This is a genomic window from Arenibacterium sp. CAU 1754 (genome assembly GCF_054482635.1).
The window spans coordinates 57,672-283,430 of the sequence record NZ_JBTLRG010000003.1; the positions used below are offsets into that span (position 1 = coordinate 57,672).

The 225,759-nt window shown below is 60.6% G+C and carries 223 protein-coding genes and 1 tRNA gene (2 of these 224 running past the window's edge); 126 read left to right on the plus strand and 98 right to left on the minus strand.

The window, feature by feature from the left end; translation table 11 throughout:
- The 3 genes from yaaA to ACXYMO_RS12970 form a co-directional block, all read right to left on the minus strand.
- Positions 1-255 carry the start of a peroxide stress protein YaaA gene (gene yaaA / locus ACXYMO_RS12960; RefSeq protein ID WP_458879138.1) on the minus strand. It extends 516 nt beyond the left edge of the window, so 255 of the gene's 771 nt are visible here — the first part of the coding sequence; its start codon is at positions 253-255; the stop codon falls past the left edge of the window.
- A 31-nt stretch (positions 256-286) separates the two neighbouring features.
- The gene (gene recQ, locus ACXYMO_RS12965; RefSeq protein WP_458879139.1) at positions 287-2,329 is read right to left on the minus strand and encodes a DNA helicase RecQ; all 2,043 of its coding nucleotides are present in this window, start codon (positions 2,327-2,329) and stop codon (positions 287-289) included.
- Positions 2,330-2,425: 96 nt separating this feature from the next.
- Positions 2,426-2,713 carry a YggT family protein gene (locus tag ACXYMO_RS12970; RefSeq protein ID WP_458879140.1) on the minus strand — a complete coding sequence of 96 codons (288 nt, stop codon included), beginning with the start codon at positions 2,711-2,713 and terminating at the stop codon, positions 2,426-2,428.
- Between the two features lie 133 nt (positions 2,714-2,846).
- Here ACXYMO_RS12970 and ACXYMO_RS12975 point away from each other — a divergent pair, with 133 nt between their 5' ends.
- The 9 genes from ACXYMO_RS12975 to ACXYMO_RS13015 all read left to right on the plus strand — a co-directional run bounded on the left by ACXYMO_RS12975 (position 2,847) and on the right by ACXYMO_RS13015 (position 10,831).
- Entirely contained in the window at positions 2,847-4,211 is a 1,365-nt protein-coding gene (locus ACXYMO_RS12975) for an MFS transporter (protein WP_458879141.1), read from the plus strand.
- Entirely contained in the window at positions 4,208-5,074 is an 867-nt protein-coding gene (gene mepA / locus ACXYMO_RS12980; protein WP_458879142.1) for a penicillin-insensitive murein endopeptidase, read from the plus strand. The genes ACXYMO_RS12975 and mepA overlap by 4 nt, the downstream gene beginning before the upstream one ends.
- Before the next feature lie 121 nt (positions 5,075-5,195).
- Entirely contained in the window at positions 5,196-5,825 is a 630-nt protein-coding gene (locus ACXYMO_RS12985; RefSeq protein WP_458879143.1) for a queuosine precursor transporter, read from the plus strand.
- Between the two features lie 272 nt (positions 5,826-6,097).
- Positions 6,098-6,517: an alternative ribosome rescue aminoacyl-tRNA hydrolase ArfB gene (gene arfB, locus ACXYMO_RS12990; protein WP_458879144.1), complete on the plus strand. Its 420-nt coding sequence runs from the start codon at positions 6,098-6,100 to the stop codon at positions 6,515-6,517.
- Positions 6,518-6,541: 24 nt separating this feature from the next.
- On the plus strand, positions 6,542-7,288 hold the full coding sequence (locus ACXYMO_RS12995) for an SDR family oxidoreductase (protein ID WP_458879145.1): 747 nt from the start codon (positions 6,542-6,544) through the stop codon (positions 7,286-7,288).
- Positions 7,289-7,322: 34 nt separating this feature from the next.
- Positions 7,323-8,336 carry a P1 family peptidase gene (locus ACXYMO_RS13000; RefSeq protein WP_458879146.1) on the plus strand — a complete coding sequence of 338 codons (1,014 nt, stop codon included), beginning with the start codon at positions 7,323-7,325 and terminating at the stop codon, positions 8,334-8,336.
- Between the two features lie 97 nt (positions 8,337-8,433).
- Positions 8,434-8,856 (plus strand): c-type cytochrome, encoded by a 423-nt coding sequence (locus tag ACXYMO_RS13005; protein ID WP_458879147.1) that lies wholly within the window; start codon positions 8,434-8,436, stop codon positions 8,854-8,856.
- Between the two features lie 110 nt (positions 8,857-8,966).
- A complete protein-coding gene (idi, locus tag ACXYMO_RS13010; protein WP_458879148.1) occupies positions 8,967-9,509 on the plus strand; it encodes an isopentenyl-diphosphate Delta-isomerase in 543 nt (180 codons plus the stop codon).
- Positions 9,510-9,571: 62 nt separating this feature from the next.
- Complete coding sequence (locus tag ACXYMO_RS13015) at positions 9,572-10,831, plus strand: flavin-dependent oxidoreductase (RefSeq protein WP_458879149.1); 1,260 nt, start codon at positions 9,572-9,574, stop codon at positions 10,829-10,831.
- On the opposite strand, the gene glpK is transcribed toward ACXYMO_RS13015, so the two are convergent.
- The 3 genes from glpK to panB form a co-directional block, all read right to left on the minus strand.
- A complete protein-coding gene (glpK, locus tag ACXYMO_RS13020) occupies positions 10,828-12,312 on the minus strand; it encodes a glycerol kinase GlpK (RefSeq protein WP_458879150.1) in 1,485 nt (494 codons plus the stop codon). The two genes, ACXYMO_RS13015 and glpK, sit on opposite strands and share 4 nt — an antisense overlap.
- 80 nt (positions 12,313-12,392) lie before the next feature.
- Positions 12,393-13,244, minus strand: a complete 852-nt coding sequence (gene panC, locus ACXYMO_RS13025; RefSeq protein ID WP_458879151.1) for a pantoate--beta-alanine ligase — start codon at positions 13,242-13,244, stop codon at positions 12,393-12,395.
- Entirely contained in the window at positions 13,241-14,080 is an 840-nt protein-coding gene (panB, locus tag ACXYMO_RS13030; RefSeq protein WP_458879152.1) for a 3-methyl-2-oxobutanoate hydroxymethyltransferase, read from the minus strand. Before panB ends, panC begins: the two co-directional genes overlap by 4 nt.
- A gap of 166 nt (positions 14,081-14,246) precedes the next feature.
- On the opposite strand from panB, the gene ACXYMO_RS13035 reads away from it, so the two are divergent.
- The 6 genes from ACXYMO_RS13035 to ACXYMO_RS13060 all read left to right on the plus strand — a co-directional run bounded on the left by ACXYMO_RS13035 (position 14,247) and on the right by ACXYMO_RS13060 (position 21,604).
- Positions 14,247-15,737, plus strand: coding sequence for an ABC transporter substrate-binding protein (locus ACXYMO_RS13035; RefSeq protein ID WP_458879153.1), 1,491 nt, complete (start codon positions 14,247-14,249; stop codon positions 15,735-15,737).
- A gap of 138 nt (positions 15,738-15,875) precedes the next feature.
- On the plus strand, positions 15,876-16,823 hold the full coding sequence (locus ACXYMO_RS13040) for an ABC transporter permease (RefSeq protein ID WP_458879154.1): 948 nt from the start codon (positions 15,876-15,878) through the stop codon (positions 16,821-16,823).
- Positions 16,820-17,635 carry an ABC transporter permease gene (locus ACXYMO_RS13045; protein ID WP_458879155.1) on the plus strand — a complete coding sequence of 272 codons (816 nt, stop codon included), beginning with the start codon at positions 16,820-16,822 and terminating at the stop codon, positions 17,633-17,635. The genes ACXYMO_RS13040 and ACXYMO_RS13045 overlap by 4 nt, the downstream gene beginning before the upstream one ends.
- Complete coding sequence (locus ACXYMO_RS13050) at positions 17,632-19,245, plus strand: ABC transporter ATP-binding protein (RefSeq protein ID WP_458879156.1); 1,614 nt, start codon at positions 17,632-17,634, stop codon at positions 19,243-19,245. Before ACXYMO_RS13045 ends, ACXYMO_RS13050 begins: the two co-directional genes overlap by 4 nt.
- Complete coding sequence (locus ACXYMO_RS13055; protein ID WP_458879157.1) at positions 19,238-20,701, plus strand: aldehyde dehydrogenase family protein; 1,464 nt, start codon at positions 19,238-19,240, stop codon at positions 20,699-20,701. The genes ACXYMO_RS13050 and ACXYMO_RS13055 overlap by 8 nt, the downstream gene beginning before the upstream one ends.
- A gap of 6 nt (positions 20,702-20,707) precedes the next feature.
- Positions 20,708-21,604, plus strand: a complete 897-nt coding sequence (locus ACXYMO_RS13060; RefSeq protein WP_458879158.1) for a DMT family transporter — start codon at positions 20,708-20,710, stop codon at positions 21,602-21,604.
- Between the two features lie 2 nt (positions 21,605-21,606).
- Here the strand turns inward: ACXYMO_RS13060 and pncB are convergent, their stop codons facing one another.
- The 3 genes from pncB to pncA all read right to left on the minus strand — a co-directional run bounded on the left by pncB (position 21,607) and on the right by pncA (position 25,897).
- On the minus strand, positions 21,607-22,899 hold the full coding sequence (gene pncB, locus ACXYMO_RS13065; RefSeq protein WP_458879159.1) for a nicotinate phosphoribosyltransferase: 1,293 nt from the start codon (positions 22,897-22,899) through the stop codon (positions 21,607-21,609).
- An 87-nt stretch (positions 22,900-22,986) separates the two neighbouring features.
- Positions 22,987-25,230 (minus strand): PAS domain-containing hybrid sensor histidine kinase/response regulator, encoded by a 2,244-nt coding sequence (locus tag ACXYMO_RS13070; RefSeq protein ID WP_458879160.1) that lies wholly within the window; start codon positions 25,228-25,230, stop codon positions 22,987-22,989.
- Between the two features lie 73 nt (positions 25,231-25,303).
- Positions 25,304-25,897, minus strand: a complete 594-nt coding sequence (gene pncA, locus ACXYMO_RS13075; protein WP_458879161.1) for a bifunctional nicotinamidase/pyrazinamidase — start codon at positions 25,895-25,897, stop codon at positions 25,304-25,306.
- Between the two features lie 97 nt (positions 25,898-25,994).
- Between pncA and trhO the strand changes: the two genes are divergently transcribed.
- Entirely contained in the window at positions 25,995-26,897 is a 903-nt protein-coding gene (gene trhO / locus ACXYMO_RS13080) for an oxygen-dependent tRNA uridine(34) hydroxylase TrhO (RefSeq protein ID WP_458879162.1), read from the plus strand.
- An 8-nt stretch (positions 26,898-26,905) separates the two neighbouring features.
- On the opposite strand, the gene ACXYMO_RS13085 is transcribed toward trhO, so the two are convergent.
- Both ACXYMO_RS13085 and ACXYMO_RS13090 read right to left on the minus strand, forming a co-directional pair.
- Positions 26,906-28,126 (minus strand): MFS transporter, encoded by a 1,221-nt coding sequence (locus ACXYMO_RS13085; RefSeq protein ID WP_458879163.1) that lies wholly within the window; start codon positions 28,124-28,126, stop codon positions 26,906-26,908.
- Positions 28,127-28,208: 82 nt separating this feature from the next.
- Positions 28,209-29,030 (minus strand): SDR family oxidoreductase, encoded by an 822-nt coding sequence (locus tag ACXYMO_RS13090; RefSeq protein WP_458879164.1) that lies wholly within the window; start codon positions 29,028-29,030, stop codon positions 28,209-28,211.
- A gap of 242 nt (positions 29,031-29,272) precedes the next feature.
- On the opposite strand from ACXYMO_RS13090, the gene ACXYMO_RS13095 reads away from it, so the two are divergent.
- Positions 29,273-30,901, plus strand: coding sequence for a long-chain-fatty-acid--CoA ligase (locus ACXYMO_RS13095; RefSeq protein ID WP_458879165.1), 1,629 nt, complete (start codon positions 29,273-29,275; stop codon positions 30,899-30,901).
- Positions 30,902-30,922: 21 nt separating this feature from the next.
- Here ACXYMO_RS13095 and ACXYMO_RS13100 read toward each other — a convergent pair whose 3' ends face one another.
- From ACXYMO_RS13100 to gmd, 5 genes are all read right to left on the minus strand, one after another.
- Complete coding sequence (locus tag ACXYMO_RS13100; protein WP_458879166.1) at positions 30,923-31,639, minus strand: LrgB family protein; 717 nt, start codon at positions 31,637-31,639, stop codon at positions 30,923-30,925.
- A complete protein-coding gene (locus tag ACXYMO_RS13105; RefSeq protein ID WP_458879167.1) occupies positions 31,632-31,979 on the minus strand; it encodes a CidA/LrgA family protein in 348 nt (115 codons plus the stop codon). The genes ACXYMO_RS13100 and ACXYMO_RS13105 overlap by 8 nt, the downstream gene beginning before the upstream one ends.
- Before the next feature lie 206 nt (positions 31,980-32,185).
- The gene (locus ACXYMO_RS13110; protein WP_458879168.1) at positions 32,186-32,743 is read right to left on the minus strand and encodes a hypothetical protein; all 558 of its coding nucleotides are present in this window, start codon (positions 32,741-32,743) and stop codon (positions 32,186-32,188) included.
- Between the two features lie 203 nt (positions 32,744-32,946).
- Positions 32,947-33,915: a GDP-L-fucose synthase gene (fcl, locus tag ACXYMO_RS13115; RefSeq protein WP_458879169.1), complete on the minus strand. Its 969-nt coding sequence runs from the start codon at positions 33,913-33,915 to the stop codon at positions 32,947-32,949.
- Positions 33,905-34,978 (minus strand): GDP-mannose 4,6-dehydratase, encoded by a 1,074-nt coding sequence (gene gmd, locus ACXYMO_RS13120; RefSeq protein WP_458879170.1) that lies wholly within the window; start codon positions 34,976-34,978, stop codon positions 33,905-33,907. Before gmd ends, fcl begins: the two co-directional genes overlap by 11 nt.
- 196 nt (positions 34,979-35,174) lie before the next feature.
- On the opposite strand from gmd, the gene ACXYMO_RS13125 reads away from it, so the two are divergent.
- From ACXYMO_RS13125 to ACXYMO_RS13145, 5 genes are all read left to right on the plus strand, one after another.
- Positions 35,175-36,023 (plus strand): flagellar motor protein MotB, encoded by an 849-nt coding sequence (locus tag ACXYMO_RS13125; protein WP_458879171.1) that lies wholly within the window; start codon positions 35,175-35,177, stop codon positions 36,021-36,023.
- Positions 36,024-36,110: 87 nt separating this feature from the next.
- Positions 36,111-37,412, plus strand: coding sequence for a flagellar hook protein FlgE (locus ACXYMO_RS13130; protein ID WP_458879172.1), 1,302 nt, complete (start codon positions 36,111-36,113; stop codon positions 37,410-37,412).
- Positions 37,413-37,446: 34 nt separating this feature from the next.
- Complete coding sequence (flgK, locus tag ACXYMO_RS13135) at positions 37,447-38,904, plus strand: flagellar hook-associated protein FlgK (protein ID WP_458879173.1); 1,458 nt, start codon at positions 37,447-37,449, stop codon at positions 38,902-38,904.
- Between the two features lie 3 nt (positions 38,905-38,907).
- Positions 38,908-39,915, plus strand: coding sequence for a flagellin (locus tag ACXYMO_RS13140; RefSeq protein ID WP_458879174.1), 1,008 nt, complete (start codon positions 38,908-38,910; stop codon positions 39,913-39,915).
- The gene (locus ACXYMO_RS13145; protein WP_458879175.1) at positions 39,912-41,018 is read left to right on the plus strand and encodes a flagellar basal body P-ring protein FlgI; all 1,107 of its coding nucleotides are present in this window, start codon (positions 39,912-39,914) and stop codon (positions 41,016-41,018) included. Before ACXYMO_RS13140 ends, ACXYMO_RS13145 begins: the two co-directional genes overlap by 4 nt.
- 317 nt (positions 41,019-41,335) lie before the next feature.
- Here the strand turns inward: ACXYMO_RS13145 and fliP are convergent, their stop codons facing one another.
- The 4 genes from fliP to fliF are packed head-to-tail and all read right to left on the minus strand — an operon-like array spanning position 41,336 to position 44,568.
- Positions 41,336-42,025, minus strand: a complete 690-nt coding sequence (gene fliP / locus ACXYMO_RS13150; RefSeq protein ID WP_458879470.1) for a flagellar type III secretion system pore protein FliP — start codon at positions 42,023-42,025, stop codon at positions 41,336-41,338.
- 53 nt (positions 42,026-42,078) lie between these two features.
- Entirely contained in the window at positions 42,079-42,375 is a 297-nt protein-coding gene (locus tag ACXYMO_RS13155; RefSeq protein WP_458879176.1) for a FliM/FliN family flagellar motor switch protein, read from the minus strand.
- Positions 42,368-42,967: a FliH/SctL family protein gene (locus ACXYMO_RS13160; protein ID WP_458879177.1), complete on the minus strand. Its 600-nt coding sequence runs from the start codon at positions 42,965-42,967 to the stop codon at positions 42,368-42,370. Before ACXYMO_RS13160 ends, ACXYMO_RS13155 begins: the two co-directional genes overlap by 8 nt.
- On the minus strand, positions 42,967-44,568 hold the full coding sequence (fliF, locus tag ACXYMO_RS13165) for a flagellar basal-body MS-ring/collar protein FliF (protein WP_458879178.1): 1,602 nt from the start codon (positions 44,566-44,568) through the stop codon (positions 42,967-42,969). The genes ACXYMO_RS13160 and fliF overlap by 1 nt, the downstream gene beginning before the upstream one ends.
- Before the next feature lie 120 nt (positions 44,569-44,688).
- On the opposite strand from fliF, the gene ACXYMO_RS13170 reads away from it, so the two are divergent.
- The 10 genes from ACXYMO_RS13170 (at position 44,689) to ACXYMO_RS13215 (ending at position 54,630) form a co-directional block, all read left to right on the plus strand.
- The gene (locus tag ACXYMO_RS13170; protein WP_458879179.1) at positions 44,689-45,183 is read left to right on the plus strand and encodes a flagellar basal body-associated FliL family protein; all 495 of its coding nucleotides are present in this window, start codon (positions 44,689-44,691) and stop codon (positions 45,181-45,183) included.
- A gap of 9 nt (positions 45,184-45,192) precedes the next feature.
- Entirely contained in the window at positions 45,193-45,576 is a 384-nt protein-coding gene (locus ACXYMO_RS13175; protein ID WP_458879180.1) for a hypothetical protein, read from the plus strand.
- Positions 45,573-46,190, plus strand: a complete 618-nt coding sequence (locus ACXYMO_RS13180) for a MotE family protein (RefSeq protein ID WP_458879181.1) — start codon at positions 45,573-45,575, stop codon at positions 46,188-46,190. Before ACXYMO_RS13175 ends, ACXYMO_RS13180 begins: the two co-directional genes overlap by 4 nt.
- Before the next feature lie 74 nt (positions 46,191-46,264).
- Positions 46,265-47,134 carry a flagellar motor stator protein MotA gene (gene motA, locus ACXYMO_RS13185; RefSeq protein WP_458879182.1) on the plus strand — a complete coding sequence of 290 codons (870 nt, stop codon included), beginning with the start codon at positions 46,265-46,267 and terminating at the stop codon, positions 47,132-47,134.
- Between the two features lie 518 nt (positions 47,135-47,652).
- Positions 47,653-49,401, plus strand: coding sequence for a hypothetical protein (locus ACXYMO_RS13190; RefSeq protein ID WP_458879183.1), 1,749 nt, complete (start codon positions 47,653-47,655; stop codon positions 49,399-49,401).
- A gap of 194 nt (positions 49,402-49,595) precedes the next feature.
- Complete coding sequence (locus ACXYMO_RS13195; RefSeq protein WP_458879471.1) at positions 49,596-50,276, plus strand: transglycosylase SLT domain-containing protein; 681 nt, start codon at positions 49,596-49,598, stop codon at positions 50,274-50,276.
- Positions 50,277-50,346: 70 nt separating this feature from the next.
- Entirely contained in the window at positions 50,347-52,374 is a 2,028-nt protein-coding gene (gene flhA / locus ACXYMO_RS13200) for a flagellar biosynthesis protein FlhA (RefSeq protein ID WP_458879472.1), read from the plus strand.
- Entirely contained in the window at positions 52,371-53,144 is a 774-nt protein-coding gene (locus ACXYMO_RS13205) for a flagellar biosynthetic protein FliR (RefSeq protein ID WP_458879184.1), read from the plus strand. The genes flhA and ACXYMO_RS13205 overlap by 4 nt, the downstream gene beginning before the upstream one ends.
- Positions 53,141-54,229 (plus strand): EscU/YscU/HrcU family type III secretion system export apparatus switch protein, encoded by a 1,089-nt coding sequence (locus tag ACXYMO_RS13210; RefSeq protein ID WP_458879185.1) that lies wholly within the window; start codon positions 53,141-53,143, stop codon positions 54,227-54,229. Before ACXYMO_RS13205 ends, ACXYMO_RS13210 begins: the two co-directional genes overlap by 4 nt.
- The gene (locus ACXYMO_RS13215; protein ID WP_458879186.1) at positions 54,229-54,630 is read left to right on the plus strand and encodes a hypothetical protein; all 402 of its coding nucleotides are present in this window, start codon (positions 54,229-54,231) and stop codon (positions 54,628-54,630) included. Before ACXYMO_RS13210 ends, ACXYMO_RS13215 begins: the two co-directional genes overlap by 1 nt.
- A 6-nt stretch (positions 54,631-54,636) precedes the next feature.
- On the opposite strand, the gene ACXYMO_RS13220 is transcribed toward ACXYMO_RS13215, so the two are convergent.
- From ACXYMO_RS13220 to ACXYMO_RS13260, 9 genes are read right to left on the minus strand one after another with little or no spacing between them, the layout of a single operon-like run.
- Positions 54,637-55,119, minus strand: coding sequence for a flagellar basal body-associated FliL family protein (locus ACXYMO_RS13220; RefSeq protein ID WP_458879187.1), 483 nt, complete (start codon positions 55,117-55,119; stop codon positions 54,637-54,639).
- Positions 55,120-55,129: 10 nt separating this feature from the next.
- Positions 55,130-55,861, minus strand: coding sequence for a flagellar basal body L-ring protein FlgH (gene flgH / locus ACXYMO_RS13225; protein ID WP_458879188.1), 732 nt, complete (start codon positions 55,859-55,861; stop codon positions 55,130-55,132).
- The gene (gene flgA, locus ACXYMO_RS13230) at positions 55,861-56,274 is read right to left on the minus strand and encodes a flagellar basal body P-ring formation chaperone FlgA (RefSeq protein ID WP_458879189.1); all 414 of its coding nucleotides are present in this window, start codon (positions 56,272-56,274) and stop codon (positions 55,861-55,863) included. Before flgA ends, flgH begins: the two co-directional genes overlap by 1 nt.
- The gene (gene flgG, locus ACXYMO_RS13235) at positions 56,274-57,059 is read right to left on the minus strand and encodes a flagellar basal-body rod protein FlgG (protein ID WP_458879190.1); all 786 of its coding nucleotides are present in this window, start codon (positions 57,057-57,059) and stop codon (positions 56,274-56,276) included. Before flgG ends, flgA begins: the two co-directional genes overlap by 1 nt.
- Positions 57,060-57,080: 21 nt before the next feature.
- Positions 57,081-57,791, minus strand: a complete 711-nt coding sequence (locus tag ACXYMO_RS13240; RefSeq protein WP_458879191.1) for a flagellar hook-basal body complex protein — start codon at positions 57,789-57,791, stop codon at positions 57,081-57,083.
- Positions 57,791-58,063: a flagellar biosynthetic protein FliQ gene (locus ACXYMO_RS13245; protein WP_458879192.1), complete on the minus strand. Its 273-nt coding sequence runs from the start codon at positions 58,061-58,063 to the stop codon at positions 57,791-57,793. The genes ACXYMO_RS13240 and ACXYMO_RS13245 overlap by 1 nt, the downstream gene beginning before the upstream one ends.
- A gap of 1 nt (position 58,064) precedes the next feature.
- A complete protein-coding gene (gene fliE / locus ACXYMO_RS13250) occupies positions 58,065-58,346 on the minus strand; it encodes a flagellar hook-basal body complex protein FliE (protein WP_458879193.1) in 282 nt (93 codons plus the stop codon).
- A 17-nt stretch (positions 58,347-58,363) separates the two neighbouring features.
- Entirely contained in the window at positions 58,364-58,756 is a 393-nt protein-coding gene (gene flgC / locus ACXYMO_RS13255) for a flagellar basal body rod protein FlgC (protein ID WP_458879194.1), read from the minus strand.
- Between the two features lie 11 nt (positions 58,757-58,767).
- On the minus strand, positions 58,768-59,154 hold the full coding sequence (locus ACXYMO_RS13260; RefSeq protein ID WP_458879473.1) for a FlgB family protein: 387 nt from the start codon (positions 59,152-59,154) through the stop codon (positions 58,768-58,770).
- A gap of 88 nt (positions 59,155-59,242) precedes the next feature.
- On the opposite strand from ACXYMO_RS13260, the gene ACXYMO_RS13265 reads away from it, so the two are divergent.
- Entirely contained in the window at positions 59,243-60,586 is a 1,344-nt protein-coding gene (locus ACXYMO_RS13265) for a FliI/YscN family ATPase (RefSeq protein WP_458879195.1), read from the plus strand.
- 48 nt (positions 60,587-60,634) lie between these two features.
- On the opposite strand, the gene ACXYMO_RS13270 is transcribed toward ACXYMO_RS13265, so the two are convergent.
- From ACXYMO_RS13270 to ACXYMO_RS13295, 6 genes are all read right to left on the minus strand, one after another.
- A complete protein-coding gene (locus ACXYMO_RS13270; RefSeq protein WP_458879196.1) occupies positions 60,635-61,432 on the minus strand; it encodes a DUF1217 domain-containing protein in 798 nt (265 codons plus the stop codon).
- Positions 61,429-61,833, minus strand: a complete 405-nt coding sequence (gene flbT / locus ACXYMO_RS13275) for a flagellar biosynthesis repressor FlbT (RefSeq protein WP_458879197.1) — start codon at positions 61,831-61,833, stop codon at positions 61,429-61,431. Before flbT ends, ACXYMO_RS13270 begins: the two co-directional genes overlap by 4 nt.
- 1 nt (position 61,834) lies before the next feature.
- Positions 61,835-62,209 carry a flagellar biosynthesis regulator FlaF gene (flaF, locus tag ACXYMO_RS13280; protein ID WP_458879198.1) on the minus strand — a complete coding sequence of 125 codons (375 nt, stop codon included), beginning with the start codon at positions 62,207-62,209 and terminating at the stop codon, positions 61,835-61,837.
- Between the two features lie 67 nt (positions 62,210-62,276).
- On the minus strand, positions 62,277-63,122 hold the full coding sequence (locus ACXYMO_RS13285) for a flagellin N-terminal helical domain-containing protein (protein ID WP_458879199.1): 846 nt from the start codon (positions 63,120-63,122) through the stop codon (positions 62,277-62,279).
- 208 nt (positions 63,123-63,330) lie between these two features.
- A complete protein-coding gene (gene flgN, locus ACXYMO_RS13290) occupies positions 63,331-63,693 on the minus strand; it encodes a flagellar export chaperone FlgN (RefSeq protein WP_458879200.1) in 363 nt (120 codons plus the stop codon).
- The gene (locus tag ACXYMO_RS13295; protein WP_458879201.1) at positions 63,683-63,970 is read right to left on the minus strand and encodes a rod-binding protein; all 288 of its coding nucleotides are present in this window, start codon (positions 63,968-63,970) and stop codon (positions 63,683-63,685) included. The genes flgN and ACXYMO_RS13295 overlap by 11 nt, the downstream gene beginning before the upstream one ends.
- 110 nt (positions 63,971-64,080) lie before the next feature.
- On the opposite strand from ACXYMO_RS13295, the gene ACXYMO_RS13300 reads away from it, so the two are divergent.
- Positions 64,081-65,592: a flagellar hook-length control protein FliK gene (locus tag ACXYMO_RS13300; RefSeq protein WP_458879202.1), complete on the plus strand. Its 1,512-nt coding sequence runs from the start codon at positions 64,081-64,083 to the stop codon at positions 65,590-65,592.
- A gap of 5 nt (positions 65,593-65,597) precedes the next feature.
- Positions 65,598-66,269: a flagellar hook capping FlgD N-terminal domain-containing protein gene (locus ACXYMO_RS13305; protein ID WP_458879203.1), complete on the plus strand. Its 672-nt coding sequence runs from the start codon at positions 65,598-65,600 to the stop codon at positions 66,267-66,269.
- 75 nt (positions 66,270-66,344) lie between these two features.
- Here the strand turns inward: ACXYMO_RS13305 and ACXYMO_RS13310 are convergent, their stop codons facing one another.
- The 6 genes from ACXYMO_RS13310 to ACXYMO_RS13335 all read right to left on the minus strand — a co-directional run bounded on the left by ACXYMO_RS13310 (position 66,345) and on the right by ACXYMO_RS13335 (position 73,064).
- Positions 66,345-67,700: a UDP-glucose dehydrogenase family protein gene (locus ACXYMO_RS13310; protein WP_458879204.1), complete on the minus strand. Its 1,356-nt coding sequence runs from the start codon at positions 67,698-67,700 to the stop codon at positions 66,345-66,347.
- 72 nt (positions 67,701-67,772) lie between these two features.
- The gene (locus tag ACXYMO_RS13315; protein WP_458879205.1) at positions 67,773-69,092 is read right to left on the minus strand and encodes an NAD(P)/FAD-dependent oxidoreductase; all 1,320 of its coding nucleotides are present in this window, start codon (positions 69,090-69,092) and stop codon (positions 67,773-67,775) included.
- On the minus strand, positions 69,089-69,907 hold the full coding sequence (locus ACXYMO_RS13320) for an ABC transporter permease (RefSeq protein WP_458879206.1): 819 nt from the start codon (positions 69,905-69,907) through the stop codon (positions 69,089-69,091). The genes ACXYMO_RS13315 and ACXYMO_RS13320 overlap by 4 nt, the downstream gene beginning before the upstream one ends.
- Positions 69,904-70,785, minus strand: a complete 882-nt coding sequence (locus ACXYMO_RS13325; RefSeq protein ID WP_458879207.1) for an ABC transporter permease subunit — start codon at positions 70,783-70,785, stop codon at positions 69,904-69,906. The genes ACXYMO_RS13320 and ACXYMO_RS13325 overlap by 4 nt, the downstream gene beginning before the upstream one ends.
- Positions 70,785-71,912, minus strand: a complete 1,128-nt coding sequence (locus ACXYMO_RS13330; protein WP_458879208.1) for an ABC transporter ATP-binding protein — start codon at positions 71,910-71,912, stop codon at positions 70,785-70,787. The genes ACXYMO_RS13325 and ACXYMO_RS13330 overlap by 1 nt, the downstream gene beginning before the upstream one ends.
- Positions 71,913-71,978: 66 nt before the next feature.
- Entirely contained in the window at positions 71,979-73,064 is a 1,086-nt protein-coding gene (locus ACXYMO_RS13335) for a polyamine ABC transporter substrate-binding protein (RefSeq protein ID WP_458879209.1), read from the minus strand.
- A 138-nt stretch (positions 73,065-73,202) separates the two neighbouring features.
- Between ACXYMO_RS13335 and ACXYMO_RS13340 the strand changes: the two genes are divergently transcribed.
- Both ACXYMO_RS13340 and ACXYMO_RS13345 read left to right on the plus strand, forming a co-directional pair.
- Positions 73,203-73,889, plus strand: coding sequence for a GntR family transcriptional regulator (locus ACXYMO_RS13340; protein ID WP_458879210.1), 687 nt, complete (start codon positions 73,203-73,205; stop codon positions 73,887-73,889).
- A 62-nt stretch (positions 73,890-73,951) separates the two neighbouring features.
- Complete coding sequence (locus ACXYMO_RS13345; protein WP_458879211.1) at positions 73,952-75,346, plus strand: aspartate aminotransferase family protein; 1,395 nt, start codon at positions 73,952-73,954, stop codon at positions 75,344-75,346.
- 75 nt (positions 75,347-75,421) lie between these two features.
- Here ACXYMO_RS13345 and argE read toward each other — a convergent pair whose 3' ends face one another.
- Together argE and ACXYMO_RS13355 are read right to left on the minus strand one after the other, a co-directional pair.
- Positions 75,422-76,597 carry an acetylornithine deacetylase gene (gene argE, locus ACXYMO_RS13350; protein ID WP_458879212.1) on the minus strand — a complete coding sequence of 392 codons (1,176 nt, stop codon included), beginning with the start codon at positions 76,595-76,597 and terminating at the stop codon, positions 75,422-75,424.
- On the minus strand, positions 76,594-77,778 hold the full coding sequence (locus tag ACXYMO_RS13355; protein WP_458879213.1) for a M24 family metallopeptidase: 1,185 nt from the start codon (positions 77,776-77,778) through the stop codon (positions 76,594-76,596). The genes argE and ACXYMO_RS13355 overlap by 4 nt, the downstream gene beginning before the upstream one ends.
- Before the next feature lie 244 nt (positions 77,779-78,022).
- On the opposite strand from ACXYMO_RS13355, the gene ACXYMO_RS13360 reads away from it, so the two are divergent.
- The 4 genes from ACXYMO_RS13360 (at position 78,023) to ACXYMO_RS13375 (ending at position 82,902) form a co-directional block, all read left to right on the plus strand.
- Positions 78,023-79,114 (plus strand): ABC transporter ATP-binding protein, encoded by a 1,092-nt coding sequence (locus tag ACXYMO_RS13360; RefSeq protein ID WP_458879474.1) that lies wholly within the window; start codon positions 78,023-78,025, stop codon positions 79,112-79,114.
- A gap of 116 nt (positions 79,115-79,230) precedes the next feature.
- Positions 79,231-80,337: an extracellular solute-binding protein gene (locus ACXYMO_RS13365; protein ID WP_458879214.1), complete on the plus strand. Its 1,107-nt coding sequence runs from the start codon at positions 79,231-79,233 to the stop codon at positions 80,335-80,337.
- Between the two features lie 107 nt (positions 80,338-80,444).
- The gene (locus ACXYMO_RS13370; protein ID WP_458879215.1) at positions 80,445-81,719 is read left to right on the plus strand and encodes an ABC transporter permease; all 1,275 of its coding nucleotides are present in this window, start codon (positions 80,445-80,447) and stop codon (positions 81,717-81,719) included.
- A gap of 4 nt (positions 81,720-81,723) precedes the next feature.
- Positions 81,724-82,902, plus strand: coding sequence for an ABC transporter permease (locus ACXYMO_RS13375; protein ID WP_458879216.1), 1,179 nt, complete (start codon positions 81,724-81,726; stop codon positions 82,900-82,902).
- A gap of 34 nt (positions 82,903-82,936) precedes the next feature.
- Here the strand turns inward: ACXYMO_RS13375 and ACXYMO_RS13380 are convergent, their stop codons facing one another.
- Both ACXYMO_RS13380 and ACXYMO_RS13385 read right to left on the minus strand, forming a co-directional pair.
- The gene (locus ACXYMO_RS13380) at positions 82,937-84,265 is read right to left on the minus strand and encodes a lytic murein transglycosylase (RefSeq protein ID WP_458879217.1); all 1,329 of its coding nucleotides are present in this window, start codon (positions 84,263-84,265) and stop codon (positions 82,937-82,939) included.
- Positions 84,249-84,527 (minus strand): WYL domain-containing protein, encoded by a 279-nt coding sequence (locus ACXYMO_RS13385; protein WP_458879218.1) that lies wholly within the window; start codon positions 84,525-84,527, stop codon positions 84,249-84,251. Before ACXYMO_RS13385 ends, ACXYMO_RS13380 begins: the two co-directional genes overlap by 17 nt.
- Positions 84,528-84,627: 100 nt before the next feature.
- Between ACXYMO_RS13385 and ACXYMO_RS13390 the strand changes: the two genes are divergently transcribed.
- Positions 84,628-85,062, plus strand: a complete 435-nt coding sequence (locus ACXYMO_RS13390) for a DUF1801 domain-containing protein (protein WP_458879219.1) — start codon at positions 84,628-84,630, stop codon at positions 85,060-85,062.
- On the opposite strand, the gene rnr is transcribed toward ACXYMO_RS13390, so the two are convergent.
- The 3 genes from rnr to dapE are packed head-to-tail and all read right to left on the minus strand — an operon-like array spanning position 85,031 to position 89,062.
- A complete protein-coding gene (rnr, locus tag ACXYMO_RS13395) occupies positions 85,031-87,283 on the minus strand; it encodes a ribonuclease R (RefSeq protein WP_458879220.1) in 2,253 nt (750 codons plus the stop codon). The genes ACXYMO_RS13390 and rnr overlap by 32 nt on opposite strands.
- A gap of 52 nt (positions 87,284-87,335) precedes the next feature.
- Complete coding sequence (locus ACXYMO_RS13400; RefSeq protein WP_458879221.1) at positions 87,336-87,908, minus strand: TIGR04282 family arsenosugar biosynthesis glycosyltransferase; 573 nt, start codon at positions 87,906-87,908, stop codon at positions 87,336-87,338.
- Between the two features lie 8 nt (positions 87,909-87,916).
- Positions 87,917-89,062: a succinyl-diaminopimelate desuccinylase gene (gene dapE, locus ACXYMO_RS13405; RefSeq protein ID WP_458879222.1), complete on the minus strand. Its 1,146-nt coding sequence runs from the start codon at positions 89,060-89,062 to the stop codon at positions 87,917-87,919.
- A gap of 357 nt (positions 89,063-89,419) precedes the next feature.
- Here dapE and ACXYMO_RS13410 point away from each other — a divergent pair, with 357 nt between their 5' ends.
- Entirely contained in the window at positions 89,420-90,505 is a 1,086-nt protein-coding gene (locus ACXYMO_RS13410) for a Hint domain-containing protein (protein ID WP_458879223.1), read from the plus strand.
- A gap of 4 nt (positions 90,506-90,509) precedes the next feature.
- Here the strand turns inward: ACXYMO_RS13410 and ACXYMO_RS13415 are convergent, their stop codons facing one another.
- Entirely contained in the window at positions 90,510-90,854 is a 345-nt protein-coding gene (locus ACXYMO_RS13415) for a hypothetical protein (protein WP_458879224.1), read from the minus strand.
- A 115-nt stretch (positions 90,855-90,969) separates the two neighbouring features.
- Between ACXYMO_RS13415 and ACXYMO_RS13420 the strand changes: the two genes are divergently transcribed.
- Entirely contained in the window at positions 90,970-92,037 is a 1,068-nt protein-coding gene (locus ACXYMO_RS13420; RefSeq protein ID WP_458879225.1) for a transporter substrate-binding domain-containing protein, read from the plus strand.
- Positions 92,038-92,107: 70 nt separating this feature from the next.
- On the opposite strand, the gene dapD is transcribed toward ACXYMO_RS13420, so the two are convergent.
- Both dapD and ACXYMO_RS13430 read right to left on the minus strand, forming a co-directional pair.
- The gene (gene dapD / locus ACXYMO_RS13425) at positions 92,108-92,935 is read right to left on the minus strand and encodes a 2,3,4,5-tetrahydropyridine-2,6-dicarboxylate N-succinyltransferase (RefSeq protein ID WP_458879226.1); all 828 of its coding nucleotides are present in this window, start codon (positions 92,933-92,935) and stop codon (positions 92,108-92,110) included.
- An 84-nt stretch (positions 92,936-93,019) separates the two neighbouring features.
- Positions 93,020-93,943, minus strand: a complete 924-nt coding sequence (locus ACXYMO_RS13430) for a threonine/serine dehydratase (protein WP_458879227.1) — start codon at positions 93,941-93,943, stop codon at positions 93,020-93,022.
- 75 nt (positions 93,944-94,018) lie between these two features.
- On the opposite strand from ACXYMO_RS13430, the gene ACXYMO_RS13435 reads away from it, so the two are divergent.
- The gene (locus tag ACXYMO_RS13435) at positions 94,019-94,861 is read left to right on the plus strand and encodes an LOG family protein (RefSeq protein ID WP_458879228.1); all 843 of its coding nucleotides are present in this window, start codon (positions 94,019-94,021) and stop codon (positions 94,859-94,861) included.
- A 189-nt stretch (positions 94,862-95,050) separates the two neighbouring features.
- Here ACXYMO_RS13435 and ACXYMO_RS13440 read toward each other — a convergent pair whose 3' ends face one another.
- The 4 genes from ACXYMO_RS13440 to ACXYMO_RS13455 all read right to left on the minus strand — a co-directional run bounded on the left by ACXYMO_RS13440 (position 95,051) and on the right by ACXYMO_RS13455 (position 98,018).
- On the minus strand, positions 95,051-95,263 hold the full coding sequence (locus ACXYMO_RS13440) for a hypothetical protein (protein ID WP_458879229.1): 213 nt from the start codon (positions 95,261-95,263) through the stop codon (positions 95,051-95,053).
- Between the two features lie 124 nt (positions 95,264-95,387).
- Positions 95,388-96,149, minus strand: coding sequence for a DsbA family protein (locus ACXYMO_RS13445; RefSeq protein WP_458879230.1), 762 nt, complete (start codon positions 96,147-96,149; stop codon positions 95,388-95,390).
- A 4-nt stretch (positions 96,150-96,153) separates the two neighbouring features.
- A complete protein-coding gene (gene rlmN / locus ACXYMO_RS13450) occupies positions 96,154-97,329 on the minus strand; it encodes a 23S rRNA (adenine(2503)-C(2))-methyltransferase RlmN (protein WP_458879231.1) in 1,176 nt (391 codons plus the stop codon).
- A 158-nt stretch (positions 97,330-97,487) separates the two neighbouring features.
- Positions 97,488-98,018 (minus strand): invasion associated locus B family protein, encoded by a 531-nt coding sequence (locus ACXYMO_RS13455; protein ID WP_458879232.1) that lies wholly within the window; start codon positions 98,016-98,018, stop codon positions 97,488-97,490.
- Positions 98,019-98,205: 187 nt separating this feature from the next.
- On the opposite strand from ACXYMO_RS13455, the gene ACXYMO_RS13460 reads away from it, so the two are divergent.
- Positions 98,206-99,192, plus strand: a complete 987-nt coding sequence (locus ACXYMO_RS13460; protein ID WP_458879475.1) for an asparaginase — start codon at positions 98,206-98,208, stop codon at positions 99,190-99,192.
- Here the strand turns inward: ACXYMO_RS13460 and serB are convergent.
- Positions 99,175-100,086: a phosphoserine phosphatase SerB gene (serB, locus tag ACXYMO_RS13465; RefSeq protein ID WP_458879233.1), complete on the minus strand. Its 912-nt coding sequence runs from the start codon at positions 100,084-100,086 to the stop codon at positions 99,175-99,177. The genes ACXYMO_RS13460 and serB overlap by 18 nt on opposite strands.
- Positions 100,087-100,335: 249 nt before the next feature.
- Here serB and ACXYMO_RS13470 point away from each other — a divergent pair, with 249 nt between their 5' ends.
- Together ACXYMO_RS13470 and serA are read left to right on the plus strand one after the other, a co-directional pair.
- Positions 100,336-101,490, plus strand: a complete 1,155-nt coding sequence (locus tag ACXYMO_RS13470; RefSeq protein WP_458879234.1) for a phosphoserine transaminase — start codon at positions 100,336-100,338, stop codon at positions 101,488-101,490.
- Positions 101,491-101,561: 71 nt separating this feature from the next.
- Positions 101,562-103,157, plus strand: coding sequence for a phosphoglycerate dehydrogenase (gene serA / locus ACXYMO_RS13475; protein ID WP_458879235.1), 1,596 nt, complete (start codon positions 101,562-101,564; stop codon positions 103,155-103,157).
- Positions 103,158-103,229: 72 nt separating this feature from the next.
- On the opposite strand, the gene ACXYMO_RS13480 is transcribed toward serA, so the two are convergent.
- Positions 103,230-103,610 (minus strand): hypothetical protein, encoded by a 381-nt coding sequence (locus ACXYMO_RS13480; RefSeq protein ID WP_458879236.1) that lies wholly within the window; start codon positions 103,608-103,610, stop codon positions 103,230-103,232.
- A 21-nt stretch (positions 103,611-103,631) separates the two neighbouring features.
- Entirely contained in the window at positions 103,632-104,081 is a 450-nt protein-coding gene (locus tag ACXYMO_RS13485; RefSeq protein WP_458879237.1) for a cupin domain-containing protein, read from the minus strand.
- A 162-nt stretch (positions 104,082-104,243) separates the two neighbouring features.
- Between ACXYMO_RS13485 and ACXYMO_RS13490 the strand changes: the two genes are divergently transcribed.
- Positions 104,244-105,179, plus strand: coding sequence for a LysR family transcriptional regulator (locus ACXYMO_RS13490; RefSeq protein WP_458879238.1), 936 nt, complete (start codon positions 104,244-104,246; stop codon positions 105,177-105,179).
- Positions 105,180-105,257: 78 nt separating this feature from the next.
- A complete protein-coding gene (locus ACXYMO_RS13495; RefSeq protein WP_458879239.1) occupies positions 105,258-105,986 on the plus strand; it encodes a metallophosphoesterase family protein in 729 nt (242 codons plus the stop codon).
- Between the two features lie 74 nt (positions 105,987-106,060).
- On the opposite strand, the gene ACXYMO_RS13500 is transcribed toward ACXYMO_RS13495, so the two are convergent.
- From ACXYMO_RS13500 to ACXYMO_RS13520, 5 genes are all read right to left on the minus strand, one after another.
- Complete coding sequence (locus ACXYMO_RS13500; RefSeq protein WP_458879240.1) at positions 106,061-107,029, minus strand: PLP-dependent cysteine synthase family protein; 969 nt, start codon at positions 107,027-107,029, stop codon at positions 106,061-106,063.
- A gap of 5 nt (positions 107,030-107,034) precedes the next feature.
- Positions 107,035-108,072, minus strand: coding sequence for an L-threonine 3-dehydrogenase (gene tdh, locus ACXYMO_RS13505; protein WP_458879241.1), 1,038 nt, complete (start codon positions 108,070-108,072; stop codon positions 107,035-107,037).
- Positions 108,069-108,686 carry a class I SAM-dependent methyltransferase gene (locus ACXYMO_RS13510; RefSeq protein ID WP_458879242.1) on the minus strand — a complete coding sequence of 206 codons (618 nt, stop codon included), beginning with the start codon at positions 108,684-108,686 and terminating at the stop codon, positions 108,069-108,071. The genes tdh and ACXYMO_RS13510 overlap by 4 nt, the downstream gene beginning before the upstream one ends.
- Complete coding sequence (locus ACXYMO_RS13515; protein WP_458879243.1) at positions 108,686-109,870, minus strand: glycine C-acetyltransferase; 1,185 nt, start codon at positions 109,868-109,870, stop codon at positions 108,686-108,688. Before ACXYMO_RS13515 ends, ACXYMO_RS13510 begins: the two co-directional genes overlap by 1 nt.
- Positions 109,871-109,965: 95 nt before the next feature.
- Positions 109,966-110,532 (minus strand): helix-turn-helix domain-containing protein, encoded by a 567-nt coding sequence (locus tag ACXYMO_RS13520; protein ID WP_458879244.1) that lies wholly within the window; start codon positions 110,530-110,532, stop codon positions 109,966-109,968.
- Between the two features lie 127 nt (positions 110,533-110,659).
- On the opposite strand from ACXYMO_RS13520, the gene ACXYMO_RS13525 reads away from it, so the two are divergent.
- Positions 110,660-111,835, plus strand: coding sequence for an acetyl-CoA C-acyltransferase family protein (locus ACXYMO_RS13525; RefSeq protein ID WP_458879245.1), 1,176 nt, complete (start codon positions 110,660-110,662; stop codon positions 111,833-111,835).
- Between the two features lie 376 nt (positions 111,836-112,211).
- Here ACXYMO_RS13525 and ubiB read toward each other — a convergent pair whose 3' ends face one another.
- Complete coding sequence (gene ubiB, locus ACXYMO_RS13530; RefSeq protein ID WP_458879246.1) at positions 112,212-113,744, minus strand: 2-polyprenylphenol 6-hydroxylase; 1,533 nt, start codon at positions 113,742-113,744, stop codon at positions 112,212-112,214.
- A 1-nt stretch (position 113,745) separates the two neighbouring features.
- Complete coding sequence (gene ubiE, locus ACXYMO_RS13535; protein WP_458879247.1) at positions 113,746-114,498, minus strand: bifunctional demethylmenaquinone methyltransferase/2-methoxy-6-polyprenyl-1,4-benzoquinol methylase UbiE; 753 nt, start codon at positions 114,496-114,498, stop codon at positions 113,746-113,748.
- Positions 114,499-114,583: 85 nt separating this feature from the next.
- On the opposite strand from ubiE, the gene mutM reads away from it, so the two are divergent.
- From mutM to ACXYMO_RS13630, 19 genes are all read left to right on the plus strand, one after another.
- The gene (gene mutM / locus ACXYMO_RS13540) at positions 114,584-115,435 is read left to right on the plus strand and encodes a bifunctional DNA-formamidopyrimidine glycosylase/DNA-(apurinic or apyrimidinic site) lyase (RefSeq protein WP_458879248.1); all 852 of its coding nucleotides are present in this window, start codon (positions 114,584-114,586) and stop codon (positions 115,433-115,435) included.
- A gap of 65 nt (positions 115,436-115,500) precedes the next feature.
- Positions 115,501-116,277, plus strand: a complete 777-nt coding sequence (locus tag ACXYMO_RS13545) for an enoyl-CoA hydratase (protein WP_458879249.1) — start codon at positions 115,501-115,503, stop codon at positions 116,275-116,277.
- 225 nt (positions 116,278-116,502) lie between these two features.
- Positions 116,503-116,766: a 30S ribosomal protein S20 gene (rpsT, locus tag ACXYMO_RS13550; protein WP_458879250.1), complete on the plus strand. Its 264-nt coding sequence runs from the start codon at positions 116,503-116,505 to the stop codon at positions 116,764-116,766.
- A 549-nt stretch (positions 116,767-117,315) separates the two neighbouring features.
- Entirely contained in the window at positions 117,316-118,701 is a 1,386-nt protein-coding gene (gene dnaA, locus ACXYMO_RS13555) for a chromosomal replication initiator protein DnaA (protein ID WP_458879251.1), read from the plus strand.
- Positions 118,702-118,922: 221 nt separating this feature from the next.
- Complete coding sequence (dnaN, locus tag ACXYMO_RS13560) at positions 118,923-120,041, plus strand: DNA polymerase III subunit beta (protein ID WP_458879252.1); 1,119 nt, start codon at positions 118,923-118,925, stop codon at positions 120,039-120,041.
- A gap of 63 nt (positions 120,042-120,104) precedes the next feature.
- Positions 120,105-121,211, plus strand: coding sequence for a DNA replication/repair protein RecF (recF, locus tag ACXYMO_RS13565; protein WP_458879253.1), 1,107 nt, complete (start codon positions 120,105-120,107; stop codon positions 121,209-121,211).
- Positions 121,208-121,642 carry a VOC family protein gene (locus ACXYMO_RS13570; protein WP_458879254.1) on the plus strand — a complete coding sequence of 145 codons (435 nt, stop codon included), beginning with the start codon at positions 121,208-121,210 and terminating at the stop codon, positions 121,640-121,642. Before recF ends, ACXYMO_RS13570 begins: the two co-directional genes overlap by 4 nt.
- Entirely contained in the window at positions 121,639-122,259 is a 621-nt protein-coding gene (locus ACXYMO_RS13575) for a LysE family translocator (RefSeq protein ID WP_458879255.1), read from the plus strand. The genes ACXYMO_RS13570 and ACXYMO_RS13575 overlap by 4 nt, the downstream gene beginning before the upstream one ends.
- Before the next feature lie 77 nt (positions 122,260-122,336).
- Positions 122,337-124,754: a DNA topoisomerase (ATP-hydrolyzing) subunit B gene (gyrB, locus tag ACXYMO_RS13580; protein WP_458879256.1), complete on the plus strand. Its 2,418-nt coding sequence runs from the start codon at positions 122,337-122,339 to the stop codon at positions 124,752-124,754.
- 378 nt (positions 124,755-125,132) lie between these two features.
- Positions 125,133-126,185, plus strand: coding sequence for a quinolinate synthase NadA (gene nadA, locus ACXYMO_RS13585; protein WP_458879257.1), 1,053 nt, complete (start codon positions 125,133-125,135; stop codon positions 126,183-126,185).
- A 2-nt stretch (positions 126,186-126,187) separates the two neighbouring features.
- Entirely contained in the window at positions 126,188-127,747 is a 1,560-nt protein-coding gene (locus tag ACXYMO_RS13590; RefSeq protein ID WP_458879258.1) for an L-aspartate oxidase, read from the plus strand.
- On the plus strand, positions 127,744-128,595 hold the full coding sequence (nadC, locus tag ACXYMO_RS13595; protein WP_458879259.1) for a carboxylating nicotinate-nucleotide diphosphorylase: 852 nt from the start codon (positions 127,744-127,746) through the stop codon (positions 128,593-128,595). The genes ACXYMO_RS13590 and nadC overlap by 4 nt, the downstream gene beginning before the upstream one ends.
- A gap of 101 nt (positions 128,596-128,696) precedes the next feature.
- On the plus strand, positions 128,697-130,205 hold the full coding sequence (locus ACXYMO_RS13600) for a DUF4153 domain-containing protein (RefSeq protein WP_458879260.1): 1,509 nt from the start codon (positions 128,697-128,699) through the stop codon (positions 130,203-130,205).
- Positions 130,183-130,863 (plus strand): response regulator, encoded by a 681-nt coding sequence (locus ACXYMO_RS13605; RefSeq protein ID WP_458879261.1) that lies wholly within the window; start codon positions 130,183-130,185, stop codon positions 130,861-130,863. Before ACXYMO_RS13600 ends, ACXYMO_RS13605 begins: the two co-directional genes overlap by 23 nt.
- Positions 130,851-131,834 carry a sensor histidine kinase gene (locus ACXYMO_RS13610; RefSeq protein ID WP_458879262.1) on the plus strand — a complete coding sequence of 328 codons (984 nt, stop codon included), beginning with the start codon at positions 130,851-130,853 and terminating at the stop codon, positions 131,832-131,834. Before ACXYMO_RS13605 ends, ACXYMO_RS13610 begins: the two co-directional genes overlap by 13 nt.
- 246 nt (positions 131,835-132,080) lie before the next feature.
- Positions 132,081-132,851, plus strand: coding sequence for a crotonase/enoyl-CoA hydratase family protein (locus ACXYMO_RS13615; RefSeq protein ID WP_458879263.1), 771 nt, complete (start codon positions 132,081-132,083; stop codon positions 132,849-132,851).
- A gap of 3 nt (positions 132,852-132,854) precedes the next feature.
- Entirely contained in the window at positions 132,855-133,349 is a 495-nt protein-coding gene (locus tag ACXYMO_RS13620) for a MarR family winged helix-turn-helix transcriptional regulator (RefSeq protein ID WP_458879264.1), read from the plus strand.
- On the plus strand, positions 133,346-135,160 hold the full coding sequence (locus ACXYMO_RS13625; protein ID WP_458879265.1) for a feruloyl-CoA synthase: 1,815 nt from the start codon (positions 133,346-133,348) through the stop codon (positions 135,158-135,160). The genes ACXYMO_RS13620 and ACXYMO_RS13625 overlap by 4 nt, the downstream gene beginning before the upstream one ends.
- A gap of 10 nt (positions 135,161-135,170) precedes the next feature.
- Positions 135,171-136,043 (plus strand): amidohydrolase family protein, encoded by an 873-nt coding sequence (locus ACXYMO_RS13630; protein ID WP_458879266.1) that lies wholly within the window; start codon positions 135,171-135,173, stop codon positions 136,041-136,043.
- Positions 136,044-136,104: 61 nt separating this feature from the next.
- Here the strand turns inward: ACXYMO_RS13630 and ACXYMO_RS13635 are convergent.
- The 4 genes from ACXYMO_RS13635 to ACXYMO_RS13650 all read right to left on the minus strand — a co-directional run bounded on the left by ACXYMO_RS13635 (position 136,105) and on the right by ACXYMO_RS13650 (position 139,815).
- Positions 136,105-136,180 (minus strand) — tRNA-Thr (locus ACXYMO_RS13635).
- A 67-nt stretch (positions 136,181-136,247) separates the two neighbouring features.
- On the minus strand, positions 136,248-137,771 hold the full coding sequence (locus tag ACXYMO_RS13640; RefSeq protein WP_458879267.1) for a heme biosynthesis HemY N-terminal domain-containing protein: 1,524 nt from the start codon (positions 137,769-137,771) through the stop codon (positions 136,248-136,250).
- Positions 137,772-137,781: 10 nt separating this feature from the next.
- The gene (locus ACXYMO_RS13645; protein WP_458879268.1) at positions 137,782-139,047 is read right to left on the minus strand and encodes a COG4223 family protein; all 1,266 of its coding nucleotides are present in this window, start codon (positions 139,045-139,047) and stop codon (positions 137,782-137,784) included.
- 54 nt (positions 139,048-139,101) lie between these two features.
- On the minus strand, positions 139,102-139,815 hold the full coding sequence (locus tag ACXYMO_RS13650) for a uroporphyrinogen-III synthase (RefSeq protein WP_458879269.1): 714 nt from the start codon (positions 139,813-139,815) through the stop codon (positions 139,102-139,104).
- A 101-nt stretch (positions 139,816-139,916) separates the two neighbouring features.
- Here ACXYMO_RS13650 and tsaD point away from each other — a divergent pair, with 101 nt between their 5' ends.
- The 5 genes from tsaD to ACXYMO_RS13675 are packed head-to-tail and all read left to right on the plus strand — an operon-like array spanning position 139,917 to position 143,119.
- Positions 139,917-141,014, plus strand: a complete 1,098-nt coding sequence (gene tsaD / locus ACXYMO_RS13655; RefSeq protein WP_458879270.1) for a tRNA (adenosine(37)-N6)-threonylcarbamoyltransferase complex transferase subunit TsaD — start codon at positions 139,917-139,919, stop codon at positions 141,012-141,014.
- The gene (locus ACXYMO_RS13660; RefSeq protein WP_458879271.1) at positions 141,011-141,973 is read left to right on the plus strand and encodes an NAD(P)H-dependent glycerol-3-phosphate dehydrogenase; all 963 of its coding nucleotides are present in this window, start codon (positions 141,011-141,013) and stop codon (positions 141,971-141,973) included. Before tsaD ends, ACXYMO_RS13660 begins: the two co-directional genes overlap by 4 nt.
- 1 nt (position 141,974) lies before the next feature.
- Entirely contained in the window at positions 141,975-142,247 is a 273-nt protein-coding gene (locus tag ACXYMO_RS13665; RefSeq protein WP_458879272.1) for a YciI family protein, read from the plus strand.
- A complete protein-coding gene (locus ACXYMO_RS13670; protein ID WP_458879476.1) occupies positions 142,247-142,666 on the plus strand; it encodes an EVE domain-containing protein in 420 nt (139 codons plus the stop codon). Before ACXYMO_RS13665 ends, ACXYMO_RS13670 begins: the two co-directional genes overlap by 1 nt.
- Positions 142,667-142,720: 54 nt before the next feature.
- The gene (locus ACXYMO_RS13675; RefSeq protein ID WP_458879273.1) at positions 142,721-143,119 is read left to right on the plus strand and encodes a DUF1761 domain-containing protein; all 399 of its coding nucleotides are present in this window, start codon (positions 142,721-142,723) and stop codon (positions 143,117-143,119) included.
- Between the two features lie 222 nt (positions 143,120-143,341).
- Here the strand turns inward: ACXYMO_RS13675 and ACXYMO_RS13680 are convergent, their stop codons facing one another.
- From ACXYMO_RS13680 to ahcY, 3 genes are all read right to left on the minus strand, one after another.
- A complete protein-coding gene (locus tag ACXYMO_RS13680) occupies positions 143,342-143,683 on the minus strand; it encodes a DUF2853 family protein (protein WP_458879274.1) in 342 nt (113 codons plus the stop codon).
- A gap of 136 nt (positions 143,684-143,819) precedes the next feature.
- Complete coding sequence (locus ACXYMO_RS13685; protein ID WP_458879275.1) at positions 143,820-144,554, minus strand: extensin-like domain-containing protein; 735 nt, start codon at positions 144,552-144,554, stop codon at positions 143,820-143,822.
- 9 nt (positions 144,555-144,563) lie between these two features.
- Positions 144,564-145,955 carry an adenosylhomocysteinase gene (ahcY, locus tag ACXYMO_RS13690; RefSeq protein WP_458879276.1) on the minus strand — a complete coding sequence of 464 codons (1,392 nt, stop codon included), beginning with the start codon at positions 145,953-145,955 and terminating at the stop codon, positions 144,564-144,566.
- 118 nt (positions 145,956-146,073) lie between these two features.
- Between ahcY and ACXYMO_RS13695 the strand changes: the two genes are divergently transcribed.
- Positions 146,074-146,760: an FkbM family methyltransferase gene (locus ACXYMO_RS13695; protein ID WP_458879277.1), complete on the plus strand. Its 687-nt coding sequence runs from the start codon at positions 146,074-146,076 to the stop codon at positions 146,758-146,760.
- 26 nt (positions 146,761-146,786) lie between these two features.
- A complete protein-coding gene (locus ACXYMO_RS13700) occupies positions 146,787-147,383 on the plus strand; it encodes an HD domain-containing protein (protein WP_458879278.1) in 597 nt (198 codons plus the stop codon).
- Positions 147,384-147,559: 176 nt separating this feature from the next.
- On the opposite strand, the gene ACXYMO_RS13705 is transcribed toward ACXYMO_RS13700, so the two are convergent.
- The 4 genes from ACXYMO_RS13705 to ACXYMO_RS13720 all read right to left on the minus strand — a co-directional run bounded on the left by ACXYMO_RS13705 (position 147,560) and on the right by ACXYMO_RS13720 (position 150,847).
- On the minus strand, positions 147,560-148,189 hold the full coding sequence (locus tag ACXYMO_RS13705) for a LysE family translocator (RefSeq protein ID WP_458879279.1): 630 nt from the start codon (positions 148,187-148,189) through the stop codon (positions 147,560-147,562).
- A 204-nt stretch (positions 148,190-148,393) separates the two neighbouring features.
- On the minus strand, positions 148,394-149,578 hold the full coding sequence (locus tag ACXYMO_RS13710; RefSeq protein ID WP_458879280.1) for a glycosyltransferase 61 family protein: 1,185 nt from the start codon (positions 149,576-149,578) through the stop codon (positions 148,394-148,396).
- Between the two features lie 14 nt (positions 149,579-149,592).
- Entirely contained in the window at positions 149,593-150,147 is a 555-nt protein-coding gene (locus ACXYMO_RS13715) for an ActR/PrrA/RegA family redox response regulator transcription factor (RefSeq protein ID WP_458879281.1), read from the minus strand.
- 79 nt (positions 150,148-150,226) lie between these two features.
- Positions 150,227-150,847, minus strand: coding sequence for an SCO family protein (locus ACXYMO_RS13720; protein ID WP_458879282.1), 621 nt, complete (start codon positions 150,845-150,847; stop codon positions 150,227-150,229).
- A 91-nt stretch (positions 150,848-150,938) separates the two neighbouring features.
- Between ACXYMO_RS13720 and regB the strand changes: the two genes are divergently transcribed.
- The 12 genes from regB (at position 150,939) to ACXYMO_RS13780 (ending at position 167,286) form a co-directional block, all read left to right on the plus strand.
- A complete protein-coding gene (regB, locus tag ACXYMO_RS13725; protein WP_458879283.1) occupies positions 150,939-152,333 on the plus strand; it encodes a sensor histidine kinase RegB in 1,395 nt (464 codons plus the stop codon).
- A 99-nt stretch (positions 152,334-152,432) separates the two neighbouring features.
- The gene (locus ACXYMO_RS13730) at positions 152,433-153,971 is read left to right on the plus strand and encodes a PAS-domain containing protein (protein WP_458879284.1); all 1,539 of its coding nucleotides are present in this window, start codon (positions 152,433-152,435) and stop codon (positions 153,969-153,971) included.
- Between the two features lie 41 nt (positions 153,972-154,012).
- Positions 154,013-154,492 carry a tRNA (adenosine(37)-N6)-threonylcarbamoyltransferase complex ATPase subunit type 1 TsaE gene (gene tsaE / locus ACXYMO_RS13735; RefSeq protein WP_458879285.1) on the plus strand — a complete coding sequence of 160 codons (480 nt, stop codon included), beginning with the start codon at positions 154,013-154,015 and terminating at the stop codon, positions 154,490-154,492.
- Positions 154,485-155,489 (plus strand): aminoglycoside phosphotransferase family protein, encoded by a 1,005-nt coding sequence (locus ACXYMO_RS13740; RefSeq protein ID WP_458879286.1) that lies wholly within the window; start codon positions 154,485-154,487, stop codon positions 155,487-155,489. The genes tsaE and ACXYMO_RS13740 overlap by 8 nt, the downstream gene beginning before the upstream one ends.
- Positions 155,486-156,178 carry a nucleotidyltransferase family protein gene (locus tag ACXYMO_RS13745; protein ID WP_458879287.1) on the plus strand — a complete coding sequence of 231 codons (693 nt, stop codon included), beginning with the start codon at positions 155,486-155,488 and terminating at the stop codon, positions 156,176-156,178. Before ACXYMO_RS13740 ends, ACXYMO_RS13745 begins: the two co-directional genes overlap by 4 nt.
- Positions 156,171-159,107 (plus strand): double-strand break repair protein AddB, encoded by a 2,937-nt coding sequence (gene addB, locus ACXYMO_RS13750; RefSeq protein ID WP_458879288.1) that lies wholly within the window; start codon positions 156,171-156,173, stop codon positions 159,105-159,107. The genes ACXYMO_RS13745 and addB overlap by 8 nt, the downstream gene beginning before the upstream one ends.
- A complete protein-coding gene (addA, locus tag ACXYMO_RS13755) occupies positions 159,104-162,493 on the plus strand; it encodes a double-strand break repair helicase AddA (protein ID WP_458879289.1) in 3,390 nt (1,129 codons plus the stop codon). The genes addB and addA overlap by 4 nt, the downstream gene beginning before the upstream one ends.
- Before the next feature lie 37 nt (positions 162,494-162,530).
- Positions 162,531-162,851 (plus strand): thioredoxin, encoded by a 321-nt coding sequence (gene trxA, locus ACXYMO_RS13760; RefSeq protein WP_170444806.1) that lies wholly within the window; start codon positions 162,531-162,533, stop codon positions 162,849-162,851.
- A 129-nt stretch (positions 162,852-162,980) separates the two neighbouring features.
- The gene (gene hslV / locus ACXYMO_RS13765) at positions 162,981-163,538 is read left to right on the plus strand and encodes an ATP-dependent protease subunit HslV (RefSeq protein WP_458879290.1); all 558 of its coding nucleotides are present in this window, start codon (positions 162,981-162,983) and stop codon (positions 163,536-163,538) included.
- 26 nt (positions 163,539-163,564) lie between these two features.
- Positions 163,565-164,872, plus strand: a complete 1,308-nt coding sequence (gene hslU, locus ACXYMO_RS13770; protein WP_458879291.1) for an ATP-dependent protease ATPase subunit HslU — start codon at positions 163,565-163,567, stop codon at positions 164,870-164,872.
- A 32-nt stretch (positions 164,873-164,904) separates the two neighbouring features.
- A complete protein-coding gene (locus tag ACXYMO_RS13775; protein ID WP_458879292.1) occupies positions 164,905-166,023 on the plus strand; it encodes an alpha/beta hydrolase in 1,119 nt (372 codons plus the stop codon).
- 39 nt (positions 166,024-166,062) lie between these two features.
- Positions 166,063-167,286, plus strand: coding sequence for an MFS transporter (locus ACXYMO_RS13780; RefSeq protein WP_458879293.1), 1,224 nt, complete (start codon positions 166,063-166,065; stop codon positions 167,284-167,286).
- On the opposite strand, the gene ACXYMO_RS13785 is transcribed toward ACXYMO_RS13780, so the two are convergent.
- From ACXYMO_RS13785 to ACXYMO_RS13795, 3 genes are read right to left on the minus strand one after another with little or no spacing between them, the layout of a single operon-like run.
- Positions 167,283-167,834 (minus strand): Smr/MutS family protein, encoded by a 552-nt coding sequence (locus ACXYMO_RS13785; protein ID WP_458879295.1) that lies wholly within the window; start codon positions 167,832-167,834, stop codon positions 167,283-167,285. The two genes, ACXYMO_RS13780 and ACXYMO_RS13785, sit on opposite strands and share 4 nt — an antisense overlap.
- Positions 167,834-168,874: a murein transglycosylase A gene (gene mltA / locus ACXYMO_RS13790; protein WP_458879296.1), complete on the minus strand. Its 1,041-nt coding sequence runs from the start codon at positions 168,872-168,874 to the stop codon at positions 167,834-167,836. Before mltA ends, ACXYMO_RS13785 begins: the two co-directional genes overlap by 1 nt.
- Positions 168,871-169,527 carry a Tim44/TimA family putative adaptor protein gene (locus tag ACXYMO_RS13795; protein ID WP_458879297.1) on the minus strand — a complete coding sequence of 219 codons (657 nt, stop codon included), beginning with the start codon at positions 169,525-169,527 and terminating at the stop codon, positions 168,871-168,873. The genes mltA and ACXYMO_RS13795 overlap by 4 nt, the downstream gene beginning before the upstream one ends.
- A 107-nt stretch (positions 169,528-169,634) precedes the next feature.
- On the opposite strand from ACXYMO_RS13795, the gene ACXYMO_RS13800 reads away from it, so the two are divergent.
- Together ACXYMO_RS13800 and secB are read left to right on the plus strand one after the other, a co-directional pair.
- Positions 169,635-170,132 carry an FxsA family protein gene (locus ACXYMO_RS13800; protein WP_458879298.1) on the plus strand — a complete coding sequence of 166 codons (498 nt, stop codon included), beginning with the start codon at positions 169,635-169,637 and terminating at the stop codon, positions 170,130-170,132.
- A gap of 60 nt (positions 170,133-170,192) precedes the next feature.
- Positions 170,193-170,687, plus strand: a complete 495-nt coding sequence (gene secB / locus ACXYMO_RS13805) for a protein-export chaperone SecB (protein WP_458879299.1) — start codon at positions 170,193-170,195, stop codon at positions 170,685-170,687.
- Positions 170,688-170,711: 24 nt separating this feature from the next.
- On the opposite strand, the gene dnaQ is transcribed toward secB, so the two are convergent.
- From dnaQ to ACXYMO_RS13825, 4 genes are read right to left on the minus strand one after another with little or no spacing between them, the layout of a single operon-like run.
- Complete coding sequence (gene dnaQ, locus ACXYMO_RS13810) at positions 170,712-171,398, minus strand: DNA polymerase III subunit epsilon (protein WP_458879300.1); 687 nt, start codon at positions 171,396-171,398, stop codon at positions 170,712-170,714.
- Positions 171,391-171,984, minus strand: a complete 594-nt coding sequence (gene coaE / locus ACXYMO_RS13815) for a dephospho-CoA kinase (protein WP_458879301.1) — start codon at positions 171,982-171,984, stop codon at positions 171,391-171,393. Before coaE ends, dnaQ begins: the two co-directional genes overlap by 8 nt.
- Complete coding sequence (locus ACXYMO_RS13820) at positions 171,981-172,814, minus strand: shikimate dehydrogenase (RefSeq protein WP_458879302.1); 834 nt, start codon at positions 172,812-172,814, stop codon at positions 171,981-171,983. Before ACXYMO_RS13820 ends, coaE begins: the two co-directional genes overlap by 4 nt.
- The gene (locus ACXYMO_RS13825) at positions 172,811-173,410 is read right to left on the minus strand and encodes a Maf family protein (protein ID WP_458879303.1); all 600 of its coding nucleotides are present in this window, start codon (positions 173,408-173,410) and stop codon (positions 172,811-172,813) included. Before ACXYMO_RS13825 ends, ACXYMO_RS13820 begins: the two co-directional genes overlap by 4 nt.
- A gap of 408 nt (positions 173,411-173,818) precedes the next feature.
- Between ACXYMO_RS13825 and hemJ the strand changes: the two genes are divergently transcribed.
- From hemJ to ACXYMO_RS13860, 7 genes are all read left to right on the plus strand, one after another.
- The gene (hemJ, locus tag ACXYMO_RS13830) at positions 173,819-174,265 is read left to right on the plus strand and encodes a protoporphyrinogen oxidase HemJ (RefSeq protein WP_458879304.1); all 447 of its coding nucleotides are present in this window, start codon (positions 173,819-173,821) and stop codon (positions 174,263-174,265) included.
- Between the two features lie 122 nt (positions 174,266-174,387).
- Positions 174,388-175,659 carry a transcription termination factor Rho gene (gene rho / locus ACXYMO_RS13835; RefSeq protein WP_458879305.1) on the plus strand — a complete coding sequence of 424 codons (1,272 nt, stop codon included), beginning with the start codon at positions 174,388-174,390 and terminating at the stop codon, positions 175,657-175,659.
- A 28-nt stretch (positions 175,660-175,687) separates the two neighbouring features.
- Positions 175,688-176,974 carry a tRNA uridine-5-carboxymethylaminomethyl(34) synthesis GTPase MnmE gene (gene mnmE, locus ACXYMO_RS13840; protein WP_458879306.1) on the plus strand — a complete coding sequence of 429 codons (1,287 nt, stop codon included), beginning with the start codon at positions 175,688-175,690 and terminating at the stop codon, positions 176,972-176,974.
- 11 nt (positions 176,975-176,985) lie between these two features.
- Positions 176,986-178,854 carry a tRNA uridine-5-carboxymethylaminomethyl(34) synthesis enzyme MnmG gene (gene mnmG, locus ACXYMO_RS13845; protein ID WP_458879307.1) on the plus strand — a complete coding sequence of 623 codons (1,869 nt, stop codon included), beginning with the start codon at positions 176,986-176,988 and terminating at the stop codon, positions 178,852-178,854.
- Positions 178,851-179,465: a 16S rRNA (guanine(527)-N(7))-methyltransferase RsmG gene (gene rsmG, locus ACXYMO_RS13850; protein ID WP_458879308.1), complete on the plus strand. Its 615-nt coding sequence runs from the start codon at positions 178,851-178,853 to the stop codon at positions 179,463-179,465. The genes mnmG and rsmG overlap by 4 nt, the downstream gene beginning before the upstream one ends.
- Positions 179,458-180,267 (plus strand): ParA family protein, encoded by an 810-nt coding sequence (locus ACXYMO_RS13855; protein WP_458879309.1) that lies wholly within the window; start codon positions 179,458-179,460, stop codon positions 180,265-180,267. Before rsmG ends, ACXYMO_RS13855 begins: the two co-directional genes overlap by 8 nt.
- A 20-nt stretch (positions 180,268-180,287) precedes the next feature.
- Positions 180,288-181,184 carry a ParB/RepB/Spo0J family partition protein gene (locus ACXYMO_RS13860; protein WP_458879310.1) on the plus strand — a complete coding sequence of 299 codons (897 nt, stop codon included), beginning with the start codon at positions 180,288-180,290 and terminating at the stop codon, positions 181,182-181,184.
- Here the strand turns inward: ACXYMO_RS13860 and hemW are convergent.
- From hemW to rph, 3 genes are read right to left on the minus strand one after another with little or no spacing between them, the layout of a single operon-like run.
- Positions 181,181-182,338 carry a radical SAM family heme chaperone HemW gene (gene hemW, locus ACXYMO_RS13865; protein ID WP_458879311.1) on the minus strand — a complete coding sequence of 386 codons (1,158 nt, stop codon included), beginning with the start codon at positions 182,336-182,338 and terminating at the stop codon, positions 181,181-181,183. The genes ACXYMO_RS13860 and hemW overlap by 4 nt on opposite strands.
- The gene (gene rdgB, locus ACXYMO_RS13870) at positions 182,331-182,942 is read right to left on the minus strand and encodes an RdgB/HAM1 family non-canonical purine NTP pyrophosphatase (protein WP_458879312.1); all 612 of its coding nucleotides are present in this window, start codon (positions 182,940-182,942) and stop codon (positions 182,331-182,333) included. The genes hemW and rdgB overlap by 8 nt, the downstream gene beginning before the upstream one ends.
- A complete protein-coding gene (rph, locus tag ACXYMO_RS13875) occupies positions 182,939-183,652 on the minus strand; it encodes a ribonuclease PH (protein ID WP_458879313.1) in 714 nt (237 codons plus the stop codon). The genes rdgB and rph overlap by 4 nt, the downstream gene beginning before the upstream one ends.
- A 112-nt stretch (positions 183,653-183,764) precedes the next feature.
- Between rph and hrcA the strand changes: the two genes are divergently transcribed.
- Positions 183,765-184,829 carry a heat-inducible transcriptional repressor HrcA gene (gene hrcA / locus ACXYMO_RS13880; RefSeq protein WP_458879314.1) on the plus strand — a complete coding sequence of 355 codons (1,065 nt, stop codon included), beginning with the start codon at positions 183,765-183,767 and terminating at the stop codon, positions 184,827-184,829.
- A 9-nt stretch (positions 184,830-184,838) separates the two neighbouring features.
- Entirely contained in the window at positions 184,839-185,402 is a 564-nt protein-coding gene (locus tag ACXYMO_RS13885) for a nucleotide exchange factor GrpE (RefSeq protein WP_458879315.1), read from the plus strand.
- Between the two features lie 38 nt (positions 185,403-185,440).
- Here the strand turns inward: ACXYMO_RS13885 and mutS are convergent, their stop codons facing one another.
- Entirely contained in the window at positions 185,441-188,065 is a 2,625-nt protein-coding gene (mutS, locus tag ACXYMO_RS13890; protein ID WP_458879316.1) for a DNA mismatch repair protein MutS, read from the minus strand.
- A 157-nt stretch (positions 188,066-188,222) separates the two neighbouring features.
- Between mutS and ACXYMO_RS13895 the strand changes: the two genes are divergently transcribed.
- On the plus strand, positions 188,223-190,478 hold the full coding sequence (locus tag ACXYMO_RS13895) for an NADP-dependent malic enzyme (protein ID WP_458879317.1): 2,256 nt from the start codon (positions 188,223-188,225) through the stop codon (positions 190,476-190,478).
- Positions 190,479-190,481: 3 nt separating this feature from the next.
- Here the strand turns inward: ACXYMO_RS13895 and msrA are convergent, their stop codons facing one another.
- Positions 190,482-191,144 (minus strand): peptide-methionine (S)-S-oxide reductase MsrA, encoded by a 663-nt coding sequence (gene msrA, locus ACXYMO_RS13900; protein WP_458879318.1) that lies wholly within the window; start codon positions 191,142-191,144, stop codon positions 190,482-190,484.
- A 144-nt stretch (positions 191,145-191,288) separates the two neighbouring features.
- On the opposite strand from msrA, the gene ACXYMO_RS13905 reads away from it, so the two are divergent.
- Both ACXYMO_RS13905 and ACXYMO_RS13910 read left to right on the plus strand, forming a co-directional pair.
- Complete coding sequence (locus ACXYMO_RS13905; RefSeq protein ID WP_458879319.1) at positions 191,289-192,197, plus strand: D-amino acid aminotransferase; 909 nt, start codon at positions 191,289-191,291, stop codon at positions 192,195-192,197.
- Positions 192,197-192,913 carry a sulfotransferase-like domain-containing protein gene (locus ACXYMO_RS13910; protein WP_458879320.1) on the plus strand — a complete coding sequence of 239 codons (717 nt, stop codon included), beginning with the start codon at positions 192,197-192,199 and terminating at the stop codon, positions 192,911-192,913. Before ACXYMO_RS13905 ends, ACXYMO_RS13910 begins: the two co-directional genes overlap by 1 nt.
- Positions 192,914-192,975: 62 nt before the next feature.
- Here the strand turns inward: ACXYMO_RS13910 and ACXYMO_RS13915 are convergent, their stop codons facing one another.
- Both ACXYMO_RS13915 and ACXYMO_RS13920 read right to left on the minus strand, forming a co-directional pair.
- The gene (locus tag ACXYMO_RS13915; protein WP_458879321.1) at positions 192,976-194,193 is read right to left on the minus strand and encodes an argininosuccinate synthase; all 1,218 of its coding nucleotides are present in this window, start codon (positions 194,191-194,193) and stop codon (positions 192,976-192,978) included.
- 125 nt (positions 194,194-194,318) lie between these two features.
- Complete coding sequence (locus ACXYMO_RS13920) at positions 194,319-194,651, minus strand: Hpt domain-containing protein (RefSeq protein ID WP_458879322.1); 333 nt, start codon at positions 194,649-194,651, stop codon at positions 194,319-194,321.
- Positions 194,652-194,835: 184 nt separating this feature from the next.
- Between ACXYMO_RS13920 and ACXYMO_RS13925 the strand changes: the two genes are divergently transcribed.
- Entirely contained in the window at positions 194,836-196,089 is a 1,254-nt protein-coding gene (locus ACXYMO_RS13925) for a PP2C family protein-serine/threonine phosphatase (RefSeq protein WP_458879323.1), read from the plus strand.
- 4 nt (positions 196,090-196,093) lie between these two features.
- Here ACXYMO_RS13925 and ACXYMO_RS13930 read toward each other — a convergent pair whose 3' ends face one another.
- The gene (locus ACXYMO_RS13930; RefSeq protein WP_458879324.1) at positions 196,094-196,543 is read right to left on the minus strand and encodes an NUDIX domain-containing protein; all 450 of its coding nucleotides are present in this window, start codon (positions 196,541-196,543) and stop codon (positions 196,094-196,096) included.
- Between the two features lie 77 nt (positions 196,544-196,620).
- On the opposite strand from ACXYMO_RS13930, the gene hslO reads away from it, so the two are divergent.
- From hslO to ACXYMO_RS13965, 7 genes are all read left to right on the plus strand, one after another.
- Positions 196,621-197,607: an Hsp33 family molecular chaperone HslO gene (hslO, locus tag ACXYMO_RS13935; protein ID WP_458879325.1), complete on the plus strand. Its 987-nt coding sequence runs from the start codon at positions 196,621-196,623 to the stop codon at positions 197,605-197,607.
- Positions 197,591-198,202 (plus strand): CoA pyrophosphatase, encoded by a 612-nt coding sequence (locus ACXYMO_RS13940; protein WP_458879326.1) that lies wholly within the window; start codon positions 197,591-197,593, stop codon positions 198,200-198,202. Before hslO ends, ACXYMO_RS13940 begins: the two co-directional genes overlap by 17 nt.
- On the plus strand, positions 198,199-199,350 hold the full coding sequence (locus tag ACXYMO_RS13945; protein ID WP_458879327.1) for a CCA tRNA nucleotidyltransferase: 1,152 nt from the start codon (positions 198,199-198,201) through the stop codon (positions 199,348-199,350). Before ACXYMO_RS13940 ends, ACXYMO_RS13945 begins: the two co-directional genes overlap by 4 nt.
- Before the next feature lie 178 nt (positions 199,351-199,528).
- Positions 199,529-201,367, plus strand: coding sequence for an ABC transporter ATP-binding protein (locus ACXYMO_RS13950; protein ID WP_458879329.1), 1,839 nt, complete (start codon positions 199,529-199,531; stop codon positions 201,365-201,367).
- The gene (locus ACXYMO_RS13955) at positions 201,364-203,196 is read left to right on the plus strand and encodes an ABC transporter ATP-binding protein (protein WP_458879330.1); all 1,833 of its coding nucleotides are present in this window, start codon (positions 201,364-201,366) and stop codon (positions 203,194-203,196) included. Before ACXYMO_RS13950 ends, ACXYMO_RS13955 begins: the two co-directional genes overlap by 4 nt.
- 39 nt (positions 203,197-203,235) lie before the next feature.
- Positions 203,236-204,459 carry a class I SAM-dependent RNA methyltransferase gene (locus ACXYMO_RS13960; RefSeq protein WP_458879331.1) on the plus strand — a complete coding sequence of 408 codons (1,224 nt, stop codon included), beginning with the start codon at positions 203,236-203,238 and terminating at the stop codon, positions 204,457-204,459.
- 105 nt (positions 204,460-204,564) lie between these two features.
- A complete protein-coding gene (locus ACXYMO_RS13965; protein WP_458879332.1) occupies positions 204,565-205,062 on the plus strand; it encodes a L,D-transpeptidase family protein in 498 nt (165 codons plus the stop codon).
- A 43-nt stretch (positions 205,063-205,105) separates the two neighbouring features.
- Here the strand turns inward: ACXYMO_RS13965 and dalA are convergent, their stop codons facing one another.
- Positions 205,106-205,618, minus strand: a complete 513-nt coding sequence (gene dalA, locus ACXYMO_RS13970) for a divisome-associated lipoprotein DalA (RefSeq protein ID WP_458879333.1) — start codon at positions 205,616-205,618, stop codon at positions 205,106-205,108.
- A gap of 173 nt (positions 205,619-205,791) precedes the next feature.
- On the opposite strand from dalA, the gene ACXYMO_RS13975 reads away from it, so the two are divergent.
- From ACXYMO_RS13975 to ACXYMO_RS13985, 3 genes are all read left to right on the plus strand, one after another.
- Positions 205,792-206,394 carry a L,D-transpeptidase gene (locus tag ACXYMO_RS13975; protein WP_458879335.1) on the plus strand — a complete coding sequence of 201 codons (603 nt, stop codon included), beginning with the start codon at positions 205,792-205,794 and terminating at the stop codon, positions 206,392-206,394.
- Between the two features lie 138 nt (positions 206,395-206,532).
- The gene (locus tag ACXYMO_RS13980) at positions 206,533-206,715 is read left to right on the plus strand and encodes a hypothetical protein (protein ID WP_458879336.1); all 183 of its coding nucleotides are present in this window, start codon (positions 206,533-206,535) and stop codon (positions 206,713-206,715) included.
- A 219-nt stretch (positions 206,716-206,934) separates the two neighbouring features.
- Positions 206,935-207,117: a hypothetical protein gene (locus ACXYMO_RS13985; RefSeq protein WP_458879336.1), complete on the plus strand. Its 183-nt coding sequence runs from the start codon at positions 206,935-206,937 to the stop codon at positions 207,115-207,117.
- A gap of 76 nt (positions 207,118-207,193) precedes the next feature.
- Here ACXYMO_RS13985 and hemH read toward each other — a convergent pair whose 3' ends face one another.
- Entirely contained in the window at positions 207,194-208,258 is a 1,065-nt protein-coding gene (gene hemH, locus ACXYMO_RS13990) for a ferrochelatase (protein WP_458879477.1), read from the minus strand.
- A gap of 56 nt (positions 208,259-208,314) precedes the next feature.
- Complete coding sequence (locus tag ACXYMO_RS13995) at positions 208,315-209,133, minus strand: methyltransferase domain-containing protein (protein ID WP_458879337.1); 819 nt, start codon at positions 209,131-209,133, stop codon at positions 208,315-208,317.
- 17 nt (positions 209,134-209,150) lie between these two features.
- Between ACXYMO_RS13995 and ACXYMO_RS14000 the strand changes: the two genes are divergently transcribed.
- The 4 genes from ACXYMO_RS14000 to ACXYMO_RS14015 are packed head-to-tail and all read left to right on the plus strand — an operon-like array spanning position 209,151 to position 211,463.
- Positions 209,151-209,879: a double zinc ribbon domain-containing protein gene (locus ACXYMO_RS14000; RefSeq protein WP_458879338.1), complete on the plus strand. Its 729-nt coding sequence runs from the start codon at positions 209,151-209,153 to the stop codon at positions 209,877-209,879.
- A 40-nt stretch (positions 209,880-209,919) separates the two neighbouring features.
- Positions 209,920-210,177 (plus strand): glutaredoxin 3, encoded by a 258-nt coding sequence (grxC, locus tag ACXYMO_RS14005; RefSeq protein ID WP_458879339.1) that lies wholly within the window; start codon positions 209,920-209,922, stop codon positions 210,175-210,177.
- The gene (locus ACXYMO_RS14010; RefSeq protein ID WP_458879340.1) at positions 210,177-211,007 is read left to right on the plus strand and encodes a carbon-nitrogen hydrolase family protein; all 831 of its coding nucleotides are present in this window, start codon (positions 210,177-210,179) and stop codon (positions 211,005-211,007) included. The genes grxC and ACXYMO_RS14010 overlap by 1 nt, the downstream gene beginning before the upstream one ends.
- Before the next feature lie 12 nt (positions 211,008-211,019).
- Positions 211,020-211,463: a MarR family winged helix-turn-helix transcriptional regulator gene (locus ACXYMO_RS14015; protein WP_458879341.1), complete on the plus strand. Its 444-nt coding sequence runs from the start codon at positions 211,020-211,022 to the stop codon at positions 211,461-211,463.
- On the opposite strand, the gene ubiG is transcribed toward ACXYMO_RS14015, so the two are convergent.
- Entirely contained in the window at positions 211,460-212,206 is a 747-nt protein-coding gene (gene ubiG, locus ACXYMO_RS14020) for a bifunctional 2-polyprenyl-6-hydroxyphenol methylase/3-demethylubiquinol 3-O-methyltransferase UbiG (RefSeq protein WP_458879342.1), read from the minus strand. The genes ACXYMO_RS14015 and ubiG overlap by 4 nt on opposite strands.
- Positions 212,207-212,255: 49 nt before the next feature.
- Here ubiG and pip point away from each other — a divergent pair, with 49 nt between their 5' ends.
- The 6 genes from pip (at position 212,256) to infB (ending at position 219,565) form a co-directional block, all read left to right on the plus strand.
- Positions 212,256-213,233: a prolyl aminopeptidase gene (pip, locus tag ACXYMO_RS14025; protein WP_458879343.1), complete on the plus strand. Its 978-nt coding sequence runs from the start codon at positions 212,256-212,258 to the stop codon at positions 213,231-213,233.
- Complete coding sequence (locus ACXYMO_RS14030) at positions 213,230-214,069, plus strand: ABC transporter substrate-binding protein (RefSeq protein WP_458879344.1); 840 nt, start codon at positions 213,230-213,232, stop codon at positions 214,067-214,069. The genes pip and ACXYMO_RS14030 overlap by 4 nt, the downstream gene beginning before the upstream one ends.
- Positions 214,070-214,199: 130 nt before the next feature.
- Positions 214,200-214,778: a ribosome maturation factor RimP gene (gene rimP / locus ACXYMO_RS14035; protein WP_458879345.1), complete on the plus strand. Its 579-nt coding sequence runs from the start codon at positions 214,200-214,202 to the stop codon at positions 214,776-214,778.
- Complete coding sequence (gene nusA / locus ACXYMO_RS14040) at positions 214,778-216,412, plus strand: transcription termination factor NusA (RefSeq protein ID WP_458879346.1); 1,635 nt, start codon at positions 214,778-214,780, stop codon at positions 216,410-216,412. Before rimP ends, nusA begins: the two co-directional genes overlap by 1 nt.
- A 22-nt stretch (positions 216,413-216,434) precedes the next feature.
- Entirely contained in the window at positions 216,435-217,055 is a 621-nt protein-coding gene (locus ACXYMO_RS14045; protein ID WP_458879347.1) for an RNA-binding protein, read from the plus strand.
- 8 nt (positions 217,056-217,063) lie between these two features.
- Positions 217,064-219,565, plus strand: coding sequence for a translation initiation factor IF-2 (gene infB / locus ACXYMO_RS14050; RefSeq protein WP_458879348.1), 2,502 nt, complete (start codon positions 217,064-217,066; stop codon positions 219,563-219,565).
- 402 nt (positions 219,566-219,967) lie between these two features.
- On the opposite strand, the gene mutT is transcribed toward infB, so the two are convergent.
- The 3 genes from mutT to ACXYMO_RS14065 are packed head-to-tail and all read right to left on the minus strand — an operon-like array spanning position 219,968 to position 222,444.
- Complete coding sequence (gene mutT / locus ACXYMO_RS14055) at positions 219,968-220,366, minus strand: 8-oxo-dGTP diphosphatase MutT (protein ID WP_458879349.1); 399 nt, start codon at positions 220,364-220,366, stop codon at positions 219,968-219,970.
- The gene (argJ, locus tag ACXYMO_RS14060; protein WP_458879350.1) at positions 220,363-221,589 is read right to left on the minus strand and encodes a bifunctional glutamate N-acetyltransferase/amino-acid acetyltransferase ArgJ; all 1,227 of its coding nucleotides are present in this window, start codon (positions 221,587-221,589) and stop codon (positions 220,363-220,365) included. The genes mutT and argJ overlap by 4 nt, the downstream gene beginning before the upstream one ends.
- A gap of 3 nt (positions 221,590-221,592) precedes the next feature.
- Positions 221,593-222,444 carry a peptidylprolyl isomerase gene (locus ACXYMO_RS14065; RefSeq protein ID WP_458879351.1) on the minus strand — a complete coding sequence of 284 codons (852 nt, stop codon included), beginning with the start codon at positions 222,442-222,444 and terminating at the stop codon, positions 221,593-221,595.
- Between the two features lie 173 nt (positions 222,445-222,617).
- Here ACXYMO_RS14065 and secA point away from each other — a divergent pair, with 173 nt between their 5' ends.
- Together secA and ACXYMO_RS14075 are read left to right on the plus strand one after the other, a co-directional pair.
- Positions 222,618-225,335: a preprotein translocase subunit SecA gene (gene secA / locus ACXYMO_RS14070; protein ID WP_458879352.1), complete on the plus strand. Its 2,718-nt coding sequence runs from the start codon at positions 222,618-222,620 to the stop codon at positions 225,333-225,335.
- Positions 225,336-225,633: 298 nt separating this feature from the next.
- Positions 225,634-225,759 carry the 5' end (the start) of a hypothetical protein gene (locus ACXYMO_RS14075; RefSeq protein WP_458879353.1) on the plus strand. The gene runs 666 nt beyond the window's last position, so only the first 126 of its 792 coding nucleotides appear in the window; its start codon is at positions 225,634-225,636; its stop codon lies beyond the right edge, outside the window.

Below are 225,759 nucleotides of genomic sequence, written 5' to 3' on the forward strand. Positions count from 1 at the left end.
AGTGTCCCCGGCAAAGGCCAGAGCCGCGGGGCGGGTGGCGTCGGCATCGGGGTGATCGCTGAAATCGCGGAACCGGTCGCGGTTCAGGCGCGCCAGATCGGGGCTGATGCTCATCAATTTCTGCAGATCGCCCAGCGTCAGGTTGCGCGCGGTCTTGGCAAGGCGGATCGCATCGTCCTGAAACGCCGGTTCCGTTGGCGTCACATCCCGTTCCGCCCAGTCCAGCCGTTTGGCAGGTGAAATCACAACCAGCATCGCATACCCCCGTTTTGCATTCCGACCTGATCTAGCCCGCGCTGCGCAAAACGTCCAGAAATGCAGCGCCAAAACGTTCGGCGCGGCGTTCGCCCAGCAGCCGTTCCAGCATCTGGTCGTCATCGGGGCGCATCTGCGCGACCTTGGCCAACTGCGCCGCCGAACAGCTGAGCGGTTTATCGACGCCGTCCGATCCGCGCGACAGTTCGGCCTGCACCTCCAGCAACTGGTCATAGACCGATCCGGCCGCGCGTCCGGCCAGTTTGCGCCGTGCGGGGTGGACGGTTTCGGAGGCACCGGTGATCACCTCAAGGAACATCGCGCCATAACGTTCCAGTTTCTTGGCCCCCACCCCGCCGATGCGCGCCATCGCGTCCAGCGTATCGGGCCGCGCCTCGGCCATTTCGATCAGGGTGCGGTCGTTGAAGATGACGTAGGCCGGGACCTTTGCCGCCTCGGCCAATGCGCGGCGCTTGGCCTTGAGCGCGGACAAGAGCGGCGCGTCCTCATCCGACACAAGCGCCTTGACCGCCGGGCGGCGGGTGGCGGTTTTGGTCAACGTATCGCGGCGCAGGGTGATGTTTGCCTCGCCCCGCAGGATCGGGCGGGCGGCGTCGGTCATGCGCAGGGCGCCGTGGCGTTCGGGATCGGGGCGTACAAGGTCATGCCCCATCATCTGCCGGAACACGGCCTGCCACTGGCGTTTGTCATATTCGGTGCCGACGCCATAGGTAGGCAGTTCATCATGCCGACGCGCGCGGATCTTGTCGGTCATGGTGCCGGTCAGAATGTCGATCAGGTGGCCCGCGCCGAACCATTCCTCGGTCCGCAGGATGGCCGACAGAGCCTTGCGCACCGCCGTGGTGGCATCAAACACGTCCGGCGGGTTATCGCATAGATCGCAATGGCCGCAGGTGACAGGATCATCGCCGAAATACCCCAGCAGGTTCTTGCGGCGGCATTCCAGCGCCTCGGCCAGACCCAGTAGGGAATTCAGCCGCGCATGATCGGCGGCGCGGCGTTCGGGCGGGGCAAGGCCTTCGTCGATTTGCGAGCGGCGCAGGCGGATGTCTTCGGGGCCGAACAGGGTCAGCGTTTCGGCGGGGGCGCCATCACGCCCCGCGCGGCCGATTTCCTGGTAATACGCCTCGATGCTTTTGGGTAGGTCGGCATGTGCGACCCAGCGGATATCGGGTTTGTCGATGCCCATACCGAACGCGACCGTGGCGACCACGATCAACCCATCCTCGCGCGCGAAACGGGTTTCGACGATGCGACGGTCTTCGGCCTCCATCCCTCCGTGATAATGGCAGGTGGAATGCCCATCGTCGGCCAGCGCCTTGGCCAAAGACTCGGTCTTGGCGCGGGTGCCGCAATAAACGATCCCGGATTGCCCGCGTCGGGCGGCGGCAAAGTTCAGGATTTGCTGCCGGGGGCTGTTCTTGGCTGCAAATGACAGGTGGATGTTGGGGCGGTCAAACCCATGCAGAAAGGTTTCGGGTGCCTGACCGTCGAACAGTTTGTCGATAATCTCCTGCCGGGTTTCGGCGTCTGCCGTGGCGGTAAAGGCCGCCAGTGGAACGTTCAGCGCGCGACGCAGTTCGCCGATGCGCAGGTAATCGGGGCGGAAATCATGGCCCCATTGGCTGACGCAATGGGCCTCGTCCACGGCGATGAGGCCCACGCCGATGCGGCGCAGCATGCCCATGGCCGACCCGGCGGCCAGACGTTCGGGCGCCATGTAAAGCAGTCTAAGCTCCCCCGCCTCAAGCGCGGCCCAGACGGCATCGGTTTCTTCGGGTGTGTTACCCGAGGTCAGCGCGCCGGCGCATACACCTGCCTCTTGCAGGGCGCGGACCTGGTCGCGCATCAGGGCGATGAGGGGCGAGATGACAACCGTCACCCCGTCGCGCAAAAGGGCAGGCAGTTGGAAACACAGGGATTTGCCGCCGCCCGTGGGCATGATGGCCAGAACGTTCCGACCCGCCGTCACCGCATTGACGATGTCTTCCTGACCGGGCCGGAATGCGTCGAATCCAAAGACATCGCGCAACAACGGGTGTGCATCGGTCATGCCGGGGGCCTCTGTGTAAGATTTTTCTATCTGCTCTTACACAGCACTTTCACACACTGGGAATCGGGGAACAAGGCCCGGAACGACCCGACGGGGTCAGTAAAACAACGCGGCGTTGTTCACCAGGATGATCCGCAACGCGATTATCCCCAACAGGACCACAAGCGGGGCCAGATCGATGCCCTGCATGGACGGCAGTATCCGACGCACCGGGCCATAGATCGGCTCAAGCAGGCGTTGGAGCGTGTGCCAGACCTGAGCGACGAAAGGTTGATGCAGGTTCAGAACCTGAAAGCTGATCAGCCAGCTCATGATCACATGGGCGATGATAAAAAACCACACCACATCCAGAATGAGCATCAGAATTTGAAACAAGGACTGCATCTGTGATTTCCCTTTTGCTGCGCTCCCTGACCTAAGCGTCCGAAGGCCAAAGGGCAAGTGGTCCGCCGCGCAGGAGATGCTTGATTGACAGGGCAATCCCCTGTCTTATCCCTGTATAACAAAGGGGCAGGTCATGGCAGAGATTTCACAGCGCAAGCGCATTTGGGGATGGTGGTTTTTCGATTGGGCAAGCCAGCCCTATCACACGCTGCTGGTCACGTTTGTTTTCGGTCCATATTTCGCCAGCGTCGCAGCGGAATACTATCTGGCCAGCGGACTTGCCGAAAGCGAAGCCAAAGCACATGCACAAGTTATCTGGGCCTGGTGCCTGGCCATCACCGGGCTGATCATCGGCTTTGGCGCGCCCTTCATGGGGGCGTTTGCCGACACGACCGGCCGTCGCATTCCTTGGATCTATGCCTTTTCCCTGATGTATTTCGTCGGTTCTTTTGCGCTATGGTGGACCATGCCGGACGGCACGAACATGTGGCTGGGCCTGGTTGGATTCGGAATCGGCTTCATCGGGGCCGAATATGCGCTGATCTTCATAAACTCGCAGCTGCCCGGGCTGGGCAACAAGGATGAAATCGGTGAAATCTCTGGGTCCGGGTTTGCGTTTGGCTACATAGGCGGTCTTCTGACCTTGATCATCGTTCTTCTGTTCCTGGCCGAGCAGGGGAACGGCAAGACCCTGATCGGGATGAATCCTATTTTGGGTCTGGCCAGTGCTGAACGCGAAGGCACCCGAGCGGTGGGTCCGTTTACTGCGATCTGGTTCGCGATTTTCATGATTCCGTATTTCCTGTGGGTCAAAGACCCGCCGTTACGGCGCGAAGGCAATCTTTCGAACGCCTTGTCTGAGCTAGGGAAGCTGTTGGCGAGCCTGCCGAAACGGATAAGCGTCACGGCCTATCTCTTTGCGTCGATGTTTTACCGCGATGCGCTTAACGGGCTTTACAGTTTCGGCGGCGTCTACGCCGTGTTGGTCCTGGGCTGGGAGATCACCCAGATCGGCATTTTCGGAATCGTGGCGTTGCTGTCGTCCATCCTGTTCAGCTTTCTCGGCGGCAAACTGGACAGCAGGGTTGGACCAAAGCCGGTCATCATCGGTGCGATATGGGTCCTGATCGGCGTTTGTGCCGTCATCGTTGGCATGTCGCGCACGCAGTTTTTCGGCATGCCGCTGGCCGACGGGTCGAGCCTGCCGGATACCGTGTTTTTCATCTGTGGCGCACTGATCGGCGGCATGGGCGGCGTTGTACAGGCATCAAGCCGCAGCCTGATGGCCCGGCATGCAAACGAAGAAAAGGCAACCGAGTTGTTCGGCCTGTACGGTCTGTCCGGGCGAGCAACGGCATTTATCGCCCCAACGCTGATCGGCATTTTCACCGCCGTCACCGGCAGCGCCCGTTTGGGCGTTTCGCCGGTAATTGGCCTTTTCGTCCTGGGGTTGATTCTGCTAATCTGGGTGAAAGCCGAAGGAGACCGTACTGGATGACCCTTGCCCGCCTGACTGCTTACCTGTTGTTTGTTTTGTGTTTTATCAGTCCCGTTCAGGCGGAACCGCTGGCCAAACAATTGTTCGGCGCCATTCCCAAGGCATCGCGACAAGCACCCGGAGTATTTGGCAGCTATGCCAAGGGATGCGTTTCCGGGGCCGTGGAATTGCCTGAGACCGGACCCACATGGCAGGCAATGCGGCTGAGCCGCAACCGCAACTGGGGCCATCCGGAAACCATCGATTTCATTCAGGACCTCAGCAAATTCGCCGCCCGCCAGCCGGGGTGGAAGGGTCTGTATATCGGTGACATCAGCCAGCCGCGTGGCGGGCCGATGCTGACGGGACACCGCAGCCATCAGGTGGGGCTGGACATCGACATCTGGATGTTGCCCACCTCGCGCCTGAACCTGTCACGCCAGCAGCGCGAGAGCATTTCCTCAATCTCGACCCGGCGGTCCAACGGCGCCTTTGTCAATAACAACTGGAGCCGGGCACATCACCGCATCATCCGCGAGGCCGCCAAGGACAAGCGCGTGGCGCGGATATTCGTGTTCCCCGGCGCCAAGGTGCAGATGTGCAAGGATGAAAAGGGCGACCGCAGCTGGCTGCGCAAGGTCCGGCCATGGTGGGGGCATCATTACCATTTCCATGTGCGCCTGGCCTGCCCGCGCGGTATGCGTGGCTGCGCCAATCAGGATGCGCCGCCGCGTGGCGATGGCTGTGCAGATGCGCAGCAATGGGTGAACAACATTCTGAACCCGCCGCCGCCCAACCCGAACGCGCCCAAACCCAAGAAACGACGCGAATACGTGCTGGCCGACCTGCCAAGGCAGTGCGCAAAGGTTCTGAAATCCAGGTAACGCCCGCGCAGTCGGGCGTTGCAGAAAAGCTTGCGGTTTCAAAAAAGACCAGCTAGGTGGCGCGCTTGATCCCCGTCGGGGGTCCAAGTCGCCGCAACCTTGTCAAAACGGGCTTACACTTATGACACGCGCACATATTCCTGGCATCATTGCCATGGCCATCATCGTGGTGGCCTCGAACATCCTTGTTCAGTTCCTGTTCGGCCAATGGCTGACCTGGGGCGCCTTTACCTATCCGTTCGCCTTTCTGGTCACCGACGTGATGAACCGCGTTTACGGTGCCCCCGCGGCCCGCAAAGTCGTGTTCTTTGGCTTTGTCGTCGGGGTGATCTGTTCCCTGATCGGAACGCAGATCATGGGCGAATTCGGCCCGCTGGTCACCTTGCGTATCGCGATCGGGTCCGGCCTTGCCTTCCTGACGGCGCAGCTTTTGGACGTTGCGGTGTTTTCGTCTCTGCGGGGCGGGAAATGGTGGCGGGCGCCGCTGGTCTCGACCCTGATCGGTTCGACGGTGGATACGGTCCTGTTTTTCAGCATCGCCTTTTCGGCGCAGATGGTCTGGCTGGAACCGGGCAACGACGTGTCCTGGGCGAACGAGGCCCTGCCGATGCTGGGCGCGGGGCCGGTTGCCCCCCTGTGGATGTCGCTGGCAGTGGCCGACTGGGCCGTGAAGCTGTCGCTGGCGCTGGTCGCGCTTATCCCTTTCCGCCTGATTGTTCAGCGTTTGACCGGGACCCCGGCCAAGGCGTGACGATTTTGTTTGGCGAACCGCATTTTCCGTGCAAACCTGAGGGTGAGTTCAACAACGGAAAAGGAGGTGATCCAGTGTCAAGAAAGGTATTGGAGCGAGGTGTCGGTACAGTTTGGGAGAGCGCCTGCTGAGGCAGCCCTTGGCAGGAGTGCCACCTGAACAGGATCTGGGACAGGTCTGACCGGCCCCACCTCCAAAGAAACTTTCGATAAGGGCCGTCCGGTATTCGGGCGGCCCTTTTTGATTGCGCTGCAACGCGTTAAGATCGCCCCATGCTGCGGATATCGGACACCATCACCATTCAGGACTGGGAACTGAGCGAAAGCTTTGTGCGCGCGTCCGGCCCCGGCGGGCAGAATGTGAACAAGGTGTCCACGGCTGTCGAGTTGCGGTTCGAAGCGGAACGCTCACCATCGTTGCCCGGGCCGGTCAAGACACGGCTGAAACGGCTGGCGGGGCGGCGCTGGACCAAGGATGGCGCGCTGATCATTCAATGCGATGAAACCCGATCGCAGGCCCGCAACCGCGAAATCGCGCGCGAACGGCTGGCCGAGTTGATCACCAAGGCGCTGGTCGCGCCCAAGCGGCGCATTGCCACCAAGCCGACCAAAGGGTCGGTGCGCCGCCGTCTTGAGGCCAAGACCCAGCGCAGCACAGTCAAGGCATTGCGCGGCCGCGTGCGAGACGACTAAACTGCCCGCAAAGGGAGATATTTCATGAGATTGGACGGAAAAACCGCCATCGTGACCGGTGGCGCCTCGGGGTTTGGCGCCGGGATTGTCAGCAAATTCATTGCCGAAGGCGCGCGGGTCATGATTGCCGATATCAACGGCGACGCGGCAAGCGCCATGGCCCGGGACATCGGGGATCGCGCCGTGGCCCAACCGGTGGACGTGGCGAATGGCGCATCGGTTCAGGCCATGGCCGACGCGGCGCTGTCGATGTTCGGTCATCTGGATATTCTGGTGAACAATGCAGGCATCACGCACCTGCCCACCCCGCTGGAAGATGTGGCCGAGGATGAATTCGACCGGGTTCTGGCGGTGAATGCCAAGTCGGTTTACCTGACGGCACGGTCGCTGGTGCCGCATATGAAATCGCGCAAATCCGGGGCGATCCTGAATATCGCCTCGACCGCCGGCGTATCGCCCCGGCCCAAGCTGAACTGGTACAACGCCTCCAAGGGATGGATGATCACCGCGACCAAAGCCATGGCCGTGGAGCTGGCCCCGGACGGGGTGCGGGTGAATGCGCTGAACCCGGTTGCGGGGGAAACGCCACTGCTCAAATCCTTCATGGGTGAGGACACGCCGGAAATGCGGGCCAAATTCCTGTCAACAATCCCGCTGGGCCGGTTTTCTCAGCCCGAGGACCTGGGCAATGCGGCCTGTTTCCTGTGTTCGGACGAGGCCGGCATGATCACCGGTGTCGCCATGGAAGTCGACGGCGGACGGTGTATCTGATGGGTACGATATCCCACCGCGAAAGATGTGCATCGTGAAGCCGGGACAGCGGAACCTGATCACGGATGTCGCAGGGCTTGGGGTCGGCAATGCGCAGGACGAAACGCTGAAATCCGGCGTGACTGTCCTGAGCGGCGATGCGCCGTTCACCGCGTCCGTCCACGTGATGGGGGGCGCGCCTGGGACACGCGAAACCGATCTGCTGGCACCGGACAAATCGGTGGCGCATGTGGATGCGCTGGTGTTGGCTGGCGGGTCGGCCTATGGGCTGGATGCCTGTTCCGGCGTTGTTGACGGGCTGCGCGCGCAGGGGCGCGGGTTTCGGCTGGGCAGTGCGATCATTCCGCTGGTGCCCGGTGCGATCATTTTTGATCTGCTGAACGGCGGGAAAAAGGACTGGGCGGAGAACCCCTATCGCGCCTTGGGGCGGGCCGCATTTGGCGCGGTCGACCAAGCGTTTGACCTGGGCACGGCGGGGGCCGGAACCGGGGCCATGAGCGCGATGTTGAAAGGCGGGCTTGGCTCGGCGTCCTTCGTTCTGGACAACGGGATCACGGTTGGCGCGCTGGTTGCTGCCAACCCGGTGGGCAGCGTCACCACCCCCGGCGAGCGGCATTTCTGGGCCGCACCGTTCGAGGTGGACGGGGAATTCGGCGGGCTGGGGCCGGACCTATCGGCCGGGTTGGGCCGCACGCTGGACAGCAAAAAGGCACGGCTGACCCATGCCGGTGACTCCGATCGCGCCAACACCACGATTGCCATCGTCGCCACCGACGCCCCGCTGAGCAAGGCCCAATGCCAGCGCGTGGCCGTTGCCGCGCATGACGGCATCGCGCGGGCCACGGTGCCCGCCCACACGCCGGGCGATGGCGATCTGGTGTTCGCGGTCAGCACGGGCCGGTCCGACGTTGACGCGGGCGATGTGAACCTTGGCCTGATTGGGCATGCCGCCGGGCTGTGCCTGTCGCGGGCCATCGCGCGGGCGGTGTTTCTTGCCCGGCCGAAAACGGGCGATTTGTTGCCAGCCTGGTGCGACATTTCCCGATAGCGACATTCAGGCGCGCCGAGGCGCGGCATTGTGGCAGTTGACTCTCGGCATGCAGACTTAAGTATTGGGTCAACTCGAACTGACTGAGAGGCATGACATGAAACGAGTAGTAGCAACATTGATCGCCGGCCTTCTGGCAGGCCCGGTTCTGGCCGAAGGCGATGCAGCAAAAGGCGAGAACGGATTCAAGAAATGCAAATCCTGTCACACGATTGCATCCGATTCTGGCGAAACGATCGTGAAGGGTGGTAAAACCGGCCCCAACCTTTATGGCCTGGTCGGACGCACCGCTGGCAGCGTTGAAGGGTTCAAATACAGCGGCGACCTTGTGGCCGCAGGCGAGGCGGGCCTTGTTTGGGACGCAGAAACCTTTGCCGAGTATGTCGAGAACCCGGCAGGTTTCCTGAAGGAGTATCTGGACGACACCAAGGCCAAGTCGAAGATGAGCTTCAAGCTGAAAAAAGGCGCGGACGACATCTATGCCTATCTGGTCAGCGTCTCGCCGGCCGCAACGGAATAATGCAACTGGCGGGCCGGGTGGAAACCTCCGGCCCGCCGATGCCCCGGTTCGGGGCACGACCACAAGGTACACACCGCCATGAAACGTCATCCTGAAACGGGGCCGCGCACATGAGCATCATGATCCCCGCCTGGGTTGACGGAAAACTGACTCCGGTCGAAAAGCTGGAGGCTCATGAAAAGGGCCTGCGCCACAAGGCCGTTTCGGTATTCGTGTTCCGGGGCACAGACATCCTGTTGCAGCGTCGCGCCCTTAGCAAATACCACACGCCCGGCCTGTGGGCGAATACCTGCTGCACCCATCCGGAATGGGACGAAGACTCAAGCACTTGCGCCGTGCGGCGTCTAAACGAGGAACTGGGCGTTACCGGGCTGTACCCTGAATTCAGGCACCAGTTGGAATATCGCGCCGACGTGGGCAACGGTCTTGTCGAGCATGAGGTCGTCGACGTCTTTCTGGCCCATGCGCGCAAGTCGCTGAAAGTCACCTCAAACCCGGACGAGGTGATGGAAACCCGGTGGGTCGAATACCACGACCTGATCGCCGAAGTGGCGCGCCACCCGGAACGGTTTACGCCGTGGCTGAAAATTTATCTTCAGGATCACGCCGACACGATCTTTGGCCCCGATCTGATCATCGCCGGGCAAAGTTGATCGCATACCCTTGCGCCTGCTCCCCGGTGCTGGTTCTTTGACGAAAACTGTGGGGGAACTTCATGACCATTCTGATTGCCGGCGGCGGGATTGCCGGATTGTCGCTGGGCCTGACGCTGCATCAGATCGGCGTGCCGTTTCGCATCTATGAATCCGCGCCGGAAATCCGCCCCATGGGGGTGGGTATCAACCTCCAGCCCAACGCGGTGCGCGAACTGTTCGATCTGGGCCTTGAGGATGAACTGGACCGTATCGGCGTGCGGACCCGGCAGATTGGCTTTCATACCAGGTTCGGTCTGAAAATCTGGGAAGAACCGCGCGGCATGTGGGCCGGATACGCATGGCCGCAATATTCCGTGCATCGTGGTGAGTTGCAGATGATGCTGTATCAGACCTTGCTGGAACGGGCAGGACCAGACAGCGTTGTCACCGGCGCGCGCGCCGTGGGGTTCGATCAAAAGGGTGACCGCGCCTATCTGCTGCTGGCCGATGGCACGCGGGTGGCCGGTGACCTTATCGTGGCGGCCGATGGTATCCATTCCGCCCTGCGCGCGCAGATGTACCCGGACGAGGGTGATCCGGTCTGGAACGGTCAGGTACTGTGGCGCGCAACCACGGTGGCCGACGCCTATTTTGGCGGGGCGGCGATGGTGATGATCGGCCATGACAGCGTACGCATGGTGGCCTATCCGATTTCCGACCCGGACCCGGACACCAACCTCGCCACGATCAACTGGATCGCCGAAAAACGCTATGATCCGTCGATGGGCTGGCAGAAAGAAGATTGGAACCGGCTCGCCGACAAGGCTGATTTCCTGCCCGAATTCACCGATTGGACCTTTGATTGGATTGACGTGCCTGCGCTCATCAACGGGGCGGGCAGGATTTATGAGTACCCTATGGTGGACCGCGATCCGCTGGATCAGTGGACATTCGGGCGGGTCACGCTGATGGGGGACGCGGCGCATGCCACCTTTCCGGTGGGGTCAAACGGGGCCAGTCAGGCGATTGTCGATGCGCGCGTGATTGGTGCGCGTCTGTTGGATCACGGGATCACACCTGCGGCGCTGACCGCCTATGAGGAGGAAATCCGCCCCGTGACAACCGCCGTGGGGCTGGCCAACCGGCGCGGTGGCGGGCCGGACGGTATTCTGCAACGGGTCGAGGACCTTTGTGGCGGCCAATTCGACGACATCAACGACGTGATCCCGTACGAGGATCTGGCCGCGCATTCGGCCAAGTACAAATCGGTTGCGGGCTTTTCGATCGAGGCGCTGAATGCGAAACCTCCGATCATCCCAGCGGGCGCCAGAGTTGGTTAAAAGCTCATCACGGCCTTGACCGCACGGCGCCAGCGGTCATAGCGCGCGGCGCGCAGATCGCTGTCCATTTCCGGCGTGAACCGATGATCCAGCGCCCACGTGGCGGCGAACCCGTCCTGATCGGGATAGATCCCGGCCTGCATGCCGGCAAGCCACCCCGCGCCCAGCGCGGTGGTTTCCTGCATCACCGGCCGGTCCACCGGTGCGCCGAGAATGTTGGACAGGCTTTGCATGGTCCAGTTGCTCGCGCTCATCCCGCCATCGACCCGCAGGATAGTATCGGCATCCGCGTTCCAGTCTGCCCGCATCGCCTCATAGAGATCGCGGGTCTGGAACGCGACGCTTTCCAAGGCGGCCCTGGCAAATTCAGCCGGACCGGTGTTGCGGGTCAGTCCAAACATCGCCCCCCGGCAGTTTGGCTCCCAGTAAGGGGCACCAAGCCCGGTGAAGGCAGGCACGATCACCACGTCCTGCGCCGGATCAGCCGCGAGCGCCAGTTCGCCGGAATGTTCGGCCCGTTCGATGATCCCCAGCCCGTCGCGCAACCATTGCACGACCGCACCGGCGACAAAGATCGACCCTTCGAGCGCATAGGTGCGTTGCCCGTTGAGCTGATAAGCCACCGTGGTCAGCATCCGGTTTTGGGAATGCACCGGCTTATCACCGGTATTGAGCAATGCGAAACAGCCCGTTCCGTAGGTCGATTTCATCATGCCCGGTTTGAAACAGGCCTGCCCGATGGTGGCCGCCTGCTGGTCGCCTGCGGCCCCCAGAATGGAAATGCCCCCGCCCAGCAGGGATGGATCGGTCTGGCCGAAATCGGCGGCACAGTCACGCACATCCGGCAGCATTTTGACCGGCACGTCCAGCAGGGCGCACATATCGGTGCTCCATTTGCCTGTATTGATGTCGAACATCAGGGTGCGCGCCGCATTTGTGGCATCGGTGGCGTGCACCTTGCCGCCGGTCAGACGCCAGATCAGAAAACTGTCGATGGTGCCAAAAAGCAGATCGCCGTTTTCGGCCCGGTCCTTTGCACCGGGCACGGTTTCCAGAAGCCATTTCAACTTGGTCCCGGAAAAATAGGGGTCCAGCAACAGGCCGGTGGTGCGCGCAACCATGTCTGCGTGGCCGCCCGCGCGCAGGGTTTCACAAATTTCGGCGGTGCGCCGGTCCTGCCAGACGATGGCATTATGCACGGCCTCGCCGGTGGTCTTGTCCCAGACCACGGTGGTTTCGCGCTGATTGGTGATGCCAATTCCGGCAATATCGGCGGCCGTGACGCTGACCTTTTCCATCACCTGACGACAGACGGTGAGTGTGGATTGCCAGATCTCCTCGGGGTCGTGTTCGACCCAGCCCGAATTTGGAAAATACTGGGTAAACTCCATCTGCGCGGTGCCCGCCACCTGCATCTGATCGTCAAACAGAATGGCGCGTGTCGACGTTGTGCCCTGGTCGATCGCCAGAATGTAAGGCATTGCACGTCCTCCCCCGAAATGCGTTTCCAAGAGCTTAGCGCAAGCTGTGCGATTTCATCCAGCCCCGAGTGCAGGCGCGCTCAGATCGCGGGAATGGCGATGTTGTCGATCAGGCGTATCCCATCCATCCAGGCGGCTGCGAACAGGCGGGCGGGTTCTGTCGGGCGGCTCAGTTCGGCAAGACCCGCTTCGCTGCGCAGTTCAAAATATTCAACCTCGTCAAACCCGGCTGCGACCAACCGGTCACGGGCGGATTTGGCCAGCGCAGCAAAATCCGCGCCCTTGGCCAGTTCGGCGGCCGTATCCTGCATCACGGCAAAAAGATGCGGTGCCTTTTCCGCACCCTCCGCCGTCAGGCGTAAATTGCGCGAGGACATGGCCAGACCGTTGTCTTCGCGGATGGTAGGACAGCCGACCACGGTAATGGGAATGTCCAGATCACTGGCCATGCGGCGCACGATCTGAAGCTGCTGAAAATCCTTTTCCCCGAAAAAGGCCCGACTGGCGCCTGTTTGCAGGAAAATCTTGGCCACGACGGTTGCCACGCCATCGAAATGTCCGGGGCGGTGCGCACCGCACAGCACGTCGGTCAGTCCCGCGACCGATACGGTGGTGGCATAGCCATCGGGGTAAATCTGATCGCCGTCCGGCACATAGAGAACATCGACGCCATAAGGGGCCAGTTTCACCGCATCTTCATTTTCGGTGCGGGGATAATTGGCCAGATCCTCGGGGTTGTTGAACTGTTTCGGGTTGACGAAAATTGTCACGATCACCCGGTCGCACGCCTTGCGCGCGGCCTGAACCAGCGACAGATGCCCGGCATGCAGCGCGCCCATTGTCGGGACAACGGCAACGGTTTCGCCCGCCTTGACCCACTCTGCGTGCCTGGCCCTCAGATCGGCCAGCTGGCGCAGGATTGTCGGCGTCATGCCTTGGCCCCTTTGGACGGGGCCGCATCGGCAAACACATGCTCCTTGCCCGGAAAGGTCCGCGCGCGCACCTCGGCGGCATATTCGGCAATCGCCGCTTCGGCCTGATCTCCAAGATCAGAGTAGCGTTTGACAAATTTCGGTTTGAAGGCGGTAAAAAAGCCCAGCATGTCATCGACCACGAGGATCTGCCCATCGCAATCGGCCGAGGCCCCGATGCCAATGGTGGGGATCGCCACCTCATCCGTGATCCGGTTGGCCAGCGTTTCCGGTACCTTTTCCAGAACAACCGCAAATGCGCCTGCGTCGGTCACCGCGTGGGCGTCGCCCATCACGGCATCTGCCTGTGCATCGCGCCCCTGAACCTTGTACCCGCCCAAGGTGTTGATCGACTGCGGTGTCAGGCCGATGTGGGCCATCACCGGAATCCCGCGTTTGACAAGAAACCGGATGGTTTCGGCCATTTCAACGCCGCCCTCCAGCTTTACGGCACCGGCGCCCGTTTCCGCCATCAGACGCGCGGCGTTGCGAAACGCCTGCTGCGGGCTTTCCTCATAACTGCCAAAGGGCATGTCGATCACCATCATCGCCTGTGTCAGGCCACGTGCGACCGCCCTGCCGTGCAGGATCATCATGTCCATCGTCACGCCCAGCGTCGAGCTGAGCCCATGCAGCACCATGCCGACGCTATCGCCCACCAGTACAAAATCGCAATGCGCGTCCATGAACTGGGCCATCGGGGTGGTGTAAGCGGTCAGGCTGACAATCGGATCGGCGCCTTTCCGGGCGCGGATATCTTCGGCTGTCGGGGCAGTCTTGCGGGCAGTGGCGCTCATTCTTCGTCCTGTTCGCGGTGTCAATTGCGCGCCAATACCAAGTATCCGGCGCGCCCGCCAGCAATTCGGACATCATCAATCACTTGATTACGTGGGGTTTTGCGGGAACACTCGACCCGATGAGCCAAGCCCCGGGGGGTTTGTAAAACATTCACGGAGAGTCATCATGCATTTCAAAACTATGATCCGTGGCGTCGGGTCCGCCCTTGCGCTGTCGTCCGCCCTGACTGCCGGGCAGGTTATCGCCGAGGGGTCAATCACCGTCGCCATGCAATTGGAGCCGCCCCATCTGGATCCGACCAGCGCCGCGGCGGGGGCTATCGATTCCGTTGTCTATTCCAACATCTTCGAAGGGCTGACCCGGTTCATGGGCGATGGGTCCATCGTGCCCGGCCTCGCCGAAAGCTGGGAAATCTCCGAGGATGGGCTGACCTATACCTTCAAGCTGCAGGATGGCGTGACATTCCACGACGGCAGCACGATGGACGCAGAGGACGTGAAATTCAGCCTCGACCGCGCCCGTGCCGAGGACAGCGTGAATGCGCAAAAGGCCCTGTTTGCTGGGATCAGCGATGTAACCGTGGTCGATCCGCTGACCGTCAAAGTGACCCTGAGCGAACCCAACGGCAATTTCCTGTTCAACATGGCCTGGGGTGATGCGGTGATCGTTGCGCCCGAAAGCATCGAGAATATCAAGACCGCTCCGGTGGGCACCGGCGCGTTCAAATTCGTCAGCTGGACCCAGGGCGACAAGGTCGAGATCGCCAGGAACCCCGATTACTGGGGCACACCCGCGATTCTGGACAGCGCCACGTTCAAGTTCATTTCCGACCCGACCGCCGCCTTTGCCGCGATGATGGCCGAAGATATCGACGCGTTCAGCGGGTTTCCCGCCCCCGAAAACCTGCCCCAGTTCGAGGCCGATCCCCGGTTCCAGGTGCTTGTCGGATCGACCGAAGGTGAAACGATTCTCTCGACCAACAACAAGCAGCCGCCCTTTGACAACGTAAAGGTGCGCGAGGCGCTGGCTCATGCGATCGACCGTCAGGCGATCATCGATGGTGCGATGTTCGGCTATGGCACGCCGATTGGCACCCATTTCGCTCCGCATCATCCGGCCTATGTCGATCTGACCGGAAATTCAGCCTACGACCCGGCAAAGGCCAAGGCATTGCTGGCCGAGGCCGGGTTCCCGGACGGGTTTGAAACCACGCTGCACCTGCCGCCGCCGTCCTATGCGCGCCGCGGGGGCGAGATTATCGCCGCGCAACTGGCCGCCGTGGGCATCAAGGCGGAAATTACCAATGTGGAATGGGCGCAGTGGCTGGAAACCGTGTTCCGGGGCAAGAATTTCGGCCTGACCATCGTCAGCCACACCGAACCGATGGACATTGGGATTTATGCGCGCCCCGAATACTATTTTCAGTATGACAACAAGGCGTTTCAGGACCTGATGGCCAAGCTGAACGGGACAACCGACCCCGACATGCGCACCCAGATGCTGCAAGAGGCGCAGACCATCATCTCCAATGATTACGTCAACGGCTACCTGTTCCAGCTTGCCGCGCTGAGCGTGGCCAAGGCGGGGGTCAAGGGGTTGTGGACCAATGCGCCGACGCAGGCCACCGACCTGACGGCGGTCAGCTGGTCGCAATAAACACGCTTGCGAACACTGGTTGAAAGGCCCCGGCAACGGGGCCTTTTTCATTGCAGCGCACAGAGTCTTCGGGGCGCGGACATTTTTGCACGCGCTTGTCTCTGGACCCGGTCCCGGCGCGCCCCTAACGTGATCGCAATGTTGCGATATTCGTTAAAACGATTGTTGTCCCTTGTCCTCAGCCTGGCGGTCGCCAGCCTGGTGATTTTTACCGTGATCGAGGTCGCCCCCGGCGACCCGGCAAGTTTCATGCTGGGCATCAACGCCCAGCCCGATACGGTTGCCGCCCTGCGCACGGAACTGGGGTTGGATGTGCCCAAATGGCAGCGCTATGCCAACTGGGTGGGCGGCATGTTGGTGGGGGATTTCGGAACCTCCTACACCTATCGCACACCGGTCAGCACCATGATCGGGGACCGGCTGTGGGTGTCGCTGCCACTGGCCCTTTATGCGCTGACCCTGTCGACGCTTATCGCCTTTCCGGCGGGCATATATGCCGCCGCCCGGCGCGGCAAAGCCGGAGACATGGCCGTGATGGGGGCCACGCAACTGGGCGTCGCGGTGCCCAATTTCTGGTTCGCGATGATGATGGTGCTGATCTTTGCCATCAACCTGCGCTGGTTCGGGGCCGGCGGGTTTGCCGGATGGGACAAGGGGTTTCTGACCGGACTGCATTCGCTAACCTTGCCGGCAATATCGCTAGCCCTGCCGCAGGCGGCCATCCTTGCGCGGGTCATGCGGTCGGCCCTGCTGGACATTCTGGGCGAAGATTTCATGCGCACGGCGCGGGCCAAGGGGCTGTCACGCCGACAGGCCCTGTGGCGGCACGGGGTGCGCAATGCCCTGATCCCCGTGCTGACGATCATCGGCTTGCAGTTTGCGTTTCTGCTGGCCGGGTCGATCATCATCGAACAGGTGTTTTACCTGCCCGGTCTGGGACGGCTGGTGTTTCAGGCCATCAGTTCACGGGACCTGATCGTGGTGGAATCGGTCGTGATGCTGTTGGTCTTCGCCGTGATCACGGTGAATTTCCTGGTCGACCTGGCCTATGCCGCCGTCGATCCCCGGTTGAGGGCACGCACATGAACCGTAACCTGATCCTGGGCGCATTGCTGTCGTCGGTGGTGGTAATTGCCGCGCTTTTGTCGTTCGTCTGGACGCCGTTTGACCATGCGGCAATGAACATTCCGGCGAAATTCGCCCGCCCCGGCGGCGATCACTGGTTCGGCACCGATCATTTCGGGCGCGATATCTTCAGCATGATCATGGTCGGCGCGCGTACCTCGATCGCCGTGGCGCTGGTGGCGGTGGGCATCGGCATGTCGCTGGGCGTGCCATTGGGCCTGACGGCGGCGGCGCGCAAGGGTAGCTGGCTGGACGAGTTGATCATGCGCGGCAACGATCTGGTGTTCGCGTTCCCTTCGCTGGTGATCGCGATCCTGATCACGGCCGTGTTCGGCGCGGGGGCGATCAACGCGATCATTGCCATCGGCATTTTCAACATCCCCGTTTTCGCCCGCATCACCCGTGGCGCGGCCCTGTCCCTTTGGGAGCGCGAATTCATTCTGGCGGCGCGGGTGGCGGGGAAATCCAGCGCGCGGATTTCGTTTGAACATATCCTGCCCAACGTCGCGAACCTGCTGATCGTACAAGGCACCATCCAGTTCAGCCTTGGCATTCTGGCCGAGGCAGGGCTGAGCTATATCGGTCTGGGCGCACAACCCCCCACGCCCAGCTGGGGCCGGATGCTGGCGGACGCACAAACCTTGGTCAGCATCGCGCCCCACATCGCGCTGATCCCCGGAGTGGCCATTATCGTCACGGTTCTGGGGCTGAACCTGTTGGGCGACGGGCTGCGCGACCACCTTGACCCCCGGCTCAGGGTGGCCCGGACATGAACCTGCTTGAGATCGAAAACCTGTCGGTCACGATCCACAAGACCGAGATCCTGAAACAGGTCTCGCTGCGGGTCGAGCCGGGCGAGATTGTCGCCATCACCGGCGAAAGCGGATCGGGAAAATCAATGACCGCCCTGTCGGTGATGCGATTGTTGCCCGACGCAATGCGGGCCAGCGGTGCCATAAGGCTGGATGGGATGGAACTGTTGACCACGTCCGAAGCCGGGATGTGTGACTTGCGCGGCAATGCGGTCGGCATGGTGTTTCAGGAGCCGATGACCGCACTGAACCCAGTCAGGACCATCGGCGATCAGGTGGCCGAAACCATCCTTGTGCATGGGGCCATGCCCAGGGCCCAGGCGATGGAGCGCGCGCGCGAGGTACTGGACCGCGTCGGCCTGCCCGGCGATCGGTTCCCCTTGTCACGCTATCCGCACGAACTGTCCGGCGGGCAGCGCCAGCGCGTGGTGATCGCCATGGCCATCGCCCTGCGCCCCAAGTTGCTGATCGCGGATGAGCCGACAACCGCGCTGGACGTGACCACACAGGCACAGATTCTGGACCTGCTGAAAGGGTTGGTTGCCGATTACGGCATGGGGTTGCTGGTGATCACCCATGATCTGGCAGTGGTGTCGGACATGGCCAACCGGATTGTCGTCATGCGTCACGGCGAGGTGGTCGAAACCGGGCCGACGCAGGATTTGCTCGCCCATATGCGCCACCCCTATACCCGCGCCTTGTTCGAGGCATCGGGCCATCAGGTGACCCTGCCGCCCGTCCCGCCGCCTGCGCCCTTGCTTGAGGTGCGCGATGTGATCCGCGACTATCGCCTGCCGCGCAGCCGGCTGTTTGCCGCGCCGGGGCATTTTCGCGCCGTCAAAGGTGTCAATTTCATCCTGAACCGGGGTGAAAGGCTGGGCCTTGTCGGCGAATCCGGGTGCGGAAAATCGACCCTGACACGGGCCATTCTGGGCCTTGAAGAGACGCAAGGGGGCCAGATCCTGCTGGATGGCGCGCCGGTGTTCAGCGGGCATCACACCAACCTGGCCGTACGGCGCAAGATGCAGGTGGTGTTTCAGGATCCGTTTGGATCGTTCAACCCGCGCCACCGGGTCGATCGCCTGATTACCGAGCCGTTTCATTTGCTCGACACCCCGCCAACTGGCGCCGACCGTGACCGTGCCATTGACGAGGCGCTGACGGCGGTTGGCCTGAAACCGGCGGATGCGCGCAAGTACATCCACGAATTTTCCGGCGGACAGCGGCAGCGCATCGCCATTGCCCGCGCCCTGATCATCCGGCCCGAACTGATCTTGTTTGACGAGGCGGTGAGCGCGCTGGACGTATCCGTGCGGGCACAAATCCTGGACCTGCTGGCCGATCTGTGCGGGGCCTATGATCTGACCTATCTGTTCATCTCTCATGATCTGAGCGTCGTGCGCACCGTCACCGACCGTGTCCTGGTGATGCAGGCCGGCGAGATCGTCGAACAGGGCGATACCGAAGCCGTGTTTTCCGCACCCCGGCATCCTTATACCAAAACGCTGATCGACGCGGCCCCGCGCCTGCCCGATCTGGACCATTTGCGAAGGAATTTGACCAATGCCTGAATCTGCAAAGGAATTGATGTGGTTCGACCCCGATAAATGCCTGATCGGCGGGCAATGGGTGGCCCCGCAAGGGGGAAGGACCCTGCCGCTGATCAACCCGTCGGATGGCAGCGCGATCTGTGACATCGCGCGCGGGGATCACGAGGATATCGGCGCCGCCGTGGCCGCCGCCCACGACGCGCGCAACGGCGACTGGGGCCGGATGACCGCCGTTGAGAGGGGCCGGATCCTGGCGCGGATCGGGCAGCTTGTTCTGGACAGGGTCGAGGACCTCGCCGCGTTGGAAGCGATGGACGTGGGCAAGCCGCTGACCCAGGCGCGCGCGGATGCGGTTGCGCTGGCACGCTACATGGAATTCTACGGCGGGGCCGCCGACAAGGTGCATGGCACGACCATTCCCTATCTGGACGGGTACACGGTTTACACGCTGCGCGAACCGCACGGGGTGACGGGCCATATCGTGCCCTGGAATTACCCGATGCAGATCATCGGGCGGTCTGTCGGCGCCGCGCTCGCCATGGGAAACGCCGCCATTCTGAAACCGGCGGAAGAGGCCTGTCTGACCGCGCTGGCCTTTGCCGATCTCGCGCAGCAGGCCGGGTTGCCTGACGGGGCGCTGAACGTTGTGCCGGGCCTTGGGGCCGAGGCGGGCGCGGCCCTGTCGGCCCATCCAGGTATTCACCACATCAGTTTCACCGGATCGGTCCCGACCGGCGGATTGGTTCAGGCGGCGGCGGCGCGCAACGTGGTGCCGGTGACGCTTGAACTGGGTGGAAAGTCACCTCAACTGGTGTTTGACGATGCTGATCTGGAGGCCGCCCTGCCGTTTCTGGTCAACGCGGGCATTCAGAACGCCGGGCAGACCTGCTCGGCCTCCTCGCGCATTCTGGTACAGCGCGGGGTGTACGATCAGGTGCGCGACCGCATGGCCGAGGCGTATCGCGGCTTGACCGTTGGCCCCGCCATGGATGACCTGCGGCTGGGGCCGCTGATTTCGGCGCGACAAAAGGAAATCGTTACCGGGTTCCTGGATAAGGGGGCGGATTTGCCCATCGCCGCGCATGGCGTGATCGTCGACCATGCGCCTGACACCGGGGCCTATGTGCGCCCGACCCTGTTTGCCGATGTGCCGCCCGATCATCCGCTGGCGCGGGATGAAATCTTTGGCCCCGTACAGGTGATCATTCCGTTTGAGGATGAGCAAGACGCCCTGAGCATTGCCAACAGCACCGATTACGGGCTGGTCGCCAGCATCTGGACCCGCGACGGGGCGCGGCAGATGCGGCTGGCGCGGGCGTTGCGGTCGGGTCAGGTGTTCATCAACAACTATGGCGCCGGGGGCGGTGTCGAACTGCCCTTCGGCGGAATCGGAAAATCGGGCCACGGACGCGAAAAGGGGTTCGAGGCGCTGTATGGGTTTTCGCAGCTCAAGACCGTGGCCGCCTATCATGGCTGATCGGGCATGAGCGCCCGGCCCACCGACCGGGTTGGCCCGGCCATTGCCTTGTCGCTGGTCGCATTGGTGTTGTTCGACTTTATGGGGTTGATCATCAAACATCTGTCCCCCGCGTATTCCGCCGCCGAACTGTCCGCCTATCGCAATTTTTTCGGCCTGATCCCGAGTTTCATCGCGCTGTATTCCTCGCGCGTCTGGCGCGACAGCGGGCGGCAATGGCGCATACGGCAATGGCCGATGGCCTCTGCGCGGGGTCTGATCGTCGCGGTGGCGCAGTTGCTGTTTTACTATTCCCTGGGACAGATGGCCTTTGCCAGCGCCGCCACCATCACCTATTCCAACGCGCTGTTCATGACCGCACTGGCCGTTCCGCTGTTGGGCGAACGGGTGGGCGCGCTCAGGTGGGTGGCGGTGCTGATCGGGTTTGCCGGGGTTGTCATGGTCATGGGCCCCGGGCGCGAAACCTTTTCCTGGGCCGCCGTGGCCCCGCTGGGCGCCGCGTTCCTTTACGCACTGGCCGGTGTGATGGCCCGCCGCATGGACGATGATGTGCCCAGCCCACTGGTGAACCTGTATTCGGCGGGCATCGCATTGGTCGGATCGGCGCTGATCGTGCCCTTTGCCGGCGGGTTTTCGGACCTGCGCAGCACCGGCGATATGTTCTGGATCATCGGCATGGGCGCGTTCGGCGGCATGGCTGTTCTGTGCCTGATCATATCCTATCGCATGACCGAGCAGAGCAACCTCGCCCCGTTCAATTATTTCGGAATACCGATGGCCTTTGTGTTTGGCTGGCTGTTCTTTGACGAGGCCCCGTTCCGCGATCTGTTTCCCGGGGCGCTCCTGATCATCGCGGGCGGATTGATGGTGATCTGGCGCGAACGGCGGATGAACCGCCGCTAGGCTCAGACGACCACCTCGATCCGCTCCTGCTCACCGACGCCGAACACCCGTTTATAGCGTTCGATCTCATCCGCCGGGCCCATCGCCTTTTCCGGGTTGTCCGACAGTTTGACGGTTGGGTGGCCATTTGCGCTGACCGCCTTGCAGACCAGCGAGAATGGCGCCAGCGCATCGTTTTCGGCCAGTCCGCGGAAATCGTTGGTCAGCAAGGTGCCCCAACCAAAGGAAATGTTGACCCGGCCCGCAAAGATGGCGTGCAGTTCGACAATCTTGTCCACGTCCAGACCGTCCGAAAAGATGACCCGTTTGGTGCGCGGATCCTCACCGCGGGATTTCCACCAGTCGATGGCGATCTCGGCCCCAACGACCGGATCGCCGCTGTCGATGCGGATGCCGGTCCAGCCCGCCAGCCAGTCGGGTGCGTTTTCAAGAAACCCCTTGGTGCCGTATGTATCGGGCAGGATGATGCGCAGGTTGCCATCATGTTCGTCATGCCAGTCGGACAGAACGTCATAGGGTGCGCGCGCCAGCGCGGCGTCATCCTCGGCCAGCGCGGAATAGACCATGGGCAGTTCATGGGCGTTGGTGCCAATCGCCTCGACCTCACGCCGCATGGCGATCAGGCAGTTGGACGTGCCGGTGAATTTCTTGCCCAGCCCCTCCATCATCGCCTGCACGCACCAGTCCTGCCAGAGAAAGGAATGCCGCCGCCGGGTGCCGAAATCGGCAATGCCCAGCGTGTCGATGGGGCGCAGCTTTTCAATCTTTTCCCACAGCCGGGTCATCGCGCGGGCATACAGAACCTGCAATTCGAACCGGCCCATGTCGTTCAGAACCGCGCGCCCGCGCAGCTCCATCAGCACGGCCAGCGCCGGGATTTCCCACAGCATCACCTCGTGCCACTGGCCCTCGAACGTCAGCTCGTACTGATCGCCCTTGCGTTCCAGGTGATAGGGCGGCAGGCGCAGATTTTCGAACCACTCCATGAAATCCGGGCGGAACATCTGGCGTTTGCCGTAAAAGGTATTCCCGCGCAGCCATGTGCTCTCCCCCCGGCTGAGCGAGAGGGAACGGATGTGATCCAGCTGTTCGCGCAATTCGCCCTCGTCCACCAGTTTGGCGAGCGGAACAGATTTCGTTCGGTTGATTAGGGAAAACGTGACCTTGGTGTCCGGCTTGTTGCGGAACACCGACTGACACATCAGCAGTTTGTAGAAATCCGTGTCGATCAATGACCGGACAATCGGGTCGATCTTCCACTTGTGGTTATAAACGCGGGTGGCAATGTCGACCATATCAGGCTCCGGGCTGTCAGAGCACAGGTTAAAGCAATCCCCCCATGCCTTGTCCAGAGCGGGCAGGGGGCTTTGGGCACAGCGGCCTCAGTTGGCCATCCGGGTCACCGTCTCCCGACAATGACGGACCATCTCGGCCAAAAGTTCGGACCGTCGCACCGGTTTGCTCAGAAACCCGTCCATGCCAGCCGCCAGACAGGCCGCGCGGTCCGACGCAAAGGCATTGGCCGTCAGGGCGAGGATGGTCGGTTGCAGGGTTTGCGATTGCCGGATCGCGCAGGTTGCCTCGATCCCGTTCATCTTGGGCATCGACATGTCCATCAGGATCAGGTCGGGCGCGTGGGAGTGGGCCATTTCAACCGCCTGACGGCCATCATGAGCGAACAGCAACTCCATCGGGATGTCGCGCAGATATTTCCGGACCAGCAGACGATTGACCTTGTTATCCTCGGCGACCAACACCCGTTTTCCGCTGAGCACATGCAGGCAATCGGCGGCTGTTACCGGGGCTCTTGGCGCCAGGCGAACGGTGGCCGGCCTTGCAACGGGCAGGGTCAGTTCAAATTGTGAGCCTTGACCGGGGTCCGACCGGACCCTGATTTCGCCCTCCATGGCCCGGGCCAGCATGCGTGAGATGGCCAGCCCGAGACCGGTGCCGCCAAAACGGCGGGTTGTTGAGGATTCAGCCTGTGAAAACCGTTCGAAAACATGCTCCAGATGGTCCGGGGCAATGCCAATCCCGGTGTCCGCGATCACGATCTGCAGGCGGCAAGGGGGCGCGCCGCGATCGGCGGAAACCTTTACAGTCACACCGCCGGTTTCGGTGAATTTCACGGCATTGCCGATCAGGTTCACAAGGATTTGGCGCAAACGCCCGTCATCGGCCCGCACAAGGCTAGGAACGTCGCGATCAATCTCCAGCTTCAGGAACAGCCCCTTTTCACCCGCGCGGGGCAGAAACATCGTCACAGTGTCCTGAAGACAGGTGACAAGATCGAAATCAGCCGGGTCGAGAACCATTTTGTCGGCGTCCAGCTTGGACAGATCCAGAACATCGTTGATGATGGTCAAAAGCGCGCGGGCCGAGCTGCGGATTGACCGGGCATAGGCGCTTTGCTCTTCGCTCAGGTCGGTTTCCGAAATCAGGTCGGCCATCCCCATGATGCCGTTCATCGGGGTGCGGATTTCGTGGCTCATCGTGGCAAGGAAATCGGCCTTGGCGCGCGCGCCCTCTTCGGCCTTTTCCTTGGCTTTCGCCAGGTCGCGGGCTGACTGTTTGGCCTGCGTGATGTCGCGTTCGATGGCGACGGTCATTTCCACCCGTCCTTCGTCATCCAGCACCGGCACCTGGTTGGTTTCGATCCAGATCGTGCGCCCATCCCGCGTCACGTTCTGAATTTCGCCGCGAAACGGGCGCCCAAGACGGGCGGCGGCGTTCAGCGCCGCGATCGTTTCGCTCTTGGTGCCGGGCCCGTTCAGCAAGGCTCCGGGGTGTTTTCCAAAGATATCTTCGGCCGTGTACCCGGTGATCCTGGTAAAGGCCTCGTTGACCCAGAAAACATGGCCCTGCCCATCACTCAGAACCACGCTGTCATTGGCGTATTTGGCGACCAGTGACAGGCGTTGCGCCTCTTTCTGACGCAACTCCAGCTGCGCATTGGCCTCGGCCAGCATGCGGCTTTGTTTCCACAGGTCTGTGAGGTTGCGTCGGTTGCGGCGCGACCCGGTCACGGCAAATTTCAGGAAGGCGATCACCATATAGGCCAGAATGGCGATCCCCACCGCCTTGATCAGGAACTGGCCGTCATTCAGTTGGCTGACAGCGGACTCCTGCGCAAGAAGACCCAGGATTGTCAGGGCATAGACCGACAATCGCGCATTGGCCGCCAAGGGGTTAAAAGGCAAGGCCAGACCGCCGTTCACCGCGGCCCCCGCCAGAAAGGCACAGGCAAACAGCGGCGCGCTTTGCCCAAAGGGCGCCACCCAGGCCAAGGCGACACAGACGGCGATTGTCAGCGCCTGAAATGCGCCGGTCACGGCGCTGATCACCGACAGGCGCGTTACCGTCCAGCCGCGCGTCAGAAGGTGCGGCACCCGGTGCAGATAGAGACAATCGAGCGCTTCGCCCAACAGGGCAATCACGATCAGACCCAACCCGATTTCCAACCCATCGGAAATGGTCAGCGTCAGCCCGCCGATCACCGTCATGATCTGCCGGTTGGCAAAATGCGAAACCCGTCCGCGCGCATAGGTGAGAAACAGCTGTTCAGGGCTGTAATCAATGTCTATTTCGGTTTTTGGCCGGCCTGTCGCCGCCAGTGCATCCTGCATGACCCGGCCCGGGGTTGTTGAGCGTTGAGGTCAACGAATACCGCCGGGGGTCTTAACAAATGGCAACCGTCGCTCAGATAAGTGCGACGCCCGCGCCCTGCATCGCATCGAGGGCGCCCTGCATCGACCCATCCAGGTCGATACCGCGGCAGGCCTCGAGTGCCACGCTGACATCAAAGCCAAGGGTCGCCGCGTCCACGGCCGAGTAATGCACACAGAAATCGGTGGCCAGCCCGACCATGGTCAGCCGGTCGACTCCACGTGTGCGCAGGTATCCCTCAAGCCCTGTGGGCGTGGATTTGTCATTCTCGAAAAAGGCCGAATAGCTGTCGATCGCGCGCCGGAACCCCTTGCGGATGATCAGGTCGCCATCGGTGCGCAGATCGGCGTGGAACAAGGCGCCATCCGATCCCTGAATGCAGTGATCCGGCCACAGAACCTGTGACCCATAGGGCATGTCGATCATGTCGTAAGGAGCCGAGCCGGGATGCGACGAGGCAAATGACGAATGGCCCGCCGGGTGCCAGTCCTGCGTCAGAATCACCGCGTCGAAATCATCCATCATCGCGTTGATGATCGGCACGACCGCGTCGCCATCGGGCACGGCCAGCGCCCCGCCGGGGCAAAAATCATTCTGCACATCAATCACGATCAGGGCGTTGGACATCGGGACCTCCTGCTTATGCAATATCGGTAGGGGCAAGGGCCATCCGCGTCAATGCGGGCCCTTGCACCGCATTATCGGCAGGATTAGATCACCGCGCATGTATACCATTGCCGCTCTCTACCATTTCACGCGCTTCGATGACCCCGCCGCGATCAAGCCCGGCTTGGTGGAACTCTGCGCGCAAACAGGTGTCAAAGGCACCCTCCTTCTGGCCCGCGAGGGGATCAACGGCACTATCGCCGGTCCGCGTGCAGGCATTGACCGGGTGCTGGCCCATATCCGCGCCCTGCCCGGATGCGCCGGTTTGGAGTGGAAAGAAGCGACCAGCGACGGCCCGCCCTTTGGCAAAATGAAAGTGCGGCTCAAGAAAGAGATCGTGACGATGGGCCAGCCCAACGTCGATCCGCGTGCCCGTGTCGGGAACTACGTGCGCCCCGAGGAATGGAACGACCTGATCCGTCAGCCGGACGTGGCCGTCATCGATACGCGTAATGATTATGAGGTCGCCATCGGCACGTTCGAAGGCGCGGTTGACCCGGAAACCAAATCATTCGGCGAATTTCCCGCGTGGTGGGAGGCGAACAAGCATCGGTTCCACAATAAGCGGATCGCGATGTTCTGCACCGGCGGGATCCGGTGCGAGAAATCGACCAACTTTCTGCTTGAGCAGGGGGTCGAGGATGTCTTTCACCTCAAGGGCGGCATTCTGCAGTATCTCGAGGATGTGCCGGAAGACGACAGCACCTGGCAGGGAGAATGCTTTGTCTTTGACAACCGGGTCAGCGTTGGCCACGGGCTGAGGGAAGGGCCGCATACCCTGTGTCACGGGTGCCGCAGGCCGTTGGTGCCCGAGGATTGTAATCGCCCCGAATACGAGGCGGGCGTGTCCTGTCATCAGTGCATTGATGAAACCTCGGACGAGGATAAGAACCGGTTCCGCGAGCGTCAGAAACAAATCGCGCTGGCCCGCGCGCGGGGCGAGACACACATCGGCAGCTAAAGCAGCTGTCAGGCCAGCGCCGGGCGCGTTGTGCGCGGACGGGACCTGGTCAGCAGCATCAGCATGATCGCGATGTTCAGCCCGTTCCAGACAATGCCATTCAGGAACGCCATCCGGTAACTGCCGGTGACGTCGAAAATCCAGCCCGACATCCAGCCGCCCAGCGCCATGCCGAGGATGGTCATCATCAGAACGAACCCGACGCGTGATCCGGCCTCTTTCGCGGGCATGTATTCGCGCACGACCAGCGCATAGCTGGGCACGATCCCTCCCTGGGCCAGACCGAACATGGCGCTGACCACATAAAGCGACACCATGCCGTCATAGGGCAGGTACAGGAACAGCGCGATGCATTGCAGGACCGACCCGATCAACAGGGTCATCACCCCGCCCAGCCGATCCGCAGCAAGGCCGGAGATGACCCGGCTGACCACGCCGCCCAGCAACATAAGCGACAGCATCTCGGCCCCGACGGCGGGGCCGTATCCCAACCCGACGCAATACGCGACGATGTGGACCTGTGGCATCGACATGGCCACACAGCATCCGATTCCGGCCAGCCCCAGAAGGTATTGCAGAGTGCGCGGCGAGAACCCTGCACTGCGCGCCCGCAGGTCCGAAGCCGCCTGCGCCAACCCATGTGCATAATCCGGAACACGACGGCGCAGCAGCAGCGACAGCGGGATCAGCACCGCGAGGGTGACCATGGCGAGTGTAAGGTAGACCGTGCGCCAGCCGCTGTCCTGCAGCATGTCGGCCAGCAAGGTGGGCCAGATCGCGCCCGACAGGTAATTGCCACTGGCCACCAGCGCCACGGCGATGCCGCGCCGGCGCAGGAACCAGTGCGAAATATCGGCGATCAGCGGGCCGAACCCCACGGCTGTGCCCAGCCCCAGCAACAGGTGGGTCAGGGACAGAACCGTCATCGACGGGGCCAGCGTAGACAGGAAATACCCAATTGCGATGGCAACTGCTGCGCCATTCAGCGCGATGGTCACGCCGAACCGGTCCACAACCCGCCCGATCAGCAGATTGCCCAGCGCAAACCCGATCATCGTCAGCGTATAGGGCATCGAGGCCTCGGCCCGGCCTGCGCCGTATTCGGCCTCGACCGCGGGCATGATGACGATCACCGCCCACATGCCGACATTGGCCACCATGCCGATGGTCAGCGTCACCATCAGGCGCAACCAGGAATAGCCGCTGTCGTGAATGTCAGGTTCGCTCATCTGCATGACGCTAGGGGCCCGCCGGGCAATTGTATAGCGCCAGTTCCTTCCCCGCCGGTGTCGCTCTGGCCGGATTCGGTTCTTACCCTCGCTTTGCGGCGCGCAGCATCTGGCCAAGGGCCTGGCCCAACGCCCCGGACCCGCGCTGATAGAGCGCACCATCCACGGCGATTACCTGGCCGCAGACATAGCTGGCCATGTCCGACCCGAGGAACAGGCAGGCATTGGCGATATCCTGTTTCTGACCCAAACGGCCCTGCGGAATGCTGGCTTTGATCTGGTTCAGCGCCTCGGGCGTCGGGGCCAGCCGGCGCGCGCCTTCGGTTTCATCAATATAGCCCGGCACAACCGAATTGATCCTGATCCCTTCGGGCGACCACTCCAACGCAAGGGTACGGGTGATCTGATCGACACCGGCCTTGGCCGCACAGACATGCGCCTGACCCTCATAGGGCAGATAGGCCTGTGGCGCGGAAATGTTGATGATGCTGGCGCCCGGACGTTTCAGGAAAGGATAGGCCGCCTTCATCACGTGGACGGTGCCCATCAGGTCGATGTCGATCACCGTCTTGAAGGCGTTCACTGACATGTCCGCCGTCAGTGCCGGGAAATTGCCCGCCGCGCCGGAAATCACGACATCGAGATCGCCTAGTTCCGCGTGAAACTGCGCCAGCCCGTCGGCCACCGCCTGTGCGTCGCGCACGTCAAAGGCCAGCCCCAGCGCCTTTTGCGCACCGGCTGCGCGGAGTGCGGCGACCGTGTTATCAACCTTGTCCTGCGACCGGCTTGCCACGGCAACCCTGGCGCCATGGCGTGCAAAGGATTCCGCAACGCCCCGGTTGATGCCGCTGGTCCCGCCAATGACAACAACGGTTTTGCCCGAATGGTCGATTTGAATGCTCAATGTCTTTCCCCCCGATGAAAATTAATACTGTCGCACGACCGCAACCGCGCGTCTGTTCGTGACAGTACACCGATGCGCCAAACGCGGAACGGGGTTTATCGGGCTGGTTCGGGCATGGCACCGCATTTGCCCAAGGTTTAGCCTATCGCGCTGCTGCAATTTCGCTAACATCCCCAATGAGGCGAATTGGAGGCGCGCGCGAACCTGACCCGGTTCAGCCGCCCCTTTGAGGGAGGACGACCATGTTTGGCACTATGATGGAGCAACCGCTCACCATCAGTTCACTGATTGCGCATGGGGCGCGGTATCACGGCAAGACACCCATCGTGTCGGTCGAAACCAGCGGAGAGGTGGCGCGCACCACCTGGGCCGAGGTCGAGGCGAACGCGCGCAAGCTGGCCTCGGCGCTGGAAAAGCTGGGTATTCAGAAGCGCGACCGCTGCGCCACGATCGCATGGAACAACCGGCGGCACCTGGAGATCTATTTCGGCGTGGCCGGGGCGGGGTTCGTGTGCCACACGATCAACCCGCGCCTGTTTCCCGAACAGCTGATCTATATCATCAACCACGCGCAGGATCAGGTCCTGTTTCTGGATCATACGTTCCTGCCCGTCGCGGCCAAGCTGGGCGAACATTTGAAATCGGTCAAACACGTGATCCTGATGGGCCCGCGCGACGACAAGGCCGCCAAGATGGTGGACGGGTTGCTGTTCTATGACGAACTGCTGGCCGCCGAGAGCGACGATTACCAGTGGCCCGACCTGGACGAACGGCTGCCCTCCAGCCTGTGTTACACATCGGGCACCACGGGCAACCCCAAGGGCGTGCAATATACCCACCGCAGCACCGTGCTGCATTCGATCGCCGGCAACCAGCCCGACGGTTTGGCCCTGTCGGCCAAGGACACGATCCTGGCCGTGGTTCCGATGTTTCACGCAAACGCCTGGGGCGTGCCCTATATCGCCGCCGGCGTCGGGTGCAAGGTCGTGTTGCCCGGTCCCAATCTGGACGGCGAAAGCCTGGTCAAACTGATCGACGGGGAAAAGGTTTCGATGGCGCTGGGCGTGCCGACGATCTGGATGGGCCTGCTGGGCGCGCTTGAAAAGACCGGCAGCAAGGCGGAAAGCCTGAAACGCACGGTTGTGGGCGGATCGGCCTTGCCGACCTCGATGATCCCTGCGTTCCGCGACAAATACGGGGTCGAGCTGATCCATGCCTGGGGCATGACCGAAACCAGCCCGCTGGGCACGCTGAACCAGTTGCTGCAAAAACACGAGGATCTGAGCGACGCGGATAAGGCCAAACTGCGCGAAGGTCAGGGGCGGCCGCCTTATGGCGTCGAACTGCGCCTTGTGGATGACGAGGGCAATGTCCTGCCCGAGGACGGCGAAACCCAGGGCAATCTGCAAATTTGCGGGCACTGGATTGTCGAATCCTATTTCGGGATGGAAAACAGTGCCCTGACGGATGATGGGTGGTTTGATACCGGTGACGTCGCCACGATCGACGATGACGGGTACATGATCATCCGTGACCGGGCCAAGGATATCATCAAATCGGGGGGCGAATGGATTTCGACCGTCGAACTTGAGGATATCGCGATTTCCCACCCCAAGGTCGCCAATGCCGCCGCCATCGCCGCGCGCCACAAGAAATGGGATGAACGCCCGGTTCTGGTGGTCGTCAAAGCGCCCGGCGCGGAGCTGAGCAAAGAGGAATTGATCGCCCATTACGACGGCAAGGTCGCAAGCTGGCAGGTGCCAGATGACGTGGTGTTCGTCGATGAACTGCCGATTGGCGGCACCGGCAAGGTTCTGAAAAACAAGCTGCGCGATCAGTTCGGCGACATCCTGTGGGGGGAGGACGCCTGATCGGACAGATTACCGGGCCGCTTAGAACAGCAGGGCCCAGATCAGCGGCAACAGGAGCGCGGTGGCAAGCGCGTTCAACCCCATGGCAAGCCCGGAAAAGGCGCCTGCCGTTTCGTTGACCTGCAGCGCCCGCGCCGTGCCGATCCCATGGCTGGCTGTTCCGATGGCCAGCCCTCGTGCGCCCCAGTCCTTGACCCCGATCAGGTTCAACAGGATCGGGCCGAACATGGCGCCAAAAATGCCCGAAACGATCACCAGCACGGCGGTCAGCGATGGCAGGCCGCCCAGTTGTTCGGCGATGGCCATGGCCACCGGGGCGGTCACGGATTTGGGCGCAATCGATGCGATCAGTGTTTCTGATCCACCCGCCAGCCAGACCGTTCCGGCGGCGGTCAGGATCGCGCAGAGCGACCCGGTCAGAAGGCTTGCCCCGATGGCAAAGGCCGAGTTGCGCACCCGATGCCACTGCCGATAAAGCGGGACGGCAAGCGAAACGGTTGCCGGGCCCAGCAGAAAATGGACGAACTGCGCGCCTTCGAAATAGGTGGCGTAGTCTGTTTTGGTGACCAACAGAACAGCGACCACCAGAATGACCGCGCCCAGAACCGGGTTCAGCAACGGGTTGCGCCCGCCTTTTTCAAACACCCAGCTTGCGGCCTGAAACGCAACCAGCGTCAGGGTCAGGTGAAACAACGGCGAGGCGTTGAGATAGACCCAGGTTTCCTGAAGGCTATGCATCGTCGCGCCCCTTATCGAGCCAGCGCATCATCAGCGCGGTCACGACGATCGCCGTAATCGTACTGATGGCGACCGCAACGGCGAGCGGGACAAGCGCCTCGCCCAGCAATTTGAAATGCATCATGACACCCGTTCCCGCAGGCACAAAAAGCAGCGACATCGCGCGGAGCAGACCGTCTGTTGTTTCCTCCAGTTCCTTGGACACCTCGCCCCGGAGGAACAGGTACACCAGCAGCACAACCATCCCCAGAACCGGCCCAGGAATGGGCAGCGCAAGGGCGCCCACGGCAAGTTCACCGACCAACTGGCAAACCAGGATGAGTGTCAGATATCCTATCATTGCGAACCCCTAGCACGTTCATTGGCATGTCGTCTTGTTCAAGGGACTATCGGACAATCCCGTGGTTCAGAACAGCCCGAACTGTGGATGGAGTTTTGTTTGGAAAGATCGGCTTGTTTATTGGAGCTTCGGGTGCCGCCACGGCAGCGCAAACGAAGTCCTGTGTTAAACACCCGGAAAGGCAGGCAAGTGGGACGATCTTGCCTTCAAGTAACTTTGCACCGATCCCAAAGTTCTTGATCTCTTTGAGAGATCATTTGACCATAAACCATCTCATCCAAGCATTCGACCCTGTAATTTTTCCGCAAATATTCTGCGTTCATAATTACGAATTGCCGACGCGAAACATAGAACGGGATCACGTGAACCCGGAAATGAATTCCCGCACTTTGCATAGATTTATCACTCGCGGCATCCATCTTGGAAATCTCCGCCACATTTAGTCCTAAAGCATTAGCGAATTTCACTTTTTGAATTTCAGCGGGCCCTTTAAGGAGCAATACAAAGATATCAACATCGTCTAGCTTATCGACTTCGCGTGTCGAGAGTTGACCCTCAGGATCTGACATCAACCTCGAGAAAAGCGGAGGGTTTTTCCAAAGTTTTCCGTCTTGCCAGAAAATATAAGTGGAAGGGTTAATTTTTCGCTCAAGAAATGCCAGATTTTCATAAATGATTGATCCTAACGCAAAAGCAAAGCAGCCAAACAGAATCAGCAGATACAAGCAAGCAGCTCTAAAAGCCCAGCGAAAGTGTCTATTCATTTTTTATTAAATCAACTTCAGCTAGATCGATTTTTTCGACTTAGGCCGATAAAGCAAAGAAATCATTATTTCAAGATCAGATCCGTCGATACCAGCTAAACAGGGCAGACCGCTATCCTACTTAATCGAAGCCCCGCGCTAAATGACATGTCGGACGACAGGCGGACTTCCAAACTGCGATGCGGTCGGCTTAAGAAGCCAAATTACCCCCGTATCGCGTCCTGCTCCAGCGCTTGCAGGTAATCGTCATAGGTGCGGCGCAGGCCGTCCTTGAGCGATGTTTGCGCGGTCCAGCCCAGCGCGGTCAGGCGACTGACATCGACCAGTTTGCGCGGCGTGCCGTCGGGTTTGGAGGCGTCGAATTTCAGCTCCACATCAACGCCCACGGTTTCGGCCACAAGGCGGGCCAGATCGGCGATCGAGATATCCTCGCCCACGCCGACGTTCAGCGCCACGTCGCCTGAGTAATTCTTCATCAGGAACACCAGCGCATCCGACAGGTCGTCCACGTGCAGGAATTCACGCTTCGGGGTGCCGGTGCCCCAGATCTCGACCTCGGATTTTCCGCTGATCTTGGCCTCGTGCATCTTGGCGATGAAGGCGGGCAAGACATGGCTGCCGGTGGGGGAATAGTTGTCGCCGGGGCCATAGAGGTTGGTTGGCATGGCGGAAATGTAATCGCGCCCGTGTTGCTTGCGATAGGCCTGGCACATCTTGAGCCCGGCAATCTTGGCAATGGCGTACCATTCGTTCGTCGGCTCAAGCGGGCCGGTCAAAAGGCAGTCTTCGGGCATGGGCTGGGGCGCCATGCGGGGGTAGATGCAGGTCGATCCAAGGAAGAGCAGTTTTTGCACATCGTGCAGGTGTGCGGCGTCGATCACGTTGCTTTGGATCGACAGGTTGTCGGACAGGAAATCGGCCGGATAGGTGTCATTGGCCAGAATGCCGCCCACCTTGGCCGCCGCCAGGAAAATCGCATCGGGGCGCATGTCGCCGATCCACTGGCGTACACCGGCCTGGTCGCGCAGGTCCAGTTCACTGCGCCCGGCCGTCAGGACCTCGGCATCTTCGGACGCCAGTCGCCGCACGATGGCCGAGCCGACCATGCCGCGATGGCCCGCGACCCAGACCCGTTTTCCGGCAAGGTCAAAGGGCTTGATATCACCAGGCATCGCGCTGAACCCGTTCGCGTTCGTCTGCGACGACCTCAAGATCGCTTTTCACCATTTCCTCGACCATTTCAGCGAGGGAAATCTTGGCCGTCCAGCCCAGTTTTTCGCGTGCCTTGGTCGGATCGGCCAGCAGGTGATCGACCTCGGTCGGGCGGAAGTATTTCGGATCGACTGCCACCAGAACCTTGCCCGTGTCCGCATCCAGGCCAACCTCGTCCAGCCCTGTGCCCTGCCACGTGATCTTGCGCCCCACGGCGGCAAAGGAGGAGTCGATGAATTCGCGCACCGATGCGCTGACCCCGGTGCCCAGAACATAGTCGCCCGGTTCATCCTGCTGGACGATGCGCCACATGCCTTCGACGTAGTCGCGCGCATGGCCCCAGTCGCGCCGCGCGTCCAGGTTACCGATGAACAGCTTTTCCTGAAGCCCCAGGTGAATCGCGGCCACCGCGCGGGTGATCTTGCGCGTCACGAAGGTTTCGCCGCGCAGCGGGCTTTCGTGGTTGAACAGGATCCCGTTCGAGGCATGCATGCCATACGCCTCGCGGTAGTTCACCGTGATCCAGTAGGCATAAAGTTTGGCCACCGCATAGGGGCTGCGCGGATAAAACGGCGTGGTTTCCGACTGCGGCGGCGACGTGGCGCCGAACAGTTCCGAGGTCGAGGCCTGATAGAACCGGGTGGTTTTCTCCATCCCCAGAATCCGGATCGCCTCAAGTATCCGCAACGCGCCGACCGCGTCGGCATTGGCGGTGTATTCCGGCGTTTCGAAACTGACCTGCACGTGGCTTTGGGCGGCGAGATTGTAGATCTCGGTCGGCTGCACCTCCTGGATCAGGCGGATCAGGTTGGTGCTGTCCGTCATGTCGCCATAGTGCATGAAGAACTTCAGATTCTCCTTTTGCAGCGGATCCTCGTAAAACCGGTCGATCCGCGCGGTATTGAACGACGAAGAGCGACGTTTGACGCCGTGGACCTCGTATCCTTTCGAGAGCAGCAATTCGGTAATATAGGCTCCGTCCTGTCCGGTGATGCCGGTTACTAGCGCTTTTTTAGGGGTCACTGGACTATGCTCTCTGGTGGTTGTGCGTTCAGTCGCTTTTGCCACCGTCGCCACGGGGGACGCAAGGCATTCTGGTCATCGGCGTTCTGGCAGGCGAATTACGTACCGGCGAAATCACCGACAAATTTATCTGTTAGCACGGCCTTAAGGTCTCGCCCGTTATCCCGGTTGTGGGTGAAAATATAAGGTGGTGGAGATGAGTGCGCAGACAAATGTCGCGCCAGTCATCATCAAACGCAAGAAGGTGTCGGGTGGCGATGGTCATCACGGCGGTGCCTGGAAGGTCGCTTATGCGGACTTTGTAACGGCAATGATGGCCTTCTTCATGTTGATGTGGCTGCTGAACGCGACGACAGAAAAACAACGCAAGGGACTGGCCGATTACTTTTCGCCGTCCATTCCGATTCATCGGGTGTCCAGTGGCAGTGACAATCCGTTTGGCGGCAGCAGCGTTTTTTCCGAAGATACATTGCTGAAAGACGGCATCGGGGCAACGGCCGCGAAATCAGCGGGCGATCAGCACGCGCGCGGCCATACCGGTGTTGATCTGGCACGCCGCCAGAGCGCCGAGAACGATCAGTTCAAGGCAATTGATGAGGCGCTGAACGGGCGCGGCGGCGAAAGCCTGGTCACGGACGAGGCGTTGAAGCACGTCGTCACCCGCGTCACCGACGAGGGCCTGATCATCGAAATCTTTGCGCAGGATGATGCCCCCCTGTTTGAGCGGAACGGCGATGCACCAACCCGGTTGATGCGCGAATTGACGGCGATGATTTCGCGGGTGACCGCACGGGTTGAAAACGGCATCGCGGTTTCCGGACATGTGATGGCCAACCCGGTTGTTCAGGCGGACAACCCGGTTTGGGAATTGTCGGTGGGGCGCGCCGGACACACGCGGGTTCTGCTCGAAGTGGCCGGAACCGACCCGGACCGGATCAAGCGTGTGACAGGTCAGGCCGATCGCCAGCCCGCGGTCGATAACCGAATGAGTGTGCGCAACAACAGGATCGAGATCACCCTACTGCGCAGCGACCGGTCCAAGTAGAAAGGATTTTATTTGTTAGCGCGGTGTTAAGCCCGAGCGCGTAGCTGTTGCCTCAAGAACAGTTTGATGCAGCAGAAAGGCGTGTCCATGACCATTTCTTCTTCGCTTAATGCCGGCATTGCGGGGCTTACCGCAAATGCCAGCCGCCTGGCGTCGATTTCCGACAATATCGCCAACTCTTCGACCTATGGGTACAAAAGGGTTCAGACCGATTTCCATTCGATGGTCATATCGTCCTCGGGGGGCAATTATTCGGCGGGCGGTGTGCGCGCCACATCGCAGCGCCTGATTGACGAACGCGGGCCGCTGGTGTCCACATCCAATGCGACCGACCTTGCCGTGCGCGGGCGGGGCATGTTGCCTGTCGCCTCGGCGGCCGAAGTCGCGGCCGGCAACGGAAACACCCAGATGGCACTGACAACCACCGGGTCGTTTCGCACCGATGCCAACGGATACCTGACTACCGAATCCGGTCTGGTCCTGCTGGGATGGCCCGCCCTGCCGGATGGAACGATCCCCAGTTATCCGCGTGACACATCGGACGGGTTGGAACCCGTGCAGATCAACGTGAACCAGTTCACCGGCGAGCCGACGACCAGCATGACGCTGGGCGTCAATCTGCCCGCAACCGAAACTGAATCCACCTCAGCCGGGGAGGTTCAGGAACTGTCGATCGAATATTTTGATAACCTGGGCACATCGGAAAGCATTCGGGTCACGTTTGAACCGATTGTCCCGGCGTCCGGGTCTTCAAACCAGTGGACCGTGAAAATGCACGACTCAGCTTCAGGCAATGCCGTGATTGGGGAATATACGCTGACCTTCGATGACAGCCGCGCCTCGGGCGGGACGTTGCAGGCGGTCAGCACCGTATCCGGCGGCGCATATGATCCCGCGTCCGGGACAATGGTTGTGAATGTGGCTGGCGGACCGATTGAAATCGACATCGGCAACATTGGTGAAAGCGACGGGATCACACAGCTGTCGGATCGGTTTGCGCCGGTTTCCATTTCAAAGGACGGAACACCGGTGGGCAACATGACCAGCGTCGAGGTTGATGCAAATGGCTTTGTGCACGCCTTCTTTGACACTGGCATCACGCGCACGATTTACAAAATCCCGCTGGTCGATCTGCCTAATCCGAACGGCATGGTCGCCCTGGATCAACAGACCTACCTGCCTTCGCCCGAAAGCGGCACCTATTTCCTGTGGGATGCCGGCGAAGGACCCACCGGTGACATCGTATCCTACGCACGCGAGGAATCTGCCACCGATGTCGCGGGGGAACTGACCGCGATGATCCAGACACAGCGCGCGTATTCATCAAACGCCAAGGTCATTCAGACCGTGGATGAAATGCTGCAGGAAACCACGAACATCAAACGCTGATCCGCAGGACGGCTGACCAGAAGGAGCCACTGACATGACCTTGAGCACCGCATTAAGCAGCGCGCTCAGCGGCCTGCACGCCGCTGGCCGTGCGTCGGGAGTGGTGTCCGAAAACATCTCCAACGCACTGACGCCCGGCTATGCCCGGCGCACCCTGAACCTGCAGTCGCTGGGTGACGTCGCGCCGGGGGTACGCGTCACCGGATTGACTCGTCACGTCGATCCGGCCGTTCTGTCCAATCGCCGCACGACGGATGCCCGGTTCGGCAATGCACAGGTATTGGCCGGGTTTCACACGCAGTTCGCCGGGCTGGTCGGCACTGCGTCAGAACCCGACTCGATCATCATGCGTCTCACCAATTTCGAGAGCAGCCTGATTTCCGCCGCCAGCCGGCCGGATTCGGTTCAGCGGCTGGATGCGGTTGCCATGGGTGCCAATGATCTCGCCGGGGCCCTGAACACGGCCTCGAATGATGTGCAGACGCTGCGCACACGGGCCGACAACTCCATTGCCACACAGGTTGATCGTCTCAACCATACCTTGGAACAGGTACAGGATCTCAACACACGCATTACCGCGATCGGCACCGGCGGGGCGGGCGGGGCAGCGGCCTCTCTCCTGGATCAGCGTCAGATCCTGGTGGATGAGATCAATGAAATGGTTCCCGTCAACGTCGTGAACCGGGACTTTGGACAGATCGCGCTCTATTCGGACGGCGGGGCGATTTTGCTGGACGGCACCGCCGCCAAGATTGGTTTTGAGCAGACCCGCACAATCGTCCCTGAAATGACGATTGAAAGCGGCGCCCTGTCCGGGCTGGAAATCAATGGAATTCCGGTGCGCACCGCCAGCGGCAGAAGCCCGCTGTCCGGCGGCACCCTGTCAGCCCAGTTCCAAATCCGCGACGAACTGGCCATCACCGCGCAGGCCGATCTCGACAGCGTTGCGCGCGATCTGATCGAACGGTTCCAGGATCCGGCGCTGGACGCCACCCGTGCGGCGGGCGATCCGGGACTTTTCACTGACGCTGGAAACGTCTTTGACGCTGCCGACGAAATCGGCCTTGCAGGGCGTCTTGCTGTCAACGCCCTCGCCGATCCCGAGCAGGGCGGAGAAAGCTGGCGCTTGCGCGACGGATTGGGGACCCTGACACCCGGCGAGCCGGGCAATGCTCGTTTGCTACAGGAGCTTGGCGCGGTACTTGGTGCGCAACGCACACCGGGATCGGGTAATTTTGGCGCTGGCCAGCTGACCGCCGCGCAGATCAGCACCAGCCTTTTGTCCCGTGCGGCCCGAAACGCCAGCGCCGCCGATCAAACGCTCAGCTTTGCCACCGCAGGCAAGACAGAGATGGATCAGATCGAACTGGCCAACGGGGTCGATACCGATGCCGAACTAAGCGCGCTGCTCCTGATCGAACAGGCCTATGCCGCCAACGCGCGGATGATCACGGTCGTCGACGAAATGATGCAATCTCTGCTGAGGATATAACGCATGAATCTGACATCGATTGGCGACCTTGCCCAACACCTGATGCAACGGACCCGGAGCACCCAGCTGAAAGATACAATTTCGGTTCTGACGCAGGAACTGAGCAGCGGGCAGGTCAGCGACACCACCACCCGCCTTGGCGGCGATTTCTCTTACCTGACGGATATCGATCGCAACATGGCCCGGCTGGATGCCTATTCCATTGCCGCGCGCGAGGCCGCGTTGTTCACCGAAGCGGCCCAACAAAACCTGACCCACCTGAACGACACGGCCACTTCGCTTGGGGCCGCCATCCTTGCCAGCACGCCCTCGCATCTGGATGCGGTGCGCGACACGAATGCCACGCAAGCCCGCGCCGATCTGGATGCTGTCATCGGCGCCCTGAACGGGACGGCCGCGGGGCGCAGCATCTTTGCCGGAACCCGGACAGACAGTGCCGCGCTCGCCGATTCCGAGACCCTTTTGAACGCTCTGCGCACGGCGGTATCGGGGCTGAGTGATGCAGGTGATATCAGGCAGGCCGCAGACGACTGGTTCAATGATCCGGCCGGCTTTCGTGCAGCGATCTATACCGGATCTGACAATGACCTTGCTCCGATCGAAGTGGGCCCTGGACAGAAGGTCACCATGCCCCTGCGCGCCGATGATGCGGCGTTTCGCGATCTCATAAAGGACGTGGCCCTGGCTGCGTTATCGACCGACGCGGCGTTGGGTTTGTCTGTCAGCACACAGAATGACCTTTTGCTGGCCATCGGAGAATCCCTGTTTTCCGTACAGGATGATCTCACCGGCATGCAGGCCAACGTGGGCTTTGCGCAGTCCCGCGTTGATGAGGCTTCGACCCGCAATGAATCGGCAAGAACCGGTTTGGAGTATGCGCGCAACGCTTTGCTTGAGGCCGATCCGTTTGACACCGCCACCCGCCTTGAACAGGCGCAGTTCCAACTTGAGAGCCTCTATTCCGTTACCGTTCGGACATCGCGTCTGACCCTGCTGAGCTTCCTGCAATGACCCTTATCAAAGCGATTTCTCTGACCCTGCTGTTTCTCGCGCCTGGCGTTGTCCAAGCCGGGGCGATCCGGCTCAAGGATCTGGTCGAATTTGACGGCGTACGAGGCAATGATCTAGTCGGATACGGCTTGGTCGTGGGTCTCAACGGCACCGGCGACGGCCTGCGCAATTCGCCTTTCACCGAAGAAATCATGTCCAACATTCTTGAACGTCTCGGCGTGAATGTCACCGGTGAGCAATTTCGCCCGAAAAACGTGGCCGCCGTCATCGTGACGGCCAGCCTGCCGCCCTTTGCCCGCGTCGGCAGCCAGATCGATGTCAGCGTATCGGCCATCGGTGATTCAGACAGCCTGTTGGGCGGAACTCTGATCATGACTCCCTTGAATGCGGCGGACGGTCAAATCTATGCCGTTGCGCAGGGTGCCATACTTGCCGGCGGTGCCGTCGCCGAAGGTGCGGCCGCCTCTGTTGTTCAGGGCGTGCCGACATCCGGCGTCATCCCGTCCGGGGCGCGCATCGAACGCGAAATCGAATTCGATCTGTCATCATTGTCGACTGTCCGGCTCGCATTACGTGATCCCGATTTCACCACGGCCGGACGGATCGAGCGGGCCATCAACGACGAATTTCGCCGTGCGGTCGCCGTGATGCGCGATTCCGGAACGATCGAGCTCGACATCGCAGCCACGCGTTCGGCATCAACAGCCCATGCCATCGGTCGGATCGAAAACATTCTTGTCGAACCTCAGCGCAAGGCGCGCGTGGTTGTCGATCAGCGGTCAGGGACCATCGTCATGGGCGATGACGTGCGACTGTCTCGGGTGGCCGTGTCGCAGGGCAACCTCACCCTCAGGATCGAAGAAGCCCCTATCGTGGTCCAGCCGAACCCGTTTGCCCAAGGAGAAACCGTTGTGGTCCCTCGTACCGGAGCGTCGATCGAAGAGGAGGACGGTGTTTCACTGGCCGAAGTTCCCGAAGGCACCTCACTGTCCGAGGTCGTGGCTGGCCTGAACGCGCTCGGCGTGTCGCCCCGCGACATGATCGACATCCTCAAAAGCCTGAAGGCCGCTGGCGCATTGCACGCCGATTTTATCGTGCGCTGAGGACCGTGCCTGCCGCAATCGGTCCCGGTTCAGAACCGTGAAGGCACCGACTGACCGCTTTCAGTTTCCTATGCTTTGAATATCTGGATCACGAACAACGCAGCGGCCAAGCTCTGGACGGGCGCCGAACCCACGACAGTCATCAAAGCAGCCAGAGACAATCCTTATCCTGCCAGGAACAGGCGTGGCGACCTACGAAACACACTGGCAGGAAACCTGTATTTTTCCGAGAGCCGGGACGGATCGCCAAAAGCCATTCCCGATTTCCAGTAGAAGCAGCAAAATCCCGAGCATAAGCCCTGAGCATCACGCCCAGGTCAGGGACTGTAACTGCGCACCAGTGCGCTGGCGATCAGGCTCCATCCGTCGGCCACAACAAAGAAGGCGAGTTTGAAGGGGAGCGACACAATTGCCGGCGGTACCATCATCATGCCCATCGACATCAAGATGGCCGCCACGACCAGGTCAATGATCAGAAAGGGCAGGAAAACCAGAAACCCGATCTGAAAGGCGCGTGATATTTCGGACAGCAGAAAACTGGGGATCAGAACCGAAAGCGGTGCGTCCTGCGGTGCAGTTTGTACCGCTACATCCGGGCGCAATTCGGCCATGGCCTGAAACGTGTCGCCATCAATTCGCGCCGCCATGAACATCCGAAACGGCGCCAGACTACGCGACACCGCGGTTTCAACGTCGATCTGTTCCTCCATCAACGGGCTCAGCCCGGTTTCCCAGGCCGTCGTGAAAACTGGCTCCATCACGAAATAGGTCAGGAACAGAGCCAGACTCACGATCAGCATGTTCGGTGGAGACTGCTGCAACCCGATCGCTTGCCGCAAGATTGCCAGGACCGTGACCAGAAACGGGAAACACGTGATCATGATTGCCAGACCCGGCGCGAGGCTAAGCACCGTGATCAGCAGGATCAACTGGATCGAACGCGCCGAAATGGATCCGTCATCTCCTAGCGAGAGCGACAGTTCCTGGGCCATCGCGATTTGCGGCATCGCAACCGCGGCGGCCAGGAGTCCTGCCGCCAACACAAACCGGCGCAAGATATTCACCCCAGCCCGTTCTGCAAATTGGCGATCTCGGTCAGGCGGACCGCCAGTTGTCCGGCGTTTTCGCCATCCAACTCCTCAAGCTGGCCGCGCGCCACAAGCCGGTCCCCGACATACAATTCGACCGGGTCCTCAACCCGTTTGTCCAGGGTCAGAACGGCATTTTCCCCCATTCCGACCAAATCGCGGATCAGCGGCCGCGCCTTGCCGACAGAGACGGTAATCTCGATCGGCACCGAAACGAACGGGTTGGCATGTTCGCCATTCTGGCGAGGCTGATCCGTGAGATCATCCATTTTGGGCATCCTTGTTGTTTTGATGGAAAAATGCGTCGACCGCCTCGCGAATCGACGTCAGCAGATCCGTGCAATCGATGTCACGCTCGGATGTGCCAACGCGTATGCCAGCCTCTCCGTCGTGAAAAGACGGATCTTCGATGACGCTGACGGGCATCGAAAACCCTTGTGCGATGACCGGTTTGAGAGATGCTGCCGCGCCCGGTGGCACGGAAATGACAGCAGGTTGCGTGGTCTGGTCCTGAGCGAGGTCAAAGAGCTGTTCAACAATGTGTTCGCCAAGGCTCTGCGCCATGACGGCCGGCAGAACCGTTTCCGTGAGTCCGTGGAACAACGGTCTGAGCGCCGACATCATCTGCATCTGCACCTCGTGGTAGGTAAAGGACATGTCTTCGAGATTTCGGGCAAGCTGCCCGGAAATCCGGCTGTGATCACGTGTCTGGGCGGAAATGGCATCGTCCCACCCGGCAGTATAGCCCTGCTCGAACGCGGACAGTCGAAACTCTTCCAAGGCATCCTCGGTCATCAGCCGGGCGGGCATGTCCGGATCACGGATGATACTGAAATCTTCCAGAAGGTGGGAAATGGACATCAGGCGCTCTCCTCGCTTTCCTCAAGCCAGCCGCGCAGGATTTCGACCGTTTCTTCCTGGCGTTCGCCGATCATCGCGCGCAACCGTTCGACCGCGTCGCCGTCGCCGCCGCGCGCGGACACCAGGCCCGCACTGGAGGCCTGCGCAGTGTCGCTTACAGCAGAAAATTCGCCGTCGTCGATCTCACCCGTCAGAACAGGGGCATCGCCGTCCTGATCCGCAACGCCGGTCAGCGCGGTCACGGGCGGGGCGGGCAAAGCTGGCGGTCTTGTCAGGATGGGTCGCACAACAAAAAGGCCCAGGACGATCGCCACGAGAGACAAAATGCCCATCTGGATCATCGACATGACATCAAGACCGAGGGTCTGGAAAATAGAACCGCCTGCCGCCGTTCCCAGCGGCGCGGCCGCGGGAAGTTCCATGGAGCGCAAGGTGATCACGTCACCCCGTTCTTCCTGAAAACCGACGGCCGAGGCCACGAGGTCACGCAGTGCCTCCAATTCCTCCGGTGACCGGTCCTGGAAAACGGGTTCTCCGGTTTCGTTTGGCGCTGTCAGGCCATTGACCAAAACCGCGACTGTCAAACGCTTGACCGCGCCCGGAGCACGCAGGATTTCATGCTCGGTTTCAGAGACCTCGTAATTGATGCGTTCGCGTGTTTCGCTGGCCTGAGCGCTTGCGCCTTCGCCTGCCGCACCGTCCCCATCGGGCAAGTTGGAGGCCACGGTCACCTCTCCGTTTGCCTGGTTTGACGACGAATCGGTCCGTTCTTCCGTTTCTGTGCTGATCGCGACGCGGCTTTCGGGGTCAAACCTGCGTTCCCGGATCGATTCGGTTTCGGTGACGGTATCCACGCTCACCTCCACCACCGCGTTGCCCGGGCCGACCCGCGCCTCGACAAGGCGCAGAACCCGATCCCGCAGCATTTGCGCGCGATCGTCGCCGGTACTTGGGGCGGCGGCGGTATCAGCGGGGCCAATCAATGCCCCGTTTGCGTCGATGATGGCAACATTTTCCACCGAAAGCCCCGCGACCGCTGAGGCCACGAGATACCGCAGTGCATTCGCCTGCGCCGCGGTGATGGGAACACCAGACGGCGCCACCGATACCGAGGCCGTCGGTGCGGCGCTGCGCTGGAAGGGGTTTGAGCCGTTATTGGCAATATGCACTCGGGCGCTGGTGACAAAGGGGCTGGCCACGATTGTGCGGGCAAGCTCCCCTTCCTTGGCGCGCCAATAGGCAGCATCGAACATTTGCGATGTGGTGCCGAACCCGCTGAGCGAATCGAGCAGTTCATAGCCCTGCCCCCCGGTCATCGGCAGGCCTTCGCTGGCCAGGGTGAGTCGCAACTCGTCCCTCTGGTTCGAGGCGACATAAATGGATCCGCCGCGCACTTCGTAGAGCGCCCCGCGCTGGTCCAACGCCCGTACCACGTCTCCGGCGGCACTGCTTTCCAGCCCGGCGTATAAAAGGGTCATGGTTGGCGATGTAGCCATCCGCGACATTGCAAGAATTGTGAAAAACATCGCAACGCTGGCCACCCCGGTGATGACCCTTTTGCGTGTGTCCAATCCTGCCCAGACATTCTTGATCTGCTGCACGTGATCCTCCGTCGCACCGACATTCTGCTCGGCGTGGGATCATCATTCGCCGATTGGCCTTAACAATCGGTTAGTTCCTGAACGGTTATGAAGACTGCGAACGACCAAATAGGACAGGACATGACGGACGCAGTTTCCCAAGCCCCCGAAGAACCGGCCAAATCTGGAAAAGCCTCGATGATTCTTGGGCTTGTTCTTGCACTGGCGGGGGCCGGTGGCGGCTATTATGCCGTGCACGCGGGATATTTTCCGCCCGGCGCACATGGACCGGAACATCCGCCGACCGAGCATGCGCCGCCACCTGATTCTCTACCTGATATCGCCTTTGTCGCCGTGGATCCCATCGTCATCACATTGGGCTACCCGCAGGCCGTGCAACATCTGCGGTTTCGCGCCCAGCTTGAAGTCGAGGCCGCACATGAAAGCGATGTGGCTCTGCTGATGCCGCGCGTCGTCGATGTTCTGAACGGCTACCTGAGGGCGCTGGAAATTAGTGAGCTCAGGGATCCGCTGGCGCTGACCCGGTTGCGCGCGCAGATGCTGCGCCGCGTTCAGATCGTGACCGGCAAGGGCCGCGTTCGCGATCTTTTGATTATGGATTTCGTACTAAATTAGGAGGCTGCTTTGGAACTTGTTGCAGATATTTTGCTGGTTGCAGGCGCGCTGGGTGCCGGATTTTACTGTTTCGTTCTGGCCCGGCGCCTAAACCGGTTCAACGACCTTGAAAAGGGCGTTGGCGGTGCGGTGGCGGTCCTTTCGGCGCAGGTTGACGATTTGACCAAAACGCTGGTGGCCGCTCAACAGGCGTCAGAAGGTTCAAATTCCGTTCTGGATGATCTGACGGAACGGGCCGAATCAGTGGCCAGCCGACTTGAGTTGATGATGGCCTCGCTGCACGATCTGCCTGAGCAAGAGAGGCCCAAGCCCCCCGTTGCCGAGACGCCCCAAACCCCTGCCGGTCCGATGTTCAGGCGCCATGATCGTGCCCAGGGCGGAGCCGCCCAATGACCCGTAAATCCACAGGAAACCGGCGCACGGGGTTCAAGGGGGGCGCCCTTTTCTGGGTTGCCATACTGTTGTGCAGTTCAGCCATCCTGCGCTTTGGGCTCGCAGCGGGGCCCGCCATCGCCCGTGAGGCAGCGCGCAAGCCCGAGCCACAGACAGAGGCAGGGCAAACCTCTCACCCCTCCTCGATCGTACCCGCAGGCACCAGCAGTGACCTGGAGCCACTTTTGAGAGCATTGCAATCGCGTGAACAAGCGCTGGTGCTGCGTGAGAAACAGGTCGAAGACAGGACAAAGGCGTTGGAAATCGCGGGCGCGGCGATTGATCGGAAAATGGCCGCACTCATCAAGGCCGAAGAATCCCTCAGCGCCACGCTGGTACTGGCCGACGGCGCATCAGAAAACGATCTGAGCCAGCTCACGGCGGTTTATGAAAAAATGAAACCAAAGGAGTCAGCGGCCCTGTTCGAAGCGATGGATCCGGGATTTGCGGCCGGGTTTCTAGCCCGAATGCGTTCGGATGCAGCCGCCGGAATCATGGCCAAACTCAGCCCCGAGGCCGCCTATTCGATCAGTGTCATCCTGGCGGGGCGAAATGCGACTGTTCCCACCAAATAACCTGAGCGTGCTCAGCATTTATTAAGGCAAAGCGGCCAATCTTGGCCCCAATTCTGGCAATCGGAGACAGGTAAATGATCGGCATTATCGGCATCGTTATGATATTTGTAATGGTGTTCGGCGGCTATCTCGCCGCGGGAGGCAAGATGGCGATCATCCTGAAATCATTGCCTTTCGAGTTGACGATGATCGGTGGCGCCGCTGTTGGCGCCTTCCTGATCAGCAATGACTTTGCTGCCGTGAAACACACCGTCAAGGACATTGGCAAAGTATTTAAAGGCCCGCGGTGGAAGCAGGACGATTACCGGGACCTATTGTGTCTCTTGTTCGCCCTGATCCGAATCGCGCGGCAGAACCCGATCGAAATCGAACAGCATATCGAAGATCCGCAGGGGTCGGCCGTGTTTTCGAAATACCCCAAAATCCAAAGCGACCAAGAAGCGGTAGATCTGATCTGTGACACGATCCGCTCCGCTTCGATGAACTATGACGATCCTCATCAGGTCGAGGAAGTTCTGGAAAAGCGGATGGAGGCGAACCTGCATCACGCCCTTCATTCCAGCCACGCTCTCCAAACCGTTGCCGACGGACTGCCTGCGCTTGGCATCGTGGCGGCCGTTCTGGGCGTGATCAAGACCATGGGGTCAATCGACCAACCCCCGGAAATTTTGGGCAAACTGATCGGCGGCGCGCTTGTCGGTACGTTTCTGGGCGTCTTTCTTGCGTATGGCCTCGTCGGACCGTTCTCGGCCAAGGTCAAGGCCGTGGTCGAAGAGGACAGCCATTTCTATCAGCTGATCCGCGAGGTTCTTGTCGCCAATCTGCACAACCACGCTGCGGCCATCTGTATCGAAGTTGGCCGCCAGAACACCCCATCGCACATCCGGCCCGCCTATTCCGATCTGGAAGAGGCTCTGAAAGCTGTCAAACAGGATGCCGCATGATCAAACTTGGCCTAATTCTGACTTTTGTCCTGGCCTGCACAACACCGCTTTGTGCCCAGACAATTTCAGTGCGATCAGGCGAACATGCGGATTTCACCCGCTTTGTCCTGCGGGTGCCGCGAAAAACGGGGTTTACGCTGGACAGGTCCCAATCATCGGCCCGCCTCAGCGTCGAAATTCCGAATGTCCGGTTTGAGACAGACAAAGTGTTTTCCCGCATTCCGCGGACCCGGGTCAGGTCACTTACACAGTCCAAACCGGGTGCGGCGCTGCGTTTCGAACTCAATTGCGACTGTGACGTCACGGCGCAAATCCAGGGGGGCACGCTGCTGGTAGTTGATGTCCGGGGCACGGAAAATCCGGGGACCGATACACTGATTGCGGCCAAATTGCCGTTTCAATTCCACCTGCGCCCGGTCGGGGGATACGGTTCGAACACGGCCTTCAGGCTGCCCGTATCACGCCTTTTTCAAACGCAACGGAGAAAACCGACCGTGGCCTCGGACCCCGTTCAATTATTGTCGGATGCTGATCAGATTGCCGGGGTCAACAAGATGGAGCAACGGCTGTTGGACCAAATTCGCCGCGCGTCCGAACAGGGGTTGGTGCGTGGCAGGGCGGGTTCGGCCCCCACGGTTGAGACTGGCACGTCAACTCTCTCGGACGACGTCACCGTCGAACCGGTTGAAGTGCAAAACAAACCGGCCGGCAACGTCACCGCGCCCGCCAGCATCTCGGTAACGACCTCAATCGACCGCGATCTTTCGCAGATTGCCGATGTGCTGGCCCAGGTCGGGCCGGACGCGCATTGCATCTCCTCCGAGACGGTTGCTCTGAACGAATGGGGCGACGATCAACCCTTCGGGGCGCAAATTGCCAAGTGGCGGGCCGGGTTGGTCGGTGAATTCGATCAGCCAAACCCCAATGCAATAGTCGGATTGACCCGGGCCTATCTCCATTTCGGATTTGGAGCCGAAGCTGCAAGAACCGTTTCGTTGTTGCCCAAGGATCATCCTGACCGGGAAATCCTGACAACATTGGCCGCGTTGTTGGATGCCGGCGGTTCGATCGGCGAAAATGCATTCTCCAAGCAAGAAACATGTGACAGCGACACCGCGATGTGGTCCGTGATATCAGAGCCGGAGTCCGCCCGATCGGCAAACAACCAAGCAGTCCTGAGGGCGTTTTCCCGCCTGCCCACACACCTGCGGCCCCATGTCGGGCCACGGCTCAGCCGGATATTTTCGGACGCGGGGAATGCCGACATGGCCGAGTCGATCCTGCGCCCGGTTGAGCGCACGTCCGACGAAGCGGGCCCGGAAATTGCCATGGCACAGGCCGCGACTGCCGAACTCAGAGGCGACCACGAAACGGCGGCGCAACAACGGCAAACCGTTGCTGAAACCGGGTCCGAGCAGGCCCCGCTGGCCCTGATTGAGCTGGTCGAACAAGCCTTTCGCAACGGGACGACGCTGACACCTGATACTCCCGATCTGACGGCCTCGTATGCAAGTGAGTTCAAGCGCAGTTCTCTGGGCCCCGACCTGCGCCGTACCGACGCCCTGGCCTGGGCGATAACCGGTGACTTTCCGCGCGCCTTCGATCGACTTTCGGACATCCGCTCGCTTGACGGCGATGACGCCTTTGACGCGGCGCGCCATCCGGTTCTGGCGCTGATGCCCGAGCGTGCCGATGACATGACCTTTCTGCAATTCGGGCTGCTTCAACTTCAGTCTTTTGATCGCCAGATTCCCGAGGGCATTGGAAACCCGATGGCGCGACGGTTTCTGGAGCTTGGCTTTGCTCAGGCCGCCGTTCAGGTCCTGACTGGAACCGATCTTGAAGCCGCTTCTCCCGAGCGGCGCTTGTTGCGCGCCGAGGCAGCCCTCGCCGAGGGGTTGCCTCATCAGGCGCTGGTCTCACTTCTGGGTCTGGACGGGAAAACTGCGGCAAATCTTCGTGCCGAAGCGTTCTTGCAGACACAAAACTTCCAAGGAGCGGCGCACATGTTGGCGCAAGCCAATCAGCCGGACGCCGCCAACCGCAGCTTGTGGTTGGCGAGTGAATGGCAGTCCGTGCCATCGGATTCGGACGGGCCTTATGGGCAAATTGCCCAGATGTCCCGCTCTCTCGTTGAGCTCGGCACGGCGGCCGCAGATGCCCCCCCCTTGGCGCAAGCCAAAGCGCTGATTGACGAAAGCCAGACAGCCCGCAGTGACATTTCCGTCTTGTTGCAGCAGTTGAGTCTGGCCGATCGACCGGACTGATCGGTTTTATGGAACAGAACATCCAGACAAACCGCATGTGATAACCAAATCTCAACCCTGCGCCCTCTAGTTTCGGAACAGACCGGAAACAGGTTGGGAAGGGCAGAATGCTCAGAAAACATAAGATGGTGATCCGCGGCGTTCCGCGCCAGTTTCAATACGTGATTTGCACCCTGTGCCATGTGGCATGTCTGATGGTTATCACGGCCTCCTCCCTCCACGCCGGGCGGGTCGATATGCAGGTATCGGCAATGTGTGACCAGGCCGCCGTGACCGCCGCCAGGGATCACGGTGTACCAGTGGACGTGATGCGGGCGATCACGCGCACGGAAACCGGCCGCACCGTCCTGTCAGAATTGCAGCCTTGGCCGTGGACGGTGAACATGGAAGGCGCTGGACGCTGGTTTGCGACCAAGGATGAGGCGCGCGCCTTTGTCTTTTCCCAATTCAAGCGCGGCGCGCGCAGTTTTGATGTCGGATGTTTTCAGATCAACTACAAGTGGCATGGAACGGCCTTTCGGTCGATCGATGAAATGTTCGACCCGACATCAAATGCGGATTATGCGGCGCGTTTTTTGGCCCGCCTTCATGGCGAACTGGGCGATTGGTCACTTGCGGCAGGGGCGTTTCATTCGCGCACGCCCGAATATGCCCGCATCTACACGGCAAGATTCAATGAAATCCGCGATCGCATGCAGGATACGGCAGAGCAAAGCCCCTCCAAACCCAAAGCCGGCGCTCAGCAGGCTCTCGGCCTGAAAACCATGCTGGTACGCGGACCCTTCATCGGTCAGGGCCGCAGAGAGCTTGGGTCCTTGGTGCCTACGGCACTGAGTGACGGCCGGAAACCGACCGCTCTCATTGCCTTGAAATAGGAGCGCCTTCGTGCCCAGATTCTCCGCTACAGATTTGTTCAGCCCGACCGTCCTGCTTGCGCTGGCCCTGATGGCCGTGATCGTGATGATGATCCTGCCGATGCCTGCCTGGGTGCTTGATGTCGGCCTGGCGGCCTCCTTTGCGCTGGCGATCCTGATTTTCACGGTCACTCTGTTCATCGAAAGGCCGCTGGATTTCTCTGCCTTTCCGACTGTCCTTCTGGCCTCTCTCATGTTGCGGCTGTCGTTGAACATCTCTTCCACCAAACTGATCATCGGTCAGGGACACACCGGCCCGAACGCGGCGGGCGACGTGATCGAGGGGTTTGCCGAATTCGTTATGGGCGGCAGCGTTTTTCTGGGTCTTGTCGTCTTTGGAGTTCTCTTGATCGTCAACTTCATGGTCATTACCAAAGGGGCCGCCCGAATGGCCGAGGTTGGTGCGCGGTTCGCGCTGGATGCGATGCCTGGAAAACAGCTTGCCATCGATGCCGACATGTCTGCCGGCGCGATCGATCACCACGAGGCCAAGGCGCGGCGCGAGCGCGAACAACAGGAAACCACGTTTTTCGGCTCGCTCGACGGGGCCTCGAAATTTGTCAAAGGGGACGCCGTCGCCGGCCTGTTGATCACGCTTTTAAACCTTGTGATGGGTCTGATCATGGGCGTCGTCGTCCATCAGATGCCCATCGGTGCGGCCTTTGAAACCTACGCCATCCTGACGGTGGGCGATGGTTTGGTCTCCCAGATTCCGGCGGTCGTCATATCGATCGCGTCGGCCTTGCTTTTGGCGCGGGGGGGAACGCATGGCGCAACGGATCTCGCTCTTTTCGATCAACTGGGCAAACACCCGGCTGCGCTGGCCACAGTTGCGGTTCTGATGGCGCTGTTCGCCCTTGTGCCGGGTCTGCCGTTTCCGCCCTTCATTCTGGGGGGCGCGGTTTTGGGCTATACCGCATATGCCATGCACCAGCGCGCCGCAAAACAGAAAGTCGCGCAAGACACCGACACGGAACCCTCTGATACTCCCACACAAAAAGCCCTGGGCGACATTCTGGATCTGGACGACGTGCATGTCGAATTCTCCCCGGATCTGGTTAGCATGGTTCTTGATCCCGGAACCGGGCTGGACGCGCGTATCGCAAACATGCGCACGCATGTCGCCACGGTCTATGGGTTGATCCTGCCCGACATTCGCCTGACCGATCAGCCGGAACTGCGCATGGGCGAATACCTGATCCGCGTTCAGGGCGTCGAGCAGGTGCGCGGCCTGTTGCATCCTGATCTGGTTCTGGCCCTGAAACCGGATGCTCACGACTCATTACCGGCAGGATCGGATGTGACCGAGCCGGTCTATGGTGCCCCAGCGCGGTGGATTTCGCCCAAGGATCAGGAAACTGCCGCATTGGTCGGTGCGACCATCGTGACTCCCCCGGAAATCCTGGCCACCCACCTTCTTGAAGTGATCAAGCAGAATTTCGCGCGGCTCTTGACGTTGAAATCCCTGCGCCGCCTGTTGGCGGAAATGACCCGCCTGTCAGACCCGGTCCGCGCCGACGCCAACCGAAAATTGCTGGATGAGTTGATTCCGGACAAGGTTCCGATCGACACGCTGCACAGTGTTCTCCGTCTCTTGATGGATGAACGCGTCTCGATCCGCAACATGCCGCTGATCCTTGAAACTCTGGCCGAGGCGCGCCTGCACAGCACACAGCCAGAAACCCTGTGCGAGCAGGTGCGCCAGCGCCTCGGGTTCCAACTTGTTGCCGACATGAAACGTGAAGACGGCACGATACCCCTGGTCCAACTGGCCCCGGAATGGGAAGAAACGTTTTCCACCTACCAGATTGAAACGACCGCAGGCGGGTTCGACATTGCCCTGCCGCCCGATCTGTTCAACAAACTGGCCGAAAACGTGGCCGACCGCCTGAACGAGACGGCGGAAAACGGTCTGTTCCCGGCAGTTGTGACATCCACACGGCGCAGACGGTTTCTGCGCACGATCATGCGCACACGCGGGATCACGAACCCCGTTCTGTCGTTCGAAGAAATCGGGCTCGAGGCGCGCCCCGCACTTGTCGGGGTTGTTGCCGCATGATCACTATTCCGCCAGAACTGCCGGCGTTTCTGACGGGATATCTGTGGCACGGGTTTGTCGTGTTTCTGCGGGTCGGCGCACTGGTTTCGGTGATGCCGGCCTTTGGCGAACGCACCGTGCCAATGCGGGTCAAATTGGGGTTGGCGATCGCCTTTACCCTCATCGTGGCACCTGCCGTTGGCATCGTCGCGGAGCTGGATGGACCCGGAACCCTGGCCCGGTTCATCCTTTCAGAGACACTGATTGGCCTGACCTTGGGCCTGGCGATCCGACTGTTCGTTCTGGCATTGCAGACTGCCGGCGCAATGGCCGCACAGTCCACATCGCTGTCCCAGATCCTGGGGGGCGCCGCTGCCGAGCCTGTTCCCGCGATGGGGTATATTCTGGTGGTTGCGGGGCTCGCACTGGCGGTCATGGCCGGACTGCATGTTCAGGCAGCCAGATTGCTGATCTATTCCTACGACTTTTTTCCGGCAGGTCAGTTTCCCGCACCTTGGGCTCTTTCGGCCTGGGGTGTGGCGCGAATTTCACATGCGTTTTCACTCGCCTTCTTGTTGGCAGCGCCGTTTGTGACGGCCTCGGTGATCTATAACCTGACGCTTGGCGTCATCAACAGGGCCATGCCGCAGTTGATGGTCGCCTTTGTCGGCGCCCCGGTGATCACCTTTGGCGGCATGGCCCTGTTACTGATTGCGTCTCCCGTGATGCTGACCGTCTGGATCGATGCGATGGGCGCGTTTTTTGCCGCCCCGATGGAGCTGCCGAAATGAGCGGCAGTGATCAGGACGAGGCAGAAAAATCCCACGAGGCGACGCCGCAAAAACTGCAAAAAGCGCGGGAAAAGGGCGAAGTTGCACGCTCAACCGATTTGTCGGTTGCCGCCGCCTATGCCGGGCTTCTTCTCGCCGCGACGGCCATCGGCGCCCAAAGCATTCGACAATTGGGAACCGGGTTGATGGTTCTGCTTGACCGACCGGACCAGGTTTCGCGCCTTGTTTTCGACGGCGCCCCCAGCGCACCGATCGGGGGCATCATGGGGAATATCTTTGGCGCGCTCACGCCCTGGTTCGCAATTCCCGCCGCGCTGGTTCTTCTGTCGATCCTCGCTCAGCGCGCCCTTGTTTTTGCGCCCAGCAAGATCGAGCCAAAAATGTCCCGCATATCGATCCTGTCCAATGCCAAGAACAAATTTGGCCGGTCGGGTCTGTTCGAATTCGCCAAGAGTTTTGCCAAGCTGTTGCTCTATTCCATCTGCCTGGGGCTGTTTCTCAAGGCGCGCCTTTCCGACATCATCGGTGCGATCGACACCAGCCCGCGGTTTGCGATTGCCCTGATGGCGCGCCTGTGCGTCGAATTCATGTTCATTGCCTTGTTGATTGCGGCCGGATTGGGCGGGATCGATGCCATCTGGCAACACAAGGAACATCTGAGAAAGAACCAGATGTCGCGCAAAGAGATCATGGATGAAACCAAGGATGCCGAAGGCAATCCCCATATCAAACAGCAGCGCCGGTTCCGGGCCCAGGAAATCGCATCGTCGCAGATGATGGCTGATGTTCCCTCCGCCGACGTGGTGATCGTGAACCCGACACATTACGCAGTCGCCCTAAAATGGAGCCGTGCCGCGGGGGCGGCACCGGTTTGCGTGGCAAAAGGCGTCGACGAAATCGCAGCCGTTATTCGCGAAAAGGCGCATACCGCAGGCGTTCCGATCCACAGCGATCCGCCAACCGCACGGGCCCTGCATGCGACCGTGGAAATCGGTCACGAGATTGCGGAAGAACACTATGCGCCCGTCGCAGCGGCCATCCGGTTTGCAGAAGACATGCGCCGCCGCGCCAAGGGGAGCAGGTGATGAAATCAGAGTCCCTGCCCGATCTGCATAAGGTCACACAGGCCCGGTATTTGCGTGAATTCGACAAGATCCGCGCCATTCTGCAAGAGGAATCCCGACTGCGCCAGGACCTGGCTAAACTGCACCAGCAGGAAAAGATGACCCGGCCTTCGCCCGAAACCGCCCATCAAATGCAAATCGTCGGTGCGGACATGTTGTGGCAGGGCTGGGCGGCGCGCACCCGGCGCGAGTTGAATATCCAGCTGGCCCAAGTCATGGCCCGTAAACTCATCGCGATGGATCAGATCAGAAAGGCCTTTGGTCAGCGTCAGGCCCTTGAAACCATGATGGCCGACGCCACGGCGCAGGCGCGCCGACGACAGGCCGCAAAATTCTTGGATAATATGACGTCGCCGCGGTAATGCGATTCAGCTGTCCTGGCGGGCGATATCCATGATCAAGACATCCCGCACCTCTGGACCCAGCTCTTTCTGAGCGGCCTCGCGCAAACCGGTTTTCAGAAGGTCCAGCGTATTGGATTGCGTAAACGCGCCGCGAAATCCGCCCATGTTGGCATGATCGAACATCACCCGCAGGAACAAATCCCGCAATTTGGGTTCGCGCTCAAACACAGTTTCCCGCAGTCCCGGCGACATCTCCAGCCCCAGCGAGAGCACAATCATGGCGGCCACTTTGTCATCCTTGATGATCGGAACGACGAACTGGTTGTTGATTTTCACGAATTCCGACTCATCCCCCTCTGTCTCCTTTGCCTGAGCGGGCCGCGTTTCGTGCGCATCGTGGTCGGCAGGTTCGGACATCTCGGCCGGTCTCGCCGTCATCATGGCCGCGCCGATGCCGGAGCCTGCTCCAACCAGAAGGAGAATGACGGGTAAGAGTTTGGACAGCATGATGGTTCCCTCAGAATGGCAGGACAACGTCCAGCAATTGCTGTCCGTAACGAGGTTGCTGTACATCCGTGATCTGTCCGCGCCCCCCATAGGACACCCGCGCCGACGCGATTTTGTCATAGGTTATTTCGTTTTGACGCGAGATATCTTCCGGGCGAACATAGCCAGACACCAAAAGTTCGCGCATCTCGAAATTGACCCTCAGTTCCTGTGAGCCTGCAATCGACAGCACCCCGTTGGGCAGAACATCGACAATCGTGGCGGCCACTCGCAGGGTCAGTTTTTCAGTGCGCTTGACGGATCCCTGCCCCTTGGATTGGGTGCTGGAATCCAGCGATACCGCATCGCTGAGCGACGCTCCATCGGGCAATTTGTCGTCCAGCCGCTGCGGCAACCCGAGGAGTTGCGGCACTTTCAGGCTTTCCGAACCCGACCGCGACCGGGCCGTGCCGTTCGAGATCTCGGCCTTTTCATCGATCTCGATGACAACGGTCAGGATATCGCCCCTTTTCACGGCCCGCCGGTCCCCGAGGAGGCTTTGACGTTCCCGGCTCCACAAGGATGCCTGGTCGACCCGGCGCTGCGGTTGGATCGTTTCGGGCAGGCCCGGCCACAGCATGGCCTTGTGTTCGCTCGACTCGGTCTCGGGCGTAAAGGTGGGCGCCTTGCCGACATGGTCAAGCCGGGCACAGCCGGCGGCGGCCAGCAAAAGGGTGATCTTAAGAAAACGGGTCAAATACATCAGCGAACCTCAACAGTTCCGTCGGCCCGAATCAGGCCGGTTACAGTGGTGCGCGAGGTCATGTTCATCGCGCGCAGCGCTTCGCCGGGGGCGCCGCGCCCAAGGGCGCGCCCCTCGGTCACGATCCGAAGGCCACCGCGCGAAAAGGTCAGCACCACAATGTCATTGCGATTGATGATCGCGGGCGGCCCCACGTCCCCAAAGCGCACAGGACGTCCGGCATAAAGCGCAACGCGCGCCTCCTGACCGATCAGGTCGCCGGGATCCGTGAACGCGCCGGGGATATCTGCGGTTTTCACCGCGATGTCCTGTGCGGTGATGATCTCTTTTGCGCGGATGGTGCGAATGGGCACCAGCACGTCGGCGGATACCGGGGATGATGCCAGACACAGCAGGAAGATCAGTTTTTTCATCAGCGGACCTGCGTCGTCGCGCCCATCATCTGATCGGCGGCGGAAATGACCTTGGCATTCATCTCGTAACCACGCTGCGCTTCGATCAGTTCGGTGACTTCGCGCACCGCATCGACCGAGCTGCCCTCAAGATATCCTTGCCGCAGAGTGCCCAATCCGTCCTGTCCGGGTGTCGATGCAAGCGGCGGGCCCGAGGCTTCGGTCTGGGTAAACAGGTTGCTGCCCATAGCCTCGAGCCCCTTTGCATTTGTGAATCCGGCCAAGGTGAATTGCCCCAACAACTGCCCTTCGGCGCTGTCGGCAAAATAGGCGTAAACCTCACCCGCACCATTGATCGAAATGCTGCGCGCATCCGTTGGAATGGTGATTTCGGGGGCGACCGCATATCCGTCGGATGTCACGATCAGACCTTCGGCAGAGCGTTTCAAACTACCGTCGCGGGTAAAGGCCGACTGCCCCGAGGGCAACGTGACCTCGAGATATCCGTTGCCGTCAATCGCAAGGTCCAGATCGCTGCCCGTTGCCTCAAGTGCACCTTGTTGCAGATGGACGGTCACCGCCGCGGGACGCACCCCCAGACCCAGTTGCACCCCCGTGGGCAGGACGGTCCCGTCCGAGGCATTGATCGTGCCCGCGCGGGTGGCCTGCTGGTAATGCAGATCGGAAAATTCGGCGCGCCGGGCGTTGTACCCGGTGGTGTTCATGTTGGCGAGGTTGTTGGAAATCGTCTCGACGCGCATTTGCTGCGCGCTCATTCCGGTTGCGGCGATTTTCAGGGCACGCATGGCTGCTCCTTTTCCTGTGGGTTAGCGGATCAGCGACTTGACCGCGTTGCGGATGCGTTGATCTTCGGTTTCAAGAAAGCTCTGCCCCATTTCATAGGCGCGCTGGATTTCGATCATCCGCGACACCTGAAGGATCGGGTTCACGTTCGACCCTTCAAGAAACCCTTGCAACAGGCGGGCCTGACCGGCCGGCTCCACTCCATCATCGGTGCGGAACATCACGCCATCTTCGCGGATCATATCCAGCGGTTCGGTCGGACGAACCAGGCCGATCTGTCCAAGCGGCTGGCCATCGGCACTGACCGTGCCATCGCTGGCCACCGATATGTCGGTTCCGGCGGGCACAAACACCGGCGCGCCGCCAGCATCCAGAACCCTATGGCCGTTCATCGTGACGAGATCGCCATCGGCGTTGGGGGCGAAACTGCCCGCGCGGGTCAGCCGTTCGCCGGCGGGGGTTTCGATCAGAAAAAACCCATCGCCTTCGATCGCGAAATCAAACCGGCCATCCGTCTTGGTCAACGCGCCTGCCTCCATCGACGTGTTGCGCACCTGCGTACGGGTCATCGACACGGAGGGTTGGTTCGGCGCCGATTGCACGTATTCGGAAAACACCAGCCCCTCTTGTCGGTACCCGGTGGTCGCCGCGTTGGCGATGTTGTTCGCCACGATGCGCATTTCGTTCATCAGCCCCGATTGACGGGAGAGGGTCACGTATCCGGCTGTTTCCATTATGAACCTCCAATGATCAGGGGGATGATGTGGCCATCGAAAAACACCACCAGTGTTCGGGTCATGAAGGACATGGACACCCAGAACACGATCACGATGGCGGCCAGTTTCGGCACAAAAGTCAGGGTCATTTCCTGGATCGACGTCAGCGCCTGGAACAGGCCGATCACCAGACCGGTGACCAAAGCCACTGACAGGATCGGGACCGAGATGACGACCGCCACCCAAAGCCCTTGTCGCAGGGTGTCGAAAAAGACGCCTTCGCTAAGCATATCAGACCGGCATCCGCAGGATTTCCTGATAGGCTTCGACCACCTTGTTGCGCACGGTTACTGCCGTTTCGACGGCCAGTTCGGCCTGGGCCAACGCCTGAACCAGCGCATGCGGGTCGGCATTGCTTGACATGGCGGTCATGGCCGCCTGTTCGGACCGCTGCAAAGTGGTGGCGAAATCCTTGAATGCCCCCTGCAGGGCCGGCCCGGAATTCGGGTCCGCCTGTGTGGCCGGTCGGGCCGAGGCATAGTTGTTGACTGCGGAAAGGCTGCGAACATCCATTCTGGATCTCCTTTGGTTTATCTGCGGAGCAGGTCCATCAGGCTCGCCGACATCTGGCGGGACTGATCGAACATCTTGAGGTTGGCTTCGTAACTGCGCTGCGCTTCGCGCGCGTCGGCGATTTCGATCATCAGATCGACATTGGACCCTTCGTAATGGCCGGTTTCATCGGCCAGGGGGTGCGCTGGGTCGAAAATTTTCTCCAGATCGGACCGGTCCAGACGGACCCGCCCCGTTTTGACAACGGGCGCGCCGGTCGCCTGATCTCGGCCCGTTTCAAACGAAACGGTCTTGCGGCGATACCCCGGCGTATCCGCGTTCGAGATGTTTTCCGAAACATGTTTCAACCGGGCGGCCTGTGCCTTGAGCCCGCTGGCCGACATGGAAATGGCTGTGCTGAAATCGCTCATCCCGCCCCTCCTCAGCTTCGGCCAAGGCTGGCGCGCAGCACATTCAGCGAGGATTTGTAAATAGCCAGCGCCTTGTCATGCTGGCGCTTTGCCTCGACCCCTTTGACCATCTCCAATTCGACGGACACCGCGTTTTCATTGGGATCGGTTGGCCCATCCGGGGTAATTTGGCCCCAACTCATCGTGTCGGGCGTGGCATTGAAATGCCCGGCGCGGCTGGCGCGCATGCCAGATGCCGCATCACCGGCGCGATAGGCACTGTCGAAATCGGCGATATCCCGTGCACGGTATCCAGGCGTATCCGCATTCGCGACATTTTGCGCGATGATCGCCTGGCGCTGCCCGGCATGGGTCGCCATCGCATATGACAGTTTAAAAACGTTCAGGTCCGAGAACATCGGGGCTTCTCCCTCGATCAATTTCAATCAAGGCTTAACTGTGATTCCTTTAGAAACCGTTGTCAGACACCTAGGAGGGTCACAGGCCATGCCGGTAGAACTGACAACTTTGAAAAACGAACTTTCACAGGCGCGCCTGGTCCGTCCCGCAGGGCGGGTCAGCGGGATTCACGGCGGGCTTTTGCAGCTTTCCGGCCTGTCGGAAATGGCCCGCATCGGCGATCGACTGGTTTTGCAGCGCAGAACCGGGCCACCCGTGGGCGGCGAAGTCCTTCAAATTGAAAATGATCTGGTCAGCATGCTGCCCGACACCGCCCCCGACGGGGTTGCCCTGAATGACCGGGCAGTTCTGCACCCGGCCAGCGGCTTTGCCCCTGCCGATCATTGGTTGGGGCGTGTCATTGACCCTTATGGCGCGCCGCTGGATGGCCAGCCGATGTTGGGCGGCCCCCAACCCCTGGATATCCTGCAACCGCCCCCGCCCGCCACGTTGCGTCAATCGCTGGGCGCGCGAATCAACACCGGGCTGGCGGTTCTCAATACCCTGCTTCCTGTAGTTCAGGGTCAGCGCGTGGGCCTCTTTGCCGGTTCCGGTGTCGGGAAATCGCGCCTGTTGGCTGAACTTGCCCGGAACATGCAGGCCGATGTTGTCGTCATTGCCCTGATTGGCGAGCGTGGGCGTGAAGTGAATGATTTCGTCACCCGCGTTCTGGGTCCCGAGGGGATGAAACGCGCCGTGGTTGTCGCCGCCACGTCCGACCAGTCGGCCCTGACCCGGCGGCGTTGTGCGTGGTCGGCCATGACCGTGGCCGAATATTTTCGCGATCAGGGCCAGGAGGTGTTGTTTCTCGCCGATTCGGTCACCCGATTTGCTGAGGCGCACCGCGAGGTCGCGGTCGCCTCGGGCGAGGCGGCGGCGCTGCGCGGCTTTCCTCCGTCGGTCAACCCGCTGATTACCGCGCTATGTGAACGGTCCGGTCCGGGTCCTAGGAACAAAGGTAATATCACGGCCGTTTACAGCGTTCTGGTTGCCGGGTCGGACATGGATGAACCGATTGCCGATATCCTGCGGGGCGTGTTGGATGGACACATCGTTCTCAGCCGAGATATCGCCGAACGGGGGCGCTTTCCCGCGATCGATGTCGGCAAATCCGTCTCGCGCAGCTTGCCCGATGCCGCCAGTGACGCCGAAAACCGCCTGATCGCGGATGCGCGAAAACTGTTGGGCGCTTATGAGCAATCCGAGGTGATGATCAAGGCCGGTCTCTACGCCGAAGGGGCCGATCCGACACTGGATCAGGCCGTACGCCTGTGGCCTGAACTTGATGGTTTTTTCGCGCGCGGCGAACCCGGGACGATTCAGGACAGTTTCAATCGGCTCGATCTGATCCTGCGCCGCGTCATGGGGCCACTCGACCGGTCACAGAATTGATGGGCTGACAATTCCCCTGGATGTTTGACAAAGAAAATTAAAGGGCCGCTAAACGGCCCCTTGCAACAGCGCCAAGGCGTTGGCGCTGGAAGAATTGGCCGTGTTCAGGGACTGGATCTGGGAGCGGGCCAGAAAAAGGTTGGTCATCCGCTCCAGCGCCTCGGGATCGGAAAACTGTTTGATCGATGCGTTGCCGGTCACTGATCGCGTCCTCTCACGGAAAACCTCCAATTGCTTGTCGATATCGATCTGACCGAATGCCGAAGGCAGACCCAGCGCCGTTTCAAACATCGTACGCAGGGGTTTCAAGCCCATCACGCTGAACCACATGGCATCTTCGTTCATGTCTTTCTGTGCAAGGTCCGACAGTTCGCGCTGCGCAAACAAGGCAATCCGCATTGTATCGTCCTGCTCACCCACCGCGATTTCAAAGGATTGAATCCGATTCAGCCCGACCAGCTCCTGCATCTTGCTGGTCAGCGAGGTGTTGGGAATTTCCCCCGGTCCAAAGCGAAACGCCTCGCTCAACTTCTTGTACCGGTTATCGGCCAGCTTGTTCGCGAGGGCATCATCGCTGGTTGTTCCGTCTTCCAGGATCTTGCGGATGAAATACCTGTTATTGATGTCATCCTGCAGTCCAAATGCGCCAAGCGCGACGCTTAGAAGGCGGCGATCGCTGACCAGGTCTTCGGCCGTTTTGACCTGTCCGATGTTCTCCAGAAAATAATCACTGTCCCGCTGCAGCAGGGGCGATTTGTTGAACGCCTCAAACTGCGTGTCATAGGTCCGCTGAAGAAAGGTCCACCCCGCCAGCCCGGGGCTTGGGACGACGGGCGCAAAACTCATGACGGGCGCGCCGCCATCAGCCGGTCCTCGCGGGGCAGCAAGCTGCGCAATGCCTTGAGACACCGGTAATGATGATCGGTAATCAGCGCCTCGGTCGCCTCGGCCAGAGACGATCGGCTATCGGGGTCGGTGAACACCTGGCTCAATTCCTCGATCCGGCGCAACAGTGACAGGCGCGCATCCTCGGGGTCACTGTCCCCGGTCAGGATAAGTTGCGCGGCATAACAGACGCGGCGCACAGGCGTTGTCGCCTCTTCCGGGTGGATCGCATCACGAAGGCGGAGAATATTGGCATCCGGTGTCATGATCGACAGGCGGCTGCGGCGGTCACCATTTTCAATCACGGCCCCGTTGACCAGGACACGTTCCTTTGGCGCCAGTTTCAGAACAAGGCCGCCCATCTCAGGCCGCCCCGCCGCTGCGCAGACCGCGCAAAATCGCCGTGTTGATCTCCAGCAAGGGCGCAACGCTCTCCCGGCGGGCCAGAACCTTGCTTGTGTGTTGTTGCGTGAATTCCGCCAGATAGAAAATCCGCGCTTTCAGATCCTTGGGCAGCGGGTTTGCGGCATCAGCCACGTCGATGGCGAAAATTCTCCACAGCTTCTTGTTGGCATGCAGGGCCTCGACCAGGGCGGTAAACCCGGCACTGCCCTTTGCGTCGGCCGATTGCATTTGATGCGTGATACGGGCGACGGCCTCGTATTCCGTGCTGCGGGCGGTCCGCGTCGGGGCCGAGACGGCCGAATATGCGCGTTGAGCCTGAGAAAGGGCGTTCACGTTGAAACCTCACATGCGTTGGGGAATGGGGCGAGGACCGGGGCGCATGACGCCCCGGCCAGTAGTTTTAACGGAACAGCGACAGCAGGGTCTGCGGTGCCTGGTTGGCAATCGACAGAGCCTGAACGCCCAACTGTTGCTGGGTCTGCAATGCCTGAAGCCGCGCCGAGGCCGATTCCATGTCGGCATCCACCATGGCGCCGATACCAGACTTCATCGCGTCAGACAGTTTGCTGACGAAATTGTTCTGATCTTCAATCCGCTTGGACGACGCCCCAAGTGCAGCTGCGCCATCAATGGCCGTCTGCAGGAAGGTTTCAACTTCACCCAGCGCAGTCGCGGCAGTTGCCGTATCCGTAATGGCCGTCAGGTTGGTCGCCAGATCAATGTCAGCCTCGAAATCAACCGTCGCGACGCTAATCGTTGCGGTTGTCGGTGCGGCGGCGCCAACACGATCAAGGGACGATACAATCGACAGGCTGGTGGCGCCGTTGCCATCCACATCGGTGGCCAGCAGGTTTGCACCGTTGAATTGCGCGGCCGAAATGATCGATGCGACCTGGGCCACACGCTCATCAATATCCGCTTGCACCTTGCCGAAATCGACGTTTTCGCTGTTGGCGGAAACAGCCAGCTGCTTGATTTCCTGCAGCACGTTCACAACCTGCTCGGCGCCGGCCGAAGCCACGGCAACGGTGGATTCACCCAACGAAAGAGCGTCCGAAACAGCCTCGAAACCGGACACATCCGATTCCATCACTTTGGAAATTGCCCAGACCGCCGATCCGTCCTTGGCCGAGGCGATCGACTTGCCGGTCGAAATTTCGTCCTGGGTCTTTTCAAGGTTCGAATTGATGGATTTCAGAGTTTGCAGCGCAACCATCGCACTGTTGTTTGTCAGAATGCTCGACATAGCACATATCCTTTGACATTGGGCGAATTCAGCCCGGTTACCTGCCGCACGTCGTGCGGCTCAAAACGTCTTTCTGACCCATGCGATCGACCGGTGTCCGGTATCGCGCCACCTGTTTTTCAGATGCAGCGCCAACATGGACCGCCAAGTGCTAACGGAGTGCTAAGGGACATCTGCGGGATATTTCGCATTTTTCTAAACCGCGGACCTATGCCCGCTTTTCCACACTGCGCCGCAACTGGGTGGGGAACTGGGTCTTGCGGCCGGTCCGATCATAGGTTTCCAACCCCTGCCGCACCCGGCGCAGGTCCGCCATACGGTCCGCAACGGCGCGGATACCTTCCATCGCGCTGTGCAAGAGGGCCTGATTGCGTGTCACCTTGTCCTGCACCTCGGCCAACTGTTCCTTTTGCACCGAATCCTCGGCGTTGATCTGATCGATCAAGGCCTCTTTCAGTTCAAGCAGCCGAGTCAACTGATCGAGGTCGCCCGTAATCAGTGCCTCGCGTTCCTGATCCAGAACCTGATCGAGTTCTTCGATCGCCTTCAGCGTTTCATCATCATCGGTCATTTTCAGTCTCCAAAAGGGCGTTGAACAGGGTTTCGGCTAATCCGATGCCACCTGCGCGGGCCATCTGTGTCGCCTGCGCGCGCACCAGAAAGGACCCGAACTGGTCCTCTCCCGCGCCCCCGCCCAAGGTTGCACGGCTTTGGCCAAGACCAGCCGATTTCAGCATTTCGGCCAAAAAGGCGGCCTCAAGTTCCACAGCAGCCTCACGCAACGCAGCGTGATCTGCGCGCACCGGGCCGCCGGGCGTGGAGGAAAGGGGTGAAAGAGATACGGTCATGAGATGCCTCGAATTGCAGCGATTTTTTCAACATGGCCCGTTTTCGGTTAAAATAACGGTAACCCGTCCCGGTCATGTTCAGCAGGAACGCGATAGAATTCCGGGACACCATGCATAACATTCCTCTTCTGGTCCTTCCTGCCGACGCCGCACCGACGGCGACGCAACATGTCCCCAAGGCTGCGATCCCACAGGACCAGCAACAGGCATTTCTGACGGTCTTTCAGAAAATGGGCGATCCTGATGCCGCCGATTCTGCGGCCTTGGCGCAGGCCGAAACCGGTGCCCCAGACGATTCGCCCGATGAGATTGAAGGTGCCTTGCCGGAACAATCGGAAACACCCGATCCAGACATCGACGACGATACATCGGCGCAAATGGCGGTGGATGACCGCTCTGACGTTCTGTTGGTCCCGCCCGCCGCACAGGTTGCAGCCGGGGTTAAGGCCTTTGCCCTCGCACCGGCCCCGACCACATCGGAAAACCGGGCGCAGGTTTCGGGTCCTTTGCTGACGACGAGAGGCGCAATTGAGCACCACGTCGAGGCTCGGTTGAAGGAGACAGCGAATGGCGGCACTGTCGGGATGGCGCTTGTCGCCACCCATCGGCTCGACGGGCCGAATGCCCAAAAACTGCAGTCGACCCAAGGTTTGGATGTGGCGCGGCTGCACAATAGGTCCTTACCAGCGGATCCGTCCGTCGGGCGATTTGACAAAATCAAGGCCACCGCATCACATGAAAACGGCGATGGTCCACGTGCGCTCACCCGGCCCGATCCCGGAAAGAGCGGCGCTCCGAAATCGGATGTGCCCATGGTCCCCCTTGCCAGAATACCGGCGCAATCTACGGTCGGGCCGACCCTCAGGGCGCAGATCGAAACACTCAACACAGCACCGCCCCCAACGAACAACGTTTCTGCGGCGATCCAAACCGCCACCCAGGAACTGACAGGTGTCGGGACGGTTTCGGAATGGTTCGGCAGACCACTGCCAACAGGCAATTTTGCGCCCCCCGCCGCCCAGCAGGTTGTGGGCCCCATTGGCCGGTCGCTGTCGGCCGCCACGATACATCCGTTTTCCGCGTCCGCATTGCTGACACCGGACAGCGGTCCAGAGGTCCAGCTGGCCCTGGCAGAGGTGATGGTCACCGATCAGGACCCTCAACCGACCAGTGCGCAACGAGTCGACCCGCCGAGCGGTGCTGGTGCCGCGACCGAGGCGATCCCTCTGCGCGCCGAACCGCACCGCATCCCGACCGCGCAAGCCGCACAGATTCTGGTACGATCCCCCAATCAGCCGGTTGAAATCTCGCTCAACCCCGAAGAATTGGGCCGCGTGCGGATGGCGCTGACGACCTCGGACGCTGGCGTTTCGCTGGTTATCACCACTGACCGCACCGACACTTTGGACCTGATGCGCCGTCACATCGATCAGCTGGCGCAGGATTTCAAAAACCTCGGGTATGAGTCGATCGACTTTGCATTTCACCAGGGACACTCCGGTGACCACGGCGCAAATTCACAGGATCAAGGCGCCACGGTAAGTATCGCTGACGCCGAAGAATCATCCGCACCACTCCCCCAAAATCGCCCCGCCACCGCGGGCCTTGATCTGAGGCTGTAACCGACATGATTACCAACGCCACGTCCGCTGCGACAGCCGCCGCGGCCCCTTCCTCCGCTGCGACCGGGAATAGGGCCACGCCCACGCTCAGTTCGGATTTCGAAACCTTTCTGAAGATGCTGACCGCGCAAGCGCGCTATCAGGATCCGCTGGAGCCGATCGATTCCACCGAATACGCCGCACAGCTGGCGCAGTTCTCGATGGTCGAACAACAGGTGCAGACCAATGACACGCTGACCGCCCTCTTCGGTCAATTGGGCGGCCAGACTGCGGCCTCTCTCTCGGCCTGGGTCGGAATGGAGGCTCGTGCCGTCACTCCGATGCGCTTTGATGGCAGCCCGATCACCATTTCGCCGAACCCTGCCGCCATCTCCGACAGCGCCTTTCTGGTCGTAAAGGATGACAGCGGTGTCGAGGTACAGCGCCTTTCCATTCCGGTTTCCGCTGATCCGATGGAATGGGCCGGCGTTGACGACAGCGGCGCGCCGTTTGCCAGCGGCACCTACAGTTTTCACATCGAGAGCTACAAGAACGATGAGATGATCCTGTCGGACCCGGCGGCCGTTTATGCGCGCGTGACCGAGGCCCAGATTGAAGGTGCCAATGTCATTCTGATCCTCGAAGGGGGACAGGCCGTTCTGTCGACATCCGTCACCGCGTTGCGCGAACCGACCTGACCAGGTCGGCCGACTTTTGTGGAGACTTGCAGGCAATCGCATGAACCGCAGGGTCCAGGGCGATTGCCCGGGCGCTCATTCGTCTGAACTGTCGGCTTTTTCAGCGGGCGGCTCGGCCACGTGATCTGCCCGCCCGACAGAGACATAGCGCAGGAACCCGGCCCGTTTTGCATCGCGCACGGAATAGATATTGCGCAGATCGGCCAGCGCCGGAAACGCCATGCGCCGCGCCAAGCGTTTCAGATCAAGCGCCCGGAATTCGTTCCACTCGGTCAGAATGACCAGCGCATCGGCGTTTTGCGCAGCCTTGTAGGCATCATCAAACCAATTCACCCCCGGCAACAGATCGGCCGCCTCGCGGTGGCCCTGGGGATCGACCGCGCGCACCTTTGCCCCCGCCCCGATCAGCGCCGGGATGATGGTCAGCGAGGGTGCCTCGCGCATGTCATCGGTGTTGGGCTTGAACGTCACACCCAGAACAGCGATGGTTTTTCCAGCGACCTTACCGTCCAGCATATCCGTCACCTTGGTGATCATCCGGCGGCGGACCTCATCGTTTACCTTGATGACGGTTTCGGTGATCTGCATCGGCAATCCATGGTCCTGCCCGATCCGGGCCAAGGCCTGAGTGTCCTTGGGAAAACACGACCCGCCATAACCGGGCCCGGCATGCAGGAACTTGTTCCCGATACGCCCGTCCATTCCCATGCCCTGACTGACCAGTTTCACATCGGCCCCGGTGCGTTCACACAGGGCCGCGATTTCGTTGATGAAGGTGATCTTGGTCGCCAGAAACGCGTTGGCCGCGTATTTGATCATCTCGGCACTTTCCAGATCGGTGGTCAGGATCGGAAAATCGCGCAGGTAGAGCGGGCGGTAAATCTCGCTCATCACCTCGGCGGCGCGGTCATTCTGAACGCCGACGACGATGCGGTCCGGGCGCATGAAATCATCAATCGCCGCGCCTTCGCGCAGGAATTCGGGGTTCGACGCGACATCAAACTCTGCCTTCGGGTTGGCCTTGCTGACCGTTTGCTTGACCTGGCGATTGGTGCCGACCGGCACGGTCGATTTGGTCACGATCACCGCATAGCCGGTCATCGCCTGGGCGATTTCTTCGGCGGCCGCCATCACATAGGTCAGATCAGCATGCCCATCGCCACGCCGCGTTGGGGTGCCAACGGCAATGAAGATCGCCTCGGCGCCATCGACCGCGGCCTGAAGATCGGTCGAAAAGGACAACCGCCCCGCTTCGACATTCTTGGCCATCAACTGATCAAGGCCCGGCTCATAGATCGGGACCTCGCCAGCGCGCAGCATCTCGATCTTTTCGGGGTTCTTGTCGACGCAGATGACGTCATGCCCAAAGTCCGAAAAACAAACCCCCGACACCAACCCGACATAGCCGGTCCCGATCATTGCAATCTTCATACGCTCTACCTCAAACCGGTATTTGCCCGAGCCTTGGGCGATGCGCCCCCGGCTGTCAACATGACAGGCCGCCTAGCGGTCACCCAGGGCGCGGGCGATGTAAAAGGGCGGCATCACGATGCGCCGCGCGCGCCCGAACGGAAACCGGCCCGGCGGCTGGCGCATCACGCGCGGCACGGTGTCCTGTCCCTGCACCAGATCCGCCAGCAAGCGGCCCGTAAAGCTGCCCATCGCCACCCCGTTTCCGTGATAGGCCATCCCGGCGAAGACGCCCGGCTGACCCGTCACCGGCCCGGCAAACGGCACGCGATTGCGCGACAGGCACACCATGCCCGACCACATGTGCGGCGCCTCGACATGGCGCCACGCGGGGAACAGCCGGTCAAAATCCCGCCGCGTGGCAGCGCGTGCCCGGGCCTCGGCCGCGGGAGAGGACAGCAGCCCGCCGCGCATCCCGAACAGGAATCGCCGGTCCGGCATCAGCCGGAAATAGTGCAACAATCCGCGCGTGTCATAGGCCATCTGGCCGCTGGTCCACCCTTGCGCCTGCAGTTCTGCGTCGCTGAGCGGGCGGGTGACCATCACGTTGGATTGCGCGGGCATGTATCGCCCAGCCAGCCCGCCAGGCATGTCCTCGCTGGAATAGCCGTTGGTCGCGATGACGACCTGACCGGCCCGCACCCGCCCATGTGGCGTTCCAAGAACGACACGACCAGCCTGATGTGACAGGGAGGTGACCCTCGTTTGCTGAAACAGAAACGCCCCGGCCCGCTGTGCCGCCGCGGCCAGCCCGAACAGATATTTTCGCGGGTTCAGCGCAAATCCGACCGGCACGGTCAGCCCGCCATGGAACGGTCCGCCCATGCCATGGCCGCGCAAATCCGCCGGTTCGATCAATTCGGGCGGCGGGCCTGCGTCGCGCGCCATTGCGTCGGCCTTGCGGCGCAACGCCTCCATATCCCTGGGGCGATGGGCCAGAATGGTTTCGCCCTTTGAATGGACGTCGGTGCTGATCGCGTGCCGCTTCAACAGGTCCGCAACCAGGGTGACCGCGTCGCGTTCGGCTTGCCAATAGGCGGCGGCGTCTTTGGCGCCGAACCTCCGGGTCAGAGCCGCATTTTCGATCATGGCGCCGCCAAGACAACAGAACCCACCATTGCGCCCGGACGCACCCCAGCCGGGCGTATCGCTCTCGAACAGGGCCGCGGACGCACCACTTTCGGCCAGATGCAAGGCGGCCGAAACGCCGGTAAACCCGCCCCCGACAATCGCGACGTCCACTGTCATATCGCCATCCAAAACCGGCCAATCCGGCGCGGAAATGGTTTCATCCCACCAGCATCCCTGCCGTGGTCCCGGCCCATAGGCATGGTCGGAAAAGATGCGCGTCATGCGGTCCGTGCCGCGGCCTGTTCATCCCGTTTCTGGCGCATCAGGCTCTGTTTCGAGATCAGAGAGGTTGCAATCACGCCAACCGTGACGATCGCGATCATGATGGTAGACAGCGCATTGATTTCCGGGCTGACGCCCAGCCGCACGGCCGAGAAAATCTTGATCGGCAGGGTCGTGGCCGACGGGCCCGTTGTAAAGGATGCAATCACCAGATCATCCAGCGACAGGGTGAAGGCGAGCAGCCAGCCCGATATGACCGCCGGTGCGATGATCGGCAGCGTCACAAGGCGAAAGGCCTGAAACGGCGAACATCCCAGATCCAGCGCCGCCTCTTCCAGTGACCGGTCAAAGGTGGCCAGCCGCGACGACACCACGACCGAGACATAGCACATCGAAAACGTCGTATGGGCCAGAACGATGGTCAGAACACCGCGCTCTAACCCGATGCCGATAAACAGCAGCAACAGGGACAGGCCGGTGATCACCTCGGGCATCACCAACGGCGCATAGATCATGCCGGAAAACAGGGTGCGCCCGAAAAACCGCCCGCCCCGAATTAGAACATAGGCCGCCATGGTGCCCAGAATCGTCGCCAGGGTCGAAGAAAACACCGCAACCTTGATCGTGACCCAAGCCGCATTCAGGAACGCCTCGTTCTTGAGCAACTCGCCGTACCACTTGGTGGAAAACCCGGCCCAGACGGTCACCAGTTTGCTTTCGTTAAAGCTGTAAACGACCAAAATGATCATCGGGATGTAAAGAAACGCAAACCCCAGCGTCAGCGACACCACGTTGAACCAGCTGAGGCGCATCATTGTTCGGCCTCCGCCTGTTTCTGCTGGTTGCGCTGGAACAGGACAATGGGGATTACGAGGATCAGGAGCAGAACCACCGCCACCGCGCTGGCCACCGGCCAGTCCCTGTTGGAAAAGAATTCCTCCCACAACACTTTGCCGATCATCAGCGTGCCCGACCCGCCCAACAGAGACGGGATCACGAATTCGCCCAACGCCGGGATGAAAACCAGGAAACACCCCGCGATTATGCCGTTGCGCGACAGCGGAATGGTGATCAGCCAGAACGCAGTCAGCCGCGAACATCCCAGATCTTCGGCGGCCTCGATCAGGGACGCATCCATCCGGTCCAGCGCGGCATAGATCGGCAGAACCATGAATGGCAGATAGGTGTAGACGATACCGATATAGACGGCGGTGTTGGTGTTCAGGATGGTCAGTGGGGTGCTGATGACGCCGGCCCAGAGCAGGAACTGGTTCATCAATCCCTCCTGGCTGAGGATGCCCATCCACGCATAAACGCGGATCAGGAAACTGGTCCAGAACGGCAGTATGATCAGCATCATCAGGGTCGGGCGCCATTCCTCGGGGGCGCGGGCCATGCCATAGGCAATCGGATACCCGATGCAAAGCGTCAGAAAAGTCGATACCAGTGCGATCCACAGGCTGCTCAGATAGGCCTTCCAGTAGAGATCATCGCTGGTCAGAAAGGCGAAATTTTCGAAATCCAGTTCGGCCAGAAAAGCACCGATCCCTTCGGCCCAGTCAAACTGCGGAAAATAGGGCGGACGCGCCAGCGCCACGTCGGACAGCGAAATTTTGAGAACGATGGCAAAGGGCACCAGAAACAGCGCCAAAAGCCACAGATAGGGAATAGCGATCAGGACAGCCCGCCGCATCAGCGTGCCAGCAGGACGCCGGCCGTGGCTGTCCATGACAGCCAGACCTGGTCTTCCCATGTGAAACTGCGCCGGGCGATCCGGCGGGTATTTGCGGTCTGCGCCTTGATGATCGTGCCGTTGGGCAATTCGACATGATAGGTCGACAGGTTGCCGAGATAGGCAATATCCAGAATCTTGCCCTGCAACACATTATCGGCGCTTTGCGGCTGTTCCTGCGAAATCATCACCTTTTCCGGGCGGATCGCCAGATAACAGGTTTGCCCTTTGTCAAAGGTCTGGCCCGAGGTTGCGATCAACGGATGCTGGCCTTCGCCCCAGTGCACTTCGATCTGGCCGTCCTCATGCGGGGCGGCCCGGCCTTCGATGATATTCACGTCCCCGATAAAATCGGCCACGTAGACCGAACTCGGATTTTCATAAATCCGGTCCGGCGTGGAGACCTGAATGATCTGCCCCTCGTCCATGACCGCAACGCGGCTGGCGACGGTCATTGCCTCTTCCTGATCGTGGGTCACGATCACGAACGTGGTGCCGGTCTTTTCCTGGATATCCATCAGTTCAAACTGGGTATCCTGGCGCAGTTTCTTGTCCAGCGCACCCAGCGGTTCGTCCAGCAGCAGCAATTTGGGCGCCTTGGCCAGCGACCGTGCCAGCGCCACGCGTTGCCGTTGCCCACCCGAAATCTGGTGCGGTTTGCGACGGGCGAATTTCTCAAGCCGCGTCAGTTTCAGCATCTGTTCGACGCGGGTCTTGATATCGGCCTTGGGCATGGACGAGCGATGCAAGCCAAAGGCGATATTGTCCCACACGGTCAGATGCGGAAACAACGCGTAGGACTGGAACATCATGTTCACCGCCCGCTTGTTCGGCGGCACCGGAACGATATTGCGCCCGGACAGTTCGATCTGCCCCGACGTCGGGTTTTCGAACCCAGCCAGCAAACGCATCATCGTTGTCTTGCCGCACCCGGACGGGCCCAGCAGGGCAAAGAACTCGCGCTCGTAAATATCCAGTGTCAGATTGTCGATCGCCGTGAACTCACCAAATTTCTTGGTGACGTTCTGAAACCGGATCAACGGCGACTGATCCGGATCGTCCCAGGGTGCAAAAATCTCAGCGTTCAATTGCGGGCCTCGCACAGCACAGGCAGGTCAGGCGGGCCAGATCCGGCCCGCCCGGTTGCAGTCGGATCAGGTGCCCGACTTGATCTTAGTCCACAGACGGGTCACGACCCGCTGCACCTTGGAGTCATAGGGCGTGGTGGTATAGAGATTGTTCATGGTTTCCTCGGACGGGTACACTGCCGGATCGCCGATCACATCCTCGTTCAGAAACTCCTGTGCGGCCTTGTTACCGTTGGCATAGAAGACATAGTTCGACGCCGCGGCCATGTTTTCCGCTTCCAGAATGAAGTTCAGGAATTTGTGCGCCCCTTCGGGGTTCGGCGCATCGACAGGAATGGCCATCTGGTCGAACCACATCTGCGCGCCTTCCTTGGGCGCGTTATAGGCCACTTCGATTCCGTTTTCGGCCTCGGCAGCGCGGTCGCGCGCCTGAAGAACGTCACCGGACCAGCCCATCGCGACGCAAATGTCCCCGTTGGCCAGCGCGTTGATATACTCCGAGCTGTGGAATTTCTTGATATAGGGGCGCACCTGGGCAAAAACCTCTTCGGCCTTGCCGATCACCTCGGGGTCGTGGCTGTTGGGGTCTTCACCGATGTATTTCAGCGCCGCCGGGATCATTTCGGCCGGGGCGTCCAGGAAATAGACACCGCATTCTGCGAGCTTTTCCATATTGGCCGGATCAAAGACCAGGGACAGACTGTCAACCGGGGCGTCCTCGCCCAGAATTTCGGTCACCTTGCCCACGTTCACGCCAATTCCGGTGGTGCCCCACATGTAGTTGATCGAATAGGCGTTTCCGGGATCGTATTGGGCTGTGCGTTCTGCAACCGTGTCCCAGACATTGCCGATATTGGACAGCTTGCTGGTGTCCAGTTTCTGGAACGATCCTGCCGTGATCTGACGCTGCAGAAAGGTGCCTGTCGGCACAACCACATCATAGCCCGACCCACCGGCCAGCATTTTCGTTTCCAGCAATTCGTTGCTGTCGAACACATCATAGATCAGGTCGATGCCTGTCTGTTCCTCGAACTTGGCCAGCAGTTCTTCGTCGATATAGTCCGACCAGTTGTAAACGCGGACTTCCTCGGCCGATGCCGCGGCACCAATTGCTGCCAACGCAGTCGCGAGTGCGAGAGTTTTGATTTTCATGAGTTTCTCCCAAAGGGCTCCGAGTTTCTTTCGGCGACCCGGATTTGATCAAGTTTTGCCATCCCCGGCAATGATCTGTATGTTTCCACGCAGCGCAGCACGACGCAAGTGGCGTTGTTGAGCCGGGGAGAAAAGCCGATGAATATGATCAAAAAATCAGCAGCAGATCCCGCCCAGAGGCAGGCCCGGTCCCCGGCGCATGAGCAGGTTTATCAGGAATTGCGTGCCCGGATCCTGTTTGGTGAAATGGCACCCGGACAGCCGGTCACCATTCAGGGGCTGGCGCAAGTGTTGGACGCCGGCATCACCCCTGTGCGCGAGGCGATCCGCCGGCTGATCTCGGACGGAGCCCTGATGTTTCAGGGCAACCGGCGCGTCAGCGTTCCGGCCCTGACGGTACATGATCTGGAACAACTGGTTTACGTAAGAAAAACAGTGGAATACGAACTGACGCGCCGCGCAGCCAGCCGTGTTTCCCCGATGATTCTGGCCGAGCTTGAGAAAATCGATGCCGATCTGGATAGCGCCATCACGGCCGGCGATGTCGCGCAGTATCTGGCGTTGAACTACCGGTTTCACAAGGCGCTTTACGATCAGGCAAACGCCCCGATCATGGCGGACCTGGCCGACCGGTTGTGGCTGCGGTTCGGGCCCTCTCTGCGCGTGGTCTGTGGCCGCTTTGGCACCCAGAACCTGCCTGACCGGCACAAGGACTTGCTGCGCGCCCTGCGGCAGGGCGATGCCGGAGCCGCAGCCACCGCCATGACGCTGGACATTGATCAGGGCATGGATCAGATCGCCGCCGTTCTGGAGCCTGAGACTTGATTCGATTGACAGCGAAAAATTTGATCATATTCTGCGGATATCCCTGACATCAGAGTGGTCCGATGCCTGCAATCACCAACCATATGCCCACGGCCGAGCTTCAGTCCCTGGACGCCGCCCATCACATGCACCCCTTTACCAATGGCCGTGAACTGGCCGGGCGCGGCGCCCGTGTCATCACGCGGGCCAAGGGCGTGTACCTGACCGACAGCGAGGGGGTCGAGATCCTCGATGCCATGGCCGGGCTGTGGTGCGTGAACATCGGATACGGGCGCGAAGAACTGGCCGAGGTGGCCGCGCGCCAGATGCGCGAACTGCCCTTTTACAACACGTTTTTCCAGACCACCCATGTGCCCGCCATCGCGCTGGCGACAAAACTGGCTGAACTGGCGCCGGGGGATCTGAACCACACCTTCTTTGCCGGGTCCGGGTCCGAGGCGAATGACACCAATATCCGCATGGTGCGCACCTATTGGGCGGCGATGGGCAAACCGACGAAATCCATAATCATCAGCCGCAAGAATGCCTATCACGGGTCATCTGTCGGCAGCGGCAGCCTGGGTGGCATGACCGCGATGCATGCGCAGGGCGGGTTGCCGATTCCGGACGTGCATCACATCAATCAGCCCCACTGGTGGGCCGAAGGCGGCGATCAGACCGCGGAAGACTTCGGCCTTGCCTGCGCGCGCGAGCTGGAACAGGCGATCCACGATCTGGGCGAAGACCGCGTCGCCGCATTTATCGCCGAACCCATCCAGGGCGCGGGGGGTGTGATCATCCCGCCCGACAGCTATTGGCCCGAAATCCAGCGCATTTGCGATGCCCATGACATCCTGCTCATCGCGGATGAGGTGATCTGCGGATTTGGCCGGACCGGCAACTGGTTCGGCAGCCAGACCCTGAACATCCGCCCCGACATCATGACCATCGCCAAGGGCCTGTCGTCAGGGTACCAGCCCATCGGCGGGTCGGTCGTGTCCGATCAGGTGGCCGAAGTGATCGACAGTGTCGAGTTCAACCACGGCTATACTTATTCCGGCCATCCCGTGGCCGCCGCCGTGGCCCTGGAGAACCTGCGCATCCTTGAGGAAGAGGATGTGATCGGGCACGTCCAGCGCACGGCCGCCCCCTATCTGAAACAGAAGTGGGAGTCGCTGGGCGATCATCCTTTGGTCGGGGACGCTCGCATTTGCGGCATGATGGCCTCGCTCGCGCTGACGCCGGACAAATCGAGCCGCGCCAAATTCGCCTCCGAAGCAGGCACCGTCGGGTATATCTGCCGGGAACGCTGCTTTGCCAACGGGTTGATCATGCGCCACGTGGGCGACCGGATGATCATTTCGCCGCCACTGGTGATCCAGCCCGACGAGATCGACCTTTTGATCGGACGGGCCATCACGGCCCTGAATGAATGCCACGCCGAACTGAAAAAACAGGGGCTGATGCAGGCGGCGTGAAAAGGGGCTCTGCCCCCGCCGCCCTGCCGGGCGCCTCCCCCGGAGTTTTCCTGGCAAGATGAAGAAGCGCGCGTCCTAGGAGAGCGGGTTCTGCTGCAGGGACGGTGCAAGACGCGCAAGCATGTCGAGACAACTGTCGAGCTGATCCAACCGGATGAATTCATCCGGTTTGTGGGCCTGATCGATGGAGCCGGGGCCACAGACGACGACGGACATGCCCATTTCCTGAAACAGGCCCGCCTCGGTTCCGAAGGGCACCACGTCGGCACCGTTCGCGCCCAGCAACCCGGCAACCAGATCACGGGCGGCGTTTTCGTCCATCACGTCAAGACCTGCGACCTCGCCAATGACCTCGGTCACGATATCCGAACCGGGATGCACCGCGCGCATGGCCGGAAGCAGATCGCCGGTCACGTAATCGGCAACCGCGGTTTTGACGAACTCCGCATCTCCGACCTGAACCGGGCGCATTTCCCATTCGACCTCGGCCTTGCCGGCGATGACGTTATGGGCCACGCCGCCGTGGATTGCGCCGATGTTGATCGTGGTCCAGGGCGGTTGGAACCGGCCGTTTTGGGGCGCGCGGGCGATCAGGTCGCCGCGCAGTTTCATCAGGCGGGTCACGTAGCGCACTGCGTATTCCGCCGCGTTCACGCCACGGTCGGGCGCCGATCCATGCCCTTCGAGGCCGGTAAAGCGCACGGTATATTCGCAACACCCCTTGTGCCCTTCGATCACGCGCATTTCGGTGGGTTCCCCGATGATCGCCATTGCGGGCCTGATCCCGCGCTTTTGCAATTCGGGCACAAGGGCGCGCGCGCCGAGGCATCCCACCTCTTCGTCATAGGTGAAGGCGAAATGGAGCGGGCGGCGCAGGGCGGCGGCATCGAACCTGTCCGCCATGACCGTCGCGGCCGCTATGAACCCTTTCATGTCGCAGGTGCCGCGCCCGACCAGACGGTCATCGCGTGCGGTCAGCGCAAAGGGATCGCTGGTCCAGTCCTGATCCGCGACCGGCACCACATCCGTATGGCCCGAAAGGACAAGCCCGCCATCGCGATCAGGGCCCAGCGTGGCGAACAGATTGGCCTTTGTCCCGCTGGCGTCGGAAAAGACATCGACCCGCGCGCCGCTGTCCTCAAGCCGCGTGGCCAGCGCCGCGATCATGTCGAGGTTGCTGTCGGCCGACACGGTGGGATAGCCCACCAGCCGCTCCATCAGATCAATGGTTTCGCCCAGCGAATCGGTCATTTCTTTACGAACAGCTTGCGGGGCCGGTCACACAGGGTTTCTGCGGCGCCGTCGGGCCGGATCAGGATGCTTTCGGTGATCTCAAGTCCCCAGTCCTTCATCCAGAGGCCAGGCATGAAGTGGAATGTCATGCCGGGTTCCAACACGGTTTCATCCTCGGCGCGCAGGGAAATGGTGCGCTCACCCCAGTCCGGCGGATAGCTGAGCCCGATGGGGTAGCCACAGCGCGCCCCGCGTTCGATTCCGGCCCGTTCCAGTGGGGCGGCCAGCGCATTTGCAATGTCACAGGCGCGGTTTCCGGCGCGGGCGGCTTCCAGCCCTGCTTCGAGACCTTCGATCAACGCGGCCTCGGCCCGTTTCAGGTAGTCGGGCGGCTCCCCCAGAAAGACGGTCCGGCAGAACGGCGCGTGATAGCGCCGGTAGCATCCCGAGATTTCGAAAAACGTCGCTTCGCCCGTGGCAAAGGGCCGGCCATCCCAGGTGAGATGCGGCGCGGCTGCGTCGCTGCCCGAGGGGAGCAGCGGAACAATCGCCGCGTAGTCGCCCCAGTTTCCGTTCGCGCCGCGCACCCCGTCGCGCAGGATTTCGGCGACGATTTCATTCTTGGGGACGCCGGGCTCGACACGGTCCAGCACGCCATCGACGATCTTTTCGGAAATCGCGGCCGCCTTGCGCATGAACGCGATTTCGGCGTCGGATTTCACCGCACGCTGCCAGTTCACCAGCGCCGTTGCATCCCCCCATGTCACCTGCGGCAGGGAGGTGCGCAGAACCTCCATTGCCTTGGCCGAGAAATAGTAATTATCCATCTCGACGCCGATGCGCCCGGTTTGAACGCCCAAATCCGCCAAATGCGCAGCGAGATCCTGCATCGGGTGGCGTTCTGTCGACTGCACGAAATAGTCGGCATAGCCGCGCACCCGGTCCGACCCCATCCAGACCGTGCGCAGCCCGCCATTGGTGTCCTGATTGCGGCCCCACCAGATCGGATCGGCGTCGGGCAGAACGATCACCCCCTGATGCACATAAAAGGACCACCCGTCATACCCGGTCAGCCACGCCTGGTTGGACGGGTCGGTGACGAACAACGCATCCAGACCATGTTCGGCCATTGCGTCCCGCGTCCGGTTGAGTCGGGAATCATATTCATCCTGGGAAAAGGGCAGATCGGTCGGCGGCATACGGAAAGCTCCTGAAATTTCTGATCAGTTCACGTTCTGAAACTTACAATTTCGCCTCGAAAACCGACACTTTAATGCTAAATCGCCGCGGGAGAGCGCTTTGTTCCCGTTCAGACCCCTATTGTGACGGTTTTGGGATCAAAATTGTCGACTTGGTTGCAACCTAACCCACGGGTGTGTTTACAATCCGCCATGAAAACGCAGAGAATACTGCGGAAACCCAAGGGGAGCCATTTTGTCCGACCTGGAAAACGCTGACGCGTTTGTCGAATTCGAACGCGTCCAGAAAAGTTACGACGGCGAGAACCTCGTCGTGAAAGACTTGAACCTGTCGATGCCGAAGGGCGAGTTTCTGACAATGCTGGGGCCGTCAGGGTCTGGCAAAACCACCTGCCTGATGATGCTGGCCGGGTTTGAAACGGCCACCCATGGCGATATCCGCCTGGACGGGGTGTCGATCAACAATATCCCGCCCCACAAACGTGGCATCGGCATGGTGTTTCAGAACTATGCCTTGTTCCCGCACATGACCGTGGCCGAAAACCTCAGCTTTCCACTTGAGGTGCGAAAGATTGGCAAGTCCGAGCGTGAAGCCAAGGTAAAGCGCGCGCTGGACATGGTTCAGATGGGCGATTTCGGCGGTCGCCGTCCTGCACAGCTCTCTGGCGGACAGCAACAACGGATCGCGCTGGCCCGTGCCCTCGTGTTCGAGGCCGAGTTGGTGTTGATGGACGAACCGCTGGGGGCGCTGGACAAGCAATTGCGCGAACATATGCAGTTCGAAATCAAACGCATTGCCGATAACCTGGGAATCACCGTGGTCTACGTGACCCACGACCAGACCGAGGCGCTGACCATGTCCGACCGCGTTGCGGTGTTCGACGATGGCCGCATTCAACAGCTGGCGCCGCCAGATCTGTTGTACGAAGCCCCGGAAAACAGCTTTGTCGCGCAGTTCATCGGCGAGAACAACACACTCGAAGGTGTGGTAAAAGAGATCAAGGGCGGTACCGCGCTGGTACAGTTGGACGACGGTGGCCTGATCGACTGCAAACCGGTCAATGTCAGCAAGCCGGGCGAACGCACCCGCGTTTCGATCCGCCCTGAACGCGTCGAATACAACAAGGAACGTCTGCAAGAGGGCGTGCATACGCTCAAGGCCGAGGTTCTTGAATTCATCTACATGGGCGACATTTTCCGCACCCGTCTGCGCGTCGCCGGGAACGATGAATTCATCATCAAAACCCGTAACGCCCCCGATGTGGAGCGTCTTACACCCGGCACCCAGATCGAAATCGGCTGGTTGCCCGAGGATTGCCGCGCGCTCGACGCGTAGCGGACCAAGATATCGCACCATCCGCATGGTGCGATTTAATACGGGGCGCGGATGACTGCCCGCTGCGCGGCCCCGCCCTTCAATAAATCCGGGCAAACTCTGGGAGACTGAGTTTTATGAAACTGACCAAAACCCTCATGGCGACAACGGCGCTGACACTGGCAGCAGGTGTTGCCAATGCAGACGGCCACATGGCCAATGAAATGACAATCGTCAGCTGGGGCGGCGCCTATTCGTCGAGCCAGCAGAACGCCTATCATAACCCCTATTCGGAAAAGACCGGCGTCAAGATCATCAACGATGAATCCTCGGCCGAAGCCGTGGCGAAACTGCGCGCGATGAACGAAGCCGGCAACGTCACATGGGACGTTGTTGACGTTGTCGCATCCGACGCCATCCGCCTGTGCGACGAAGGCCTGGCGATGGAAATCGACCCGGATACGCAACTTGCCGACGCGCCCGACGGCACCAAAGCCTCGGAAGACTTTGGCGACCTGCTGGTGAGCGAATGCTTTATCCCGCAAATCGTCTATTCGACCACGTTCGGCTATCGTACCGACATGGTTGGCGACACTCCGCCGACATCGGTCTGCGCCGTATTCGACACCGAAATGTATCCGGGCAAGCGCGCGCTGGAAAAGCGCCCGATCAACAACATGGAATGGGCCCTGCTGTGTGACGGCGTTCCCAAGGACGGAATCTATGACGTTCTGGCCACCGAAGAAGGTCAGGAACAGGCGCTGGCCAAGCTCGACACCATCAAGGACGACGTGATCTGGTGGTCGGCCGGTGCGGACACGCCCCAGTTGCTGGCCGATGGCGAAATCGTCATGGGGTCGACCTATAACGGTCGTCTGTTCAGCGTGATCGAAGAGCAGAAGCAGCCTGTTGCCATGCTGTGGGACGCGCAGATCTTTGACCTTGATGGCTGGATCATCCCGGCGGGTCTGTCGCCCGAACGTCAGGCACGCGCACTGGACTACATCATGTTCGCGACCGACACCCAGCGTCTGGCCGATCAGGCGAAATACATCTCCTACGGTCCGGCACGTGCTTCGTCCGCACCGCTGGTTGGACAGCACGCCGAACTGGGTATCGATATGGCGCCGCACATGCCGACCGATCCGGAAAACGCCAAGAACACGTTCCTCTACAACTACGAGTTCTGGGCTGACTATCGCGACGACATCGACGCGAAATTCCAGGCTTGGCTGGCCAAGTAAGCCACTGATCCGGTGGGTCTGATCCCACCCCTGGGTTCTCCGCTTTGCGGGGAACCCGACCTGAAACGGCGCTGGACGCCGATCAAGAATAAAACCGTGGGGACGCGATGACCGATACAACCACAAACGGCCCGGTTCTGGCCGCAGACGGAACACCGCTGAAAAGAAGTCTCGCCCGCGCGCTGCGCATGCAGAAGATGCGGGCCCTGATGCTGATCGCGCCGCTTCTGATCTTTGTTCTGGTCACCTTTATCGCCCCCATCGCCGACATGCTTTTCCGGTCGGTTGAAAACGAAATTGTCCGCGAAACCCTGCCAAAAACCGTCGTGGCGCTGGCCGACTGGGATGCCACATCAGATGAGGCCCCGGGCGAGGAAGTCTTTGCCGCGCTGGCCGCCGACATGAAGATCGCCGTCGAAGAGAAAACGCACACGCGGCTTGGCTCGCGACTGAATTATGAAATGACCGGCGCGTCGTCGCTGTTCCGCAAATCGGGGCGCAAGGTCAAAAGGATGGATCTTGAAACCGACGCGCCCTTTAAAGAGGCGTTCATCAAGATCGACAAGAATTGGGGCGAACCGGAAATCTGGCGCACGATGCAGACTTATTCGCCCAGTTTCACAAACGGCTATTTCCTGAACGCCGTCGACATGCAAAAGGGCCCCGAAGGCCCCGAGGCCCGCCCCGAAAATCAGCAAATCTACTTCACGCTGTTCAAACGGACGATGTTCATGTCCATGGTCATCACGATCAGCTGTATCTTGCTGGGCTATCCGGTGGCGTGGATCCTCGCCAACCTTCCGGCCCGCACCGCGAACCTGTTGATGATCCTGGTGCTGCTGCCGTTCTGGACCTCGCTTCTGGTGCGAACCTCGGCCTGGAAGGTGATGTTGCAGCAACAGGGGGTGATAAACGATGTCCTTGTCTGGCTGGGCCTTGTGGGCGATGACGCACGGCTGATCATGATCAACAACCAGTTTGGCACAATCGTGGCCATGACCCACATCTTGCTGCCGTTCATGATCCTGCCGATGTATTCGGTGATGCAGACGATCCCACAGACCTATCTGCGCGCAGCCAAATCGCTGGGCGCCACCAACTGGACCGCGTTCTGGCGAGTCTATTTCCCACAATCGGTGCCGGGCATCGGCGCGGGGTCGATCCTCGTCTTCATCCTGTCGATCGGCTACTACATCACGCCCGAAATCGTCGGCGGCACCACCGGTACCTTCATTTCGAACCGGATCGCCTATCACATCTCGTCCTCGCTGAACTGGGGGCTCGCGGCGGCACTGGGCACCATCCTTCTGGTGGTCGTCCTGCTGCTCTATTGGGCCTATGACCGGATCGTGGGCATCGACAACGTGAAACTGGGGGGCTGAGAACATGGCTGCACTTACACCGATCTCACGCACACCCGTTTCATTCTACGTGCCCGTCGTGGCCGCCGCTGGCGCCGTTGCCGGGCTGTTCGTGGGCACCGCTCAGGGCAGTGGCTTTATCGGCGCCGCGGCCGGCGCAATCCTGTTTGCCGCGGTGGCATATGTCATTACCCAACTGGTGAAGAACGAGTCGGCGACACGCTGGGTCGTTCTGATCGGCATGATCATCGCCGGGTATCTGATGGGCGGTCTGCCCGCCGCCGTCATTGGCGGCCTGTTCGGCTGGTTCCTTGGCTGGTTCACCTTCTGGCTCTACGAGGGGCGCTATCGCGCGCGCCTCGCGCCCTACCTCACACCGGGGCAGGTGCTTTGGCACTTTACGTTCCGGGTCATCTGCGGCGCGATTTTCGTATTCCTGATCACCCCGATCCTTGTGGTCATGCCGCTCAGCTTCAATGCTGAGGATTTCTTTACCTTCACGCCGGAAATGCTCCGCTTTGATCCCGAGGGATACTCGCTCAAGCACTATCGCGACTTCCTTACCAATTCCGATTGGCAGAATGCGCTGAAGAATTCGGTGATCATCGCCCCCTTCGCGACGATCCTTTCGGTGGGCTTTGGCACACTGGCGGCCATCGGCCTGTCACAGCCGCACGTGCCGTTCCGCCGGGCCATCATGGCGATCCTGATTTCGCCGATGATCGTACCGCTGATCATCTCGGCGGCGGGGATGTATTTCTTTTATTCGCGCATCGGCCTGCAAGGCACCTATTTCGGCGTGATCCTGGCGCATGCCGCGCTGGGCATTCCGTTCGTGATCATCACCGTGACGGCCACCCTTGTCGGCTTTGACCGCTCGCTGACACGTGCGGCGGCGAACATGGGCGCGGACCCGGTCACCACGTTTTTCCGGGTGCAGATGCCGCTGATCCTGCCGGGTGTCATCTCAGGCGGCCTGTTCGCCTTCATCACGTCGTTTGACGAGGTGGTCGTGGTTCTGTTCGTCGGCTCGGCCGGTCAGAAAACCCTGCCCTGGCAGATGTTCACCGGCCTGCGCGAACAGATCAGCCCGACGATCCTGGCCGTGGCAACCATCCTTGTGGTGATCTCGATCGCGCTGCTGACCGTGGTCGAAATGCTGCGCCGCCGCTCCGAACGGCTGCGCGGGATGAGCCCCGGCTAAGCGAAACCGCCCGCCCCACCGGGGCGGGTGCGCCTCAGCGTAATTTCTGCAAAAGCGTCAGCGACGGGTATCCGTCGGGCAACAATCCCTTGTTGACCTGGAACGCGCGCACAGCGGCAATGGTCAGAGGCCCGATCTTGCCATCGACGCCCTGGGTATCAAACCCGCGTGCCGTCAAAAGGCGCTGCAATTCCTGCCGTTCCTTATAGGTCAGCGCCCGGTCGCCGCGCGGCCAGTCGGCCTTGATCGGGCCGCCACCGGCGATGCGGTCGCTCAGGTGACCAACCCCGATCACATAGGCATCCGCCGTGTTGTACCGTTCGATCACCGCGAAATTGTCAAAGATCATGAACGCCGCGCCCTGACCGCCTGCCGGCAACAGGATCGACGCCTGCCCGTGGTTGGGCACCGCCCGCCCGCCAGGCGCCACCACGCCCATCCGCGCCCAGTCATCCGGCGATTTCTTTGTGCTGCGTTTTGCCAGCGTGTAGTCGAACCCCTTGGGCAGCCGCACTTCGACGCCCCATGGCTGCCCCGTGGTCCAGCCAAAGTTCTTGAGATACGCCGCGGTCGAGGCCAGTGCATCGCTGGGATCCTCCGACCAGATGTCACGCTTGCCATCGCCAGTGAAATCCACGGCATAGGCCTGATACGAGGTCGGCATGAACTGGGTATGGCCCATCGCCCCGGCCCAGCTACCTGTCATGTTCTCAGGACTTACATCGCCGTTTTGCAGAATTTTGAGCGCGGCGATCAACTGACCTTCGAAAAACCCGGTCCGGCGGGCGTCAAAGGACAATGTCGCCAGCGACCGGATCACGTTGTTGTTGCCCCGGAACGCGCCATAGGCGCTTTCCAGCCCCCAGATCGCAAGCACGACCTCTTTTTCGACACCGTATTTGGCCTCGATCGCGTTCAGCTTGGTCTCATGCTTGGCCAGTGCCGCCTTGCCGTTGGCGATGCGGGTGTCCGAGGCCGCGCTGTCCAGGTATTCCCAGATCGTCTTGGTGAACTCCGATTGATTGCGGTCGCGCCGGATCACGTCGGCATCATAGGTCACGCTCCGGAACGCGCGGTCCAGAACATCCGGGCGCAACCCGTGCGACATTGCCGTGGACCTGAAGTTGGCCAACCAACTGTCAAACCGTTTGCTGTCCGCTGTCACCTCAATAACCTCGGGCTTTGCCGTCACCGAACGCGCCGTCGGGCGCAATGACCGGGCCAATGGTGCGGCGACCAGTTGCACCGCCTCGGGCGAGGTTACGGGTTTTATCGATGGACGCGCCGACCGATCCACGGCTTCGGCACATGCACTGCCTGCAAATAAGGTGGCCACTACCGAGGCACTAACCCAAACACGCATTTTTTTGATCCTGTTTTTCTGCTCGCCGACAGATTAGCGCGGATCCCTTGTTTGCAAAAGCGTTCCGTCCTCTCCGTCGGCGGATTTGCGGGCCTTTGCCAATGTGGCCCCGTCCTCCCGGAACCGATGCAACGCTGCACCCAGCACCGGCACCCGGTTGGGGCGAAAACTTTGACCGGTGATGGTCAATGCGGTCCAATCGGAACACCCGGGTAACCTTGCGCAGCTGACACCAAGCCACCAGCACGGTCGAGCGATCCATGTAGAACAGTCACAGTTCCTGGCCCAAGGAATGCGCGGTTCTCGCAAAACAGACAGCTTTGCGGTTATATTGACCGCGTATTGAAAATGGTGCCTTTGCCATGACCCGGCCCTTTGGCAGCCCACAGGTCGAAACGGCCTTTAACCTGCCCGATCCGCTGGCGCGCGTCGGGCTTTTGACGCTGCGCGATCTGATCTTTGAAACAGCCGACCGGTTGCCGGACGTCGGGCCGATCGAAGAAACCCTGCGCTGGGGGCAACCGGCCTATCTGACCCCGAAGACCAAATCTGGCACGACCCTGCGGTTAGGTGTGCCAAAAACGATGCGTTTTGCATTGTTCGTGCACTGCCAGACCAGCGTGATTGCCGAGTTCACCCAGACATTTCCAGTATGGGACAAGATCGACGGCACCCGCGCCGTTCTGTTCGATCACCCGAATGAGATCGATCCCCTGCGCCACGGCTGGCTGATCACCCGTGCGCTGACCTATCACAAGCCGCAGCTTAGCGACGTTTGCGCGCCACCTTGCGCTTGACCTTGTCGCTTTTGCGCTTGGACTTTGACACCTTGCGGCGCGGACTGCGGCCCGCCGGGCTTTGGCCGCGGGACATGGCCTTGCCGTCCAGCGTCAGCAATTCCAGTTCCAGACCGCCGGTGACCGGCGTCGCCTCGGCCAGTCGCACGGTGACGCGCTGACCGATGCTGATCAGCAATCCGCTGTCCGACCCCATCAGCGTTCCGGCCTGATTGTCAAAGTGGAAGTATTCCCGCCCCAAAGTGCGGACCGGCACCAGGCCATCAGCGCCTGTTTCGTCCAGCTTCACAAAGACACCAAACCGCGCGATCCCGCTGATCCGACCGGTGAATTCATTGCCGACCCGTTCGCTCAGATAGGCGGCCAGATACCGGTCGGTGGTGTCCCGTTCCGCCATCATCGACCGGCGTTCGGTGTCCGAAATATGCTGTGCCGTGGTCTCCAGCTTGTCCATTTCCTCGGGGCTCAGCCCGTCCTTGCCCCAGCCATGCGCTGAAATCAGCGCCCGGTGCACGATTAGGTCGGCATACCGCCGGATGGGCGAGGTGAAATGCGCGTAATGCGCCAGCGCCAGACCGAAATGGCCGAAATTTTCAGGACTGTAATAGGCCTGTGTCATCGACCGCAGGGTCGACAGGTTGATCAGTTCCGAAACCTCGGTTCCGGCCGCCTGGTTCAGCAACTGGTTCAGATGCCGGGTTTGCAGAACCTGCCCCTTGGCCAGGTTGAACCCTGCCGATTGCGCGGTTTCCCGCAGGCTCTCCAGCTTTTCGGGCGACGGTTCTTCGTGCACCCGGAACAGGAGAGGCGACCGTTTGGCAATCAGGGTTTCCGCCGCACAGACATTTGCCAGGATCATGAATTCTTCGATCAGACGATGGGCATCCAGTCGGTCGCGGAATTTGACCGAGGTGACGGTGCCATCGTCATCCAGTTCGATCTTGCGTTCGGGCAGGTCCAGTTCCAGCGGCTGACGCACCTCACGCGCACTGTGAAGGGCCTTGTACGCGGCATAAAGCGGGCGCAAAACAGGCTCTAACAAGGGTTCGGTGCGGTCATTCGGGGTGCCGTCGACCGCCTGCTGCACCTCATCATAATGCAGCGACGCGACCGAACGCATCATCCCGCGCACGAATTTGTGGCCGACCTTGTGGCCCTGGGCGTCAATCTGCATGCGCACGGCAAGACAGGCGCGCGGCACGCCTTCGTGCAGGGAACACAGATCACCCGACAGCCGGTCGGGCAGCATCGGCACCACGCGGTCCGGGAAATAGGTGGAATTGCCCCGCTTGCGCGCCTCGCGGTCCAGTGCGGACCCCGGCGTGACATAGGTCGCTACATCCGCAATCGCGACCCAGATCACATGGCCGCCGACATTCTTGGGGTCGTCATCCGCATGCGCGTAACAGGCATCATCATGGTCGCGCGCATCCGCCGGATCGATCGTCAGCAGCGGCATGTCGCGCAAATCTTCGCGCTGGCCCAGACCCACGGGTTTGACGCTGTCGGCCTCGGCGATGGCGGAATCCGAAAAATGATCGGGGATGCCGTGCTGATGGATCGCGATCAGCGAAACGGCGCGCGGCGCGCTTGGATCGCCCAACCGTGACACGACCCGCGCCCGGGGCAGACCCATGCGCGATTTTGGCCCGGCCTGTTCGGCCTCGACCAGTTCACCGTCCTTGGCCCCCATGGTGGCATCGGATGCCACTGTCCATTCATTCATCCCGGCTTTGTCGATGGGCATAATCCGCCCGCCTTCGGCCCCTTGCCGGAACACGCCCAGGATTTTCAGGGGGTTGGTGCCGATGCGCCGGATCAGCCTGGCCTCGTAATTGTGGTCCTCTTCCTTGACCACGGTCAGGCGGGCCAGAATGCGGTCGCCTTCGCCCAGCGCCGGGTCAGAGGCGCGCGGGATGATCAGGATGATCGGCTCCACCCCTTCGCCATGCCATTCGAGAGGCCGGGCAAACAGATCACCATCCGCATCGGGCGCCTTGACCTGCAAAACGCTGACGGGCGGCAACCGGTCGGGGTCGCGGTAACTGCGCTTGCGCTTTTCCAGATGGCCCTCGGCTTCCAGCTCTTTCAGCATCCGCTTGAGGTCGATCCGCGCCGCGCCTTTGATGCCAAAGGCCTTGGCGATGTCGCGCTTGGAATTGAGGGTCGGGTTGGCTGAAATCCAGTCGAGAATTTCGGCCTTCGTGGGAATACGGCTCATGTCCGTGGCGTAACACGGACCGTCTGCGCCGTCATCGGGAAAAACGCGCGTTTCATCGCAGGTCTGCGGCGGTGTCCACATCGTTCAGGCAATCGACCAACGCGACCCGCCTGTCTTTCAGCGCCGCCATGCTATCGGTCAGCGCATGTTCGGTTGACCATCGGACCGGTCCGAACATGCCCGGTCGCGCCCTGCGGGCCGATTTCACCCCGACCAGCCAATAGCCGCCGTCCGGGGCCGGACCAAACACCGCATCATGGTCACCCAGCGCGCGAAAGGCGCGGGCGATATGCGCGCGTGTGATCGCAGGAATATCCGCACCGATCACGCAGACCGGTCCGGTCCCGGCCGCGTTCATGACCCGCCCCATGCGATGCCCCAGATCGCCGCGCCCCTGCGCGATGCGGCGCAGGTCCGAGGGCCAGATTCGGCTGTTTAGACCCTGATAATCGGGCGAAACCGCCAGAACGATGTCCCACCGGGGGTCACGTACCCGGCGCAAAAGGGCGCGGGTTTGATGGCGAAACCACCAGGCGGCAGCCACCAGTCCAATGTCCCGGCCCAGCCGTGTTTTCACCCGTCCCGGGCGCGGTTCTTTCACCATGACAATCAGGGTGGGGCGCATCGGCCCGCTCAGGCAAAGTAATCGGTCAGGATACGCTGATAGATCGCTTTCAGCTGGTGGATATGTGCGACCTCAACATGCTCATCCACCTTGTGCATGCTTTGGCCAACCAGGCCGAATTCAACCACCGGGCAATGGTCCTTGACGAACCGCGCGTCTGACGTGCCACCGCTGGTAGACAGAACAGGTTTCAGGCCGGTTTCGGCCTCGACCGCCGCAGCGACCAGATCAGATAATTCGCCGGGCGGGGTCAGGAAACTTTCGCCCGAGATTTTGACACGCATGTCGATGGCAACACCGAAGTCTTCGGCGACCTTGTCCACCTCGCCCTGCAACCATTCGGTCAGGCTGGCGCCGGAATGGGTGTCGTTGAACCGGATGTTCACTGTCGAGCGGCATTCGGCCGGAATGACGTTGGTTGCCGGATTTCCCGTGTCTATCGTAACCACGGCCAGAGTGGACGCATCAAAATGGTCCGTCCCGTCGTCGAGCGTATGTGACGCCAACCGATCCATCAGTCGCGCCATCGCCGGCAGCGGGTTGTTCGCCCGGTGCGGATAGGCCGAATGTCCCTGTGTTCCGACCACGGTGAAAAACGCGGTCATCGAGCCGCGCCGCCCGATCTTCATCATGTCGCCCATGGTCTGGGGGCAGGTGGGTTCGCCCACCAGACAGACCGACATCGCCTCGCCCGCCTGATCCATGTAGTCAAGCAATGCGGTGGTCCCGTCCAGCGCATCGCCTTCCTCATCCCCGGTGATGGTCAAAATGATCGCCCCGTCGGGGGGCGTATCGCGCACGAAATCAATGGCGGCGGCGGCAAAGGCGGCCACGCCCGATTTCATGTCGGTGGTGCCGCGTCCGTACATCACACCGCCTTTTTCCTCGGCCCCAAAGGGCGGCATGGTCCACGCGGCCTCATCCCCGACGGGCACCACATCAGTGTGACCGTTGAACCCGAAACTGCGCGCGTGCCCTTTGGCGCCCCACCGCGCGAACAGGTTGCTGACCCCGCCGCGGTCGGCGCGGGTGCATTCGAACCCCGCCTCGCTCAGCACGCGTTCCAACAGGGTCAGCGCGCCCCCCTCTTCGGGCGTGACCGATGGGCAGCGAACCAGGTCTGCGGTCAAACGGGCGGCGTCGGTGTCGGGCATGTCTCATGTCTCCTGGCGTGGCGGCGGGCCAGCGGCGGCCCGGTTGCGCCAGACTTGTGACGAAAAGGACGCGATGCCAACCCCCTTGGGTGCAATTGTGCTTAACAGCCGGGGATTCCCCGTGCTAGCAATTGAGCATAATAATGACCCGAGGCAGGGCATCCAGCAGTAAGGCCACACACACAGGCCGTGGCCACCCCCGCGCAAACAGCGCGGTTACAGTTGCATGACGGGGTAAACCCCGCACCGCATGCCATGCCTTGCAAAAAAGACGTGAGGCGCCCGCATGGCAACGGCACAAGCACAGCACGACAACCCATGTCCAGCGCAGGGCGGCGTTTTCGCCGAGACCCCAAGATGAGCTGGTTTGCGGTTTCAGATCACGACGAAAACTGGTTCACGGCGCCGGACGATCCGGCAGACCCCGGGACCAGAGTGACAGACCCAGACGCATTGATGACGCGCGGTACGATTGTCATCGAAATGCGGCTGCCGGTCCTGATCCGCCCCAAAATGCTGTTCTTTTACAATCAGGGTGGCGACTGGCCGCTGCTGGTGTCGGTTCAGGCCCTGCCCAGCGGCGGATTGACCCTGATCCTGGATCAGGGGGGCGACGTGACCCACCGCCTGTTCAGCTGTTCCGAAGGCGGGCGCTCGGACTCACTGCGGCTGACCTATTGCTGGGATGCGCCCAGCCGTCGGGCGCGGCTGACGCTGGAGCGGCCCGGTCATGCCAAGTTCGACATATTGCCGATCGATAATCCCAAACCCTTTCGCCTGCGCGATCTGGTCGCGATGATGCAACCCGGCGAAAACCGGTTCTTTGCGCCCGAAGTGATCTACATGGCGTGTTCTTCCGGGATCGAGCCGGTGGGTCCCGTGCCCTCGCTGGCGCCCGAAACCCCCATCGCAACGCCCTATGGGTACCGTGCCGCCGGCGATCTGCGCCGGGGGGACATTGTCATCACGCCCGAAGGCGAAGGCGTGCCCGTGCTCTGTAATCTGGCGCGTACCGTTCCTGCCCTGGGCAGCTTTGCGCCCGTGTGCCTGCGCGCCCCCTATTTCGGGCTGAAACAGGATATCACCGTCGCGCGCACCCAGCGTCTGGTGCTACGCGGGTCCGAAGTCGAATACCTGTTCGGACGCGAGGCCGTTCTGCTGCAGGCCGCGCATGTCAGCGACGGGGCATCCTATGCGCCCGAACGAAAGACACGGTTCATTCGATATTGCCAGCTTCTGTTGCCCAATCACGAGGCGATGGACACCGCCGGAACCGCAGCGGAAAGTTTCTATATCGGACGTCTGCGCCGCAAACCCGACCGGCTGCGCGCCAGCATCCTGGCCCATCTTGAACGGAGCCGCCTGCCCGAACATGGCCATTCCATGTATCCGATGCTGAAAGCATTCGAAGCGAACGTGCTGGGCGAACATCGCGTCGCCTGAGACGTCAGACGGTTTCGTCCGGCCCCTCACCGAAAAACGGCGTCATTTGCGCAACGATGACGGCGTTTTCTTCCATCGCACGCAGCATGAGGGCACGTTCTTCATCGTCGATCTCATGGCCCTGCGCTTCGCGTTCTTCGAGTGAGCCATAGCCCGTGACGTCCAATGGTGCGGTGTCGGCCTGTTTCAGAACAGCGACCGTTTCACGCACGGCTTCGGCCTCGTCCACGCCGGACGCGAAACACATCAGCGCCGCGCCGGTGGCGCCTTTGGGCAGGCCGTCGCCTTGCTTGCGGCCGATCTGCACCAACAGGGTGTAAACGGCATGCTGTTTCTTGGTTTTTACCATGCCGGCTGGTTCGCAGAACCTTTCCCGGCTGACAAGCCCCTTTTGCTTATCCGCTTGGATTGTCCCACATCCCACGGTAGAAAAGACCCCTAAGACTTTGGGGATAAATTCAACGATGAACCGACTGATCTGCCACGTTCTGGCGGTCCTGCTATTTGCTGTGCCATTTGCAGGTTCCGCCGTGGCACAAAATGAACCGCTGACCTTTGCTACAATCGAACGCCCGCCGTTCGCATTTCGAGAAAAAGGCGAATTGACCGGGTTCACTATCGACGTGATGCGCGCCGTTGCGGACAATCTGGGACGTGAAATCAATTTCACGATGACCGAGAGTTTCCCCGAAATGCTGGGCGCTGTCATGGCCGGAGAGGTCGATGGAGCTGCCGCCAATATCTCGATCACCGCCGACCGCGAGGCCGAGATGGATTTCTCCCTGCCGATCTATGAAAGCGGTCTGCAGATCATGGTGCCGATGGACGAAGGTGGCAGCAGCCTGATGCGCGCCCTGTTCGACCGCGAACTGTTGATCCTGTTCGTGGCGGCCTTTGCCATGCTGTTCGGAGCCGGCATGCTGATGTGGCTGTTCGAACGCCACAAGCAGCCCTATTTCGACCGCCCGGTGGACGATGCGATGTTTCCCGCGTTCTGGTGGGCGCTGAACCTTGTGGTGAATGGCGGATTCGAGGAACGCATGCCCCGCTCAATCCCCGGCCGCCTGCTGAGCGTGACGATGGTCATCTCCAGCCTGTTCCTGCTGTCGGTCTTTGTGGCCCATATCACCGCATCCCTCACGGTCGAGGCGATTTCCGGTTCGATCCAGAACATCAGCGATCTGGACGGGCGCAGGGTTGCGACCACATCCGGGTCGACGGCGAATGCCTATCTGGAAAAACGCGAAATCGGCCACACGACCTATGACCGGCTCGACCAGTTGCTGGCCGCTATTGCCGACGGCGAACTGGATGCGGTGGTGTTTGACGGTCCGATCTTGTCCCACTATGCGGCGACCGAAGGTCTGGGCAAGGTGCGCCTGCTTGAACGGGTGTTCCGCCCCGAAGATTACGGCATCGCACTTGCGGCGGGCAGCCCGCTGCGCGAACAGATCAACCGCAGCCTGCTCAGCCTGCGCGAAAGCGGCGCTTATGCGGATATTACACAGCGGTGGTTCGGTCAGAGGAACTGACGCGGGACTGCTTGGGTCCATCGGGGGCGGGCGCATCGGCGCACCGCCCCTTTTTAGCCTGGCGACAGGATCAGTCGCGCAGCAATTCGTTGATACCGGTTTTGGACCGGGTTCTTTCGTCAACGCGCTTCACGATCACGGCGCAATACAGGCTGACGTTGTTCTTGGACGGCATCGACCCGGCCACGACGACCGAATAGGGCGGCACTTCGCCATACATCACTTCGCCGGTTTCACGATCGACGATCTTGGTCGACTGGCCGATGAACACACCCATGCCCAGAACCGACCCTTCACGCACGATGCAGCCTTCGACCACTTCGGAGCGCGCGCCGATGAAACAGTTGTCTTCGATGATGGTCGGACCTGCCTGCATCGGTTCCAGCACGCCGCCGATTCCAACACCGCCGGACAGGTGCACGTTCTTGCCGATCTGCGCGCAGCTTCCCACGGTGGCCCATGTGTCGACCATCGTGCCCTCGTCGACGTAAGCACCAAGGTTCACGAAAGACGGCATCAGCACCACGCCCGGCGCGATGAAGGCCGATTTGCGCACGACACAGTTGGGAACGGCGCGGAACCCGGCGGCCTTCCACTGGTTGTCGCCCCAGCCTTTGAACTTGCTGTCGACCTTGTCCCACCAGCCGCTGCCCTGCGGGCCGCCTTCCTGCTGTTCCATGTCCTTGATGCGAAAGCCCAGCAAAACGGCCTTTTTCGCCCACTGGTTCACGTGCCAGCTGCCATCGGCCTGTTTCTCGGCCACGCGCAGTTTGCCGCTGTCCAGCGCATTCAGTGTGTCTTTGATGGCCTCGCGGGTTTCACCGGTGGTTTCGGGTGTGATGGTATCGCGGGCTTCCCACGCGGATTCAATTGCGGTTTCTAGCTGGGCGTTGGACATGTCTGCGCTCCCTGAACTGTCAGAATAAGTTGCAAAGCCCTATAGCGGCAGGTCAACGGGCGCACAATGCGCCCTTTCGGCCAGCTACAGGAAAGGATCAGGCGCGATATTGGCGCCGCAGACCAGAACGGCGACTTTTTCGCCCGGCGCAGGGCGATAGGCGCCCGACATCAGCGCCGCCAGCGCCGTGGCACCTGCCGGTTCCACCAATTGCCGCCGTTCGCGCCACAGGGCGTGTTGCGCGGCGGTAATCGCCTGATCGCTGACCAGAACCGATTGCGCCCCGGTCTGAACCGCCAGATCGAAACAGATCGACCCAATGCGCCGCGCGCCCAGCGCATTGGCGGCCACGCCCGAAACCTCGACATCCACGGGTTCGCCCGCTGCCAGAGCCGCATTCAGCGCGCAGGATGTTTCAGGTTCGACCGCGACAACCTTGCGCGCGCCCTGCAGCCAGCCCATGGCCCCGGCGATCAACCCGCCGCCACCAACCGCGATCAGGACCGTATCGGCCTGTAATCCCTGCTGTTCCCATTCGCGCATGCAGGTGCCTTGGCCCGCCACGGTGCCAACCGCGTCATAGGCATGGATCTGCATCGCGCCGGTCCTGGCCTCATGCGCCTGGGCCTGCTCCAATGCGTTGGCATATTCACCGGGCACCACGCTCAGCTCGGCCCCGGTGTCGCGGATCAGCGCGATCTTGGAGGCGCCCGCCATTTCCGGCACAAAGATATGCGCCTTGTATCCCAGGCTGCGCGCGGCAAAAGCCGCCGCCGCGCCATGATTCCCGCCGCTGGCGGCCACGACCCCGGCCGCAGGCACATCGCTGGACAACAGCGTGTTGAAGGCACCGCGCGCCTTGAACGTGCCGGTGTGCTGCATCTGCTCCAGCTTCATCTCGACCGGATGGGACAGGCCGAACCCCTGCACGGAAAACACCGGGGTTTTCACCACGTGGTCGTTGATCCGCGCCGCTGCTGCAACGATCTCTGAATTCCAATCCGTCATAATATTCCTGTCACTGGCCTTGCTGTCGGGAACCCTATAGGGCTGAACAAAACGCGCAACCAAGGAAGTTACGACATGAGAGACGACCGCCTCAGCCCGTTTCGCGACGCCCACACGGACCGGGATACGGCCACGCATGTGCCGGACACGCCGCAAACCCGCGCGCCGGCCTATCGTCTGGCTTTTGCCGATGACGATTTCATGTGCCAGGACGAATTGCGGCCCGTCCGTCTTCAGCTGGAACTGCTGAAACCCGAAATGCTGCTGAATGAACACCAGATCAAAAGCACGGTCGTCCTGTTCGGCGGCGCGCGCATTCCCGATCCGGTGAACAAGGACAAGGCCCGCACCCAAACACTGGCCGACCTGTCGCAGTATTACGACGAGGCACAGGAATTTTCCCGGTTGATGACGCTGAAGTCAAAGGAAACCAACGGGCGCGAACATGTGATCGCCACTGGCGGCGGCCCCGGCGTGATGGAGGCCGGGAACCGCGGTGCCCACGAAGCGGGCGGCCATTCCATCGGGCTGAATGTCGTCCTGCCCCATGAACAGGCGCCCAACGCCTATGTCACGCCGCACCTGTGTTTCAACTTTCACTATTTCGCCATTCGCAAGATGCACTTTCTCATGCGGGCCAGCGCGATCTGCGTGTTCCCCGGCGGGTTCGGCACCATGGATGAAATGTTCGAATCCCTGACCCTGATTCAGACCGGGCGGATGGAACGTGTGCCGTTCCTGCTGTTCGGGAAAAAATTCTGGGACAATGTCATCAACTGGGATGCGCTGGCCGATGCCGGAACAATTTCGGATGAGGATCTGGACCTGTTCCGCTTTGTCGAAACCGCGCAAGAGGCGGTTGACCTGATCGAGAACTGGGAGCCTGCGCCCGCGCGGGAAAAATTGCCGGGGCGCTAGGATCGGGGATGGGATTTCCCGGTTGTCGTTCACTGGTTAACGCATTGAACGGGGAGAACTTGTTAATCCGGAGATGTTTCGCACGCGAAACGCGACTCCGCTGATCACTTTAAAAACAACAACCGGGACACCCTGATCGGCGCCATGAATTGACGGTGCCGGTCTATTCGGGGGTTTGCCCGAATTCAATTATTGAATGTAGCTGGCGGGCAAAATGCCCAGTTCGGTGCCATGCGGCAGCTTTGTCACGATCTGGTCTTCGCCGGCATCTTCGATGCCATAGCCAAAGCCAGCCATGCGGAATTTCCATTCACGGGGCGACAATGCCTTCTTCTTTTCTTCGCGCAGCAGTTCCAGAAGCGGGGCGTCAAGAATACTGTCGCCAAATTTTGCCTGTGCCATAATCATGTCCTTGCGAGTACGTGTTAACCAGTAAGGCAACATTCGCTTGGCAACCGGGCCGAAATTTACCCGTATCAGGGTAATTTCAGGGCGGATTACACCAATTGTGGCAAAGCCGCGAAGGTCAGAAACACATCGGCGACCCAACCGCCGCTTGCCGTTCAAGGGTCACGAGGCGGCGAAACTCTGCCCGCTCGATCCGGCCTATGACCAGGGTCCGCCCGATCAGGGTCGCCGGAGTTCCTATAATCCCGAACACGGCGGCAATGTCGCGGGTGGTCTCGATGCGGGTTGTCGTTTCGGCGCCGGACGCGTCCTCCGCCAGCCGCCCGGCGTCCAGGTCGAGGGCCTCCGCCACTGCCTGCGCCCCCGCCAGACTGGGTGGGACCGCACGCTGCATCAGATGGCGGTGGGCCGGAACGTATTGGCCCTGTTTCCCGGCGGCGATGGCAAGGCGCGCGGCCGCGTCCGAGCGGGGGCCCAAAAGCGGCAGATCGTGCCAGACAGGGTGAATGGGTGTGCCGTTTTCGGCCTCGGACAGGATCAGCGCGCTCAGCGCGGGGCAATAGGGACATCTGTAATCGGTGAAAACGGCCACGGGCAGCGCATCACCGAACTCCGCCGCTGTGCCAAAGGCCGCAGCGCAGGGCGCGGCGGCGATGCTGTTGCGCCGTTCGATCCGTTCGGGCGGCAAGATATCAATGCCGGCCAGAAAAACATCGCCCGCCGCAGACAGCGGCCCGCCCGTCAGGCGCCGAAACCCCGGCAGGCCGGGAATGGGTTCGAAATCAAAAGGGGGTTTAAACAGGCGCGCCGCACGCGGGGCGGCGATGGCAAGGCCGACGGCCCCCGCCGCGATCAGAACATCCCGGCGGCGCATCGGCATGGGGTTAAATCCCTGCCTCGGTCTCGATCTGGCGTTTGGATTTGCGCGCGCGCTCGGTCGCCGATTTCAGCTGCCCACAGGCGGCCATGATATCTTCGCCACGCGGGGTGCGGATAGGGCTGGCATACCCCGCCTTGTAAATGATGTCGGCAAAAGCGCGGATACGGTTGTTGGAGGACCGTTTATAGGGCGCGCCGGGCCATTCGTTGAACGGGATCAGGTTGATCTTGGCCGGGATGCCCTCGATCAGCTTGACCAGGCGGCGTGCGTCTTCGTCCGTATCGTTCACCCCTTGCAGCATCACGTATTCAAAGGTGATCCGCTCGGAATTGGACACCTTGGGATAGCTGCGCAGCGCGTCCAGAAGCGCCGCGATATTCCAGCGCTTGTTGATCGGAACCAGCGTGTCCCGGGTTTCATCCGTCGTGGCGTGAAAGGACACCGCCAGCTGACACCCGATTTCCTGCGCGGTGCGGGCGATTTCTGGCACCACGCCCGATGTGGACAAGGTGATCCGGCGGCGCGACAGCTGAATCCCCTCGGGGTCCATGGCGATTTTCATCGCGTCGCGCACGTTTTCAAAGTTGTATAGTGGCTCGCCCATGCCCATCAGAACGATGTTGGACAAAAGGCGGGTTTCGTCCTTGGGCGCGCCCTGTTCGGGCCATTCATCCAGATCGTCGCGCGCCATCATGACCTGACCGATGATCTCACCGGCCGTCAGGTTGCGCACCAGTTTCTGGGTGCCCGTGTGGCAGAACGAACAGGTCAGCGTGCAGCCAACCTGCGAAGAAATGCACAGCGTTCCGCGCCCGTCCTCGGGGATATAGACAACCTCGACCTCATGCCCGCCGGCGATACGCACCAGGTATTTGCGGGTGCCATCCTCGCTCACCTGTTTGGAAACGACCTCGGGGATTTCGATCACGAATTTCTCGGCCAGATCGGCGCGGTATGCCTTGGCCAGGTTGGTCATCTGGGCAAAGTCGCGCACGCCCCACTGATACACCCACTGCCAGATCTGACCGGTGCGCATCTTGGCTTGCTTTTCCGGTGTCCCGGCGGCGATCAGCGCCTCGCGCAGCGCGTCGCGCGTCAGGCCGATGATATTCACCGGCCCCTCGGGCAGTTTCCGGGGGATGGTGACAACATCCTGCGTGATCGGTGCGGTTGGGCTCATCTGTTCGACTCGTGTTTGCGCTGAAGGACACGATATAGGGCAGGTCGCGCCCGATTTGAACGTTTAAATCCGTTCAGACCGTGATCAGGCCTGTGGCGGCCTGCTCATCAGGTCGTGTCCGGGGCGGCACAAGCCGACCTCTGGTCAAATTTGAACCGTTACTTGGAGCAGCGTTTTTCAGCGTCTTCCAGGGCCGCGGTAAAGCCCAGAAGCGAGAATGTGTCCTTGGTCTGGGTGCCCCGCGACGACCGTGCGGTCAGCACCGCCTGTGCGCCGCGCTTCATCGCGGTGATGATCTTGGCATCATCCGCCGCCGTGGCCGGCCAGGCCCATTCACCTTCGGAAAACAGTTCGAATTCGGTCCCGGAGACGTTCAGGTTCACTGTGGACCCATCCGCAAAGGGATAGCCGCCAGTAAAGGTGACCTGTCCGTTAACCCCGGCGCCTGGACGGAAGAACACCATCAACAGGATGTCGCTGCGCTTGACGGCAACGACGCGCCCGTCGCGCGTGTTCACGGTTTCCTTGGGCGCCGAAACGCTCCAGCATTCGGTCGGGTCGTCTTCGACAAAAACACTCCAGTCGGTTTTTGACGCGACCCGGTTTGTGCTTTGATCCTGCGCGAATGCGGTTGTGGCCAATCCGGCCAAACACAAGCCCGCGATGCCCCGGGCAAGTTTCGATTTCATTGTCCAGCCTCCAGACTGTCCTTTACCTCAATAAAATGGGGCGCTTGCGGTCTTGTTCAAGCCGTCTTTCATGCGGTCCCCGTCGCTTGCCGACACAAGCACACTAACGTAAATTGCACCATGGGCGAAAGAGCGATTGGCATGATTTCGCCAAGATTTGAGGTGTTCCGTGAAACCATCCGTTCCCATGGCCGAAATCTGGCGCGGCCCCCTTTTGGAAAGTCGCCATTCCGGACATGCCGTCATCTGTGATGACAAGGGTCAAATCCTGCACAGCTGGGGCAACCCGCAAGAGGTGATCTATCCCCGGTCCGCGATCAAGATGATCCAGGCCCTGCCGCTTTTGACATCGGGTGCGGCGGACAAGTTCGGCCTGACCAGTGAACAGCTTGCGCTGGCCTGTGCCTCGCACAATGGCGCGGCGATCCATACCGATCGCGCCCGGGCGTGGCTGGGTCAACTGGGGCTGGACGATACGGCCCTGCGGTGTGGTCCGCAGATGCCTGATGACAAAACGGCGCGCTATGGTCTGATCCGTGCCTATGAAGAACCCTGCCAGGTGCATAACAACTGTTCCGGCAAGCATTGCGGATTCCTGACCCTGTCGGCGCATATGGGCGCGGGACCCGAATATGTCGACATCGACCATCCGGTGCAGCAGGCATGCCTGAACGCATTCGAAGAGGTCACCGACCTGACCAGCCCGGCCTATGGCATCGACGGATGTTCAGCCCCGAATTTCGCATCCACCGTGCATGGCGTGGCCCGCGCGATGGCATGGTATGCCTCGGCCGGCGCACGCAGCGACCGGGCCAGCACATCGGCCCGACGCCTCGTCGAGGCGATGATGCAGCATCCCGACCTCGTCGCTGGCGAGGGGCGCGCCTGCACGGCGCTGATGCGCGCGATGAAGGGGCAAGGCGCGGTGAAAACAGGCGCCGAAGGCGTGTTCGTCGCCATTCTGCCCGAGCTTAAGCTGGGCATCGCGCTGAAAATTTCGGACGGGGCAACACGGGCGAGCGAATGCGCCATCACCGCGATGCTGATCGGGTTGGGTGTTCTGGATGCCGAAGATCCGGTGGCGCGCCAGTATTGCAACGCAGTGATGACGAACCGTCGCAATATCGAGGTGGGCTCAATCCGGCCCGCGCCCGAGCTATTGGCCGGGCTGTAGCGCCCGATCCGACGCCGCGACGTTTGCGAATTCGTCCTGCGCGTATCCTTGCAGGTACAGCAGCGCGGTCAGATCACCGTGGTTGATCCGCACATCGCATTCGGCCGCGACCGTCGGTTTTGCGTGCAGCGCGACGCCGGTACCGGCCCGGTGCAGCATGCCCAGATCGTTGGCGCCGTCGCCCACGGCGATCACGTCGGATTCGGAAATGCCAATCCGGGCCGAGATCTGCTCAAGCGCCTCGACCTTGGCCGCGCGGCCCAGGATCGGACGGGCCACGTCGCCGGTCAGCAGACCATTGTCGATCAACAATGTGTTTGCACGGTTTTCGTCAAATCCCAGCCTGTCGGCAACAGACGCGGTGAATGACGTGAACCCCCCGGACACTAGAACCGCGTAACCGCCGTTCGCCTTCATCGTCGCAACAAGGGCCGCACCGCCGGGCATCAGGGTGATGCGTTCGGCCAGCACCTTTTCGATCACGGACGCGGGCAGACCTTTGAGCAACCCGACCCGTTCGGTCAGCGCGCCTTCGAAATCCAACTCGCCGTTCATGGCGCGGGCGGTGATATTCTTGACCCGCTCGCCGACCCCGGCCTCGTCCGCCAGTTCGTCGATGCATTCCTGCTGAATCATGGTGCTGTCCATATCGGCCAACAGCATCTTTTTGCGTCGCTCCTGTGCCGGCTGCACAACCAGATCGACGCCCATGTCCTGCAGGTCCGACCAGACATCCCAGCGATTGTCCGGCATGTCCTGCATCGAAAATTCCGCAGCCTCGTCCGGGGCCAGCCATTGAGCATCGCCCCCACCCCACGCGTTGCGCAGGGAATCAACCAGCGACGGATCAAGCCCGCGCCGGGTGGGTGAGGTCAACAGGGTCGCAAAATACATGCAGCAGTCTCCGAATTTCGCGGGCTGACTAGACCAACGCCGCGCGGTTTACCAGTGCATCCGCATCACCGGCCCAATGCGCGCCCACAAATGGGCAAGTTTCCTATCGGGAACAGGCGTGTCGCTTTTGTCGGACCAAGCGACGGTTTGTCTGTTTTTTCCCACTTGCGCAAAACTGAAACCGCCCGTATCTCCGCCCGTGGGACACCCTTCCCCAACGAAGGGCATTTATCTGGAAGGATACCAGCAATGGCTATTCAAGCTCCGGCCGCACGGCCGGCTAATCCGCGTTTCTCTTCTGGCCCCTGTGCCAAAATCCCCACATTCGATCTGAACAAGCTGGCCGATGCGCCGCTGGGCCGTTCGCACCGTGCCGCCATCGGCAAGGAAAAGCTGAAGGCCGCGATCGAAGAAACCCGTGAAATTCTGGGCATCCCGGCCGATTACAAGATCGGCATCGTGCCCGCGTCGGACACCGGCGCCTTTGAAATGGCCATGTGGAACCTGCTGGGCGCGCGGTCCGTCGAAATGCTCGCCTGGGAAAGCTTTGGTGCCGGCTGGGTCACCGATGTGGTCAAACAGCTGAAACTGGATGCCGAGGTCAAGACCGCCGACTATGGCGAAATCGTCGACCTGACCACTGTCGATTTCAACAAGGACGTTTGTTTCACCTGGAACGGTACCACATCGGGTGTCCGCGTGCCCAACGGTGACGTGATCCCCGCTGATCGCGCCGGCCTGACCCTTTGCGACGCCACATCCGCCACATTCGCGATGGACCTGCCTTGGGACAAACTGGATGTGACCACGTTCAGCTGGCAAAAGGTGCTGGGCGGCGAAGCGGCCCATGGCATGCTGATCCTGAGCCCCCGTGCCGTCGAGCGTTTGGAAAACTACACCCCCGCATGGCCGCTGCCGAAAATCTTCCGCCTGACCAAGGGCGGCAAGCTGATCGAGGGCGTGTTCAAGGGCGAAACCATCAACACCCCGTCGATGCTCGCCGTCGAGGATTACCTCGTGGCGCTGGACTGGGCCCGTTCGATCGGTGGTCTCAAGGGCATGATCGCCCGTGCCGATGCCAACACCGCCGCCGTCACCGCTTTTGTTGAGGCGAACGACTGGATCGATTTCCTGGCCGTCGACCCGGCGACCCGATCCAACACGTCGGTCTGTCTGAAGTTCACCGATGAGCGCATTCAGGACGGCGCGACCTTTGCCAAGGCCGTCGCCAAACGTCTGGAGACCGAGAACATCGCGCTGGACATCGGCGCCTATCGCGACGCGCCTGCGGGCCTGCGCATCTGGTGCGGATCGACCGTGGAAACCTCGGACGTCGAGGCGATGCTGCCCTGGCTCGCCTGGGCCTTTGAGGCCGAGATCGACGCCCAGGCAAAAGCCGCCTGACTCCCAAAAACATCGTAGTGGTGGGGTCTTCCCCCACCGCTCCCCGATATTCTCAATCAAGGACCAAAATCATGGCCCCCAAAGTACTCGTCTCTGACAAACTGTCCCCCACCGCTGTTCAGATTTTCCGCGACCGCGGCATCGAGGTGGATTTCGAACCCGATCTGGGCAAGGACAAGGACAAGCTGGCCGAAGTGATCGGCAAGTATGACGGCCTCGCGATCCGCTCGGCCACGAAAGTCACCGAAACCATCCTGCGCAATGCCGACAACCTCAAGGTGGTTGGCCGCGCGGGCATCGGCACCGACAACGTCGACAAGGACGCCGCGTCGAAAAAAGGTGTGATCGTCATGAACACACCCTTCGGCAACATGATCACCACGGCCGAGCACGCCATCGCGATGATGTTCGCCGTTGCCCGCCAGATCCCCGAAGCGTCGGCCTCGACCCACGCGGGCAAATGGGAAAAGTCCAAGTTCATGGGTGTTGAGCTGACCGGCAAGACGCTGGGTGTGATCGGTGCCGGTAATATCGGCGGCATCGTGTGCGACCGCGCCCGTGGTCTCAAGATGAAGGTCATCGCATATGACCCGTTCCTGGGCGAGGAAAAGGCCGAGAAGATGGGCGTTGAAAAGGTCGATCTGGATGAGTTGCTGGCGCGTGCCGATTTCATCACCCTGCACGTGCCTCTGACCGACCAGACCCGCAACATCCTGTCCAAGGAAAACCTGGAAAAGACCAAGAAAGGCGTGCGCATCATCAACTGTGCCCGCGGCGGTCTGATCGACGAAGAGGCGCTGGCCGATCTGCTGAAATCGGGCCATGTGGCCGGTGCGGCACTTGACGTGTTCGCCGTCGAACCCGCCAAGGAAAACGTGCTGTTCGGCCTGCCCAACGTCGTCTGCACCCCGCACCTGGGCGCGGCAACCACGGAAGCACAGGAAAACGTCGCCCTGCAGGTTGCCGAACAGATGTCGGATTACCTTCTGACCGGTGCCGTGACCAACGCGCTGAACATGCCGTCGGTCACCGCCGAAGAGGCCAAGGTCATGGGCCCGTGGGTCGCCTTGGCCGGTCACCTTGGGTCGTTCATCGGGCAGATGACGGACGAGCCGATCAAGGCGATCAACATCCTTTATGACGGGTCGGTCGCCGAAATGAATCTTGAGGCGCTGAACTGTTCGGTTGTCGCCGGCATCATGAAAAAGGCCAACCCGGATGTGAACATGGTCAGTGCCCCTGTTGTCGCCAAGGAACGTGGCATCAAGATCAGCACCACCAACCAGGACAAGTCGGGCGCGTTCGAAGGTTATATCAAAGTAACCGTCGTCACAGATAAGCGCGAACGCTCCATCGCCGGGACCGTGTTCAGCGACGGCAAGCCGCGGTTCATCCAGATCAAGGGCATCAACATCGATGCCGAGGTCGGGGCGAACATGCTTTACACCACGAACGAGGACGTGCCCGGCATCATCGGTATCCTGGGTAAGACGATGGGCGAAAACGGCGTCAACATCGCCAACTTTACCCTGGGCCGGGCCCAGGCCGGTGGCGAGGCGATTGCGCTGCTCTATGTGGATGCCGAAGTGCCCGCGGATGTCCGCAAAGAGCTGGAAGACACCGGTTTGTTCACACAGGTCAAACCGCTGTCATTCGACGTCGCCTGATCCCTGTCATCATCGAAAAACCGAACCGCGCGCCGAACACGGCGCGCGGTTTTTTCAGACCTGAAAGATCGTTCAGACCGCGTTGCTGGATTGGCCTTGCCGCAACACGATGAGGCCAAACACAAGCATTGAAACGACCGTTATCAATGAACCAATCTGTGCCAGAACAGGTGTCGTTTCGCGGATCGCCAAAACGATCCCAGGCACCAACAGCGCCACACCAGCCACAGCCAGGCCCAGATGCACGCGAGGCAACAGGCCCTGCGCCGCGCCGGGCACCAAATGGTAGTAAAACGCAAAGATCGAAAAACTGACCCAGCCCAACAGGTTCAGATGCGCATGCGCTGGTGAAAACGTGTGATCATGTGTTGCGCTCATCTGGATTCCCCAGACCATCCCGATCACGACAGTCAGAATACCCAATGCGAAAAAGTAAAACGAAAGTCCCTTCATGTTCCCTTGCCCTTGTTGTTTTTAATCATCATCGCTCAATGGCGGGCCAGTGAATTCCAGTTCAAAGGCCCGGCCGATTTCCACGACTTTTTCCATGTCCTGAGGTATCCGGCAGGCCCCATCCGACATCCGGCGAAAGAACCCTTCGAAGCCACCCGGTGTCAGGATGACCAAATGCCGGGAGGGGGTGTTTCCCACCACACGAAACGTGTGATTTGTCCCGCGCGGCACAAATACCGTGTCACCAGGCCCCTTGATCGTGCGCGTTTCTTCCACCCAGAATTCGCATTCACCCGTGAGTATGACAAAGGCTTCGTCGGCGTTGTGATGAATGTGACGCGGTGGCCCGGAATTGGGCGGGCTGACCGAGTCGACAATCGACATGGCCCCGCCTGACTGATCCGGCGAGAGAATATCGCGATACTGCACTCCAAGCCATTCATAGGCCCCGGTGCCGAGAATATGATCCATTTCCAATTTTTTCCTTCCATTTTGAACCGTGCCGAAAACCTGGGCGCACATGCGATAACATGCTGAACAGAAAATTTTTTCGACCCGATCATAAGTGAAAGGACTGTGGCAAAAGATTTGTCATCTGTGTAATTGATTAATTGTATGGTATTTATTTATCCCATGAATTTATTGTCCTTTGACCTGAACCTGCTGCGCGTGCTGGACGCTTTGTTGCAAGAAGGGTCCACCGTGCGCGCCGGGGCGCGCATCGGCCTGAGCCAGCCAGCCGTGTCCGCAGCTTTGGGGCGATTGCGCATGGCACTGGACGACCCGTTGTTCGTGCGTCATGGCCAACGGCTGGAACCAACCGAATACGCCCGCGCGCTCGCCGATCCATTGCGCCGAACTCTGGACGACATTGAGACAATGATTTCCGGACCGGGCAGTTTTGATCCGATGAAGGCTGTCGAAACCTTCAAATTGTCGGGCAGCGATTTCTTTGCGGAAATGCTCATGCCCGCGCTAGGCGATCACCTGTCACGCGTAGCCCCCAATGTCAGGGTGCAACTGGTTGATCTGGTGCCTGACAACTATGTCGACACCCTTGAAAACTATGAGGTCGACATTGCGCTGATCCCCAAAATGGAACATCCCAGCTGGGTGGATTGGCAGCCGTTGTTTCGGTCAGGGTTCGTCATGATTGCGCGCCGCGGTCATCCACGCCTGGCACGTGCCCGATTGCAACCGGGCGATGTTATTCCCATCGACCTGTTCTGTGACCTTGGCCATATCCTGTTTTCTCCCGAAGGAAACCTCAGAACGATGGGTGATGCGGCGCTGGCGGCTGCTGGCAGAGAGCGGCGCGTCGTCATGACGATGCCTGTATTCTATGGCGTGTCCCGCGCTGTGGCCGAAAGCGACCATGTCGCCTTGTTGCCGGAACAATTGGCAGCTCGTCTGTCCGGATCGATGGGCCTTGATATCTATGAACCTCCGATGCCCATTGCCAAGCCGGAAATCGGAATGATCTGGCACAAGCGTGCGTCGAACGCCCCGGCACACCGCTGGATACGCGATCAGATCGCGCAATTGATGGAACCGCTGAACAACGATTGAAACCGGGCGCTGTCGCGGTGGCTATTTCCGCAGTCCTGTGGCACATCGAGGTCGTCAGGCTTTTGGACGGTATGGATAATGCAAAGTTCGATTTACGCAGTTGGCGATATTCACGGACAGATCGACTTTCTGGAACAGGCGCTGGACTGGATCGCAGCCGATGGCGGCCCCGACGCCGAGATCGTGTTTGTCGGCGATCTGGTGGATCGTGGGCCCGACAGCCGGGGGGTGATCGAACTTTTGATGCAGGGACAGGCATCGGGTCGGCCCTGGCAGGTGATCAGGGGCAACCATGATCGAATGTTCGCCCGGTTCCTGAGCGAGGGCATCATCCACGACGCGCGGATCAAATCGGGGATCAACTGGCTCAATCCTCGGCTGGGCGGGATCACCACCTTGCAGTCCTATGGCGTATCGAACCCGGAGGAGGCGCGCCTGGAAAGAACCCTCGCCGAGGCGCGTGAAGCGGTGCCCCAGAAACATCTGGACTATCTTAAGGGGCTGCCCTTTTACGTCGAACGGTCAGACAAGTTATTCGTCCATGCGGGCATTGTGCCCGGTGTCGCCCTGGAGGAGCAAGACGATGAAGACCTGATCTGGATCCGCGATCCATTCCTGAACGACACGCGTGAACATCCCTGGCTGGTGGTGCATGGGCACACGGCCATCGACATGCCGTTTCATCATGGCAACCGGGTCAACATGGATGGCGGCGCGGGGTATGGTCGGCCGATTTACCCGGCGGTGTTCGAAGGATCACAATGCTGGCTGCTGGGAGATGGCGGGCGGATTCCGCTGGTTCCCTGATGGCCCCCGTTGGAGGGGGCTCTGCCCCCGCTGCCCTGCGGGCAGCCCCCCGGAGTTTTCCCCGCAAGATGAAATCAGGGGGCGGGATCATCCCAGAGATCGGTGGACAGGTATTTCAGTCCGCTGTCGCAGATCAAAACGCCGATCGTTCCCCCGCGTTCCGGGCCGTCGAGCAGGCTGAGCGCGGCAGCGACATTGGCCCCTGCCGAGAAACCCGCGAAGACACCTTCGGTCAGGGCGAGCGCGCGGGTGGTGTCGCGCGCGTGGCTGCCTGTTACGCGCAGATATCCATCCACCGGCGCGCCCGCCAGTTGGGTCAGGTCCGCCATGGCATAGCCGCCCCCCTGGATCGGATGGGCCGGGTTGCTGACTGTCTGGCCGCCCAGAATTGCGGCGCCTTCGGGTTCAACCACATATCCGCGCAGATCGGGGTTTTGCGATTTCAGATAGGGAACGATCCCGCCATAGCTGCCACCTGAACCGACGAAATCAACGAAAGCGGTCAGGGTTTCGTCGCTGTCGCGCCAAAGTTCGGGTCCGGTGGTGTCGAAATGGGCGCGTGCGTTGCCGGGATGATTGAACTGATCGGCGCGAAATGCGCCGAGATCCGCCGTCAGGTGACGGGCCGCATCCTCGACCCGGGCAAGGTCATCGCCGGAGACCTGGCCCGGAATGCTGCCGGGGGCCTGATCGACCAGCACCACCCGCGCGCCAAGGGCTGACATCATGCGCGCGCGTTCAGGCGAATTTCCCCGGCTCATCACCGCGACAAAGGGATGGCCGCGCTGCGCACAGACGATGGCAAGACCGGTGCCCATGTTGCCGCTGGTCAGTTCCACCACGGTCTGGCCCGGTTTCAGCGTTCCGTCGGCCCGGGCCGCCGTGATGATGCCCAGCGCGGCGCGGTCTTTTTTCGAAAAACCGGGGTTCAGATAGTCGAGCTTGGCCATGATCCGACCGGTCAGACCATGCGCCTTGATCAGACGGTCCAACCAGATCGACGGGGTGTTGCCGATCACGTCGACGATGGAACTTCCGGCCATTGGGATCAGGTCCAGTCCAGTATTACCTTGCCGCTTTGACCCGATCGCATGACGTCAAAGCCCTGTTCAAAGTCGTCCACCGCGAAACGGTGCGTGATCACCGCGCTGACGTCCAGCCCGTTTTGCAGCATTGCGATCATCTTGTACCAGGTTTCGAAAATCTCACGCCCATAGACGCCCTTGATCGTGATGGCCTTGAAGACGATGCGGCTCCAGTCGACGGGGGATTTTCCCGGCGGGATACCCAGAAGGGCGATGCGCCCGCCCATGACCAGCGATTCGACCATCTGGTCCAACGCCAGCTGATTGCCCGACATTTCCAGCCCGACGTCAAAGCCCTGTTTCAGCTTGAGACGGGTTTTGACGTCGTTCAGGTCCTCATGCGCGACGTTGACCGCAGTGACGTCCGCCACCTTGGCCGCCAGGTCGAGACGGGTTTGATTGACGTCCGTTATCACCACGTTGCGCGCGCCCACATGACGGGCAACGGCCGCGGCCATGATGCCGATGGGACCGGCACCGGTGATCAGCACATCCTCGCCCACCAGATCAAAGCTGAGCGCGGTATGCACCGCGTTGCCCAGGGGATCGAGGATCGCGCCGATGTCATCGGAAATCTCATCCGGCAGGGGAACAACGTTGAACGCGGGCAGGCGCAGGTACTGGGCAAAGGCCCCCGGTTCGTTCACGCCGATGCCGCGTGTCGCCGGATCAAGGTGGAACTTGCCCGCGCGGCTCTGACGCGAGGTCTTGCCGATCAGATGCCCCTCGCCCGAGCAGCGCTGACCGATTTCGAGCCCCTCGACATCGCGACCCATGTCGACGATCTGGCCGGCAAATTCGTGCCCCGTGATCAGCGGCACAGGCACGGTTTTCTGCGCCCAGTCGTCCCAGTTCCAGATATGCACATCCGTGCCGCAGATACCGGTCTTGTTGATCCGGATCAGCACATCGTCGGGGCCTATTTCAGGCACCGGCGCCTGCACCATCCACAACCCTTCGCGGGCATGAGATTTCTCAAGCGCCTTCATCGTGTTGGTCATGCTGCGCCCTCCCTTTCCAGCGCGATCCAGCTCCACGTCACACCGGCCAGGCGGTTGTGCTTCTGTTGCGACCCGGTCTTGATGTGATCGAGCAATCGGAAACCCGCGCGGCGGGCATTTTCGATCTCGGCCACGGGTTCAAGCGTTTCGATGGGGTGATCGGGTGACGCCGAGCCGAGCCGCAGCGAGATCAAAGCGCGCCCGCCGGGGCATGTGATTTCAGCCAGGCGTGTTATGGCGGCGAGACGCGATGTCCCGTCCAAGTGGTGCCAGACCGCATTGACGAGGACGAAGTCGAACGCCCGTCCCTTGAGAGTGATCAGGTCGGGAAGTACGTCGGCAACCCATTCAATGCGCGCGCCATGCCGCGCCTGGCCCGCGGCCCGCAGCCCGGCCGTGGGTTCGACTGCCGTGACGCTATGACCGCGCGCGGCGAACCACGCCGCATCCCGGCCCGTCCCGGCGCCAATGTCGATGATCCGGGACGCAGTTTGGGGAAGATAGGCCGTAAAAGGGGCAAGGATCGCATCAGTCTCCACAGCGTCGTACCGCGGGATCAGATGCTCGGCATTCTCGGCATATATGGTGAGCGTCGATTTAACTCCCGTTGCCATCAGATGACCCCCTCGGCCTGGCCAGCGGCCTTGAACGCGACCAGCGCCCGGTCCAGATCATCCCGCGTCAGCGCCGCGTTCATTTGCGTCCGGATGCGGGCCTGCCCATGCGGGACGACCGGAAAGAAAAACCCCGAAACATAGACGCCCTCATCAAACAGGCGGGCGGCCATTTTCTGGGCCAGCGGGGCGTCGCCCAGCATGACGGGAATGATCGGATGTTCGCCGGGCAACAGGTCAAAGCCCAGACCGGTCAGACCTGCGCGCCAATAGGCGGCGTTTTCAAACAGGCTGGCGCGCAGGTCATCGCCCTGTTCGACAAGGTCGATCGCCTTGATCCCGGCGGCTACGATGGCCGGGGGCAGCGCGTTGGAAAACAGGTAGGGGCGCGCGCGCTGGCGCAAGAGGTCGATCACCGGCTGCGGTCCGGCGACATACCCGCCGATGGCCCCGCCCAGCGCCTTGCCCAGGGTTCCGGTCAGGATATCGGCGCGGGTGCCGAAATGGGCCGGGGTGCCCGCCCCCTTTGGCCCCATGAACCCGGTGGCGTGGCAATCATCGACCATCAGGATCGCGTCATATTGATCGGCCAGCGCGCGGATGTCCGGCAGTTTGGCCAGATAGCCATCCATGCTGAACACGCCGTCGGTGGCGATCATGATGTGGCGGGCCCCGTCGGCGCGGGCGGTTTTCAACTGTGTCTCAAGATCCCCCATATCGGAATTGGCATAGCGATAGCGGCGCGCCTTGCACAACCGGATCCCGTCAATGATCGAGGCATGATTCAAAGCGTCGGAAATCACCGCGTCCTCGGGCCCGAGAAGAGGCTCGAACAGCCCACCGTTGGCATCGAAACAGGCGGCGAACAGGATCGAATCATCCATGTCCAGAAACCCGGCCAGCCGGGTTTCCAGCTCTCGGTGCAGATCCTGCGTGCCGCAGATGAACCGCACGCTGGCCATGCCGAACCCCTTGGGGTTCATGATCTTGCACGCGGTGGCAATCAGATCGGGGTGATTGGCCAGACCCAGATAGTTGTTGGCGCAGAGGTTGATCAACTGCCGCCCGCCCACCGTGATTTCACCGCCCTGGGGCGATGTGATGGGGCGCTCGATCTTGGTCAGACCTTCGGAGTCGATCTCGGCCAGGGTTTGAGTGATGTGGGACAGGAATGCTTGGGACATGGGCAGGCTCCTTTGCGCCCATGTCTATCATAACGGATTAATATCCGAAATAGGGGATATCGCGTTTCACGGAACAATTTCCGTGATGTCGGAAATCAGGGCGTTTTCACCACGAGGAACGCACGCGCCGGGCCATCGGGGGCGGAAATCGCGTGGTCCGTGTCGGCGCCATAGCGCGCGGTGTCCCCGGTTGAGAGCCGTTCCGTCACCGCGCCGGACCGAACAACCAATGCCCCGTCGATCACGGTAAGCTGCTCGCTGGTGCCGCGGCTGTGGGGTTGGCTGTTCAGCGTGCCGCCCTTGGAAAAGGTCAGTTCGTAAATCTCGTGATGCCCAGCCTCTTCGGGCGGCGACAGGATGCGGATGCGGCACCCGTCGCCCATATTATCGATACTCGGGGCCTCGTCCGCGCGCAGCACGTCAATCTGGGCGGCAGCGGTATTTTCCTCAAGCAAGCCGGCGAAATCGACCTGCAGGGCGCGCGTCAGGTTCCAGAGCGTCGATATGGTCGGGCTGCTTTCGCCGCGTTCGATCTGGCTGACCATGGATCGGGACACGCCCGACAGGTTTGCGACCGCCTCCAGCGACAGGCCCTTGGCGCGGCGCGCCTCTTTCAGGCGGGCGGGAAGAAGCGTCAGGATATCATCGGTTTCGTCCGTCATAACGGAGTGATGCGGCGCATGGGGCCGTCTTGTCAATAAAGCGAGGCGAAGTGACGTGGTGTTTGCGCTGGAATCCGGCCTGCCCGCTGCGCATAGTCAGGCATCAATTGATTCCGGGGGAGATACCATGACCGATATTGTCATTCTGGACGGTGCCCGCACCGCCATCGGCACCTTTGGTGGCGCATTGGCCAGCACCGCACCCATTGATCTGGCCACCGTCGCCAGTGAGGCCGCGCTGGAGCGGTCGGGCGTCGAAGGGCGCCAGATCGGCCATGTTGTGTTCGGCCATGTCATCAACACCGAACCGCGTGACATGTACCTCAGCCGTGTGGCCGCGATGCAGGCGGGTGTGCCGGAAAGCACCCCGGCGATGAACGTGAACCGGCTGTGCGGGTCGGGCGCGCAGGCGATCGTTTCGGCGGTTCAGTCGCTGATGCTGGGCGATGCGGATTTCGCGCTGGCAGGCGGGGCCGAAAGCATGTCGCGCAGCCCCTTTATCGTTCCGGCCCAGCGCTGGGGCCAGAAGATGGGCGATGCTGCAACGCTCGACATGATGCTGGGCGCGCTGAACTGCCCCTTTGGCACCGGGCACATGGGGGTCACGGCCGAGAACGTGGCCAGCGAACATCAGGTCACCCGCGAACAGCAGGACGCCTTTGCGATGGTCAGCCAGACCCGCGCCGCGGCCGCCATCGAGGCGGGGTATTTTGACAGCCAGATCGCTCCGGTGCAGGTCAAGGTGCGTCGCGACATGGTCGATTTCAAAACCGACGAACACCCCAAGGCCACCACGGCCGAGGCTTTGGCCGGTCTGCGCCCCGTGTTCAAAAAGGACGGATCGGTCACCGCCGGGAATGCCAGCGGCATCAATGACGGCGCCGCCGCTATCGTTCTGGCCACGGCGGACGCCGCCGAAAAGGCGGGCCTGAAACCCAAGGCGCGTATCCTTGGCTATGCCCATGCCGGTGTGCGCCCCGAGGTGATGGGCATCGGCCCGGTGCCTGCGGTGCAGAACCTTCTGAAAAGGACCGGCCTGTCGGTTGGCGATTTCGACGTGATCGAAAGCAACGAGGCTTTTGCCTCACAGGCGCTGGCCGTGAACAAGGAACTGGGTCTGGATCCGGCCAAGGTAAACCCCAACGGCGGCGCCATCGCACTGGGCCATCCGGTGGGTGCCACGGGTGCGATCATCACCCTGAAGGCGCTGTATGAATTGGAGCGCACCGGCGGCAAAAAGGGCCTGATAACCATGTGCATCGGCGGCGGTCAGGGCATCGCGCTGGCGATTGAACTGCTGTAGCAAGCGTAGCCTGAAAGACAGAAAGCCCGTCGCGTCCTGCGGCGGGCTTTTTCACGTACGACTTTTCAGCAATTTTCGCAGTTCCGCTTTGAGCCCAATTTGACCGATGCCAATTTCCCAAAAATGCGCGGAACAAGGCCGAAGGCCGCCGCGCATCGCCTGGCCGCCCCCCGGCACGGCGATTTGTTGAAGATAGCGCAATGCTCAGACGTTACAGGCAAACACGGACCATAAAGCGCGCCGCTCAGCCGGTGGATCGCCGCCCCGCGGCCCGTCGTTGCGCGGCTCAGCGCGGGATGTTCAAACGGCAGTTTGTCCGCAAAGCAGACCCTCATCGCTTTCCTGTTTCTTGATCAAATTGCTTTTCAGAACTTTTTTACATCAACCGCTCTAACAGCAGAGCAACCGCCGCGCCAAGGACTGTGCCTGCCAACAGCGCAAGCGCGACAAGGCCCCAGCGTGACGTGCTCTGAACGGGTTGCGGGTTGGCCTGTTTGATCAGGGCCGACTGGACAAGACCCGGCAAACGCGGGCCGAACCGCGCCATCACCAGCGCCGTTTTGGCCAGATCAGACGCCACGGCGCGGGGGCCGATGGATTGCTTGATGTAATCCTCGACCACCGGGCGGGCGACCTCCCAGATGTTGATATGGGGGTTCAGCGACCGCGCGACGCCCTCGACCACAACCATAGTGCGCTGCAGCAGAATAAGTTCGGTCCGGGTTTCCATGCCAAAGCGTTCCGTCACCTCGAACAGGTAGGTCAGCAAACGGCCCATCGAAATATGGGTCGCGTCCATGCCAAAGATCGGCTCGCCCACAGCGCGCAGGGCGCGGGCGAATTCATCCACATCCTGATGGGCGGGGACATATCCGGCCTCGAAATGCACCTCGGCCACGCGCTTGTAGTCGCGCCGGATAAAGCCGAACAGGATCTCGGCATAGACCCGCCGCGTGTATTCATCGATATGGCCCATGATCCCGAAATCATAGGCGATGATATCCCCGTTCGGGGCGACCTTGAGGTTCCCCTGATGCATGTCCGCGTGGAAAAACCCATCGCGCAGCGCATGGAGCAGGAACAGACGCAACACACGTTCCCCCAGCGCCTGCCGGTCATGACCGGCGGCATCAATCGCACCGTTGTCGCCCAGCGTTACCCCATCGGCCCAGCCCAAGGTCATCACCCGGCGGGCCGAATAATTCCACTTGATCGGGGGCAGCTGGAACCCGGCGTCATCCTTGGTGTTTGCCGAAAATTCGGACGCCGCCGCGCTTTCCAGTCGCAAATCCAGTTCGCCGCGCACGACCCCGTCGAAATGCTCGACAACCTCCATCGGGCGCAGACGCCGTGCGCCGGGGGCAAAGCGTTCGATCACGCGGGCGGCGAAATAAAAGGCGTCGATATCCTTGCGAAACGCACGCTCGATCCCCGGGCGCAACACCTTGACGGCGACCTCCTCGCCAGTGTCGGCCAGCCGCGCCTTGTGCACCTGCGCGATCGAGGCCGCGGCGATCGGTTCGCTGAATTCCGAGAAGATTTCCGTTACCGGACGGCCCAGTTCCTTTTCGACCTCGGCCTTGGACAGGGCGGTCGCGAAAGGCGGCAGTTTGTCCTGAAGAACGCGCAGTTGCACGGCGAGATCATCGCCGACCAGATCGGGGCGGGTCGAAAGCACCTGACCGAACTTGATATAGGCCGGGCCAAGTGCGGTTAGCGCGCGTGTGGCGGGGGGCATCGACGGATCGCCCTTGTACCCCAACCACATGAACGGCTTTCCCAGCGCACGCGCCACAAACCGCAACAACGGCGGCGCGTCATAGGCATCGAGCACCACGTTCATCGCGCCCGTGCGCTCCAGCGTGGCCCCCGTGCGGACAAGGCGGATCAGGTTGTGGGGTCCGCGCATCTCAGATTTTCCAACCCGAATGCAGCGCGGCGATACCCATGCTCAGATTGCGGTATTTGGCCTGTTCGAAACCCGCGGTGCGCACCATGCCGAGGAATGTTTCCTGATCCGGAAAGTTGCGAATCGATTCGACCAGGTACTGGTAACTGTCTCGGTCCCCGGCGATCATTTGGCCCATCCGCGGGATCACGTTGAAACTGTAAAGGTCATAGAGTTTCTGCATGCCGTCGTTCGGCAACTGGCTGAACTCCAGAACCATCAGGCGGCCACCGGGTTTCAGAACGCGATACGCCTCGTTCAGGGCCTCTTGCGGGCGGGTTACGTTCCGGATGCCGAAACTGATGGTGTAGACATCGAATTTATTGTCCTCGAACGGCAGGGCCATCGCATCGCCGACCACCCAATCCAGGCTGTCGCCCATCTGTTCTGCCTCGGCACGCTTGCGCCCTTCGATCAGCATCGGTTCGGTCAGGTCCAGAACGGTTGCATGCCCCTGCCCTGCGCGTTTCAGGAACCGGAACGAAATGTCGCCGGTGCCACCGGCCACATCCAACAGGCGCTGACCGGGGCGCGGGGCCAGCCAATCCATCATCGCATCTTTCCAGACGCGGTGGATGCCCACGCTCATCACATCGTTCATGATGTCGTATTTGCTGGCCACCGAATTGAACACGCCCTGCACGCGACCGGCCTTTTCGGTTTCGGGGATGGTTTCGCGCCCGAAATGCGTGGTTTTGCTGAAATCGTCCGTCATGAAGCCTTGTCGCCTTGCAGTTTCGCCCTTGTTATAGGGCGCGCGGGACCTGCACAATGCGCCCCCTTGCTAGAGAAAGATCAATATGCCCGAATTGCCAGAGGTTGAGACAGTGCGCCGCGGCCTTGCCCCCGCGATGGAGGGCGCCGTGATCGCCCGCGCCGACGTGAACCGGCCCGATTTGCGCTGGCCCTTCCCCGACCGAATGGCAGAACGGCTGACCGGCCAGCGGGTTGAGAGGCTGCGGCGGCGGTCCAAGTATATTCTGGCGGATCTGTCATCGGGCGAAACCCTGTTGATCCATCTGGGCATGTCGGGGCGGATGACCGTTTCGGGCGATCCATTGGGGCAGTTCGTGCACGACCATCCCGCACAGGAAAAACATGACCACGTGGTGTTTCACATGGACAACGGCGCGCGCATCACCTTCAACGATCCGCGCCGGTTCGGCGCGATGGACCTGATGCCAACCATGGGGGCCGAGCAGCACAAACTGCTGTCCGTTCTGGGGCCGGAACCACTGGGTAACGATTTCCACGAACAGCACCTGATCGACGCGTTCAAAGGCAGGAACACGCCGGTCAAATCGGCGCTTCTGGATCAGGGGATCGTTGCGGGTCTGGGCAATATCTATGTTTGCGAGGCGCTTTTCCGGGCACGGATATCGCCACGTCGCAAAGCCGGGAAAATTTCTGCCGCCCGCGTTGGCGACCTGGTGCCCATCATCCGGCAGGTGCTGTCCGAGGCGATCGAAGCGGGGGGATCATCCCTGCGCGATTTCCGCCAAGCCGATGGAGAATTGGGATATTTCCAGCATTCCTTTGACGTCTACGGACGCGAAGGCGCCCCCTGCCGCACCCCGGATTGTCGCGGATCGGTGACGCGAATCGTTCAATCGGGTCGATCGTCCTTCTACTGTGCGCAATGCCAAAGATAACTTGAACCATGTGGCGCGCGTGGTAAGGACTCTGTCCTGAAACGGAACAATCGAAAGAACAACTCATGGCCTTTGAGACGATTAACGTCGAAGTAGAAGACCACGTATCCCTGATCAAGCTGAACCGGCCCGACGCGCTGAACGCGCTGAACACGCAGCTTCTGGGTGAATTGTGCCAGGCCCTGGAAGAGGCTGACGCGAACGACAAGGTGCGCTGCATTGTCATCACCGGGTCGGACAAGGCATTTGCCGCCGGGGCCGACATCAAAGAGATGTCGAGCATGAATTTCGTCGATGTCTATTCGACCAACCTCTTTGCCGAGGCCAGCAACCGCATCATCGCCATCCGCAAGCCGATCATCGCCGCCGTTGCAGGCTATGCGCTGGGCGGGGGCTGTGAACTGGCCATGGCCTGTGATTTCATCATCGCCGCCGATACGGCCAAGTTCGGCCAGCCCGAAATCAACCTGGGCGTCATTGCCGGCATGGGCGGCACCCAGCGCCTGACCCGGTTTGCGGGCAAGTCGAAATCGATGGACATGAACCTGACCGGACGCTTCATGCCCGCAGACGAGGCCGAGCGCGCCGGGCTGGTCAGCCGTGTGGTTCCGGCCAAGAAGCTGATGGAAGAGGCGATGGGCGCGGCCCAGAAGATTGCCGAAAAATCGATGCCAACGCTGATGGCCGCGAAAGAATCGGTCAACCGCAGCTATGAAACCACCCTGAACGAAGGTCTGCTGTTTGAACGCCGCGTGTTCCATTCGATGTTCGCGACCGAAGACCAGAAGGAAGGCATGGCCGCCTTCCTTGAAAAGCGCCAGCCACAGTTCCGCGACAAGTAAGTCAACGTCGGGTCCGCAGATGCGCGGGCCCGACCCGGCGCCCGATTTCGATGTCGGGACGCAGAGGGTGATTTAAGTCTTTCCTTCCTGGGGATTCTCACCTATATGCCGCCGCTAAATGCGCGTGATGCCCGCTCTGGCAGGAATCGACCGGTTCAAGAACCCGGTGTCGGGACATTGTGCGTTTTCTGTATTCAACTGACCCGAGACAAGGGAACCTAGATCATGGCCAATTCGCCCCAGTCCAAAAAACGCGCACGTCAGAACGAGAAACGTTTTGCTGTAAACAAAGCCCGTCGTTCGCGTATCCGCACCCACCTGCGCAAAGTCGAAGAAGCGATCGCTTCGGGGGACAAGGACGCCGCAATCTCGGCCCTGCGCACAGCCCAGCCCGAACTGATGCGCGGCGTCACCAAAGGGGTGATGCACAAAAACACCGCCTCGCGCAAAATGTCCCGCCTGTCGGCCCGGGTCAAAGCACTGGGCTAATCCCCCGCCGGTTTATTTCGAAAACCGAACAAAGTTAAGGCGTTGCCATGGGCGACGCCTTTTTTGTCGTTTCGGGTGGGGCGTGTCTTTCCAGTGCGGTCAGAGATTCTTTGCATCAAAAAACTGAGTCAACCCCAACAGTTTCGTTGCCGCTGCGCACCCGAAATTGCTACGACTGTTCCAGCGATTCACTCGCTTGGGGGGACAGGCCGCTTCCGGAAATTTCTGACTGGCTTCAGAAAACACCGGCGGCGTATGTTGATGGATGGGCCGGGCGGCCACTCTGTCGACCAGCTGCAATTTACCGGCCAAATGCCGGGTCGCGGCCCTGTTCATATACGCATACGCGCCTGCAGCGCGCTGACTCTGTGACGTCCGTTTCGGGCGAAGGGCTCAGCTGTGTCTGACGACGGGTTTGTGTCCTTTGGGATGGCACACCGATTCACTCGATCGGTGGCAGTCTATCTATGTGTGAATCCGCACGGGTTTGACCCCGAATAACATAGATATAGGCAATAATGCCGACTACTGGGATGCGTGAGGCGCTGGATGACACAAGAGAAATGGGGACAACTCAGACAAAGGCTGCTCAAGACTGTCGGGCAGAACAACTATACCACCTGGATCGAGCCTCTCGAATTTTCGGACCTGCAGGACGGTATCGCAGTCTTTGAAGTCCCGACGAATTTCATGGGCAACTATGTCAGCCAGAATTTCGCAGATCTGATTCTGTATGAACTGAACACATCCGGTGAGTCGGTTCAGCGCGTTGTATTCCAGGTGCCCGCCAACACCCCTGCCCGTCCGAAAAAAAGCACCCCTGCCAAAACCGCAACACCGCAAGAGCCGACGCCTCAACCGGCATCGCGGTCCGCAGAGGATGTGGCCTCGGAATTGCAGGCTGCGCCTCTGGACCCGCGGTTCACCTTTGACAGCTTTGTCGTGGGCAAGCCAAACGAACTGGCCCATGCCGCCGCCCGCCGGGTGAGCGAAGGCGGACCGGTCACGTTCAACCCGCTGGTTCTTTATGGGGGTGTCGGTCTGGGTAAAACGCACCTGATGCACGCCATCGCGTGGGAACTGCGCTCCCGCAAGCCGGATCTCAACGTACTGTACCTATCTGCCGAACAGTTCATGTACCGGTTCGTGCAGGCGCTGCGCGAACGCAAGATGATGGATTTCAAACACCTGTTCCGCTCGGTCGATGTGCTGATGGTCGATGACGTTCAGTTCATCGCCGGCAAGGACAGCACACAGGAAGAATTCTTTCACACCTTCAATGCTCTGGTAGACCAGAACAAGCAGATCATCATTTCGGCCGACCGCGCCCCGGGTGAAATCAAGGATCTGGAAGAGCGGGTGAAATCGCGCCTGCAATGCGGTCTGGTCGTTGACCTGCACCCGACCGATTACGAACTGCGTCTCGGCATCCTGCAATCCAAGGTCGACAAATATCGCAAGACCTATCCGGGTCTGGAAATCGCCGATGGTGTTCTGGAATTCCTGGCGCACCGCATTTCGACCAACGTGCGCGTTTTGGAAGGGGCGCTGACCCGCCTGTTCGCCTTTGCCTCGCTTGTGGGTCGTGAGATCGACATGGAACTGACCCAGGATTGCCTGGCCGACGTTCTGCGCGCCTCGGAGCGCAAGATCACCGTCGAGGAGATTCAGCGCAAGGTATCGGATTACTACAACATCCGCCTGAGCGACATCATCGGGCCCAAGCGGTTGCGGTCGTATGCGCGCCCGCGCCAGGTGGCGATGTACCTGTGCAAGCAACTGACAAGCCGGTCGCTGCCGGAAATCGGGCGTCGCTTTGGCGGGCGCGATCATACCACCGTCATGCATGGCGTGCGCCGCATCGAAGAGCTCAAGGTGTCGGACGGGCAGATCGCGGAAGATGTGGAAATGCTGCGCCGGGCGCTTGAGGCCTGAACACAGGCTGCCAGTAAAGTATTCCAAGGCCCCGATCCGGTTTCGGGGCCTTTTTTACGCTTTGGCCATATTGGCCTGTCCTCAGGTCGGTTAAAGCCGCTATTAAACCCGCCACCCCCTTGACGCACCAAGGTTTCCAGCCGAGAAATCCTTTAAACACTTGTGCCACCGGCCCAAACGGTTAATTTGCCGGTCCCGGCGTATGCAGAGGATCGAAGGACATGAAGATCAGTATCGAACGCGGCACGTTGCTCAAGGCCGTGTCACAGGCGCAGTCGGTTGTGGAGCGCCGCAACACGATCCCGATACTGGCCAATGTGCTGATCGAGGCCGAAGGCGACAGTGTCCAGTTCCGTGCCACCGACCTTGATATCGAAGTCGTCGACAAGGCCCCGGCCCAGGTCGAGCGCGCAGGCGCGACCACCGTGGCCGCAACGACGCTCCATGAAATCGTGCGCAAACTGCCCGACGGGGCGCTGGTCACGCTGACCGCGGACAGCGCTGCTGGGCGCCTGACGGTCGAGGCGGGTCGGTCAAACTTCTCGCTCGCCACGCTGCCGAAAGAAGATTTCCCGGTCATGGCAAGCTCGGAATACGAGGCGAATTTCTCGGCCAATGCCAAGGTTCTGCGCCGGTTGTTCGACAAGTCGAAATTCGCCATTTCGACCGAAGAGACCCGGTATTACCTGAACGGCGTCTACATGCATGTGTCGGACTCCGAAGGTGGCAAAGTCCTGCGCTGCGTGGCCACCGACGGCCATCGTCTGGCCCGGATCGACGCGGACCTGCCCGAAGGGGCCGACGGCATGCCCAGCGTGATCATTCCGCGCAAGACCGTGGGCGAGTTGCGCAAACTTCTGGAAGATGACGACATGTCAATCGCGGTGTCGGTCTCGGAAACCAAGGTCCGCTTTGCCACACCCGACATCACCCTGACCTCCAAGGTGATCGACGGCACCTTCCCCGATTACACCCGCGTGATCCCGCAGGGCAACACCCGCCGCCTGGAAGTGGACGCAAGCGAATTTGCCCAGGCCGTTGATCGTGTGGCCACCGTTTCGTCGGAACGGTCCCGCGCCGTGAAGCTGCAGCTGGACGAAGACCGCCTGATCCTGTCGGTGAACGCCCCCGACAGCGGCGCGGCCGAGGAAGAGCTGGCCGTCGCCTATAACGATGAACGGCTCGAAATCGGGTTCAACGCGAAATACCTGCTGGAAATCGCCAGCCAGGTGGACCGTGAAAACGCCGTGTTCATGTTCAACTCGGCCGGTGATCCGACGCTGATGCGCGAAGGCAATGATCAGAGCGCGGTTTACGTCGTAATGCCGATGCGGGTCTGATCCGGGCCTTGAGGCACGGACTGCGGAACGCACATTCATTGACCTGTCAGGACGGGGGCCGGGATGCTGGCGCTGAGTGAACTGACCCTGTCGCATTTCCGATCGTACAAGGTGGCCCGCTTGGCCACCGATCCCCGCCCCGTGGCCATTTACGGGCCCAATGGCGCGGGCAAAACCAACATCCTTGAGGCCGTTTCGCTGTTTTCGCCCGGTCGCGGCATGCGCCGTGCCAGTGCCGAGGACATGACCCGCCGCCCCGAGGCGCTGGGCTGGAAACTGACGGGCGTGGTGCAGTCGCTGGACCGCGTGCACGAGATCGAAATCTGGTCCGAAGGCGGCGCCGCCCGGCAGGTGCGGATTGACGGAAAATCCGCCAGCCAACTGGCGTTGGGCCGCATTGCACGGGTGCTGTGGCTGATCCCGTCGATGGACCGGCTGTGGATCGAAGGGGCCGAGGGACGCCGGCGGTTTCTGGACCGCATGGTTCTGAGCTTTGATCCCAACCACGCCGAAGCGACGCTGACCTATGAAAAGGCGATGCGCGAACGCAACCGGTTGCTTAAGGATCAGGTGCGCGATGCCCATTGGTACAGCGCGCTAGAGGCGCAGATGGCCACCGCGGGGCATCGCATCGACCGCGCCCGACATGAGGCGCTGGCGCTGATCGCCGCCGCGCAACAGGCTGCGGAAACCGCGTTTCCGGTGGCCGATCTGGACCTGATGCAAAGCGAAGGCGAGATGCCCGAAACCGAGGATGATCTGCGCGAAGCCCTGACCGAAAGCCGGTTTCGCGATCTGGCGGCCGGGCGCACCTTGGTGGGGCCGCACCGCACCGACCTTTTTGGCGTTTACGCGGCCAAGGGCGTACCGGCCCGCGACTGTTCAACGGGGGAACAAAAGGCATTGCTGGTGTCGCTGATCCTGGCCAATGCGCGCGCGCTGGCCGATCAGATCGGCGCGCCCCCGATCCTGCTGCTGGACGAGATTTCGGCCCATCTGGACGCCGACAGGCGCGTCGCGCTGTATGATGAAATCTGCGCGCTGAAGGCACAGGCGTGGATGACCGGGACAGGACCCGAATTGTTTGCCGAACTGGGCGATCGCGCCCAGTATCTGACAGTCACCGAAGACAGCGGCATCAGCCGCGTGGAACAAGGACCCGGCCAATGACCCCCCAACGCGTGACCCTGATCACCCTTGGCGTTGACGATCTGGACCGCGCGCGCGCGTTTTACGCGGCGCTCGGCTGGAAAAACGTCGGCGATCAGCCGGGGGTGGTGTTCTACCAGATGGATGGCATGGCGCTGGGTCTGTTCGGCAAGGCCGATCTGGCCAAGGATCAGGGCCGACCGGGGGCCGATCTGGGCACCGGTGCGATGACGCTGGCCCAGAACTTTGCCGACAGGGCATCGGTCGATGCGGCCTTTGCCAGGGCGATTGCCGCCGGGGCGACCGCGCTGAAAGCGCCAGAGGAGGTTTTCTGGGGCGGATACTCCGGCTATTTCGCCGATCCCGACGGCCATGTCTGGGAATTGGCGCACAACCCGTTCTGGGAGTTGTCGGAAACTGGCCGGCTGACCATCCCGACAGGCGACGAATGACCATCACGATCTGGGAACTGCTGCTGTATGCCGGGGCGGTGTTTGTCCTGTTCCTGACACCGGGGCCGGTGTGGATGGCACTGACCGCCCGCACCCTGAGCGGCGGGTTCAATGCGGCATGGCCGCTGACGCTGGGCGTGGTGGTGGGCGACATGCTGTGGCCGGTTCTGGCCATTCTGGGTGTCAGTTGGATAACCGCCGCCTCGGCTCAGATTGCGGTGGGTCTGAAGATCGTTGCCGTGATCATGTTCATCACCATGGGCCTCCTGACCATCCGCAACGCAGGGCGCACCATATCGACCGACAGCCGCTTGACACAGCCCGGAATGCTGGCAGGGTTCCTTGCAGGTCTGGTCGTCATTCTGGGCAATCCAAAGGCAGTTCTGTTTTACATGGGACTGCTGCCGGGTTTTTTTGACCTGACCCGGGTGACCGGGTGGGACATTGCCGCCATCGTCGGCGTGTCCCAGGTCGTGCCGCTGGTGGGCAATCTCGGGCTGGCGGCGCTGGTGCACCGGATACGCGGGTTTCTGTCCTCACCCACGGCGCTGAAGCGGACGAATATCGTGGCTGGCGTTCTGCTCATTCTGGTGGGATGCATCATCCCCTTTACCTGACGCAAAATATAGCGTGGGCGCGTGACATCCCCCCCAAGAGTCAGTATAAAATACAAAAAAGAAAAAGGAATTTTCGGATGTCCGAAGATGCACAGGCCCCCGAAGAATACGGCGCGGATTCTATCAAGGTTCTCAAAGGCTTGGAAGCTGTTCGCAAGCGGCCGGGGATGTATATCGGTGACACGGATGATGGTTCGGGTCTGCACCATATGGTGTACGAGGTCGTCGACAATGGAATTGACGAGGCACTGGCCGGTCACGCCGACGCCGTCACGGTGAAAATCCACGCGGATTCCAGCGTTTCGGTCAGCGACAATGGTCGCGGAATTCCGGTTGGTATTCACGAGGAAGAAGGCGTTTCAGCGGCCGAGGTCATCATGACCCAGCTGCACGCTGGCGGTAAATTCGACAGCAACTCCTATAAGGTGTCGGGCGGTCTGCATGGCGTTGGCGTTTCGGTCGTGAACGCCCTGTCGGATTGGCTGGAGCTGCGCATCTGGCGGGATGGCAAGGAACATGTCGCGCGGTTTGAAGGCGGATTTACGGTCGAGCACCTAAAAGTCGTTGGCGATGCCGACGGACGCACCGGGACCGAAGTGCGGTTTCTGGCCTCGACCGAGACGTTTTCCAACCTGGAATATTCATTCGAGGTGCTGGAACGGCGCTTGCGCGAACTGGCCTTCCTGAATTCGGGCGTGCGCATCATCCTGACCGATGAGCGCCCTGCCGAAACCTTGCGGTCCGAGTTGTATTACGAAGGCGGCGTCAAGGAGTTCGTCAAATACCTCGACCGTCACAAAAGCTCGATCATGTCCGAGCCGATCTTTATCACCGGCGAAAAGGATGACATCGGCGTCGAAGTCGCCATGTGGTGGAACGACAGCTATCACGAAACGGTGCTGCCCTTTACCAACAACATCCCTCAGCGGGATGGCGGCACGCATATGGCCGGGTTCCGCGGCGCGCTGACGCGGACGATCAACAACTATGCCCAAAGCAGCGGCATCGCCAAGAAGGAGAAGGTCAGCTTCACCGGCGATGACGCGCGCGAGGGCCTGACCTGCGTTCTGTCGGTCAAGGTGCCGGACCCCAAGTTCAGCAGCCAGACCAAGGACAAGCTGGTCAGCTCCGAGGTGCGCCCGGCGGTCGAGGGTCTGGTCAACGAAAAACTGGCCGAATGGTTCGAGGAGAATCCGAACGAGGCCAAGATCATCGTCGGCAAGATCATCGAAGCCGCGCTGGCCCGCGAAGCCGCCCGCAAGGCGCGCGAACTGACCCGGCGCAAGACGGCAATGGATGTGAATTTCCTGGCCGGGAAACTCAAGGATTGTTCCGAAAAAGACCCGTCCAAAACCGAACTGTTCTTGGTCGAGGGTGACAGCGCTGGCGGGTCGGCCCAGACCGGGCGGGACCGGATGACGCAGGCGGTTCTGCCGCTGCGCGGTAAAATCCTGAACGTTGAGCGAGCACGGTTTGACCGGATGCTCGGCAGTCAGGAGATCGGCAACCTTGTGATGGCGCTGGGCACCGGGATCGGACGGGATGAGTTCGACATCAGCAAGCTGCGCTACCACAAGATCGTCATCATGACCGATGCGGACGTCGACGGCGCCCATATCCGGACCCTGCTTTTGACGTTCTTCTATCGTCAGATGCCCGAATTGATCGAAGGCGGATATCTCTATATCGCGCAGCCGCCGCTCTACAAAGTGGCCCGCGGCAAATCCGAGGTGTATCTCAAGGATCAGGCGGCATTGGACGACTACCTGATCCAGCAGGGTATCGAGGGCGCGGTTCTGCGCCTGGGGTCGGGCGAAGAGATCACTGGACAGGATCTGGTGCGCGTGGTCGATGAGGCCCGCCAGTTGCGCCGGGTGCTGGATGCCTTTCCAACCCACTATCCACGCCACATTCTGGAACAGTCGGCGATTGCCGGGGCCTTTGTGCCCGGCGCGGTCGATGCCGACCTGCAGGGCGTTGCCGACACGGTCGCCAAACGCCTTGACCTGATCGCGCAGGAATACGAACGCGGCTGGCAGGGCCGGATCACGCAGGACCACGGCATTCGCCTGGCCCGCATCCTGCGCGGCGTGGAGGAAGTGCGCACACTGGACGGTCCGATGCTACGATCAGGTGAGGCGCGCAAGACCGGCAGCTTTACCAAAAGCCTGCAGGACATCTATTCCACTACGGCGAAACTGGAACGCAAGGATCGGACGCAGATCATTCATGGCCCGCTCGATTTGCTTGACGCCATTCTGGAAGAGGGCGCCAAGGGCCTGTCGCTGCAACGCTACAAGGGTCTGGGCGAAATGAACCCGGGCCAGCTGTGGGAAACGACGCTGGATCCGGACGCGCGCACCCTCTTGCAGGTCAAGGTCGATGATATGGTCGAAGCGGATGACCTGTTCACCAAGCTGATGGGCGACGTCGTCGAACCGCGCCGCGAATTCATCCAGAAAAACGCGCTGAGCGTGGAAAATCTGGATTTCTGATCGCTGAATGCCGGGGGCGGTACAAACCGCCCCCACCCATTCCCGCCGTATCAGCACCGATCATCCAAACACCATATTTCCAGGCCTGTAAGTTTCCACACCGCGAACGGCCTTTCGCTGAAGGTGTCCGGGTTGGTGACCCGACGCTACCAGCGATGGAATTCGGGACAGCAAAGGGCCTATTTTTCTTTATACATCAGTGGCTTAACCAAAAATCGCAAATCAAAGCGTTTTGATTTCCTCTTTGGAATGTCTAAATAAAGAAAGCGGATCAGGGTCCTACCCGGGCCCCGGACGAGATTGGTTGAACTCCGCGATCCAAAATGGAACAAGTCGTCAGCCAATTCTCACCAACCGTCACCTGAACGGGAGACTGCCTTGTTTGATTTTGTCACCATGCGCCACGCGTTGTCGGAAACCTATGACCTGACGCCAAACCCCGACCTCGCCGAGGAAATGAAGGACATTTACGCGTCCATGTCGCGCGTCGTGACGCCTGCGGACTGGGCCATTCATGCCCCCTATGTGGCCGCAATCAACGCGCTCAAGAAAGAGCGCAACGCCGTGATCCTGGCCCACAATTACATGACGCCCGAAATTTTCCACGGCGTGGCGGATGTTGTCGGTGACAGCCTGCAATTGGCGATCGAGGCGACCAAGGTCAAAGAGGATGTCATCGTCCAGTGCGGCGTGCATTTCATGGCTGAGACCTCGAAAATCCTGAACCCGGCCAAGACCGTCCTGATTCCGGACATGGAAGCCGGGTGTTCGCTGGCCGAAAGCATCACTGCCGAGGGCGTCGCGCAGATGCGCGCGAAATACCCCGGCGCGCCGGTGGTCAGCTATGTGAACACCACGGCCGAGGTCAAAGCGGCGTCGGACATCTGCTGCACCTCTTCCAACGCGGCCCAGATCGTCGCCGCGATGGACAGCGAAACGGTCATCATGACGCCCGACAAATACCTGGCGCAAAACGTGGCGAACGACGTCCCGCAAAAAAGGATCGTCTGGTGGGATGGCGCCTGCATCGTGCATGAACAATTCACCGCCAAGGACATCCGCGAATTCCGCGAATGGAACCCGGACACCCGCATCATCGCACACCCTGAATGTCCCCCGGACGTGGTCGCCGAGGCTGATTTTTCCGGGTCGACCAGCGGCATCATCAAATATGTCTCGGCCGAAAAACCGGAAAAGGCGATGCTGATGACCGAATGTTCGATGGCCTCGAACATTGCCGACGCTCTGCCCGAGGTCGAGTTTGTCGGGCCCTGCAACATGTGCCCCTACATGAAAAAGATCACGCTCGAAAAAATCCTCTATTCGCTGCACACCATGACCCAACCGGTCGAGGTGGACCCGCAAGTGGCCGAAAAGGCCCGTATCGCGGTCGAGCGGATGATCGACCTCAGCCGCGAACTGGGCATCTGACTGTGATCAAGACCGACCGTATCGTCATCGTCGGGGCCGGTCTCGGCGCGCTTTATGCCGCGCTTGAACTGGCGCCGCGCCCCGTTCTGATGATTTCGCCCGAACCGCTGGGCGCCGGGGCAAGTTCGGCCTGGGCACAAGGCGGCGTGGCGGCCGCGATGGACACCGGCGACAGCCCCGAGGCGCACGCGCGCGACACGATTCGCGCAGGGGCCGGAACGGTGGACGCGGATGTGGCCAACATGGTCACCCGCCATGCCCGCGAACATATCCTGGACCTGACCGAACTGGGCACACCGTTCGACCGAGACGCCGAAGGCGGATATGTCATGAGCCGAGAAGCCGCCCATTCCACCGCCCGTGTCGTTCGGGTCAAGGGCGATCAGGCCGGGCGCCAGATCATGGAAACGCTGATTGCGCAGGTCCGCGCGACCCCGTCGGTGCAGGTGATCGAAGGCGCGCTTGCCACCCGGCTTGAAACCAAAGGCGACACCGTCACCGGTGTCTGGATCGCAAGTGCCGAAACACCGACCGCGCCTGTTCTGATCGAAACGCCCGCCGTTCTGCTGGCCGGGGGCGGTTCCGGCGGGTTGTTCGCACACACGACGAACCCGCCGCGCATTCGCGGACAGGTCATCGGGTTTGCCGCACGGGCCGGGGCGATGATCGCCGATCCGGAGTTCGTTCAGTTCCATCCAACGGCCTTTGATATCGGCGAGGACCCCGCTCCGCTGGCGACCGAGGCGTTGCGCGGCGAAGGCGCGACGCTGATCAACAAACACGGTGACCGGTTCATGCTGGCCGTGCATCCGGATGCGGAACTGGCCCCGCGCGACATCGTGGCGCGTGAAATATTTGCCCAGCAACAGGCCGGAAACCGCCCGATGCTGGACACGCGCGATGCGCTCGGGGCCGAGGTTCTGACCAAATTCCCGTCTGTCGCCGAAACCTGTGCGCGCGCCGGGCTGGATCCGGTGACCGACCCGATCCCGGTCGCGGTCGCCGCGCATTACCACATGGGCGGGATCGCAACCGATCAGAACGGACGATCCTCTCTCGGACGGCTCTGGGTCTGTGGCGAGGCATCCTCGACCGGGCTGCACGGGGCCAACCGGCTGGCCTCGAACGGGTTGCTCGAGGCTTTGGTCTATGCCCGGACCGCAGCCAAAGACCTGGAAACCGTCGTGCCCGCAGTGGACAGCGCCGCGCCGGTCGAGGTCACGTTCAAACCCGGCGGAACACCGGTGAACCCAGAGGCCGTTGCCGAATTGCGCCAGACCATGACGGCGCATGTGGGCGTGCGCCGCAATGCCGAGGGTCTGCGCAACGCGCTGCGCACCATTGCCCGCCTTGAACGGCAGGAATCCGGGTGTGAAACGTTTGCGAACATGGCCGCCACCGCAACCTTGATCGCCGCCGCCGCGCTGGAACGCGAAGAAAGCCGGGGCGGACATTTCCGTGACGATTTCCCGGAATCAGACCCTGACAGGGCCGAACGGACCGAAATCACTCTGGAACGCGCCCTGAAAATCAGGACCGCAGTTTGCGAGGACACCGCATGACGCAGTTTGCAGCCCTTCCCGACCTAATCCTGGAACCCATGGTGCGGGCCGCGCTGATGGAAGATCTGGGTCAAAGTGGCGATGTGACCACACGCGCCGTGATCCCGCCCGAAACCACCTATGCCGCGCGGCTGAACGCACGGGAAACCGGTGTGGTGTCGGGCATGCAGATTGCGCAGATCGCCTTTCGCCTTGTTGATCCATCTCTGGATATCGAACCAGTTCTGCCGGACGGCAGCCCCTGCAAACCCGGCGATACACTCATGCGGATTACCGGGCGCGCGGCGTCGATCCTGTCGGGTGAACGGGTCGCGCTGAACTTTGCTGGGCGGCTGTCGGGCATTGCCACGCTGACGGCGGCGTTCGTGGCCGAAACCAAGGGCACCGAGACGCGCGTGACTTGTACCCGCAAGACAACACCGGGCCTGCGCATTGTCGAGAAACAGGCCGTTCTGCACGGCGGCGGGTTCAACCACCGTTACAACCTGTCGGACGCCATCCTGATCAAGGACAACCACATTGCCGCCGCCGGCGGGGTCCGTGCGGTGCTGGAATCGGCCCGCGCCGTGGCCAGCCACATGATCAAGATCGAGATCGAGGTCGACACCCTGACCCAGCTGGAAGAGGTGTTGAGTGTTGGTGGCGCGGATGTTGTCCTTCTGGACAACATGGACACGCCCACCCTGCGCAAAGCCGTTGAAATGGCCAAAGGCCATGTTGTGACCGAGGCATCGGGCAACATGAAACTGGACCGCATCGCCGAGGTGGCCGCAACCGGGGTCAATTACATCTCGTCCGGCGCGTTGACCCATTCCGCGCGCACCCTTGATCTGGGTCTCGATTTCTGACGCCAGCGGGCGCACCTGCACGAAATCTGCACATCTTCTGCGCCGCGCCTGCGCGGTTGCCATGACACTCCTTCGCGGGACTGAACGCAAAGGAGAAAGACATGGAAAACGGGTATGTGGTGCGGGGGGTTCCGCGATCAATCGCTCAGGATGCGTGGTGGTTTGCCAGCGAAACCCTTGCCCCCGGTAACTCGGGGCGCCACAGCAGGGACAATCGGCACATCAGCGTTGGCCCGGCGGGCCAACACCTTGCCGCTTTGTTGGCCGTGCTGATCGCCGGGGATTTCTTGATTTATGGCCATGCACCGGGTCTTTCGCTGGCCCTTTTCGCCTGGGTTCTGTTTCTGGCTGCGGTGCATGATATGCTACGACGGAACATGCCGTTCGGGCCAGCGATCCTGTTGGTTTTCGCGGCGTTGCCGATGGTCGAATACGTGCAAGCCTTGTCGGTCGCGTTTCTGGTGGCGGGTGTCTTTGTCAGTGTCGCCTGGGCCAGGCTCGGGTCGCACAGCATTCACGATATTCTGGCGGGCGCTGGCCGCCTTGCCACCCACATCCCCACCTTCGCCCCGCGCGATGCCATCGCGGCCTCTACCCTGTTGCGCGGCAGGGCCGGCGACAGAATCGATGCAACCCGGTTCGTGCGCGAATGGGCGCTGCCACTTGGCGGCGTGTTGATTCTGAGCGGGCTGCTGAGCGAAGCCAACCCAATTCTGGCCGGGTGGATCAGCGATGTGTTCACCTGGGACCTGAACGCCGTCGAATTGGTTTTGCGCGTCACGTTCTGGTGCGGGCTGGCCATTCTTGCCTGGCCGCTGATGCGTGTTCCGGCAAGTGATCTGTCAGGGTCGGGGACGTCATTCCAAATGCGGGGGGCTTCGTTGTTCTGGATCAATGCCGGATCGGTCCACAAGGCGCTTGTCGTTTTCAACGTGGTCATGGCGGTGCAGACGGCGCTGGATGTACGCTACCTATGGGCCGGGGCGTCCCTGCCCGAAGGGCTGAGCTATGCATCTTATGCGCGTCGGGGGGCCTATCCGCTGGTCGCGACCGCATTGCTGGCCGGGGCATTTGCACTGGCGGCACGTCCCTTCCTGCAGGAAAGACGCGGATTGCGCGCCCTCGTTATCCTGTGGATTGCGCAGAATGTGCTTTTGGCCAGTGCGGCAGCGTTTCGTCTTTGGCTTTATGTCGATGCCTATGGTCTGACCTATCTGCGCCTGCATGCGGGTATCTGGATGTGCATGGTGGCCATTGGGCTGGCCCTCATCGGCTGGCAAATCTGGCGCGAACGGTCCAATTCCTGGCTGATCTTTCGCTGTGGGGCGCTGGGAATCGGGGTTCTTTATGCCTGCGCTTTCGTGAATTTCGCCCAGATCATCGCCAGCCATAATTTGACCCTGGCAAGGACGGACACCTATTATCTGTGCCGTCTCGGTCCCACCGCCGCCCCTGCATTGGCAAGGACTCAGCGGGTTCTGCCCTGTGACGTCAATGCCCCTGTGACCGAGGGTTGGCGCGATTGGGGCTTTCGTAAATGGCGGGTGAGCAGTTATCTGAACCGGGCCGCAGCACCGGAGCCAACGAATGAAAATACTCGTCGTCGATGACGATCCCCGGCTTAGAGACCTCGTCGCCATCGCGCTGGAGCGGGCGGGCTTTGCGGTGGTGACAGCGGCGGATGGGCAGATCGCCCTGACCCACGCCGCCCGCGAAACGCCCGATCTGGTTGTGCTGGACGTGGGGTTGCCCGAACTCGACGGGTTCGAGGTGTGCCGCCGCCTGCGCACCAAATCCGAGGTGCCAATCCTGTTCCTGACCGCGCGCGATGATGAGATTGACCGCGTTGTCGGGCTGGAACTGGGGGCGGATGATTACGTGACTAAACCGTTCAGCCCGCGCGAATTGGTGGCACGGGTTCGCGCGATCCTGAAGCGGACGAAAGGCGGCGCCGTGACTGCGCGGGTATTGCGGCACGGTCGGCTTTTTCTGGACTCGGCGACACATCATTGCCGGGTGGCGGACACTGACATTGACCTGACCGCAACCGAGATGAAGCTGCTGGGCCAATTGATGTGTGATCCCGGTCGCATCCTCAGCCGCGCACAGCTGGTTGACGGACTCTGGGGCGCGGGCAGCCAGGTGTCGGACCGCACGTTGGACAGCCATCTGAGAAACCTGCGGGCCAAGCTGGACATGGCCGGATGCCCGGACGCGGTTCAGACCGTGCACGGTGTCGGCGTGCGGATGGGGTCATGCGAGACATAGAGCGCCAAAAATGGCGCCCGTCGCTGTGGGTTGTGCTGGGGGGCGCCCTGGCCGGGACACTTGTCCTGTCGGTCGCAGGGTTGGTCATTTTCCGCTATTTAGGGCCTGATATCGGGTATAAACGCGCGGCTGTCCTGCTCACCCTCATGATCGGTGCGCTGACGGCTGTGCCGTGGTTCTTGTTGCTACGCCTTTTGCTGCGTCCAATGACCGCGCTCTCTGACTATGCCGCCGCAACGCGCCTGTCCCCAGGCCGTCCAGCGGACCTGCCCGGCCATTTCGGCACCCGGGAATTGCACGACATGGGCCAAAGCGTGATCGACATGGCGTACACCCTGCAAAACCGCGAGGCGACCATCCGCACCTATACGGACCACGTGACCCATGAGCTGAAAACACCCGTGTCCGCCATCCGCGCCGCGACCGAGTTGCTGGAAGACAGCACCCGGTTGACCGAACAGGACCGCGCACTGGTCGGGCAGATCGCCGGGGCGGGCCACCAGATCGAGGCGCAACTGGATGCGCTGCGACAGGCCGCCGCCGCGCGCGCCGCGGATCATCATGGCCACGTGCGACTGGGGGACATCATTGACGAAATCACGGCGGCACATGGCGACCTCGAAATTCATGTGTCCGGTGAGACGATTGTTCTGCCGCTGTCGGCCAAAGGGCTGCGTATCGTCCTGGATCATTTGCTGGAAAATGCGCGCGCACATGGGGCGACGGCGGTTGACCTGACCGTTTCAAACGGGCGCCTGACCGTCACCGATAACGGCCGGGGTATTTCCGATGGCAACCGCGATCATGTGTTCGAACCGTTTTTCACCACGCGCCGCGAAACCGGCGGCACGGGCATGGGGTTGGCGATCGTGGACAGCCTGCTGCGGGCGCACGGGGGCCGGATTACCCTTGCGCCCGGGGGTCCGGGGGCGACATTCGACATCCGGTTCGCGCAGGGCGACCGGCGGTAGATCATGTTTTTCCCCGCTCAACCCCGGCGCGCGGTCAAATTTCTTGCTTAAGCTGCATAATGGTTATAGGTCATAACTATATTTCGATTTGGGGGGATTCGAATATGACGCTTTCGCATGATGTACACCTCGCCACCGGCGGGGAACGTGGTTCGGGTGCTCCGACACTGACCCGACAGATCGTCGCGACCCCATTTCCGAACGGCACACCTATCCGCCCTGACGGCGCCGCGCTGAGGAGAGAGAATGACAACTGACCCCCTTTTGAAAATCGACGTGGACGGCGAGATTGCCGTTCTCACCATGAATCGGCCCGACAAGCGGAATGCAATGTCGGACGCCCTCATGTCGGAAATCGATGGCTTCTTTTGCAATGTGCCCAAGGGCGTAAAGGTCGTGGTGCTGACCGGTACGGCGGGGCACTACTGTTCCGGGCTGGACCTGTCCGAACACGTCAGCCGTGACGCCGAAGGCACCATGCACCATTCGCGCAACTGGCATGCCGTGATGGACCGTATCCAGTTTGGCGGCCTGCCGGTGGTTTCCGCGATGTTTGGCGCGGTGATCGGCGGCGGGCTGGAACTGGCCACGTCCACCCACGTGCGCATTGCCGAACCCTCGACCATTTTCCAACTGCCCGAAGGGCGACGCGGGATTTTCGTGGGGGGTGGCGCATCCGTTCGCGTGGGCCGCATTCTGGGCGCCGACCGGATGATCGAGATGATGCTGACGGGCCGCAAATACAATGCCGACGAGGGCCGCGCCCTTGGCCTGACCCATTATGCGGTTGGCGAGGGTGAGGCCCTGCCGATGGCAATGGACCTAGCGCGCAAGATCGCATCGAACGCGCCGCTGTCGAATTACATCATGATCCAGGCGCTGTCGCGAATCGAAGACATGTCCAAGGCCGACGGGCTGTTCACCGAGAGCCTTTGCGCCGCGATCACGCAAACCAGCCCCGACGCGGTCGAAGGGCTGGCGGCCTTTCTCCAGAAACGCGACCCGACCTTCCGGTGACCCATGGCCAAGCCTGATCCAACCCAAAGCACGACGACCGATCACGTTGACCATGTGTCTGACGACACACTGCGCAACCTGCTGGGATACAACACCAAGCGTGCTTTCAACGTGATCCACGGCGACCTGGCCGATACGTTAAAACCGTTTGACCTGCGCATGATCACTTTCACCGCGCTGGTCCTGATCGTTGACAACCCCGGCTTGCGCCAATCGCAACTGGCCGATGCGCTGGCGATCGAACGGCCAAACCTGGTGGTCATCATCGACGAACTGGAACGTCGCGACCTGATCGTGCGCGACCGGGTACCGACGGACCGGCGCGCCTATGCCCTCAAGGCGACGCTGCTTGGCCGGCAGCTTTATGAAAAGGTGACGCAGGCAGTTCAGGCGCATGAAGCCGCGCTTTTGGGCCAGCTGAGCGCCGAGGAACACGCCCAGGTCATCGCCGCGATGCGGTTGATCGAGGGCCTGCGCAAACGCGGAGAAGACACATGAAACGAACCACGAATTTTCAGCCCCACGCGGTTCTGCGTGAGGATCGCCCGGATGGCACCATCCTGTTGCGCTCGGCCCAGACGATGGGCCCGGTTGTGGATACCGCCGGCGACTGGCTCCACAAATGGGCGGACGAGGCCCCCGACCGCGTATTCCTAGCCGAACGGTTCGGCGCGGGTTGGCGCGAAGAACGCTATGGCGCCGTGCTGGAGCAGGTGCGGGCCATCGCCGCCGCGCTGTTGGCGCGGGGGATGGGTCCGGACACACCGATCCTGATCATGTCGGGCAACGGGGTCGATCACGGACTTCTGACTCTGGCGGCGCAATATGTCGGTATCCCGTCCGTTCCGGTGGCCGAGCAGTATTCCCTGATCCACGGCGCCCATGGGCGCTTGCGGCATGCCATTGAACTGGTGCGCCCAAAGATGGCCTATGTCGTCGATGCCACCCAATATGGCGAGGCCCTGGCGCTGGATGCGTTGGACGGGATCGAGATTGTGGCCAGCCGTCCCGGCGATGCGGCCGTGACCCCGTTTTCCGATCTGCTGAAAGGCGATGCTGGCGTGGATATCGACCCGGCCCATGCGGCCGTGACCCCCGATACGGTTGCCAAGATCCTGATGACTTCCGGGTCGACATCGGCGCCCAAGGGGGTGCTGACCACACACCGCATGATGTGCGCCAATCAGACCCAGATCGCCGACTCGTTGCCCTTCCTGCTGGAGTATCCGCCGCGGGTGGTGGATTGGCTGCCCTGGAACCACGTCTTTGGTGGGTCGCACAATTTCAACATGATGCTGGCGAACGGCGGATCGTTCTATATCGACGACGGCAAACCGGTGAAGGGTCTGTTCGACCGCACCATCGAAAACCTGTCGCTGGTCACCGGCACGCTTGCCTTCAATGTGCCGGTCGGGTTCCAGATGCTGCTGGCCGCATTGCAGGCCGACGCGACCCTACGCCAGCGCTTTTTCGAAAACCTCGATGTGCTGTTTTACGCCGGTGCGTCGCTGCCTCAGGATGTCTGGGAAGGGTTCGAAAACATGGCCATGGAGGTGAAAGGCGAAGTGCCGCTGATGACCTCGTCCTGGGGCCTGACCGAAACCGCGCCCGCAACGACACTGCAGCAGGAACCGACCGACCGCTCGGGTGTGGTTGGTGTGCCGATGACCGGTGTCGTGCTCAAGCTGATCCCGGATGCCGACATGCGCTGTGAAATCCGGGTGAAGGGGCCAAACATCATGCCCGGCTATTTCGAAGCCCCCGACAAGACCGCCGATGCCTTTGATGACGAGGGTTTCTTTATCACCGGCGATGCGATGCGGTTCGTCGATCCCGACGACATCAACAAGGGCCTGAAATTCGACGGGCGGATATCAGAAGATTTCAAACTGCTCACCGGGACCTGGGTACGCGCCGGGCAGCTTCGACTCGACATGCTGAAATGCCTTGGGCCGCTGGTTGCTGATCTCGTCATCACCGGCGCGGATCGCGAACAGATCGGGCTTTTGATCTTTCCCAACACGGCCGAACTTGAGCGCGAAGGTTTTGCCCTGACCGAAGAGAACGGCGCGCTCACCGATCCGTTGCTGCTGGGTGAGGTGCACCGCCGTCTGGCCGAACATTCCGCCGCCGGAGCCAGCAGTTCGACCCGCGTGGCCCGCGCGATGGTCCTGTCCGAACCCGCCTCGATGGCCGATGGCGAAATGACCGCCAAAGGCAATCTGAACTTCCGCCAGGTGCTGACGCGCCGCGCCGGCCTGTTGGCCCGGCTTTATTCCGACACCGACCCTTCGGTCGCGAAACTCTGAGATAAAAAAAATGGTAGATCTTTCCAAAATCCGCGCCATCGACATTCACACCCATGCCGAGGAACCCTGCGGCTGTCATGCCGATGATGGCTATGATGACCTGCAATCGACAATGGCCAAGTATTTCGGCGCCCCCTGGACCCACCCGCCGACGATCCAGGACACCGCGGCCCACTACCGCGAACAGAATATCGCCGCCGTGATCTTTCCGGTCGATAGCGAACGCGAGACGGGCTATCGCCGCTATAAGAACGAAGAGGTCGCCGAACTGGCCGCCGAAAACGACGACGTGCTGATCCCGTTCGCCTCGATCGACCCGTGGAAGGGCAAGATGGGCGTCCGTGAGGCCCGTCGCCTGATCCGCGACTTCGGCATCAAGGGGTTCAAATTTCACCCGACGATGCAGGGCTTTTACCCCAACGACCGCATCGCCTATCCGCTCTACGAGGCCATCGCCGAAGAAGGCGGGATCGCGCTGTTCCACACAGGTCAGACCGGCGTCGGCTCGGGCATGCCCGGCGGCAACGGCATGCGGCTGAAATACTCGAACCCGATGTACATGGACGATGTGGCCGTGGATTTCCCCGAGATGAAGATCATCCTCGCGCATCCCAGCTTTCCCTGGCAGGAAGAGGCGCTGTCGGTGGCCCAGCACAAGCCCAATGTGTATATCGACCTGTCGGGCTGGTCGCCGAAATACTTTCCGGACATCCTTGTGCGGTACTGTAATTCCATCCTGAAAAAGAAGGTCCTGTTCGGGTCGGACTGGCCGATGATCACGCCCGAACGCTGGCTGGCGGATTTCGAAAAGATCGCCATCAAGGACGAGCTGCGCGAAGACATCACCAAGGGCAACGCCGCAAAACTGCTGGGTCTGGTTTAGGGGGAAAGTGTCTCGGGTCTCGACAGCCGGACCGTTATTCGGCTCTGACGTGTCTGGTAACTGGTGCCGCTGAAGGGACTCGAACCCCCGACCCCATCATTACGAATGACGTGCTCTACCAGCTGAGCTACAGCGGCCCTGGTGCGGCGGGCTATTAGCATTCGTTTTGGGCGCTGGAAAGTCTTATTTTGCGCCTCTCAAACGTCAGCCGCGGGGTTTTTCCGCGTCGTCCTCGCCCGGTTTGTCTTCGTCCGCAGACTCGGGGGCCGGTTCTTCCTCGACCGGTTCGGAGTCCAGCAATTCGACGTCGGAAATCTCCTCGACGTCCTCGTTGGGGGTCGTTTCCTCTGGCGATCCGACGATCAGCGGCAGCATGTGAACACCCGTGGCGCTGATGACGTCGCTCACCGGGGGCGAACGCCAGCTGAGCGTGTCGAGGCTTTCGCAGCTTTCACAGACCGGGGTCCATTCGGCATGGATGTGCTGGCAGTTGTCACAGACCCATTGCGGCCCGCGGGGCGCGGTCAGGGCCTTGGCAAGCCAGCCGTGTACGACCTTGTCGCTGCCGCCTTCGCCACGCTCGATCGCGGCCATGAGGGTCAGCGCGCGGGCGTCGGCCTGGGGCGACTGGGCCAGATCGCCCAACGAGCGGCGCGCTTCGGGGAAATCTTCGGCGACGATGTTCAGTTCGGCCAGCAACAGGCGGGTTTCAGGATCTGTCGGGTGGCTTTTGGTCAGCGTGCCGAACCGTTTGATCCGTTCCTGCGGCGTTTCATCGGGTTTGATTTCGGCAAAGGCCGCGGCCAGATCGGGGTGCGGTCGCGCATCCCATGCCTTTTTCAGAATGCGGGTGGCATTGCGCGGGCGCCCCTTGGCCACATAGGACCGCGCGGCCATGACCGCCGCCGGAATCAGGTCGGGCGACAGGCGGTTGGCCTCGATCGCCTGTTCGCGGGCTTCGACGCTGGCGGTTTCATCCAGGATTTCGCGGGCCTCGGACAGGGCCAGAACCGCAGCACGGCGGGTATAGACATCGCGCGGCAGACCGCCCGATTTCAGCTTGGCGCTCAGCGTGCTGCGTGCACCGGCCCAGTCATGTGCCTGCGCCTGCAGCTTGAGCAGAACGTCCTGCGTATCTTCGTGCTTGGGCTTTAGCGCATGGGCCTTTTCGGCCAGCTTGCGGGCCGTGTCGGTGTCACCCTCGGCAAGCTTTTGTTTCATGATCCCGCGCACCCCGACAAAGCGGGTCGCGTCATTGGTGATCAGTTGCTTATAGGTTTCGGTGGCCTTGCGCGTGTCGCCGGCCATTTCCGCCGCCTGGGCGGTCAGCAATTTGGTCAGTTCCGGCTTTTTCAGGTATTTCTCGGCCTTTGCGGCCTTGGACAGGGCAAGACGCCCCTCGCCCGAGGCCAGAGCCGTCAGACCATCGGCCAGCGCCTGATAGCCGCGGCGTTCTCGGTCACGGTCAAAATAGCGCGAAATCGCGGTTTCATCGCCATTCATGAAGCGCAAGATCGCGACGGCAAGCGACAGCAGTTTCAGGATGACCCAGACCGCCACCAGCAGCACCACGGCCGCAATCACCGACTGAAGCGGGGTCAGCATGTATTCCGTCCCGGCAAAGGTCAGCTGGATGCCGCCACTGGATTCCATCAGGTACCCTGCGCCCAGCGAAAGAAGCGCAATAATCACGACGAAGGCGAGAATTTTGATCAGCGACCAAAGCATGGCGTTTCCTTCAATTTGGGATGAGGCTTTGTGCCAGGGACTCGGCCGCCGTCACGGCGTCCAGACGTTTTTGCGCCGGGCCCGTCCAATCGGACATGGCCGCCCGGGCGCTTTCAGGAAGGGTCGAAATCTCGTTCAGCGCGATGGCCAGTTGGCCATCCGTTACAGCCGCCTGCGCCCGCGACAGAACCGCGTCGGGATCATCGCCTTCGCGTGGGGCAACAGAACGGGCACCCAACTGGCGACGCAGAAAGGCGCCAAGCCCTGTGTCACCACCGTTTTCCACGTCCCGCACAGTGGCAAGCGCGGTGCGCGCCGCGGGCGGGAACGTCAACTGCAATGCGGCGAGGGTGGGTACACCTTCGCTGGCCAGTGACGACAACGGGTCGGGCATCTCGACACCAAGGGAGGCCAGGTCCTGTGCTGCAACGGCAAAGGGAACACCGTCATCCAGCGCCGCGCGCAGACGGGCAACCGCCGTTTGTGCCGCAGCGACGCGGGCCGCTTCGGTTGCATTCATTTCCTTGGCGCGGGCGTTTTCGATCAGCGCCTCGACCTCGGCACGCTGGGTCGCGACAGTCTCCTGAAGACGGGCCAGTTCACGCTCATACGCGGCGATGGCCTCCTCGGACACACCTTGCGACATGGGCCGTTTTTCGACGCCGGTCAGACGGGCATCAAAGGCGTCGGCCTGTTCGCCCAGCGCGTTGATCTGCGCCTCGATCGGGTCGGTCCGTTTGGTCAGATCGTCAAGGGCTGCCGTGACAGGATTGATGTCGGGAATGGCCAGGCCATCCACCTTTTCACCCAAGGCATCGATGCTGTTGGATTGCGCGGACAGGTCCGATTGCAAGGCGGCGATTGCCTCGCTGCTGTCGACACTGCGCCAGCTGGGCGGCAACAGCGGATCAATCAGGTCCGCACGTCCCGCCACAAACCCCAGAACCGCCGCGACCGCACCGCCCAAAAGGGCCGCGCCGAACCCGCCACGGGTTTCGACAACACGTTCAACGACTTCTGTCTGCGGGGCCTGTTCAGGAAGGTCATCTGTTTCCGGGGTCTCTTCGACCTCTGCCGGGGGTTCGGCGGTTTCCGTGGTTTCAACCTCGGGCTCTGCGTCCTCCGGACCAGGTTCACCGTCCTTGGGTGCGGCATCTTCGGCCACGGGGTCAGTCGCGTCGGGTTGGTCCTCGGTTTCGGAAACCACAGGATCAACCGAAGTTTCTTCAACCACATCCGTTTCGGATTTTTCCTGATCGGGTTTTTTCTTTTTCACCAACGCCGGCCACCCCTTCGAATCTCACGCTTTAAAATGAGCCCTTGGATGACACTACTGCGCACCCCCGGTACCCTCAACCCGGCTCAATCGCTCTGCCAGGTTTTCAATTGCAGTTATCATGTCAGCAGAATTTGGTCGCTGCGCAACCGTCACACTGCAAAATCCCCTGTTTTTTAACGGCTCGGCCACCGCTTTGCTAAGCGCGACGGCATGAACATTGCCCGGATCGTCGATCTGATTGGCAAAATGTCGCGCCGTTCGGGGCGAGAAAAGGGGAGCAATTACAGGTTTGTCACCCTGTACTGCCGAAAGGGCCCGCGAATCCAGCGGGTCAAGAACCTGATCATAAACTGCAATCGCCCGGGCGGGCAGACCCAGTTGCGTCAGCGCTCCGGCAAGGTCGCCGCGCACGTGAACGCCGCTCAGGTGAAGCAACGGCACCAGCGGTTTGCGGTCGGGCAAGGCTGCAATCAGCGCATCCGCCGTTTCCCCCATGCACTCGGCCGCCCACCCGGCGGCCTGGGCGGCGCGGGTGGTGGCCTCGCCCACGCAGAAACACGGCAGACCACGGTCCACCCCCTTGTCCGCGGCAACGGCAACCCCGTTGGATGAGGTAAAGACCAGCCCCCGCGCATCGCCTGTTTCAATCCCGCCATCGCAAGGCACGATGCGAATGAGCGGCGAGTGAAGGACGGTCAGTTTTTCCCGCAGAACATCCCCCATCTGCGCAACAAACCGGTCCGATGCGGCCTGTGGGCGTGTCATCAACAATATCAGCGCTGGCACGGTCATCCGTTGCCTCGGGATTGTGAGCGGGGATTTTGGGTGATACCCCCCACGCAATCAGGATGCAACGACCCGGATCAATGATGCGGCCTTTGACGGTTCTAGGATTGGAAAGCAGCTGCGATGATACGGCAGCGGCAATCGTGCGCCACACCGGCGGCGACAAGGGTGAAATCCTGTCCTCGGTGGTCTTCGGGCAGACCGATCTGCACAGCGCCTTTGGCGGCGTCGTTCCCGAAATCGCCGCACGGGCCCATACCGAGAAACTGGATATTTGCGTGCGCGATGCGCTGGAACAGTCGGGCCTGACCCTGAATGATGTGGATGTCATCGCCGTCACCGCCGGTCCGGGGCTGATCGGCGGGGTTCTGTCCGGCGTGATGTGTGCCAAGGGGCTGAGCGCGGCAACCGGCCTGCCCCTGATCGGGGTGAACCACCTGGCCGGCCACGCCCTGACACCGCGCCTGACCGATGCGGTGCCCTACCCCTATCTGATGCTGCTCGTGTCGGGCGGGCATTGCCAGTACCTCATCGTGCGCGGACCCGAGGATTTTTCGCGTCTTGGCGGCACCATCGACGATGCCCCCGGCGAGGCGTTCGACAAGGTGGCGCGCCTTCTGGGCCTGCCCCAACCCGGCGGCCCCTCGGTCGAGGCCGAGGCGAAATCCGGCGATCCAAAACGGTTCAGAATGCCCCGTCCGCTGATGGACCGGGACAATTGCGATCTGTCCTTTTCGGGGTTGAAAACCGCGCTGCTGCGGGCACGCGATCAGATCGTCGCGGAAAAAGGCGGGCTGACGCGGCAGGACCGCGCCGACCTCTGCGCCGGATTCCAACAGGCGGTGGTTGATGTGCTGGCGTCCAAAACGCAACGCGCGCTGGGCATTTACCTTGCCGAAAACCCTGCTGTCGCCACCGTCGCCGTTGCCGGTGGTGTTGCGGCGAACCAGCCCATTCGCGCTTCGTTAGAGACTGTTTGCGCTGAAAATGACGCGCGCTTTCTGGCGCCGCCATTGGCCTTGTGCACCGATAATGCGGCCATGATCGCCTATGCCGGGGCCGAACTGTTTCTGGCCGGGCATCGCGATGGTCTGGACCTTGCCGCACGGCCGCGCTGGCCGTTGGACAAAAGCAGCCCGGCCATGTTGGGCAGCGGCAAAAAGGGGGCCAAGGCATGAAAGTCGGCGTTGTTGGATCCGGGGCCTTTGGCACCGCGCTGGCAATTTCGCTGGCCCAGAACGGGCCAGTGACCCTGTGGACACGCGCGCCCGATCAGCTGCGCGACATGCAAAGCAACCGGGTCAACAGCCAGCGCCTGCCCGGCGTCGCCCTGCCCGATCCGCTGCGCGCGACGGGCGAGATGGTCGAAATGGCGGATATGGACGCAGTTTTGCTGTCGGTCCCGATGCAGCAACTGCGCGGTGTCTTGCATGACCATGCCGATGTACTATCGCGCCCGGTTCTGGTGGCCTGTTGCAAGGGCATCGAGCTGGACACCGGGCTGGGCCCGATTTCGGTGATATCACAGGCTCTCCCCGATACGCGCAGTGCCTTGCTGACCGGGCCGAGCTTTGCCACCGAAATTGCCCAGGGCCTTCCCACGGCGCTGACGCTGGCCTGTGCAGACCCGGATTTGGGCGCCCAATTGCAGCAGGGGCTGAGCACGGAAACCCTGCGCCTTTATCGCACGACCGATACCATCGGCGCCGAACTGGGTGGCGCGCTGAAAAACGTGGTCGCGATCGCCTGCGGTGTGGTGATCGGGGCCGGATTGGGCAACAGCGCCCGCGCGGCCCTGATGACACGCGGATACGCCGAGATGCAGCGCATGGCGCTGGCCCTTGGTGCACAGGCCGAGACATTGGCCGGGTTGTCAGGCTTTGGCGATCTGGCGCTGACATGCACGTCCGAACAGTCGCGCAATTTCCGGCTGGGAATGGCCATTGGACGCGGCGAAACCTTTGACCCGTCGATCACCGTCGAAGGGGCCGCCACCGCCCGCGCCGTCGCGGTGAAATCACGCGAGATGGCGGTGGAGATGCCGATCACCGATAGCGTTGTTGCGCTGCTTGACCATGAACTGACACTGAAACAGGTGATTGCGCAGCTTCTGGCGCGATCCCTCAAGGAGGAATGATATGCTGATTGCCCTGATTGCCCGCGACAAACCCGGTGCCCTGCAAACCCGCAAGGACAACCGCGCCGACCATCTGGCCTATATTGAATCGACCGGCGTGGTGTCACAGGCCGGTCCGTTGCTGGATGGCAGTGGCGAAATGGCCGGGTCGCTGGTCATTCTGGATGTCGCCGACATGGCCGCCGCGCGAACCTGGGCCGACAATGACCCCTATGCCAAGGCCGGTCTTTTTGCCAATGTCGAACTGATCGAATGGAAAAAGGTGATTGGCTGATGGCCTGCTGGCTGTTCAAATCCGAACCTTCGACCTGGAGCTGGGATGACCAGGTCGCCAAGGGTGACGCCGGCGAAGAATGGGACGGCGTGCGCAATTATCAGGCCCGCAATTTCATGCGCGAGATGAAGCTGGGCGACAAAGGGTTCTTTTATCATTCCCAGAAAGACCGGGAAATCGTCGGCATCGTCGAGGTCTGCGCCGAATCCCACCCCGACAGCACAACCGATGACGACCGATGGGACTGCGTGGACATCAAGGCCGTGCGCCCCTTTGAAACGCCCGTTACGCTGGATCAGATCAAGGGCGACGCGCGGTTGTCCGACATGGTTCTGGTCAAGAACTCGCGCCTTTCGGTCCAGCCGGTGACCGAGGATGAATGGAACATCATCTGCGCGCTGGGCAACACGAAACCCTAGGTCGCCAGGACCTCCCGTTGCATAGTTCGCGCAGCAGACATCGGGAGAGAAACAATGGGTTCATTGACAGTCCTTGCCGCCGCCCTGGTCGGGTTTCTGGTCGGCGCGGTGTGGTACATGATCCTGGGCCGCGCCTGGTTGAGTGTCACCGGCATTGAGCTGGACGACACAGGCCGCCCAATCAAAAGCGCGGGCGCGTTGCCTTTTGTGGTCTCGGCGGTGGCAATGATTCTGGTCGCTGGCATGATGCGGCACATTTTTTCGATGGCCGGCATAGATGGCACTGCGGCGTCGCTGGTTGCGGGGCTGGGCGTTGGCGCATTTTTCATCTCGCCTTGGCTGGCGGTGAACTATGCCTTTGCGATGCGGTCACTGAAACTGTTCCTGATTGACGCGGGATACGCCATTCTGGGCAGCGGCGCGATCGGGCTGACCCTTGGTCTTTTGGAGTAAGTGCGAGGGGTTGGAGGGCCGGCCAAATGCCGGAACCCTCCCTCACCCACGTGCTCCCATTGCACCACACGTGTAACTGAAATTGGCTCCGGCCATCCTGGCCTTGGTATGATCAGTATCGACATCGGGCCGGGTTTTCAAATTCAAAGCCCGAAGGATATGTCTAAAATGCAAAACGCCCACCGGTTTGGCGGGCGCTCGCAACTTCGGAATTATTGGGGCTTAGCCGTAAACCGACTCTTTGCCGAAATGCTTGGTCAGCATGTAATAAACCACGGCGCGGTATTTGTTGCGCTCGGATTTACCATAGGTTTCGATCACTTTGTTGATGGCGCTCATCAGCTCGGGGCCGTCGGCCAGACCAAGTTTCTTGATCAGGAAATTTTCCTTGACGGTTTCCAGTTCGCTTGGCTGCGAACCCGCAACGGTGGAGGCATCCGCATTATAGATCGCCGGACCGCAGCCGATGGTTACCTTGGTCAGCAGATCCATGTCCGGAGTCATGCCACATTTGTTCTTCAGATCATCTGCATACTGCGCGATCAGATCGTCACGTTTTCCCATATTTATCTCTCCCACCAATGAACGGGCGCACGGCCCCTGTGTAGACCCCTCGCGGGTCTTGCCGGGGACGATAAGGTTTAAATCAGCCAATCCAAAGGAAAAAATGTCGGAAAATTCCCCACAAGCGGGCGCCGGCCTAACGGCAGGTTCCCCAGCCCCGGTTTTGCAGATGAAAATGATCTTTGTGCAGCGCGTTGAAGTCCGGGCCCAGAACGGTGGAAAACCATTTGCAGCCGGTATCGCGCAAGTCACGCAGGAACGCACCACGCGCGCCCGGACTGTCCCAATCTTTCAACAAATCAATGCGCGTTCCGTCCGCCAGAACGACACCGCGAATATCGATCGAGGCGGCGGTGGCATGGGTGCTCATCCGGTTGGATGACCCGCGAATACGGCGGCAATTATAGCTGCCGATATGGCGAATGCCGCGCACCGATTGCCCCAGGTGGGCGCGTGCCGCAGGCTGCAACCCGTGATGTTCCCACATGGCAAGGCGCAGCGCCGTTTCACAGGCGGTTTCCAGTGGGTCCAGGGTGGCGCCGCCCACGCCCGCCAGTTTGACACGGTTGCGGATATGGCACTGATCGGCGGCCCTCAGCGGATCCATCTGCGTCGATTGCGCGGCCTGCGCCAGGATCGAACGGCACATGGCGGCATCACGGATTGCCCAGCGCAATTTGAAGGGCGTCACACGGGTGATCGGGTCTGAAACCCGCAGCGGTTTCAGCGGGCTCCATTCGTCCGGCACCGGGCTGTGCGGATCGCTCATCAACAGCCATCCCTGCAATGCCAGAAGGGCAGTAACCACCACCGTCACAACAAAAAAGGCCACCGCGCGGGTCAACGGGTGGCCTTTCTTTTCGTCTGTCATGCGAACCGCTTAGTACCGGTAGTGCTCGGGCTTGAACGGGCCGTCGGGGCTGACGCCGATATAGGCCGCCTGTTCGGGGTCCAGCTTCGACAGTTTGACGCCGATACGGTCCAGATGCAGGCGCGCGACCTTTTCATCCAGATGCTTGGGCAGGATGTAAACGTCGTTCTTGTATTCGTCGCCCTTGGTCCACAGTTCGATCTGAGCCAGCACCTGGTTGGTGAAGGACGCCGACATCACGAACGACGGATGCCCGGTGGCGTTGCCAAGGTTCAGCAAACGACCCTCGGACAGCAGGATGATGCGATTGCCCGAGGGCATTTCGATCATATCAACCTGTTCCTTGATGTTGGTCCATTTGTGGTTCTTCAGCGCCGCGACCTGAATTTCGTTGTCGAAGTGGCCGATGTTGCCGACGATCGCCATGTCCTTCATCGCGCGCATGTGGTCGATGCGGATCACGTCCTTGTTGCCGGTGGTGGTGATGAAGATATCGGCCGAGGATACGACATCCTCAAGCAGAACAACCTCGAACCCGTCCATGGCGGCCTGCAGCGCGCAGATCGGATCAACCTCGGTCACCTTCACGCGGGCGCCTGCGCCGCGCAAGCTGGCGGCCGACCCTTTGCCAACGTCGCCGTAGCCCATGACGACAGCAACCTTGCCGGCCATCATGGTGTCGGTCGCGCGGCGGATACCGTCAACCAGCGATTCCTTGCAGCCGTATTTGTTGTCGAATTTCGACTTGGTCACACTGTCGTTCACGTTGATCGCCGGGAAGGGCAGCTGACCCTGTTTCACCAGGTCATAAAGACGGTGCACACCGGTGGTCGTTTCCTCGGACACACCTTTGATCTGGTCCCGCATCTTGGTGAACCAGCCGGGGCTTTCCTTCATGCGCTTCTTGATCTGGGCAAAGATCGCTTCTTCTTCTTCGGATTTCGCAACGGCGATCAGGTCTGTTTCGCCCTGCTCAACACGCGCACCCAACAGGATGTAAAGCGTCGCATCGCCGCCATCGTCCAGGATCAGGTTCGGGCCTTCGGGGAACATGAAGGATTTGTCGAGGTAATCCCAATGCTCTTCCAACGTCTGGCCCTTGATCGCAAACACAGGTGTTCCGCCCGCCGCAATCGCCGCCGCTGCGTGATCCTGGGTGGAAAAGATGTTGCACGAGGCCCAGCGCACATCGGCCCCCAGTGCCACCAGCGTTTCGATCAGAACCGCGGTCTGGATGGTCATGTGCAGCGAACCGACGATCCGCGCGCCTTTCAGCGGTTTGCTTTCGCCATATTCGTCGCGCAGCGCCATCAGCCCCGGCATTTCCGTTTCAGCGATATCAAGTTCCTTGCGGCCATAGTCAGCCAGCGAAATATCCTTGACGATATAGTCCTGAGTCATCTTCTGCTCCGTTTTGCGCCGTGGCGTTGGCGTGTGCCCTACCATCCCTTGAATTATTCGGCAACGTAGATCACTCTGAGCGACAAAAACCCCCTGAGGGGCAAAAAAGAGGCCAGAAATGAGCGAAACAGCCGCCATTCCCGAAAACAAGTACGGCAAATACCATGTTCCCGCGGGGCTTGAGGGGCGACCGGCCTCAAAAGCGGTTTTGGCCGGATCGGTTTACGAACCCGATACGATCGCCTTCATGTGCAAACATGCCGCTGACGGCGACATAATCCATGCGGGTGCGTTTTTCGGAGATTTCATCCCCGCCCTGTCCAAATCCCTTGCGCCCGAGGCCCGGCTCTGGGCGTTTGAACCCAGCCCCTACAATTATGAATCCGCCCGGCAGACGGTTGCTCTGAATGATCTGGAGAACGTCACGCTGGCCAATGCGGCCCTGTCCGATCAGGACGGGAAAATCCATTTTCTGACCCACAAGCCCAATGGCGACCCGCTGGGCGGCGTTTCGAAATTCGTCGAAGAGGACGGCCCCGGCGTGACACGGGTTCAGGCCTTGATGCTGGATTACGTCGTTCCGCTGGATCGCAAACTGTCGATCCTGCAACTGGATGTCGAAGGGCATGAAAAACAGGCTCTAAAAGGGGCATATCACCTGATCAACCGCTGGAAACCGATCCTGATCCTGGAATATTTCGGACAGGATCAATGGATCACCCGGACGTTCCGCGGCCTTGGGTATCGCAAGATTGGCAAGCTGCACGGCAATTTCGTATATGCCACGCAGGATATGACCCTCTGACGTAACGCTTTCACAGCAGGTGCCACATGGCTCAGCAACCCCGCGCATGGCAACGTATGTTGTCGGGCCGCCGACTTGACCTTCTCGATCCGACTCCGATGGATATCGAGATCGAGGACATTGCCCATGGTCTGGCCTTTGTCGCGCGCTGGAACGGGCAGACACAGGGCGATTTCGCCTATTCGGTCGCCGAACATTCGCTGTTGGTTGAAACGCTGTTCGCGCGTCTGTCGCCCAACGCGCCGGTCAAATGGCGCCTGGCCGCCCTGTTGCATGACGCGCCGGAATACGTGATCGGCGACATGATTTCACCGGTCAAGGCGTCGGTCGGTCCGGGCTATGGTGAATTGGACGCGCGTCTCACGGCGGCCATTCACATCCGGTTCGGCCTGCCCGCGCAACTGCCCGCCACGATCAAGCGTCAGATCAAAAAGGCCGACCGTATCAGCGCCTGGATGGAAGCGACCCGCATTGCCGGGTTTTCCACGACCGAGGCAGACAAGTTTTTCGGCAAACCGAACGCCGAGATGATCGAAGGTCTGGACATCCGCCTGCGCCCCCCGATCCAGGCGCGCAACGATTACACCCGGCGGCACAAAGACCTTCTGTCTCAATTGAGCTAACGCTGGAACCTCGTGCATTTTTGACTCCATCCAGCGGTTATTCTGAATCTTTATCCTTCCGCAGGGATGAGTCGCGAAATATTGGCCCGAACAATAATCGTTTTTGACCTGAACCGGACCTTGGGCTTGATGAGCCTCAAGGTCCGCTGTGCGGACTTTTCTGCCGTTCAGTTTCGCTACTGCGCCCGTTTGAATGCAGCCGTTGCAACACCCATGACGACTAGCGCGCCACCTCCCAATCGGGAGAACCAAGCCAACACTGATGGCTGTGCAATCTTCGCCCTCAGCTTGTCCGCCAACAGCGCATATGCAAGCGCGTTGATCGCAGCCAATCCGACGAATGTTGCCACCAAAATTGCGAACTGCGGGAGAAGCGGGCTATCCACGACTACGAACTGAGGCACGAAGGCAATGAAAAAGGCGATGGACTTCGGATTAAGAGCAGTCACAGCAGCCGCGTGTCCGAAGACACTAGGGGCTCGAGTCTCAGTCACTTTTTCTAGATCGCCCAGTGAAGCTGTTGAAGCACTTCGAAAAAGCTTAACGCCCAAGTAGACTAGATAAACGGCACCTACCCACTTCAAAACAGTAAAAAGAGTTGCAGACGCGAGGACCAAGGCACCCAAACCCGCGAGCGATGCAGACATCGCGATAAAGTCACCTAATGCAACGCCCCCGACGGTCGCCAGAGCCACTTTCTTACCTTGGCTCATAGCGTAACTGAGGACGAGCAGGACCGTCGGCCCAGGGATGAGAAGAAGCGCTGTTGACGCTGCAACAAACGCCAGCCATATTTGAAAATCCATTGAAAGATCTCTCTGATGTTACCATCAACCAGCCATAACACCGCCAAACAGTAAAGATTTTTTTTAGCATATTTTGCGGCGCAGCATTAGACACTCTGGGCTCGAACCGGTCATTCGCCGCATTCAGTGCCAAGTTCCGCTATCTGAATTTGGATCAGTTGATGACCCAATGTTCAACGTCATCTGACGGTCGGCACGAACAGGCTATTCCGCCGCTTCGCTCGCGGCCCGACGGGCGCGGCGTGCCTCGCGCAGCGCTTTGACCCGCTTGCGCACATAGCGGGGCGATTCAATGAACTTTTCGTTCTTTTTCAAACCCTTGCTGTCGAAAATCTCTTGCCGCTGTTCCTCGGTCAAGGCGGGCCACTGGATATCTTTTCTGACAAATCCCGCCTCGGCCAGGTCCCGGCCAACGATCTCGTGATCCAACTCGCCAAAGGACAGCCGGTTCGAGTGGCTCTTGCCATCGGCCTTGACCCATTCTGTGCGCAGCGCGTTGATCAAAAGCGGCTCGGTCCCGCAGAAATGCCGCACGTTCGACGCCAACAGGTTGTTGGCGGTCGATTTACGCCGCAGGACGATGGCAACCGGTTGATCGGGCGTGCCGACCATGGCGTAAAGATGCACGGCGGACCCATCCGCCGCGATCACCTTTTTGGCCGCCTTGTAGCGGGCAATCTGGGTGGCAAGATCGTGCTGTTGCGGGTGAAAGGTTTCATATCCCTCTTCCGCAAGAAGGTCCTCCAACCGCTCTTCGCCCAGCAACCCGCCCTTGCCCAGACCCAGGGCCGAGCGCGAGATGTAAATCTTGTCCGGGCCGTCCGGCGCGATGTCCTTGGCGAAATTCTGGTGCATGGCATCGCGGAATTTCTGCGTCCCGGCCGTGATCAGCCCCAGGCCGAACCCCTGCCCCGGAACCACCAGCTCCTCGACCCGGGTCGGGTCGGCAGCGACCTGAATTGGCATGCCGGGCGCCAACAGGTTCACGAAATCGGTGTGAAACCCGCGCACGGCCTCGCCCACGCGCGGACGTTTGGGAATGAACAGAATGCCATCGACCGGCGCATCCAGATGGTTCAGCGCCCACAGGCGTGCGGTGCTTTCCACCAGGAAATGACCGAAATGCGCCCACAGCACCCCACCCCAAAGCCACCGGCCTTTCAGGGTGTGCCCGATTTCGGCCGGCATGTCCGGTTCGGTCGTCATCGGGCGGTATTTCCGCCACAGCGCGCCCTCGGGGCAATAGGTGCCGTCGGATTTCAGGACGCCGCAGGGCTGGATAAAGCCGCTTTCCTCGGGCGGAACAACAATTGCATCCTTCAGCGTTACAATGTCTTCCGACCAGCCGCCTTCGGGCTTGGGTTGCGTATCAGGTCCGAATTCAGTCACCACGCATGCCCTGTTTACCGCGGGCTGCGCTTGGCCAGGATGCGTTGCAACGTGCGGCGATGCATGTTCAGCCGCCGGGCCGTTTCGCTGACATTGCGATCACACAATTCATATACCCGCTGGATGTGTTCCCACCGGACGCGGTCGGCGCTCATCGGGTTTTCGGGCGGCGGCGGCAGTTCGTCGGACTTGGCCAGCAGCGCATTGGTGATATCCGTCGCGTCCGCCGGTTTTGACAGGTAATCGGTTGCGCCGATCTTGACCGCCGCCACGGCGGTGGCAATTGCACCATAGCCTGTCAGAACGACAACGCGGCTGTCGGGGCGTTTTTCACGTAGCACTTCGACAACGTCCAGACCGTTGCCATCCTCAAGCCGCAGATCAACCACCGCATAGGCAGGTGGGCGTGCCGTGGCAATCGCCCGTCCTGCCGCGACCGAGGACGCGGTTTCGATTTCGAAACCCCGTTTTTCCATCGCCTTGGCAAGACGCCGCAAAAACGGTTCGTCATCGTCGACCAGCAACAAGGACTTGTCTGGCCCGATATCCAGCAGCTCCGCATCCGCCATGCCGTCTCCTCCGGTTTTTTTCTTGGTTTTGAAAGGAGTATTACAAGTGCCTGTTCAAAGGTCAAACACGCAAGTCACGTCACGAGTTGTCCAGAAAACAGCCGATCTTGTCAGCCATCTCATCGGGGGTGATTTCGCGGCGGAAAAATTCGACAAACCCGTGCTCGGGCAACACCAGATAGGAAAAGGTCGAATGATCGACGAGATAATAATCGTCTTCGGCCGGATGCGCCTTGTAATAGGTCTTGTAGGCCTGGCTGGCCGCTTTGACCTGTTCAGGGGATCCGGTCAGCCCGATCATGCGTTCGTGCAGATTGGAGGCAAATTCACCAACCACCTGCGGTGTATCGCGGGCCGGATCGATCGAGATGAAAACGGGGGTCACCATCCGCCCGCGCTCTTCCAGAATATCGATCGCCTCGACATTGCGCGAATTGTCCAGCGGGCACACGTCAGGACAGAAAGTATAACCGAAATAGATCAGCGACGGACCGGTCAGAACATCCTTGTCGATGACCGTTTCGCCATCCTTGTTGATCAGTTCAAAAGGTCCGCCAATCTGGCTTGTCCCGCCCGCGATCTGGCTTGAACTGCATTGCGCGAACTGATCTTCGGGCCCGGCCACGCGGGCTGCAATCCAGATGCCCCCGATCAGAAGAGCCATGAAAACGGCGGCGGCTATTGCATAAACTCGGGTCATCGCAGACTGTATCCTTCGGGCGTGACGGTTGATCGTTGCAAGGCGGACTCCTATCAAGATGCCCGGTCGTTGCAACTCACTTAAGGGCCACATGACAGATTCCAATAGCGGCCTTTTGTACAGACAGGAACGCGGCAACTGGATCCGGCTGCGCACGCTGATCCTGTTGCGATGGGTGGCCATTCTGGGCCAGTTGACCGCCATCACCGTCGCGCAGCGCATGTACCACCTGCAGCTTGAGGTCGGGTTGTGTTACCTGGCCATCGGGGTGTCCGTTACCGGCAACCTGGTCGCGATGTTCGTCTTTCCCGAAAGCAAACGGCTGACGGAAACCGAAAACTTTCTGATGGTGCTGTTCGACCTGCTGCAACTGGCGTTTCTGCTGTACCTGACCGGCGGGCTGCACAACCCGTTTGCCATTCTGCTGCTGGGTCCGGTCACCATTTCCGCCAGTGTTCTGGGGCTGCGATCGACGATGCTGATCGGCGGAACGGCGATCATACTGGTGACCCTGCTGGCCATGTTCCACCTGCCATTGCGCACCGAGCAGGGGTTCATCCTGCGCATCCCTGATGTGTTCATCTTCGGCAACTGGGCCGCGATCATCATCGCCACCTTGTTCATCGGGGCCTATTCGCGGCGCGTCAGTTCGGAGATGCATTCGATGTCCGATGCACTGAACGCCACCCAGATGGCCCTGTCGCGCGAACAGAAACTGACCGATCTGGGCGGCGTCGTCGCCGCCGCCGCGCATGAGCTGGGCACACCGCTGGCGACCATCAAGCTGGCCAGTGCCGAATTGATAGAAGAGCTGGATGACCGCCCCGACCTGCGCGAAGATGCCGCGCTGATCCGCGAACAGGCGGATCGCTGCCGCGATATCCTGCGCGACATGGGGCGCGCCGGTAAGGACGATCTTCACCTGCGTCAGGCCCCGCTCAGCACGGTAATTAACGAAGCTGCCGAACCGCATATGGGCCGGGGCAAGATCATCCATTTCGAAGAAGGTCCCGGCAAGGGCGGCCGGCTGCAACAACCCTCCATCCTGCGCAAACCCGAGGTGATCCACGGGCTGCGCAACCTGATCCAGAATGCCGTGGATTTTGCCCGCGCCAATGTCTGGATCGAGGCGATGTGGACCGATGATATCATCTCGGTCCGGATTCTGGACGATGGGCGCGGGTATCCTCCCCACCTGATCGGGCGCATCGGGGATCCGTTCATGCGCCGCCGGCGCAGTGAATCCGACCGCAAGAAGCGCCCCGAATACGAAGGCATGGGTCTTGGGCTTTTCATCGCGAAAACCCTGCTCGAACGCTCCGGCGCCGAGCTGAGTTTTGCCAACGGATCGGACAGGTTGACCGGAGATGAACGGCGTATGAAACGGGGCGCCATTGTCGAAGTCGTCTGGCCCCGTGACAAGATTGACGCGCAGCAGGGCGAAAACGCGGTTCCGATGGGCATAAATCAGCCCATCCAGATCTGAAACCTCGCAGGTTTCGGACTTTGGTTAAGCGCGCGTTAACCTAATCCCGTCCATTTTCACGCTGGACTGCGCGAAGCTGGATCACGGGACATCAAAATCATGGCTATCTACGAATGGTCCATACTGGCGGTCACCTGCCTGTTCACCGCCGGCATCGCGGTCTATTGGCTGGCCCCGCGCGCGGCGGCAGGCTCCAACAACCCCAGACGGATATCGCGCAGCGCCGTCTGGCTGTTCGACGGCGAAGACGTCATGGATGCCACCACTAATGCGCGGCCCGCGCTGAACAATCGCCCGGTGTATGACTGGCAAGGGCTGAGCAATGCGCTTTCGGGACGGTTTTCGGGTTTCCCCAGGACCCAGGACAGTGTTCGCCAAAAGGGCCCCATCGTTCTGGCGGCCGACAACCCGGACGACCCCGGCCAATTGACGTGCGAATGGCTGGATGGCGTGGTGCGTGTCGAATTGCTGGGCGAACCGATAGGGACCGGCGACACCGTTACCAACAGCACCATTTCCACGCTGCGCAGGGGTCTGGACACGCTGCAATCCGCCGTCAACCAGACACCTTATCCCATCTGGCGCGTTGGCGCGTCTGGCAAAGTCATCTGGTGCAATGCGGCCTATGGTGACCTGTGTCGCAAGTTGGGCTATCCGGTCGAGGATCGTCACAACTCCCTTTTCACCATTTCGCCCGACGACCCGGGCCAGGACGGCAAGCGTCGGATGTCGGTGTCCGATCAGGGCTCTGGTCGCAAGCTGTGGTTCGATGTGTCCGTCGTCCGGCATGAGCAGAATTGCCTGTGTTACGCTGTCGATGTGAATGCCGTGGTCGAGGCAGAAGTCGCTCAGCGCAATTTTGTGCAGACGCTGGCAAAAACATTTGCGCAGCTGTCCATCGGACTGGCGATTTTCGACCGGAACCGGCAACTGGCCCTGTTCAATCCGGCACTGATCGACCTGACCGCCCTGCCCGCTGACTTCCTCAGCGCGCGGCCCAACCTTCTGTCGTTCTTTGACCGCATGCGCGACCAGCGCATGATGCCCGAACCCAAGAATTACAACAGCTGGCGCCACCAAATGGCCGAACTGGTCGAGGCGGCCTCGGACGGGCGCTATCAGGAAACATGGTCGCTGGCGTCCGGGTCCGTCTATTCAGTAACGGGCCGGCCGCATCCGGACGGCGCGATTGCCTTTCTGATCGAGGACATCACCGCCGAGATCACCCTGACCCGCCGATTCCGGTCGGATCTGGAGCTGAGCCAATCGATCCTTGATCAGCTTGACGATGCGATTGCAGTGTTTGCCTCCGACGGCAGCCTGACGGTGACCAACGCCGCCTATCGCGATATGTGGTCGGTGGATCCGGACAACAGTTTTGCCCAGACCACGGCCCTGGATGCCACCCGATCCTGGCAGGATCAGTGCAAGGCGACCCCGGTCTGGGGTGAAATCCGCGATTTCGTCGCCGCCCGCGAAAACCGTGCCGAATGGTGGGCGGACGTCCGCCTGAAATCCGGTACACCCCTGTTGTGCACGGTCAGTCCAATCCAGAACGGGGCGACGATGGTGGTGTTCGGCCATGCGCCAAATGGCGAACGTCAGGAACCCCGTGTGGAAGTCAGCGAAACCACCTGATCCGTCTTGCGGCTGCCCCGGCACGGGGCCATTGTGGCGGGATGAGCAGCGCCGCGTTTACCCTTTCGCCAAAATCGCCCGACCAGACCGCCGATCTTGCCGCGCGTCTGGGCCAGGTGCTGAATGCGGGGGATACCGTGTTGCTGGATGGGCCAATCGGGGCCGGTAAAACGCATTTCTGCCGCCACCTGATCCAATCCCTTCTGGATGCGCCCGAGGACGTGCCATCGCCCACCTTTACGCTGGTTCAGACCTATGACAGCCTCGCCGGGGAAATCTGGCATGCGGATCTCTATCGCCTGGGCAACGTGGGCGAGGTCGAGGAACTGGGCCTGTTCGACGCCTTTGATCAGGCCATCTGCCTGATCGAATGGCCCGATCGTCTGGGCGATGCCGCCCCGGGTGATGCGCTGAGCGTGACTTTATGCCCTGATCCACAACATCATGACACACGCCACATTACCTTTGACTGGACTGATCCCAAATGGGACGAACGACTGGAAAACCTGACGCATGACTGACCGCGCCGCCCTTGCCACCGCATTTCTGAACCGCACCGACTGGGCCGACACCGCCCGCGCGCCACTGGCCGGGGACGCCTCGAACCGGCGGTATGAACGTCTGCGCCGTCCCGGAACCGCGGAGTCGGCAGTTCTGATGGACGCGCCGCCCGACAAGGATGAGGACGTGCGCCCCTTCGTGCGTATCGCCCGGCATCTGCGCGCGCAGGGGCTCAGCGCGCCCGAGATCTATGCCGAGGATACAGAAAACGGGTTTCTCCTGCTTGAGGACTTAGGGGATGATCTTTTCAAACGGGCCATCGCCCGCGATCCATCGCTGGAACACCCGCTTTACGCCGCCGCGACCGATCTTCTGGTCGATCTCCATCGCGCGCCCCTGCCCGATCTTGACCCTTACAGCCCGCCGGTGATGACCGATCTGGCCTGCCTTGCCTTTGACCGGTACACGGATCGGATTGTGGCGGCGCCGACCACGGCGGCGCGCGAGCGGTTTGGGCAGATGTTCGAAGACATCCTGCGCCAGACCATGCGGGACGATCCAGTGCTCGTGATGCGCGATTACCACGCCGAAAACCTGTTGTGGCTGCCGGATCGCACAGGCGTCGCGCGGGTTGGCCTGCTCGATTTCCAGGACGCGATGTCGGGGCACCGCTCTTATGATCTGGTCTCGCTTTTGCAGGATATCCGGCGCGATGTGTCACCCGCGATCGAGGCTGAAATGATCACCCGCTACATTGAAACCTCCGGCAGCGACGACCATCTGTTCCGCACCGCCTATGCCGTTCAGGGCGCCCAGCGCAATCTGCGCATCATGGGCGTTTTTGCCCGGTTAGGGACTGATTTTGGCAAACCGCACTACGTCGATATGCTGCCCAAGGTCTGGTCCCACCTAGTGCGCGACCTTCAACATCCCGCCCTTGCCCCGGTGGCCGATCTTGTGTTGACCACCCTGCCCGAACCCACACCGGATGCGCTGCAAAAGCTGAAACCGCAATGACCCGGACACCTGATGCCGTAATGCTGTTTGCCGCCGGGTTCGGCACCCGGATGGGCGCGCTGACCAAGGACCGGCCAAAACCGCTGATCGAGGTCGCGGGCAAACCACTGATCGATCATGCGCTGGACCTGACCGCGCATGTGTCGCCGTCGCGCGTCGTGGCCAATCTGCATTACAAGGCAGAAATGCTGGCCGATCATCTGGCCCCGCGCGGGGTTGCCGTATCGATCGAAGAGCCCGACATCCTGGAAACCGGCGGCGGGCTCAAGGCGGCCTTGCCCATGCTTGGGGACGGGCCGGTGTTTACCATGAATACCGATGCGATCTGGTCCGGGCCCAACCCCCTGGGTCTGCTGCTGGAGCGATGGGAGCCGCGCGACATGGATGCGTTGCTGATGTGCGTTCCGGTCGGTCAGGCAATCGGTCATACGGGACAGGGCGATTTCTCCGCCGATCCCGCAGGGCGTGCCCAGCGCGGCGGGCCCCTGATTTACGGCGGTGTGCAGATCGTAAAGACCGAAGGACTGGCCGCCATTGATAAGGCGGTTTTTTCCCTTAATGAGCTGTGGAATATCCACGCACAGAGCCAGCGGCTTTTCGTCACCGAATACCCCGGTCAATGGTGCGACGTCGGTCATCCCGACGGCATATCTCTGGCCGAAACCCTTTTGTTAGAGCCTGATGTTTGATCCCTCGGACACTCCGCGCGTATTTGCGCTGCCGCCTGGGGTCGATTTCCCCAAAGCGCTGCTGGATGGGCTGATCACCCGCACCGGGGATGCGGCCCCGGACGCGTTGGCGCGCGTGCTTCTGATCGTCAACACCCGGCGCATGGAGCGACGCATTCGTGACCTGTTCGATACCGGTCCACCCCGGTTGCTACCCCGCGTTTCGCTGGTCACGGATATTGGCGAAAACTGGCAGGTCGACGCCATTCCGCCCGCCATCTCGCCTCTGCGCCGGCGTCTGGAACTGGCCCGGCTGATCAGCGTTCTGCTGGAGCGCCAGCCCGATCTGGCCGCGCGGTCGTCGCTTTATGATCTGGCCGACAGTCTGGCCGGACTGATCGACGAAATGCAGGGAGAAGGCGTCAGCACAGACGATATCCGCAATCTGGATGTCACCGACATGTCCGGGCACTGGGCGCGGGCGCAGGCGTTCATCGGGATCGCCGATCAATATCTCGACGCGGGTGACGGCCGGATGGATGCGCAGGCCCGGCAACGGCGCGTGGTCGAGGCGCTGATCGCCCATTGGAAGGCCGACCCGCCAAAGCACCCCGTCATTCTGGCGGGATCGACCGGATCACGCGGCACGACGCTGATGCTGATGCAGGCCGTGGCGCAGTTGCCGCAGGGGGCCGTGGTGCTGCCCGGGTTTGATTTTGATCAACCCGCCCCTGTGTGGGACGCGATGGACCGCCCGGAACAGTCCGAGGATCACCCGCAATTCCGGTTCGTGAACGTGGCCCATGCGATGGGAATCAACCCCACCGATATCCGTGAATGGACCGACGTCAAACCGCCGTCCCCGGCGCGTAACCGCCTGACTTCGCTGTCTTTACGGTCAGCCCCCTTTACCGATTCATGGCTGGACGAAGGGCCCCAGCTGCGCGATCTCGATACCGCAACGCAGAACATGACCCTGATCGAAGCGCCCTCGCCCAGATCCGAGGCATTGGCCATTGCGCTACGACTGCGCAAGGCGGCGGAAACCGGGCAGACCGCCGCACTGATCACCCCCGACCGGATGCTGACCCGCCGGGTCAGTGCCGCATTGGACCAATGGAACATCCTGCCGGACGACAGCGCCGGTTTACCGCTGCAACTGTCACCGCCGGGCCGGTTCTTGCGCCATATCTGCCAGTTGTTCGTGCATCCCCTGACCGGCGATCAGCTGATGACGCTGCTGAAACACCCGTTGTGCCACAGCGGAACGGACCGCGGCGACCACCTGCTGCACACCCGTGACCTGGAACTGCACCTGCGCCGCAACGGCCCGCCGTTTCCGGGTGCAGACAGCTTTGCCGCCTTTCAGACCGCCGCCCGGAACCCGCCGCCGGACACCTGGATCACTTGGCTGACGGGTGTATTCGCCGACAAAACCGTTGCCGGGTCGCAGCCCCTGACCACATGGGTCGAACAGTTGCGCGATCTGGCCGAGGGGATTGCCGCAGGCGCCGATACGCCCGGATCAGGGGGCCTGTGGGAAAAGAACGCCGGTCAAAAGGCGTTGCAGGTCATGACGGCGCTCGACTCCGAGTCCGCGCATGGCGGCGACATGACCGCGCACGAATTCAACGACCTTCTTGGTGCGCTTTTGGCGGGCGAAGAGGTGCGCGACCGCGACGCTCCATTTGGAAAAATCATGATCTGGGGCACGCTGGAGGCCCGTGTTCAGGGGGCCGATCTGCTGATTTTGGGCGGGCTGAACGAAGACAGCTGGCCCGAGGCGACGCGCCCCGACCCCTGGCTAAACCGGCGGATGCGGTTGCAGGCCGGGTTGTTGTTGCCCGAACGCAGGATCGGGTTGTCAGCCCATGATTTTCAACAGGCCGTCGCCGCGCCCGAGGTCTGGCTGACCCGGTCGGTCCGTTCGGACGATGCGGAAACAGTGGCGTCCCGGTGGCTGAACCGTCTGACGAACCTGATGTCGGGCCTGCCCGATCAGGGCGGCCCACAGGCGCTGGCCGGGATGCGGGCCCGCGGACAGACCTGGCTGAACTGGGCAAAAGCCGCCGAAGCGGTCGATGACGTTGCCCCGGCCGAATGGCCATCGCCCCGCCCGCCTGTTGCGGCGCGTCCTCGCCAGTTGAGCGTGACGGAAATCAAACGGCTGATCCGCGATCCCTATGCGATCTATGCCAAGCATGTCCTGCGTCTGAGACCGCTTGATCCGTTAATGCGCGAACCCGACGCGTTGCTGCGCGGCATCGTTGTGCACGAAATTCTGGAACAGTTCATCAAGGACACGTTGGCGGACGCGCAAACCCTGAACGCCGCCAGTTTCCTTGAGCAATGTGAAACCTTGTTGACCGATATGGTCCCGTGGCCCACAGCACAACGGTTCTGGCTGGCCCGCATGGGCCGCGTCGCCCAAGACTTTATCACCAGCGAAAAACAAAGGCGCGCGCGATCGAAACCGATTTCGTTCGAGGCCGAGGCCAATCTGCGCCTCGATCCGCTTGATTTCACCATCATCGGGCGGGCCGACCGGATCGACCGCGACGAAGCCGGCCAGTTGCTGATCTATGACTACAAAACGGGCAAACCGCCGTCGAACGCCGAACAGACGCATTTCGACAAACAGCTTCTGATCGAGGCCGCGATTGCCGAGGAGGGCGGGTTCAAGGGTGTTGACGCGAACACCGTGGCGCAGGCGGTGTTCATCGGTCTTGGCACCACATTCCAAGAGATTGCCGCGCCGCTGGACAAGGAACCGACGCAAAAGGTGCTGAGTGGTTTGCGCGATCTGATCGGAAAATACCTTGACCCGACCCAGGGCTTTACCGCCCGTCTGAAGCTGCAAAAAGACACTGATACCGGCGATTATGACCATCTGGCCCGGTTTGGCGAATGGGACCGCACCGCATCCCCCAAGGGCGAGGATCTGGAATGAACGCGCGCAACGAAGCCACCGAACGCCAGGTACAGGCGGCGCGCCCGGATGCCTCGACCTGGCTGGTGGCCAACGCGGGGTCGGGCAAAACACGGGTTTTGACCGACCGGGTGGCGCGCCTGCTGCTGGACGGGGTGCAGCCGCAGAACATCCTGTGTCTGACCTATACCAAGGCCGCCGCAAGCGAGATGCAGAACCGGCTGTTCGCGCGGCTGGGTGAATGGGCGATGTTGGCGGACAGCAAATTGGCCCAGGCGCTGGTCGATCTGGGGGCAGGGGGCGACATCACCCCCGAACGGATGCGCCAGGCACGCACCCTGTTTGCCCGCGCGATCGAGGCGCCAGGTGGTCTCAAAATCCAGACGATCCATTCGTTCTGCGCCTCACTGCTGCGGCGGTTCCCGCTTGAGGCCGGGGTGAGCCCGCAATTTTCCGAAATGGAGGACCGGGCCGCACGCCTGTTGCAGGCGGAAATCGTTCAGGACTTTGCCCAGGGGCCGCAAGCCGCCCTGGTGGACGGGCTGGCGCAGTATATCTCGGAATTTTCCTTTGACGAACTGATGCCTGCGATTCTGCAGCATCGCTCAGCGTTCGATCAGCCGCTGTCGCTGGATGGCTTTCTTGAAATCCTGGACCTTCCGGCCGGCTATGACGAAGCCGCGCTTGAACGCCGGATATTCATCGGCGGCGAACAGGACCTTCTGGATCGCCTGATTGGGGCGCTCAAGACCGGAACACCAACCGACAACAAAGCTGCGGAAACCCTTTCAAAAATCAACGGGTTGGGCTTGTCCTGCCTGCCCGTCCTCGAAAACCTGTTTTTGTTTGGAGAAAGGACCGCCGCCCCGTTTTCTGCCAAGACGGGATCGGTTTCACGCCCCTTTGGAACCAAGACCGTCAGGTCGAACCATCCAGACCTGATGGATGAGGTTGATAAACTGATGCTGCGTGTCGAAGCCGGCCGCAGCCAACGCCTCGCGCTTGAAACTGCACGCAAGACACTGGCGCTGCACGCCTTTGCCCGCGCATTCCTGCCGGAATACGACCGGCGCAAACAGTTGCGCGGGTGGCTGGATTTCGACGACCAGATCCTGAAAGCGCGGCAATTGCTGAACGATCCGGCGGTGGCGCAGTGGGTTCTGTTCCGGCTGGACGGCGGCATCGATCATATCCTTGTGGACGAAGCCCAGGACACCAGCCCGGAACAATGGGACGTGATCGAAAAACTGGCCCAAGAATTCACCAGCGGACAGGGCGCGCGCACCGACGTCGAGCGCACGATTTTCGTGGTCGGGGACAAGAAACAGTCGATCTATTCCTTTCAGGGCGCCAATCCGGACGCCTTTGACCGGATGCAGGCCGAATTTGCCCACCGGTTGGAAGATTCCGGCTCGCAACTTCAGGATTTGTCACTGGAATTCTCGTTCCGCTCCGCCGAAACGATCCTGCGTCTTGTGGATCTGGTGTTTGAAAACCGGGTCGAGGCCGGGTTCCCGGCCACGTCGAAACACCGCGCCTTCAAATCCGACCTACCGGGGCGGGTCGACCTGTGGCCGGTGGTTGAAAAGGTTGAAGAAAAAGAAGACCGCCACTGGACCGACCCGGTGGACCGACCCAGCCCGCGCAACCACAATATCGTTCTGGCAGAACGGATCGCCAACCGTATCAAAACGATGATCGAGGACGGCGAAACCATTCCCGACGAACAGGACGGCGTCATGTACCGCCGTCCCGTTCAGCCGGGCGATTTCCTGATCCTTGTTCAGCGCCGGTCAATTCTGTTCGGCGAGATCATCCGCGCCTGCAAGGCCGCCGGATTGCCAATTGCCGGGGCGGATCGGCTCAAGGTCGGGGCGGAACTAGCGGTCAAGGATCTGGGCGCATTGCTCAGCTTTCTGTCGACGCCCGAAGACAGCCTTGCGCTGGCGACCGCGCTGAAAAGCCCGCTGTTCGGGTGGAGCGAACAGGCGCTGTTCGATCTGGCCCATCGCCGGACCGAAGACTACCTGTGGCAGGCCCTGCGCAAACGGGGCGATGAGTTTCCCGAAACGCTGGATATCCTGAACGACCTGCGCGGCCAAATCGATTTTCTGCGCCCCTATGACCTGATCGAACGCATCCTGACGCGCCACAACGCGCGCAAGCGGCTGTTGGCGCGGCTTGGCGAAGAGGCCGAGGACGGGATCAATGCCCTGTTGTCACAGGCGCTGGCCTATGAACGGTCCGAAATTCCCAGTTTGACGGGCTTTCTGATCTGGATGGAAACCGACGATCTCACGATCAAACGCCAGATGGGCAGCGCCGGGAATATGCTGCGGGTGATGACGGTGCATGGGGCCAAGGGGCTGGAATCACCCATCGTCATCCTGCCCGACACGGCCAAGCGCAACGCCCCCAAGATGCCAAAGATCCTGCCCAAGGAGGACACGCCGATCTGGACCTCGGGCAAGGTCGACATGCCCGAGGCCATGTCCGACGTGATCGAAGCCACCCGCGCAAAGGAAGAAAACGAACGGCTGCGGTTGTTGTACGTGGCGCTGACCCGCGCCGAGAAATGGCTGATCGTCGCCGCAGCGGGCGATTTGGATAAGGACGGCAACACCTGGTACCAACTGATCCAATCCGGGATGGAGCGGGCAGGGGCCGTGGCCCGGATATTCGACGGTGGCAAGGGCCTGTGTCTGGTTGATGACAGCTGGAGCGCGCTGGATCTGCGCAGCCCGGAAACGACCCACGCCGACTTGCCCGACCTGCCCTCGGTTTTCCTGCGCCCGGCCGCCTTGCCTGTTGCCGACCTGCCCACGCTCAGCCCTTCGGATCTGGGTGGGGCCAAGGCCATGCCCGGTGCGGCCGGGGAAGAGGAAGAGGTTGCCAAATTGCGCGGCACCCGCATTCACCTGTTGCTGGAACATCTGCCCGGCGTTCCCGAAGCCGATTGGACAAACGCGGCGAACCGAATCCTGCCTGATGCGGCCGAGAGTGACCTGGACGATGTTCTTGGTGAGGCGCGCAAAGTTCTCAGCCAACCCGATCTGGCCCATTTGTTCGGGCCCGATATTCTGGCCGAGGTTCCGGTCACCGCACAAATCGGCAGTCGGCGCATCCACGGGGTGATCGACCGATTGGTCCTGTCGGGCGACACCATCCTGATCGTCGATTTCAAATCCAACGCCACGGTCCCGCCGGATACCGCCCATGTTCCCGAAGGTATTTTGCGGCAGATGGCCGTTTATGGTGCGGCTTTGGAACAGATTTATCCAGGCCGCGACATTCAGACGGCCATATTGTGGACGCGCACCGCAAGCTTGATGCATCTACCGCACGATCTTGTGAGGGAGGCCCGGGGACGCACACCACATCTTGACCTTCCGGCTATGGGTTTCTAGGTTCTGTGACCTGACGCATCCCTCTAGGAGACATCCAATGTCCACCGTTGCCGTTACGGACGATACGTTCGACGCCGAAGTCAAAAATTCCGATATCCCCGTTGTGGTGGATTTCTGGGCCGAATGGTGTGGGCCCTGTAAACAGATCGGCCCAGCGCTCGAAGAGCTGGCCGCCGAATATGGCGACAAGATCAAAATCGCCAAGGTCGATGTAGACAGCAACCCGAACGCAGCCGCCGCCATGGGCGTGCGTGGCATTCCCGCGCTGTTCATCTTCAAGGACGGCCAGGTTGTCTCGAACCGCGCCGGTGCCGCCCCCAAGGCCGCACTGCAAAGCTGGATCGACGAATCGATCTGACCTTTCCCGTGTCCACGGATTGAGGGCGTCCCGACCGGGGCGCCCTTTTTCTTGCGCCCCACCGGCGGGGGCGGCCCTTGTGCCTTGGGTTGGGACGTTCCATATAGTTTCCCAACGATTGGAGGCCCCATGAGCAAACAAGATTTCCCCGGCTGGCATGGCACAACCATCATCGGTGTCAAAAAGGGTGGCGAGGTGGTCATCGCGGGCGATGGTCAGGTGTCGCTGGGCCAGACCGTGATCAAGGGCACGGCGCGCAAGGTGCGCCGCCTGTCTCCGGGGGGCTATGATGTGGTTGCCGGGTTCGCCGGATCGACCGCTGATGCCTTTACCCTGCTCGAACGGCTTGAGGCCAAGCTGGAGTCGACGCCCGGTCAACTGGCCCGCGCCAGTGTTGAGCTGGCCAAAGACTGGCGCACAGACAAATATCTTCAAAAACTTGAGGCGATGCTGATCGTTTCGGATGGTGCCGAAATTTTCGTGATCACCGGCGCGGGGGACGTTCTGGAACCCGAATATGACGTGACCGCCATCGGTTCGGGCGGAAACTATGCCCTGGCCGCGGCGCGCGGCATGATGGACAGCGACCGCAGCGCCGAACAGGTCGCGCGCGATGCCATGGCCATCGCCGCCGATATCTGCGTCTATACCAACGGAAATCTGACGGTCGAAACCATCAAGAAATAAGCGTTCTCGACCTACAAGGACCTGACATGACTGACCTGACCCCCCGCGAAATCGTGTCCGAACTGGACCGTTACATCATCGGCCAGAATGACGCGAAACGCGCCGTTGCCGTGGCGCTGCGCAACCGCTGGCGGCGCAAGCAACTGGCCGACGATCTGCGCGACGAAGTGTACCCCAAAAATATCCTGATGATCGGGCCCACCGGCGTTGGCAAAACCGAAATCAGCCGCCGTCTGGCGAAACTGGCCCGCGCGCCGTTCATCAAGGTCGAGGCGACCAAGTTCACCGAGGTCGGATATGTCGGCCGCGACGTGGAACAGATCATCCGCGATCTGGTCGATAGCGCCATCATCCAGACCCGCGAACACATGCGCGAGGACGTAAAGGCCAACGCCCGCACCGCCGCCGAAGAACGGGTGATTACCGCCATCGCCGGCGAGGATGCCCGCGAAGGGACACGCGACATGTTCCGCAAGAAACTGAAATCGGGTGAACTGGACGACACGGTTATCGAACTGGACGTGGCCGACACGTCCAACCCGATGGCGATGCTGGATATTCCGGGCCAGCCCGGCGGCAACATGGGCATGCTGAACCTGGGCGATATTTTCGGCAAGGCCATGGGCGGCCGCACCCAGCGCCGCAAGATGACCGTGGCCGAAAGCTATGACATCCTGATCGGAGAAGAGGCCGACAAACTGTTGGACGACGAAACCGTCAACCGGGCGGCATTGGAGGCCGTTGAGCAGAACGGCATCGTGTTCCTGGACGAAATCGACAAGGTGTGCGCCCGCTCCGATGCGCGCGGTGGCGATGTCAGTCGCGAGGGGGTTCAGCGCGATCTGCTGCCCCTGATCGAAGGCACCACCGTCAGCACAAAACACGGCGCGGTCAAAACCGACCATGTCCTGTTTATCGCGTCGGGCGCGTTTCACATTGCCAAACCCTCGGACCTGTTGCCGGAACTTCAGGGCCGCTTGCCCATCCGTGTCGAACTGCGCGCGCTGACCGAGCAGGATTTTGTGCGTATCCTGACCGAAACCGACAATGCCCTGACACGGCAATACACCGCCCTGATGGGAACCGAGCAGGTCACCGTCAGCTTTACAGATGACGGGATCGCGGCGCTGGCCAAGATCGCGGCCGATGTGAACCAATCGATCGAAAACATCGGGGCGCGGCGTCTTTACACTGTTATGGAGCGGGTGTTCGAGGAACTGTCCTTTACCGCGCCGGACCGGTCGGGCGAGGCAATTGTCGTGGACGCTGAGTTTGTCGATGCGAACCTTGGCGAATTGATGAAATCCGCCGACGTCAGCCGATACGTTCTCTAGCCGGGTAACCTGACGTCTGTTAAACGGGCGGAATGGTTGGGTCTGTTCGTTCTGTTCTGGTTATCTGTTTGGTGTTGCTGGCCACGGCCTGCACAAATCGCAGTTACACGCCGGTCATGCCTTCGGCCCTGAATGTGGGCAAAGAATATACTGTATTTGCAGGCACAACGCGGGCGCCCGAGACCAACGGGCACTTTGGCTATCGGCGCTCCGAAAAACTGCGCCATCTTGAACTCAAGGTGTCGATCCCGCCGACTCATACGCCGGGCAACCTGATTTTCGGCTACCGTGATCCAAACCCCTATCGGCAGTTTGTTCTGGCCGGACAGGAAGAATTCGAATCGCCCGACGGGTTCGAAGCCCGTTTGCGCAACACTCTGCAGGCCCTGCCCAAAGACGAACGGGACGTGACCGTTTTCGTCCATGGCTATAACGCAACCCAGTCCGAAACCGCGTTCCGCGCTGCGCAATTGGGCAATGACATCAAAATCCCCGGTCCGCTGGTGATCTATTCCTGGCCCAGCCGGGGCAAGGCGCTGGGCTATGCCTATGACAACGACAGCGTGCTGTTCGCGCGCGATGGGCTGGAAAAACTGCTGCGCCAGATTTCGCGCACCGGGGCCAACCGGGTCGTTCTGGTTGCGCATTCCATCGGCAGCGCGCTGACCATGGAAACCCTGCGCCAGATCGACATCAAGTCGCCCGGCTGGCCCGCCAAGGCATTGGGCGGCGTCGTCCTGATTTCACCGGATCTGGATGTCGAGGTTTTCCGCTCGCAGATGGCGCGGATCAGCAAGGTGCCGCAGCCTTTCGTGGTTTTTGTTTCGCAAAAGGACAAGGTTCTGAACCTGTCCGCCCGCCTGCGCGGCACGTTGCAACAGGATCGTCTGGGAACGATCGACAATTCCGAGCGGGTCGCGGATCTGCCGATTGAAATCTTCGACACCACAGCGTTTTCGAAAAACGCCGGATCAGGGCATTTCATTCCCGCGACGTCGCCGGCTTTGATCGCGCTGCTTTTGCGCGCCGGGTCAGTCAGCAGCACCTTTGGCGAGGAAAATATCAACCTGACCAACCTTTTGACCGGGCGGCCCTCCCCGGGCAAGGCGACCAAGACCGAACTCGTGCCCAGGGTCCGAATAAAGCGATAACCCTTGCGCCGGTCGCAAGTGTTGGGCACTTCACCACCCATGACGTTGCTGACCTTCCTGCGCCAGAATGCGCTGTGGCTGAGCGCCGGTGGATTGCTGACATTTCTGTCCAGCTTTGGCCAGACCTTCTTCATATCCATATTCGCGGGTGAAATCCGGGGCGAGTTCGGGCTGAGCCACGGGCAATGGGGCGGGATTTACACATTAGGCACCGCCGCATCAGCGGTGGTCATGGTCTGGTCCGGCGGTCTGACCGACCGGTTGCGGGTACGGGTGTTGGGGCCGATTGTGCTGATCGGCCTTTCTGCGGCATGTCTGGCGATGGCCGCCAACCATTATGCCGCGCTGTTGCCCCTGATCATCTTTGCGCTGCGGTTTTTTGGTCAGGGCATGACCAGCCACATCGCCGTCATCGCGATGAGCCGCTGGTTCATCGCCACGCGCGGCCGGGCCCTGTCGATTGCCAGTCTCGGGTTTTCCCTGGGCGAGGCCTCATTGCCGATCGCTTTTGTCTGGCTGATGACCGCCACCGATATGGGATGGCGCACGTTGTGGGTGATTGCGGCGGGTATCTGCATTCTGGGTATTCCTGTTCTGATCGCCGCCTTGCGACACGAACGGACCCCGCAAAGCATGGCGCTATCGGACAGTTCAACCGGCATGGCGGGGCGCCATTGGACGCGGCGCGAAACGCTGACCCATCCCTTGTTCTGGTTCATGGTGCCTGCCCTGCTGGGCCCGGCGGCCTTTAACACGGCATTCTTTTTCCACCAGGTGCATTTTGCCGAAATCAAGGGCTGGGCGCATGTTGATCTGGTTGCCCTGTTCCCGGTTTACACGGCCATGTCGATCACCGCGATGATCGCGGCGGGATGGGCATTGGACAAGGTCGGAACGGCCCGGCTGGTTCCGTTCAGCCAATTGCCCATGATGGCCAGCTTTCTTTTGTTCGCCTACGCAAACAGCCCCGACGCGGCCCTTTTTGCATTTGTCTTTCTGGCCATGACGACCGGCGCCAATGCCACCCTGCCCAATGCTTTCTGGGCTGAATTCTATGGCACGGCAAATATCGGATCGATCAAGGCCGTGGCCGCCGCCGTTATGGTTCTGGGTTCGGCCATCGGGCCGGGGCTGACCGGGGTCCTGATCGACATGGGCATCGGCCTTGAACATCAGTTCCTGGCAATCTCGGGCTATTTCCTGATCACAACGGCCAGCATGTACATCGGCATTTCCCGCGCGCGATGCGCTTTGCCCGCCTAGCGTGGTTTGCACAGATAGACGTAGAACGCCCCTTCGCCGCCATGGCGGATATGGGACGGCGTGATCTGCAACACCGCCTGGGCAAGGGGTGGCGTTTCCAGCCAATGGGGCACCTGCCGCCTCAGAATACCGCGCGGAGTCGGATAGAGCCGGCCATCGTCATGGCCCGATCCCTTGCCGGTGATCACCAGCACAAGCCGCTTGCCCGATGCCTGCGCGCGCAGGATGAACCGGGTCAGGGCAGGGTGCGCACGCTCCAGCGTCATACCATGCAGGTCGATCTTGCCTTCCGGCTCCAGCTTGCCGCGCGTCATCCGGCCATAGGCTTTGCGATCCATCGACACGACGTTTGCCCGGGGTCGCGGGCTGGGCGCCGGGGCCATCGCGGGCTTTTGTGCTGCCGCATTTCGGGCCTTGGGCGTTTTCGTGGGTTTTGGTTTCGGCAACGGCTTGGGTGCCGCGGGCGATGCGGGGTTCAGCCGCTCGGCCTTATCGATCACCTTGTGCCAAAGTTCGATTTCTTCTGAGGTCAGTCTGCGCCGGGTCATCAGGCCCCGTCCGGCGCCAGTGCATAGGCCCGCTGGATCGGGAACAGGACGATCATGCGACCCGGATCGCGCAGGGTGCCGGCGGCCCGGCCCGCCGCGTCGCCAGTGCCGAAAAACACATCCGCACGCTGGGCGCCCTTGATCGCCGATCCGGTATCTTGCGCGATCATCAACCGGCGCAGTGGCGCAGCGCCATCTTTTTCCAGCCAGACCGGGGCCCCCAACGGGGTATAGGACGGATCAACCGCAATACTGCGCATGGCCGTGACCGACCTGTTCATTGCGCCCAGCGGACCGTCCCCCGCCGATATGCGGCGGATTTCGCGGAAAAACACGTAGGAGGGGTTGTGGAACAACAGTTCGCGCCCGGCATCGGGATTGCGACGCACCCAGTTCTTGATCACCTGCGCGCTGACCTGATGGGCCTTGTATATGCCCTGTCGCACCAATTCGATCCCGACCGAGCGATAGGGGTGCCCGTTCGCGCCGCCATATCCGACGCGCAGAGAGGACCCGTCCGGCAGACGCACGCGGCCCGAGCCCTGGATTTGCAGGAAAAACAATTCGACCGGGTCATCAACCCAGGCAATTTCCAACCCGCGATTGTCCAGAATGCCGCTGGTCAGGATATCCCGGCGCGACAGCCACGGTTTTGACGCGCGCGCTTCGGGTGGCATTTTGTACAGTGGAAACCGGTGCTGCGGCGTCGGGTAACGCGACCCGTCCAGTTCGGGTTCGAAATACCCTGTGAACAGGGGGTCATTTCCGTCTTCAATCAGGACGGGACGAAAAAACAGCTCGAAAAACGCGCGGGCATTCTTGGCCTGGCTGGATTGGGCCACGGCACAGAGCGAGCGCCAATCCGGTTCATCCAGATCGGCGCAGGTGTTCAGAAAAACCGAAAGTGCGGCGTCGTGATCATCCTCGGGCCAGCCGTTCAGATCCGTGTAATCCAGAACCTGATAGGTGGTTTCCGCCTGTGAGCTGCCGGCGGTCATAACCAAACCCGCCAGAATGACAGCCCGCAGCGCCGCAATCATGCGTCCGTGGCAACAAGGAGCCAGTTGGGGTCGTTTTCGCCCATGGTCCGGGCAAAGGTCCAGCTGTCTTTCTGGCGTTTCACGGCCGTTGCGCTGCCTTCGATAATATCGCCACCCTTGTCACGTACCAGCGATGTCATTTCACCGACAAACCGCATGGTGATTTCCGCGCGGTTCGTTTCACGATCAAAGGACACGTCCTGAATCCGCGTTTCCCGGATACCGATGAATTCGGCCTCGATTTTCAGACCCTGATCTTCGCGGGCTGCGACAACTTCGACAAAGGCCTCGAAGACGTCGGGTGTAAGAAATGGCTCGATTTCATTCAGATTGCCACGCTCAAACCCCATGACGATCAGCTCATAGGCGCCTCGTGCGCCCTGAATGAATTCCTTGACTGAAAACGACGGTTCGATCCGTTTCATAGCGGTCAGCGCCTCAGCCTGGGGGCTGTCGGCGTCGACGTAATCAATGATGTCATGATCCGGCCCGCCTTCGATCACTTCAAAATCGGGGCGCGACGGTTTTGCCGTTGGGTTTGGCAGGGGTGGTTTTTCAAACCCGTCGCGCGTTCCCAAAACGCTTTTCAGGCGCAGGATCAGGAAAATGGCGATGCCTGCCAGCACAAGGAGCTGGATAAGGGGCTGGTTCATTTGGACCTCATATCGGACACCGGTCTTTGTAAGCGCGGCACTAAGCACTTATGTAGGTGACGCGCCCGGTCAAGTCCACCGCAAGCGCATGCGAAAGGATGGAAACGATGTATCTGCTGTTGGCCTTTGTACTGGTGCCAATTATCGAAATTGCCCTGTTCATTCAGGTCGGTGGTGCCATTGGCATGTGGCCGACGCTGGGAATTGTCGTTTTGACCGCAGTGCTGGGCACGTGGTTGGTGCGAACGCAGGGGCGGATTGCCCTGAATAACCTCAGCCGGTCGTTTTCCGAATTGAACGACCCAACCGAACCGCTGGCGCATGGGGCGATGATCCTTGTGGCCGGGGTCTTGCTGTTGACGCCGGGATTTTTTACCGATGCCGTTGGGTTTGCGTTGTTGATGCCACCCGTGCGCGTGGCTGTTTACAAATATCTCAGCACCCGCATACGCATTCAGCGGTTCGAAATGGGCACCGGACCCAGGCCACGGTCCCATCCGAACAATGGCGGCGACGTGATTGACGGCGAATACGAAGAGGTGAACCCGCAGCCCAGGCAAAATGGTCGCGCCTCGGGTTGGGTCGAAGGACCTGACCAGCATTGAGGTAGGCGGACCAAACTGGTAAGCAGCCTCAAAATCGGAATTCTTTTCAGGAGTACTGTCATGGCCGAAAATGGAGAAGCCAAAGGCGGCGAAGGACAACAGCAGCCGCAGGTTCAGATGAACATTCTGGGCCAGTTCATTCGCGATATGTCGTTTGAAAACATCATGGCGCAAAAAGGCGTCACAGGCGAAGTGAACCCGGACATCAACGTTCAGGTGAATCTGGATGCCAAAAAACGTCCGGTCGACAACCAGTACGAGGTTGTGACCAAGCTGACCATCGAATCCAAATCAAAGGAAACCAAAGACCCGCTTTTCATGCTTGAGCTGGAATATGTCGGCGTCTTCAACATCTCCGGAGTCCCGGAAGAGCAGTTGCACCCCTTCCTTCTGATCGAATGCCCGCGCATGTTGTTCCCGTTCCTGCGTCGCATCGTCAGCGACATCACACGCGACGGAGGTTATCCGCCGTTGAATCTGGAAAACATTGATTTCGTTAAGATTTATCGCGCCGAACTTGCGCGCCGTCAGGCCAGCCAAACGGCGAATGCCTGAATTATCGAAACGCGTCTGACCCGGTCAGGCGCGTTTCCACACCGCCCCATCCCCCAGCTTTTCGACAAAGACGTCATGCGCCTCTTTCTCGGCCGCGCTGATCCTCGACGGCAACGGAACGGGCCGCGGTGACGGGCGCCAAACACCGGCCGATGTCGAGGAATCGGATTTCTGTTCCGTGGCGAGGGCGAAATCAGGCTGCCGCCCGCCGATCAGCTCCAGATACACTTCGGCCAGAATTTCCGAGTCAAGCAAAGCGCCGTGCAACGTGCGCGACGAGTTGTCGATGCTGAACCGCCGGCACAGGGCATCCAGCGATGCGGGTGAGCCGGGAAACTTTTTGCGCGCGATTGCCAGCGTATCGATCGCCTGTTCCCAGGGCAGCGGGGGCAGGCTCATCCATTTCAGTTCGGCGTTCAGGAATTTCATGTCGAACGCGGCATTGTGGATCACCAGCTTGGCATCGCCGACGAAATCGCGAAAGGCCTGTCCGACCTGGGCAAACTTGGGTTTGTCGGCCAGAAACTCATCGCCCAGCCCGTGCACCTCGAACGCCTCTTGCGGCATGGAGCGTTCGGGATTGATATACTGATGATAGATCCGCCCAGTCGCCACGTGATTGTGCAGCTCGACACAACCGATTTCGACAATCCTGTCGCCCGATTCCGGATCGAACCCGGTGGTTTCAGTATCAAGAACGATTTCACGCATTGGCAATCCTGGCTCTGATGTCCGCGACGATATTCTGGACCTGTTCGCGGGCATGGTCCAGCGTGTCGGTGATGATGACGTAATCCGATTTCGCGCGTTTGTCCGCGTCGGGCATCTGTTTCGCGCGGATCATCAAAAACTGTTCGCGCGTCATGGTGCCCCGCTCAAGCACGCGGTTTTCCTGTGTTTCGGAATCGACCGATACGCAGGCAACCGCATCCATGCGCGCATCGCCGCCGGTTTCAAACAGTAGCGGGATATCAAACACCAGAATCTCCGCGGTTGCGTTGGCCTTGAACGTTTCCCGGTCCTGTCCAACCAGCGGGTGAACGATGGCCTCGATCTGCTTCAGCGCTTCGGGGGTTTCCGCGATGATCCGTTTCAAGACGCCACGATCCACGACACCGCCAACGATTGCGTCGGGAAATGCGGCGCCAATCGGGTCCACCGCCGCGCCGCCGGGGCCATACAGCCGGTGCACGGCCGCGTCCGCATCCCAGACGTCGCATCCCGCATCCGCGAACAGTTTCGCCGTGGTGCTTTTGCCCATGCCGATGGAGCCGGTCAAGCCGAGGTGAAACGTCATAGAAGAACAGCAGCGCGGGTCGCGTCATCCACGGTTGGTCGTATCCCGAACCATCGCTCGAACGCGGGAACCGCCTGATGCAACAACATGCCAAGCCCATCGACCGTTGTGCATCCGGCCTCTTCCGCCGCGCTCAGAAGGCCGGTTTTCAAAGGCGAGTACACCAGATCGGTCACCGTCATCCGGGATGTGAGCCCGTCGAGCGGCACTCGCAATTCTGGTTTTCCTGTCATGCCGAGCGATGTCGTGTTCACGACCAGAACCGCATCCTCGATGGCGTTGCCGGCCTGAACCCAGTCGATCACGCGCACGCGCCGGCCCAGATCATCCTTCAGCTTTTCCGCCCGCACACGGGTGCGGTTGGTCAGCATTATCTCGGGCACGCCCGCATCCAGAAGCGACGCAACCACCGCACGCGCCGCACCACCCGCGCCCAGAACAAGCGCCGGACCGCTTTTCGGATCCCAGTTGGGCGCCCCGGTGCGCAGGTTTTCAATGAACCCGTAACCATCTGTATTATCTGCGTGAATCTTTCCATCCTTGCGAAAGATCAGCGTATTGGCCGCCCCGATCAGGGTCGCCCGGTCGGTGATGTTGTCTGCAATGCTCATCACCGCCTCTTTATGCGGGACAGTCACGTTCACCCCGACAAACCCCATTTTTGGAAGGGTGCGAATAACCTGTTCAAGATCCTGGTGGGCCACGTCCATCGGGATGTAAAACCCCCGCAACCCAAAGCTCGCCAGCCAGTGGCGATGCAGCTGGGGCGATTTGGAATGGGCAACCGGCGATCCGATGACACCGGCCAGAGGAATCCGCATATTGGTCATTGATCTATCAAACCCCGCAACGTCAGGAAATTGAGCAGTTCTATCAGTGGCATACCCAAGACATTAAAATAGTCGCCGTCAATGCCGCTGAACAGGCGCACGCCTTCTTCTTCCAGCTTATAGGCGCCAACCGCATGGCGGATACTGTCCCAGTTGCGCGTGACATAGCCCTGCAGATACTCAGGCGAAGAGGTGCGCATGCGCAACCGGACCTGCCCGACATGGCGCCAGATCGGCTGGCCATCCTGGACGATGACCACAGCGGACAACAGCGAATGCCGCTTTCCCTGCATCTCGGTCAGTTGGGCTAGGGCCTGTTCGGGGCTTTCGGGTTTGGACAACATGCGATTTTCGAAATCAAGCACCTGATCACAGCCAATAACCATCGCGCCCGGGGTCTTGTCGCTGATCTTGCGCGCCTTCAGTTCGGCCAGCGCATCCGCAATGTCGCGTGGTTTTGCCTGTTCCGCGATCAGGGCGCGTTTCACCATGTCTTCGTCAACGCGGGCCACCTGAACATCAAACGGCACCCGCGCCTGGGTCAGAAGACGGGCGCGAATTTCAGAACCCGAAGCAAGGATCAAGGGGATAGACATGTGGATAACCAATTGAACAAGGATGTGGGTCAGGGTGCACCGTTTGTATGGGTTTCCCATCCTATGGCAAGTGCGCACAATGCGTGCCGGTTTCGGGGGTTTTGTGATCATTCTATCCAGCCGGGATAAGGATAACCTCAAACCTGGTGAAGACTGTGCGCTGGCAAAGTTCTTCCCGAGTTATCCACGGATCAATTGGGAGAAATAATCCTTTAACATATTATTAACAATATATAAAATCTTTCATCCCATAAGAACTGCAAGAACTTGTTCATGTCTCATTGGAGTGTGGACAACCCTCAGGACAGGTAAATAATCCACCGGATTGGACCTTACCTACAAAACCATCATCCTTTTCTCTTTTATATTTATTTATTAGGAAGACCGGATACCGAACCGGGGGTCACCATGACCGATTTCCTGATCACCCTTTATCCGTGGATCAAAGCGTTTCACATCATGTCCGTGATCGCATGGATGGCTGGGTTGTTTTATCTGCCAAGGCTGTTCGTCTATCACGTAGAACAGGCCGAGACAGAAGCAATGATGCCTGTCTTTGAAACAATGGAAGACAAGCTTTTGCGGGTCATCATGAATCCTGCAATGATTTCAACATGGGTCTTTGGGCTGGCACTGGTATTCACACCCGGTATCGTTGATTGGGCAATGATATGGCCCTGGACCAAGGCAGGCGCTGTCCTTGCCATGACCTGGTTTCATCATTGGCTTGGGAAACGGCGCAAGGATTTTGTGGCAGGACAAAATACCCTGACCGGGCGCCAGTTCAGGATGATGAACGAGGTTCCGACACTTTTGATGGTCATCATCGTGCTTTCCGTGGTGGTCCGGTTCTGACAGGGTTTGACTCAACAGGCCGAGTTGCATAGATAACCGATCAACGCACCCGTCCGGGTGCCGTATTTCCCGTTCAAGACTGTCTGCGCTTCTCTCAATGAAGCTGTGAAAGCTGTATCATCATGACGACTGAAACCCTGAATCTTTCCGACCTCAAAGCCAAAAGCCCCAAGGACCTGTTGTCCATGGCTGAGGAGCTTGAGATCGAAAACGCCTCGACCATGCGGAAGGGCGAGATGATGTTCCAAATCCTGCGCGAACGCGCGGATGAGGGATGGGAAATCTCGGGCGATGGTGTTCTTGAGGTGTTGCAAGACGGGTTCGGGTTTCTGCGCTCGCCCGAGGCCAACTATCTGCCTGGTCCGGACGACATTTACGTCTCACCCGAAATGATCCGCCAATATTCGTTGCGTACAGGGGATACGATTGACGGTGTCATCAAAGCGCCCGACGATACCGAGCGGTATTTCGCGCTGACGAATGTTACGCAGATCAACTTTGAAGAGCCGGAAAAGGCAAAGCACAAGATCGCCTTTGACAACCTGACGCCGCTCTATCCGGATGAGCGTCTGAAAATGGAAGTCGAGGATCCGACGATCAAGGACCGCACCGCGCGGATCATCGATCTGGTCGCACCCATCGGGAAAGGCCAGCGGTCGCTGATCGTGGCGCCGCCGCGGACCGGTAAAACCGTCATCCTGCAGAACATTGCGAACTCGATCGAAAAGAACCACCCCGAGTGTTACCTGATCGTGTTGCTGATCGACGAACGCCCCGAAGAAGTGACCGACATGCAGCGGTCGGTCAAAGGGGAGGTTGTCTCTTCGACCTTTGATGAACCGGCGACACGTCACGTGGCCGTGAGCGAAATGGTCATCGAAAAGGCCAAGCGTTTGGTCGAACATAAACGAGATGTTGTTATTCTTCTCGATTCGATCACAAGACTTGGTAGGGCATTTAACACCGTGGTCCCGTCTTCGGGTAAGGTTCTGACCGGGGGCGTTGATGCCAACGCCCTGCAACGGCCCAAGCGTTTCTTTGGTGCAGCGCGTAATATCGAAGAGGGCGGGTCGCTGACCATTATCGCCACCGCGCTGATCGATACCGGCAGTCGGATGGACGAGGTGATCTTTGAAGAATTTAAAGGCACCGGTAACTCGGAACTTGTGCTGGATCGTAAAATTGCTGACAAGCGCGTGTTCCCGGCCATCGATATTCTGAAATCCGGTACCCGGAAAGAGGACCTGCTGGTCGACAAGATTGATCTGCAGAAAACCTTTGTGCTGCGTCGTATCCTGAATCCGATGGGCACCACTGATGCCATCGAGTTCTTGATTTCCAAGCTGAAGCAGACCAAGAGCAACGCCGAGTTCTTTGATTCAATGAACACCTGAGGGTGTCACCAGACAAACGGTGCCGATCATGGACACGATCTTTGCGTTGGCCAGCGCGCCGGGCAAGGCGGGCGTCGCGGTCATCCGCATTTCCGGCCCACAGGCCAAGGCAGCAGCCCAACAGCTGAGCGGCGCGTTCCTTCCTGACCGGGGTATGACGGTGCATACCTTGACTGATGCGGCAGGCCGACGTCTGGATCAGGCGCTGATCCTGACATTTCAGGCGCCAGCCAGCTTTACCGGTGAAGAGGTCGCTGAACTGCAGGTGCATGGCAGTACGGCAGGGGTCAGTGCTGTGTTGCGGGCTTTGTCGGATATCGAAGGGTTGCGTCAGGCCGAACCGGGTGAATTTACTCGCCGGGCCCTGGAAAACGGCAAGATGGACCTTGCCCAGGTCGAAGGCCTGGCCGATTTGATCGATGCCGAGACCGAATCCCAACACCGTCAGGCCATGCGGGTGCTCTCGGGTGATCTAGGGAAACTGGCAGAGAAATGGCGTAGTGACCTGATTCGGGCCGCGTCCCTGATTGAAGCGACGATAGATTTCGCCGACGAAGATGTTCCCGTGGACGTCACGCCCGAGGTTTCCTCTCTGTTGTCCAGCGTCCGAAAAGATCTGGACAGATTATCTCAAGGCGTTGAAATCGCAGAAAGAATTCGATCTGGGTTCGAAGTGGCGATTATCGGGGAACCCAATGTCGGGAAATCGACCCTGCTGAATGCTCTCGCTGGTCGTCAGGCGGCAATCACGTCGGAATTTGCCGGAACAACGCGGGATGTGATCGAGGTCCGCATGGATTTGGGCGGGTTGGCTGTGACCCTTCTGGACACGGCCGGGATCAGAGAGACGGCGGATCAGGTGGAAACCATAGGCGTCAGCCTGGCCCGGCAGCGGGCGGAGCAAGCCGACATTCGGGTGTTTCTGGCCGAGGATATCTGCCGACTGGAGGTTGCGCGGCAGCCGGGCGATATTGTTCTGAAGCCCAAGGCGGATCTGCGCGATAATAAGAGCAATGCGATTTCGGGTGCGACCGGGGAAGGTGTCGATGGATTGATCCAGCATCTGACCGAGGAATTGTCCAACAGGTCGGCGCGGGCTGGCTTGGCCACGCGGGAACGTCATCGCAATGCGATGCAGCAGGCCAGCGAGTCACTTGTCGCGGCCGAATCGGTTCTCGCCGAAGGACCGGACATGTATGATATCGCAGCGGAAGAGATACGCCGGGCCGTCCGGGGGCTTGAATCCCTGGTGGGCCGCGTCGATGTAGAAAACCTGCTGGATGAGATCTTTGCCAGCTTTTGTCTGGGCAAGTAGGAGTGTTTCACGTGAAACATTTGGATTTTGATATTGTGGTTATCGGAGGCGGGCACGCCGGCGCCGAGGCAACCCACGCGGCGGCACGCATGGGCGCCTCCACCGCATTGATCACCCTGCGTCGGGGCGGAATTGGCGTAATGTCCTGCAATCCGGCGATTGGCGGGTTGGGAAAGGGCCATTTGGTCCGCGAAATCGATGCTCTGGATGGTGTCATGGGGCGCGTCGCGGACGCGGCGGGTATTCAATTCCGTCTTTTGAACCGCCGCAAAGGTCCGGCCGTGCAAGGCCCGCGCGCCCAGGCGGATCGCGGGATATACCGGAACGTCATGCTTGCCGAGATGGAAGCGCATGACAACATCGCGATTGTCGAAGGGGAGGTGATTGATTTCCTCCTTTCGGACGGCGCCGTATCCGGTGTTCTGCTGGACAACGGACAAGAGGTGAGGGCCAAGGCGGTCATTCTGACAACCGGCACGTTTCTGCGCGGTGTGATCCATATTGGTGATGTGTCACGTCCGGGTGGGCGCATGGGGGATAAGCCGTCGGTCAAACTTGCCGAACGGATCGATTCTTTTGGTTTGCCGTTGGGGCGGCTGAAGACCGGAACGCCGCCGCGTCTGGACGGGCGCACCATTGATTGGTCTGGCTTGGAAATGCAGTCGGGCGACGACGATCCGACGTTCTTTTCATTCCTCACGACCAAGGTTCAGGCCCGGCAAATTTCCTGCGGAATCACGCATACGAACGCCAGAACACATGAAATCATTGCACAAAACCTGTCCCGGTCGGCCATGTATGGCGGGCATATCGAGGGTATTGGACCGCGGTATTGCCCGTCGATCGAGGACAAGATCGTGCGCTTTGCCGACAAGACATCGCATCAAATCTTTCTGGAGCCTGAGGGCGCGGATGATCACACGATCTATCCCAATGGGATTTCCACGTCTTTGCCCGAAGACGTGCAAGAGGCCTATGTGCGTTCGATCGCCGGTCTGGAAAACGCGGTCATTCTGCAACCCGGCTATGCCATCGAATATGACTATGTGGATCCTCGTGCATTGACCGCCCAACTGGCGGTCAAAACGGTGCCAGGCCTATATCTTGCGGGCCAGATCAACGGCACCACAGGATATGAGGAAGCCGCAGCCCAGGGATTGGCCGCAGGTTTGAACGCGGCGTTGGCGGTCCAAGACCGGGAGCCCGTGACGTTCAGCCGGGCAAACAGCTACATCGGTGTGATGATCGACGATCTGATCACCCGGGGCGTCGCCGAACCCTATCGGATGTTTACGTCCCGGGCTGAATTCCGGCTGTCCTTGCGCGCAGACAATGCCGATCAACGATTGACGCCACTGGGAATCGAGCTTGGCTGTGTTGGGAAAGAGCGCGCTGCCGCGTTTTCAGACAAGTTGGCGCGCCTAGAGGGTGCCAAGAAATTGCTTACGGGAACGACTTATACCCCGAAACAGGTGGCTAGTGCGGGAATCAAGGTCAATCAAGATGGAAATCGGCGGACGGGGATTGAGGTTCTGGCGTTTCCGGACGTCACGGTTGAAACCCTTATCCCTCTGGTGCCGGAATTGAACGAGGTTGACCAGGAATCCCGACGCCAGGTCGAGCGGGACGCGATGTATGCGAGTTACATCACGCGCCAACAAAAGGACGTCGAAGCGGTCAAACGTGATGAAAATCATGCGATTCCGCTGGATTTCGACTTTTCCGCCATCGAAGGTCTGTCAAACGAGCTTAAACACAAGCTGGCTCAGACGCGGCCAGGGAATCTGGCACAGGCAGGCCGGATTGACGGTATGACGCCCTCGGCGCTGGCCTTGATCCTGTTCCACCTGCGGCGCGATACCGCCGCGCGCCGCGCATGACCGAGGATCTTTTGAGCGGCCTGAATGTTTCACGTGAAACATTGGCCCGGCTTGAAACCTATGCCGCCCTTTTGCAAAAGTGGAATCCGCGTATCAATCTGGTGTCGAGGAACAGTCTTGCGGACCTATGGACACGTCATATCGTTGATTCCGTGCAGGTTTTTCGCGTTGGGCCGGTAACAGACCATTGGGTGGACCTGGGCAGTGGCGGAGGGTTTCCCGGACTGGTCGTTGCGATCCTGGCCGCCGAGGAAATGCCATCCTGCGGTGTGACATTGATTGAAAGCGATCAAAGAAAATCGGCCTTTCTGCGCACGGTCGCGCGGGAAACCGGGGTGTTGTGTACGGTCCTGTCTGAACGGATCGAGTCGGCGCCGCCGCAACAGGCCGGTGTTCTTTCAGCGCGCGCCTTGGCCGATCTGAACACTTTGCTGTCCTATGCAGAACGCCATCTTGCGCCGGGCGGCACTGCTCTTTTTCCCAAGGGCGTCAGCTGGGAAAAAGAAGTTGAAGAGGCAAGAGTTCAATGGTCTTTTGATCTTGACCCCATTACAAGTTTGACAGAACCCGGAGCGGCCATTTTGAAAGTCGAAGGAGTGTCGCGTGTCTGACCTTTCACGCCCGCAAGGGCCCCGGATTATCGCGATTGCAAACCAAAAGGGTGGCGTAGGGAAAACCACAACGGCCATCAATCTGGCTGCGGCGTTGGTTGAAACCGGCAGCCGCGTTCTCGTGGTTGATCTCGACCCGCAGGGGAACGCATCAACCGGCCTCGGGATCGAGCGGGATGACCGTGAATTCACGACATATGATCTGTTGATCGACGATGCGCCGCTTTCGGATGTCATCCACCACACCGATTTCGAAGGGCTCAGCATCGTACCGGCGAATGTTGACCTGAGTTCCGCGGATATTGAGCTGATTTCCAACGAAAAGCGCAGCTTTCTGTTGCACGATGCGCTACGCCAGGTCGCAATGGACACGTATCATTGGGATTACATCCTGATCGATTGCCCGCCGTCGCTGAACATTCTGACAGTAAATGCGATGGTTGCCGCCCATGCGGTGCTGGTTCCGCTGCAAAGCGAATTCTTTGCACTCGAGGGATTGTCACAGCTGATGTTGACCGTCCGTGAGGTCCGCCAGACCGCGAATCCGAATTTGAGAATCGAAGGTGTTGTGCTTACCATGTATGATAAACGCAATAACTTGTCCCAGCAGGTGGAACAGGACGCGCGCGACAATTTGGGGGATCTGGTTTTTCAAACTGTCATTCCCCGAAATGTCCGGGTGAGTGAGGCGCCATCCTATGCAATCCCAGTGCTGAGTTATGATCCGAAATCGCAAGGGGCACAGGCCTATCGCGCCCTGGCGCGCGAACTGCGGAACAAACATAACAAAATGGCGGCTTGATCGCCAAGAAGGAGGACATCGTGTCAGGCAAAAAGACAAAACCCCGTGGTCTGGGTCGCGGCTTGTCGGCTTTAATGGCGGATGTTTCTGCCGATTCCGCGCCGGCGCCTTCCGGCGAACCGCGCCGTTCAGAATTGACTGTCCCGATCGAGCGTCTGGTCGCCAACCCGAAACAGCCGCGCCGGCAATTCACTAAGGATGCGCTGGATGATCTGGCCGCCTCGATCAAGGAAAAGGGGATTCTCCAGCCGTTGATCGTGCGCGATATCGGGGGTGGAAAATACGAAATCGTTGCAGGCGAACGCCGTTGGCGGGCCGCCCAAATGGCGCAGCTTCACGAGGTACCGGTTCTGGTGCGTGACTTTGACGATGTCGAGGTTTTGGAAGTCGCGATCATCGAAAACATCCAGCGCGCTGACCTGAACGCCATCGAAGAAGCGGCCGGATATCGCCAGCTGATGGAAAATTTCGGGCACACGCAGGAAAAACTGGCCGAGGCCCTGGGCAAAAGCCGGAGCCATATCGCGAACCTGATGCGGCTGTTGTCATTGCCCGAAGATGTGCAGGATTTCCTGCGGGACGGAAAACTTTCCGCCGGACATGCGCGTGCCCTGATCACTGCCGACAACCCGTCCGATCTGGCCCGGATGATCATCAAGGGCGGCCTGTCCGTTCGCGCCACCGAAGCGTTGGTCAAAAAGGGCGCAGGGACACCCTCCAAGTCGTCACCGTCGGCAAAAGCAGCCCGCCACGAAAAAGACGCGGATACCCGCGCTTTAGAGGGGGATCTTGCCGCGAATCTGGGGATGAAAGTATCGCTGAACCACGAACCGGGCGGAGAACGGGGTCAGTTGACGATCCGTTATGAAACGCTGGAACAGCTGGACAATCTGTGCGCTTTGCTGAGCAATAGTTAAGCCGTCAAAAACTCGCAAATAACGGCGTTTAGAACCATAAGTCCTTGATTTGTAACGGTTATATTTGATCCACTATCCTGGATCATACCCAGTTCCGACAGTTTTGTCCGCGCCGCCGGGTCAAGCGGGCGTTGGGCCATGCTCTCATAACGCGATACATCAATTCCATCGCGTATCCGCAGACCCATCATCAGGTATTCTTCGGCCCGTTCGATCCCGGACAGGGCCGTGCGTTCTGTTTCGGCTGCTCCGGTTTTGACGCGATCCAGCCATGCCATGGGATTTCGGATGCTTTCGACCGCATAACGGTCATCCCGGATCGTCAACCGGCCATGAGCCCCGGGGCCAATGCCGGCATAGTCGCCGTATCGCCAGTAGATCAGGTTATGACGGGATTCCGCGCCGGGGCGGGCGTGGTTGGAAACCTCATAGGCGGGCAGGCCATGCGCCTGGCAAATTTCCTGCGTTACCAGATACATATCAGCCGAACTGTCATCATTGGGCAAACCGCGCAGCTTTCCGGCGGCATATCTGTCGCCAAAGGCGGTGCCGTCTTCGATGGTCAGCTGATATAGCGACAGATGATCGACGGACATGGCCAGCGCCTCGGTCAATTCGGTGCGCCAGGCGCCGATGGTCTGGTCCTGACGGGCATAGATCAAATCAAAACTGACCCGGTCAAAACAATTCCGCGCCACGTCAAAGGCAGCGCGCGCTTCGGCCACGGTGTGGATTCGACCCAAACGTTTGAGATCAGCGTCGTTCAGGGACTGAATCCCCATGGAAACCCTGTTTACCCCTGCGTCGCGATATCCGGCAAAACGGCCCGCTTCGACCGAACCTGGGTTCGCCTCAAGCGTGATTTCAATGTCATTGGCAAAGGCCCAGTGCCCGCGCGCGGTTTCAATGACTCGCGCGACAGTGTCGGGGTCCATGAGGCTAGGCGTGCCACCACCAAAAAAGATGGAATTCAGAACGCGACCCGGCAGTTCGCTGGCAACGCGCTCCAGCTCGGTCACATAGGCGTCAGCCCAGGCTGCGTGATTGATGCGGCGCGCAACGTGGCTGTTGAAATCACAATAGGGGCACTTTGCCTCGCAAAATGGCCAGTGGACATAGAGCCCGAACCCGCCATTTCGCCAATCCTCACTCAAAACAGTCTGCGATCAGCCTGGCCACGGCTTTGGCCCGGTGGCTGATCTTGTTCTTTTCCGTAGGATCCATTTCGCCAAAAGTAATGTCATACCCGTCCGGCACGAAAATCGGATCGTAGCCATGACCCTCGCGGCCCCGCATAGGCCAGACGACGTGACCGGGCATCACACCCGGAAACACCTCGTCATGGCCATCGGGCCAGGCCAGCACCAATGTGCAACAAAACCGCGCGCTGCGTGGGTGAGAGGCGTTGATTGCCTCAAGTTCGCGGTGCGTACGTTCCATTGCCATGACGAAATCGCGCCCGTTGGGCGTTTCGGCCCAATCGGCAGTATAGACACCGGGCGCGCCGTTCAGCGCGTCGATTTCAATCCCGGAATCATCTGACAAGGCAGGCAGACCGGTGGCCTTGGCCGCGGCATGGGCCTTGATCCGAGCATTTCCGACGAAGTTATCCTCGGTTTCCTCGGGCTCGGGCAGATCCATGTCCGCCGCACCCACAACAGCGACACCGAAAGGGGCAAGCAATTGCTCCATTTCTTCAAGTTTGCCCTTGTTATGCGTCGCAATCAGCAACCGATCGCCCGAGAATTTGCGTGTCATACAGCCGCCTGTTTTTGCGCATCGACCAGTTCATTGACGCCTTTTTGTGCAAGATCCATCAGCTGATCCATCTGATCGCGGGAAAATACCGACCCTTCCGCCGACATTTGCACTTCGATCAGTTTACCTGTCCCGGTCATGATAAAATTTCCATCAACGCCGGCTTCGCTGTCTTCGGGATAATCGAGATCAAGAACCGGCTGGCCCGCGTAAATGCCACAGCTGACAGCAGCAACCGGATCGACCAGCGGATCGCTGATCACGTCCCCGGCTTTCATCAGCTTGTTCACGGCCAGGCGCAGGGCAACCCATCCGCCGGTGATCGACGCACACCGGGTCCCGCCATCGGCCTGCAGCACATCACAATCGACGGTGATCTGGCGTTCGCCCAACGCGACCCTATCAACACCGGCCCGCAAGGCGCGGCCGATAAGCCGTTGAATTTCCACGGTCCGGCCGCCTTGCTTACCGGCGGCTGCCTCGCGGCGCATGCGGGTATTGGTGGCGCGCGGCAGCATGCCGTATTCGGCCGTCACCCACCCGAGGCCCGATCCCTTGATGAACGGAGGAACCCGCTCTTCAATGGTTGCCGTACACAGAACATGGGTTTCGCCCACTTTGATCAGGCACGACCCTTCTGCATGTTTTGTAAATCCCGTCTCTATTGAAACAGGGCGCATTTCGCTTAACTCTCGTCCAGAAGGTCGCATGTAAGTTCCTTTTTTCTATCGCGCCGGGATACCGTCCTGTGGACATGCGATGCAACCCCGATTGACCTTTGTGCAATGTGGTCATTAACTAAGCGCTGGCCAAGAGTAAGCAATGACGGACGCAACGAAAATTCTGGAAGAAATGAACGATCGCTCGCGCGAGGTGTTCAGATCTGTTGTCGAGGCGTATCTCGCCAGCGGCGATCCCGTCGGCAGCCGCACATTGACCCGCACACTCAGCGAAAAGGTCAGCGCGGCAACCGTGCGGAACGTCATGCAGGACCTGGAATACCTTGGTCTGCTGGACAGTCCCCATGTCAGCGCCGGACGGATCCCCACGCAGCTGGGGCTGCGGATGTTTGTCGATGGCCTGCTGGAAATCGGTGATCTTGACGACACTGACCGGCGCAAGATCGACGCCACATTAGACAGCAATTCCAAGGACATGAGCGGTATTCTCGATCGGGTCGGATCGGCATTGTCGGGTGTGACCCAGGGCGCATCGCTTGTCTTGACCCCCAAACACGAAGCCGCCATTCGCCATATTGAGTTTGTATCGCTCAGCCATGTGCAGGCGCTTGTGGTTCTGGTGTTTTCCGACGGGCATGTCGAAAACCGCCTGTTTACCCCGCCGCCCGGCCAGACGCCCAGTTCGATGCGCGAGGCGGCGAACTTTCTGAATGCGCTGATCGAGGGCAAAACCCTGGGTGAGGCGCGCAAGTTCATCCAAAAGGAAATCGCAAACCGCCGTCAGGAACTGGACCAGCTGGCCAGCGAAATGGTGGAAAGCGGACTTGCCGTGTGGGACGGTGAAGGAGAGGATTCCGAGCGTCTGATTGTCCGCGGACGGGCGAATCTGTTGGCCGATGGCGATCAACAGCAGGAGCTGGACCGCATCCGCAACCTGTTTGATGACCTCGAACGCAAACGCGATATTGCCGATTTCCTAGAATTGACCGAAGACGGCGACGGCGTGCGCATTTTTATTGGCTCTGAGAACAAACTTTTCTCACTTTCGGGTTCCTCTCTGGTGGTGTCTCCCTATATGAACGCAGACCGTAAGATCATTGGTGCGGTCGGCGTGATTGGTCCGACCCGCCTGAATTACGGTCGGATCGTGCCGATTGTCGACTACACGGCACAGCTGGTGGGACGGCTGATTTCCGACCGGAGTTAGAGGTGAAAGATGGCAGACCCCAAGAACGAAGACTTTCTCGACGATATTTCTGACGCCGAAGCCCAGGAGTTGGCAGATGATATGGCCGAAATCGACCCGGAAGAAGCGGAACTTGACGCTTTGCGCGCCGAGCGGGATGAATTTAAAGACCGGTTCATGCGGGCACTGGCGGATGCGGAAAACTCGCGCAAGCGATCCGAGAAGGATCGCCGCGAAGCCGAGCAATATGGCGGTTCGAAACTGGCCCGAGACATGCTGCCGGTTTACGACAACATGAAGCGCGCAATCGAGGCCGCAACCGACGAACAGAAAGCGGTGTCCGCCGCCCTGATCGAAGGTGTCGAACTGACCATGCGCGAACTCAGCAACGTGTTTTCAAAGCACGGGATTCAGATCATCGCGCCCGAAGTTGGCGATGTTTTCGACCCTCAACTGCATCAGGCCATGTTCGAGGCCCCGGTGCCTGGAACCAAGGCCGGCGAAATCATTCAGGTCGCGGCCGAAGGGTTCATGCTGCACGATCGTTTGCTGCGCCCGGCGCAGGTTGGCGTGTCCTCCACACCGGCCAGCTGATCGCGCGCAACCAGACACACCGATTTTGAAAGAGGCGATCAGCTACTGGTCGCCTCTTTCAGTTTATAAAGAACATCCAGTGCCTCGCGTGGGGTCAATTCGTCCGGATGAATGTCGCTCAACAGCGTTTCAACCTCGGAGATCTTGGATGGTGCGGGCGCCGGAGCAGGGGGCTGGGCCGCCGAAAACAACGGCAGATCATCGATCAATGCCTTTTGCTTGGCCCCGCCTTCGCGTTCACCTTTTTCCAGCGCGTCCAGAACGACCCGCGCCCGCGCGACAACCGATTTTGGCAAACCCGCCAACTGCGCAACCTGCACACCGTAAGACCGATCCGCCGCACCGCGCCGGACCTCGTGCAGGAAAATAACGTCGCCCTCCCATTCCTTGACGGCCACGGTGGCGTTTTCGACACCGTCCAATTTTCCGGCAAGGGCTGTCATCTCATGGTAATGCGTGGCGAACAGGGCGCGTGATTTGTTGGTTTCGTGCAGATGTTCCAGCGTGGCCCAGGCAATCGACAAACCGTCATAGGTGGCGGTTCCGCGCCCGATTTCATCCAGAATGACGAGGGCCCGGTCATCGGCCTGATTGAGAATGGCCGCCGTTTCCACCATTTCGACCATGAATGTCGATCTGCCCCGCGCCAGATCATCGGATGCGCCGACGCGGCTGAACAATTGGCTGACAATGCCGATATGGGCCGAGTCCGCCGGGACATAGCTGCCAATCTGGGCCAAAAGCGCGATCAATGCATTCTGGCGCAGAAAGGTCGATTTACCCGCCATGTTTGGCCCGGTCAAAAGCCAGATCGCCGCCCCGGTTTCCGCGCTCAGATCGCAATCATTGGCGACGAATCCGCTGCCACCCTGTTGTCGCAGAGCGCGTTCAACCACCGGATGCCGCCCGCCGGTGATGGCAAAGCTGCGGCTGTCGTCCACATCGGGTTTGCACCAGTCCTCGCCCTTGGCCAGATCGGCCAGCCCGGTGGCCAGATCAATCTCGGACAAGGCGCGCGCGGCGGTGTGAATACGGGCGGCTTCGGCCAGAACAGAGCCTTTTAGCGCCTCATAGAGCCTTTTTTCGATTTCAACCGCCCGATTGCCGGCATTCAAAATGCGGCTTTCCAGATCGCTCAGTTCGACAGTGGTGAACCGCACCTGATTGGCGGTGGTCTGGCGGTGGATATATGTTTCGGACAGGGGGGCGGACAGCATCTTGTCGGCATGCGTGGCCGTGGTTTCGATGAAATAGCCAAGCACATTGTTGTGCTTGATCTTCAGTGACGAAACCCCGGTGTGTTCGGCATATCCATGCTGCATTCCGGCAATCACCGACCGGCCTTCGTCGCGCAGGGCGCAGGCCTCGTCAAGATCGGCGTCATACCCATTTGCGATGAACCCGCCATCGCGCACCAAAAGGGGCGGATCGGCCACCAATGCGGCGTCCAAAAGGGCGATCAGATCGTCAAACCCGATCAGGTCGTCCAGGGAGGCACGGATCAACTCGGGCGCTTCTACCTTGGCACAGATATCGCGGATCGCCTGCGCCTGTTCCAACCCGGTGCGAATGGCGACCAGATCACGCGGGCCACCGCGATCCAGCGAAAGGCGCGACAAAGCGCGGTCCAGATCGGGCGTCTTGCGCAAGGCCTCGCGCAGATCGGCGGCGATGCGGGTTTGGTCGACCGCAAATTCAACGGCGGCTTGTCGTGCCTGTATCACGGTCAGGCTGCGCGACGGGCTGGACAGGCGTTGTTCCAGCAATCGCGCGCCGCCCGGCGTAACGGTCCGATCGACCACCGACAAAAGCGACCCGTCGCGCCCGCCACTGAGCGATTTGGTAAGTTCCAGATTCCGGCGCGTGGCGGCATCGATCTGCACCACGCGATCCTCGGCATCGCGTACCGGGGTTTGCAACAGGGGCAATTTGCCCTTTTGGGTGATTTCCAGATAGTCGATGAGCGCGCCCATGGCCGACACTTCGGCCCGCTCGAACGTGCCAAAGGCATCGAGCGTGGCCACTGAAAACAGATCACACAGCCGTTTTTCGGCGGCCGTGCTGTCAAAGCTTGATCTGCCCAGCGGCGTCAGCGCAATTTTCAGATCATCGGCCAGATCAAAGGGCGGATCGTCCTGTCCTTCGGATACGATCAGTTCCGATGGCGCCAGACGGGCCAATTCGGGCCCCAGACGCACCTTGGGCAGGACCATGACATGAAACGAGCCGGTCGAAATATCAGCCCAGGCAAGGGAAGATCTGTCTCTAACCTGGGCAAAAGCGGCCAGAAAGTTGTGTCGCCGCGCCTCGAGCAGGGCATCTTCGGTCAGGGTGCCGGGGGTGACCAGGCGCACCACATCGCGTTTCACGACAGATTTATAGCCGCGCTTTTTCGCCTCGGCCGGGCTTTCCATCTGTTCACAGACGGCCACGCGAAAACCTTTGCGGATCAGGGTCAAAAGATACCCTTCGGCAGCATGCACGGGAACGCCGCACATGGGGATATCCTGATCGTTGTGTTTGCCCCGTTTGGTCAGGGCGATATCCAACGCTTCGGCGGCGGCAACCGCATCGTCAAAGAACATCTCGTAAAAGTCGCCCATGCGGTAAAACAGCAAGGCATCCTTGTGGGCGTCTTTGATTTCAAGATATTGCGCCATCATTGGCGTGACGTTTGACACCGCATCCCCCCGGTCGGTCAGATTGGCGGCGACCTTACAAATCCGCCGCTGGCAGCGAAAGGCGAAAACGCAAAGACGTTGAGAGTGCCCGCGCCCTGCGCTAAGACGTTCCGACCGCCTGTGAGGAGCCTGAGCCAAAATGTCAAAAACTAGAATTACGCCAGAAGAGGCTCTTGCCTTCCACCTGGAACCGTCACCGGGCAAATTTGAAATCCGGGCGACGGTGCCGATGACCACGCAGCGCGACCTGTCGCTGGCCTATTCGCCCGGCGTGGCGGTCCCGTGCGAGGCGATCGCCGCCAACCCGGAAACCGCCTATGACTATACCAACAAGGGCAACCTTGTTGCGGTGATTTCAAACGGCACCGCGGTTCTGGGGCTGGGCAATCTGGGCGCGCTGGGTTCGAAACCGGTGATGGAGGGCAAGGCGGTTCTATTCAAACGCTTTGCCGACGTGAACAGCATCGACATCGAACTGGACAGCGAAGACCCCGAAGAACTGATCGCCGCGATCAAGCTGATGGGCCCGACGTTTGGGGGTATCAACCTCGAAGATATCAAGGCGCCCGAGTGTTTCATCATCGAACAGCGGCTCAAGGAAGAAATGGATATTCCCGTCTTCCACGATGATCAGCACGGGACGGCGGTGATCTGTGCCGCGGGCCTGCTGAACGCGCTGCATATTTCTGGCAAGAAGATCGAAGATGTGCGCATCGTTCTGAACGGCGCCGGCGCGGCGGGCATCGCCTGTCTGGAACTGCTCAAATCGATGGGCGCGAAACATGACAACTGCATCATGTGCGATACCAAGGGCGTGATTTACCAGGGCCGTACCGAGGGCATGAACCAGTGGAAATCGGCGCATGCGGCCAACACGGAATTGCGCACGCTTGAGGATGCGATGAAAGGGGCCGACGTGTTCCTGGGCGTGTCCGTCAAGGGTGCGGTGACCCCGGCGATGGTCGAAAGCATGGCGGATAATCCCGTCATCTTTGCCATGGCCAACCCCGATCCGGAAATCACCCCGGAAGAGGCCCATGCCGTGCGCGCCGATGCGATCGTCGCCACCGGGCGCAGTGATTATCCGAACCAGGTCAACAACGTCCTTGGCTTTCCCTACCTGTTCCGCGGGGCGCTTGACATCCATGCGCGCGCGATCAACGACGAGATGAAGATCGCCTGCGCCCATGCGCTTGCAAAACTCGCGCGCGAGGATGTTCCGGACGAGGTCGCGCTGGCCTATGGGAAAAACCTGACCTTCGGGCGGGATTACATCATTCCAACCCCGTTCGATCCGCGTCTCATCCACCGTATTCCCCCTGCGGTCGCGAGGGCCGGGATGGACACGGGGGCGGCCCGCCGCCCGATCATTGATATGGAGGCTTATGAACTCAGCCTCAAATCGCGGATGGATCCGACTGCCAGCATCCTGCGCGGCCTGAATGCCCGCGCCCGTGCGGCGCAGGCCCGCATGATCTTTGCCGAAGGCGATGATCCCCGTGTTCTGCGTGCCGCGGTGACCTATCAGCGCAACGGCATGGGCAAGGCATTGGTTGTCGGGCGAACCGACGATGTGCGCGCCAAGCTTGAGACCGCAGGTCTGGGCGACGCGGTCGATGAACTTGAAATCGTGAACGCCGCAAACACCCCGCATCTGAACACCTACAAGGATTTTCTCTATCAGCGGTTGGGGCGCAAAGGGTTCGATATTCAGGACGTTCACCGCCTTGCCGCGCGGGATCGCCATGTGTTCTCCAGCCTGATGCTGGCGCATGGGCATGGCGATGGTCTGGTGACCGGGGCGACCCGGAAATCGGCCCATGTTCTGGACCGGATCAACCATGTGTTCGATGCCGATGCGGCCCACGGTGCGGCGGGCGTTACGGCGGTTCTGTACAAGGGGCGGATCGTTCTGATCGGCGATACGCTGGTGCATGAATGGCCCGACGCCGAGGATCTGGCCACAATCGCCGAGCATGCCGCAGACGTCGCACGCCACATGGGGCTGGAGCCCCGCGTTGCCTTTGTCAGCTTTTCGACCTTTGGGTATCCGGTGTCGGAACGCGCCGAAAAAATGCATCAGGCCCCAGTGGTTCTGGAGAGGCGCGGTGCAAATTTCGAATTCGAGGGCGAAATGACCGTCGACGTTGCGCTGAACGCTCAGGCCCAGTCGGCCTATCCGTTTTCGCGCCTGACAGGACCGGCCAACATTCTGATCGTGCCGGCCCGCCATTCGGCCAGCATTTCGGTGAAACTGATGCAGGAAATGGCCGGGGCCACCGTGATTGGCCCGATCCTGACGGGCGTCGACAAGCCGATTCAGATTTGTTCGACCGTTTCGACCGCGAATGACATTCTGAACATGGCCGTTCTGGCGTCCTGCGAAATCGGCTGATTTTCAGCTTCCCGCGAAAGGTGCCGCGCTGCCCCAGAGCGCGCGCACCCGCGCGTCGCGCCCGCAAGCCTTGCGATAGGCCTTGTATGCCTGCGCCTGTCGTTTTGGACCGAACCGGGTGAACACCAGTTTCGTCCCCTTGTAATAATCCTGATGATAGGCCTCGGCCGGATAGAATGTCCCGGCGTTCAGGACGGGGGTGACAATCCGTTGTCCCAAATCGTTCTGTGCCTGTGCCTTGACCGTTTCAGCCAAGGCCTTTTCCGCCTTGTTAGAGACAAATATCGCTGTCCGGTAACTATCCCCCCGATCGCAGAACTGACCGCCTGCATCCGTGGGGTCGACCGAGCGCAGGAACATCGACAACAGCGTTTCCCGCGACACGAGCGAGGGATCAAAGGTGATCTGCACGGCCTCGTAATGGCCGGTGCCACCACTGGTGACGGCCTTGTATGTCGGGTTTTTCAGGGTCCCGCCGGTAAACCCGGAAACGGCCTCTTGCACGCCTTTGACCTTTTCGAAATCGGATTCGACACACCAGAAACAGCCCCCGGCCACTGTCAGGGTTTGCAACTCGGCCGCCGAGGCGGGGCCACAGCGGAAAATGGCGCCAAGGCTGATGAGGATCGTCAGCGCAACGGGTTTGATATTGTCCAACAGGGTCATGGCGGATCTCCTTTGACCGAAAGCGTGCCCCGATCCCTTGATCCGGGCAAGACGGTGCAATGATTTCTCACGCGCTGGTGACAGGGATTTACCACTTGGCGCAATCGCACTGCGGGCCTAGCGTGCAGACACAGGAGGCAACCAATGACCGAACACGTGACCACCCATCAGGCCGAAGAAGACGCGCGAAACGAAACCATCCTGATCTATCTGAACGGAAAGATCATGCCCAAGGCGCAGGCCCTGGTCAGTGTTTATGACAGCGGATTCATGTTGGGGGACGGCGTTTGGGAGGGGTTGCGGCTTTATAACGGTAGCTGGGCCTTTCTGGATGAACATATGGACCGGCTGTTTCAGGCTGCCAAGGCCATTGATCTGGACCTTGGGATGACCCGGCAACAGGTGATTGCCGCCTTGTTAGAGACACAAACCGCCAACAAAATGACCACCGATGCCCATGCCCGCCTGATGGTGACGCGCGGGACAAAGACGCGCCCGTTCCAGCACCCGTCGCTCAGCCGGTCGGGACCGACAGTGACGATCATCATGGAGCATTCCCGCCCGCAACTGCCCCGCCCGATCCGGCTGGCCACGGTGCCGCATCTGCGCGGATTGCCGATGACGCAGGACCCGAAACTCAACTCCCATTCCAAGTTGAACTGTATCCTTGCCTGTATCGCCGCCGAAAAAGCCGGCGCGGATGAGGCGTTGATGCTGGATGTGCATGGGTTCGTGAACACGACCAATGCCTGCAATTTTTTCATCGTCCGGAAAAACGCTGTTTGGACCAGTACCGGTGATTACTGCATGAACGGGATCACCCGGCAAAAGGTGATCGACCTGTGCCGCGCGAATGACATCCCGGTGTTTGAACGCAATTTCAGCCTGGTCGATACCTATGATGCGGACGAGTCATTTCTGACCGGCACATTCGGGGCGCAAACGCCGGTCGGTGAGATCGACGGTCGCCAGATCGGCACCGGCGAACTGGGCCCGATGACACAACGGTTGCGCGATCTCTACAAGGATTTGATCGCACAGGAGTGCACGTAATGCGGATTGCCATGTGGTCCGGGCCGCGCAACCTGAGCACGGCTATGATGTATTCCTTTGGCAACCGGGCCGATTTTGCGGTGGTGGACGAACCGTTCTATGCGGCCTACCTCAAGCGGACCGGCCTGACCCATCCGATGCGGACCGAAGTTCTAGCGGATCAGTCGACGGACGCGAACCACGTTGTTAACCAGATATTAGGCCCTATTCCCGGGAAAAAGCCGCACTTTTATCAGAAACACATGACCCAACACATGATCGACGGCGTGCCGCGCGAATGGATGGCACAGGTCAAGAACGTCTTTCTGATCCGCCATCCCGCGCGCGTGATCGCCAGCTTTGCCGCGAAATATCAGGGGCTGACATTGTCCGACATCGGCTTTGTCCAGCAGACCGATCTATATGATCAGGCCTGCGCGCTGGGCGACGATCCGATTGTGATCGATAGCGCCGACATACGTGAAAACCCGGAACAGATGTTGAGGGCGCTGTGCCAGGCGCTGGATCTGAACTGGGATCCGGCGATGCTGCACTGGCCTGCGGGCGGGCATGTATCCGATGGCGTCTGGGCGGCGCATTGGTATGGGGCGGTGCATCAGTCGACCGGGTTTGCCGGGCCCGAGGGCGATGTGCCGGAATTGACGGGTGAATTGGCCGATCTCGTCAATCAGGCGATTCCGCACTACACGCGGTTAAGGGACAAAAAGCTGAAATAACCTGTCCAGGTCCTGATTCTGAAATTCGGCGGCGGCCCTGAGATTTCAGGGCCGCCGATTGATTATTTCAGACGGCGATTGCGCGCCGCCAGCAGTTTCAGGCGCAGCGCGTTCAACTGAATGAACCCTGCCGCGTCTTTCTGGTCATAGGCGCCGGCGTCATCCTCGAACGTGACATGCGCTTCGGAATAGAGCGAATGATCGGACCAGCGGCCGATGGTGCGGGCCGACCCCTTGTAAAGTTGCAGGCGCACGGTGCCGGTCACGTGGTCCTGGCTCTTGTCGATCAGCGCCTGGAGCATTTCGCGTTCGGGGCTGAACCAGAACCCGTTATAAATCAGTTCCGCATAGCGCGGCATGATCGAATCCTTCAGGTGACCCGCACCGGAATCGAGCGTGATCTGTTCGATGCCGCGATGTGCCTCAAGCAGGACGGTGCCGCCGGGCGTTTCGTAAATCCCGCGTGATTTCATGCCGACGAAGCGGTTTTCCACCAGATCGAGACGGCCAATGCCGTGCTTGCCACCCAGTTCGTTCAGGCGGGTCAGGATGGTTGCGGGGCTCATCGCCTCGCCATTGATGCTGACCGCGTCACCGCGTTCAAACCCGACCTCGATGATCTCGGGTTCATTCGGGGCGTTCTCGGGGGACACGGTGCGCTGATAGACATATTCCGGTGCGCTGTCGGCCGGGTCTTCCAGAACCTTGCCTTCGGACGAGGTGTGCAACAGGTTCGCATCGACGCTGAACGGTGCCTCGCCGCGTTTGTCCTTGGCGATCGGAATCTGGTTCTTTTCGGCGAAATCGATCAGCTTGGTGCGGCTGCTGAGGTCCCATTCCCGCCAGGGCGCGATCACCTTGATGTCGGGGTTCAGCGCATAGGCCGCCAGTTCGAACCGGACCTGATCGTTGCCCTTGCCGGTTGCGCCATGGGCGACCGCATCGGCACCGGTTTCCTCGGCGATTTCGACCAGGCGTTTGGAAATCAGCGGTCGGGCGATGGAGGTCCCCAGAAGGTACAGACCCTCATAGAGCGTGTTGGCGCGGAACATCGGAAAAACGAAATCGCGCACGAATTCCTCGCGCAGGTCCTCGATATAGATTTCCTTGGCGCCCATCATCTCGGCCTTGGCGCGGGCGGGCTCCAGCTCTTCGCCCTGACCGAGATCGGCGGTAAAGGTCACCACCTCACAACCATATTCGGTTTGCAGCCATTTCAGGATGATCGACGTATCAAGCCCGCCGGAATAGGCCAGCACAACTTTCTTGGGCGCGGACATGGGGAATTCCTCTTTCACAGATCGGCTGGGGGTTAGCCGTTTTTCCGTGCAGGGGCAAGGTTTGCGCGTGTGTCGAAGGGGCGCAATGGCGCAATCGGGCGTTACGGGGCGTCGCGCGGTGCAAATCAGGCTGAAAGCCGGGCGGTCATTTCTTTCTGGAACAGGGTTTTGGACTGTTCGTACCCGGTGATGATCGCGGGCACGTCGACGTCATCGGCCCGGCCATTGGCCGACCGCGTTTCACCATCCTGACAGAGACCCGAAAAATGATCGAACCCCAGGCTGAGTGCGCTGCCCTTCAGGAAATGCAAATCCTGTTCAAGCTGGCTGCGGTCGGGTCCGTCCTTCAGTTTCTGAATGACCTCTTCCACTTCTTCCAGGAACAGTTCGACAACTTCGCCGAAATCCTCTTCGCCGACCTCTTCTCGCAGTTCGGTCACGCGTAACCATTGGATCATGACACACCTGTCTGTCTGGGTTGCAGATGCGCCAACCTAAAACGCGCGGTGTGAACAAGCGGTTAAGCCGGGCGCAATGCAGAAAATTTTAAAGTTCAGACCGTGTTAACGCACATGGCAATAGCTTTGACGACAGCCAAATCCGACACCAAAAGGGAATGTCACGGTGTTGTCGAACACACCCATGAAAACCAAACACACGCCCGGGTCCGGATCGATCCGGCGGGTTCTGGTTGTTGACGACAGCCGCCTGCAACGGCGCATCCTGGTCAGTTCGCTGCGCAAATGGGGATTCGACGTGACCGAGGCGGAAAGCGGCGATCAGGCGATTGAGTTGTGCGCCAAATCCCCGCCCGATCTGGTGCTGAGCGACTGGATGATGCCGGGGATGAACGGGCTGGATTTTTGTCGCGCTTTCCGCGGCCTGCCGGACGAGGCTTATGGATATTTCATCCTGCTCACGTCCAAAAGCGAGAAAGTCGAAATTGCCCAGGGGCTGGATGCCGGGGCAGATGATTTTCTGACCAAGCCGGTCAATCCCGATGAACTGCGTGCCCGCATATCCGCAGGGGATCGGATATTGGCGATGCAGCGCGAATTGTCCGAGAAAAACCGCATGATCGGCGAAACGCTGGATCAGTTGCAGGCGGCCTATGATTCCATCGACAAGGACCTGATGCAGGCCAAGAAGATCCAGCAATCACTGGTGCCTGAAACCAGTTGCATGTTCGGCGCGTCGCGCGTCAGCCTTTTGCTGAAACCCTGCGGGCATATCGGCGGCGATCTGGTTGGCACGTTTTCCCCAGAACCGGGGCAGGTGGGGTTCTATTCCATCGACGTGTCGGGCCACGGCATCACGTCGGCGATGATGACCGCGCGGCTGGGCGGTTATCTGTCGAGCACGTATTTCGATCAGAACCTCGGGGTAGAGAGCCTGTTTGGCGGCGCTTATACCCTGCGCGCCCCGCAGGAGGTGGCCAACTTGTTGAATGCACGGCAGGTGGCGGACACCGGCATCGATGAGTATTTCACTATGTGCTATGCCACGGTTGATCTGCACACCGGGCATCTGACGCTGGTGCAGGCGGGTCATCCGCATCCTCTCATCCTGCGGGCCGATGGCAGCAGCGAATTCATCGGCGAGGGCGGTGTGCCGATCGGGCTGTTGCCCGACGTGCCCTATACCCAGGTCGAAGCCACCCTGGCCAAGGGCGACCGGCTGTTGATGTATTCGGACGGGTTCAGCGAATGCCGCCTGAAAAACGGCGAGATGCTTGAGCCCGAGGGGTTGCTGGAGCTGATCGCGAAATGCGAGGCGGGCCAGTCCAGCAGCGAAATGCTGGACGATCTGTTTTGGAACCTGACCCAGGTGATGTCACCCGAACACGGAATGGAAGACGACGTGTCCGCCACCCTTTTCGAATTCAACGGTTTCTGAGCGATCAGCGCAGGATGCCCGCCGCCAAAAGGCTGGCGAAATGGCGATCCCCTGCATTGCCAAGGATATTTGCGGCCTCGTCCATGGGCACCCAGATCGGTTCATGATCGGGTTCCGTGGGCGGGCCCATCTTTGCCACGGGGCGGGCAATGAAGATTGTGCAAACCTTCTCTGCCCAGAGGTCATATTCCGGCATATAGGCAAAGCGGCGAAAAACACCCAGGCGGCGCGGGGGCGCGATGCGCCACCCGGTTTCCTCGAACACCTCGCGATGCAGGGCCGGAATAGGTGATTCACCGGGATCGATCCCGCCGCCGGGCAGCTGCACATCCGGCTTGGGGCCATACTGGCATGTCAAAAGAAGCTCACCGTTCAGCGGCAACAGCGCATAGGCCCCTGGCCGCCGCGTAAACCTCTGATCGGAGGTGGGGGGCGTCCCAAATCGTCTGATCATCGCATGGCCCTTTTTAACGCCGTCAGTTATCCCTATATTCCTGGCGTATGCCAACAAGCGGCGTTTAAGGAAACCCCATGACTCTTGGATCCAAAATCGCGTGGGACGATGCAGTCCTGCCCTTCCAACTTGATCTGTCCGACATGCGCGGCCGGGTGGCCCGTCTTGACGGCGTGCTGGATGGCATTTTGAAACAACATGACTACCCGCCCCAGGTCGAGGCGCTGGTGGCCGAAATGGCATTGCTGACCGCATTGATCGGGCAGACGATCAAACTGCGCTGGAAACTGTCGCTTCAGGTGCAGGCCAAAGGGGCGTTGCGCATGATCGCCACGGACTACTATGCCCCGAAATCCGAAGGGGAACCGGCCCAGATCCGGGCCTATGCCAGCTTTGACGCGGATCAGCTGGGCACGGACGTTGCCAAGGACATGATGCAAGAGGGCTATTTTGCCATCATGATCGATCAGGGTGCTGGCATGGCCCCCTATCAGGGCATCACACCGCTGGCCGGAACATCGCTGCGCGAATGCGCCGAGGCGTATTTCGCCCAGTCCGAACAGCTGCCGACGCGGTTTTCGCTCAGCTTTGGCCGCTCGAGCGAGCCGGGGACCACGGAACGCTGGCGTGCGGGGGGCATCATGCTGCAACACATGCCCAAAGCGTCGCCGCTGATGGCTAAGGGGCCGGGCACCGGCGATCTGGTTTCGGCCGACGATCTGGTGGATGGCGATGTCGGTGACAACTGGAACCGCGTGAACATCCTGCTGGATACGGTCGAAGAGATGGAGCTGATCGGCCCGGTGGTTCCGCCCACCGACCTGTTGGTGCGCCTGTTTCACGAAGAGGGTCCGCGTGTCTTTGATGCGCAGTCGGTGCGCTTTGGCTGTACCTGTTCCGAGGACCGTGTGCGTCAAAGCCTGTCGATCTATTCGGCCCGCGACATTGAAACGATGACCACGGACGAAGGGCGTGTGACCGCCGACTGTCAGTTCTGCGGCGCGCATTACGATCTTGACCCGACCACGGTGGGGTTTGATGCGGAAAATGCGCCCGGTGACTGATTGGCCTGCAACCCTGCGCGCCGCACTGGCGAAAGAGGGGCATGCCTCATCCGACTTTGATCTGAACCCCGACAGCCGCCCGGTCACCCGGGCGGGGGCAGTGCTGCGCCCTGCGGGGGTTCTGATCGCTGTGTCGCTGGTCCATGACGTTCCCCGCGTCTTGCTGACCAAACGGTCTTCGGCGCTGAAACACCACCCCGGCCAGATCGCGTTTCCCGGTGGCAAACAGGATGACACCGATGCCGATGTCACCGCCGCCGCCCTGCGCGAGGCGCGCGAGGAAATTGGCCTGCCCGAACATCTTCCGGACGTTCTGGGCCAGATGCCGACCCATGAAACGGTGACTGGGTTCGACGTGACCCCGGTGGTTGCGCTTCTCAACGATAATTTCAACATCACCCCCGAAGCGGGCGAGGTTGACGAGGTGTTTTCCGTCCCTCTGAGCCATCTGATGGATCCGGCCAATTACCTGGTTGAATCGCGGCGCTGGCGCGGGACGCGTCGATATTATTTCACCGTTCCCTACGGTCCCTACTATATCTGGGGGGCAACGGCGCGCATCTTGCGCTCACTCGCGGCACGGATGGATGGATGACAAAAGTTACCGGTGACTGGCTTGACGAACCCGCCACGCAAAAGGTTTGCGCCGTTTTGGAACAGGGCGGCGCTCAGGCTCTCATGGTTGGGGGATGCGTGCGCAACGCCCTGATGGGCGTGCCGGTCAGCGATATCGACATTGCCACCGACGCGACGCCGGAACGTGTGATGGAAATTGCCCAGGCCGCCGGGATCAAAACCATCCCAACCGGGATCGACCACGGCACAGTAACCCTTGTCACTGGCGGAATCCCGCATGAAATCACCACCTTCCGCAAGGATATCGAGACGGACGGCCGCCGCGCCGTCGTTGCCTATTCCACAACAGTGGAAGAGGACGCCGCTCGCCGCGATTTCACCATGAACGCGATCTATGCCCGCGCGGACGGGACGGTGATTGATCCGCTGAATGGCCTGCCTGATCTTGAGGCGCGCAAGGTGCGCTTCATCGGCAGTGCCGAAACCCGCATCCGCGAGGATTATCTGCGCAGCCTGCGCTACTTCCGGTTTCACGCCTTGTACGGCGATCTGTCCCAGGGGATGGATGTCGATGCGATTGCGGCGATTGCCGCCAATCTGGACGGGCTGGACCGTGTTTCGCGGGAACGCATAGGGGCCGAGTTGCTGAAGCTGCTGGGCGCGCCCGACCCGGCGCCAGCTGTTGCCGGCATGCGCAGTACCGGGGTTCTGGCCCGCATCCTGCCCGGTGCGGATGACCGCGCGCTTGCCCCGCTGATCGACGTTGAACATCAAGCGGGTGTAGCGCCCGATCCCTTGCGCCGTCTGGCTGCGCTGGGCGGGGTCAAGTCGACGGATGATCTGCGTCTCAGCCGGGCGCAATCGCAACAGGTGCATCGCCTGTGGGATGCGGTGGGCAATGGCATGGGCCCTGCCGAACTGGGCTATCGGTTTCAGCGCGACACCGCGCGCGACATCCTGCTTTTGCGGGCCGCGTTGTTGGAAACCCCCTGGGACGCGCATGTCACCGTGTTGGTTGATCAGGGCGCGTCGGCGCGGTTTCCTGTCACGGCACGTGACCTGATGCCTGCGTTTTCCGGCCCCGAACTGGGCGCGCAACTGGCGCGTCTGGAACAGCGCTGGATCGATTCGAATTTCACCCTGACACGCGACGCATTGCTGGTCTGACTGCGGTGGGGTGACGAATCGCGCGCGGTGCGGTATGCCATCCGTCATGACGTGAACGGAGGAATGCGCAATGTATTACGGGCTTTGGTTCATCTGAGCTGAGCACCCCGTTCGGGTGATCGGCCGTTTTCACCCACACTACATTTGCGTCTTTTCTTGCTCGCATGGAGCACCCGTCATGTTTCATTTCTTTGAAAACCTTGTTGATCCCTACACCCCCTATCGGGAAAAGGACCGTCCACCGACACGGCTCTGGCCGTTTCTGCGCGACTATTGCCAGCCGTTCTGGCGGGTCTTTGTCTGGACCGGATTGTTGTCCGTTGTCGTTGCGGCGATCGAACTCTGGCTGATCTATTACATGGGCCGGCTTGTTGACGTCATGGGCGGCGACCCCGCGCAGGTCTGGCAAAGCCATGGCACCGAACTTGTCCTCGTGGCGCTGTTCATCCTGGTTTTGCGCCCGGCGGTCCAGGCGCTGGATGTGTTGTTGCTGAACAACGCGATCCTGCCCAATTTCGGCACGCTGATCCGGTGGCGGGCGCATAAACACGTGCTGCGCCAGTCGGTCGGCTGGTTCGAAAACGATTTTGCAGGACGAATCGCCAACCGGATCATGCAAACCCCGCCCGCCGCGGGCGAGGTGGTGTTTCAGGTTTTTGACGCGATCTCGTATTCGCTGGCCTATCTGATTGGCGCGGCCATCCTGCTCAGCGCGGCGGATATCCGACTGATGATACCTCTGGCGGTGTGGCTGGTTCTTTACGCTGCGCTGATCCGCTGGACCGTCATCCGTGTTGGTCCCGCATCCCAGGCCGCCTCGGATGCGCGGTCGACCGTGACGGGGCGGGTGGTGGACAGCTATTCCAACATTCACTCGGTCAAGATGTTCGCCCATCATGATCGCGAGTTGGAGTATGCGCGCGAGGCCATCGAAAACACGCGCAAGACGTTTCAGACCGAAATGCGCATCTACACGCTGATGGATATGGCGCTGGTTTCGTTGAACGGGCTTTTGATCGTCGGCGTTGTCGGGTGGGCCATTGCGCTGTGGATGCAGGGGGCGGCCAGTGCCGGCGTCGTTGCGGCCGCAACCGCGCTGACCCTGCGGCTGAACGGGATGACCGGCTGGATCATGTGGGCGCTGACCACGTTTTTCCGCCAGCTTGGCGTTGTCGCCGAAGGGATGGAAACCATCGCACAGCCGATTGATCTGGTCGATGATCCGGATGCCAAACCGCTGACCCTGAGTGCGGGCAAGATCGAACTGCGTGACCTGTCCCATCATTATGGCCGTGACGGGGGCGGGCTCGACCGGATCAGCCTGACAATTCACCCGGGGGAAAAGGTGGGGCTGATCGGGCGGTCCGGGGCCGGGAAATCGACACTGGTCAAGCTGCTTTTGCGGTTCTACGACGCCGAAAACGGTCAGATCCTGATCGACGGTCAGTACATTTCACAGGTCCGGCAGGACAGCCTGCGCAGCCATATCGGAATGGTCCAGCAGGACAGCTCCCTTCTGCATCGCTCGGTCCGTGACAACATCCTGTACGGACGGCCCGACGCGGGCGAGGACGCCATGATTGCCGCCGCCAAACAGGCCGAGGCGCATGATTTCATCGTTGATCTGGCCGATCCCAAGGGGCGCACGGGGTACGACGCCCACGTGGGTGAACGCGGGGTGAAACTGTCGGGCGGGCAACGTCAGCGGATTACGCTGGCCCGCGTCGTCCTGAAAGACGCGCCGATCCTTCTGTTGGACGAGGCGACAAGTGCCCTGGATAGCGAGGTGGAAGAGGCTATTCAGACAACGCTTTATGGCATGATGCAGGGTAAGACCGTGATCGCGATTGCACACCGTTTGTCCACCATCGCCCAAATGGACCGCATTCTGGTCATGGACAAGGGCCGCATCGTCGAAGAGGGCTCTCATTCTGTGCTTTTGGCCGAGGGTGGCCTATATGCCCAGTTCTGGGCCCGCCAATCCGGCGGCTTCCTGAATACCGAGGCGGCAGAATGAACATCGGCAATCTGATCAACGCATTTCGCCCTGCCGAGGGCCCGCCGCCCCAGACGCTGGGCGCGTTTTTCCGGTGGTGCCTGTCGGGCGCTTGGCCCGCTCTGTGGCTTGCCGCGTTTCTGTCGGCTGCCGCCGGCGCGCTTGAGGCCGGGACCGCCCTGATCCTTGGGATGGTGGTCGATTCCGCAATCGCCAAGGGGCCGGAAAGCTTCTTTGACGGCTCTAACACAGGGATTATTGCCGCGGCACTAGCGTTTTTCCTGATCGCGCGGCCGCTGTTTTTCGGCCTGTCCGCCTCGGCCAACGCGATCATCGTACAGCCGAATGTGAACCCTTTGGTCCTGTCGCGGCTGCATCGCTGGACGCTGGGACAGTCGGTCAAATTCTTTGATGACGATTTCGCGGGGCGCATTTCGCAGAAACAGATGCAGGCCGCCCGCGCGGTGACCGATGTGACCGCCGAGATGATCAACGTGGTTGCCTTTGCGCTGGCGTCGCTTGCCGGGTCGATGCTGTTGCTGACGTCGATCAATGCGCGGGTCACGGGTGTGTTTGCACTGTGGCTTATCGCCTATTTCGCGCTGATCGCGTTTTTCCTGCCACGCATCCGCAAACGGTCTGCCGGCCGGGCCGGGGCGCGGGCGATGGTGTCGGGGCAGGTGGTCGACACGATCACCAATATCAAAACGGTGAAACTTTTCGCCCATGCCGATCACGAAGACCGCGCCGCGCTGGGCGCGATGGGGCATTTTCGCGAACGCGCCCTGGAATTCGGCTATCTCGCGGCGACGTTCCGGTTTTGCCTGATGACACTGGCCGGGCTTTTGCCGGTGCTGCTGATCGGGGGAACGCTTTTGATGTGGCAGGATGGTCTGGCAACCGAGGGCGACATCGTCGCCGCCGGAGCCGTGGCGATCCGGATTGCGCAGATGACCGGTTGGGTCAGTTTCACGATGATGGCGATCTACGCCAATATCGGTGAGGTCGAGGACGGCATGCGCACCCTGACCCCCCGCATCCGGAATGAAAACGCACAGGACGCCACCGATTTGAAGATCACCGGCGGGGAAATCGAATTCCGCAATGTCAGCTTTGCCTACGGGCGTGAAACAGGCGGGATTCAGGACATTTCTCTGACCATCGCGCCGGGCGAAAAGCTGGGGATTGTGGGCGCGTCGGGGGCCGGAAAATCGACGCTCGTTTCGCTCCTGCTCAAGCTCTATCAAGGGGAATCAGGGTCTATTCTGATTGATGGGCAGGATCTGGGAGTCGTCACGCAGGAAAGCTTGCGGCGCCAGATCAGCATGGTCACGCAGGAAACGGCGATGTTCAACCGATCCGCCCGCGACAACATCCTGTATGGCCGTCCCGATGCGGACGAGGCCGCGTTGATCGATGCCGCCAAACGGGCCGAGGCACATGATTTCATTCTCGGGCTTGAGGACCACAAAGGGCGCAAAGGCTATGACGCGCATCTGGGGGAACGGGGCGTGAAACTGTCGGGTGGTCAGCGCCAGCGCATCGCCCTTGCCCGTGCCATCCTGAAAGACGCGCCCATTCTCGTTCTGGACGAGGCAACCAGCGCGCTGGACAGCGAAGTGGAGGCGTCCATTCAAACCGCGCTAAATCGGGTGATGCAGGGCAAGACCGTTCTGGCCATTGCCCACCGGTTGTCCACCTTGTCGGAAATGGACCGGATCGTCGTCATGGATGAGGGGCGTATCGTCGAATCCGGCACCCATGACACGCTGTTGGCCAAGGGTGGGCAGTATGCCCGGTTCTGGAACCGTCAATCCGGCGGGTTCATCCGCACCGAGGCGGCCGAATAGGGGCTGTCTTTGCCGCGCGCGGCCCGCTATCAGGCAGGGATGAGCGAAACATTTGAAATTCAGCGACTGGGTCACCAGGGGGACGGCGTTGCCGAAGGCCCTCGGTTTGCACCCCGTACCCTGCCCGGAGAGGTGATCACCGGCACGGTCGAGGGCACGCAGATCAGCGATTTGCGCATCGTCACCCCATCGCCCGACCGCGTAAAACCCCCGTGTAGACACTATAACGCCTGTGGCGGCTGCCAGTTGCAGCATGCGTCAGATGCTTTTGTGGCCGACTGGAAGGTGGGCATCGTGCGCCATGCGCTGTCGGCGCAGGGGCTGGACGCCGAAATGCGCCCCATCGTGACGTCGCCGCCACAGTCCCGACGCCGCGCCACATTGGCGGTGCGCCGCACCAAGAAAGGTGCGCTTGCCGGATTTCATGGCCGCGCCTCGGGCGTCATCACCGAAATCCCCGAGTGTCAGCTTTTGGATCCCGCGTTGATCGCGGGCCTGCCCGTGGCCGAGTCGCTGGCCATCGTCGGCGGCAGTCGCAAGGGCGAACTGGCCGTCACGCTGACCACATCGCGCGGCGGGCTGGATGTGGCGGTCACAGGGGGCAAGCCGCTGGACGGGCCGCTGCGCATGACGCTGGCGCAATTGGTCGAACAGCACGGGCTGGCCCGGCTTGCCTGGGATGGCGAAGTGATCGCCATGCGTGCCCCTGCCGTTCAGGTATTTGGCGTGGCGCATGTGGTCCCGCCTGCGGGTGCGTTCCTGCAAGCGACGCAACACGGGGAAAAGGCGCTGATGGCCGCTGTTCGCGAAATCACGCAAGACGCCCGCCGGATTGTTGATTTTTTCGCGGGATGCGGCACCTTCAGCCTGCCGCTGGCGGGTGGCGCCGAGGTGCATGCGGTCGAGGGTGACCGCGACATGATCGAAGCGCTTGATCAGGCATGGCGACGGACCTCGGACCTGAAAAAAGTAACGTCCGAGGCGCGCGATTTGTTTCGCCGTCCGTTGATGCCGGATGAGTTGAAGCGGTTCGATGCCGCCGTGATCGACCCGCCCCGCGCCGGTGCCGAGGCGCAGATAGCGGAACTGGTTCAGGCCAAAATCCCCGTGATCGCCTATGTCTCGTGCAATCCGGTCAGCTTTGCCCGCGATGCGCGCGCGCTGTGCGATGCGGGCTATGTTTTGAACTGGGTCCAGGTGGTCGATCAGTTCCGATGGTCGGTGCATACCGAACTTGCCGCGTCGTTTACCCGCGGCGATTGATAGCCGGTGACGTGAAGTTTACCCGCCGCAGGTGATATTTTTATTTTGAAAAAACGGCGCAGTGCGGGTATTTCCTGTCTGAGGCAACCGAACAGAGAGACCGGTATGAAACGGCGTAGTTTTGGGTTGGGAATGTTGGCTACTTTGGCCGTTCCCGGCTGTGCGACAAGCAAATTCAAATCTTATAACGGCCCCGATGTGACCGCGGTCGTGGTTAATAAAGCAGCGCGTAAGTTGTATCTGCTGAACGACGAATTAGTGCTGAAATCCTACAAGATCGACATGGGGTTTGCCCCGGATGGCGACAAGTTGCACGAAGGCGACGGAAAAACGCCCGAGGGCAATTATTTCATCGACCGGCGCAATCCAAACAGCAGCTTTCATCTGTCACTCGGGATTTCCTATCCGAATGCGCAGGATATTGCCGAGGCGCGTGCCTTGGGCAAGGAGCCGGGCGGCGACATCTTTATCCACGGGCAGCCCAACAGCGAACGCGCCAAGGGCGAGGACTGGACCGCGGGATGCATAGCGGTCAAGAACCGCGAGATCGAAGATATCTATGCGATGGTTCGCAACGGTACGGTCATTTCGATCCGCGCCTGACGTCGTATTTGCGTCATGAAAACAAGGGGTTTTGTTATGGGCGTCAGCCGCCCAAAACAAGCGTCCACCAAATCTTGCCGTTCTTTTCCTGGAACCACGCAAACCCCATGTTGACCGCGCGCGGCTCAAGAATGACATCGCGGGTGCCGGGTTCTTCCATCCAGGCGGCCAGCGTTTCCAGCTCGGTTTCGTAGGTTTCGGAAATCGCCTCGCCCAACATCGCGCCGGGGTATCCGACACGGCGCACCCGATCGATGGGCGAAGACCCGTCCGATCCGAAATGCCACGGGCGGTTCTGGATCGACATGTCGCGCGAATGGGTCGCTGCGGCGGCGTTCAGTTTTGCGTCCAGTTGTACGGCGCCAAGACCGGCCGCCGACCGCAGGGCGTTCACCGAATCGAGCATTCGGAACTGCAGCTTGGCGGTTTCGGCGGGCTTGATTCGGTAAAGTTTCGGCAAGGGTTTGCCGTCGCTGCCCAACTGCGCCTCCTGAGGCCCGGTACATGCCGAAAGAACCACCAGACAAGCCAGAAGAAATGAAAGTACGCGCGCCATGAGCCACCTTGAAAATACTGTTCGCACTTGCCTTTACCGTGTCAGACAGTGCATCGCAAACTCACAAAGCGCAAAACCGGCTGTCTAACGCCGGTTTGATTTGCGACTGCGGCTTTCGGACCATATTATAGTGCACTGAATAAGTCATAACGCCGAACACGGAGTTTTGAACGATGACGAAGACAACAAATTCCTGGCAGAACCGACGCACGTTCCTGACCGGCGCGGCTGCGATGGTTGCGGCCCCGGCCATGGCGCAGGACGTCAACAGTGCCGCCACCACACAGGTTGAACGCGACCTGTCCGAAGTGGTGCGCCGGAATGTTTCCAGCTTTCGCTCGCTACAGTGGGAGCCTTACTTCAGCGATCTGAACAATGGGGCGATCCTTGTGGATATCACCTCGCGGGCGTTGCATTACTGGGACGAGGACGGGGTCACCTATCGTCTGTTCCCGTCGAGTGTGCCGCTGACCGAGGATCTGACGCGCCGTGGCCGTACCAGCGTGGTGCGCAAGGTGGACGGGCCCGATTGGCGCCCGACCCCGAACATGCGCAAGCGGAACCCGGAATGGCCGGCCTATATTCCGCCTGGTCCCGACAATCCGCTGGGCACACATGCCCTGTACCTCGGCTGGCAGTATTACCGCATCCACGGCACGCACGACACGCGCAAGATTGGCCGCCAGTCGTCGAACGGCTGTATCGGGCTTTATAATGAGCACATCGCCGAACTGTTTTCGATGGCCAAGGTGGGCACCCAGGTGTTGCTGATTTGACGCGATCAGGGGCGGCCTGTCCGCCCCGCGCCCTTCCAAGGATTGTACGAAGCCAAGTTTGTCCCATAGTCTGAGTGACTTTTTATAAAATGGGGGCACGGTTTGCCAGGCAGAGCGTGCGAAACTTAGGAGATCACCATGAAGAAACTCGTTCTCGCCGCTGCACTGACTGCGGCTGCTTCGACTGCTACCGCCGGTTCGCTGGCCGAGCCGGTCATTGAAACACCGGTCATCGTTGAAGAAGCACAGGGTTCGTCGAGCGGCATTCTGCTGCCTCTGATCCTGCTGGCGCTGGTCGCCGCGGCCGTCGCGTCTAACTAATATCCGCACATGATGCGGACGGGCGGCGGGATTCTCGCCGCCCGGTTCGCCATGGTAACCGAAGTGTTGCCAATTTGACGACATTTCACTGCTCAGAATGCAGTTTAGCCCAACAACCATTTGCAATCCCAATGTTTTGCTGCTTAGAAAAACGCACGAGGTAAGTCTTGGGTGCGTGATTCAAGAACAATGAATTGCGCAAATTCTCTGGAGGTTAACATGAAGAAACTCGTTCTCGCCGCTGCGCTGACTGCTGCTGCTTCGACCGCTACTGCCGGTTCGCTGGCCGAGCCGGTCATCGAAACACCGGTCATCGTTGAAGAAGCACAAGGTTCGTCGAGCGGCATCCTGCTGCCCCTGATCCTGCTGGCTCTGGTGGCTGCTGCTGTTGCTTCTAACTAAGCAACGCACAACCTGACTAAAGAAAAGGCGGTGGAGTTTTCCACCGCCTTTTTTTGTGTTCGATGACCGGTGACTTTCAGTCCAGCCAGCCGCGCAGGTTTTCCTCGATCACCGTGCTGAGCGCGGCGATGTGAGCGTCATCATCGTTCAGGCAGGGAATATAGGTAAATTCCTCACCGCCTGCATGTTCAAAACTTTCGCGGATCTCTTCGTTGATCTCTTCTAGGGTTTCGATGCAATCGGCGGAAAAGGCAGGGGCAATCACGGCGATGCGTTTCTTGCCGTCTTCCTTGGCCAGGCGCGCGACCTCGTCCACGGTATAGGGTTTCAGCCATTCTTCGGGGCCGAAAACCGATTGGAACGTGGTTGTGATGTCCGTATCCGCCCAGCCAAGCCGCTCTTTCAGCAGGCGCGTCGTTTTCTGACATTGGCAATGATAGGGGTCGCCGTCCGTCAGATAGCGTTGCGGCATGCCATGATAGGACACCACCAGAATTTCGGGGCGTTTCTCCATGGCTCCGTAGGCACGTTCGACGGACTGGGCCAAAGCCTCGATATAATCGGGCCGGTCGCAATAGGCCGGGACGGTCCGGGCCGAAGGTTGCCATTTCTCAGCCATCAATGCGCGAAAGAATTCATCGTTGGCTGTTGCGCTCGTCGCGCCGGCGTATTGCGGATAGAGCGGGAAAAACAGGATCTTGGTACAGCCCGCTTTGACCATCTCGCTGACCTTTGATTTGGTCGACGGGTTGCCATAGCGCATGCAGAAATCAACCATCACCTCATCGCCATAGCGCTGGGCCATCGACTCGGAAATTTTAACGGTTTGGGCCTTGGTGATAGTCATCAGGGGGCTTTCGCCCGCCTCGTGGTTCCAGATCGATTTATAGGCCGCGCCGCTGGTAAAGGGGCGTTTGGTCAGGATGATCAATTGCAAAAGCGGCTGCCATTTCCACGGTGCGTAATCAATCACGCGGCGATCGGACAGGAATTCGTTCAGGTACCGGCGCATCGACCAGTAATCATAATTGTCCGGCGTCCCGAGGTTGGCAAGCAGAATGCCAACCTTTTGACGGGGAATGGCCGGGTGATCCTTGGGCGCATGTGCGGGGCATGTGGCCATGGCTGGAAGATCGCGCATATTGCTGTCCTGTTTGCTGGGCATTGGGGGAGGAGATAACCGGATTTGACAATTCGTCAATCAGGCAGCTTGGTTTCGGTGGTGTTCAATGCGTCGGCCAGCCGGGCCTGCGCCGATCCGGGGCGCAGCGGTTTGGGCTGGGTGTCGTCCGGGGACCATCCCGTAAGGCAGATCATCTCGAACGTTGCGGGTAGACGTCCATCGGGTGTTTCGAAATGGGCGCGATATATCGTTTCAGCAGTTTTGAACACGTCCTGGCGGGTCGGGTGGCGCAGACGGCCGGTCATGGCGTTGGCCTCGCCCATATGACGCAGGTCGCGCATCAGGTGGGTCAGATCACGGTATTCAACCGTCAGTTCCACCGCGTCGGCCACCGGCAGGGTCAGGCCGGACCGTTGCAAAACAGAGCCTAAATCGCGGATTTCCGCCATCGGAGAGACGCGCGGCGACAGTCCGCCCGTGACGCGGCTTTCAGCTTCGGACAGTGCGGCGCGCAGTTCGCGCAGGGTGGCACCGCCCAGTTGAACGCCCAGAAACAGACCATCGGCCACCAACGCGCGGCGGCATTGGATAATCTGCCCGATCGGGTCGTTGGCCCAGTGCAGGCACATGGCGTGAATGACCAGATCATATGTGCCGGGGCGCAAATCCAGCGTGTCATCGTCGCTGACACAGGTCGCGTCGGGAAAGGCCTGTTTCCAGATACCGGGACAGGGCGTGACGATCCCGACGGATTTAAACGTCCTGTTAACCATGGAGAGGCGATCCTGAACCTCATCCAGCGCGGTGCGGTGGAGGAACAGGGTGTCATCACGCATGCGGGCGCGGTTGCGCAGCAGGGCGGATCGATCAAACAGGGCGGGTGTCATGGTCATAGGCGCTAACTAGGCTGATGCGCGGGATGTTTCAAACAGCGGTTCAACTTTTGTACCCTCCGCGTTGCATGGGCTGTGGCACAATGGTGGAAAGCGATTTCGGCCTGTGCGGCACATGCTGGCGCGACACGCCTTTTATCGGCGGAACGGTCTGCGATGGCTGCGGCATACCGCTGCACGGATCGCCTGACGGTCATCGGCTGGACTGTGACGACTGTATGGAAACGCCGCGCCCGTGGGATCAGGGGCGGGCGGCGCTGCTATATAAAGATCGTGCGCGGCGGATGGTTCTGGCGTTGAAACATGGCGACCGGGCCGAGGTGGCGCGCCCGGCGGGCGTTTGGCTGGCCCGGGCGGCCCGTCCGTTTCTCAAGGACAACATGCTGATCGCACCGGTGCCGTTGCACCGGATGCGCCTGTTGAAACGCAGGTACAATCAGTCGGCCCTTTTGGCGCAGGCGCTGGCGCACGAAACCGGCCTGGCCTGTTGCCCCGACCTTTTGACGCGGACAAGGGCAACATCGTCACAAGACGGAAAGACAGCGCATCAGCGGTTCGAAAATATCAAAGGCGCAATCGTGGCCCACCCCAAACGGCGCCACCGCATGACGGGCCGGTCGGTTCTGCTGGTCGATGATGTGATGACATCAGGCGCTACGCTGGCCGCGTGTTCCGAGGCCTGCCTGAACGCAGGCGCGCGGGATGTTTTCGTGGTGGTACTGGCGCGCGTGGGCAAGGATGACTAAGTTCCCGTCAAACACCTGACAAATGTAATGGGAATACGGAATGAAACCGGTTGAAATCTATACCTCGCCGCTGTGCGGGTATTGTCACGCGGCCAAGCGTCTGCTGACGCAAAAGGGCGTGAACTTTTCCGAAGTCGATGTGCTGAAACAACCGGACCGCAAGGCCGAGATGATCCAGCGCGCCAATGGCGGGCGCACTGTGCCGCAGATTTTCATCGGCGAAATGCACGTCGGCGGGTGCGACGAACTTTATGCGCTGGACCGCGCTGGCAAGTTGGACCCGCTGTTGGCGGCCTGATGAAAACCGCGCTGGTCCAACTGTGTTCGGGTGATGATCCGGCTGCAAACCTGACCGTGACCCAGGGCTTTGTCGCCCAGGCGGCGGCGCAGGGGGCCGGGTTTGTCCTGACGCCCGAAGTGACCAATTGCGTTTCGACCAGCCGCGCCCGCCAGTCCGAGGTTTTGCAGCACGAAGAGGATGACATCACGCTGGCCGCGCTGCGTGCGCAGGCCAGCGATCTGGGCATCTGGCTGTTGATCGGCTCGCTTGCTCTGAAAACCAATGATGCGGACGGGCGGTTTGCCAACCGGTCGTTTCTGATCGGCCCGGATGGCGGTATCCGCGCGCGTTATGACAAGATCCATATGTTCGACGTGGAGGTCAGCGCCGAGGAAACCTATCGGGAATCGGCGGGCTATCGCCCCGGACAGCGTGCCGTTCTGGCCGAAACACCCATGGGCCAAATCGGCATGACCATCTGTTACGATCTGCGGTTTCCGGCGCTCTATCAGACCCTGTCACTGGCCGGTGCGCAGGTTTTGACCGTTCCTTCGGCGTTCTCGCCGGTGACCGGCGCCGCGCACTGGGAGGCGCTTTTGAGGGCGCGGGCGATCGAAAACGGCTGTTACGTGCTGGCCCCGGCCCAAACCGGGCAACATGCCGCATCCCAAGGTAAGGAACGGCGCACTTATGGTCACAGCATGGCGATTTCGCCCTGGGGCGAGGTATTGCTGGAGGCTGGAACCGAACCGGGTGTGCACTTTTGCGAATTGGATGGTACATCCGTGGAGCGCGCGCGAAAGAAAGTACCGTCACTGACCCACATCCGGAAATTTGATGGTCCCTGAATGGAAAAACTGATGTCCGACGACACAAATGCATTGGCTGTTGCGCTGTTCAGCGAGGTTTTGACCGCTGACCAACTGCTGCGCAACAAGCTGAGCAAAGTGTTGCCCAAGGGCATGGAGATTTCGCATTTTTCGGTGCTGAACCATTTGTTGTACGTCGGGGACGAACGATCCCCCGCGCAACTTGCCAACACGTTTCATGTCACCCGCGGGGCCATGACCAACACGCTGAATAAACTGGAATGGGCCGGATATGTGCACATCCGCCCCGACTGGGACGATGCCCGGCGCAAGATGGTGGCGATCAGCCCCGCAGGGCGGCAGGCGCGCGACCGGGCCATCGCATCGATCACACCGGTGATCAACGAGGTGGTCGGCGATCTGGGCGCGGACAAGGTGCGCACCGTTTTGCCGGTGCTGCGCGAATTGCGTGCGCGGCTGGAACCGCGCGATTAAGCCGGTTTGACGCTGGCGGTGACGTAGTTCACCGACAGGTCGCGATCCGACAGGCTCCAGCTCCAGCTGATGGGATTGAATACAAACCCCTTGCGGTCGACCGGGTCCAGCCCCGCCTGACGCAGCAGGTCGAACAGTTCGTCGGGCGTGATGAATTTTGACCATTCATGCGTGCCGCGTGGCAGCCAGCGCATCACGACCTCGGCCCCGATGATGGCAACGGCAAAGGATTTCGGGTTCCTGTTGATGGTCGAGCAGATCTGCAGCCCGCCCGGTTTCAGCAGGGTCTGGCAGGCCGTCAGATAAGCCAGCGGATCGGCCACGTGTTCGACCACTTCCATGTTCAGGACAACATCGAATTGTTCACCCGCGTCGGCCAGCGCCTCGGCGGTTGTGTGGCGATAGTCGATATCGAGCCCCGATTGTTCGGCGTGGATTTGCGCCACCGGGATGTTGCCCGCAGCCGCGTCGGCGCCGACAACCTCGGCTCCAAGCCGGGCCATGGGTTCGGACAGCAACCCGCCGCCACAGCCGATGTCCAGAATGCGCAGGCCTTTGAACGGGTCCGGGGCGGTCAGATCGCGGTCGAATTCGCCGGCGATCTGGGTGGTAATGTAATCCAGCCGACAGGGGTTGAGCATGTGCAGCGGCTTGAATTTGCCGTTCGGATCCCACCATTCGGCGGCCATCGCCTCGAATTTTGCAACTTCACCGGGGTCAACTGTGGTTTGTGGCGCTTGCATTCCTGTCTCCGGGTGCTCTTTATTCGGTTTAGGACTATATAGGTCAGTAATGGACAAATACCCGGACCAAAAGCGCGCAGTTCAGTATCTGTATCCGCCGATCGACCCCTATGATCAGCGGATGATGGATGTTGGGCATGGCCACCACATCTATGTGGAACAATGCGGTAATCCCGATGGGATTCCGGTTGTGGTCCTGCATGGTGGTCCGGGGGGTGGATGCAGCCCGGCAATGCGCCGGTATTTCGACCCGCGGGTTTTCCGGGTGATTCTGTTTGATCAGCGCGGCTGTGGACGGTCCCGCCCGCATGCGTCGGTCAAGGACAACACGACCTGGCATCTGGTCGAAGATATCGAGAAAATCCGACAATCTCTTGAGATCGACAGCTGGGTCGTCTTTGGCGGCAGCTGGGGCGCGACACTGGCCCTGGTCTATGCCCAGTCACATCCGGACCGGACCCGGCATCTTGTTCTGCGCGGCGTGTTCCTGATGACGCAATCCGAACTGGATTGGTTTTACCAGGGCGGCGCGGGCAAATTCTGGCCCGAAACATGGGCGCGGTTCGTGGGGCCGATCCCCGAAGAGGAACGCGATGACATGATCGCGGCCTATAACCGGCGGCTGTTTTCGGGGAACCTGCACGAAGAGACGAAATTTGGCCGGGCGTGGTCGGCCTGGGAAAACGCATTGGCGTCGATCCATTCAAGCGGCGCATCCGGGGAAAGCCCCGGCGATTACGCGCGCGCCTTTGCGCGACTCGAAAACCATTATTTCATCAACAAGGGTTTCCTTGAACACGATGGTCAAATCCTGTCGCAGATGGACCGGATTTCCCATATTCCCGGTGTGATCGTTCAGGGGCGGTACGACATGATCTGCCCGCCCACTTCGGCCTGGAAACTGTCCGAGCTGTGGCCGGCGAGCGAGTTGAAGATCGTGCGCAATGCCGGGCATGCCCTGAGCGAACCGGGAATCAGCTCCGAACTCGTCCGATTGATGGATCAGATCGCGGAGTCGGCCGCATGACCCGGATTGACCGCCGTGCGCTGTTTACATCGGGCGCCGCCGCGGCGCTGCTGGCGGCGTCTGGCCTGTCGCCCGAAAGCCGGCCCAAGCGGGGCGGTCGGTTGCGCATCGCCGTTTCGCGCGAAGAGGGTGCATTGGACCGAGTGGCGCGGGGCGCCGTGTTTGAAACCCTGACCGAAGTGGCCCCGGACGGCGTTTTGCGCCCCGAGCTGGCCACCGCGTGGCAGGGCAGCAGCGATGCGCGCATCTGGACCTTTCAGTTGCGCGATGGCGTGACGTTCCACAACGGTGCGGCGCTGGGCGCGGCGGATGTGGTTGCCTCTCTTCACGTTCAGGCCGACACGGTCGACCCCGTGATCACCCGTGCGGAGGCGACTGGCCCGCGCGAGGTGCGTTTGGAACTGGCAAACGGGAACCCGCACCTGCCTTATCTTCTGTCACAGGACAGGTTTGCAATCTGTCCGGCCAATTGCGGCGTGCAGGACGGTATCGGCACCGGCCTTTATGTCGCGCGGCGAATGCAGCCGGGACGCCATTTTCTGGGGGAACGGCTGACCAGCCACTGGAAGGACGGGCAGGCCGGCTGGGTCGATGCGATCGACGCAATCGTGATCCCGGATGCAACCGTGCGGGCCGAGGCGCTGCGCGACGGATATGTGGACGTGGCGGAACTGCCCCAGCCTGACGGATTGATGGAAAAGGGTGCTTTTGCCTTTCACCCTTCGGCGGAAAATATCGCCCTGGCCGCGCGCCGTGGTGTGGGTGTTCCGCATGTGGTTGGATCACGCGGCGCGCTGGATGATGGGCGGATCGCAGAACGGTGGTGGATCGCTTAGGTTTTGGGCCTTGCAGATTCGTGTCGGCGGGCGTATATGCCTTTCAACAGCGGCGCGGCGGGCTCTGGGCCTGACGCTCCACCGGATAAGTTCAACGGGCCGCGCGCCCGTTTTTTTGTGTTTGGACCAGATGAGCAACGACCTGATAGCAAAGGCAGCGATTGATCGCCGGTTGGCCGAGATTGTGACCCCCGTCATCGAGGACCTGGGGTTCGAATTGGTGCGAATCCGTCTGATGTCGGGCAAGTCGACGACGCTGCAGATCATGGCAGACAAACCCGAAGGCGGGATCGAAGTGGACGATTGCGCCGCGATTTCCAATGCCGTCGGCGCGGTTCTGGATGTGGAAGATCCGATTCTGGACGAATACGCGCTGGAAGTGTCGAGCCCCGGAATTGACCGGCCCCTGACCCGGTTGAAGGATTTCGAAGCCTTCGAAGGGTACGAGGCCAAGTTGGAAACCGCCGACCTGATCGACGGACGCCGCCGGTTCAAGGGCGTGCTGGCCGGGGTCGAAGGCGACGAGGTTCTGATCAATGTCGAAGAAGGCACCATCGGTTTGCAGTTTGACTGGCTGAGCGATGCCAAGCTGGTTCTGACCGATGATCTGATCAAGGAAATGTTGCGTCAGCGCAAGGCGACTGGCGCATTGAACGAAGACAAGTTTGACGAAATCGAGACCGAAGGGTCTGTTGAGGAGGACACGTAATGGCAATTACGTCTGCAAACCAGCTGGAGCTGCTGCAAACGGCCGAGGCCGTTGCCCGCGAAAAGATGATCGACCCCGGTCTGGTCATCGAAGCGATGGAAGAAAGCCTCGCCCGCGCGGCGAAATCGCGTTACGGCGCGGAAATGGATATTCGCGTGTCCATCGACCGCAAGACGGGCAAGGCGACCTTTACCCGCGTCCGCACCGTCGTCGAAGACGAAGAGCTGGAAAACTATCAAGCGGAATTCACCGTCGAGCAGGCCAAGCAATACATGGCCGACCCCAAGGTGGGCGACGCCTATGTCGAAGAAGTGCCGCCGGTTGAAATGGGCCGCATCGCGGCACAGTCGGCCAAGCAGGTCATCCTGCAAAAGGTGCGCGAAGCCGAACGTGACCGCCAGTTCGAAGAATTCAAGGATCGCGCCGGGACCATCATCAACGGCATGGTCAAACGCGAAGAATACGGCAACGTCATCGTCGATGTGGGCGCGGGCGAAGCCATTCTGCGCCGCAACGAAAAGATTGGGCGCGAAAGCTATCGCCCGAACGATCGTATCCGCTGCTATATCAAGGATGTCCGTCGCGAACCCCGCGGCCCGCAGATTTTCCTGAGCCGCACCGCGCCGGAATTCATGGCCGAACTGTTCAAGATGGAAGTGCCGGAAATCTATGACGGCATCATCGAGATCAAGGCAGTGGCCCGTGATCCGGGATCGCGCGCGAAGATCGCCGTGATTTCCTATGACAACTCGATTGACCCGGTTGGCGCCTGTGTAGGTATGCGCGGCAGCCGTGTGCAGGCGGTCGTGAACGAACTGCAGGGTGAAAAGATCGACATCATTCCGTGGAACGAAGATCAGCCGACCTTCCTTGTGAACGCGCTGCAGCCCGCCGAGGTGAGCAAGGTCGTTCTGGACGAAGAGGCCGGCAAGATCGAAGTCGTCGTTCCCGAGGAACAGCTGAGCCTTGCCATTGGCCGTCGCGGTCAGAACGTGCGTCTGGCCAGCCAGCTGACCGGTCTGGATATCGACATCATGACCGAGGAAGAAGAAAGCGCCCGCCGCCAGGCCGAATTCGAACTGCGCACCAAGCTGTTCATGGAAACGCTGGATCTGGATGAATTCTTTGCCCAGTTGCTGGTGTCCGAAGGGTTCACCAACCTGGAAGAGGTCGCTTACGTCGAACTGGACGAACTGCTGGTGATCGACGGTGTGGATGAATCCACTGCCGAAGAACTGCAGGCCCGTGCCCGCGATTACCTGGAAGCGAAGAACAAGGCGGCCTTGGAAAATGCCCGTGCGCTGGGTGTCGAGGACAGCCTGGTTGAATTTGAGGGTCTGACACCCCAAATGATCGAGGCATTGGCAAAGGACGACGTCAAGACACTGGAAGATTTTGCAACCTGTGCTGACTGGGAACTGGCCGGTGGCTGGACCACGGTCGATGGCGAACGTGTCAAGGACGACGGGATTCTGGAACCCTTTGACGTGTCGCTGGAAGAGGCCCAGAATATGGTCATGACAGCGCGTATCCTGCTGGGTTGGGTCGATCCCGCCGAACTGGAGGCCGAAGAGGACGACGCCGAAGCGGCCGATCTGGACGAAACAGCCGTTGAAGCGGAGGCCGGGGCCTGATCTCAGGCCCGGGTTGGTCCTGATGAGTCGCGGTGGCGCCTTGAAAGATCGCAGTGGCGATCCTGAACGCAAATGCCTTGCGACAGGTGAGGTGCAACCAAAATACGGGTTGGTGCGTTTTGTCATGGGCCCCGACGGTGAGGTTGTCCCGGATATCCTGGGCAAGCTGCCGGGGCGCGGCGTTTACGTGACCAGCACCCGGTCCGCGATCGACAAGGCCGTGGCCAAGAAACTGTTCGCGCGCGGGTTCAAGCAACCGGTGAAAGTGCCCGAAGGTCTGACCGACGAGGTCGAAAAACAACTGGCCCGCCGGGTGATCGATCTGATCAGCATGGCGCGCAAGTCGGGCAACGCGGTCGCAGGGTACGAAAAAGTGAAGGACTGGCTGGCCAAGGAAGAGGCCGAAGTTCTTATTCAGGCGGTCGATGGATCAGGCCGCGGAAAGTCGAAACTGAGCACGCCGCACTATGGTCGATACATAGGCTGGCTTACGGCGGACGAGTTGGGATTGGCCTTTGGGCGGCAAACTGTGATACATGCAGCGCTCGCCTCTGGCGGACTCAGCGTTCGTGTTGTAGAGGAAGCGCAGCGATTGCATGGCATGCGCGAAAAGATGGACGGTAAAGGCCGTCCGGAAGGATAAAGAGCTTTATGAGCGATACTGACGGCAAAAAGACATTGGGTTTACGTGGTAGCGGTTCCCGTCCGGGGAATGTGAAGCAGAGTTTCAGCCATGGACGGACCAAGAATGTCGTGGTGGAGACCAAGCGCAAGCGCGTGGTTGTCCCCAAGCCTGGCGCTGGCAAATCCGCTGGCGGAACCGGAGGCACGCCCTCGGGTGATCCGTCGCGTCGTCCTGCCGGGATCACCGATGCAGAGATGGACCGCCGATTGAAGGCGGTTCAGGCTGCAAAGGCACGCGAATCCGAAGAAGCCGAACAGCGCGCTGCCGAAGAAAAGGCGCGTGAAGAAGAACGCGATCGCCGCCGCGCCGAGGCCGAGGCCAAGGAACGCGAAGAGCGTGAACGCGAGGAACGTGCCAAGGCCCGTGCCGAAGAAGAAGAAGAACGCAAGAAACGCGAAGCCGAGGAAGAAGCCCTGCGGTCAGCAGCGGCGCAGGCCGCGCCCGACGTGGCCGCAGAAGCGCCGCGCGGTGGTGCCGGCAAACCTGCCCCGTCCGCGGCCCCGCGCAAGACCGAACGCGAACGCGAACAGCGTCCGGCCCGCACCAAAGGCCGCGACGACGATGGCCGCCGTTCCGGCAAGCTGACGCTGAACCAGGCTTTGACAGGCGGCGAAGGTGGTCGCCATCGGTCGATGGCCGCGATGAAGCGGAAACAGGAACGTGCCCGTCAAAAGGCCATGGGTGGCAGCGTCGAGCGCGAAAAGGTTGTGCGTGACGTGCAGGTGCCCGAGGCAATTGTCGTGTCCGAACTGGCCAACCGTATGGCCGAGCGTGTGGGCGAAGTCGTCAAGGCGCTGATGAACAACGGCATGATGGTCACGCAAAACCAGAGCATCGACGCGGATACCGCCGAACTGATCGTCGAGGAATTCGGCCACAAGGTGGTGCGCGTTTCCGATTCTGATGTTGAGGACGTAATCACCCAGATCGAGGACGAGGAAGGCGAACTTCAGTCGCGTCCGCCGGTCATCACGGTCATGGGCCACGTCGACCATGGTAAAACCTCGCTTCTGGATGCGATCCGGAATGCGAAGGTGGTATCGGGCGAAGCAGGCGGGATTACCCAGCATATCGGTGCTTACCAGGTGAAAACCGATGATGGTCAGCTTCTGACCTTCCTCGACACGCCGGGCCACGCGGCCTTTACCTCGATGCGGTCGCGCGGTGCGCAGGTGACGGATATCGTCGTTCTGGTTGTTGCGGCGGATGATGCCGTGATGCCCCAGACGATCGAGGCGATCAACCACGCCAAGGCGGCGCAGGTTCCGATGATCGTGGCGATCAACAAGATCGACCGCCCCGACGCAAACCCGGACAAGGTGCGCACCGACCTGCTGCAGCACGAAGTGATCGTGGAAAAGATGTCGGGCGATGTGCAGGACGTCGAAGTCTCTGCCATCAACGGCACCGGTCTGGACGAGCTGCTGGAAGCGATTGCGCTACAGTCGGAAATTCTGGAACTCAAGGCGAATCCGAATCGCGCCGCCCAGGGCGCCGTGATCGAAGCGCAGCTTGATATTGGCCGCGGTCCCGTTGCCACGGTTCTGGTTCAGAACGGCACACTGCGCCAGGGCGACATCTTTGTCGTCGGCGAACAGTGGGGCAAGGTCCGCGCGATGGAGAACGACAAGGGCGAGCGCGTCAAAGAAGCTGGCCCCTCGGTTCCGGTCGAGGTCCTGGGCCTGAACGGCACGCCCGAAGCGGGTGATGTTCTGAACGTTGTGGAAACCGAAGCGCAGGCGCGTGAGATTGCCGAGTACCGTGAAAAAGCGGCCAAGGACAAACGTGCGGCTGCCGGTGCGGCGACGACGCTGGAACAGCTGATGGCCAACGCAAAAGCCGACGAAAACGTCAGCGAATTGCCAATTCTGGTCAAAGCCGATGTTCAGGGTTCGGCCGAAGCGATCATTCAGGCGATGGAAAAGATCGGCAACGACGAGGTGCGCGTGCGCGTGCTGCACTCGGGCGTTGGCGCCATTACTGAAACCGACGTGGGTCTGGCCGAGGCCAGCGGCGCGCCGATCATGGGCTTTAACGTGCGGGCAAATGCCAGTGCGCGGAACACGGCCAACCAGAAGGGTGTCGAAATCCGGTACTATTCGGTGATCTATGACCTTGTGGATGACGTTAAGAAAGCGGCCAGCGGCCTGCTGAGCGCCGAAATTCGCGAAAACTTCATCGGCTATGCCGAGATCAAGGACGTGTTCAAGGTGTCCAACGTCGGCAAGGTTGCTGGCTGTCTGGTCACCGAAGGAGTCGCCCGCCGCTCGGCCGGTGTGCGTCTGCTGCGCGACAACGTCGTGATCCACGAAGGCACGCTGAAAACGCTCAAGCGGTTCAAGGACGAAGTGGCCGAGGTTCAGTCGGGTCAGGAATGCGGTATGGCATTCGAGAACTACGACGACATCCGCCCCGGCGACGTGATCGAGATTTTCGAACGCGAAGAAGTGACCCGTACTCTGGATTGATCCGGGTCACATCCAAGGCACTAAAAAAGGCACGGTCGCTTGACCGTGCCTTTTTCTATTCATGAGCGGAATGAAATTAAGTCAGGCTGCCGCCGTAACGGGTTTGCCCTTGTAGACTGTGTTATCGACTTTAACGGCAATGGTGCCGTCCGGAAACGACCGAACGAACATGCCTTGAATGGACACACAGGTGCCGAGAGTGATGGTGCGAAGCAAGTCAAATCCTCCCCAAAAGAACTGGCTGCGGTTTCAGTAAAGCAAGATTTTTCATCTTTGGAAAACCTTTTTGACCAAAATGACTACAAAAAGGTTAATTTTCCGCGCCAAAATGGGCCGGGAGGTTGCAAGCGCAGGACGCCAGCCCCCTTTCGCGGGAATTCTGGAATCGTCGCGGCGGGCCTCTTACAGCCAGTCGCGCAGGATGGGGATCAGCGGAATGTCGGCGGGCGGCATCGGGTAATCCCGCAGGTTTTTGGCGTGGACCCATGCCAGTGTCTGACCTTCCTGCGCGGCGGGAATCCCCTCCCACTTGCGGCAGGCGAACAGGGGCATCAGCAGGTGAAAATCGTCATAGCTGTGGCTGGCAAAGGTCAGCGGCGCCAGACAGGAGGACCACGTGTTGATGCCCAGTTCTTCGTGCAATTCGCGGATCAGGGCCACCTCGGGCGTTTCGCCCGGTTCGACCTTGCCGCCCGGAAACTCCCACAGGCCGGCCATGGATTTGCCTTGGGGCCGTTGCGCCAGAAGGACCCGGCCATCCACGTCGATGAGCGCAACGGCAGAAACAAGAACCGTTTTCACGAACGGTAATCCGCGTTGATGTCGATGTATCCGTGGGTCAGATCGCAGGTCCAGACGGTGGCCTGCCCGTCGCCCAGCCCCAGATCGACGCGGATCAGAAGGTCGCTTTGTTTCATGTGCGCGGCGGCGTCGGATTCCTTGTAATCGGGACTGACCCAACCGTTTTCGGCAACCAGAATATCACCAAACCAGATGCTGAGCCGGTCGCGGTCGGCCTGGGCCCCGGATTTCCCGATGGCCATGACGACACGGCCCCAGTTCGGGTCTTCGCCGGCGATGGCGGTCTTGACCAGCGGTGAATTGGCGATGGCCATGCCGTGGGTCTTGGCGTCAGCGTCGCTTGCGGCCCCGGTGATGCGGATTTCAACGAACTTTGTCGCCCCTTCCCCGTCGCGCACGACCTGATGGGCCAGATCCAGCATGACGGCGTGCAATGCGTCGGCAAAACCGGCGTTGCCGGTGGCATCGACACCCGCGGCCCCGGTGGCACACAGCATCAGGCTGTCGGACGTGGATGTATCGCTGTCCACCGTGATGCAGTTGAAGGTCTTGTTGGTCAGATCCGACAGCAGGGCCTGAAGGCTGGATTGTTCAACCTTGGCGTCGGTGAAGATGTAAACCAGCATCGTTGCCATGTCGGGGGCAATCATGCCCGACCCTTTGGCAATCCCGGTGATGGACACAGGCGTGCCGTCAATGTCGATCTGTCGTCCGGACCCTTTGGCGAAGGTGTCGGTGGTCATGATCGCCCGCGCGGCGGCCTCGGTCGCGGTTTGGTCGAGATTGCCCGACAACTCGTCCAGCTTGGCGACAATTCGGTCATGCGGCAGCGGTTCGCCGATCACCCCGGTCGAGGCGGTGAAGACCCTGTTCACCGGAACACCGGTGGCCGCGGCGGTTGCGGCTGTCACCTCATCCACCGTGGTCTGGCCGTAATGTCCGGTAAACGCATTCGCATTGCCCGAGTTCACCAGAATGGCCGCCCCTTGCGCGGTGTCGCCGCCCAGTTTGGCCTGACAATCCAGAACCGGAGCAGACCGCGTGGCCGACGTGGTAAAGACGCCGGCAACGGATGTGCCGGGGTCCATGACGGCCAGCATTACATCGGTGCGGCCAGAATATCGCACACCGGCCTGAGCGGTGGCGAAACGGACACCGGCCACGACGGGCAGGTCAGGAAAGGCCGCAGGTGCAAGCGGCGACACCGGAAGGGATTTGGCCACGTATCAGTTCCTAATCAGATCGAGGTTGCGCAGAATTTCAGGGTTCAGGTCTTCGATTTCGGGGCGTTCGACCGTTGCGGCGCTGGTCAGTTCCTCGATCCGCGCCTCGACCGCCTTTTGGCGCAGGCCGTCTTCGATTTCACCGCGTACCTCATCCAGCGAGGGCGCCTTGGCCTTGCGCGTTTCGTTCAGAAGGATGACGTGCCAGCCGAACTGGGTCTGGACCGGATCGGACACCTGACCCGGCTCCAGCGCGACAACCGCCGTTTCGAACTCGGGCACCATGGCCCCCAGGCCGAACCAGTTCAGCGCACCGCCGTTCGGGCCGGACGGGCCGGTCGATTTTTCCTTGGCCACGGCGGCGAAATCGGCGCCTGCCTCGATTTCGGCCTTGATGGCGGTGGCCTCTTCCTGGGTTTCGACCAGGATGTGGGCGGCGTTGAATTCCTGTCCGCCAAAGCCATCGGCGTATTTGGCATCATATTCCGCGCGGACCTGATCATCCGAGGCGGCGGTGGACATGATCTTTTCGATTTCCTCGGCCGCGATGAGGGAGCGCTTTTCGTTTTCAAGCGACAGCTGGACGTGCAGAGGCACGTCGCCGGTATACGCCTCGTTCAGCGCGCTTTGCTGGATCAGCTGGTCGAGAATGGCGTTGAACAGGACCTCGGGCGGGAGCTGTTGATATTGCTGCGGCAGCGTCGCGTGGGCCACGATCATGTGTCCCAGCGTGATTTCCTGGCCGTTCACGCGCGCCACAACCGTACCCGCATCCGGCGCGGCGTAAGCGGGCACAGACAGGGCCATGGTGGCCGCCAAAGCGAGAGATGGCAGAAAAGTGAGGCCTTTGAGCATTGAAACATCCTATTCTTTGGCCGCAAGGGGGCGCGCCGTTGACACCGTATATCCTGCCCCTTACATCGCCTTGTGGCCTGTGCAGGACGGTCTTCGCCCATGTATCTAAGAGGTGAGCGAAGGGCGGGCAAGCCTGCGAAAACCACTAAAACGTCAGATCGGCTGGAGTGAGCATGCTGGGTATCGGAACAATCGCCAAAAAGGTGTTCGGAACACCGAACGACCGCAAGATCAAGGCGACACGTCCGCTGATCGAAAAGATCAACGCGCTGGAACCCGAATTCGAGGCCCTGAGCGACGACGGTCTGAAAGAAAAGACCGAAGACCTGGCCAAGCGGGCACTGGAAGGCACCAGCCTGGACGATCTGCTGCCAGAGGCGTTTGCCAACTGCCGCGAAGCCGCCAAGCGGGCGCTGGGCCTGCGGGCGTTCGACACACAGCTGATGGGCGGGATTTTCCTGCACCAGGGCAACATCGCCGAACAGAAGACCGGTGAAGGCAAAACCCTGACCGCAACATTCGCGGCCTATCTGAACGCCCTGACCGGCAAGGGCGTGCATGTGGTCACGGTAAACGAATACCTGGCTAAACGTGACGCGGAATGGATGGGCAAGGTGTTTGGCGCGCTGGGCCTGACCACCGGTGTGATTTGGGCGGACATGCCCAACGATCTGAAGATGGCCGCCTATAAAAGCGACATCACCTATGGCACGAACAATGAATTCGGCTTTGACTATCTGCGCGACAACATGAAGTCGAATCTGGATGACCTGTTCCAGAAGCACCACAACTTTGCCATCGTGGACGAGGTTGACAGCATCCTGATCGACGAGGCGCGGACGCCGCTGATCATCTCGGGGCCGGCTCAGGACCGCTCGGAACTTTACAAGACCATCGATGTGGTCATCCCGTCGCTGACGGACGAACATTTCACCATCGACGAAAAAACCCGGAACGTGACCTTTACCGACGAAGGTAACGAGTTTCTGGAACAGCAACTGCAGGCGCGCGGATTGCTGGAAGAAGGCCAGACCCTGTATGACCCCGAAAGCACGACCATCGTGCACCACGTCAACCAGGGGCTGCGCGCGCACAAGGTGTTCCAGCGCGACAAGGATTACATCGTCCGCGATGACAACATCGTTCTGATCGACGAATTCACCGGCCGCATGATGGCGGGGCGGCGGTTGTCGGATGGTCTGCATCAGGCCATCGAGGCCAAGGAAAGCGTGACCATCCAGCCCGAAAACGTCACCCTCGCCTCGGTCACGTTCCAGAATTATTTCCGCCTCTATGACAAGCTGTCCGGTATGACCGGTACCGCCACCACCGAGGCCGAGGAATTTTCCGAGATCTACGGTCTGGGCGTTGTCGAGGTTCCCACCAACAAGCCGATTGCGCGGATCGACGAAGACGACAAGGTCTATCGCACCGGCGCCGAGAAATACACAGCGATCATCGACGAGGTGAGCGCCGCCCATCGAAAGGGTCAGCCGGTTCTGGTGGGCACCACGTCGATCGAGAAATCCGAAATGCTGAGCCAGATGCTGACGGAGGCGCAAATTCCTCATAACGTGCTGAACGCCCGTCTGCACGAAAAGGAAGCGCAGATCGTTGCCGAGGCCGGTAAACTGGGGGCCGTGACCATCGCCACCAACATGGCCGGGCGCGGAACCGACATTCAGCTGGGCGGAAACGTCGACATGAAGGTTCTGGATGCGCTGGCCGAGAATCCCGATGCCGACCCCGAGGCGCTGCGCGCCGAAGAAGAGGCGAAACACGCCGAGGAACGCGAAAAGGTCAAGGCCGCGGGCGGCCTGTACGTGATCGCCTCGGAACGTCACGAAAGCCGCCGGATCGACAACCAGCTGCGCGGCCGGTCGGGCCGTCAGGGCGACCCGGGGCGCACCGCGTTCTATCTGAGCCTTGAAGATGACCTGATGCGCATTTTCGGGTCCGAGCGTCTGGACAAGGTTCTGACGACGCTGGGCATGAAAGAGGGCGAAGCCATCATTCACCCCTGGGTGAACAAGTCGCTGGAGCGGGCACAGGCCAAGGTCGAAGGCCGCAACTTTGACATTCGTAAGCAGATCCTGAAATTCGACGACGTGATGAACGATCAGCGTAAGGTCATCTTTGGCCAGCGCCGTGAGATCATGGCCGCCGAAGACCTGTCGGACGTGACTACGGATATGCGTCATCAGGTTATCGACGATCTTATCGATACCTTTATGCCGCCGAAATCCTATGCCGAGCAGTGGGACACCGAAGGGCTCTATGCACAGGTCATCGAACAGCTGGGCATCGATGTTCCAGTGATGGAATGGGCCGCCGAAGAAGGTGTGGATGACGAAGAGATCCGCGAACGCCTGATCAAGGCCGGGGATGAACACATGGCCAAGAAGGCCGCCGAGTTCGGCCCCGAGAACATGCGGAGCATCGAAAAGCAGGTTCTGCTGAACACGATCGACGAAAAATGGCGCGAGCATCTTTTGACTCTGGAACACCTGCGTTCGGTTGTCGGGTTCCGTGGCTACGCGCAGCGTGACCCGCTGAACGAATACAAGACCGAAAGCTTTCAGCTGTTTGAGTCCATGTTGGACAGCCTGCGCGAATCGGTGACCCAGAATCTGGCGCATGTGCACATGCCGTCCGAGGAAGAGCAGCGGCGCATGATCGAAGAGATGATGGCGCAGCAGGCGAAATTGCAGCAGGCCGGTGGCGAAGTTGCCGCTACGTCAGGTTCAGCCGAACCTGAGCCCGAGGCCGGAGAAGCCGCGCCCGGATTTGTCGAGGATGACCCCGAAACATGGGGAAATCCCGGTAGAAATGAGAAATGTCCCTGCGGAAGTGGCAAGAAGTTCAAGCATTGTCACGGACGGCTGGCCTGATCCCGATGCCTTTATCCCGCCCGAATGACTCCCCAACGGTGTCACGGTTTGGCCCTGATTGCTTGGCATAGCTAGCATCAAGCTAAAGTGGATGGAGACTGTTATGAGCAAAATAAGATTGTTCGCTACGACGTGCGGCACGGTCAGTTGTGCTCTGGCAATTGGATATTTCATGCAAGAAGGCGGCGGCGCGGCCCCCGGTCAGGACGAGCCCCTGGCTGCGGCTCCTGTTGATCAGGCTGTTCCGGGAAATGCACAATCTGCTGATGACTCCCAGCTTCCACTCGATGAAATCAAATTGACATCGGCCTTGCCGGCGCTGCCGGGTGCGGATCTGGTGCATGACATGGTGCAGGCCGTTTCGTTCGAGGACGAACCGTTGGCCGCACCGAACGATCCCGTCACGCCGCAGCTTGGCTGTGAA

Coding starts and splice junctions, on each gene's coding strand:
- recQ (WP_458879139.1), bottom strand. CDS start 2,329: ATGACCGATGCACACCCGTTGTTGCGCGATGTCTTTGGATTCGACGCA.
- ACXYMO_RS12970 (WP_458879140.1), bottom strand. CDS start 2,713: ATGCAGTCCTTGTTTCAAATTCTGATGCTCATTCTGGATGTGGTGTGG.
- ACXYMO_RS12975 (WP_458879141.1), top strand. CDS start 2,847: ATGGCAGAGATTTCACAGCGCAAGCGCATTTGGGGATGGTGGTTTTTC.
- mepA (WP_458879142.1), top strand. CDS start 4,208: ATGACCCTTGCCCGCCTGACTGCTTACCTGTTGTTTGTTTTGTGTTTT.
- ACXYMO_RS12985 (WP_458879143.1), top strand. CDS start 5,196: ATGACACGCGCACATATTCCTGGCATCATTGCCATGGCCATCATCGTG.
- arfB (WP_458879144.1), top strand. CDS start 6,098: ATGCTGCGGATATCGGACACCATCACCATTCAGGACTGGGAACTGAGC.
- ACXYMO_RS12995 (WP_458879145.1), top strand. CDS start 6,542: ATGAGATTGGACGGAAAAACCGCCATCGTGACCGGTGGCGCCTCGGGG.
- ACXYMO_RS13005 (WP_458879147.1), top strand. CDS start 8,434: ATGAAACGAGTAGTAGCAACATTGATCGCCGGCCTTCTGGCAGGCCCG.
- idi (WP_458879148.1), top strand. CDS start 8,967: ATGAGCATCATGATCCCCGCCTGGGTTGACGGAAAACTGACTCCGGTC.
- ACXYMO_RS13015 (WP_458879149.1), top strand. CDS start 9,572: ATGACCATTCTGATTGCCGGCGGCGGGATTGCCGGATTGTCGCTGGGC.
- glpK (WP_458879150.1), bottom strand. CDS start 12,312: ATGCCTTACATTCTGGCGATCGACCAGGGCACAACGTCGACACGCGCC.
- panC (WP_458879151.1), bottom strand. CDS start 13,244: ATGACGCCGACAATCCTGCGCCAGCTGGCCGATCTGAGGGCCAGGCAC.
- panB (WP_458879152.1), bottom strand. CDS start 14,080: ATGAGCGCCACTGCCCGCAAGACTGCCCCGACAGCCGAAGATATCCGC.
- ACXYMO_RS13035 (WP_458879153.1), top strand. CDS start 14,247: ATGCATTTCAAAACTATGATCCGTGGCGTCGGGTCCGCCCTTGCGCTG.
- ACXYMO_RS13040 (WP_458879154.1), top strand. CDS start 15,876: ATGTTGCGATATTCGTTAAAACGATTGTTGTCCCTTGTCCTCAGCCTG.
- ACXYMO_RS13045 (WP_458879155.1), top strand. CDS start 16,820: ATGAACCGTAACCTGATCCTGGGCGCATTGCTGTCGTCGGTGGTGGTA.
- ACXYMO_RS13050 (WP_458879156.1), top strand. CDS start 17,632: ATGAACCTGCTTGAGATCGAAAACCTGTCGGTCACGATCCACAAGACC.
- ACXYMO_RS13055 (WP_458879157.1), top strand. CDS start 19,238: ATGCCTGAATCTGCAAAGGAATTGATGTGGTTCGACCCCGATAAATGC.
- ACXYMO_RS13060 (WP_458879158.1), top strand. CDS start 20,708: ATGAGCGCCCGGCCCACCGACCGGGTTGGCCCGGCCATTGCCTTGTCG.
- pncB (WP_458879159.1), bottom strand. CDS start 22,899: ATGGTCGACATTGCCACCCGCGTTTATAACCACAAGTGGAAGATCGAC.
- ACXYMO_RS13070 (WP_458879160.1), bottom strand. CDS start 25,230: ATGCAGGATGCACTGGCGGCGACAGGCCGGCCAAAAACCGAAATAGAC.
- pncA (WP_458879161.1), bottom strand. CDS start 25,897: ATGTCCAACGCCCTGATCGTGATTGATGTGCAGAATGATTTTTGCCCC.
- trhO (WP_458879162.1), top strand. CDS start 25,995: ATGTATACCATTGCCGCTCTCTACCATTTCACGCGCTTCGATGACCCC.
- ACXYMO_RS13085 (WP_458879163.1), bottom strand. CDS start 28,126: ATGAGCGAACCTGACATTCACGACAGCGGCTATTCCTGGTTGCGCCTG.
- ACXYMO_RS13095 (WP_458879165.1), top strand. CDS start 29,273: ATGTTTGGCACTATGATGGAGCAACCGCTCACCATCAGTTCACTGATT.
- ACXYMO_RS13100 (WP_458879166.1), bottom strand. CDS start 31,639: ATGCATAGCCTTCAGGAAACCTGGGTCTATCTCAACGCCTCGCCGTTG.
- ACXYMO_RS13105 (WP_458879167.1), bottom strand. CDS start 31,979: ATGATAGGATATCTGACACTCATCCTGGTTTGCCAGTTGGTCGGTGAA.
- ACXYMO_RS13110 (WP_458879168.1), bottom strand. CDS start 32,743: ATGAATAGACACTTTCGCTGGGCTTTTAGAGCTGCTTGCTTGTATCTG.
- fcl (WP_458879169.1), bottom strand. CDS start 33,915: ATGCCTGGTGATATCAAGCCCTTTGACCTTGCCGGAAAACGGGTCTGG.
- ACXYMO_RS13125 (WP_458879171.1), top strand. CDS start 35,175: ATGAGTGCGCAGACAAATGTCGCGCCAGTCATCATCAAACGCAAGAAG.
- ACXYMO_RS13130 (WP_458879172.1), top strand. CDS start 36,111: ATGACCATTTCTTCTTCGCTTAATGCCGGCATTGCGGGGCTTACCGCA.
- flgK (WP_458879173.1), top strand. CDS start 37,447: ATGACCTTGAGCACCGCATTAAGCAGCGCGCTCAGCGGCCTGCACGCC.
- ACXYMO_RS13140 (WP_458879174.1), top strand. CDS start 38,908: ATGAATCTGACATCGATTGGCGACCTTGCCCAACACCTGATGCAACGG.
- ACXYMO_RS13145 (WP_458879175.1), top strand. CDS start 39,912: ATGACCCTTATCAAAGCGATTTCTCTGACCCTGCTGTTTCTCGCGCCT.
- fliP (WP_458879470.1), bottom strand. CDS start 42,025: ATGCCGCAAATCGCGATGGCCCAGGAACTGTCGCTCTCGCTAGGAGAT.
- ACXYMO_RS13155 (WP_458879176.1), bottom strand. CDS start 42,375: ATGGATGATCTCACGGATCAGCCTCGCCAGAATGGCGAACATGCCAAC.
- ACXYMO_RS13160 (WP_458879177.1), bottom strand. CDS start 42,967: ATGTCCATTTCCCACCTTCTGGAAGATTTCAGTATCATCCGTGATCCG.
- ACXYMO_RS13170 (WP_458879179.1), top strand. CDS start 44,689: ATGACGGACGCAGTTTCCCAAGCCCCCGAAGAACCGGCCAAATCTGGA.
- ACXYMO_RS13180 (WP_458879181.1), top strand. CDS start 45,573: ATGACCCGTAAATCCACAGGAAACCGGCGCACGGGGTTCAAGGGGGGC.
- motA (WP_458879182.1), top strand. CDS start 46,265: ATGATCGGCATTATCGGCATCGTTATGATATTTGTAATGGTGTTCGGC.
- ACXYMO_RS13195 (WP_458879471.1), top strand. CDS start 49,596: ATGGTTATCACGGCCTCCTCCCTCCACGCCGGGCGGGTCGATATGCAG.
- flhA (WP_458879472.1), top strand. CDS start 50,347: ATGGCCGTGATCGTGATGATGATCCTGCCGATGCCTGCCTGGGTGCTT.
- ACXYMO_RS13205 (WP_458879184.1), top strand. CDS start 52,371: ATGATCACTATTCCGCCAGAACTGCCGGCGTTTCTGACGGGATATCTG.
- ACXYMO_RS13210 (WP_458879185.1), top strand. CDS start 53,141: ATGAGCGGCAGTGATCAGGACGAGGCAGAAAAATCCCACGAGGCGACG.
- ACXYMO_RS13215 (WP_458879186.1), top strand. CDS start 54,229: ATGAAATCAGAGTCCCTGCCCGATCTGCATAAGGTCACACAGGCCCGG.
- ACXYMO_RS13220 (WP_458879187.1), bottom strand. CDS start 55,119: ATGCTGTCCAAACTCTTACCCGTCATTCTCCTTCTGGTTGGAGCAGGC.
- flgH (WP_458879188.1), bottom strand. CDS start 55,861: ATGTATTTGACCCGTTTTCTTAAGATCACCCTTTTGCTGGCCGCCGCC.
- flgA (WP_458879189.1), bottom strand. CDS start 56,274: ATGAAAAAACTGATCTTCCTGCTGTGTCTGGCATCATCCCCGGTATCC.
- flgG (WP_458879190.1), bottom strand. CDS start 57,059: ATGCGTGCCCTGAAAATCGCCGCAACCGGAATGAGCGCGCAGCAAATG.
- ACXYMO_RS13240 (WP_458879191.1), bottom strand. CDS start 57,791: ATGGAAACAGCCGGATACGTGACCCTCTCCCGTCAATCGGGGCTGATG.
- ACXYMO_RS13245 (WP_458879192.1), bottom strand. CDS start 58,063: ATGCTTAGCGAAGGCGTCTTTTTCGACACCCTGCGACAAGGGCTTTGG.
- fliE (WP_458879193.1), bottom strand. CDS start 58,346: ATGGATGTTCGCAGCCTTTCCGCAGTCAACAACTATGCCTCGGCCCGA.
- flgC (WP_458879194.1), bottom strand. CDS start 58,756: ATGAGCGATTTCAGCACAGCCATTTCCATGTCGGCCAGCGGGCTCAAG.
- ACXYMO_RS13260 (WP_458879473.1), bottom strand. CDS start 59,154: ATGTTCTCGGACCTGAACGTTTTTAAACTGTCATATGCGATGGCGACC.
- ACXYMO_RS13265 (WP_458879195.1), top strand. CDS start 59,243: ATGCCGGTAGAACTGACAACTTTGAAAAACGAACTTTCACAGGCGCGC.
- ACXYMO_RS13270 (WP_458879196.1), bottom strand. CDS start 61,432: ATGAGTTTTGCGCCCGTCGTCCCAAGCCCCGGGCTGGCGGGGTGGACC.
- flbT (WP_458879197.1), bottom strand. CDS start 61,833: ATGGGCGGCCTTGTTCTGAAACTGGCGCCAAAGGAACGTGTCCTGGTC.
- ACXYMO_RS13285 (WP_458879199.1), bottom strand. CDS start 63,122: ATGTCGAGCATTCTGACAAACAACAGTGCGATGGTTGCGCTGCAAACT.
- flgN (WP_458879200.1), bottom strand. CDS start 63,693: ATGACCGATGATGATGAAACGCTGAAGGCGATCGAAGAACTCGATCAG.
- ACXYMO_RS13295 (WP_458879201.1), bottom strand. CDS start 63,970: ATGACCGTATCTCTTTCACCCCTTTCCTCCACGCCCGGCGGCCCGGTG.
- ACXYMO_RS13300 (WP_458879202.1), top strand. CDS start 64,081: ATGCATAACATTCCTCTTCTGGTCCTTCCTGCCGACGCCGCACCGACG.
- ACXYMO_RS13305 (WP_458879203.1), top strand. CDS start 65,598: ATGATTACCAACGCCACGTCCGCTGCGACAGCCGCCGCGGCCCCTTCC.
- ACXYMO_RS13310 (WP_458879204.1), bottom strand. CDS start 67,700: ATGAAGATTGCAATGATCGGGACCGGCTATGTCGGGTTGGTGTCGGGG.
- ACXYMO_RS13315 (WP_458879205.1), bottom strand. CDS start 69,092: ATGACGCGCATCTTTTCCGACCATGCCTATGGGCCGGGACCACGGCAG.
- ACXYMO_RS13320 (WP_458879206.1), bottom strand. CDS start 69,907: ATGATGCGCCTCAGCTGGTTCAACGTGGTGTCGCTGACGCTGGGGTTT.
- ACXYMO_RS13325 (WP_458879207.1), bottom strand. CDS start 70,785: ATGCGGCGGGCTGTCCTGATCGCTATTCCCTATCTGTGGCTTTTGGCG.
- ACXYMO_RS13335 (WP_458879209.1), bottom strand. CDS start 73,064: ATGAAAATCAAAACTCTCGCACTCGCGACTGCGTTGGCAGCAATTGGT.
- ACXYMO_RS13340 (WP_458879210.1), top strand. CDS start 73,203: ATGAATATGATCAAAAAATCAGCAGCAGATCCCGCCCAGAGGCAGGCC.
- ACXYMO_RS13345 (WP_458879211.1), top strand. CDS start 73,952: ATGCCTGCAATCACCAACCATATGCCCACGGCCGAGCTTCAGTCCCTG.
- argE (WP_458879212.1), bottom strand. CDS start 76,597: ATGACCGATTCGCTGGGCGAAACCATTGATCTGATGGAGCGGCTGGTG.
- ACXYMO_RS13355 (WP_458879213.1), bottom strand. CDS start 77,778: ATGCCGCCGACCGATCTGCCCTTTTCCCAGGATGAATATGATTCCCGA.
- ACXYMO_RS13365 (WP_458879214.1), top strand. CDS start 79,231: ATGAAACTGACCAAAACCCTCATGGCGACAACGGCGCTGACACTGGCA.
- ACXYMO_RS13370 (WP_458879215.1), top strand. CDS start 80,445: ATGACCGATACAACCACAAACGGCCCGGTTCTGGCCGCAGACGGAACA.
- ACXYMO_RS13375 (WP_458879216.1), top strand. CDS start 81,724: ATGGCTGCACTTACACCGATCTCACGCACACCCGTTTCATTCTACGTG.
- ACXYMO_RS13380 (WP_458879217.1), bottom strand. CDS start 84,265: ATGCGTGTTTGGGTTAGTGCCTCGGTAGTGGCCACCTTATTTGCAGGC.
- ACXYMO_RS13385 (WP_458879218.1), bottom strand. CDS start 84,527: ATGGATCGCTCGACCGTGCTGGTGGCTTGGTGTCAGCTGCGCAAGGTT.
- ACXYMO_RS13390 (WP_458879219.1), top strand. CDS start 84,628: ATGACCCGGCCCTTTGGCAGCCCACAGGTCGAAACGGCCTTTAACCTG.
- rnr (WP_458879220.1), bottom strand. CDS start 87,283: ATGAGCCGTATTCCCACGAAGGCCGAAATTCTCGACTGGATTTCAGCC.
- ACXYMO_RS13400 (WP_458879221.1), bottom strand. CDS start 87,908: ATGCGCCCCACCCTGATTGTCATGGTGAAAGAACCGCGCCCGGGACGG.
- dapE (WP_458879222.1), bottom strand. CDS start 89,062: ATGCCCGACACCGACGCCGCCCGTTTGACCGCAGACCTGGTTCGCTGC.
- ACXYMO_RS13410 (WP_458879223.1), top strand. CDS start 89,420: ATGAGCTGGTTTGCGGTTTCAGATCACGACGAAAACTGGTTCACGGCG.
- ACXYMO_RS13415 (WP_458879224.1), bottom strand. CDS start 90,854: ATGGTAAAAACCAAGAAACAGCATGCCGTTTACACCCTGTTGGTGCAG.
- ACXYMO_RS13420 (WP_458879225.1), top strand. CDS start 90,970: ATGAACCGACTGATCTGCCACGTTCTGGCGGTCCTGCTATTTGCTGTG.
- dapD (WP_458879226.1), bottom strand. CDS start 92,935: ATGTCCAACGCCCAGCTAGAAACCGCAATTGAATCCGCGTGGGAAGCC.
- ACXYMO_RS13430 (WP_458879227.1), bottom strand. CDS start 93,943: ATGACGGATTGGAATTCAGAGATCGTTGCAGCAGCGGCGCGGATCAAC.
- ACXYMO_RS13435 (WP_458879228.1), top strand. CDS start 94,019: ATGAGAGACGACCGCCTCAGCCCGTTTCGCGACGCCCACACGGACCGG.
- ACXYMO_RS13440 (WP_458879229.1), bottom strand. CDS start 95,263: ATGGCACAGGCAAAATTTGGCGACAGTATTCTTGACGCCCCGCTTCTG.
- ACXYMO_RS13445 (WP_458879230.1), bottom strand. CDS start 96,149: ATGCCGATGCGCCGCCGGGATGTTCTGATCGCGGCGGGGGCCGTCGGC.
- rlmN (WP_458879231.1), bottom strand. CDS start 97,329: ATGAGCCCAACCGCACCGATCACGCAGGATGTTGTCACCATCCCCCGG.
- ACXYMO_RS13455 (WP_458879232.1), bottom strand. CDS start 98,018: ATGAAATCGAAACTTGCCCGGGGCATCGCGGGCTTGTGTTTGGCCGGA.
- ACXYMO_RS13460 (WP_458879475.1), top strand. CDS start 98,206: ATGGCCGAAATCTGGCGCGGCCCCCTTTTGGAAAGTCGCCATTCCGGA.
- serB (WP_458879233.1), bottom strand. CDS start 100,086: ATGTATTTTGCGACCCTGTTGACCTCACCCACCCGGCGCGGGCTTGAT.
- ACXYMO_RS13470 (WP_458879234.1), top strand. CDS start 100,336: ATGGCTATTCAAGCTCCGGCCGCACGGCCGGCTAATCCGCGTTTCTCT.
- serA (WP_458879235.1), top strand. CDS start 101,562: ATGGCCCCCAAAGTACTCGTCTCTGACAAACTGTCCCCCACCGCTGTT.
- ACXYMO_RS13480 (WP_458879236.1), bottom strand. CDS start 103,610: ATGAAGGGACTTTCGTTTTACTTTTTCGCATTGGGTATTCTGACTGTC.
- ACXYMO_RS13485 (WP_458879237.1), bottom strand. CDS start 104,081: ATGGATCATATTCTCGGCACCGGGGCCTATGAATGGCTTGGAGTGCAG.
- ACXYMO_RS13490 (WP_458879238.1), top strand. CDS start 104,244: ATGAATTTATTGTCCTTTGACCTGAACCTGCTGCGCGTGCTGGACGCT.
- ACXYMO_RS13495 (WP_458879239.1), top strand. CDS start 105,258: ATGCAAAGTTCGATTTACGCAGTTGGCGATATTCACGGACAGATCGAC.
- ACXYMO_RS13500 (WP_458879240.1), bottom strand. CDS start 107,029: ATGGCCGGAAGTTCCATCGTCGACGTGATCGGCAACACCCCGTCGATC.
- tdh (WP_458879241.1), bottom strand. CDS start 108,072: ATGACCAACACGATGAAGGCGCTTGAGAAATCTCATGCCCGCGAAGGG.
- ACXYMO_RS13510 (WP_458879242.1), bottom strand. CDS start 108,686: ATGGCAACGGGAGTTAAATCGACGCTCACCATATATGCCGAGAATGCC.
- ACXYMO_RS13515 (WP_458879243.1), bottom strand. CDS start 109,870: ATGTCCCAAGCATTCCTGTCCCACATCACTCAAACCCTGGCCGAGATC.
- ACXYMO_RS13520 (WP_458879244.1), bottom strand. CDS start 110,532: ATGACGGACGAAACCGATGATATCCTGACGCTTCTTCCCGCCCGCCTG.
- ACXYMO_RS13525 (WP_458879245.1), top strand. CDS start 110,660: ATGACCGATATTGTCATTCTGGACGGTGCCCGCACCGCCATCGGCACC.
- ubiB (WP_458879246.1), bottom strand. CDS start 113,744: ATGCGCGGACCCCACAACCTGATCCGCCTTGTCCGCACGGGGGCCACG.
- ubiE (WP_458879247.1), bottom strand. CDS start 114,498: ATGACGGACGATTTCAGCAAAACCACGCATTTCGGGCGCGAAACCATC.
- mutM (WP_458879248.1), top strand. CDS start 114,584: ATGCCCGAATTGCCAGAGGTTGAGACAGTGCGCCGCGGCCTTGCCCCC.
- ACXYMO_RS13545 (WP_458879249.1), top strand. CDS start 115,501: ATGGCCTTTGAGACGATTAACGTCGAAGTAGAAGACCACGTATCCCTG.
- rpsT (WP_458879250.1), top strand. CDS start 116,503: ATGGCCAATTCGCCCCAGTCCAAAAAACGCGCACGTCAGAACGAGAAA.
- dnaA (WP_458879251.1), top strand. CDS start 117,316: ATGACACAAGAGAAATGGGGACAACTCAGACAAAGGCTGCTCAAGACT.
- dnaN (WP_458879252.1), top strand. CDS start 118,923: ATGAAGATCAGTATCGAACGCGGCACGTTGCTCAAGGCCGTGTCACAG.
- recF (WP_458879253.1), top strand. CDS start 120,105: ATGCTGGCGCTGAGTGAACTGACCCTGTCGCATTTCCGATCGTACAAG.
- ACXYMO_RS13570 (WP_458879254.1), top strand. CDS start 121,208: ATGACCCCCCAACGCGTGACCCTGATCACCCTTGGCGTTGACGATCTG.
- ACXYMO_RS13575 (WP_458879255.1), top strand. CDS start 121,639: ATGACCATCACGATCTGGGAACTGCTGCTGTATGCCGGGGCGGTGTTT.
- gyrB (WP_458879256.1), top strand. CDS start 122,337: ATGTCCGAAGATGCACAGGCCCCCGAAGAATACGGCGCGGATTCTATC.
- nadC (WP_458879259.1), top strand. CDS start 127,744: ATGACGCAGTTTGCAGCCCTTCCCGACCTAATCCTGGAACCCATGGTG.
- ACXYMO_RS13600 (WP_458879260.1), top strand. CDS start 128,697: ATGGAAAACGGGTATGTGGTGCGGGGGGTTCCGCGATCAATCGCTCAG.
- ACXYMO_RS13605 (WP_458879261.1), top strand. CDS start 130,183: ATGAAAATACTCGTCGTCGATGACGATCCCCGGCTTAGAGACCTCGTC.
- ACXYMO_RS13610 (WP_458879262.1), top strand. CDS start 130,851: ATGCGAGACATAGAGCGCCAAAAATGGCGCCCGTCGCTGTGGGTTGTG.
- ACXYMO_RS13615 (WP_458879263.1), top strand. CDS start 132,081: ATGACAACTGACCCCCTTTTGAAAATCGACGTGGACGGCGAGATTGCC.
- ACXYMO_RS13620 (WP_458879264.1), top strand. CDS start 132,855: ATGGCCAAGCCTGATCCAACCCAAAGCACGACGACCGATCACGTTGAC.
- ACXYMO_RS13625 (WP_458879265.1), top strand. CDS start 133,346: ATGAAACGAACCACGAATTTTCAGCCCCACGCGGTTCTGCGTGAGGAT.
- ACXYMO_RS13630 (WP_458879266.1), top strand. CDS start 135,171: ATGGTAGATCTTTCCAAAATCCGCGCCATCGACATTCACACCCATGCC.
- ACXYMO_RS13640 (WP_458879267.1), bottom strand. CDS start 137,771: ATGCTTTGGTCGCTGATCAAAATTCTCGCCTTCGTCGTGATTATTGCG.
- ACXYMO_RS13650 (WP_458879269.1), bottom strand. CDS start 139,815: ATGACACGCCCACAGGCCGCATCGGACCGGTTTGTTGCGCAGATGGGG.
- tsaD (WP_458879270.1), top strand. CDS start 139,917: ATGATGCGGCCTTTGACGGTTCTAGGATTGGAAAGCAGCTGCGATGAT.
- ACXYMO_RS13660 (WP_458879271.1), top strand. CDS start 141,011: ATGAAAGTCGGCGTTGTTGGATCCGGGGCCTTTGGCACCGCGCTGGCA.
- ACXYMO_RS13665 (WP_458879272.1), top strand. CDS start 141,975: ATGCTGATTGCCCTGATTGCCCGCGACAAACCCGGTGCCCTGCAAACC.
- ACXYMO_RS13670 (WP_458879476.1), top strand. CDS start 142,247: ATGGCCTGCTGGCTGTTCAAATCCGAACCTTCGACCTGGAGCTGGGAT.
- ACXYMO_RS13675 (WP_458879273.1), top strand. CDS start 142,721: ATGGGTTCATTGACAGTCCTTGCCGCCGCCCTGGTCGGGTTTCTGGTC.
- ACXYMO_RS13680 (WP_458879274.1), bottom strand. CDS start 143,683: ATGGGAAAACGTGACGATCTGATCGCGCAGTATGCAGATGATCTGAAG.
- ACXYMO_RS13685 (WP_458879275.1), bottom strand. CDS start 144,554: ATGACAGACGAAAAGAAAGGCCACCCGTTGACCCGCGCGGTGGCCTTT.
- ahcY (WP_458879276.1), bottom strand. CDS start 145,955: ATGACTCAGGACTATATCGTCAAGGATATTTCGCTGGCTGACTATGGC.
- ACXYMO_RS13695 (WP_458879277.1), top strand. CDS start 146,074: ATGAGCGAAACAGCCGCCATTCCCGAAAACAAGTACGGCAAATACCAT.
- ACXYMO_RS13700 (WP_458879278.1), top strand. CDS start 146,787: ATGGCTCAGCAACCCCGCGCATGGCAACGTATGTTGTCGGGCCGCCGA.
- ACXYMO_RS13705 (WP_458879279.1), bottom strand. CDS start 148,189: ATGGATTTTCAAATATGGCTGGCGTTTGTTGCAGCGTCAACAGCGCTT.
- ACXYMO_RS13715 (WP_458879281.1), bottom strand. CDS start 150,147: ATGGCGGATGCGGAGCTGCTGGATATCGGGCCAGACAAGTCCTTGTTG.
- ACXYMO_RS13720 (WP_458879282.1), bottom strand. CDS start 150,847: ATGACCCGAGTTTATGCAATAGCCGCCGCCGTTTTCATGGCTCTTCTG.
- regB (WP_458879283.1), top strand. CDS start 150,939: ATGACAGATTCCAATAGCGGCCTTTTGTACAGACAGGAACGCGGCAAC.
- ACXYMO_RS13730 (WP_458879284.1), top strand. CDS start 152,433: ATGGCTATCTACGAATGGTCCATACTGGCGGTCACCTGCCTGTTCACC.
- tsaE (WP_458879285.1), top strand. CDS start 154,013: ATGAGCAGCGCCGCGTTTACCCTTTCGCCAAAATCGCCCGACCAGACC.
- ACXYMO_RS13740 (WP_458879286.1), top strand. CDS start 154,485: ATGACTGACCGCGCCGCCCTTGCCACCGCATTTCTGAACCGCACCGAC.
- ACXYMO_RS13745 (WP_458879287.1), top strand. CDS start 155,486: ATGACCCGGACACCTGATGCCGTAATGCTGTTTGCCGCCGGGTTCGGC.
- addB (WP_458879288.1), top strand. CDS start 156,171: ATGTTTGATCCCTCGGACACTCCGCGCGTATTTGCGCTGCCGCCTGGG.
- addA (WP_458879289.1), top strand. CDS start 159,104: ATGAACGCGCGCAACGAAGCCACCGAACGCCAGGTACAGGCGGCGCGC.
- trxA (WP_170444806.1), top strand. CDS start 162,531: ATGTCCACCGTTGCCGTTACGGACGATACGTTCGACGCCGAAGTCAAA.
- hslV (WP_458879290.1), top strand. CDS start 162,981: ATGAGCAAACAAGATTTCCCCGGCTGGCATGGCACAACCATCATCGGT.
- hslU (WP_458879291.1), top strand. CDS start 163,565: ATGACTGACCTGACCCCCCGCGAAATCGTGTCCGAACTGGACCGTTAC.
- ACXYMO_RS13775 (WP_458879292.1), top strand. CDS start 164,905: ATGGTTGGGTCTGTTCGTTCTGTTCTGGTTATCTGTTTGGTGTTGCTG.
- ACXYMO_RS13780 (WP_458879293.1), top strand. CDS start 166,063: ATGACGTTGCTGACCTTCCTGCGCCAGAATGCGCTGTGGCTGAGCGCC.
- ACXYMO_RS13785 (WP_458879295.1), bottom strand. CDS start 167,834: ATGACCCGGCGCAGACTGACCTCAGAAGAAATCGAACTTTGGCACAAG.
- mltA (WP_458879296.1), bottom strand. CDS start 168,874: ATGATTGCGGCGCTGCGGGCTGTCATTCTGGCGGGTTTGGTTATGACC.
- ACXYMO_RS13795 (WP_458879297.1), bottom strand. CDS start 169,527: ATGAACCAGCCCCTTATCCAGCTCCTTGTGCTGGCAGGCATCGCCATT.
- ACXYMO_RS13800 (WP_458879298.1), top strand. CDS start 169,635: ATGTATCTGCTGTTGGCCTTTGTACTGGTGCCAATTATCGAAATTGCC.
- secB (WP_458879299.1), top strand. CDS start 170,193: ATGGCCGAAAATGGAGAAGCCAAAGGCGGCGAAGGACAACAGCAGCCG.
- dnaQ (WP_458879300.1), bottom strand. CDS start 171,398: ATGCGTGAAATCGTTCTTGATACTGAAACCACCGGGTTCGATCCGGAA.
- coaE (WP_458879301.1), bottom strand. CDS start 171,984: ATGACGTTTCACCTCGGCTTGACCGGCTCCATCGGCATGGGCAAAAGC.
- ACXYMO_RS13820 (WP_458879302.1), bottom strand. CDS start 172,814: ATGACCAATATGCGGATTCCTCTGGCCGGTGTCATCGGATCGCCGGTT.
- ACXYMO_RS13825 (WP_458879303.1), bottom strand. CDS start 173,410: ATGTCTATCCCCTTGATCCTTGCTTCGGGTTCTGAAATTCGCGCCCGT.
- hemJ (WP_458879304.1), top strand. CDS start 173,819: ATGACCGATTTCCTGATCACCCTTTATCCGTGGATCAAAGCGTTTCAC.
- rho (WP_458879305.1), top strand. CDS start 174,388: ATGACGACTGAAACCCTGAATCTTTCCGACCTCAAAGCCAAAAGCCCC.
- mnmE (WP_458879306.1), top strand. CDS start 175,688: ATGGACACGATCTTTGCGTTGGCCAGCGCGCCGGGCAAGGCGGGCGTC.
- rsmG (WP_458879308.1), top strand. CDS start 178,851: ATGACCGAGGATCTTTTGAGCGGCCTGAATGTTTCACGTGAAACATTG.
- rdgB (WP_458879312.1), bottom strand. CDS start 182,942: ATGACACGCAAATTCTCGGGCGATCGGTTGCTGATTGCGACGCATAAC.
- rph (WP_458879313.1), bottom strand. CDS start 183,652: ATGCGACCTTCTGGACGAGAGTTAAGCGAAATGCGCCCTGTTTCAATA.
- hrcA (WP_458879314.1), top strand. CDS start 183,765: ATGACGGACGCAACGAAAATTCTGGAAGAAATGAACGATCGCTCGCGC.
- ACXYMO_RS13885 (WP_458879315.1), top strand. CDS start 184,839: ATGGCAGACCCCAAGAACGAAGACTTTCTCGACGATATTTCTGACGCC.
- mutS (WP_458879316.1), bottom strand. CDS start 188,065: ATGATGGCGCAATATCTTGAAATCAAAGACGCCCACAAGGATGCCTTG.
- ACXYMO_RS13895 (WP_458879317.1), top strand. CDS start 188,223: ATGTCAAAAACTAGAATTACGCCAGAAGAGGCTCTTGCCTTCCACCTG.
- msrA (WP_458879318.1), bottom strand. CDS start 191,144: ATGACCCTGTTGGACAATATCAAACCCGTTGCGCTGACGATCCTCATC.
- ACXYMO_RS13905 (WP_458879319.1), top strand. CDS start 191,289: ATGACCGAACACGTGACCACCCATCAGGCCGAAGAAGACGCGCGAAAC.
- ACXYMO_RS13910 (WP_458879320.1), top strand. CDS start 192,197: ATGCGGATTGCCATGTGGTCCGGGCCGCGCAACCTGAGCACGGCTATG.
- ACXYMO_RS13915 (WP_458879321.1), bottom strand. CDS start 194,193: ATGTCCGCGCCCAAGAAAGTTGTGCTGGCCTATTCCGGCGGGCTTGAT.
- ACXYMO_RS13920 (WP_458879322.1), bottom strand. CDS start 194,651: ATGATCCAATGGTTACGCGTGACCGAACTGCGAGAAGAGGTCGGCGAA.
- ACXYMO_RS13925 (WP_458879323.1), top strand. CDS start 194,836: ATGAAAACCAAACACACGCCCGGGTCCGGATCGATCCGGCGGGTTCTG.
- ACXYMO_RS13930 (WP_458879324.1), bottom strand. CDS start 196,543: ATGATCAGACGATTTGGGACGCCCCCCACCTCCGATCAGAGGTTTACG.
- hslO (WP_458879325.1), top strand. CDS start 196,621: ATGACTCTTGGATCCAAAATCGCGTGGGACGATGCAGTCCTGCCCTTC.
- ACXYMO_RS13940 (WP_458879326.1), top strand. CDS start 197,591: ATGCGCCCGGTGACTGATTGGCCTGCAACCCTGCGCGCCGCACTGGCG.
- ACXYMO_RS13945 (WP_458879327.1), top strand. CDS start 198,199: ATGACAAAAGTTACCGGTGACTGGCTTGACGAACCCGCCACGCAAAAG.
- ACXYMO_RS13950 (WP_458879329.1), top strand. CDS start 199,529: ATGTTTCATTTCTTTGAAAACCTTGTTGATCCCTACACCCCCTATCGG.
- ACXYMO_RS13955 (WP_458879330.1), top strand. CDS start 201,364: ATGAACATCGGCAATCTGATCAACGCATTTCGCCCTGCCGAGGGCCCG.
- ACXYMO_RS13960 (WP_458879331.1), top strand. CDS start 203,236: ATGAGCGAAACATTTGAAATTCAGCGACTGGGTCACCAGGGGGACGGC.
- ACXYMO_RS13965 (WP_458879332.1), top strand. CDS start 204,565: ATGAAACGGCGTAGTTTTGGGTTGGGAATGTTGGCTACTTTGGCCGTT.
- dalA (WP_458879333.1), bottom strand. CDS start 205,618: ATGGCGCGCGTACTTTCATTTCTTCTGGCTTGTCTGGTGGTTCTTTCG.
- ACXYMO_RS13975 (WP_458879335.1), top strand. CDS start 205,792: ATGACGAAGACAACAAATTCCTGGCAGAACCGACGCACGTTCCTGACC.
- ACXYMO_RS13980 (WP_458879336.1), top strand. CDS start 206,533: ATGAAGAAACTCGTTCTCGCCGCTGCACTGACTGCGGCTGCTTCGACT.
- ACXYMO_RS13985 (WP_458879336.1), top strand. CDS start 206,935: ATGAAGAAACTCGTTCTCGCCGCTGCGCTGACTGCTGCTGCTTCGACC.
- hemH (WP_458879477.1), bottom strand. CDS start 208,258: ATGCGCGATCTTCCAGCCATGGCCACATGCCCCGCACATGCGCCCAAG.
- ACXYMO_RS13995 (WP_458879337.1), bottom strand. CDS start 209,133: ATGACCATGACACCCGCCCTGTTTGATCGATCCGCCCTGCTGCGCAAC.
- ACXYMO_RS14000 (WP_458879338.1), top strand. CDS start 209,151: ATGCGCGGGATGTTTCAAACAGCGGTTCAACTTTTGTACCCTCCGCGT.
- grxC (WP_458879339.1), top strand. CDS start 209,920: ATGAAACCGGTTGAAATCTATACCTCGCCGCTGTGCGGGTATTGTCAC.
- ACXYMO_RS14010 (WP_458879340.1), top strand. CDS start 210,177: ATGAAAACCGCGCTGGTCCAACTGTGTTCGGGTGATGATCCGGCTGCA.
- ACXYMO_RS14015 (WP_458879341.1), top strand. CDS start 211,020: ATGTCCGACGACACAAATGCATTGGCTGTTGCGCTGTTCAGCGAGGTT.
- ubiG (WP_458879342.1), bottom strand. CDS start 212,206: ATGCAAGCGCCACAAACCACAGTTGACCCCGGTGAAGTTGCAAAATTC.
- pip (WP_458879343.1), top strand. CDS start 212,256: ATGGACAAATACCCGGACCAAAAGCGCGCAGTTCAGTATCTGTATCCG.
- ACXYMO_RS14030 (WP_458879344.1), top strand. CDS start 213,230: ATGACCCGGATTGACCGCCGTGCGCTGTTTACATCGGGCGCCGCCGCG.
- rimP (WP_458879345.1), top strand. CDS start 214,200: ATGAGCAACGACCTGATAGCAAAGGCAGCGATTGATCGCCGGTTGGCC.
- nusA (WP_458879346.1), top strand. CDS start 214,778: ATGGCAATTACGTCTGCAAACCAGCTGGAGCTGCTGCAAACGGCCGAG.
- ACXYMO_RS14045 (WP_458879347.1), top strand. CDS start 216,435: ATGAGTCGCGGTGGCGCCTTGAAAGATCGCAGTGGCGATCCTGAACGC.
- infB (WP_458879348.1), top strand. CDS start 217,064: ATGAGCGATACTGACGGCAAAAAGACATTGGGTTTACGTGGTAGCGGT.
- ACXYMO_RS14065 (WP_458879351.1), bottom strand. CDS start 222,444: ATGCTCAAAGGCCTCACTTTTCTGCCATCTCTCGCTTTGGCGGCCACC.
- secA (WP_458879352.1), top strand. CDS start 222,618: ATGCTGGGTATCGGAACAATCGCCAAAAAGGTGTTCGGAACACCGAAC.